The organism is Rubritepida flocculans DSM 14296 (genome assembly GCF_000425365.1).
GTDB lineage: Bacteria > Pseudomonadota > Alphaproteobacteria > Acetobacterales > Acetobacteraceae > Roseococcus > Roseococcus flocculans.
In genome coordinates, this window is the sequence record NZ_AUDH01000002.1 from 1 (window position 1) to 220,967 (window position 220,967).

Below are 220,967 nucleotides of genomic sequence, written 5' to 3' on the forward strand. Positions count from 1 at the left end.
CCTCATGCCCGGCCAGCACCGCCTTGCGCCGCGCGCCACCACGCGCCGAAGCGGTGGTCGCCCCCGTCGCCGCACGGCGCGCCAGCGCCTTGTAGATGTAGGAGATGCTCACCCGGAACAGCGGCGCCACCTCGCGCACGCGCAGTCCACCGTCCACCGCCGCCAACACGCGCTCACGCAGATCCTGCGAATATGCCTGGCCAGATCGCCATGTCATCGCTGCCTCCGGTTTCAGCTCCGGAGACCGATGAATCACACATCAGCGCCGTGCCGGAATCCCCGATCGCGATTCCGGTCGATGTGAAATGGCTCTAGCCTGACGATCATCAGCGCAGGAGGCCCGCGATGGCCGACGACGCAGGACGCACCGAGCCCAGGCATGCGCTGGCGGCACTGACCACGCTGATCGGCCGGCTTCCCACCCTGCTGATCTTCGGGCTTCTCGGCGCGGCCGTTCTGTTCGGCTGGGCGCTCTCCTTCCTGGAGCATGTCCCGGCGGCATTCCGGCTGCTTCCGACGGCGCTCTTCCTGCTGGCCGTCGGGGTCTTCGTGATCGCCTTGTCCTACCGGGTGGGCGAGTATCGGAACGCCTCGTTCCAGGGCGGGCTGGTCGGCCTCGCGGCCGGCGCGCTGTCGGCGATCCTGGGCGGCGCCGCCTACTGGGCGTTCAACGCCCAGGGCTGCCCGGTGCATCAGCCCGAGACGAAGCTGCTTCGCCTGCTGGCACTCGTGCCCCTGCCCTGCCTGATGCTCGGCCTTCTGGCGGGCGCGCTCCCGCGGCCTGGGCAGGGGCCGAAGGGCGCGCCACCGCCCGCCGCGGCCGGGCCGGACGACGGGCAGGCCGTGGTGCGTGCCAGCCTCTCTCTGCTGTTTCTGATCGGCGTCTTCGGGGTCTGCGTCTTCCTCGTGGTGGTGGCGAACGGTCGGTTGCGCGCCCCCGAGTACGCTGGCACGGCCCTCGGCGAGCTCTGGGGACCGGACCAGGGCGACATGGTGCTGTGGCAGATGCTGCTGATCGGCGCCTGCTTCGCCGCCCTCTTCTCCGGCCTCGCGCGGGCGTGGCTGGGCTGGGGGGGCGTCCGACGCGACGGGCTTCCGCCCCGGAAGGACGCCCTCCAATCGGCGATGACGGTCGTGCTCTGGGCGATCCTGCCGTGGTTCGTCCTCTTCCTCGCCATGGGACGCCGCAGCTTCGGCGCGGTGGCGGAACGCCCGGAAATCTGCAGCGCACTCTGGGCGGGGCCCGTGACGCCACAGCAGGTGTGGCTGAACATCCTGCTGGTCTTCGTGTGGGTGGCGGCGCTCTATGCCATCGGCGTCTCGGGCAACCGAGCCCCTTGGGCACGCTGGCTTCCCTGGCTCCGGTAGGGACGGGGCAGGCGGGCAGGGGCGGCGCGGCCGCCCCCCTCACCCCGGCCGCCACGCCCGGTGATAAGGGTGGTTCGCGCGGATGCACTGCGCGCGGAAAAGCTGCTCGGCCAGCAGGGCGCGCACCAGAAGATGCGGCCAGGTGAGCGGCCCGAGCGAGAGCACATGCTCTGCCCGCGCCGTCACCGCCGCGTCCAGCCCCTCCGCCCCGCCGATGGCGAAGACGAGGGGGCGGCCCGCCGCCTCCCAGCGCTCGGCCAGCGCCGCCAGCGCCTCGGAGGAGGGGGCGGCCCCGCCGAGATCGAGCGCCACCAGCAGCGCCCGCGCCGGCAGCGCGGCGAGCAGCGACTGCGCCTCGCGCGCGCGGATTTCGGCGGGGGCGCCCTTCGCCTCGGGCAGTTCCACCAGATCGAGCGGCGGCCGCAGCCGGGCATTGTACTGCGCGAACAGCGCGGCCTCGGCGCCGGGCCGGAAACGCCCGACGGCCAGCAGCCGCGCCTTCAAATGGGCGAGCCGCCGGAGGGCTCGGGCGGCGGGCTGTCTGGCCCCCACATCTTCTCGAGGGCGATCTCGGCGCGCTTGTCGGGCTTGAAGAGGTGGATCACGAGGTCGCCCGCGTCGATCAGCACCCAGTCGTCGCTGCCCTGGATCGCGTCGCGGCGCAGGCGCAGCCCCTCCTTGCCCAGCGCCTCGTCCAGATGCGCGGCCATGGCCTGGATCTGCCGGTCGGCGAGGCCGGTCGCGATCACCAGCCGGTCGGCGTAGGAGGCGCGGGAGGCGATGTCGAGGACGAGCACATCCTCGGCCTTGTCGTCCTCCAGCGACTTCACGGCGGCGGCGACGAGCCGCTCCAGCCGGCCGGGATCGGCCGGCGCGCGCCGGGCGCGCGGGCGGCGCGGCGCGCCGGCGGCGGCAGGCTTGGCGGCGACGGCTTTCGCCGGGCTCGGTTTCGCGGCGCGGCGGGGCGCGGCGCGCAGCGTGGCGGTGCTGGCGGCGGGGCGCTTCGCCGCCGGCGTGGCGGCGGCCTTGCGGGAGGCGCCGGCCTGCGTCGCCGGAGCCCGCGCGGCCGATGTCCTGGCCGTCTTCGGCGCGGGCGCCTTCGCCGCCTTCGTCGCCTTCGCGGTGGGGGGCGTCGCGCCCGCCTTGGCGGCGGCGGTCCGCGCCGGCTTGGCCGTCGCCGCCGGGGCTTTCGCCGCGGAGGCCTTGGCCGTCCTCGCCCGAGTCGTCGCCGCCGGCTTCCGCGTGGCTGTCCTGGTCTTGTCGGTGGTCCGCGCCATGCGTCCCCTCACTGTTGCGCCGCCGCGCGGATCGCGGAGGCGGAAATCGCCCGTTCGGCGGCGGGCACGAAGCTCCAGCACGGGCCGGGGCCCGCCAGCAGCGCCCCGGGCCGCCGCCGCCGCGCCCTGAGCGCCACCGCCGCCCGCCCGTGCAGGGCCGCGCGGCTGTAGCCCGGCCGCGGCAGCACCGCCAGATCGGCCCGCGCCGCCACCTCGCGCCAGCGCCGCCAGCGCGGAAGCTGCAGCAGATTGTCCGCCCCCAGGATCAGCACGAAGCGCGCGCGCCGGAAGCGCCGCGCCAGCAGCCCCAGCGTGCGGTGGGTGTGGCGCGAGCCGAGCCGCGCCTCGATGTCGGTCGCGATCACGCGCACCCCGTCCGCCTGGCGCGCCGCGCTGGCCAGGCGCTGGGCGAAGGGCGCCATGCCCGCGGCCGGCTTCAGCGGATTGCCCGGCGAGACCATGAGCCAGACCTGGTGCAGCCGCAGCGCGCGCAGCGCCGTCCGCGCCACATGGGCGTGCCCCGCATGGGCGGGGTTGAAGCTGCCGCCCAGCAGCCCGATCCGCCGCCGCCGCGCATCCCCCGCCCGCCCCGGCGCCGCCCTCAACGCGTCCGCACGCTCACGCTGACCGGCTGGGCGAGCAGATTCTCGTAGCGGACGGTGTAGGTGCGCCCGGGCTCGATGGGCAGGGCGGGCGAGAAGCCGCCGAGCGAGACGAGATCGCCCGCGCGCAGCCGCCCGCCCCGCGCCGCCAGATCCTGCGCGAGCCAGGGCAGCACGTTGAGCGGATGGCCGAGCAGCGCCGTTCCCGGGGCGCGCGCCAGCTCGCGCTCGCCATTGTCCATCACCACCGTCATCGAGCCGAGCCGGGCGGCGAACTCCTCGCTCGCCTGCACCGGGATGGGCTCGCCCAGCACGCCCAGCCGCGCGCCCACATTGATCGCGAGCAGATTCGGCCCGTCCATGCCCTGGGCGAGCACGAGGTCGGGCAGCTCGATGAAGGGGATCACCTGGTCGATGGCGCGCAGCACCTCGAGATGCGTGCGCGCCTGGTTGATCGCCTCGTCGCGCACCCGGACGATGAGATCGGCCTCGACGGTGGGGATGGCGCCGAAGCGCGCGGGGATTTCCGCCCCCGAGCGGGCGCGCACCGTCGCCTCGAAGATCCGGCCCGTGACGGGGTGCGAGACGCCGAAGCGCTGCTGGGCGGCGGGGTTGGTCAGCCCCACCTTGTAGCCCACCACCCGCCCCCATTCGGCGGCGAGCAGCGGCACCAGCCGATCCTGCGCGCATTGCCCGTCGGCGAGGCCCGTCATGCCCGCCAGCGGCGGGGAGGGGGTGTTGGCGAGCAGGTTGCGCGCCAGCGCCTGGACCGCCTCCGGCGCCGGGCAGGCGGCCCGGGCCGGCGCGGCGGCGGCGATGCCGAAGGCGATGGCGAGCAGCAGACGGCGCATGGTGGAACCTCCCTCGTTTCGCCCGAGGATAGCCGTCCGCGCCGCCCGTGGAAGGGAAATCACTCCGCCCGGATGCCGGCCGCGCGGATGATCGGCTCCCACTTCGCGATCTCGCTGCGCAGGAACTCCGCCGCGCTCTCGGGCGTGCTGTCGCGCACCACCTGCATGGCGAGGTCGGTGAGGCGGTTGCGCACCGCCTCCACGCCCAGCGCGCGGTTCACCGCCGCGTTGATGGCGCGCACCGTGGGCGCCGGCGTGCCCGAGGGCACGAGCACCATGTGCCAGGTGTAGGCCTCGTAGCCCGGCACGCCGCCCTCGATGAAGGTGGGGACGTTGGGCGCGAGCGGGCTGCGCTCGCGGGTGGAGATGGCGAGCGCGCGCAGCTCGCCCCGCTGCATGTAGGGGATGGCGCTGGCCGCCACGTCGAGGATCATCGGGATGCGCCCGGCCAGCACGTCCGGCATCGCCGCCGAGGAGCCGCGGAAGGCGATATGGTTCATCCGCAGCCCGCCCGCCTGGTGCAGGAACAGCTCCGAGGCGAGGTGCACCGCGCCGCCATTGCCGCTGCTCGCGTAGTCGAAGCGGCCGGGGTTGGCGCGGATGTGCGCGATGAACTCGGGCAGGGTGCGCGCGGGGAAGCCCGGGTGGACGAGCATGATCATCGGGATCTGCCCGACCAGCGCGACGGGCGTGAAATCCGCGACGGGGTCGAAGGGGATGCGGTCGAACAGGGCGCGCACCACCGCATGGCCCACGGTCGTGTAGAGCAGCGTCTGCCCGTCCTTCGGCGCCTTCGCCACCACATCGGTGCCGATGATGATGCCCGAGCCGGTGCGGTTCTCCACCACGATGCGGTTGGGCAGGGCGCGCGACATCTCCTCGGCCACGAGGCGGGCGGGGATGTCGGTAGGCCCGCCCGCGGCGAAGGGCACCACCATGCGCACCGGGGCGGGCGGCCACTCGGCCCCCTGCGCGCGGGCGGCCATGGGGGCGAGGGCGGCGGCGGCGGCGAGGCCGAGGGCGTGGCGGCGCTGCATGGACAGTCTCCCGTATGGTTACGGGAGGTTTAGGCGTCTCCGCCCCGATGCTCAAGCCTGGGCATCGAGCCGCTTGCCCGTCTCGGCGTCGAAGACGTGCAGGTGCTCGAGCGGGATGATCACGCCGAGCGGCCCTTCGGCGTGCAGCGCGCCGGGCAGCTTGGCGGTGATCGGCGCGCCGTCGGCCAGGCGGCCGTGCAGCACGCTCTCGCCGCCCAGCGGCTCCACCAGCTCCACCTGCAGATCGAGCCCGCCGATGCCGGGGCGCAGATGCTCGGGCCGGATGCCGAGGGTCAGGCGGCGCCCCTCCTCGCCCGCGCGGGGCCCGTCGGCGAAGGGCAGCACGAGGCCGTTGGTCTCGAGCCGCGCCGCCGTGCCGCCCGCGGTGAGGGTGGCGGGCAGGAAGTTCATCGCGGGGCTGCCGATGAAGCCGGCCACATAGGTGTCGGCGGGGCGTTCCCAGATCTCCATCGGCGTCGCGATCTGCGCGGCGTGGCCCTGGTGCATCACCACCAGCCGGTCGCCCAGCGTCATCGCCTCCACCTGGTCATGCGTCACGAACAGCGAGGTGACGCCGAGGCGCTTCTGCAGCCGGCGGATTTCCGCGCGCATCTGCACGCGCAGCTTGGCGTCGAGGTTGGAGAGCGGCTCGTCGAACAGGAAGAGCTTCGGCTCGCGCACGATGGCCCGGCCCATGGCCACGCGCTGGCGCTGCCCGCCCGAGAGCTGGCGCGGCTTGCGCTCGAGCAGCGCGGCGATGCCGAGCAGCTCCGCCGCCTCCTGCACGCGCCTTGCGATCACCTCGCGCGGCAGGCCGCGGATCCTGAGGCCATAGGCCATGTTGTCGAAGACGCTCATGTGCGGATAGAGCGCGTAGTTCTGGAACACCATCGCCACGTCGCGGTCGGCGGGTTCGAGCGGCGTCACGTCCTGCCCGCCGATGATCACGCGGCCCGATGTCGCGGTCTCGAGCCCCGCGACGATGCGCAGCAGGGTGGATTTCCCGCAGCCCGAGGCGCCGACGATGACGATCATCTCGCCATCCGCCACCTCGAGATCCACGCCATGCAGCACCTGGGTGGCGCCGAAGGCCTTCTTCACGTCCTCAAGGGCGAGCGTCGCCATTACTTCTCGGTCTCCGTCAGGCCTTTGACGAACCAGCGCTGCATCAGCACCACCACCGCGACGGGCGGAAGCAGGGCGAAGACCGCCGTGGCCATGATCACGTTCCACTCGTTCTGCGCGTCGCCGCCGCCGATCATCTTGGTCAGCCCCACCACGATGGTCTCGAGCGAGCGGTCGTTCACGATCAGCAGCGGCCAGAGATACTGGTTCCAGCCGTAGATGAAGAGGATGACGAAGAGCGCCGCGATGTTGGTGACCGACAGCGGCAGCACCACGTCCTTGAAGAAGCGCAAGGGGCCCGCCCCGTCGATCTTCGCGGCCTCCACGTACTCGTCCGGGATGGTGAGGAAGAACTGCCGGAACAGCAGCGTGGCCGTGGCGCTGGCGATCAGCGGCACCGTCAGCCCTGCCATGGAGTTGGTGAGCTTGAGGTCCACCATCACCTGGAAGGTGGGGATGATGCGCACCTCCACGGGCAGCATCAGCGTGATGAAGATCAGCCAGAAGGCCAGCATGCGGAAGGGGAAGCGGAAGAACACCACCGCATAGGCGGAGGTGAGCGAGATCGCGATCTTCCCCAGCGTGATCAGCAGCGCCATGACCAGGCTGTTCAGCAGCATCCCCGCCGCCGGCACGCCCATGTAGCGCCCCCCGCCCGCGCTCCAGGCCTGGCTGTAGTTGGCCATGGCCTCGCCCCCCGGCAGCAGCGGCACGTCGCCGCGGCCGATGGTGTTCACGTCATGGGTGGAGCCGATGAGCGTGAGATAGATGGGGAAGGCGAAGATCAGCACGCCGACGACGAGGCTCGCGTGGGTGAGCAAGGCCTCGCGCCGCTGGCGCGCGCGGGTGCGGCGGGCCAGCGCGTCCACATCCGGCGCCTGGAGGCTCATGGGGCCCGGCATCAGTAGTGCACCTTGCGCTCGATGAAGCGGAACTGGACCATGGTGAGCGCGATGACGAGGATCATCAGGATCACGCTCTGCGCCGCGCTGCTGCCGAGGTTCAGGTTCATCACGCCATCGGTGTAGACGCGGTAGATCAGCGTCTCCGTCGCCTTGCCCGGCCCGCCCTGGGTCAGCGCGTGGATCACGCCGAAGGTGTCGAAGAAGGCGTAGACGAGGTTCACCACCAGCAGGAAGAAGGCGGTGGGCGAGAGCAGCGGGAACACCACCGTCCAGAAGCGCCGGGCGGGGCGCGCGCCGTCGATGGCGGCGGCCTCCAGCACCGAGCGCGGGATGGACTGCAGCCCCGCGAGGAAGAAGATGAAGTTGTAGCTCACCTGCTTCCAGGCGCTGGCGAGGATGATGAGCAGCATCGCCTGGTCGCCGTTCAGCTTGTAGTTCCAGGGGATGCCCATGCCGTTCAGCATGCGGCCGAACAGGCCGATGTTGGGGTGGAACATGAACAGCCACAGCACGGCGGCGATGGCGGGCGCCACCGCATAGGGCCAGATCAGCAGCGTCTTGTAGGCGTTCGCCCCGCGGATGTGCTTGTCGGCCTGCACGGCGAGGAAGAGCGCCACCGAGAGCGCGAGGAAGGCCACGCTGGCCGAGAAGAAGCCGGTGCGCCACAGCGCGTCCAGCCAGGTCGGGTCGCTCAGCACATCGGCGAAGTTCTCGAAGCCGACGAACTGGCGCGAGAGGCCGAAGGCGTCCTCGCGCAGGAAGGACTGATAGACGGCCTGGCCCGCCGGCCAGAAGAAGAAGATGCCCGTGATGACGAGCTGCGGCAGGAGCAGCGCCAGCGGCAGCGCCCAGCCCTTGAAGATGACCTTCTTTTCCATGCACCACCGTCCGCCTGGCAGGCAGCCGCCACACCAACCCTCCCTGCCAAGCGGAAAGGGGGGCGGCGCCCGCCCCCCTTAGACCCCCCGGCTCACGCCGCCGCAAGGGCGGCGTGAGAGGGCGCGCGCCTCAGGCGCGGTTCGCGCGCTCGAAGTTGCGCAGCACCACGTTGCCGCGCTGCACGCTGTTGTCCATCGCCTGCTGGGCGGTCTGCTGGCCCTGCAGCGCGCGCTCCATCTCCTCCTGCATGATGGTGCGGATCTCGACGAAGCCGCCGAGGCGGATGCCGCGCGTGTTGCCCGTCATCTGCCCGCCGCCGCGCAGGAGCTGCTGGATCGGGATGTCGGCGCCGGGGTTCTGGGTGTAGAAGCCCGTGGCGCGCACCTGCTCGAAGGCCGTGCGCGTCACCGGCAGGAAGCCCGTCTCCGTGTGCCAGGCCGCCACGATCCGCGGCTGGGCGAGGAAGGCGTAGAACTCCGCGATGCCCCGGTTCTCGTCGGCCGAGCGGGTCGCATTCGGGCCGCGGTTCATCGCCCAGAAGGCCGCGCCGCCGATGATGGAGTTGAAGGGCGCGCCCGGCACGTCGTTGTAGTAGGGCAGCATCGCCACGCCGAGATTGGCGAGCCCGCCCGGCACCTCGCGCACGAAGCGCGCGCGCGCGCCCGAGGAGGCGAAGATGATCGCCGCCTGGCCCGAGGCGAAGATGGCGTCGCCCGCGCCGTCGCGCCCGCCCCAGCGGAAGGTGCCCTCGCGCGCCATCTCCATCAGCGTGTTGATGTGGCGCACCTGCACGGGGTTGTTCACGCGCAGCTCGGCGTTCAGCCCGCCGAAGCCGTTGTCGAGCGTGGCGAGCGGCGTGTTGTGGATGGCGTTGAACTGCTCCACCTGCGTCCAGGTCGGCCAGGCGGTGGTGACGGGCACCTCGATGCCCGCCGCGCGCAGGCGCGTGGCGGCGGCGCGCAGCTCGGCCCAGGTGGCGGGCGCCTCGTTGGGATTGAGGCCGGCGCGGCGGAACATGTCCTTGTTGTAGAAGACGATGGCCGTGGAGGAGTTGAACGGCATCGCCATCATCCGGCCGTCCGCCAGGCTGTAGTAGCCGCGCACGGCGGGCAGGTAGTCGTCGAAGTTGATGGCCACACCCGTCTCGGCCAGCAGCTCGTGCACCGGCTTGATGGCGCGGCCCGCGGCCATCATCGTGCCCGTGCCCACCTCGAACATCTGCACGATGTGCGGCGCGGTGCCGGCGCGGAAGGCGGCGATCGCGGCCACCATCGTCTCGGGGTATGAGCCGCGGAAGGTCGAGACGATGCGGAAGCGGCGCTGGCTCTCGTTGAACTGGTTGGCGATGCCTTCCAGGATGCCGCCGAGCGGCTGGGCGAGCCCGTGCCAGAACTGCAGCTCCACCGGCCCGCCCTGGGCGAGGGCGGGGGCGGCGAGGGGCGCGGCGGCGGCGGCAAGGGCCGCCTGACCGAGGGTGCGACGCAGCATGAATGGCTCTCCCGAATGTCTTGAGCGCGGGGGCTGCTACCCCTCCGCGATTGCCGCCATTTGGCAGATTTGTTGCAGTCCTGTGAAGCGGGTTAAGCGGCGGTAAGCCGTGCATAGAGTTCCGGGTCGGTCGCGCCCTCGGTGCCGAAGGCCAGCACGCGGCTGTCGGGGCCGAGGCCGAGGCGCGCGGCCTCCTCCGGCGCCGCCAGCAGGGATTCGAGGGCGATCCAGCCCGCCACCGCGCTCTCGCCCGCCTCCACGCCGCGGGCCTTCAGCGCGCGCATCGCCGCCGGCACGGCCGAATCGGGCACGGCCATGAAGGCGAAGGCGCCGCGCTCCAGCTCCTGCCAGGCGAGCAGCGAGGGCTCCCCGCAGGCGAGGCCGGCCATGATCGTGTCCAGCTCGCCCGTCACGGTGGTCGGCGCGCCGGCCTCGGCGCTGGCGAGCAGGCAGGCCGCCGCCTCGGGCTCCACCACGATCAGCCGCGCGCCCGGCGCCTGCTTGCGGAGCTGCACCGAGACGGCCGCCGCCACCCCGCCCACCCCGCCGGGGACGAAGACATGGCTGGGCGGCGCGGGCATCTGCGAGAGCGCCTCCTCCGCCATCACGCGGTAGCCCTGCATCACGTCGCGCGGCGGCTCGGTGTAGCCGGGGTAGCTCGTGTCGCTGATCACGAACCAGCCGTTCTCGTCGGCCGCGCGCTGGGCGGCGCGCACGCTGTCGTCGTAGTTGCCGGGCACCTCGCGCACCTCGGCGCCGAAGCGCGCGATGGCCTCGCGCCGGCCCTGGCTCACGTTCTCGTGCACGAAGATCACGCAGCGGCAGCCGAATCGCTGCGCGCCCCAGGCCACGCTGCGGCCGTGGTTGCCGTCGGTGGCGCAGGTGACGGTGATCTGCTCCGTCGCGTGGGCGTAGCGGCCGCTTTCCAGCGCCGCGGCGTCGGCGTGCGGGGCGGTGCCGCGGCGCGCCAGCTCCTGCGCCAGCAGCTTCTGCACGGCATAGGCCCCGCCGAGCGCCTTGAAGCTGCGCAGGCCGAAGCGCTGGCTTTCGTCCTTCCACCACAGCCCCGCCACGCCGGGCATCTCGAGCCGGTGCAGCGGGGTGGGCGCGTAGCCGGGCCAGGCGGTGATCTCGGCGCGGGCGCGGCGATAGCCGCCCTCGGGCAGCACGATGATTCCGGGGGTGCCGTGATGGGCGTTCAGGTGCAGGCGGTGCATGGCCCGAGCTTGGCGGGGCGCGGCGCGCGCGGCAATCTCGCGCCATGCATGTCACGATCCTGGGCGGCGGGGGGTTCCTCGGCCGCAAGCTGGCCGCGCGGCTGGCGGCCGAGGGCGCCATCGGCGGGCGGGCGCTCGCGGGCCTCACGCTCTTCGACCTCGCGGAGCCGCCGCCGCTCGCGGCTCCCTTTCCGGTCACGCGCCTCGCGGGCGATGTGGCCGATGCCGCGCAACTGGCCCAGGCCATTCCCGCCGGGACGGGGGTGGTGTTCCACCTCGCCGCCGTGGTCAGCGCCGCCGCCGAGGCGGATTTCGACCTTGGCATGCGGGTGAACCTGCAGGGCACCCTGGCCGTGATCGAGGCCTGCCGCGCCCTGCCCACGCCGCCGCGCCTCGTCTTCACCTCCAGCGTGGCGAGCTTCGGCGGCGGGCAGGGGGCGGTGCTGGCCGATGACGCGCGCCAGCTTCCCGCCAACTCCTACGGCGCGCAGAAGGCGGCGGCCGAGCTGATCCTGCAGGACGCCTCGCGCAAGGGCTTCCTCGACGCCGTCTCGATCCGCCTGCCCACGGTGATCGTGCGCCCCGGGCGGCCCAACAAGGCGGCGAGCAGCTTCGTCTCGGCCATCCTGCGCGAGCCGCTGCTCGGTCTCGACACCCCGCTGCCGGTGGAGGAGGGCTTCGCCGTCTGGGTCTGCTCGCCGCGCCGGGCGGTGGAGTGGTTCCTGCACGCCGCCGCGATGGACACGGCGCCGCTGGGGCTGGATCGCGGCATCAACCCGCCCGGCCTCTCGGTGCGGGTGGGGGAGATGCTGGCCGCGCTGACGCCGTCCGAGCGCGCGCATGTGAAGCCCGCGCCCGACCCCGCGGTGCAGGCCATCGTGGGCGGCTGGCCGGCGGCCTTCACCGCCGCGCGCGCCCGCGCGCTCGGCTTCTCGCCGCAGGAGGGGGTGGCGGAGATCCTCGCCGCCTTCCGCGAGGACGACCTGGCCGCCACCCGCGCCGAGCGCGGGCTGTGATCGAGATCGCCCGCTTCCTGCTGGAGGAGGGGCCGCGCCGCGTCGCCCCCTTCATACCAGCGGCCGCTGTGTCTGACCCGTGAGAGGGCGGCGCGGCCGCTGGTATGCCTTTGTTTTGGCGCGCAGCCGCCACGCCAACCCTGCGCGCGATACGGGCGGCATTGTCATGCCGCCCGCATCAGCCATGCCGTGCGCGCGGGGGATTTCCTGTTCGTCACCGGCCAGATGCCCACCCGGCCGGAGGACGCGACGCGCTGCGTGCCGGGCGGCATCGAGGCGCAGACGCGGCAGGTCATCGCCAATCTCCAGGCCGTGCTGGCCGGCTGCGGCGCGGCCTGGCAACGGACGGTGATGGCCCGCATCTACCTGCGCGACTTCGCGCGCGACTACGCCGCCATGAACGCGATCTGGGAGGCCGCCTTCCCGCCCGGCGGCCTGCCCGCGCGCACCACCCTGGGCGTCACCGGGCTCGCGCTCGATGCGCTGGTGGAGGTGGACCTGGTGGTGGCGCTGTAGCCGCGCCCGCTCAGGCCTCGCCCACGCAGTCGAGCATGGCGGCCTCCAGCGCCTCGGCGGGCGGCTTGCCGCCCCAGAGCACGAACTGGAAGGCGGGGAAGAAGCGCTCGCACTCGGTCAGCGCGATGTCCACCATGTCCTCCAGGCTCTCGGCGCTGGCGCCGGGCGCGCCGCGCAGCAGCACGGCGTGGCGGAAGACGGGCACGCCCTCCTCCACCTCCAGCCCGAAATGGCCGATCCAGAGGCGCTCGTTCGCCAGCGCCAGCAGTTCGAACAGCGGGGCGCGGCGCTCCGCGGGCACCTTCACGTCGAAGGCGCAGGAGAAGTGCATGGCGCTGATCTCCGGCGCCCAGGAGAAGAACATCGTGTAGTTGCACCATTTGCCGGGCGCCTCGGCCGCCATCTCGCCGTCCGAGCGGCGCTCGAACACCCATTCATTGGCGATGACGATCTGCTCCAGCACGTCGAGCGGATTGGTCGCGCGGTCGGCCACCTCGGCCAGCATTCCGGACATGCGGCTCTCCCCTGTGGGCCCGGTCCGTGGCGCGCGCCGCGCCCGGGCGGCGCGACGGCACGGGTGGCCGCGGCCCGCCCCGCCCCCCTCGGCACACCCCCTGGACCAAGGGGTTGGGGTCCGGCGCGCGAATCGCCACCACCGCTAGGCTATGGCAGCGGATTCCCGCGCCGCAACCCCTTGTCGAGCGAAGAATCCGTGTCGGGGGTCTATTCCACGGGAAGGAAGATGAACACCACCGCCGCCACCAGGCAGGCGCCGGCCGCGAGGAAGTTCCAGCGCAGCGGCTCGCCCAGCACCGCCACGCTGAAGGCGGCGAAGACGGCGATGGTGATCACCTCCTGCATCACCTTGAGCTGCTGGCCGGTGAAGGCGCCGTAGCCGATGCGGTTGGCCGGCACGGCCAGGCAGTACTCGAAGAAGGCGATGCCCCAGGAGATCAGCACCGCCATCCAGATCGGCCAGTGCGGGGCCTTGAGGTGGCCGTACCAGGCGAAGGTCATCAGGATGTTGGAGGCGATGAGCAGCAGCGGCGTGAGCAGCCAGGGGGACATGGGCGCCTCGTGTGGGAAGGTGGGGACGCGCGCCGCCCCGCCCGATCAGGCGGCCGCGCCCCCCGCGCGCCGGGCCGGGCCTCTGGCCGGGCAGGTCAGCGGGGAGGGAGGCTGGAGGGCATGAAGGCGCATGGGGCGGCAGCATGCCCCGCGCCCGCCGCCCCTGTCACCCGGCGTCGCGCGCGGGCCCGGCCTTCTTCACCGGAGATTCTCGAACAGCCCCGTCTCCTCGTTCATCCGCCCATGCTCCTCGGCGCGGAAATCGTAGCGGGAGACGATGCCGAGCACCCGCCCCTCCTCGGTGATGGGCACATGGCGGAAGCCGCCATCGTTCATCAGGCGCAGCGCCTCCATCGCCTGGGCCTGCGGGCCGAGGCAGACGGGATCGCGCGTCATGACCTGGCCGAGCGAGGTGCGCGCGGAATCCATGCCGAGGGCGAGGCAGCGCACCGCGTCGCGCCCGGTGAAGATGCCCGCCAGCCGCCCATCCTCCACCACCAGCACCGCGCCCACGCGGCGGCGGTGCATGGCGGCGCAGGCCTCGGCCACCGTGGCGCCCGGCGGCATGGTGAGCGGATCCTGGTGGCGGACCAGCTCCTCCATCCGGCGTGTCAGCATCGGCCCCTCCCGTTCCCGCAATGGCAGGCTGCTACCATGACAGGACCGTGACGGCCTTGCGCTGGCGCAAGCCGCCCCGGCGAGAGGGGGCCGCAGCCCGAATCAGAGCGCGGCGAGCACCGCCTCGGCGCTGCTGACCTCGAAGGCGCCCGGCGCCTCGACGGCCAGATGGGTCACCACGCCATCCTTCGCCACCAGGGCGAAGCGCTGGGAACGGACGCCGAGGCCGCGCGCCGTCAGGTCCAGCTCCAGCCCCAGCGCCTTGGTGAAGGCCGCGCTGCCGTCGGCGAGCATGATCACCTTCTCGCCCACGCCCTGGTCCTTGCCCCAGGCGCCCATCACGAACACGTCGTTCACCGCCATGCAGGCGATGGCGTCCACGCCCTTCGCCTTGAGCGCATCGGCCTGGGCGACGAAGCCCGGCAGGTGCTTGGCCGAGCAGGTGGGGGTGAAGGCGCCGGGCACGCCGAAGAGCACGACGGTCCTGCCGCCGAAGAACTCCTCCGTCGTGACCTCCTTCGGCCCCTCGGCGGTGGCCTGCATCAGCTTGGCGGAGGGGATCCTGTCACCGACCTTGATCGTCATCCGGGCGTTCTCCGTGGGTGGAGGCGCTGGTCTAGAGCAGATCGCCCAGGGGCGGAAACCCCGTGGCGTGCGCCCGCTTGCGGGCGGGGGGCGGGCGCGCCATCTCATGGGCATGGCAACAGGACCGAACAGGGCCGCGCCCGGCGCAGCCAGCCTGGCCGGCCAGCTTCTCATCGCGATGCCCGACATGGGCGACCCTCGCTTCGCCCGCAGCGTCGTCTGCCTCTGCGCGCATTCCCCGCAGGGGGCGATGGGCCTCGTCCTCAACCGTCCGGTGGAGCGGCTGAGCTTCGACGCGCTGCTGCGCCAGGTTGGGGTGGAGCCGGTGCCGCCGCAGCGGCAAATCCGTCTGCTGGCCGGCGGGCCGGTGGAGGAAGGCCGCGGCTTCGTGCTGCACAGCGACGACTGGCGGGCCGAGGGCTCCATCGCCGTGCAGGGCGGGCTCGCTCTCACCGCCAGCGTGGACATCCTCAAGGACATCGCCGCCGGCGGAGGGCCGCGCCACTGCGTGCTGGCGCTGGGCTATGCCGGCTGGGGGCCGGGGCAGCTCGAGGCGGAGATCGCCGAGAACGCCTGGCTCATCGCCCCGCCCGACGAGGCGCTGCTGTTCGACGGGGAGCTGGCGACCAAGTGGCGGCGCGCGCTGTCCAAGCTGAAGGTGGACCCCTCGCGGATCGTGGGCGGCGCAGGGCGAGCCTGATTGGGGGCGGCAGGCCATGTCCGCCCATGTCAGCGGGCCAAGTCAGCGGGCCAAGTCAGCGGCCGCTGGCATGGGCGGGGCTGCCGGTCCATGGGACGGCGCCGCGCGGCGGCTGGCGCGGCAGGAGACGCAGGATCAGCCCCGTTTTCAGGCATTTCGCCCCAAAATACGCCCAGATTCTGTGCGGGCAGCGATTCATTGCGCAAAATCGCGGCGATCACCCTAGGCTGGATCCTCTGCCAGAGGATCCCCCATGCCCGCACGCCGCGCCCTGATTCGCTCCGCCCTCGCCGCGCCCTTTGCCGCCGCCCTGCCCTGGGACGTGACCCGGGCGCAGACCGCCTCCGGCACGCTGCGCGTGGGCATGACGGCCGCCGCCGTGCCGCTCGCCAACGGCGTGCCCGACCAGGGGGCCGAGGGCCACCGCTTCATGGGCATCACCCTCTACGACCAGCTCACCATGTGGGATCTCTCCCGCGCCGACGCGCCCGCGACGCTGCGCCCTGGCCTCGCCACCGCCTGGCGCACCGATCCGGCCGATCCGCGCCGCTGGATCATCACGCTGCGCGAAGGCGTGCGCTTCCACGACGGCAAGGAGATGACGGCCGAGGACGTGGTCTTCAGCTACGACCGCGCCTTCCGCAACGACGCCCCGCATTTCGACCCGCGCGCCGCGGCCCAGGCGCGCATCCGCATGCCCACCATCGCGAACTGGCGCGCCGAGGGCCCGCACACCTTCATCCTCGAGACGCGCACGGTGGACAGCCTGGTGCCCTTCGGCCTCGCCTGGGTCGGCATCACCCATCGCGGCGCCTGGGAAGCGGCCGGCCGCGACTGGGACCGCTTCATGGAGCGCGCCGTCGGCACCGGCCCCTACCGCCTGGAGAGCTTCTCCGTGCGCGAACGCGCGGTGCTGCTGCGCAACCCGAACTACTGGGACGCGAACCGCATCCCGCGCCATGAGCGGCTCGTCCTGCTGCCGCTCGCCGAGCCCAACACCCGCGTCGCCGCACTGCGCGCCAACCAGGTGGACTTCATCGAGGCGCCGCCGCCCGACGCCCTCCCCGCGCTGCGCCAGGCGGGCTTCCAGATCGTCTCCAACACCTACCCGCACAACTGGACCTGGCATTTCTCCATGGTCGAGGGCTCGCCCTGGCGCGACATCCGCGTGCGCAAGGCGGCGAACCTCGCCATCGACCGCGCCGGCATCCGCGAGATGCTGGGCGGCATGATGCTGCCCGGCGCAGGGCTGCTGCCGCCCGGCCACCCCTGGCACGGCGCCCCGCGCGAGCCTATCCGCACCGATGTGGCCGCCGCGCGGCGGCTGATGGCGGAGGCCGGCTTCTCCCGCCAGAACCCGATCCGCACGCGGGTGGGCATCTCGCCCTCCGGCTCGGGGCAGATGCAGCCGCTGCCGATGAACGAGGCCGTGCAGCAGAACCTGCGCGAGATCGGCATCGAGGTCACCTTCGAGGTGGTGGAGTGGAACGCGCTGCTCGGCCTCTGGCGCGACGGGGCGCGCGCGCCCTCCAACCGCGGCATCAGCGCCATCAACATCAGCTATGCGGCGCTCGACCCCTTCACCGCGCTGATCCGCTTCCTCAAGAGCGACCTGACGCCGCCGGCCGCCAACAACTGGGGCTTCTTCAGCGATCCGGCCTATGACGCGATCATCGCGCGCGTCTACGAGACCTTCGACCCCGCGGCCCAGGCCGCGCTGCTGTCGGAGCTCCACGCCAAGGTGGTGGACGACGCGCTGTTCCTCTTCGTCGCGCATGACCTCAACCCGCGCGCCATGTCGCGCCGCGTGCAGGGCTTCGTGCAGGCGCAGTCCTGGTTCCAGGATCTCACGCCCATCCGCATGACGTGAGGGCGCGGGCGCGGTAAAGCCCGCGCATGACGGAGCACGACGACGGCGCGCTGGTGCTGCTCAGCGGCGGGCAGGACAGCGCGACCTGCCTCGCCTGGGCCTTGGACCGCTTCCCGCGCGTGGAGACGCTCGGCTTCGACTACGGCCAGCGCCACCGGGTGGAGCTCGACTGCCGCGCGACGCTGCGCGAGGGGATGCGCGCCCTCTCCCCGCGCTGGGGGGAGCGGCTCGGCGAGGACCACACCCTGCCGCTCGCCGCGCTCGGCGCGCTGTCGGAGACGGCGCTGACCCGCGAGGCCGAAATCCGCTTCCGGGAGGACGGGCTGCCCAACACCTTCGTCCCCGGCCGCAACCTGCTCTTCCTCACCTTCGCCGCGGCGCTGGCCGAGCGGCGGGGGCTGCGCCACCTCGTCGCCGGCATGTGCGAGACGGATTACTCCGGCTACCCCGACTGCCGGGACGACACGATCAAGGCGCTGCAGGTGGCCATCAACCTCGGCATGGCGCGGCGCTTCGTGATCCACACGCCGCTGATGTGGCGCGACAAGGCCGAGACCTGGCGGCTGGCGGAGCGGCTGGGCGGGGCGGCGCTGGTGGAGCTGATCCGCAGCGCGAGCCACAGTTGCTACCTCGGCGTGCGCGGCGCGCTGCATCCCTGGGGCCATGGCTGCGGCCATTGCCCCGCCTGCGAACTGCGCGCGCGCGGCTGGGAGGGCTACGCGGCGGGGTGATCAGGTCGGCGCGGCCGCCACCCGTCTCAGGCCGCCGCGAAGCCCTTGCGCGCGGCCGGAACGCCGCGCACCCGCCCGCCCGGCATGGCGCCGGGAATGGCCGCCGCCATCTCGGCCGCCGCGAGCAGCCTCGCCCAGTCGAGCCCGGTGGGCACGCCCATCCGCTCGAACATCCACACCGCGTCCTCCATCGCCGTGTTGCCCGTGGCGCCCGGCGCATAGGGGCAGCCGCCAATGCCGCCCGAGCCCGCGTCGAACACACGGCAGCCCGCCTCGAAGGCGGCGAGGATGTTGGCGAGCCCCATCCCGTAGGTGTCATGCCCGTGGAAGGCGAAGCGGTTGCCCCAGGAGGCGATGGCGTGGCCGAACACGCGGCGCACCTGATCCGGCGCGGCGTTGCCGGTGGTGTCGGCGATCGCCACCTCCATCTCCGCGTCCAGCGCCTGGGCGCGCTCGATCCAGTCCAGCGCCTCGGCCTCGGGCACCACGCCCTCGAAGGGGCAGTGGAAGGCGCAGGAGAGGTTGAAGCGGATCTTCACCCCCTTGGGCGCCTCGCGCACGAGCTGGGCGAGCTCGGCGAAGCTCTCCATCCGCGTGCGGTTGAGGTTGGCCTTGTTGTGGCTCTCCGTCACCGACATGAAGAAGCCGAGCCGGTCGGCGCCCGCCTGCACGGCGGCGTCGAAGCCGCGGCGGTTGGGCACCAGCACGGTGCATTCGAGGCCGTCGAGCTGCTTCGCGGCCTGCAGCACCTCGGCCGTGTCCGCCATCTGGGGGATCGCCTTCGGCGAGACGAAGCTGCCCACCTCCATGCGCCGCACCCCCGCCGCGTGCAGGGCGCGCACCAGGGCGATCTTCGTCTCTGTCGGCACCCATTGCTTGATGGGCTGCAGCCCGTCGCGGGGCGAGACTTCGCAGAGGGTGACGGTCATCGGGGCTCCCCCAGCAGCTCGTGGAACACATGGTCGTTGTCCGCGCCCGCCGCGCGGCCGGGCCAGCGGATCATGTCAGCCGGCGCGACGCCGTCCAGCCGGAAGGGCGGGGCGGGGTGCAGCACCTCGCCCAGCAGCGGGTCCGCCACGCGCTGGACGAGGCCGCGCGCCTGGAAATGCGGGTCGTTCGCGCAATCGGCGATGTCGTAGAGGCGCGAGCAGGGCACCTCGGCCGCCTCCAGCGCCGCTTCCGCGTCCTTCGCGGGCAGGGTGCGCGTCCAGGCGGCGATGGCCGCATCCAGCTCGGCGGCATGGGCGCAGCGCCCGCCATTGGTCGCCATGCGCGGATCATCCGCGAGGTCCATCCGCCCGATCACGCCCATCAGCCGACGGAAGATGAGGTCGCTGTTGCCGGCGACGCAGAGCCATTTGCCGTCCGCGCAGGGATAGGTGTTGGTGGGCGCGGCGGTGGGGATGGCCGCGCCGGCCGGCTGGCGCACCCAGCCGAACAGCCCGTATTCCGGCAGCATCCCTTCCATCAGCGAGAAGACGCTGGAGACGAGGTCGAGGTCGATCACCCGGCCGCGGTTGTTCCCCCTCTCCCGCCCCCAGCAGGCCGAAACCAGGGCCAGCGCCGCATACATCCCCGCGAGGTCGTCGCTGATCGAGACGCCGCAGCGCGGCGGCGGATACTCGCTCTGGCCGGGATTGGCGGTGAGGTGGCGCAAGCCCCCCATCGCCTCGCCGATGGCGCCGAAGGCGGGCTTGTCGCGATAGGGCCCGTCCTGCCCGTAGCCGGAGATGCGCGCGATGATCAGCCCCGGATTCTCGGCCTGCAGCACGGCGGGGCCGAGGCCGATGCGCTCCAGATAGCCGGGGCGGAAGTTCTCCACGACGGCGTCCGCCCGGCGCGCCAGCGCCTTCACGCGACGCTTCCCCTCCTCGCTCTTGAGGTCGAGCGTGACCGAGAGCTTGTTGCGCCCGTGCACGCTGAACCACACGGAATGGCCGTTGTGCTGCGCGCCCCAGCCGCGGAAGGGGTCGCCCTCGGGCGGCTCCACCTTGATCACCTCGGCGCCGAGATCGGCCAGCAGCCGGGTGCAGAAGGGGGCGGCGATGTAGTGGCCGAGTTCGACGATCTTGAGCCCCGTGAGCGGCAGCATGCGCAATCCCTTCCCGTTCCCCCGCCCGATACCGCCCGCGGGGCGGCGCGACAATTCGACGCGGGCGGGAAAGGCTTCCGTAACCTGCGGCCGCCATGATGCGCGCAGGAGCTCTTCCCCCCCGATGGCTCCTGTCTCTCCCGGAACCCGTGCCGGATGCTCTCTCCCGGCGGGGATCCCACTTGCAGGGGGCGGATGGCCGATCCCCCCCGATGCGCCTCCGCCCCCTGTCTTTTTCCCGCCCGGCCTTTGCAGCCCCCGGGCCCTGCCGCAATCTGCCCGCGCCGAGAGGATGCCAGCATGACGCAGCAGAGAAAGGGCGTGCCGAGCCAGGCAGCCCCGCCGCACCCGGCCTTTGCTCCGGGCACCCTCGTCGTCGTCGGGCTGGCGAGCGAGGCGCGGCTGCTGCCACCAGGCGCGCGGGTGCTGGTCTCGGGCGCGGACCCGACCCGTCTCGCCCGCGCCCTCGATTCCCGGCCCGCGGGGGTGGAGCGGCTGCTCTCCTTCGGCCTCGCCGGCGGCCTCGCGCCCGGCGTGGCGCGCGGCGCGCTGCTCGCGGCCGAGGCGGTGGTGGCCGCGGGCGGCATCTTCCTGCCCGATCCGGCCTGGACGGCCGAGATCGTGGCGCGCACCGGCGCCCTGCCCGCCGTGCTCGCCGGCAGCGAGGCCCTGGCGCCCGATGCCGCGGTCAAGCGCGCCCTGCACGCCGCCACCCGCGCCCTGGCGGTGGACATGGAGAGCGGCGTGATGGCCCGCGCGGCCGCCCGGCACGGGCTGCCCTTCGCCGTGCTGCGCGCCGTGGCCGACAGGGCGGAGGAGAGCATCCCGCGCGCCGCCGCCCTCACCCCCGAGGGCCGGCCCGACCTGCCGCGCGTGCTGCTCGGGCTGCTGCGCCGGCCCTGGGAGCTGCCGGCGCTGATCCGCCTGGGCCGCGCCAGCGCCGCGGCCCATGCGGTGCTGCGTCAGGCCGCCTCGGCGTAGAGCGCGTCCTGCAGGGTGGAGATGATGCGGTCCACCTGCGGCTTCTCGATGATGAGCGGGGGCGAGAGCGCCACGATGTCCCCGGTGACGCGGATCAGCACGCCCGCATCGAAGCAGCGGCGGAAGACGCGGATGGCCCGATCCCCCGGCCGCCCCTCGCGCGGGGCGAGCTCGATGCCCGCGATCAGCCCGTGGTTGCGGATGTCGATCACGTTGGGCGCGCCGCGCAGGCTGTGGGCGGCCTCCTCCCAGTAGGGCTCGATGGCGCGCACGCGGCCCGGCAGATCCTCGCGCACATGGATGTCGATGGCCGCGATGGCGGCGGCCGAGGCGAGCGGGTGGCCGGAGTAGGTGTAGCCGTGGAAGAACTCGATGCCGCTCTCCGTGCCCTGGACGATGGCGTCGTAGATCTCGTTCTTCACCGCCACCGCGCCCATGGGGACGGCGGCGTTGGTCAGCCCCTTCGCCATGGTGAGGATGTCGGGCGTCACGCCCAGGCGCTCGGAGCCGAAATGCGTGCCGATGCGGCCGAAGCCCGTGATCACCTCGTCGAAGATGAGCAGGATGCCGTGCCGGTCGCACAGCGCGCGCAGCCGCTCGAGATAGCCGCGCGGGGGCACGAGCACGCCCGTCGAGCCCGCCACCGGCTCCACCATCACCGCCGCGATGGTGTCGCCATGCAGGGCAACGAGGCGCTCCAGCTCATCGGCCAGATGCGCGCCGTGCTCGGGCTGGCCGCGGCTGAAGGCGTTGTGCTGCGGCAGGTGCGTGTGCGGCAGATGGTCCACATAGGGCAGCATGGCGCCGAACTGCTTGCGGTTCGGCCCGATCCCGCCCACCGACATGCCGCCGAAGCCCACGCCGTGGTAGCCGCGCTCGCGCCCCACCAGCCGCACCCGCTGCGCCTGGCCGCGCGCGCGCTGGTAGGCGAGGGCGATCTTCAGCGCCGTGTCCGCGCTCTCGCTGCCCGAGTTCGTGAAGAACACCCGGTCCAGCCCCTTGGGCGTGAGGTCCGCCACGCGGGCGGCCGCCTCGAAGGCGATGGGGTGGCCGAGCTGGAAGGTGGGCGCGAAGTCGAGGATCGCGGCCTGGCGCTGGATGGCCTCGGTGATCTCGCGCCGCCCATGGCCGGCGTTGCAGCACCAGAGCCCGGCCGTGCCGTCCAGCACCTCGCGGCCCTCGGGGGTGTAGTAGTGCATGCCCTCCGCGCGGGCGAGCAGCCGCGGCGTGCCCTTGAAATACTTGTTGTCGGAGAAGGGCATCCAGAAGGCGTCCAGGTCGTTCGGGCGCGGAATGGCGATCTCGTTCATGGCGGCGGGGCTCCTTCGCGGGGCAGGATAGGGCGGGGCGGGGCCGGCGTCAGTCCCTCCAGGCGCGGCATTCCGCATCGCGGCGCGCTGCGGTAAGCATCGGGCATGCAGGTCACCTCCCCCGCCTTCAAGGACAACGCCGCCCGCGCCCTGGCCGACCCCGGGCTGCAGAAGGCGCTCGGCAAGGCGAAGGGCGCCTTCCTGCAGCGCCGCGCCGAGGCGGTGGCCCGCTTGCCGGAGTTCGAGGCGCTGCGCGACATCGGACGCGACATCAAGAACCACACCCTCGCCCATCTGGACTTCTACCTCGAGACCTTCGCCGCGAATGTCGAGCGCGCGGGCGGCACGGTGCACTGGTGCCGCACCGCCGAGGAGGCGCGCGAGGCGGTGCTGAAGATCTGCCGCGAGGCGGGCGCGCGCACCGTCACCAAGGGCAAGTCCATGATCTCCGAGGAGCTCGGGATCAACGCGCATCTGGAGGCGCACGGCATCCGGCCCGTGGAAACGGATCTCGGCGAATACATCATCCAGCTCCGGCGCGAGACGCCCTCGCACATCATCGCCCCCGCCTTCCACCTCAACCGGGAGGACTGGGAGGCCGATTTCCGCCGCGCCCACACCGACCTCGACCCGAACCGCGTCTTCGCCGAGCGCCGCGACATCCTGGCCGAGGCGCGCGCGAAGCTCCGGCAGAAGTTCCTCGCCGCCGATGTGGGCATCACCGGCGCGAACTTCCTGATCGCGGAGACGGGCAGCAGCGTCATCGTCACCAACGAAGGCAATGGCGACCTGACGCAGACCCTGCCGCGCGTGCACATCGCGCTCGCCTCCATCGAGAAGGTGGTGCCCACGCTGGAGGATTGCGTCTCCCTGCTGCGGCTGCTGGCGCGCAGCGCCACGGGGCAGGATTTCTCCGTCTACACCACCTTCTCCACCGGCGGCCGCCGCCCGGGCGACCTCGACGGGCCGCAGGAGTATCATGTGGTGCTGGTGGACAATGGCCGCTCCGAGATGATCGGCACCGAGTTCCAGGAGATGCTGCGCTGCATCCGCTGCGCCGCCTGCATGAACCACTGCCCGGTCTATGGCGCGGTGGGCGGGCACAGCTATGGCTGGGTCTATCCGGGGCCGATGGGCAGCGTGCTCACCCCCTCGCTGATCGGCGTGGACAAGGCGGGGCATCTGCCCAACGCCAGCACCTTCTGCGGCAAATGCGAGAGCGTCTGCCCGGTGAAGATCCCGCTGCCGAAGATGATGCGCCACTGGCGCGAGCGGGAGTTCGAGCGCCACCTCCAGCCCGGCGCGGCGCGCACCAACCTCGCCCTCTGGGCCTGGTTCGCGAAGCGGCCGGAGCTCTACCGCCTCGCCACCCGGGCGGCGGTGGCGGCGCTGCGGCTTCTGGCGCGCGGGCGCGGCGCCTTGCCCTCGCTCCCCTTCGCCCGCGGCTGGACGGTGGGGCGCGACCTTCCCGTGCCGCAGGGGCGCACCTTCATGGCCGAATACGCGGCGAGGCAGCGGCGGAAATGAGCAAGGAGGCCATCCTCTCCGCCATCCGGCGGGGGCTGAAGCGCGGCCCCCTGCCGGCCGACCAGCGCCTGATGCTCGAGGCGCGGCTCGCCGCCCATCCGCGCCACCTCATCCCCGCGCGCTCGCGCCTGCCGCGCGCCGAGCAGGTGGCGCTGTTCATCCGCAACGTGGAGAAGGAGTTCGGCAGCGTCCGCCGCCTCGCCGATGCGCGGGAGGTTCCGGCGGCGGTGGCCGAGTTCCTCGCCGCGCAGAACCTGCCCCCGCGCCTCGCCCTTGCCCCGCATCCGGAGCTGATGGCCCTCGACTGGTCCTCGCGCCCCATGCTGCAGGTCGAGGCGCGGCGCGGCGCGGCGGAGGACGCGGTGAGCCTGCAGCACGGCTTCGCCGGCATCGCGGAGACGGGCACGCTCATGCTGCCCTCCGCCCCCGACCGGCCCACCACGCTCAACCTTCTGCCCGACACGGCGCTGGTGTTCCTGCGCGCAAGCCGCATCCTCGGCGCCTATGAGGAGGCCTTCGACCTGCTGCGCGCCGAGCTGGGCGGCATGCCGCGCAACGTCATGCTCGTCACCGGCCCCTCGCGCAGCGCGGACATCGAGCAGACGCTGGAGCTCGGCGCGCACGGCCCGCGCCGGCTGCACATCCTTCTGGTGGACGACGACCCGGCCGCGCTCTCCGCGCCGTGAGGCGCGCGCGCGCCCTCACCGAGGAGGAGCGCGCCCTCTGGGCCGCGGTGGCGCGCAGCGTGCGGCCTCTGCCCGGCCGCGCCCTGCCCGAGGCGCCGCCCGCCCCCTCCGTCACCGTCACGCCCCCGCCGCGCCCGGCCGCCCCACCCCCGCCGCCCGCCCCGCGCCCGCCGCCGGCCGAGCTCGGCATCGGCGTGCAGCCGCCGGGGCTGGACGCGAAGCGCTGGACGGCGCTGCGCCGCGGCGCGCTGAAGCCCGCGCGCACGCTCGATCTGCACGGCATGACGGCGGCGCGCGCCCATGAGGCGGTGCGCGGCTTCCTGCTCGCCGCCCAGGCCGAGGGGCTGCGCGTGGTGTGCATCGTCACCGGCAAGGGCGGCACGCCCGAGGGCGGGGTGCTGCGGCGCGAGCTGCCGCACTGGCTGAACGCGGCCGATCTGCGCGGGCTGATCCTCGGCGCGGCGCATCCGCACAAGGCCAATGCGGGGGCGGTGCATCTGCTTCTGCGGCGGCGGCGATGACGCGCGGGGCTCGCGCGGCGGCCGCGCGCCAGGACAGGCCATGACCCCCTTCGGCGCCAGGCTGCGCGCGCTGCGCGAGGCGCGCGGCGTCACGCTCACGGAACTCGCGGCGGCGCTGCACGTCTCGCCCGCCTATCTCTCGGCGCTGGAGCACGGCCGGCGCGGCCGGCCCTCCGCGGGCCTCATCCACCAGGTGAACGAGTATTTCGGGCTGATCTGGGATGAGGCGGAGGAGCTGGTGCAGCTCGCCCGCCTCTCGCACCCGCGCGTGGTGGTGGACACCTCGGGCCTCAGCCCGCGCGCGACGGAGCTCGCGAACCTTCTCGCCCGCCGCATCCGCGAGCTGCCGGAGGAGCGGGTGGAAGCGATCCTGCGGCTGCTCGCCTCTAGCGACTGATGGCCTGGTAGGCGGCCAGCGTCGCCATGTCGAGGAGCTGGTTCACCCCCGCCCCGGTGGGCACGATCTGCGCCGGCCGCGAGAGGCCCATCAGCACCGGGCCGATGGTGGTGGCGCTGGTCAGGTGCGGCACCGCCTTGGTGAGGATGTGCGCCGCGTGCAGCCCCGGCATCACCAGCACATTGGCGGGCCCGCTGAGGCGGCAGAAGGGGTAGAGCGAGGCGCGCAGATTCGCGTCCAGCGCCACATCCGCGCCCATCTCGCCGTCGTACTCGAAGTCGGGCCGCGCCTCGTCCAGCAGCTTCACCGCGTCGCGGATGGAGCCCGGGATGCTGCCCTTCGGGTCGCCGAAGGTGGAGAAGGAGAGGAAGGCGACGCGCGGCGCGAGGCCGAGCCGCCGCGCCACGCCGGCGCTGCGCGTGGCGATGGCCGCGAGCGTCGCCGCATCCGGCCGCTCATGGATGGCCGTGTCGGCCACCAGCACCGTGCCCGAGCGGCGGGCGATCATCATGGTGATGCCGAACAGCACGCCCTCGGCGTCCAGCGCCATGCGCACGCCTTCCAGCGCGACGGAATAGCTGCGCGTCTCGCCCGTCAGCAGCGCATCCGCATCGCCCAGCGCCACCATGCAGCCGGCGAAGACGTTGCGGTCGTTGTTCACCAGGCGCTGGATGTCGCGGAACAGGAAGCCCTCGCGCTGCTTGCGCGCGTAGAGCCATTCGGCGTAGCGCAGGTTCTGCGAGGAGACGCGGGCGTTGTGGATCTCGATGCCCTCGGGCAGCCGCACGCCGAGGCCCGCGACGGTGGCGTGGATGCGCTCCTCCCGCCCGACCAGGATGGGCGTGCCGTAGCCCGCGTTGCGGAAGGCGATGGCGGCGCGGATCACGCTCTCCTCCTCGCCCTCGGCGAAGACCACGCGGCGGGGGTTGGCGCGCACCCGCTCATGGATCGCCTCCAGCGCGTTCGCCGCCGCATCCAGCCGGTTGGTGAGCTCGCGCGCGTAGCGCTGCGGGTCCACGAGCGGCTTGCGCGCCACGCCCGAGCGCACGGCGGCCTCGGCCACCGCCACCGGCACGCGGCTGATCAGGCGCGGGTCGAAGGCGTTGGGGATGATGTAGTCCGGCCCGAAGACGAGCCGCTTGCCCGCGCCCGAGCGCGCCACCTCCTCGGGCACCGGCTCGCGCGCGAGTTCGGCCAGCGCGCGGGCGGCGGCGATCTTCATCGCGTCGTTGATCGTGCTGGCGCGCACATCCAGCGCGCCGCGGAAGATGAAGGGAAAGCCGAGGACGTTGTTCACCTGGTTCGGATAGTCGGAGCGGCCCGTGGCGATGATGCAGTCCGGCCGCGCGGCGCGCGCCTCCTCGGGCGTGATCTCGGGGTCGGGGTTGGCCATGGCGAAGATGATGGGCTTCTCCGCCATGCGGCGGATCATCTCCTGCGTCAGCGCGCCCTTCACGCTCAGGCCGAAGAACACGTCCGCGCCCTCCAGCGCCTCGGCGAGGGTGCGCGCGGAGGTCTCGACGGCGTGCGCCGACTTCCACTGGTTCATGCCCTCGGTGCGCCCGCGCCAGAGCACGCCCTTGGTGTCGCACATCACGATGTTCTCGGGCCGCATGCCCATGGCGCGCAGCAGCTCGGCGCAGGCGATGGAGGCCGCGCCCGCCCCGTTGATGACGAGGCGCGTGGTCGCGAGGTCGCGCCCCGTCAGGTGCGCGGCGTTGATCAGCCCGGCGGCGGCGACGATGGCCGTGCCGTGCTGGTCGTCGTGGAAGACGGGAATGTCCATCAGCTTGCGCAGGCGCTGCTCGATGACGAAGCACTCGGGCGCCTTGATGTCCTCGAGGTTGATGCCGCCGAAGCTGGGCCCGAGGAAACGCACGCAGTTGACGAACTCGTCCACGTCCTCCGTGTCGATGCAGAGGTCCATCCCGTCCACGTCGGCGAAGCGCTTGAACAGCGCCACCTTGCCCTCCATCACCGGCTTGCCGGCCAGCGCGCCGAGATTGCCGAGGCCGAGCACCGCCGTGCCGTTGGAGACGACGGCGACGAAATTGCCCTTGCTCGTGTAGTCGTAGGCGAGGGAGGGGTTGCGGTGGATGTGCAGGCAGGGCTCGGCCACGCCGGGGCTGTAGGCGAGGCTGAGGTCGCGCGCCGTCACCAGCGGCTTGGTCAGGCGGGTTTCGAGCTTGCCGGGCCGGCCCTCGGCGTGCAGGGCCAGCGCCTCCTCGCCGGTGATGCGCGCGGTGCGGGTGTCCTGCTTCGCCTCGGGGCGCGTGTCGTCCATGGCCGTGCCTGCCCTTGTCTGGTCTTTCGGCCTTGTAACCCTCGCGCGCCGCGCTGCGAAGCGCACCCCTTCGCGGCTGCGAAGCGCCTCGCTACATGCGCCGCGTGGAACAGCGCGTGACAGCGGCGGGGGCCACCCCCGCCATGGCCCAGTGGTTCGCCGCCAAGCAGCAGGCGGGGGATGCGCTGGTGTTCTTCCGCATGGGCGATTTCTACGAGCTGTTCTTCGAGGATGCGGAAGCCGCGAGCGAGGCGCTCGGCCTCGCGCTGACCCATCGCGGCGAGCACCAGGGCCGCCCCATCCCCATGTGCGGCGTGCCGCAGCACAGCCATGAGGGATACCTCGCGCGGCTGCTGCGCGCCGGCTTCCGGGTCGCGATCTGCGAGCAGATGGAGACGCCGGAGGAGGCGAAGGCCCGCCGCGCCCCCACCATCCGGCGCGAGCTGGTGCGCATCGTCACCCCCGGCACCGCCACGGAGGAGGCGCTGCTGGAGGCCGCGCGCCCGGCCTGGCTGCTCGCCCTCGCCCCCGGCGGCGCGGCCTGGCTCGACGTGACCACGGGCGAGTTCCGCACCCGCGCCGCGCCCGAGATTCCCGCGCTGCGCGCGCAGCTCGAGCCCGCCGAGATCATCGCCGCCGAAGGGATGGAGGTGGAGGGCGCCGCCACCCTCCCGCCGCCGCGCGAGCCGGCGCGGCGGCTCGCCGAGGCGCTCGGCGTGGCCAGCCTCGACGCCTTCGGCACCTTCAGCGAGGGCGAGGTGGCGGCCGCCGCGCTGGCCGTCGAGTATGTGCGCGCCACACAGGGCGGGGCGCTGCCGCGCCTCTCGCCGCCCGTGCCCGAGGCCCTGCGCGGCGTGCTGGCGATGGACGCCGCCACGCGCCGCAGCCTCGACATCCTGGACGGCCCGCGCGGCGCCTCGCTGCGCGCGGCGGTGGACCGCACCCTGACCGGCGCGGGCGCGCGCGAGCTCGCCGCCCGGCTCGCAGCCCCGCTCGACGATCTCGCGGCCATCCGCGCCCGGCACGATGCGGTGGCCGCGCTGCTGGCCGACGGCACGCTGCGCGCCAGCCTGCGCGCGGCGCTGAAGGGCGCGCCCGACATGGCGCGGGCGCTGGCGCGCCTCTCGCTCGACCGCTTCGCCCCGCGCGACCTCGGCGCCATCCGCGACGGGCTCGCGCGCGCCGCGCGCATGGCCGAGGCGCTCGCGTCCCGCGGCGAGGGGCTGCTGGGCGCGGCGGTGCCCCGGCTCGGCGCGCTGCCCGCGCTGGCGCAGGAACTCGCCCGCGCCCTGGCCGAGACGCTGCCCGCCCGCATCGAGGAAGGCGGGACCATCGCCCCAGGCTATGACGGCGAGCTGGACGCGCAGCGCCGCCTGCGCGACGACGCGCGCGGCGCCATCGCGGCCATGCAGCTCGATCTCGCCCAGGCCTGGGGCGTGGCCGCGCTGAAGGTGCGGCACCACCAGCAGCTCGGCTACCTCGCGGAGGTGCCGGCGGCGGCGGGCGAGAAGCTGCTGCGCGCCGCCCCGCCCGGGGCGACTGGCGATCTCGCGCCCATCCATCGCCAGAGCATGGCCAACGCGCACCGCTTCACCTGCGCCGCGCTGGCCGCGCTCGATCGCCGGCTCGCGGAGGCGGCCGAGCAGGCGGCGCGGCGCGAGCGCCTCGTCATCGCCCATCTGCGCCGGCTGGTGCTGGCCGATGGCGAGGCCATCGCGGCCGCGGCGCAGGAGATGGCGGCGCTCGACGTTCTGGCCGGCGCGGCGGAACTCGCCGCCGGCGGCGGCTGGTGCCGCCCCGAGCTGACGGAGCGGCCCGATTTCGCCATCCGCGCCGGGCGGCACCCGGTGGTGGAGGCCGCGCTGCGCCGGGCCCGCGGCCCCGCCTTCGTGCCCAATGACTGCGACCTCTCGCCCGGCCGCCGCGTCTGCCTGCTCACGGGGCCGAACATGGCCGGCAAATCCACCTATCTGCGGCAGAACGCGCTGCTGGTGATCCTCGCCCAGGCGGGCTTCTTCGTGCCGGCGGAGGAGGCGCGCATCGGCCTGGTGGACCGGCTCTTCTCCCGCGTCGGCGCCTCGGACGATCTGGCGGGCGGGCGCAGCACCTTCATGGTCGAGATGACCGAGACGGCGGCCATCCTGCACCAGGCCACGCCGCGCAGCCTCGTCATCCTCGACGAGGTGGGGCGCGGCACCGCGACCTGGGACGGGCTCGCCATCGCGACCGCGGTGCTCGAGGCGCTGCACGACAGGCTGCGCTGCCGCACCCTTTTCGCCACGCATTTCCACGAGCTGACCCGCCTCGCGGACCGGCTGCCCGAGCTGCGCCTCGCCGCCATGCAGGTGCGCGAATGGCGCGGCGAGGTGGTGTTCGAGCATCGCGTGGCCGAGGGCGCGGCGCAGCGGAGCTGGGGCGTGCAGGTGGCGAAGCTCGCCGGCCTGCCCGCGCCGGTGCTGCGCCGCGCCGCCGCGGTGCTCGCCGCGCTGGAGGCGCGCGCCGCGCGCGGCGAGGACCGGCTGGCCGAGGAGATGCCGCTCTTCGCGCGGCCCGCCGCCCCGCCGCCCGACCCCGTCGCCACCGCCCTGGCGGGCATGGATGTGGACGCCATGTCACCCCGCGAGGCGCTGGAGGCGTTGTATGCCCTGAAGGCCCTCGCAGCGGCCGCGCACAAAGGCTAAGTATCGTCGCATGAATGGAACGGCGGCCGCCCTGGCCGAGCCTGGCCTCCTCGAACGCCTGATGCCGCAAGGCAGGCCGGTGGCGCGCGATGTCGCCCTCGGCCTGCTGCGGCGGGAACTCGGCGGGGTGCAGGCGCGGGTGCAGCGCGCCTTCGAGGGGCGGGAGACGAACGGGCTGGGCGCCGGCCGCCGCCTCGCGGGGCTGATGGACCAGGTGATCCTCGCCATCCAGTCCTACTCCGCCGCCATGGTTCCGCCCGGCGACGCCGCGACGCCCTCGCTGGATTTCGCGCTGGTGGCCACGGGCGGCTACGGGCGCGGGGTTCTCGCGCCCCATTCCGACATAGACCTGCTCTTCCTCACCGCCGCGCAGCCGGGGCCGCGCACGCGGCGGCTGATCGAGTTCACCCTCTACCTGCTGTGGGATCTCGGGCTGAAGATCGGCCACGCCACCCGCAGCCCGGAGGAATGCCTCGCCGAGGGCGTGCGCGACGCGACGATCATGACCGCGCTGGTGGACGCCCGCTTCCTGGCCGGCGAGCGCGCGCCCTTCGAGCGTTTCCAAGCGCTGTTCGAGGCGCATCGGAAGAAGGACGGTCTCGGCCCCTTCCTCGCCGCCAAGCGCGCCGAGCGCGCCGAGCGCCACGCCCGCTACGGCGAAAGCCCCTTCCTGGTCGAGCCGCACGTGAAGGAGGGCCGCGGCGGCCTGCGCGACCTGCAGATGCTCTACTGGCTCGCGCGCTACGCCTTCGGCGTGCAGCGCATGCCCGAGCTGGTGGGCCCCGACAGCCCCGGCGGCGGGCTGCTGACGGAGCGCGAGGCGCACGCCATCCGCCGCGCCTGGATCTTCCTCTGGACCCTGCGCTTCCACCTCCACTACGTCACCGGCCGCGCCGAGGAGCGGCTGACCTTCGACCTGCAGCCCGTCATCGCCGCGCGCATGGGCTACACGCGACACGGCCTGCAGGACGGCGCCGAGCGGCTGATGAAGCACCTGTTCCTGACGGCGCGGGACGTGGTGCGCTTCTCCCGCGTGCTGGAGCCGGCCATCGAGCGCGCGGCGCTGGGCCCGCCCGCGCAGCGGCGCGACGGCGACGGCGCGCTGGCCGCGCAGGGCCTCGCCTTCGCCGACGGCAAGCTCGTCGCCGCCCCGCCCGACCGCGACTTCTCGCGCGAGCCCATCCTGATGCTGCGCATCGTCAAGGCCGCGCGGGACCGATGTCTCTCCATCCATCCGCTGGCCATCCGGGCGCTGATCCGCCACGCGCGCCGGGCCGAGGCGCTGCGCGGCGACGCCGAGGCGGGCGCCCTCTTCCTCGACCTGCTGATGGGCAGGGACGCGGCGAAATGGCTGCGCTTCCTGAACGAGGCGGGCTTCCTCGGCCGCTTCCTTCCCGAGTGGCAGCGCATCGTCGGGCTGATGCAGTTCGACACCTACCACGTCTTCACCGTGGACGAGCACTCGATCGAGGCGATCGGCGTGCTGCAGCAGATCGAGACGGGCGCGCTCGCCGAGGTGGCGCCGGTGGCCACCGAACTCATGGGCCAGCTCCAGTCCCGCCGCGCGCTCTACGTGGCCGCGCTGATCCACGACATCGCCAAGGGCCGCGGCGGCGACCACAGCGAGCTCGGCGCGCGGCTCGCGCAGGAGATCTGCCCCCGGCTCGGCATGAGCGCGGAGGAGACGGAGACCGTCTCCTGGCTCGTGCTGCACCACCTTCTCGTCTCGCAGACCGCCTTCAAGCGCGACATCGAGGACCCCAAGACCATCCTCGACATCGCCGACCAGGTGCAGTCGCCCGAACGGCTGCGCCTGCTGCTGGTGCTCACGGTGGCGGACATGCGCGCCGTGGGCCCCCGCGTGTGGAACGCCTGGAAGGCGACGCTGCTGCGCGAGGTGTACTGGCGCGTCTCCGAGGTGCTGGCCGGCGGCATGACGGTGCCCGAGCGCGACGTGCGCGTGGCCCGCGCGAAGGAGGCGGCCGCCGCCATTCTGGCGGGCTTCAGCCCTGCGGAGGCGGAGCACTACCTCTCGCTCGGCTATCCCGGCTACTGGCTCTCCTTCGACTCCGAGACCCACGCCCGCCACGCCGCCCTAATCCGCGACGCCGAGCGGCAGAAATCCCCGCTCACCGTCAGCACGCGCGTGCTGGAGGACCGCGGCGTGACGGAGGTGACGGTCTATTGCGCCGACCATCCGGGCCTGTTCAGCCGCATCTCGGGCGCGCTGGCGGTGGCGGGCGCCTCCATCGTGGACGCGCGCATCCACACCCTGACCAACGGCATGGCGCTGGACACCTTCTGGGTGCAGGACAGCGCGGGCGGCGCCTTCGACCAGCCGCACCGGCTGGCGCGGCTGTCGGTGCTGGTGGAGCAGGCGCTCTCGGGCCGGCTGAACCTCGAGGCGGAAATCCGCAAGGTGCGGCGCGAGCCCGCGCGGCTCGCCGCCGTCACCGTGCCGCCGCGCGTGGTGTTCGACAACTTCGCCTCCAACACCCACACCGTCATCGAGGTGAACGGGCGCGACCGCCCGGGCCTTCTGCACGACGTGACGGCCGCGATCAGCGAACAGGGGCTGCAGATCGCCTCCGCGCACATCACCACCTACGGCGTGCGCGCGGTGGACGTGTTCTACGTGAAGGACGTGTTCGGGCTGAAGATCGAGAACGAGCGCAAGCTGGCCGCGCTGCGCGAGGCGCTGCTCGCCGCCCTCGCCCAGCCCGAGCCCCCGGTCGGCGGCGGCGCCGCGGCCGTGCGCGAGGCCGCCCAGCGCGCCTGATGCTGCGTTCCATCGCGACCGTCGGCGGCTGGACCATGGCCAGCCGCATCCTGGGCTTCGCGCGCGACGTGCTGATCGCGGCCAAGCTCGGCGCGGGGCCGGTGGCGGACGCCTTCTTCGTCGCGCTCAAGCTGCCCAACCTGTTCCGCCGCCTGTTCGGCGAGGGCGCCTTCAACGCCGCCTTCGTGCCCGCCTTCGCCGCGACGCTGACGCGCGAGGGCTTCGCCGAGGCGCAGCGCCTCGCGGAGCGCATGGCCGGGCTGATGGGGCTCTGGCTCGCGCTGCTCACCCTGCTCGGCCTGCTGTTCGCGCCGCAGATCCTGACAGTGCTGGCGCCCGGCTTCACCGGGCGGCCCGCGCAGTTCGCGCTGGCGGTGGAGCTGACGCGCATCGTCTTTCCCTATCTGCTGCTGATCTGCCTCGCCGCGCTCGTCTCGGGCGTGCTGAACGGGCTCTCGCGCTTCGCCGCCGCGGCCGCCGCGCCGGTGTTCTTCAACGTGATGGCGATGGCCGCGCTGCTCGGCCTCACGCCCTTCGTCGCCACGCCGGCGCATGCGCTGGCCTGGGGGGTGCTGGCCTCGGGCGTGCTGCAGCTCGGCCTCGTCTGGTGGGCGGCGCGGCAGGCGGGCATGGCGCTGAACCCCTTCCGTCGCCTCGCGCTCGGCGAGGGGGAGCGCATGGTGCTGCGGCGCATGGTGCCAGGCGTGATCGGCGCAGGCGTGACGCAGCTCAACCTCGCGGTGGACGTGATCATCGCTTCGCTGCTGCCCACGGGCGCGGTGGCCTTCCTCTACTACGCCGACCGCGTGGCGCAGTTGCCGCTGGGCGTGGTGGGGGCGGCGATCGGCACCGCGCTGCTGCCGCTGCTGGCGGGGCAGATCGCGGCGCGCCAGCCCCTCTCGGCGCATCGCAGCCAGAACCGCGCGCTGGAGGTCTCGCTGGCGCTGACGCTGCCGGCCGCGGTGGCGCTGGCGGTGCTGGCCGCGCCCATCATCGCTGTGCTGTTCGAGCGCGGGGCCTTCGACGCCGCGGCCAGCGCCGAGACAGCGATGGTGCTGCGCGCCTACGCCTTCGGCCTCGTCGCCTTCGTGCTGGTCAAGGCGCTCACGCCCGCCTTCTTCGCCCGCGGAGACACGCGCACGCCCGTGCTGGCGGGGCTGCTGGCGGTGGCGGCGAATCTCGGGCTGAACCTGCTCTTCCTCGCCGGCGGCGGGCTGGGCGCGGCGGGCATCGCGCTCGCCACGGGGCTCGCGGCCTGGCTCAACGTGGCGCTGCTGGGTGGGCTGCTGATGCGCCGCTCGCTGCTGGTGCTGGACCGCAGCCTGCGCCGGCGCCTGCCCCGGCTGCTGGGTGCGGCGCTGCTGATGGGCGCGCTGCTGGCGCTGCCCGGGCTGTTCGGCCTGCCGCAGCGCGGGGCGATGGGCGCGCTGGTGCTGGGGGCGAGCTGCGCGCTCGGCCTCGTCGCCTTCTTCGGGCTGGCGCATCTTCTGGGCGGGCTCGATCTGCGCCAGATGCGGGGGCTGCTGCGCCGCCGCCGGGCTTGACCGCGCGCGCGCCGCGCGGGAACCCTCCGCCCCTCACCCTGGTTCGGGATTGTCCATGACCCGCGTCTTTTCCGGCATCCAGCCCTCGGGCGTGCCCACGCTCGGCAACTATCTCGGCGCCATCCGCAACTGGGTGCCGATGCAGGACCGGCACGAGTGCCTGTTCTGCATCGTGGACCTGCACGCCATCACCCAGTTCCAGCCGCCCGCGCAGCTTCTGGCGCAGACGCGGGAGATGGCGGCCGCCCTGCTCGCCTGCGGCCTCAGCGCCGAGAAATGCGTGCTCTTCGTGCAGAGCCATGTCCCCGCGCACGCGGAGCTGGGCTGGATCTTCAACTGCGTGGCGCGCATCGGCTGGCTGAACCGCATGACACAGTTCAAGGACAAGGCCGGCAGCGACCGCGAGAACGCCAGCGCCGGCCTCTACGTCTATCCCAACCTGATGGCGGCCGACATCCTGGCCTACAAGGCCACCAGCGTGCCGGTGGGCGACGACCAGCGCCAGCACCTCGAACTCGCGAACGACATCGCGCAGAAGTTCAACCACGACTACGGCGTGGAGTTCTTCCCGCGCATCGAGCCCTTCATCCAGGGCGTGGCCGCGCGCGTGATGAGCCTGCGCGACGGCACGAAGAAGATGTCGAAGTCCGACCCCTCGGACCAGTCGCGCATCAACCTCAACGACGACGCGGACGCCATCGCCCTCAAGATCCGCCGCGCCAAGACCGACCCGGAGCCGATCCCCGAACACCTCTCGGGCCTCGAGAACCGGCCCGAGGCGCGCAACCTGGTGGGCATCCTCGCCGCCGTGACCGGCACCCTGCCGGAGAACGTGCTGCGCGAGCACGCGGGCCAGGGCTTCGGCCAGTTCAAGGCGGTGCTGACCGAGGCGCTGGTGGCGCATCTCGCGCCCATCCGCGCCGAGATGCTGCGCCTGCTGCAGGATCCCGGCGCGCTGGACGCCGCGCTGCACCGCGGGGCCGAGCGGGCGGAGGCGATCGCTCAGCCCGTCATCACCGAGGCGAAGCGCATCATCGGCCTGCTGCCGCGCCGCTGAGGGCCTGGCGCAGCAGGTCCTCCAGCAGGGGGCCGTCGTCCTGCGCCTCCAGCGCCTGCTCGGCGAAGACGGCGTAGCCGTCCCCGCCGCGGCGCAGGAAATTGTTGGTGGCGATGCGGTAGGCGCGCCCGGGCTCCAACGGACGCCACTCGCCGGGCGCCACCTCCACCTCGATCTGCTCCGCCCGCTCCCCGGCGGGGCGGCGCGGCTCCGCGCGGAAGCGCAGCCCCGCGAGCTGCGGGTAGCGGCCGGAAGGGCCGGGCAGGCGCGAGAGCCCGTTCTCCAGCGCCGCGCGCACCGCCTCGCCGCGCAGGGTGACGCGCGCGAGGGTGTTGCCGAAGGGCAGGGTGCTCAGCAGATCGCCCAGGGTCACCTCGCCGGCGGGCAGGCCCGCGCGCAGCCCGCCGCCGTTCTGCCAGCCGATCTCGGCCCCGGCCGCGCGGCGCATCGCCTCGGCCACCAGCGCGCCCAGCGCGCAGGGGCCCGAGGCGCAGCCCGCATGCTCGAGCGGGGCGGCGAGGCGGCCCACCACCTCGCGGCGGATGGCCTCCAGCGGGGCGGCGAAGCGCGCGACGAGGGCGGCCACCGCCGCGTCCTCGGCGATGCCGGAGTCGAGCTCGCGCATGGTCTGGGCATGGGCGGCCACCCGCCCATCCGCCGCGAGGTCGAGGTCGAGCCGCCCCAGCCAGCGCCCATGCGCGCCGGCCTGGACGATCACCACCGGCCGGTCCGGCCCCTCCACCACCAGCGGCGGCGCGACCAGCGTGTGGGAGTGCCCGCCGATGACGACATCCACCCCCGGCACCTGGGCGGCGAGGCGACGGTCGGCGGCCAGCCCCAGATGCGAGAGCAGCACCACCGTGGCCGGCCCCTCGCGCCGCGCCTCCCACACCGCGCGCTCGGTGGCCTCGGCCGGGTCGGTGAAGCGGAGATTCGGCCCCGGCGAGGAGATGTTGGGCGTCTCCGGCGTGGTCAGCCCGACCACCACCAGCCGGGCCGCGGCGTTGCGGAAGCTGAGGGTGGGGCGGATCCGGCCGGCCAGCTCGGGCTCGGCCGTGGCGTCGAGATTGGCGCTGAGCACGGGGAACTCGGCCGCGGCGATGTAGCGCGCCAGCACGGCGGGCCCGCGGTCGAACTCGTGGTTGCCGAGGGCGAAGGCCTGAACGCCCCAGGCGCGCTGAACGGCGGCCTCGGCCAGCCCCTCGTGATGGGTGAAGAACAGCGTTCCGAGGAAGGCGTCGCCCGCATCGAGCAGCAGGGCGGGGCGGCCCTCGGCGCGGGCGGCCTCGCGCGCCTCGGCGATCGCGGTGGCGATGCGCGCCGCCCCCCCGAAACAGGCCGAGGCGCCCGGCCCGCAGGCCGCGCCGCTGGCCGCGATGGGCTCGTGCCGGCTGTGGAAGTCGTTGAGGTGGATCAGGCTCGCCCGGCTCGCCCCCTGGGCGCGCGCGGGGCGCAGCGCGGGCAGGGCGAGGCCGGCGGCGAGCAGGTGTCGGCGCAGCATCATGGCGCAAGCCTGCGGCCGGAGCGCGTGCCGGCGCAAGCGCGGGGCGATGTCTCTTGCGCGGCGCGGGCGATGGGCGGAACCTCGCGCCGCGCCGCGGAGTCGAGCCGACCGTGCAGGTCTATCTGCCCATCGCCGAAATGAGCGTGGATGCCCTTCTGCTGGTCGGCATCGGCTTCCTCGTGGGCTGGCTTTCGGGGTTGTTCGGCGTGGGCGGCGGCTTCCTGCTGACGCCGCTGCTCATCCTGATCGGCGTGCCCTCGGCGGTGGCGGTGGCTTCGGGCGCGAACCAGACGCTGGGCGCCTCCGTCTCCGGCCTCATCGCCCAGGCGCGGCGGGCCAATGTGGACTGGCCCATGGGGGGGGTGCTGGTGGCCGGGGGGCTGCTGGGCAGCGTGGCGGGGGTGCAGCTCTTCGCGCTGCTGCGGCGGCTGGGGCAGCTCGACGCCGCCGTCGCCCTCTCCTACGTGCTCATCCTCGGCGTGGTAGGCGCGCTGATGGTGATGGAGAGCCTGCGCGCCCTGCTGCGCCGCCGCCGCGCCGTTCCGGCCCGGATGCACCAGCATGGCTGGGCGCACGGGCTGCCCTTCAAGATGCGCTTCCGCAAGAGCCGGCTCTACATGTCCGTGCTGCCGCCGCTGGCGGTGGGCTTCGGCGTCGGCGTGCTCTCGGCCATCATGGGGGTGGGCGGCGGCTTCATGCTGGTGCCGGCGATGATCTATCTGCTCGGCATGCCCACCGCGGTGGTGATCGGCACCTCGATGTTCCACATCGTCTGCGTCACCGCCGCCGTCACCTTCCTGCAGGCGGTGCAGCTCGGCGCGGTGGACATCGTGCTGACGCTGCTGCTGCTGCTGGGCGGGGTGGCGGGGGCGCAGCTCGGCGTCGCCATGGGGGGGAAGCTGCGCGGCGAGGAGACGCGCGCGCTGCTCGGCCTGCTGGTGCTGGCCGTGGCGGCGATGCTGCTGTGGAACCTGATCGCGACGCCCGAGGCGCTGTTCACCGTGGGCCGCGCGGCATGGTGAGGAGGCTGCTTTTCGCGCTGCTCCTGCTCGCCGGCCTCGCGCCCGGCGCGCGCGGGGATGCGCTGGTGGCGCGGCTCTCCTCCGAGCGCATCGCCGTGACCACCGCCTTCACCGGCGAGAGTCTGCTCGTCTTCGGAAGCACGGAGGAGCCGATCGGCCCCGGCGGCGACGAGATTCTCGTGGTGGCGCGCGGGCCCACCGCGCCCTTCGTGGTGCGGCGCAAGGTGCAGGTGCTGGGGATGTGGTTCAACGGCCCCTCGGCGCGTTTCGAGGAGGTGCCGGCCTTCTACGCCATCGCCGGCTCGCGCGCCGCCTGGCGGCTGCTGCCGGAGGATGTGCGGCAGGAGCGCGGGCTCGGGCTCGACGCCATCCCGCTCGTCTCCATGGGGGCCCGGTCGCCCGCCTTCCGCGCCGCGCTGATCGCGCTCAAGCGCGAGGCCGGGCTGTGGCAGGAGGAGGCGGGCGAGGTGGAGATCGCCGGCGCGCGGTTGTTCAGCGCGCGCATCCCGCTGCCCTCCACCGTGCCGGCGGGGGCCTATTCGGTGGAGGTCTATCTCGTCCGCTCGCGGCGCATCGTGGCGACGGAGTTCCTGGGCTTCGAGGTGGCGCGCACCGGCACGGCGGCGCGCATCGAGGCGCTCGCGCGCGGCTGGCCGGCGCTCTACGGTCTGCTCTGCGTGGTGCTGGCCGCGCTGGCGGGCTGGCTCGGCAGCGTGGTGTTCCGGAGGGGCTGATGGGCGAGGGCGGCGAGGACAAGGCAAGGCGCGACCGCGTCTTCCTCGTGGTGGTGGACGACACGCCCGAGCGCGCCGTCGCGCTGCGCTACGCGAGCCTGCGCGCCGCGCGCTCCGGCGGGCGGGTGGCGCTGCTGCGCGTGGTGGAGCCGGTGGAGCAGGCCGAATGGGCCGGCATCGGCGCGATGATGCAGCAGGAACGGCGCGAGGAGGCGGAGGCGCTGCTCGCCGGGCTCGCCGCGCAGGTGAAGGAGATCACCGGCGGGCTGCCCATGCTGATCATCCGCGAGGGCCAGCCGGCGGAGGAGCTTCTCGCGCTGCTCGACGAGGATCCGCGCATCTCCATCCTGGTGCTCGCCACCTCCACCGCGGGGCGCGGGCCGGGGCCGCTGATCACGGCGCTGACGGGCAAGCTCGCCGGCCGGCTCAGCGTGCCGATGACCATCGTGCCCGGCGGGATGAGCGAGCAGGAACTTGACCGCGTGACGTGACGTCGCGCGGGCCGTGGTCAGAAGCGCAGCAGCGCCGCGCCCCAGGTCAGCCCGCCGCCGATCGCCTCGAGCAGCACGAGGTCTCCCTTGCGGATGCGCCCGTCCTCCACTGCCTCCGCCAGGGCCAGCGGCACCGAGGCGGCGGAGGTGTTGGCGTGCCGGTCCACCGTCACCACCACCTGCTCCGGCGGCAGGCCGAGCTTCCGGCCCATCGCCTCGATGATGCGGATGTTGGCCTGGTGCGGCACCAGCCAGTCCACCGCCTCGCGCGGGAGGCCGTTGGCGGCCAGCGCCTCCTCCACCACGGCGGCGAGCTTGGTGACGGCGTGCTTGAACACCTCGCGCCCGGCCATGCGCAGCGGGCCGGTGGTGCCCTCGACATGCAGGATGTCGGCGTGGCGGCCGTCGGCGTGCAGATGGGTGGAGAGGATGCCGCGGCCGTCCGCGCGCTCCTCGGCGCGCAGCACCACCGCCCCGGCGCCGTCGCCGAACAGCACGCAGGTGCCGCGATCCGTCCAGTCGAGGATGCGCGAATAGACCTCCGTGCCGATCACCAGCGCGCAGCGGGCCTGGCCGGTGCGCAGCATCGAATCGGCGATGGCCAGCGCGTAGATGAAGCCCGTGCAGGCGGCCGAGACGTCGAAGCCGAAGCCGCGCGTGACGCCCAGCAGGCGCTGGATGTGCACCGCCGTGGCGGGGAAGGCGGAATCCGGCGTGGCGGTGGCCACGATCACCGCGTCCACCTCCCCGGCCTCGATGCCGGCCTGGGCCAGCGCGCGGCGGGCGGCTTCCGCGCCCATGGAGGCGGCCGTCTCGCCCGGACCGGCGAAGTGGCGGCGCGTGATGCCGCTGCGCTCGCGGATCCAGGCGTCGGAGGTGTCGAGGCCGTGGCGGGCGGCCAGTTCCTCGTTGGTCACCACCTGCGCGGGCAGGCAGCCGCCGCAGCCCGCGATCACGGAACGAAGAGGCATGGGCGCGTGTCAGTCCTGCGAGGCGGCGAGGGTGGGGGCGTGGGAGGCGAGGCGCGAGAGGCTCTCGCGGATGTTCTGGGTGAAGCCGTGGGTGACCATGTCCATCGCCACGTCCACGGCATGGGCGAAGCCGGTCGCGTCCGTCCCGCCATGCGACTTCACGACGACGCCGTTCAGCCCGAGCAGGATGGCGCCGTTGTAGCGGCGCGGGTCCATCCATTCGCGCAGCCGCTCCAGCGCGGGCCGCGCCAGGAGATAGCCCAGCCGGGCGGGCACGGTGGAGGTGAAGACCTGGCGCAGCAGGTCGCGCATCAGCTTCAGCGCGCCCTCGCCGGTCTTGAGCGCGACATTGCCGGTGAAGCCGTCCGTCACCACCACGTCCACCGTGCCGGCGGCGATGTCGTGGCCCTCCACGAAGCCGTGGAAATTGATCCCGGAATGGCCGCCGCGCAGCACCTCGGCGGCCTGGCGCACCCGCTCATCGCCCTTCAGCTCCTCCGAGCCCACGTTGAGCAGCCCGATGGAGGGCGAAGGCAGGCCCAGCACGGCGCGCGCGAAGGCGTCGCCCATCACCGCGAACTCGACGAGGTTGCGCGCGTCGCACTGCACGTTCGCGCCGAGGTCGAGCATCACCACGTCGCCGCGCGCCGAGGGCGCGATGGCGGCGAGGGCGGGCCGGCCGATCTCGGGCATGGTCTTCACGACGATCTTGGCGAGCGCCATGAGCGCGCCCGTGTTGCCGGCCGAGACGACGCCCGCCGCCTCGCCGTTCGCCACCGCGTCGATGGCCAGCCGCATGGAGGATTGCCGCCCCTGCCGCAGCGCGAGGGTGGGCTTCATCTCGCCCGTGATCACGTCGGGCGCGTGGCGCACGGCGCAGGCCTTGGCCACGCGCGGGCGGCGCGCGAGCAGCGGCGTCAGCCGCGCCTCGTCGCCCACCAGCAGGAACTGCGCCTTGGGATGGCGCTCGGCCGCGAGGTCGAGCCCATCGAGCACCGCCTCGGGCGCGTTGTCCCCGCCCATGGCGTCCACCGCCAGCGCGAAGCGGCGCAGGCTGCCCTCCGCGGGCGTGGCCATGTTCACCGGAGCGAGACCCCGCGCCCGTGGCCGCTCAGCCGCGCACCACGCCCTTCAGCGCATCGGCCGCCGCCACCTCGCGGCCGTCGTGATGGCCGCAGGAGGGGCAGACATGATGCGGGCGCTTCAGCTCCCCGCAGTTGGAGCACTCGACATGGGCTTCCTTGGCCAGCGCGTGGTGGCTGCGGCGCATGCCGCGGCGGGAGGGCGAAACCTTCTTCTTCGGGACGGCCATCGGAGCCAGCCTTTCACATCAGGACAGGGGCGGGATCAGCCCAGGCGGACACGCCGCGGCGAGGCGCCACGGCCGGAAGGCGGCGCGAATAGCACCGCCCCCGCCAGGGGCGCAACCTACTCCCGGGGCCGGAGCTTCGCCAGCGCCGCAAAGGGGCCATGCGCGGCGCCATCCCCGGCCTCGGCCGGCAGGGTGGCGCCGGGCGCGCGGGGGTAGGGATCGAGCGCGAGGGAGAGCTGCTGGGCCAGGGCCTCGCCCAGATCGGCGACGCCGCCCTCGGAGGGGATGTCGTCCGGATCATCGTCGCCGTCGCTGGGCTCGATCCCCTCGGGCAGCAGCCGCCAGGCCACCGCCTCCTCCAGCCGCTGCCGCACGGGTTCGAGGCTGACCACGCAGGCCTGCTCCACCTCCGCGCGCAGGGCGCCCTCCACCTGCACCCGTCCCTCGGGGCCGGGCGAGAGCCGCAGTTCGGCGCCGAGCGCGTGCAGGGCGAGAAGGCCGAAGCGCCGGGCCAGCGCCGCGCGCTCGGCCTCGTCGGCCTCGAGCCGCAGCGCCTGGCCGCCCGCCGGCACATGCGCGAGAACGAGAGTGCGGGAGAATTCGGGGCTCATGCGGCGAGGCGTCCGGCGGCGAGGGCGGGCAGGTCCAGCGCCTCCAGCCGGGCGGCGAAGGCGCGGGCATGGGCCGCCAGCGCCTCGGCCGCGCCCTCGGGCGGGGCGGCCCCGGCCCAGACATTGCGCGCCAGCGCGGCGGCGAGCGCGGACTCCTCGCCCGCGTCCAGGGCCGCGCCATAGGCCTCGGCGCGGCCGTGGAAACCTTCCCACAGCGTCTTCACCTTCTTGCCCACGCTGAGGTCGCCCACCCCCATCTCGCGCAGCGTCAGGTCCATGTCCGCGAACATGGCGTCGAAGACGGCCTGGGCCAGCGCATCCGCCTCCGCCGAGCGCAGCGCCCGCAGCCGGCGGATGACGAGGCCCGCATGCAGGCAGACCAGCTCGAAGCGCCCGGCCGTGGTGTCCGGCGCGCCGATGCGGGCGTAGAGGGCGGGGTCGCGCGCGGCGGCCACGGCCGCGCCGTAGAGATGGAAGCCCGCGCGCTCCTGCGGGCGGCGGCGGAACAGGTCGAGAAGACCCATGGGGCGGAGGCGTCCTGCTCGGGGCGGCGGCGGCGCATTGACCGCGCCGCGGCGGTGTCGGTATGCACGCGACATGGTCCGCCCCGCCCGACTGGTCAACATGCGCGCCCTTCTGCTGGCGGGGTCGGTGCTCGGCCTCGGCGCCTGCGCCTATCTGCCCCCGCTGCCCGAGCGCCCGCGCGAGGTGTTCAGCGCCCCCATCACCAATCGCGGCCATGCGGTGACGGAGGAGCAGCTCCGCCAGATCACCCCGGGCGTCTCCACCCGCGCCGATGTGCAGGCCGTTCTCGGCAGCCCGAGCCATACGGGCACCTTCGCCGACGACACCTGGTATTACATGAGCTCCGTCACGCAGCTCCGGCCCGCGCGCAGCCTCGCGGTGCGCGACCAGCGCGTGGTGGTGGTGGTCTTCGACGGGCAGGGCACGGTGCGGGAGCTGCGCCAGTTGGGCGACGCCGATGCGCGCGACATCGCCTTCGTCAGCCGCGAAACGCCCACGCCCGGCACGGAGCGCACGCTGCTGCAGGCGCTGTTCGGCAATGTGGGCCGTGTGGGCCCGAACATCACCCAGCAGCAGACGCCCGGCTCCGGCCCCGGCGGCTCGGGCGGGCGATAGGGCCTGACCCGCGCCCGCCGCGCTGGACTTCGCGGCGATTTCCCGCAATGTGACGGTTTCCGCCGCATCCCGCCGCGGAATATGCTCGCCATGAGGAGCAGCAGCCCGTGATCCCCGCCCTGATGCCCACCTACAACCGCGCCGACCTCGCCTTCGAGCGGGGCGAGGGCGCCTGGTTGTGGACCACGGACGGGCGACGATTCCTCGACTTCGGCGCGGGCATCGCCACCAGCTCCCTCGGCCACGGCCACCCGCACCTGGTGCGCGCCATCGCCGAGCAGGCGGGGCGCGTGATGCATGTCTCCAACCTCTACCGGGTGCCGCAGGCCGAGGAGCTGGCGGCGCGCCATGTCGCCAACTCCTTCGCGGACAGCGTGTTCTTCTGCAACTCGGGCGCCGAGGCGAACGAGGGCATGGTCAAGGCCGTGCGCAAATACCACGCCGAGACGGGCCATCCCGAACGCTACCGGATGATCTGCTTCGAGGGCGCCTTCCACGGCCGCACGCTCGCCATGCTCGCCGCCACCGGGAACGAGAAGTATCTCGCGGGCTTCGGCCCGCCGGTGGACGGCTTCGATCATGTGCCCTTCGGCGACATGAACGCGGTGCGCGCGGCGATCACGCCGCAGACGGCCGGCATCATGATCGAGCCGGTGCAGGGCGAGGGCGGGGTGCGCCCCGCCACCCTGCGCTTCCTGCGCGATCTGCGCGCCGCCTGCGACGAGTTCGGCCTGCTGCTCGCCCTCGACGAGGTGCAGACGGGCATGGGCCGCTCCGGCAAGCTCTGGGCGCACCAGTGGGCGGGCATCGAGCCCGACGTGATGAGCAGCGCCAAGGGCATCGGCGGCGGCTTCCCGCTCGGCGCCATCCTCGCCAAGGAGCATGTGGCGAAGCACCTCAAGCCCGGGACGCACGGCACCACCTATGGCGGCAACCCGCTGGCCTGCGCGGCGGGCAACGCGGTGCTGGACGTGATGCTCGCCCCCGGCTTCCTCGATCGGGTGGACCGCGTGGCGCGCCATCTCTGGCGCGGCTTCCTCGACCTTGCGGCCAGGCACCCGCTGGTGGTGGAGGAGGTGCGCGGCGCCGGGCTGCTGCTCGGCCTCAAGCTGCGGCCGGAGGTCAACAACGGCGAGATGCAGTCCGCCTGCGTGGCCGAGGGGCTGCTGACCGTCGCCGCCGGGATGAACGTGCTGCGCGTGGCGCCGCCGCTCATCATCACCGAGGCCGAGGCGGACCTGGCGCTGGAGATGCTGGACCGCGCCTGCCGCCGCCTCACGCCCTCCCAGGCCAAGGCCGCCGCGAAGTGAGCGCGGCGGTGAAGACGGCGGGCGGCGGCGGCCCCCGCCATTTCCTGGAGCTGATGGACCTCGACTCCGCCTCGCTGCGGCACATGCTGGAGCTGGGCAAGAAGGCCAAGCGCGGCGAGATCAGCGGCAAGCCGCTGGAGGGCAAGACGATCGCGATGATCTTCGAGCTGCCCTCCACGCGCACGCGCGTCTCCTTCCAGGTCGGCATCCGGCAGATGGGCGGCGAGTCGCTGGTGCTGACGGCGAAGGAAATCCAGCTCAACCGCGGCGAAAGCGTGAAGGACACGGCGCGCGTGCTCTCGCGCTACGTGGACGCGATCATGCTGCGCACGGCCGATGTCTCGAACATCCGCGAGATGGCGGCCTACGCCACCGTGCCGGTGATCAACGGGCTGACCAACATCAGCCACCCCTGCCAGCTCATGGCGGACGTGATGACCTTCGAGGAGCATCGCGGCCCCATCGCCGGCCAGGTGGTGGCCTGGACGGGCGATGGCAACAACGTCGCGCAGAGCTTCATCCAGGCCGCGGCGCGCTTCGGCTTCACGCTGCGCATGGCCACGCCCGAGCTGCTCAGGCCGCCCGCCGAGCTGGTGGCCTGGGCGCGGCGCGAGGGCGCGCGCATCGAGCTGACGGACGACCCGGTGGCGGCGGTGAGCGGGGCCCGCGCCGTGGTCACGGATTGCTGGATCAGCATGAGCGACGAGAAGACCGCCGCCACGCAGAACCGGCACAACCTGCTGCTGCCCTATCAGGTCAACGCCGCCCTGATGCGCCACGCCGCGCCGGACGCCATCGTCATGCACTGCCTGCCCGCGCATCGCGGCGAGGAGATCACGGACGAGGTGATGGACGGCCCGCAATCCGTGGTGTTCGACGAGGCCGAGAACCGGCTGCACGCCCAGAAGGGCGTGTTGCTCTGGGCGCTGGGCCTCGCGTGAACCGTCCGGCGTGACCGCCGGACGGATCACCTCTCCAGCGCCGCCTCCACCGCCGCGGCGATGCGCAGCAGGCGGTGGTCCTCCCCGTGTTCGCCCATCAGCATCAGGCCGGCGGGGGCCTCGCCCGGCGCGTGCATGGGCAGGCTGATGGCGCAGCGGTCCAGCATGTTCGCCACCGTGGTGTTGCGCAGCAGCAGCAGGTTGATGCGGTTGTACTCGCCCTCCTCCTCCACCGCGGCGAGGGGCGGCGGGGCGAGCGGCACGCTGGGGCAGAGGATCGCGTCGAAGGGCGCGGTGGCCGGGGCGCAGGCGGCGATGAGCGCGGCGCGCTCGCGCAGCACTTCCAGGTAGTCGAAGGCGCTCATCCGCTCGCCGCGGCCGATGCGCTTGAGGATGCGCGGGTCGTAGCGCGTGCCGGCGGCGATGATCAGGTCGCGGTGCAGGTGGAAGGCCTCGCTGGCGGTGAGGCCCCCCTTGGCGTTGATCTCGGGGATGCGCTCGATGCCGGGCAGCGCGATCTCGGTCAGCCGCGCGCCGGCCGCCTCCAGCGCGGCCAGGGCGCGGGCGTAGGGGCGCGCCACCTCGCCCTCCAGATCGGCCTCGACATAGTTGGTGAGGATGCCGAGCCGCAGCCCCGCGAGCGGGAAGGGGGCGAGCGGTGCCGGCGCCTCGCCCGCGATCACCGCATCCAGCACCGCGCAGCAGGCGACGGAGCGCGCGAGCGGCCCGATGGAATCGAGCGAGGTGGAGAGCGGGAAGGCCCCCGCCAGCGGCACGCGCCGCGCCGTGGGCTTGAAGCCCACCACGCCGCAGAGCGCGGCGGGGATGCGGCAGGAGCCGCCCGTGTCGCTGCCCAGCCCGCCGAAGCCCATGCCGTCGGCCGCGGCCACCCCCGCGCCGGAGGAGGAGCCGCCGGGCAGCCGGCCCGTCGCCCGGTCCCAGGGGCTGAGGGGCGTGCCGTAATGCGGGTTCACGCCGAGGCCCGAGAAGGCGAACTCCGTCATGTTCGTCCGGCCGATCACGACGAAGCCCGCGCGCCGCAGCCTGGCCACCACGGGGGCGTCGGCGGCGGCGGGTGCGGCGCCCTCGCGCGCCACCGAGCCCGCCATGGTCACGCGCCCGGCCTCGTCGAACAGGTCCTTGATGGTGACGGGAATGCCCGCGTGGCGCGAGGGCGCGCGGCCGGCGCGGCGCAGCGCGTCCATGGCCCTGGCCTCGGCGCGGGCGGCGGCGGCGTGCAGGGCGGTGAAGGCGCGCGGGCCCTCGCCTTCCGCCGCGCGGGCCAGCGCCTCCTCCACCAGCGCCTCGGCGGTGGTGGTGCCGGCCTCCAGCGCCCGGGCGGCGTCCTCGATGGTGGGAAAAGCGTGGCGGGGCATGGGCACTCCTTCGCGCGGGGACGCGGCGGAGTATCGCGGGCGGGCGGGGCGGGCGGAACCCCGGGGGTCAGCAGGGGCTCGGGATTTCCTGCAGCTCCATCAGGCGGCCATCCACCGTGAAGTCGCCGAAATCCATCTTCAGCTCGTCGGCCACCCCGTTCTCGTAATAGCGCAGGCTGACCTCGTAGCTCGGCGTGGCCGCGCCGCCGCCCTGGCCGCCCTGGTCGCGGTCGAAGAAGGCGATGCGCATGCGCGCGCTGCCCTGGCTGGAGAGCAGCGGGATGCGCGGGTGCGGCTGCGGCGCGAGCCAGCCGCCGGAGATGATGGTCGTCGTGTCCTGCGCGCCGTCGGCGCTGGTGCCGTCGAAGAGCGGGGCGGCGTAGATCCGCCGGCCCTCGCGCGCCGCGGCCAGGCTGCGGATGGTGTGGATCATCGGCAGGATGGTGCCGGGCGGCAGCGGCTCCTCCACCGCATCGGGCAGGGTGTAGCGGATCACCCCGCCCTCGGGAGTCACCTCCGCCGTGCCGGCGACGCGGGAGGTGACGGCCCCCTCGGTGATCTGCGTCAGCGAGAAGCGCAGGCGCGAGCCGTCCTTCGCTTCCAGCGTGGCGTAGTCGCTGCTCGTCTCGATGGCGTTGCCGTCGCGGTCCTCGACGATGAGGGTGAAGCGCTGGCGCACCGCCCAGGCCTCGCAGGCGTCCACCACCTCGAAGAGCATGATGCCCTGGGCCTGCACCACGCCCGAGCTGTCGCGCACGCTGTCGAGCGAGAGGCGATAGGCCGCCCGATGCGCCAGCATGCGCTCATGCCCGGGCTCCTTCGCCGGGGCGGGGGCGGGCGCGAGGAGCAGGGCGGCGAGGGCGGCGAGGGCGGCGCGGCGGAGCATCGCCCCAACTTAGCCTTTCTTCGGCTCGGTTCCAGGCTTGGGCGGCGGCAGGACGACGCGCAGCGAGAGTTCCTTGAGGCGCGCCTCCTCCACCGGGGCGGGGGCGCCCATCATGAGGTCCTCCGCCTGCTGGTTCATGGGGAAGAGGATCACCTCGCGGATGTTCGGCTCATCGGCCAGCAGCATCACGATGCGGTCGATGCCCGGGGCGGAGCCGCCATGCGGCGGCGCGCCGTAGCGGAAGGCGTTGAGCATGCCGCCGAAGCGCCGCTCCACCTCCTCGGCCGGATAGCCCGCGATCTCGAAGGCGCGCAGCATGATGTCCGGGCGGTGGTTGCGGATGGCGCCGCTGCTCAGCTCGATGCCGTTGCAGACGATGTCGTACTGATAGGCCTTGATGGTCAGCGGATCCTGGCTGTTCAGCGCCTCGAGCCCGCCCTGCGGCATGGAGAAGGGGTTGTGGGAGAAGTCGATCTGCCCCGTCTCCTCGTTCCGCTCGTACATCGGGAAATCGGTGACCCAGCAGAAGCGGTAGGCGTCCTTCTCGATCAGGCCGAGCTCCGCACCCAGGCGGTTGCGCGCCTTGCCGGCGAGCTTCGCCGCCTCCTCGGCCTTGCCGGCGGCGAAGAACACCGCGTCGCCGTCCTTGAGGCCGAGCTGGGCGAGCAGGGCGGCGGCGCGCTCCGGCTCCAGGTTCTTCGCGATGGGCCCGGCGGCGGCGCCCTTCTCGACGGTGATGTAGCCGAGCCCTCCCGCGCCCTCGCTGCGCGCCCACTCGTTCAGCTTGTCGAAGAAGCTGCGCGGGTGGCCGCCTGCGCCGGGGGCGGGGATGGCGCGCACCACGCCGCCCTGGGCCGCGATCTTCGCGAAGAGGCCGAAGGAGGAGCCGGCGAAATGCGCCGTCACGTCCGCGATGCGCAGCGGGTTGCGCAGATCGGGCTTGTCGGAGCCGAACTCGAGCATCGCCTGCTCGTAGGGGATGCGCGGGAAGGGCGCGGGCGTCACCGCGCGCTTCGTGCCCGTCCAGTCGGAGAACTCCTCGAACACGCCGGCGAGCACGGGCTCGATGGCGGCGAACACGTCCTCCTGCGTGACGAAGCTCATCTCGAAGTCGAGCTGGTAGAACTCGCCCGGGCTGCGGTCGGCGCGGGAGGCCTCGTCGCGGAAGCAGGGCGCGATCTGAAAGTAGCGGTCGAAGCCCGCCACCATGCAGAGCTGCTTGAACTGCTGCGGCGCCTGGGGCAGCGCGTAGAACTTGCCCGGGTGCAGGCGGGCAGGCACCAGGAAGTCCCGCGCCCCCTCGGGGCTGCTCGCCGTCAGGATCGGCGTCTGGAACTCGGTGAAGCCCTGCGCGATCATCCGCCGGCGGATGCTGGCGATCACCTGCGAGCGCAGCATCAGGTTGCGGTGCGGCTTCTCGCGCCGCAGGTCGAGGAAGCGGTAGCGCAGGCGCAGATCCTCGGGGAACTCCGCCTCGCCGGCCACCTGGATGGGCAGCACCTGCGCCTCGCTCTGCACCGAGAGCTCCTGCACGCGCAGCTCGATCGCGCCGGTGGCGAGCTTCTCGTTCACCGTGCCCGGCTCGCGCGCCACCACCTGGCCGGTGACGGTGATCACGCTCTCGGGCCGCAGCCGGTCGGCCGCGGCGAAGACGGGCGAGGAGGGGGTCACCACGCATTGCGTGATGCCGTAATGGTCGCGCAGGTCGAGGAAGAGCAGCCCGCCATGGTCGCGCTTGCGGTGCACCCAGCCGGAAAGGCGGGCGGTGAGGCCGGCGTGCTCGGCGCGGAGCGCGCCGCAGGTGTGGGTGCGGTAGGCGTGCATGGCGTCCTGCGGGAAACTCGGGCGGGGAAAGGGCCTTTGCGCGCGCGGGAAGTCAAGCGCCCGCCCGGCGGCGCGGGGCCGGGGCGGCCTTGCGCGCCGGGCATGGGGCACTAAAGGGGGTGGCATGTCCCGCCCGCCCGAGCCCGCGCCCCGACTCGTCACCACCACCGAGGACCTCGCCGCCCTGTGCGACCGGCTGCGCCAGGAACCCTTCGTGACGGTGGACACGGAGTTCATGCGCGAGCGCACCTACTGGCCCGAGCTCTGCGTCGTGCAGCTCGCCGGCATGCAGGAGGTGGCGGTGGTGGACGCGCTGGCCGAGGGGCTCGACCTCGCCCCGCTCGGCGAGCTGCTGGCGGACCCGGCGGTGATCAAGGTGTTCCACGCCGCCCGGCAGGATGTGGAGATCTTCCTGCTGAAGTTCGGCGCCGTGCCCGCGCCGCTCTTCGACACCCAGGTGGCCGCCATGGTGGCCGGCTTCGGCGACCAGGCGAGCTACGACAGCCTGGTGCGCGCGCTGACCGGCGGCGCGATCGACAAGGCGCACCGCTTCAGCGACTGGTCGGCCCGCCCGCTCAGCGCGGCGCAGATCGCCTATGCGGCGGCGGATGTGACGCATCTGCGCCAGGTCTATCTGCGCCTGCGCGAGAGGCTGCTGAACGAGGGCCGCCTCGACTGGGTGGCGCAGGAGATGGACGCGCTGCTCGAGCCCGCGACCTACCTCACCGCGCCCGAGGAGGCCTGGGAGCGGCTGAAGCCCCGCACCAGCAACCGCCGCTTCCTGGGCGTGCTGCGCGCCGCCGCCGCCTGGCGCGAGGCGGAGGCGCAGCGCATCAACATCCCGCGTGGGCGGCTTCTGAAGGACGAGACGCTGCTCGAGGTCGCGGCCACGGCGCCGGAGACGCCCGAGCAGCTCGCCCGCGCGCGCGGCGTCAGCGAGGGTTTCGCGCGCGGCAAATCCGGCGCGGGGCTGCTGGCCGCCATCGCCGCGGCCAAGGCCCTGCCCGAGGAGGCACTGCCCCAGCCGCTGGAAGGCCGCAAGGGCGCGGGGGCCTCGCCCGCGCTGGTGGCGCTGCTCAAGGTGCTGCTGGCGGCGGCGGCCGAGGCGCACCACGTCGCGCCCCGCCTGATCGCCGACACGGAGGAGCTGGAGCGCCTCGCCGCCGAGCCCGAGCCCGAGCTGCGCTGCCTGACCGGCTGGCGGCGCGAGGTGTTCGGCGCGGATGCGCTGGCGCTCAAGCAGGGGCGGCTCGCCCTCGGCGTGGCGGGGCGGCGGGTGCGGCTGATCCAGGTCTAGGCTCAGCGCGCCCGCTCGATCCGCGGATCGGGCACGCGCGCGGCCGCCAGCACCTCCACCGAGGCCGCACCGGCCGCCAGCAGCGCCGCGGCGCAGGCGTTGGCGGTGGCGCCGGAGGTCAGCACATCGTCCACCAGCAGCACCCGCTTGCCGGCCAGCGTCGCCGCCGCGCGCGGCGGCGCCCGGAAGGCCCCCTCGAGCTCGGCCGCCCGGGCCGCCGCGCCGAGATCGCCGAGGGGCCGGGTGCGGCGGGCGCGCCGCAGCAGCAGCGGCGCATGCGGCACGCCCGAGAGGCGGGAGAGTTCCCGCGCCAGCAGCGCCGCCTGGTTGTGCCGCCGCCCGAACAGCCGCCAGCGGTGCAGCGGCACGGGCAGGAGCAGATCGGCCTCGCGCAGCAGGGCCGCCCCCGCCCGCGCCATCAGCCGGGCGAGAGGCCGGGCCATCTCGGTGCGGTCGCGGTGCTTGAAGGGCAGGATCAGCGCCTTCGCCCCCTCGTCGTAGCGCAGCGCGGCCCGCGCCCGCCGGAACAGCGGCGGTGCGGCCAGGCAGGCGGCGCAGACCAGCCCTTCGGCGCGGAACTCCCCCGCCGCGTCATGCGGCAGCGGCACGCCGCAGACGGCGCACATCGGCGCGGTGACGAAGGAGAGCCGGGCGAAACAGCCGGGGCAGAGCCCGCCCTGCTCGGCCACCGGCTCCTCGCAGGTCAGGCAGGCGGGGGGCAGCAGCGCATCGAGCGCCGCGCCCCCCAGCGCCTTCAGCCGGGCGGCGAGGGCCATCGCCCGAACGGGGCCGTCCCGTCCTTCGCCACCTCGTGGACCAGGTCCACCTCCCAGGAGAGATAGGCGTGCATCGCCGCCTCGATGCCGCTGTTGCGGTCATAGGGGCGCAGATACCAGTCCACGCAGGCCTCGTCGGGCGGGTTCTGGCGGTCGCTCGCCACCGGCAGCCCGGCCGCGCGCCAGGCCTTGAGCCCGCCGGCCAGCACCCGCGCGCCCGGCGTCTCGGCGGCGGCGAGATGGGCCAGCGCCTCGTCGGGCGCGGTGATCACCACCGGGCCCTGGACGGGCGGCAGCCGCCCGCGCACCGCCCAGACGCTGCCGGGGATGTGGCCCGCGCGGAAATCGATGGAGCGGGCGAGGTCGAACACCGTCACACCCTCTTCGCGCGCCAGCGCCTCGGGGGTGATGGTGGGGGCGTCGCGGCGCTCGGGCATCTCCGGCGCCCAGGGGCCTTCCTCGAGCGGGCCGTTCAGCGGGTCGCTCACCACGCAGATTTCCCAGCCGCCCATCTGCGCGAGCCAGCCGCCCGTCATGCGCGCGCGTACCGTGTCGTCGTCGGCGAGGATCACCCGCGCCCCGCGCACCGCGATCCACTGGTCCGTGGCCTGGACGAGCTGCCCGCCCGGCGCGTGGCGGAAGCCCGGGATGTGGCCGGCGGCGTATTCCTCGGGCGCGCGCACGTCCAGCGCATAGGTGCTGCGCGCGGGGTCCTGGCGCAGCGCCTCGGCCTCGGCGCGGGTGACGAGGCGCACCCCGTGCCGCGCGGCGAAGGCGCTGGCGTGGCGCAGCGCCTCGGCGGCCGTGCGCGGCGTGCCGGGCGGATAGGCGCGCGTCTCGCCCCGCGCGCAGGCGAAGCCCGCCAGCTCCCAGCCCATGGTGCCGTTGCGCAGGGCCAGCACCCGGTTGGGCACGCCGATCTGGCGCAGGCTCTCCGCCCCCATGATGCTGCGCGTGCGGCCCGCGCAGTTGACGACGATGGTGGTCTCGGGCCGCGGCGCGAGGTCGCGGATGCGGTAGGCCAGCTCGCCCCCGGGCACGTTCACGCCGCCCGGGATGCTCATCTTCGTGAATTCGTCCATCGGGCGGCTGTCGAGGATCACCATGTCCGCCCCGGCGCGGATCATCGCGTCCAGCTCCGGCGGGTCCAGGCTCTCGGTGCCGTAGTGGTGCTCCACCCATTCGCCGAAGGCCTTGGAGGGCACATGCACGCCGGTGAAGACCACGCCGCCCGCCGCCGCCCAGGCGGGCGTGCCGCCCGCGAGCACATGCACATCCGTGCAGCCGATGCCGCGCAGATACTCGGCGAGGTGCGCCGCATGCCCCTCGCCGCCGTCCACGCAGACGACGCGCGCGCCGCGCCGCGGCAGCAGGGCGCGGGCGCGCAGCTCCTTCTTCGAGAGCGGGCAGGGCACCGCCCAGAACAGGTGGCCGTGGCCGAACTCGCCCTCCTCGCGGGCGTCGAGGATGGCGAGCTCGCGCCCGTCACCCAGCCACGCCTTCAGCGTGGCGGCATCCACTTCCATTCAGCGATCCCGCCCGGCCGTCGGCTTCATGAAGTTCTTGTTGTAGTAGCTCACCTGGCCGGTGAGGTCGTCATAGGCGCGCCGGCCCTCGAGCTTCTCGAGCGCGAGCCCGTACATGTGCAGGTGGCGGGTGGGCTTCTCGCCGGTGGTGTGGATCGAGTGGATGTCCTCCGGCATCAGGGCGATGCCCCGGCCGGGCTCGACCATGATCTCCTCGCGCACGCGGAGTTCGCAGCGCTCGGGGTCGCTCCCGTCGTCCAGCCGCTCATAGACCTTGTTCAGCTCCTGCCCGTCCACGGCGACCACCACGGCCCAGGTGGTGTGGTCGTGCGGCTTGGTGCTGTTCCCGGGGTTGAGCGCGTTGAGATAGAGGGCGAAGCGCCCGCCCTCCTCCTCGCGCAGCAGATAGCGGTTGGAGCCCTTCTCGCCGTTCGGCGGCGGGGGGAACTCGGTGGAGGGGAAGAGGTGCTCCTGCGCAGCGAGCTGCATCAGCTCGGCCTTGATGGCCTCCAGCGCCGCGCGCGTCACGCCCATGCGGGCCTCGATTTCGCGCACGCGCGCGACGGTGGCGGCGACGGCGGCCTGCCGCGCGGCCTTCACATCCATCTGGTTCATGGCGGGTTCCTCCTCGGGAGGCGAGAGCTTAACGCCGCTGGACAAGGCGCGCCACGCCCCGCAGATGGGGGCGGTGAGCCCGCCGCCCGAGATTTTCGACCGCCGCCTCCTCGCGCTGCGCCGCGCCCGCGCCGCCGCCCGGGTGGAGGCGGTGATGCCGGTGCTGGAGGCGGCGGCCGAGCGGCTGCTCGACCGGCTCGACGACACGACGCGCCGCTTCTGCCGGGCGCTCGACCTCGGCGGGCGCGGCGCGGTGGCGCCCCGGCTGCGCGCGCGCGGGATTCCCTTCGTGGTCTCCATGGACCTCGCCCCCGCCATGGCGGCGCGCGCGGGCGGGCTCGCGCTCGCGGGCGACGAGGAGTGGCTGCCCTTCGCCCCCGCGAGCTTCGACCTGATCGTGGCGAGCCTCAGCCTGCACTGGGTGAACGACCTGCCGGGCGCGCTGATCCAGCTTCGCCGGGCGCTGGCGCCCGACGGGCTCTTCCTCGCGAGCCTGCCCGGGCTCGGCACGCTGCAGGGGCTGCGCGAGGCGCTGGCCGCGGCCGAGGCCGAGACGCGCGGCGGCGCGAGCCCGCGCGTCTCCCCCTTCCCGGAGCTGCGCGACCTCGCGGGGCTGCTGCAGCGCGCGGGCTTCGCCCTGCCGGTGGCGGACCAGGAGCGCCTCTCGCTGGCCTGGCGCACGCCGCTCGGCCTGGTGGCCGATCTGCGCGCGGCGGGGGAGAGCAATGCGGTGCGCGCAAGGGATGGCCGCACCCCGCCGCGCGCCCTCTTCGCGCGCGCCTTCGCCGCCATGCCGCTCGCCATGGAGGCGCCGCTGCTGGTGATGACGGGCTGGGCCCCGCACGAGAGCCAGCAGAAGCCCGCCCGCCCCGGCAGCGCCACGGTGCGGCTGGCGGAGGCGCTGGGCGGCGTCGAGCACAAGGCCGGGGAGAGGGCGGGTTGAAGCTTCGCCCCGCCGCGCGCATCTTGGCCCGATCGAGGCCATGAAGGCGGGTCGGACCCGGAAGATGGACAAGCAGGGCGGCGAAGCGCGCCGCATCACCCTCCACCGCCCCGAGGATTTCGAGGGCGCGCGCCGCGCGGGCCAGCTCGCCGCCGCCTGCCTCGACATGATCGAGGCGCATGTGAAGCCCGGCGTGACCACCGGCGCGCTCGACCGGCTCTGCCACGACTTCATGGCCGATCACGGCGCGGTGCCCGCAACGCTCGGCTACCGCGGCTACGCCCATTCCTCCTGCATCTCGCTCAACCATGTGGTCTGCCACGGGATTCCGGGCGAGCGCGTGCTCTGCGAGGGGGACATCCTCAACATCGACGTCACCGCGCTGCTCGACGGCTGGCACGGCGACACGAGCCGCATGTTCGCGGTGGGGGAGGTCAGCACCAAGGCGCGGCTGCTGATCGAGGTGACCTATGAGGCGATGATGCGCGGCATCGCCGCCGCGAAGCCGGGCGCCAGCTTCGGCGACATCGGCCACGCCATCCAGTCCTATGCGGAGAAGCACCGCTTCTCGATCGTGCGCGACTTCTGCGGCCACGGCATCGGGCGCAACTTCCACGAGCCGCCCAATGTGCTGCATTTCGGCCGCCCGGGCGAAGGGCCGCGGCTGCAGCCGGGCATGTTCTTCACCATCGAGCCGATGGTGAACGCCGGCCGGCCCGAGGTGAAAATCCTCGAGGATGGCTGGACCGCCGTGACGAGGGACCGTTCCCTCTCCGCCCAGTTCGAGCACATGGTCGGCATCACCGAGACGGGCTGCGAGATCTTCACCCTCTCGCCCGCCGGGCGGCACAAGCCGGTCTTCCGCTGATGCGCCGCCCGCCCCTCGGCCGCCTGCGCGCCCGCCGGCGATGACCGGCCGCCGGCGCGGGATGGCGGAGGCGGCGGGCCTCTTCCCCGTGGCGGACCCGGCGCCCAAGACGCCGGGGGTGGAGGGCCACCGCGCGCGGATGCGCAAGAAGCTGCTGACGGCGGGGCCCGAGGCGCTGCTCGATCACGAGCTGCTCGAGATGGTGCTCTTCCTCGCCCTGCCGCGGCGCGACACCAAGCCCATCGCGCGCGCGCTGCTCGGGCGCTTCCGGGATTTCGCCGGCGCCGTCTCGGCCCCCGAGGCCGATCTGCGCGCCATCGAGGGGCTGGGGGATGCGGGCATCGCCGCGCTGCGCACGGTGCAGGCGGCGGCGCTGCGCCTCGCGCGGACCGAGCTGCGCGAGGCGCCGCTGCTCAACAACTGGTCCCGCCTCGAGGCCTATCTGACGGCGGTGCTGGCGCGCGAGCCGGCCGAGCAGTTCCGCGTGCTCTTCCTCGACACCCGCAACCGCCTGATCGCCGACGAGGCGCAGGCGCGCGGCACGGTGAACCACACGCCCGTCTATCCGCGCGAGGTGGTGAAACGCGCGCTGGAGCTGCACGCCACCGCCCTGATCCTCGTGCACAACCACCCGAGCGGCGACCCGACGCCGAGCCGCGCCGACATCGAGATGACGGAGGAGGTGCAGCGCGCCGCCGAGGCCCTCGGCATCGTGCTGCACGACCACCTCATCGTGGGGCGGGGCGCTGTCCTGTCCTTCCGGCGCGAGGGGCTGCTCTAGCCGGCTGCGGCGCGGCGCGGGCGGGGGCGGCGGCACGGGCGGGCTGGGCCGCCTGGCGGGCGGGGGCGCGCACGGGGGCGGCGCCGGCCCGGGCCGGGGCGCCCCGCCGCGCGACGGGCGGGGCGGGCTCCGTCACCACCTCTCCGGCCGGCGCGGCCGCGGGGGCGGCGGCGCTGGGCGGCGGCATGGGCTCGCCCGGCTCCACCGGCCCGCCGCGCAGCGCGGCGGCGATTTCCCGCACGAAGGCGCGGGGATCCGCGACCGGCGGCGTGTGGCGCGGCATGGAGGCGCGGATGCGCAGGATCTGCCCCCCCGCCGCACCGACGCAGACCAGGCTCTGCACCGGCTGGCGGCCATAGGTGCCTTCCATGGCGGCGCAGCGCAGCAGCGGCGCCGACGGCGGCTCCTGGAACTCGGCCGCGACGCTGAGGCGGCGCGCCGGGCCCTGGCCGCGGGCGCTCTCCGTCACCCAGCGCTGGAACTCGGCCTGCACCTCGGCCTCCTGCGGGCCATCGGCCGGCGCCGGGCCCTCGGGGCGCAGCACCTGCACGAAGGCGGCGGCGCGGCGGCCCTCGGTGGCGTAGTTCACCTCCGTCCCCGGGCGCGGCTGGCTGACCGGCACCGTCGCCCCGCGCTGGAAGCCGGCGGCGGCGCCGGGCAGCCTTTCGGCCAGCGCGGCGGGGGCGTCCGCCCGCGGCACGGGGCCGGCGACGGGGGGCGCATCGCGCGCCGCCTCGCAGGCCGAGAGAAGGCCGAGCGAGAGGAAACCGAGGATCACCGCGCCGCGGGCAGCGGCAGGCCGAGGCCGAGATGCGCGTTGGACGCCAGGATGCCTTCCCACAACAACTCCAATCCGATCCAGGCGATGAGTGCCACCCCGATGTAGGCGATGAAGCGGTATCGGTCGAGAAGCCGCGCGAGCCAGGCGCCCAGCAGCCCGATCATCACCACCGAGAGCAGCAGCCCCACCACCAGCAGCTTCGCGTTCGCCCGCGCGACCGCGGCCACCGCGAGCACATTGTCGAGGCTCATGGAGACATCGGCCACCACGATCTGCCACAGCGCGGCGGAGAGGGATTTGGGCGCCTCCTCCGCCTCCGCCTCGCCCGCGCCCGCGCCGCCGGCGAGCAGCTCGCGCAGGAAGCTGCCGGCGATGACCAGCAGCGCGAGCCCGCCCACGACATCCACCCACCACAGCGCGAGCAGCCAGGAGGCGAAGAGGGAGAAGCCGATGCGCAGCACCGCGGCGGCGAGGATGCCGAAGGCCACCGCCCGCCGCCGCAGCACCGGCGGCAGCCCGGCCGCGGCCAGCCCGATCACCACGGCATTGTCGCCGGAGAGGACGAGGTTCAGCCAGATGATCTCGAGCAGTCCGGGCAGGGAGGCGGCGATGTCGGGCACGGCGCGTGACCTTCGCAGGGCGGGTGTCGCTGGCCGCGGAGTCTAGCCTCGCCCCTCCCGCCCGTCCTTGGCCCGGCGTGGCGCCGCCGTGAAGCGTGCGCCACCTTGCCCCGCATGCCGGCGGGTGCCGGCGGGAATGTCGCGCCCTTTGCCGCCCGGATCAGCCGCCCCGGTCGGCGCGGCGCAGGGCGCGCAGCACCGCATCCACCATCAGCGTCGCCACCGCGGTGAAGATCACCACCTGCAGCAGGGTCGCGCCCGCCCACATCCAGGCGGGAAAGACGCCGGGCAGCGCCAGGTAGCCCAGCGGCAGCAGCAGGAAGGCGTAGGAGCCGGGCACGCGGTCCGCCACCTCGGCCGTGCCCTGGTAGATCATGTCGCCCGCCACATAGAGGATGATGAGCAGCCCCACCCAGGCGATCCAGCGGTGCTTGTTCAGCAGATTCGCGATGAAGGTGGCGGCCACGCCCATCAGCACCACCGAGATGGCGAGGCCGATGATGAGGATGTAGGGGTGGTCCTTCGCCGCGCCGGCCACGGCCAGGACGTTGTCGAGGCTCATGGACACGTCCGCCACCAGGATCTGCACGATGGCCTGGCGCAGCGTCTTGCGCGGGGCCTTGGCCTCGGCCTCGGCCAGCGCCTCGCTGTGGTCCTCGTGCCCGCCGCCCTCGCGCAGCTCGCGATACATCTTCCAGCACACCCAGAGCAGCAGCACGCCGCCCGCCAGTGTGATGCCGACGATGGCGAGAAGCTGCACCGTGATGCTGGCGAAGGCGATGCGCATCAGGGTGGCGGCGATGATGCCCCAGAAGATCGCGGTGCGGCGCTGCTGCGGCGGCAGCCCGGCCGCCGCCATGCCGACGACGATGGCGTTGTCGCCCGCCAGCACGATGTCGATCATCAGAACCTGAAGAAGCGGGACGACCCATTCCGGCATGACGGAACCTCAACCTCTCAACATGGATTTTTCTTCATCGCGGCATCGGCCCCGCGCGGCCGAACACTAGGGAAAACTTGGCCTGCGCGGAAGCCCGCTTGTCGGCCGGCGCGGCATCGGCGAGAGGGGTGCGAGACGACGCGCCGCCGCATGGAGAGGCCGAAGCATGGTTCCGCGCTACACCCGCCCGCAGATGGCCGAGATCTGGTCGCCCGCCGCGCGCTATCGCATCTGGTTCGAGATCGAGGCGCTGGCCGCCGAGGCGATGGCGGCGATCGGCGCGATCCCCGCCGAGGCGGCGCGCGCCATCCGCGAGGGCGGCGCGCGCAAGGTGGCGCAGATCACCGAGGCCGACATCGCGCGCATCGACGAGATCGAGCGCGTGACGCGCCACGACGTGATCGCCTTCCTCACCTGGCTCGGCGAGGGGATCGGCGAGGACGCGCGCTTCATGCACCAGGGCATGACCAGCTCCGACGTGCTGGACACCTGCCTCGCCGTGCAGATGACCCGCGCGGCAGACCTGCTGATCGCCGACGTGGACGCGGTGCTGGCCGCGCTGGAGGCGCGCGCGCGCGAGCACAAGTTCACCCCCACCATCGGCCGCAGCCACGGCATCCACGCCGAGCCGACGACCTTCGGCCTCAAGCTCGCGGGCCATTACGCCGAGTTCAGGCGCGCCCGCGCGCGGCTCCAGCAGGCGCGCGCGGAGGTGGCGACCTGCGCGATCTCCGGCCCCGTGGGCACCTTCGCGAGCGTGGATCCGCGCGTGGAGGCGCATGTGGCGGAGAAGCTCGGCCTGGCGGTGGAGCCGGTCTCGACGCAGGTGATCCCGCGCGACCGCCACGCCGCCTTCTTCTGCCACCTCGCCGTGGTGGCCGGGGCGGTGGAGCGGCTCGCGACCGAGGTGCGCCACCTCCAGCGCAGCGAGGTGCGCGAGGCGGAGGAGTTCTTCCACGCGGGGCAGAAGGGCAGCTCCGCCATGCCGCACAAGCGCAACCCGGTGCTCTCGGAGAACCTGACGGGCCTTTCGCGCCTCATCCGCGGCTATGCCGTGCCGGCGCTCGAGAACATCGCCCTCTGGCACGAGCGCGACATCAGCCATTCGAGCGTGGAGCGCGTGATCGCCCCGGATGCGACCATCGCGCTCGACTTCGCGCTGATGCGGCTGGCGGGGATGGTGGAGAAGCTCACCGTCTATCCGGCGCGGATGGAGGAGAACCTGGAATCGCTCGGCGGCGTGGTGCACAGCCAGAAGGTGCTGCTGGCGCTGACCCAGGCGGGCCTTTCGCGCGAGGCGGCCTATGCCGCGGTGCAGCGCGCGGCGATGGAGACCTGGCTCAAGCTCGGCCGGCCCGAGGGCCGGCGCTTCCGCGACAATCTCCTGGCCGATCCGGAGGTGGCGCCGCGCCTCAGCGCCGAGGCGCTGGATGCGGCGATGAACCCGGCGCTGGATTTCCGGCACGTCGAGACGATCTTCGCGCGCGTCTTCGGGAAGGCGTGATCGCGCCACGAAAGCGCCACGCCCCGGGCCTTTGATTCTCCCGCGGCGGGCGCCCCCTCCCCCCGGGGCGCCGCCGGTGGAGAGCCGGCCATGCGAGGTGGCGCGACACGAACCCTGACTCTGGCCGCGGCATTGCTGCTGGGCGCCTGCGCGACCTACCAGCCCGGCTACTATGCCGGCTACAGCTACGGCTACCGCAGCCCCGGCTGGGGTTATGCGAGCCCCGCCTGGCGCAGCCCGGGCTGGTCGGGCTACGGCGGCTATGGGGGCTGGTCGGCGCCGCGCCATGTGGCGCCCGCGCCGCCCCCGCCGCGCTTCTCCGCCCCGCCCGCGCCGCCCCCGCCACGTTTCGCCGCGCCCCCGCCCCCGCCCCCGCCGCGTTTCGCCGCCCCGCCGGGGCCGCCCCCGCCCGGGCCGCCTCCGGCGCGCTTTCAACCGCCCTCTCCGGGCGGGCCGCCCCCGCCGGGCCGGCTCCCGCCCCCGCCGCGCCCGCCCTTCGGCTGAGGCGCGCCACCCCTGCACACGGGAGGAGTCCATGATCCGCAAAGCCGCCCTGCTGTTCTCCGCCCTCTTTTGCGCGGGCCTGCTCTCGGCCGCGACCGCGCCCGCCGCGGCGGGCCATGGCTATGGCTACGGGTACGGCTATCGGCCGCCGCCCCCGCCGCACTGGCATTGGCGCCCGCCGCCCCCGCCGCCGCGCGTGATCCATGTGCCGCCGCCGGTGGTGTATCACCGGCCGCCCTGCTGGCGGCTGCCGCCCTGGCATCCGGCCTTCTGCCCGCCGCCGCCGCGCTATTACCGCCACTGGTAGGGGGCGCCACTGGCAGGGGGCCTCGCGTCCCTGCATAAGCGGGGCATGTGCACCGTGATCCTGCTGCACCGGCCGGGCGAGGCCTGGCCGATGCTGCTGGCCGCGAACCGCGACGAGCGGCTGGACCGCCGCTGGGACGCCCCGGCCGCGCATTGGCCCGGCCTGATCGGCGGCCGCGACGCGATGGCGGGCGGCACCTGGATGGCCATGAACCGCGCGGGCGTGGTCGCCGCCGTGCTCAACCGCCCGGGCAGCCTGGGGCCGGAGGCGGGGAAGCGCTCGCGCGGGGAGTTGCCGCTCCTCGCGCTGGAGGCGGCCAGCGCCGCCGGGGCGGCCGCCCGCCTCGCCGTGCTCGACGCCGGCCTCTGGCGCCCCTTCCACGCCGTGCTGGCCGATGCCGAGGGCGCCTGGTTCGTGCTGGGCGCGGGCGAGGGGCGGCCCGAGGCACGGGCGCTGCCGCCCGGCCTCGCCATGATCACGGCGCATCCGCCGAACGATCTCGCCAGCCCGCGCATCGCCCGCCACCTGCCGCGTTTCGCCGCCGCCCGCCCGCCCGCCCCGCCCGATTGGGGGGATTGGCCGGCCCTGCTGGCCGATTCGGCCGGGGCGGCGGCCGAGGCGCTGAACATCCCCCCGCTCGGCGGCTTCGGGACGCTGTGCAGCTCGCTTCTGGCGCTCGGCGCTTCGGGCGAGCGGCTCTGGCATTTCGCCGCCGGCCCGCCCGACCGCGCGCCCTTCCTGCCCCTGCCGCTCGACTGACCCGCGTGGCACGCATGGGCAAGCCTTGCTATATCAAGGCTCCGCTTCGCTTTCCCACCAAGGACCCGCCGCCATGGCTCGCCGCCGCCAGCTCTACGAGGGCAAGGCCAAGATCCTGTTCGAGGGCCCCGAGCCCGGCACCCTCGTCCAGTACTTCAAGGACGACGCCACCGCCTTCAACGCGCAGAAGCGCGGCACCATCACCGGCAAGGGCGTGCTGAACAACCGCATCAGCGAATACCTGATGCAGCGCCTGGGCGAGATCGGCATCCCCACGCACTTCATCCGCCGCCTCAACATGCGCGAGCAGCTCGTGCGCGAGGTGGAGATCATCCCGCTCGAGGTGGTGGTGCGCAACGTCGCCGCCGGCAGCCTGGCCACGCGGCTCGGCATCCAGGAGGGCACGCGGCTGCCGCGCTCCATCATCGAGTACTACTACAAGAACGACGCGCTCCAGGACCCGATGGTGAGCGAGGAGCACATCACCGCCTTCGGCTGGGCCTCCACCCATGACCTGGACGACATCGTGCAGCTCACGCTCCGGGTGAACGACTTCCTCTCGGGCCTGTTCCTCGGCGTCGGCATCACGCTGGTGGACTTCAAGCTGGAGTTCGGCCGGCTGTGGGAGAACGACGAGATGCGCATCGTCCTCGCCGACGAGATCAGCCCCGACAACTGCCGGCTGTGGGACGCCAAGACCGGCGAGAAGATGGACAAGGACCGCTTCCGCCGCGACCTGGGCAAGGTGGAGGAAGGTTACCAGGAGGTCGCGCGCCGGCTGGGCATCCTGCCCGAGGCGGGGATCCGCGACCTCAAGGGCCCCGAGGTGATGCAGTAGATCTTCGCCCTCGGAGGACGCGAGGGTTCTGTGCGGGAGTGCCGGATGGTGACGAGGTTGCGCGTGACAGTCTTCCCGAAGGCGGGGGTTCTCGATCCGCAAGGCAAGGCGATCGAGCGCGCGCTGGGCGGCCTCGGCTTCGCGGGGGTGCGCGAGGTGCGCGTGGGCAAGGTGATGCTGGTGGATGTGGAGGAGAGCGACCCCGCCCGCGCCCGGGCCATGGGCGAGGAGATGGCGCGCCGGCTGCTCGCCAACACCGTGATCGAGAGCTTCACCGTGGAGATCGCGTGAGCGGCGCCACCACCCCCGCGCCCATGCCGCGCGGCCTGCGCGCCTTCCTGCTCGTCTCGGGCGGGCTCGCCGCCTGGCGGGTGCTGAGCACCGCGGCCTTCCTGCTGTTCGGCCCGCCGCTCGAGGTTCCGGCGCAGCACCACACGGCGCAGCTCTTCTTCCTGCTCTCCAAGGCCTTCCTGGGCGGGCTGTTCTGGCCGATCAGCCTCGCCATCGAGGGCTGGCGCGACCCGCTGGGCTGGATCCTCTACCCATGGTGAAGGCCTCCATGGTGATGATGGCGGTGCTGACCGTGCTCGTCTTCATGGGGCTCGGCTGGCGCGAGCGGCGGCTCGCCGCCCACCAGCCGCCGCCGCCGCGCCAGGGCTGGTTCGCCCGGCAGAAGGCGAAGGCGAACCGGGCGGTGACGGCCGCCGCCATCGCCGCCATCGGCACCAGCGTGATCCTGGGCGCGCTGCATTGGCTGCGCGTGGCGCAGGGGTGAGCCTGCTGTGGGCCTTCCTGCTGCTTCTTCTGCTGCCCGCGGGCGTGTTCGGCATGGTGTTCGGCGCCATGGCGGTGGCGGCCGCGCCGCTCTCGCTGCTTCTTCTGCTGCTCATGCCCCGGCGCTGGCGCGAGGGCCTGCCGCCCGCGACGCTGTTCGTCGGCGCCATGCTGCTCTCGCCGGTGCTGCTGCTCGCGGGGCTCGCCCTCGGCGCGCTCGCGGGCGCGCCGCTGGATTGGCCGGAGATCGAGTGGCGCGCCGTCGAGCATGCGCGCCTGCCGGGCGAGACCTGGCGGCACCTGTTTCCCATGCGGCCGCCCCGCGGCGCGCCCGTCTCCCCGGAGGGCTGACCCCATGAAGGCCGCCATCTGCGTCTTCCCCGGCACCAACCGCGAGCGCGACATGGCCATCGCGCTGGAGCGCGCCTCGGGCCGCAAGCCTCTCATGCTCTGGCACCGCGAGACGGCGCTGCCCCCGGGGCTCGATCTCGTGGTGCTGGCCGGCGGCTTCTCCTATGGCGACTATCTGCGCTGCGGGGCCATGGCCGCGCATTCGCCCGTCATGGCGGCGGTCCGGGACTTCGCGGCGCGGGGCGGGCATGTGCTGGGGGTGTGCAACGGCTTCCAGATCCTCACCGAGGCGGGGCTGCTGCCCGGCGCGCTGCTGCGCAACGCCAGCCTGCGCTTTCTAGCCATGGACTGCACGCTGCGCGTGGAGCGCGCGGACACGCCATACACCGCGCATTTCCAGCAAGGGGCCACCTTCCGCGCCACCATGGCGCATGGCGACGGCAATTATTTCTGCGACCCCGCGACGCTGGCGGAGCTGGAGGGCGAGGGGCGCGTCGTGTTCCGCTACGCCGACGAGAACCGCAATGGCAGCCTCAACGCCATCGCGGGCATCTGCTCGCCCAATGCGCGGGTGCTCGGGCTGATGCCGCACCCCGAGAACTGCGTGGACCCGTTGGTGGGCGGCACCGAGGGGCTGCCGGTCTTCACCTCCATCGTGGAGAGCCTCGCGGCCTGAAGGGCGGGAATACCTCCCCCCTACCGCCGCGGCCCCGCGCCTGGCGGGGCGGGCGGCGGCTCGCGCAGCGCGAAGCCGGGCGGGGGGCGGAACAGCGCGGGGTCCTGCGGGCCGAGGCGGATCTCCTCCTGGCGGAACTCCGTCGCCACGAGCTGCCCGCCCTGCGGCGCCATCTGCCGCGCCCACAGCAGCACGCCATCCGGCCGGCAGAGCACGCGCTCCGTCTCGCGCCAGCGCCCTCCTTCCTCCTGCAGCTCGGTGATCAGCGTCACGCCCTCGCGCCCGCGTTCCTCGCGCTGGCGCAGCGCCTCGGGCGGGATGGGCGGGCGCCGCGGGGCGGGCAGGCGCAGCGCCACCGGGGGGTTGGCCGCGGTGTCGAAGACGATCCGCCCCTCGGGGCTGAGCAGGGTGACGAGCCGCCCCGGCCCGCCATGGGGGGAGGGGGCCTCGATGCGCATGCGCCCCTCGGCGAAGAACACCCGCACGGGTGGCGGTGCGCCGGGGCCGAGCGTGACGCGCGTGGCGCTGTAGGAGGGCTGGCCGAGCCGGGCGCAGCGCGGATCGGCCTTCGCCGGGGCGGCGAGGGCGAGCAGCGCGGCGAGGCAGGCGGCGGCGCGCATCGTCAGAAGGGCAGGGCGAAGTCGCCGCGCGGCATCAGCCCCACGGCCCGCACCGCGTCGGCGAGGTTGCGCTCCACCGAAATCCCGTCGCGGATCACCTGCAGGGGCGAGCGCGTGGGCAGCGCCTCGCCCCGCCGCCAGACGGCCAGCGCCGCTCCGGTGTATTCTCGGCGGAAGCCGCCCTCCAGCATGCTGGTCTGCCCCACCATCGGATCGGCCAGGTAGAACACCCCCTCATGGCTCGCGCGCAGCACCGAGAAATGCTGCCAGCGCCCCTTGTCGAGATGCACCACCAGCGGCCCGGCCACCCGGCCGAGCTGCTCGACCGGCACGCGCGCGGCCTGGGCGGCGAAGCCCAGCCGCTCGGCGGCGAAGATGAGATCGCCCAGGGAGAAGCCCGTCTCCGCGCGCTCCCGCCAGGCCTCGCGCGTGGGGTAGCGCTCGCGCAGCACCGTGATGACATCGGCCTCGCCCGTGGGCCGGCCGAGGAAATAGGTGAGGATGGTGGCGAGCGAGGCGCTGCCGCAGGAGAACTCCAGCACCTGGCGCACCACATGGCGGAAGCGGCGCTGCTGCCAGGAGAGGGGGCGGCGCATCTCCTCCGCCGCGGCCGGGCCGCCGGGGAGGGCCAGCAGGGCGGGCAGGGCCAGCAGGGCGCGGCGCGCGGGCATCAGAAGCGGTAGCGCAGCCCGAGGCCGAGCTGGAAGGAGGGGCTTTCCTGCACCAGGCCGAGCACCAGGGAGGGCTCCACCCAGAGGCTCTCGGCCATCTTCTGCACCAGGGCGAAGCGCAGCGCGCCCGTCTCCATGGCGGTGGGGCGGTAGGCGATGCCGCCCGCCCTGAGCCGCGTGGTGTAGGAGCCGAGGAAGCTGAGCCCGAGCGTGGAGCGCTCGCTCATCGCGAAGCTCATCCCCGCATTGTAGTTGATGCGCCGGCCCGGCTGGAAGGCGACGCCCTGGCGCTCGGCCTCGAAGGCGTGCTCGTAGGAGGCGCCGGCGAAGACCATGATCGGGTCGAAGGTCTTGAAGAACTGCGCGCCCAGCCGCACGGCCCAGGCGCCGCGCGCGTTGTAGAGGCGCAGCGGGTCCACCGGGATCGCCTGCTCGGTCAGCCCCTGGGGCGGGCGCAGGAAGGGCGAGGGGCCGGTGGGCGCCACCACGCCCAGGCTGAACACCGCGCCCGGGCGCAGCTCCCGCTCGCCCCAGCCGCGGATGTTCACCTGCAGCGCGATGTCGCCGAGCCGCGTCAGCTCGCGGTCGCTCACCAGGCCGGGGCCCGTCTCGATGGCGCGGGTGGAGTGGAAGAAGGGCAGGCTGAGCGAGGCCTCCACCCCCTCCATCACGCCCGCGCGCAGCGTGGCGGTGCCGGTGAGCAGGCGGTCGGCCGAGAGGGTGCGGCGGTGGCGGGCGTAGCCGAGGTCGAAGGAAGCCTCGAAGCGGCCGGGGCGCAGGGTCACGGCCTGGTCGCGGAAGATGAAGGCCTCCTGCGGCACCTCCTCGGCCTCGGCGCCCTGGCGGCCGATGGCGCTGGCCTGGACGGCGGGCAGGGGCGCGCCGGCCTGGGGGGAGGGGGGCGGGGCCGGGGATTGCGGCGAGAGGCGCACCGGGGGCGGTGATGCGGGGGCCGAGGGGGCGGGCGCTGCGCCGGCGCCGGGGGCCGCGCTCGCCCCCCGGGCGGCGGCCGGCCGTGCGGCGGGGCGGGCCTGGCGCTCCAACTGCTCCAGGCGCTGTTCCAGCAGGCGGATGCGCTCCAGCAGCGCGGCCTCCTGCGCGGAGACGGTCTGCGCCTGGGCCGCGCCACCCAGCGCGAGCAGGGCGAGGGAGAGCAGGAGAGGGCCGGGCGAGGCCCGGCACATCGGTTCAGAACCCTGCACGCGAATCGGCCTCCGGCGCGCCCCGGCGGGCGCCTTTGGTCACTCTCTCATGCCGGCGGCCGCCTTCTGCGGACCCGCGAGAAGGCGGCGCGGCCGCGGGGATGCCCTTGTTGGGGCGCGTCGCCGGGCCGGACGGGCGCGGCGCCGCCGCCCGCCGTATCAATACCCGTAGTAGGAGTAGAGATAGGCGTAGTAGGAGTAGATGTAGGCGTTATAGGCGTTGAGCATGGCCGTGTAGTACCAGCTCTGCTCGGTGCTGCTGTTCGCCGCGGCGTAATACCGGGCGTAATAGGCGTAGACATAGGCCGTATAGGCCGCGTCCATCGCGTAATAGCCATAATAGTCCGCCCAGTAGCCCTTGGCGGTCACCTCGTTCGCCGCCTCGGGCGACATGACCGTCACCTCGGCCGAGCCGAAGACCGGGCTGCGCTCGGCCTGGACGGGGGCAGACAGGAGCCCGCACAGCCCCATCGCCAACAGGAGATTGAGAAGGGCGCGACGCATGGCTGTCTTCCTCATGAATTATTGATGACGTCGCGGATTTCGCCCCCTCCGCCCCCTTCGCGTCAACGCCGATCGGGACGGGTGGCGCGGAATTCATCCGGTGCGCCCGTGCATCGTTCGCGCCCGCCTCACCGCGCGAAGAGCGGCAGGGCCAGCAGCGCGCTCAGGATCACCGCGTTGGCGAGCGTGGTCACCAGCCCCGCCGTGAGCGAGACGACGAGAATGGCCTGCGGCATGGGCCCGTGCGCGCGCTCCATCTCGCGCATGGTGGCGAGGGCGGTGGCGGTGGAGCCGAGCGCGAAGCCGCAGAAGCCCGCGCTGGTCACCGCGGCCTCGGCGTCGCCGCCCAGGGCGCGGAAGCAGAGCCAGCGCGTGAAGGCGATGGTCAGCGCCGCCTGGGCGGCGATGATGAGCAGCAGCGGCAGGGCGAGGGCCGCCACCTCCCCCAGCCGCAGCGCGGCCATGGCCAGCGCGAGGAAGAAGGCCAGCGCCAGCGCCTGCACCAGATCCATCGCCGCCGCCTCCGGCGCGACGCCGAGCGGGCCCAGCACCAGGTTGCGCAGCAGCACGCCAAGAAAGAGGGGCCAGAGGAAGTCCGGCAGCGTCGCCGGCAGCGCCGCGGCGCGGGCGGCGATCCAGGCGCCGCCCACAACCGTCAGCAGCACCAGGGCGAGGGCGCCGGTCACGGCCTCCGCCGAGGCCGCAGGCGGCGCGGGGGCGGGCGGGGAGGCCGGTCCGCGCCGCGCCGCGCCGGCGGGCAGGAGGCCCCGCACGGAGGGCCCCGCCAGCAGCCCGCCCAGCACGATGCCCAGAGTGGCCGCGGCCAGCGCCACCTCCCTGGCGCCCTCCAGCCCGTGCCGCGACTCGAAGAGCGCCGCGAAGGCCGCCCCCGTGCCATGCCCGCCCACCAGCGTGATCGAGCCGGCGAGCAGCCCGATGAGCGGATCGAGCCCGAGCAGCAGCGCGAGCCCGATGCCGAGCAGGTTCTGCGCCAGGATGAACAGCGCGACCAGCACGCCGAGCCGGGCCAGCGCCGGCCCGCCCGCGCGCAGGCTGCCGAGATCGGCCGAGAGGCCGATGGCGGCGAAGAAGGCCAGCAGCATCGGCTCGCGCAGCGCCGCGTTGCCGGGAGGCGACCAGCCGAGCAGGGCCTGCGCCGCCCAGGCGGCCAGCGCGAGCAGCAGCCCGCCCGTCACCGCTTCGGGGATGTTCCAGCCGGCCAGGGCGGGCAGCCGCGCATGCAGCAGCCGGCCGAGCAGCAGAACCCCCGCGGCGAGCCCCAGCCCTGCGAGCGCATCGCCTTCCATTCCACCGCCCCCGGCTCCCTGCGCGGGCGGAGGGTGGCAGCCGCGGCGCTGCGCCGCAACGGGGCGCGCGCGGAAGCCAGGCGATGCGGCCGGCCTGACCGCCGCCCCCGTCAGGTCACCTGCCGCCGCCCGAGGAAGGCATGGACCCCCTGGGCGAGGGCCGTGACCAGCTTCGTGCGGTGATCCGCCCTGTTCAGCAGCGCCTCGTCCAGCGGGTGGGAGAGGAAGCCGCATTCCACCAGCGCGGCGGGCACATCGGGCGCCTTCAGCACCACGAAGCCGGCGCGGCGCAGCGGCTGGGGCAGCAGGGGCACATCGCCCTCCAGCGCCTGGATCGCGAGGCGGGCGAGGCGTTCGGAGGCGATGCGCGTCTCCTGCCGCATCAGGCTGAGCAGGATGCGCTGCACCTCGGGCGGCACCGAGGGCAGGCGCAGCCCCCCGGCGAGGTCCGCCTGGTTCTCGCGCCGGGCCAGGGCGGCGGCCAGCGCGTCGGAGGCCTGCTCGGCGAGGGTGTAGACCGAGGCGCCGCGCACCTGCGCCGCCTGCGGCCCCGGCAGCGCATCCGCGTGCAGGGAGAGCAGCAGCGCCGCCTCCTGCTCGCGCGCCATCTCCACGCGCCGGGCGAGGGGGAGGAAGGCATCGCGGCTGCGGGTCAGCGCCACGCGGCAGCGCCCGCCGGCCTCGAGGGCGCGGCGCAGCTCCTGCGCCAGCAGCAGGGTGATGCGCTTCTCCTGCGTGCCGCGGGGGCCGATGGCGCCGGGGTCCGCGCCGCCATGGCCGGGGTCGAGCATGACGAGCGGCAGCAGCCCCGCCGGCGCGGGGCGGCGCGGCGCCGGGCGCGTCTGCGCGCCCGCCGGTGCGGCGGCAAGGCCGAGCCATCCGCCCAGCCAGGAACGGCGAGTGAACCCCCTCATGCGGCGCGACCCCCATCGCGCGGCGCAACCATAGCGGGTAATGCCTGGGGAAATCCAGGGGAGTCTGCCTCGCCTCCGGGCATCCCGCCCGCGCGCTGGGCAGACCGGCCGGGTCGGCGCCGAGGGGGAAGGGGGGCTGCCCTTGTGGGGGGGCGGCGCGCCGCGTAAGGTGGGCTGCCCCAGCGACCGGCGCTGCGGGCGGAACGGGGCCGCAAGCCGCCCCCGGCCAGGGCGCGCCATCCCGGCGCGGCCAGCCGGCGCAGCGCGGCGGCCCCCGCCGAGGCCCGGCGCGCGCCGACATCGCGCCCGCCCCGCAGGCCCGGCCGGTTCCGCCCGCGCGCCCGCGGTGCATCGCCCCCTCGCGCCCGACGCGGAGGCCGGCGGTGCCGCAAGGTCGCCCGCCCGCGTCGGGCGCACATGAGTGGGGGTAACGCCATTGGGCCCTCCGGCCCGCCGTCCCCGCCGCCGGGCGAACGGCTCCGGAGCGCCCCCGAGCGAGGACCGAGGCTCGATGTCGCCGACATCGCCGCTGTTCAGACCCCGCCCGGAATCCGTCCTTCCCTCCCCCTTGCGCGTCCGCCCGGCCCTGCCCCCGCTACGGGAGCCGGCCAGCCGGCGCGCGGAGTGTTTCCCGCATGACCAAGCGCATGTTGATCGACGCGGCCCACCCGGAAGAAACCCGGGTGGTCGTGATGGATGGCTCCCGCGTTGAGGAGTTCGACCTCGAGGCGGCCAACCGGCTTCCCCTCAAGGGCAACATCTACCTGGCCCGCGTGGTGCGGGTGGAACCCAGCCTGCAGGCCGCCTTCGTGGAGTATGGCGGCAACCGGCACGGCTTCCTCGCCTTCGGCGAAATCCATCCGGACTACTACCAGATCCCGGTCGCCGACCGGCAGAAGCTGATCGAGATGCAGGAGGCCGAGGCCCGCGAGGAGGCCGAGGCCGAGGCCCGCGAGGAGGAGCGCCGCGCCCAGGCGCTGGCCCGGCGCGAGGCCGCCCGCGCCGCCGCCCAGGCGATTCTCGACGCCACCACCCCGCCCGCCCCGGCCGAGGGCGAGGACGCGCCGAGCCCCGAGGCGCTCGCCGCGCAGCTCGAGGCGGAGGCCGCCGCCCGCGCCGCCGCCGAGGCCGTGCTGGCCGGCGAGGAGGCTGCGGGCGAGGAGCCCCTGGCCGACGACCCGGCCGGCGAGGCCGCCCCCTGCCTCGCTCCCGAGGCCGCCCCGGAGGCCCCCGGCGAGGAGGCCCCCGGCGAGGAGGCGAACGGCGAGGAGGCGAACGGCCGCGTCGAGATCCTCCCGCCCTCCGACCTTCCTCCGCCCGAGACCATCGGCGTGGGCGAGGGCGACGCCGAGGGCGATGCGGAGGCCGAGGCGGAGGAGCGCGCGCGCGAACGCCGCGCCACGCCCCGCTTCCTGCGCAACTACAAGATCCAGGAGGTGATCCGCCGCCGGCAGATCATGCTGGTGCAGGTGGTGAAGGAGGAGCGCGGCACCAAGGGCGCGGCGCTGACCACCTACATCTCGCTCGCCGGGCGCTTCTCGGTGCTGATGCCCAACTCGCCGCGCGGCGGCGGCGTCTCGCGCAAGATCACCTCGGCGGCCGATCGCCGCCGCCTGCGCGAGATCATCGAGGAGCTGGAGCTGCCCCGCGGCATGTCGCTGATCGTGCGCACCGCGGGCGCGCAGCGGCCCAAGCCCGAGATCAAGCGCGACTGCGAATACCTGCTGCGCCTGTGGGACGACATCCGCGAGCGCACCCTGGCCTCCACCGCGCCCGCGCTGATCTACGAGGAGGCCGACCTCATCAAGCGCGCCATCCGCGACGGCTACGCGCGCGACATGGACGAAATCCTGGTGGAGGGCGACGAGGCCTACCGCCAGGCGCGCGAGTTCATGCGCATGCTGATGCCCGAGCACGCGGGCAAGATCAAAGCCTATCGCGACGGCGCGGTGCCGCTCTTCTCGCGCTACCAGGCGGAGAGCCAGCTCGACGCGATGCACGAGCCGACGGTGCAGCTCAAATCCGGCGGCTACATCGTCATCAACCAGACCGAAGCGCTGGTCGCCATCGACGTGAACTCGGGCCGCGCGACGCGCGAGCGCAACATCGAGGACACGGCGCTCAAGACCAACCTCGAGGCGGCGGACGAGATCGCCCGCCAGCTCCGCCTGCGCGACCTCGCGGGGCTGATCGTGATCGATTTCATCGACATGGACAGCAACCGCCACAACGCGATGGTGGAGAAGCGCCTGAAGGACGCGCTGCGGCACGACCGCGCGCGCATCCAGGTGGGGCGCATCAGCCATTTCGGGCTGCTCGAGATGTCGCGCCAGCGGCTGCGCCCCTCGCTGACGGAGCAGAGCTTCGTCACCTGCCCGCACTGCAACGGGCGCGGGGTGGTGCGCAACCTGGAGAGCAGCGCCATCGCCGCGCTGCGCGCCATCGAGGAGGAATGCGCCCGCCGCCGCGCCGCCGAGATCACGGTGCGCGTGACCACCCCCGTCGCGCTCTACCTGCTCAACCGCAAGCGCGACCGGCTGGCCGAGATCGAGGGGCGCTGGGGTGTGGCCGTGCTGTTCGAGCCCGATGACAGCCTGCGCGGCGCGGAGACGCGCATCGAGCGCGGCCGCGCCCCCGCCGCCCCGCCGGCCGAGGAGAAGCCCAGCGCGCTGCGCATGGACTACGCCCCCGAGGCCGAGGAGGCGGAGGAGGCCGAGGAATCGCCCGAGGCCGAGGCCGCCGAGCCCCGCGCCGGCGCCGAGGAGGAGCGCAGCCGGCGTCGCCGTCGCCGCCGGGGCCGCGGCCGCCGCGCCGAGGCCGGCGAGCGCCCCGAGGCCGGCGCCGCCCCCGCCGAGGAGGAGGGCGCCGAGGATGCCGCCGCCGAGGCCGAACCCGCCCCTGCCGAGGATGCCGCCGCCGAGGAGGGCGCCCCGGCCGAGGCCGGGCGCGGCGAGGAGGAACGCGGCCGCCGCCGCCGGGGTCGCCGTGGCGGCCGCCGCCGGCGTGAGGGCGAGCCCGCCGCCCAGGCCGCCGAGGGCGAGGAGGAGGGCGAGGCCGCCGCGGCCCCGCCGCCCGCCTATGCCGGCCCCACCCCCGCCGACCCCTTCGCCGGCGCGCCGGACAGCGTGCTCGCCGCGCTGGAGGCGGCCGAAGCCGCAGCCGAGGCCGCGCTGGCCATGCGCGCGGCCCCGCCCGCGCCGCCTTCCGAACCCCTCGCCGTGACGCCCGAGCCCGTGCCCGCCCCGGAGCCGGAGGCGGAGCCCGCGCCCGCCGCGGCCGCGACGCCGGAGCCCGTCCCGGCCCCGGCCGCGCCCTCGGCCGCCGCGCCCGAGCCGCCGCCCGCCCCGGTCATCGGCCCCGCCATCCAGCCCAAGCCGGTGGAGGAGGTCGCGGCCGTCGCGCCGCGCCGCGCGGGCTGGTGGAAGCGGTGAGCGCGCCGCCCGTCCTCGTCGCGCGCGAGGGGCCGGTCGTTCGTGTCACCCTGAACCGCCCCGAGCGGCGCAACGCCATCGGCGGCGGCATGGGCGAGGCGCTGGACGCGCTGCTGGCCGAGCTCGCGCAGGACCGCACGGCCCGCGTGGTGGTGCTGCGCGGCGCGGGCGGGCATTTCTGCGCCGGGCTCGACCTCACCGAGGTCGGCCAGGGGCCGCGGGAGGAGCGGCTGGCCGCCGGCGAGCGTCGCAACCGCGCCATGGGCGAGCGGCTGCGCGCCCTCAGCGCCCTGCCGCAGGTGGTGGTGGCGGCCGTGGAGGGCGCGGCCCATGCCGGCGGCCTCGGCTTCGTCTGCGCGGCCGACATCGCCTTCGCCAGCGCCGATGCCCGCTTCGCCGCGCCCGAGGTGCGGCGCGGCCTGGTGCCCGCGCAGATCCTGCCCTGGCTGGTGCGGCGCATGGGCCGCAGCCAGGCCGCACGGCTGGTGCTGGAGGCCGGGGTGCTGGAGGCGCCGGCCGCGCTCGCCATGGGCCTCGTGCACGAGGTGCTGCCCGACCGCGCGGCGCTGGAGGCGCGCCTCGCCGCCCTGCTCGCCGCGCTGCGCGAGGCCGCGCCGGGCGCGCTGGCCGAGACCAAGGCGCTGCTCGCCGCGCTCGGCCCCGTCGCGCCCGAGGGCTATGCCGAGGCCGGGGTGGCCGCCTTCGCCCGCACCGCCGCCGGCCCCGAGGCGGAAGAGGGCATCGCCGCCTTCCGGGAGAAGCGCAAACCGGCCTGGGCGGTGTAGCCTGCCCGCGCGCCGGGCGTCGGCGCGAGGGGCGAGGGGGCTGGGATGGCCGGGCCGCGCAGGCCGCAACTCCGGAACGGGACGCTGCACGCCGATCTCTGCGTGATCGGCGCTGGCTCGGGCGGGCTCTCCGTCGCGGCCGGGGCGGCGCAGATGGGCGCCTCGGTGGTGCTGGTCGAGAGGGGCCGCATGGGCGGGGAATGCCTCAACACCGGCTGCGTGCCCTCCAAGGCGCTGCTCGCCGCCGCGGCGGCCGCGCAGGCGGCGCGCGGGGCGCATCGCTTCGGCCTCGATGTGCCCGAGCCCCAGGTGGAGTTCGCCCGGGTGCGCGCGCATCTGCGCGAGGTGATCGCCGCCCTCGCGCCGCAGGATTCGGCCGAGCGCTTCGAGGCGCTGGGCTGCACGGTGATCCGCGCCGCCGCCGCCTTCACCGGCCCGCGCGAGGCGGTGGCCGGGGGCCAGCCCATCCGCGCGCGGCGCTTCGTCCTCGCCACCGGCTCGCGCGCCGCCATCCCGCCCATCCCGGGCCTCGCCGCGCTGCCCTTCCTCACCAACGAGACGCTCTTCGACCTCGCGGAGCGCCCGGCGCATCTGCTGGTGCTGGGCGGCGGGCCGGTGGGGGTGGAGATGGCGCTGGCCTTCCGCCGCCTCGGCAGCGCGGTGACGCTGCTGGAGCGCGCCAGCCTGCTGCCGCGCGAGGAGCCCGAGGCGGCCGCCCTGATCCGCGCGGCGCTGCGGCGCGAGGGGGTGGCGGTGGAGGAGGGGGCGGCCGTGGCCGCGGCGAACCCCGGCCCGGAGGGCGAGGGGGTGGAGCTGGAGTTCGACCAGGACGGGCTGCGACGCAGCCTCCGCGGCTCGCATCTGCTGGTGGCCACCGGGCGGCGTCCGAACACCGAGGGGCTGGGGCTGGAGCTGGCCGGCATCGCGCACACGCCGCGCGGCGTCACCGTGGATGGGCGGATGCGCACCACCAACCGGCGGGTCTTCGCCCTCGGCGACGTGGCGGGCGGGCCGCTCTACACCCATGCGGCCGGGGCCCAGGCCGGGGTGGTGCTGCGCAACGCGCTGCTCGGCCTCCCCGCGACGCGCGACGACCGGGCGATGCCGCGCGTCACCTTCACCGACCCCGAGCTCGCCCAGGTGGGCATGACCGAGGCCGAGGCGCGCAAGGCCGGCGAGGCGGTGACCGTGCTGTGCGAGCCGCTCGCGCACAATGACCGCGCGGTGGCCGAGCGCGCGCCGGAGGGGCTGGCGAAGATCGTGCTGGGCGGGGCCGGGCGGGTGCTGGGCGCGACGCTGGTGGCCCCGCGGGCGGGCGAGATGATCGGGCTCTGGGCGCTGGCGGTGCAGCAGGGCCTGCGCATCGGCGCGGTGGCGCGGCTGGTTCTGCCTTATCCGACCCTTTCCGAAATCTCGAAGCGTGCGGCGGCGCGCTTCTACACCCCCGCGCTGTTCGGCCCGCGCACCCGCGGGCTGGTGGGGCTGCTGCAGCGGCTGCTGCCGTGAGCGGGAGGCGGCTCGCCCTGCTCCTCGCGCTGGCGGCGCTGCTGCTCGCGCTGCGGCTCGCGGGGGTGGAGGAGCTTCTCTCGCTGGAGGCGCTGGCGCGGCGGCGGGAGGCGCTGCTCGTCCTGGTGGCGCGCGATCCGGCGGCCGTCGCGCTCGGCTATGTCCTGCTCTATGCGCTGGCGGTGGCGGCCTCGCTGCCGGGCGCGGCCATCCTCACCCTGGCGGGCGGCTTCCTGTTCGGCGCGGGGCTGGGCGCGGCGCTGGCGGTGCTGGGGGCGACGCTGGGCGCCACCGGGGCCTTCCTCGTCGCGCGGCGGCTGCTGGGCGAGGCGGCGCTGGAGCGGCTCGGCCCGCGCGCCCGGTCCCTGGCCGCGGCGATCCGGCGCGACGCCGCCTCCTACCTGCTCATGCTGCGCCTCGTGCCGCTGTTTCCCTTCGTGCTGGTGAACCTCGTTCCCGCCCTCGTCGGGGTGCGGCTGCCGCTCTATGTCGCGACGACCTGTCTCGGCATCCTGCCCGCCACCGCGCTCATCGCCCTGACCGGGGCGGGGCTGGGCGAGGCGCTGGAGGGGGGCGGGGCGCCCGATGCGGGGCGGCTGCTCTCGCCCGCCATGCTGGCGGGGCTGATCGGGCTCGGCTTGCTCGCCCTGGCCGCCATCCCCATCCGCCGGCGGCTGGAGCGGCGGTGATGCGCCCGGCGCGGGCGCGCCTACATGACGGCGCAGCCCCGAGCCGCCAGAGGGAACAGGCCTTGTCCATCCGCCAGCAGGAGGCGCCGCGCCTCGATCCGCGCAAGTTCCAGGACCCGGAGGTGACGCTCAAGGGCGAGCCGCGCGCGAAGGTGGCGCTGGGCGCGCTGCGCACCCTCTGGTTCAACACCGGCACGCTGTGCAACATCGCCTGCGCCCACTGCTACATCGAGAGCAGCCCGCGCAACGACGCGCTGGCTTATCTGACGCTGGACGAGGTGCGCCGCTTCCTCGACGAGGCGCGCGGGCAGCCGCTGGAGGAGGTGGGCTTCACCGGCGGCGAGCCCTTCATGAACCCCGAGCTGGTGCCGATGCTGGAGGAGGTTCTGGCCCGCGGCCTGCGCGTCCTGGTGCTGACCAACGCCATGCAGCCCTTGCGCCGCCACCGCGCGGCGCTGCGCGCGCTGCTCGACCGGCACGGGCCGGAGCGGCTGATCCTGCGCGTCAGCCTCGACCATCACGACGCCGCGGCGCATGACCTCGAGCGCGGCGCGGGCAGCTTCGCGCGCACGCTGGAGGGGATGCGCTGGCTGGCGCGCGAGGGCTTCACGCTGCACGTCGCGGGCCGCGCCGGCTTCGGGCAGGCGGGCGAGGCGGCGATGCGCGCGGGCTACGCCGCGCTGTTTGCCGCGCACGGCATCGCGGTGGACGCGGCGGACCCGGTGGCGCTGATGCTCTTCCCCGAGATGGACGCGGGGCGCGACGTGCCGGAGATCACCACCGCCTGCTGGGGCATTCTCGGCAAATCCCCGCAGAGCGTGATGTGCGCCTCCTCGCGCATGGTGGTGCGGCGCAAGGGCGCGCCGCGCGCGGCGGTGCTGGCCTGCACGCTGCTCGCCTACGATCCGCGCTTCGAACTGGGCGCGACGCTGGCGGAGGCGGCGCGGCCGGTGGCGCTGAACCACCCGCATTGCGCGCGTTTCTGCGTGCTGGGCGGGGCGGCCTGCTCGCGCTGATCACGCCCCGGGCGCGGCCAGCGGCACGCCCAGCGTGCGGGTGAGCCAGGCGAGGCGGTGGCGCTGCGCCGCCCGGGCATGGGCGCGCGCGGCGGCCTCGGCCGCCTCGCCGTCGCGCGCCGTCAGCGCGCGCAGCAGGGCGAGGTGCTCGCGATGGGCGGATTCCGCGCGGCCCTCCAGCGTCAGCAGCGAGGGCAGCAGCGCGAGATGCGCCGAGAGCTGCTCGAGGCTCTTGAGCAGGTAGCGGTTGTGCGCGGCCAGGTAGAGCAGCCCGTGCAGGCGCTGGTTCAGCGCCGCCAGCGCCGCCGCATCGCCGAACAGGGCGGGCTCCTGCTCCAGCAGCTCGGCCATGGCGGCGAGCTCCGCCTCGCTCGCGTGCTGCGCGGCCAGCCGCGCCGCCGCCCCCTCCAGGATTTCGCGCATGACGTAGAGCTCCACCACCTGCGCGTGGTCGGGCCGCGTCACGGTCAGGCCGCGGCGCGGGGCGTGGGTGAGGAGCCCCTCCGCCTCCAGCCGCGCCAGCGCCTGGCGGATGGGGGTGCGCGAGACGCCGAAGCGCCGCGCCAGCTCCTGCTCCGTCAGGCGCTGGCCGGGGGGCAGGATGCCGTCGCGGATGGCGGCGCGCAGCCGCGCGGTCACATCCGAGGCGGGCGGGGTGTCCATGGCCCATTCTACCCTGGCTGGACATGGCTGGATACAGCGGGATACAAACCCGCATGGATTTCGAGCGGGTCTGGGACGTTCTGGTGGTGGGCGGCGGCAATGCCGCCCTCTGCGCGGCCATCACCGCGCGCCGGGCCGGCGCCTCCGTGGTGGTGGCCGAGCACGCGCCGCGCGCCATGCGCGGCGGCAACTCCCGCCACACGCGCAACCTCCGCGCGCTGCATCCCGCGCCGACCGATGTGCTGACGGAGAGCTACCTCGAGGAGGAATACTGGGACGACCTGCTGCGCGTGACGGGCGGCCGCACCGACGAGGCGCTGGCGCGCATGACCATCCGCGCCAGCGAGCACGCGCCCGGCTTCCTGGCCGATTGCGGCGTGGTGTTCCAGCCCTCGCTCTCGGGCACGCTCTCGCTCTCGCGCACCAACGCCTTCTTCCTCGGCGGCGGCAAGGCGCTGGTGAACGCGCTCTATCGCACGGCCGAGCGGCTCGGCGTCACCATCCTCTACGACACCGAGGTGCAGCACATCGCGATGGAGGAGGGCTTCGCGCGCGAGGCCATCCTCTCCTGGCGCGGCTTTCCCCAGCGCCTGCGCTTCAAGGCGGTGGTGGCGAGCGCCGGCGGCTTCCAGGCCAACCGCGACTGGCTGCGCCGCTACTGGGGCGATGCGGCGGACCGTTTCCAGATCCGCGGCACGCCCTACGCCCAGGGCCGCGTGCTGCGCGACCTGCTGGACCAGGGCGTGCAGGAGGTGGGCGACCCCACACAGTTCCACGCGGTCGCGAACGACGCGCGCGCGCCGATGGAGGATGGCGGCCTCGCCATGCGGCTCGACTGCGTGCCCTTCTCCATCGTCGTGAACCGGGACTGCCAGCGCTTCTACGACGAGGGCGAGGATGTCTGGCCCAAGCGCTACGCCATCTGGGGGCGGCTCATCGCCCAGCAGCCCGGCAGCCGCGCCTTCGCCATCACCGACAGCACCGCGCTGACCGATTACCTGCCGAGCGTCTTCCCGCCCATGCGCGCGGGCAGCATCCGCGAACTCGCGGGCATGCTCGGCCTCGATCCCGACAGGCTCGAACATGTGGTGGCCGAGTACAATGCGGCCGTGCGCCCCGGCGTCTTCCACCCGACCAAGCTCGACGGCTGCCGCACCGAGGGGCTGACGCCGCCCAAGAGCCACTGGGCGCGGCGCATCGAGACGCCGCCATTCATCGGCCATCCGCTGGCGCCCGGCATCACCTTCACCTTCCTCGGCGTGAAGGTGAACGAGCGCGCGCGGGTGATGATGCAGGACGGAAAGCCGAGCGCGAACCTCTTCGCCAGCGGCGAGATCATGGCCGGCAACATCCTCGGCCAGGGCTATCTCGCCGGCTTCGGCATGACCATCGGCACCGTGTTCGGACGCATCGCTGGCGAGGAGGCGGCGAGAGTTGCGCGAAACTGAGACGCTGGCCGAGGCGCGGCGGCAGATGGAGATCTGCAACGCCTGCCGCTACTGCGAGGGGTATTGCGCGGTGTTTCCCGCCATGGCGATGCGCCGCGCCTTCTCGGAGGGCGATCTCGCGCATCTCGCCAACCTCTGCCATGGCTGCAAGGGCTGCTACCACGCCTGCCAGTATGCGCCGCCGCACCCTTTCGGCGTGAACATCCCCGCCACCTTCGCCACGCTCCGCCAGGAGAGCTACGCCGAATACGCCTGGCCGCGCGCGATGGGGCGGCTGTTCGAGCGCAACGGCAGCGTCGTGGTCGGCGTCACGGTGCTCGCCGTGACGCTGGTGCTGCTGCTGACCATGGCGCTGCAGGACCCCGCGGTGCTCTACACCGCGCAGACCGGCACGGGCGCCTTCTTCCGCGTGATCCCCTACTGGCTGATGGTGGGGATGGCGGGGCTCAGCTTCGGCTGGGGGCTCTTCGCCATGGGCATGGGCGCCTGGCGCTACTGGCGGGGAACGGCGCCCGGGGCGGGGCTGCCGCCGGCGAGCCTCGGCGCGGTGACGGAGGCGGCGGGCGACATCCTGACGCTGCGCCACCTCGGCGGCGGGGGGCATGGCTGCAACGACCTCGACGACCGCTTCGGCATGACGAAGCGCTGGCTGCACCACGCCATGTTCTACGGCTTCCTGCTCTGCTTCGCCGCGACGACGGTGGGGGCGATCTACCACCACCTCTTCGGCTGGAAGTCGCCGCACGCCTTCCTCTCCCTGCCGGTGCAGCTCGGCACCTGGGGCGGGGTGGGGCTGATGATCGGCACGGGCGGGCTGATCTGGCTGAAGACCGTGACGGACCCGGGGCCGGTGGCGAAGCGGCTGCTGGGCGGCGAATACGCGATGCTCGCGCTGCTCTTCCTCATCGCCGCCACGGGGCTGCTGCTGCTGGCCCTGCGCCACACCGGGGCGATGGGGGTGATGCTGGCGCTGCACCTCGGTTTCGTGCTCGCCTTCTTCGTGCTGCTGCCCTACAGCAAGATGGTGCACGGGGCGTATCGCGGCCTCGCGCTGCTGCGCCATGCGCGCGAGAAGCGGGCCGGGAGAGCCTGATCCGCCTGGCCGAATGGCCGGGCGTATCGCGCGCGCCGGCTTGGCGGGCGGCGTGCAAAAACAAAGCCATGCCAGCGGCCGCGCCGCACGGCTGCGCGCGACGGAAGGCGGCCGCTGGCATGATACGGGAGGAGACGAGGATGATCGCACGCCGCGCGGCGCTGATGCTGCTGGCCACCCCCGCCCTGGCGCGGGCGCAGGCCTTTCCCGCCAGGCCGCTGCGGCTGGTCATCCCCTTCACCGCCGGCGGCTCGAACGACATCGTGGGCCGCATCGTCGCCGAGGGCATGGCCGCGCGGCTCGGCCAGCCCATGGTGGTGGAGAACCGCGGCGGCGCGGGCGGCATACTGGGCAATGACATCGTGGCGAAGGCGCCGCCCGACGGGCACACGCTGCTGCTCGCGGGCAGCGGCAGCTTCACCATCTCGAGCCTCGTGCACCCGCGCATCCCCTATGATCCGGTGAACGGCTTCGCCGCCATCGGCTACATGGGGGCCGCGCCCAACGTCATCGCCATCGATCCGCGCGTGCCGGTGCGCAACCTCGCCGAGCTGCGGGAGTTCGGCCGCGCGGCCCAGCCGCCGATGACCTTCGCCTCGCCCGGCGCGGGCACCACGGCGCATGCGCTGGGCGCGATGATCGCCCTCACCCTCGGCTTCGAGATCGTGTTCATCCACTACCGCGGCACCGCGCCGGCGCTGACCGACGTGGTGGCCGGGCGCGTGCAGATGATCACCAACGCCGCCGCCCCCTTCCTGCCCTTCCTGCAGGCCGGCACGCTGCGCGCGCTGGCGGTGGCGGGGCGGCAGCGCGCCTCCATCCTGCCCGATCTCTCCACCTCCTTCGAGCAGGGCTTTCCGGAGCTGGACAGCGCCACCTGGTACGGGCTGCTCGCGCCCGCGGGCACGCCGCCCGAGGCCATCCAGCGGCTGCACGCCGCGCTCAACGCCACGCTGGAGGACCCGGCGGTGCGCCCGCGCCTGGCGGAGAACGGGGTGGAGGTGGAAACCAGCCCCAGCCCCGCCGATTTCGCCCGCTTCCTCGTCACCGAGCGCGAGCGCTGGGGCGCCATCGTGCGCCGCGCCAACCTGCGCGTGGAGTAGCGCCCCCCGACCGTATTGCGCGCAGGGTTGGTCTGGCGGCTGCGCGCCAACCCGGCGTGCGCGATACGTCCGGCGTTGCCGCCGGCCGTATCAAATGTGCAGCGCGCGCCCCTCGACGGCCAGCGCCGCCTCCTTCACCACCTCGCTCAGCGTGGGGTGCGCGTGGCAGGTGCGCGCCACATCCTCGGCCGAGGCGCCGAACTCCATGGCGAGCGCGATCTCCGCGATCAGCGTGCCCGCATCGGGGCCGATGATGTGCGCGCCCAGCACGCGGTCGGTCCTCGCATCGGCGAGGATCTTCACGAAGCCGTCCAGCTCGCCCATCGCGCGGGCGCGGCCATTGGCCATGAAGGGGAATTTGCCGGCCTTGTAGGCCACGCCGCGTTCCTTGAGCTGCTCCTCCGTCGCGCCCACCGCGGCCACCTCGGGCCAGGTGTAGATCACGCTCGGCACCGTGTCGTAGTTGAGGTGCGGCTTCTGCCCGGCGAGCTGCTCGGCCAGCGCCACGCCCTCCTCCTCGGCCTTGTGCGCCAGCATGGGCCCCGCGATCGCGTCGCCGATGGCCCAGATGCCGGGCACGCTGGTGGCGAAATGCGCGTCGGTGCGGATGCGGCCGCGCTCGTCCAGCGCGACGCCGACCGCCTCCAGCCCCAGCCCCTCGGTGTAGGGGCGCCGGCCGATGGCGAGCAGCACCACATCGGCGCGCAGCGTCTCCCGCGCGCCGCCGGCCGCGGGCTCGAGGGTGAGATCGACGCCCGTCGCGTCGGCCTTGGCGGAGGTGACCTTCGTGCCCAGACGGAAGCGCATGCCCTGCTTGGCCAGGATCCGCTCGAACTGCTTGCGGATTTCGCCGTCCATGCCGGGCAGGATGGCGTCGAGATACTCGACCACCGTGACCTCCGCGCCCAGGCGCCGCCAGACGCTGCCGAGCTCGAGGCCGATCACCCCGCCGCCGATCACGACGAGGTGCCCGGGCACCTGCGCGAGCTCCAGCGCGCCGGTGGAGGTGACGATGCGCTTCTCGTCCACCTCCACGCCGCGCAGCGGGATGCTCTCGCTGCCGGTGGCGATGACGATGTGCTTCGCCGCGTATTCCTTGCCCTCGACGCTGACCTTGCCCGGCGCGGTGATGGCGCCCGCGCCCTTGAGCCAGGTGACCTTGTTCTTGCGGAACAGGAACTCCACGCCCTTCACGTTGGCGCCCACCACCTCGGCCTTGCGCGCCTGCATCCGCGCGAGGTCGAGCGAGACGGGGCCGACATTCACCCCGTGCTCGGCCAGCTTGTGCTTCGCCTCCTCGAAATGCTCGGAGGATTGCAGCAGCGCCTTGGAGGGGATGCAGCCCACATTGAGGCAGGTGCCGCCCAGCGTGGCGCGCTTCTCCACGCAGGCCACCTTCATGCCGAGCTGCGCGGCGCGGATGGCGCACACATAGCCGCCGGGGCCCGCCCCGATCACGATGACGTCGAAACTCTCGGACATGACTCTGGCCTCGCCTCAACCGGGGCGGGAAAATCGCCCGGCCCGGGCCGCAAGGCAAGCTCAGCCCCAGGCGCGGCGGGCGGCCTCCAGCATCACCTCGATCTTCCGCCACTGTGCGGTCTCGGAGAGCGCATTGCCCCCGATGCCGGAGGCGAAGCCGCATTGCGGCGAGAGGGCGAGCTGGGCAGGGTCGAGGAAGCGGCTCGCCTCCTCGATGCGGCGCAGCAGGGCGTCCACCTCCTCCACCTCGCCCGACTTGGTGGTGATGAGGCCGAGCACCACCATCACCCCCTTGGGCACGAAGCGCAGCGGCGCGAAGCCGCCGGCGCGCTCCGTGTCGTATTCCAGCAGCAGCCGGTCGAAGCGCAGCCCGCCGAAGACGGCCTCGGCGATGGCGTCGTAATGCCCCTCGCGGTGCCACATGCTGGCGCGGTTGCCGCGGCAGATGTGAAGCCCCGTGACGACATGGGCGGGCAGCCCCGCGATCACCGCGTTGTCGGCCGCGATGGCGCGCTCGAGGTTGGCGAGAGGGTTCTCGCCGCGCGCCTGCATCCGCGCGAGGGTGGCGGGGTCCACATAGCCGGTGAAGCTCGGCTCATCGAGCTGCAGATAGGCGCAGCCCGCGGTCGCGAGCTCCTGCGCCATCGCCTGCTGGATGGCGACGACATCGGCGAGGAAGGCGTCGCGGTCCGCGTAATGGGGCGCGGAGCCCGCGATGTCGCACATCTGCGCCACGCGGTCGGGGCCCATCAGCGTGATCTTGGCGGGCAGGGGGCTGTGGGCGGTGACGAAGCGCAGCTCCTCGAGCGGGAAGCTGCGGCGCAGCCGGAGCCGGCCGGTGGCGGGCGTCTGGAAGGAGAGCACCGCGTCCTCGCCCTTCGCGCCCGGGGTCTCGCCGGCGTAGATGTTGTCGGGCGCGGCGAGGAAGCTGCGCCAGGTGCCGGGCCAGAGATCCCAGCCCTCCACCTCCGAAAAGCTCACCTGCCAGTTGAGGCGGCGATACTCGCCATCCGTCACGAAGGGCAGGCCGATGGCCTGCTGCTTCGCCAGCAGCGCGCGGATCGCCGCGTCCTGCGCGGCGCGCAGGCCGTCGGCGTCCAGCACGCCCTTCGCGTGGCGCAGGAAGGCGGCCTTGAGATCCTCGGGGCGCAGGAAGCTGCCCACCTGGTCCACGCGCATGCCGCGCAGCGGGTTCGTCTCCATGCGCCCAGGCTGGCGCGGACGCGGCCGGCTGTCCATCGCGCCGCTTGGCAAAGCCGCGCGCCCCGGTCCAACATCGCCGGCGACGGCGCCGCAAGACGCGCCCGCAACGGTTCCGGAGGACGATCCATGGCGCATGACGCCGCGCGGCTGACGCGCCGCAGCACCCTGGCGCTGGGCGGCGCCGCCCTCGCGAGCCCCGCTCTGGCGCAGGGCCGTTTCCCCGAGCGGCCGATCCGCCTCATCATTCCCTGGCCGCCCGGCGGCAGCGCGGATGTGCAGATGCGCAGCCTCGCCGAGGTCGCGGTGCGCACCCTCGGCCAGCCGGTGGTGACGGAGAACCGCGCCGGCGCGGGCGGCACGCTGCACGCCGTCCACCTCGCGCGCGAGGCGCGGCCCGACGGCTACACGCTCGGGCAGATGCACCTCTCCATCATCCGCCGCCCCTTCCTCGTCCGCACCCCGCAATGGGACGCGACGACGGACTTCACGCACATCATCGGCCTGACGGGCTGGCTGTTCGGCGTGGCGGTGCGCGCCGACAGCCCCTTCCAGAGCTTCCCCGAGCTCATCGCCCATGCGCGGCGCAACCCGGGCGCGCTGACCTACGCGACCTCGGGCATCGCCACCACGAACCACCTCGCCATGGAGGACATCGCGGCGCGCGAGCGCGTCGAGTTCACCCATGTGCCCTTCCGCGGCGCCACCGAGGGCATCACCGCCGTACTCGGCGGCCAGGTGAGCATGATCGCCGACAGCAGCGCCTGGGCGCCCGCGGTCGAGGCCGGGCAGATGCGCCTGCTCTGCGTCTGGAGCGCCGAGCGCGCGGCGCGCTTCCCCAATGTGCCGACGCTGCGCGAGCTCGGCTACGACATCGTCGTGACGAGCAACTACGGCATCAGCGGCCCGCCGCGCATGGACCCGGGCGTGGTGCGCATCCTGCACGACGCCTTCCACGCCGCGCTGATGAGCGAGGAGAACACGCGCGTGCGCGCGCAGTTCGACATGCCGCTCGTCTATCTCAACACCGAGCAGTACCAGCAGTTCGTCGTGCAGCGCGCCGCCTGGGAGCGCGACATGGTCAACCGCCTCGGCATCCGCATGGAGTGAGAGACCGCTTGAAGACACTGGCGGGTCGGCCGCGCGGGTCTTTTCCGCCCCTGCGGCGTTGCCGGACTGGCCGATGCCACCCGCATCGGCGGCGTCCGGCGCCTGGCAGGGACGAAAAATCCCTCGCGCCGCCTCCGCCGCCAGCATCCTCAAACGGTCTCTGACGCGGGCGGCCGGGGCGGCCGCTAGGAGGGAGGAGACGAGAATGAACAGCACACGCCGCGCCCTTCTGGGCGCCATGGCGCTCGCGCCGCTCGCCGCGCCGGCCAGCGCGCAGGGGCGTTACCCGAACCGCCCCATCCGCTTCCTCATCCCCTGGCCGCCCGGCGGTTCGCTCGACGCGCTGCACCGCAACGTGTTCGAGATCATGTCGCGCGATCTCGGCCAGAACGTGGTGGTGGAGAACATGCCCGGCGCGCGCGGCACCCGCGCCGCCGTGTTCCTGGTGCAGCAGGCGCGGCCCGACGGCTACACGCTGGCGCACCACCACCTCTCCATCCTGCGCCACCCCTTCCTGACGCGGCAGCAGACCTGGGATCCCATCGCCGACTTCACCTACATCATGCAGGTCTCGGGCTTCGTGTTCGGCACGGTGGTGCACCGCGACAGCCCCTATCGCAGCTTCGCGGAGCTGATCGCGGAGGCGAAGCGGCGGCCGGGGCAGCTCACCTACTCCACCTCCGGCATCGCGACGACCAACCACATCGCCATGGAGGACCTCCTGGCGCGCGAGGGTGCGCGGATGGAGCACATCCCGACGCGCGGCGCGCAGGAGGGCGTCACCATGCTGCTCGGCCGGCAGATCGACGTGATCGCCGACGCCCAGGCCTGGCGGCCGCAGGTGGAGAACGGGGACTTCCGCCTGCTCTCGGTCTGGACGCGCACGCGGCTGCCCTCCTTCCCGGATGCGCCGACGCTGCACGATCTCGGCTACGGCATGACCGTCACCTCGCCCTACGGCGTGGCGGGGCCGAAGGGGCTGCCGGCGGAGGTGGTGCAGATCTTCCACGACAGCTTCCGCAAGGCGATGCTGGACGAGACGAGCCAGGCCATCATCCGCCGCTGGGAGATGCCCGACGAGTATCTCGGCCCGCAGGCCTATCTCGAGTTCGCGCGCGAGCGCGTGGCCTATGAGCGCGAGATGGTGCGGCGGCTGAACCTCAGCATCGACTGACACGGCCGGCGGGCGCGCCGGACGTATCTGCGTGCCGGTCTGGCGGACGGCCGCGCGCCCGAAAGAAAGGGCGCGCCGGAGCGATCCGGCGCGCCCCTGCCTCGGGCCTCTCTCCCTGGCTCAGCGCCGCATGCGGACGTGGCGCAGCTCCAGGTCCTCGGCGGCGCGCATGGTGAAGTCGGCCACCGTGTCGCGCACCGCGAAGATCTGCGGCTCCTGGTGCAGCGGGATCATCGGCACCAGCTCGCGGAAGCGCGTCCAGTAGCGCGCCGCCAGCTCCTGCCGCCGCGGGTCGTCGAGGTTGAGGGTGCCGATCTCGGCGGCCAGGCGATCCATCTCCGCGTCGCGGAAGCGGCCCCAGTTGAAGCTGCCCTCGCCCAGCAGCTCGCGCGCGGGGTTGGTGATGTCGAAGTTCCCCGGCGTCCAGCCCAGCAGGTAGAACTGGTACTCGCCCGCCGCGCCGCGCTGCAGGAAGCGGCCGAAGGGCATGGCGTCCAGCCGGGCCTGGATGCCCGCGCGCTGCAGCATGGCGGTGGCCGCCTGGCAGATCGCCTCGTCGTTGATGTAGCGGTTGTTGGGGCAGTTCAGCGTCAGGCGGAAGCCGTTGGGATAGCCCGCCTCCGCGAGCAGCCGCCGCGCGGCGTCGAGGTCGAAGGGCAGGCGGTCGTTCAGCGCCGCCACATGGCCCGTCACCGCCGGCGCGATGGGCAGGCCCGAGGCGGTGGTGGAGCCGCGCAGCACCACGCGGGTGATCGTGTTCATGTCGATGGCGTGATAGAGCGCGCGCCGCACCCGCACGTCGCGCAGCGGGTTGGGGCGGCCGGGCTCGTCCAGGCTCTCCTCGCGCGCCACGTCCATGGCGAGGTAGATGGTGCGCGCCGTGGGGCCCTGCACGAGGCGCACGCCCTGGGCCTGCTGCACCTGCGGCACGTTCTGCAGCGGCACATGATACATCACGTCCAGCTCGCGCGAGAGGAGCGCGGCGAGGCGCGTCGGCGCCGAGGCGATGGGCCGGAACACCGCGCGGGTGATGCCGTGCTGCATCTCCGCCGCCGCCCAGTAGTTCGGGTTGGGCACGAGCACGGTGCGCTCGTCCGCCACCCGCTCCACCACGCGGAAGGGGCCGGTGCCGTTGGCGTTGAGCTGCGGGAAGGCGGTGGTCGCTCCCGGCTGGCCGGCGCGCGCCACGGCCATGGCGTTGTTCGCCTCCACCCAGGGGCGGGACATGATGAAGAACAGCGCCAGATCCTGCAGCAGGATGGGGTTGGGCGCGCGCGTGTCCATCTCCACCGTGTGGTCGTCGATGGCGCGCACCGCGACCACGGACTGCAGCGTATAGGCCATGTCGTTCTGGCGCACCCGCTCGGCGGACATCACCACATCGGCGGCGGTGAAGGGCTCGCCGTTGTGGAAGCGCACGTTGCGGCGCAGATGGAAGCGCCAGGTGGTGGGCGAGACGCGCTCCCACCGCTCGGCCAGGGCGGGGCGGAGCGAGCCGTCCGGCTGGCGCTTCACCAGCGGCTCATAGACGTTCTCCTTCATCGTGTTCGTCACGCCGTGGTTGTTGGCGTGCGGATCGAGGCCGAGGATGTCGTTCGCCGTGGCCCAGGTGAAGGTCGTGGCGCCGGCCGGCAGGGCGGCGAGCGCCGCGCCGAAGATGCCGGCCAGCAGGGTGGCGCGCAGCGTGGCGCGGCCCGCGGTGTTCCGCATGGAGGCTCTCCCAGATGAAGGTGGCGAAAGATGCCGGCCCGCCCCCCTTCCGTCCAGGGGGGAGCGGCGGCACCTTCGCGGCATGATCATCCTCGAGAACGCGACCCTGATCGACGTGCTGGCCGGCGAGCCCCGCCCCGGCACCCATGTCCTCATCGAAGGGGACACCATCCGGGAGGTGAGCGCGCGGCCCATCGCCAGCGCCGCCGCCCAGCGGCTCGACCTGCGCGGCCGCACCCTGCTGCCCGGGCTGATCGACGCGCATGTGCATGTGGTGGCCACCACGGCGAACCTCGCGCAGAACGCGCTGCTGCCCGATGCGCTGATCGCCCATCGCGCGGCCGGGATCATGCGCGAGATGCTGCACCGCGGCTTCACCACGGTGCGCGACCTGGGCGGCGCCACGCTCGGCCTGCGCCTCGCCTGGGAAGAAGGCCTGTTCGAGGGCCCGCGCCTCGTGCTCTGCGGCAAGGCGCTCTCGCAGACCGGCGGGCACAGCGATTTCCGCGGCCGGCACGACACGCGCGGCACGGGTTTCTTCGAGGCGCGGCTCGGCATGCTGGGCCGCATCGTGGACGGCGAGGCGGAGGTGCGCCGCGCCTGCCGCGAGGAGATCAAGGCCGGCGCCGACTACATCAAGGTGATGGCCAATGGCGGCGTCGCCTCGCCGGTGGACCCCATCGCCTTCCTCGGCTTCAGCGAGGGCGAGCTGCGCGCGGCGGTGGAGGAGGCGCGCATGGCGCAGACCTACGTGGCCGCGCATCTCTACACCGACGAGGCGATCTCCCGCGCCGTGCGCTGCGGGGTTCTGAGCCTCGAGCACTGCAACCTCATCACCGAGGAGACGGCGCGCGTCGCGGCGGCGGCGGGCTGCATCGCCTGCCCCACCCTCGTCACCTACGAGGCGCTGAAGGAGGAGGGCGCCGCGCTCGGCCTCGGGCCGGAGAGCGTCGCGAAGATCGACACGGTGCGCGTGGCCGGCCTGCACTCGCTCGAGGTGATGAGCCGCGCGGGGCTGACGATGGCCTTCGGCACGGATCTGCTGGGCCCGATGCACCGCCACCAGTCGGAGGAGTTCGTGATCCGCCGCCGCGTGCTGCCGGCGATGGAGGTGATCCGCTCCGCCACCCTCTACGCGGCGAAGCTGCTCAGGATGGAGGGGAGGATCGGCGTGGTGGCCGAGGGCGCCTTCGCCGATCTCGTGGTGGTGGAGGGCGACCCGCTGCAGGACATGGCGCTGCTGACGCATCAGGGCGCGCACATGCCGCTCATCATGCAGGGCGGGCGCGCGGTGAAGAACGCGCTGCGCTGAACCCGCCCGCTCAGCGCCGCCGGAAGCGCTCCACCGCGGCGACCAGGGCGGTGCGGATGCCGGGCTCCAGCGCGGAATGCCCGGCGTCGGGCACGATGGTCAGCCGCGCGCGCGGCCAGGCGGCGGCGAGTTCGAAGGCCGTCTCGCCGGGGCAGACCATGTCGTAGCGGCCCTGGATGATCTCGGCGGGGATGTGCGCCACGCGGTCCATGTGCGCGAGCAGCCCGCCCTCGGGCAGGAAGAGCCGGTGCGCGAAGTAGTGCGCCTCGATGCGCGCGAGGCCGAGCGCCGTGCGGTCCTGCGCGAAGGAGGCCACCGTCTCGGGCGAGGGCAGCAGCGTGGAGCAGGAGCCCTCGTAATGGCTCCAGGCGCGCGCGGCGGGCAGGTGCACGGCGGGGTCGGGGTCGGTCAGGCGGCGGAGATAGGCGCTGAGCAGATCGTGGCGCTCCTCGGGCGCCACATGCTCGGCGAAGGCGGCCCAGGCGTCGGGGAAGAAGCGGCGCAGCCCGTAGAGGAACCACTCCACCTCCGCGTCGCGGCCGAGGAAGACGCCGCGCAGCACGCAGCCCGTCACCCGCTCGGGATGCGCCTGGGCGTAGGCGAGCGCGAGGGTGGAACCCCAGGAACCGCCGAAGAGCAGCCAGCGCTCCACGCCGAGGAAGCGGCGCAGCGTCTCGATGTCCTCCACCAGATGCGGGGTGGTGTTGGCGTGCAGCTCGCCCAAGGGGCGGGAACGGCCCGCGCCGCGCTGGTCGAAGACGACGAGCCGCCAGTGCGTGGGGTCGAAGAAGCGGCGGTGCACCGCGCCCGCCCCCGCGCCCGGCCCGCCATGCAGGAACAGAACGGGCTGGCCGCGCGGGTTGCCCACCTGCTCCCAGTACATCACATGGCCGTCGCCCAGCGGCAGCAGGCCGGTCTCGAAGGGGGCGATGTCGGGGAAGAGGTCGCCGCGGGGCATGGCTCTTTATCAGACGCCCGGGGGTGCGGGGCAACGGTTTCGCGCGCTTTCCCCCTTCGCCTCGCGGGGGTTCGGCCCTACCTTGCGGCAATGGCTCAACAGCGTCCGGGAGCATCCGCGGCCCCCACGGCGCCCGCCGGCGTGATCTGCGCCGTGTGCGGGACGGAAAGCCGCCAGATCCTGTTCCGGCCCAGCGCGCCGGAGCAGGCGCCCGACCTCGACCTGCGCCCCGGCCAGCCGCTGCGCGCCACCATGGGGCGCTGGCTGCAGCAATGCCCGAATTGCGGCTATGCCGCGCCCGACATCAGCGAGGCCCACCCGGCCGCCGCGCAGGCCGTGGCGGCGGCGAATTTCCGCGCCCTGCTGAATGAGGCCTCGCACCCGCCGCTGGCGCGGCGCTTCCTCGCCTGGGCGCTGGTGCTCGAGGAGACGGGCGCGCTGCATGCCGCCGCCGAAGCGACGCTCCAGGCCGCCTGGACGGCCGATGACCTGGGCCGGCCCGAGCTCGCCCGCGCCTTCCGCCTCGACGCGGTGGCGCTCTGGCGCAGCGGCCCCCCGCTCGACGCCGAGCAGACGGTTCGGGTGGTGGACGCGCTGCGCCGCGCCGAGGAGTGGGAGGACGCGGCCAACACCGCCCGCGCCCTGCTGCGCGAGAACCCGCCCGAGGCGGTGGCGCAGGTGCTGGCCCTCGAGCTGCGGCTGATCGAGGCGCGGGATGCGGCGCGGCACAGCGTCGCCTCCGCCCTGCCGCCGCCGGCGCGCCGCCCGCATGTCTCGCACCAGGGCAGCGTGCGGCGGGGCGAGGGGTTGCTGGGCTGGCTGCGGCGCCTGTTCCGCCGCTGAACCTCGCCGCGCTGCGGGCCCGGCAGGCGGCGCTGGCCGCGCGGGTGATCCGCGCCGATGCGCTGGGGCCGGTGCGGCGCATCGCGGGGGTGGATGTCTCGGCCTCCCGCTTCGATCCCGCCCGGCGCGTCCATGCGGCCGCCGTGCTGCTCGAGTGGCCCTCGCTGGCCCTGCTGGCGCGGGCGGGGGCGAGCCTGCCCGCACCGCTGCCCTACATCCCCGGCCTGCTCGGCTTCCGCGAGGCGCCGGCGGTGATGGAGGCCCTGGCGCGCCTGCCCGAACGGCCCGACCTGCTGATGGTGGACGGGCAGGGCATCGCGCATCCGCGGCGCTGCGGCCTGGCCGCGCATCTGGGCGTGCTGCTCGATCTGCCGAGCATCGGGGTCGCGAAATCCCGCCTCATCGGCGCGCCGGAGGGGCCGCTCGGGGCCGCGCCCGGCGCCTGGGTGCGGCTTCTGGACGGCGGCGAGGTGGTGGGCGCGCTGCTGCGCTCCCGCGCGCGGGCGAACCCGCTGCTCGTTTCGATCGGGCATAGCGTCTCGCTGGAGACGGCGCTCGGCTGGGTGCGCGCCACGCTGCGCCGGCACCGCCTGCCCGAGCCCACGCGCCTCGCCCATGCGGCAGCCGCCATGGTGCGGCGCGGCGAGGCGCTGTAGGCTCCGCGCCATGCAGAGACTCTGGATCTCCGCCGCCGGCCTCTTCGGCGCGGCCGCCGTGGTGCTCTCCGCGCTGGCGGCGCATGCCGATCTCGCGGCGCGCGGCATGGTGCAGAACGTGGCGATGATCCTGGGCTGGCACGCGCCGGCGCTGCTCGCCCTCGCGCTGTGGAACCGGCGCGGCGGGGATGCGGCGGCGGCGCTGCTGCTGGCGGGGGGCGTGCTGTTCTCGGGCGCGGTGCTGCTGCGCGCCTTCGCCGATGTCTCGCTCGGCCCCGTCGCGCCCATCGGCGGCTTCCTGATGATCGCGGGCTGGCTCTGGCTGGCGCTGGCGGCGTGGAGGCGGTGATCCGCGCGGCCTATCTGGCCGATGCGGGCTATGAGGAGGCGCTGGCGGAGGAGTTGCGGCGCTCGGGCCGCGGCATCGCGCGCTGGCACGGGCTGCTCGCCCTCTCGCCCGACCCGCCCGCCCCCGCCGCCTGGGCGCTGGAGGTGTGGGATTCGCCGCGCGGGATTCCCGCCCCCTCCATCAAGGCGGCGGCGGATGCGCTGCGCGCCATCCAGCGCAACTGGAGCCTGGTTCCCGGCGCGCACCACCGCCGCGCCGCGCTGATCGAGGCGCGGCTGCCGCCGGTCAAGGCGCGGCCGCTCGTCTTTCCCGAGCCGCCGCCCGCCTCGCATCTGGGGGGCTGGGCGCTGCTGGAGCCGGAGCTGATCCTGGCCTCGCCGACCAAATCCTCGCCCTTTCCGGGCGGCGTCGTGCGCTTCGTGGAGGACCGCGAGGGCCCGCCCTCCCGCGCCTATCTCAAGCTCTGGGAGGCGCTGACGCGGCTCGGCCGCCATCCGCAGCCGGGGGAGCGCTGCCTCGACCTCGGCGCCTCCCCGGGCGGCTGGAGCTGGGCGCTGGCGCGGCTCGGCGCGCGGGTGCGGGCGGTGGACAAGGCGCCGCTCGATCCGCGCGTGCTGGCCATGCCGGGCGTGGAATGGGTGCAGGAGAGCGCCTTCGCCCTCTCGCCCGAGCCGGTGGAGTGGCTGTTCAGCGACGTGATCTGCTACCCCGCGCGGCTGCTGGCGCTGGTGCGGCGCTGGCTGCCCGTGGCGCGCAACCTCGTCTGCACCGTGAAGTTCCAGGGCCCGACGGACCACGACATCGCCGCGGAGTTCGCGGCGATCCCGGGTGCGGCGGTGTTCCACGGCGCGCACAACAAGCATGAGCTGACCTTCGCGCGGCTCGCCCTATAGGCTCGCCTGCGCCGCCTCGATGCGCGCCTCCAGCGCGGGCAGGAGTTCCCCGCGCGGCAGGCCGGGCGGGATGGGCGGCAGCACGCGCAGCAGGATTTCGCCCGGGCGCTTGAGGAAGCTGCGCCGGCCCCAGACGCGGCCGCTGTTCGTCGCCACGGGGATCACCGGCAGGCCGGTGGCCTGGGCCAGCGCCACCACGCCGGGCTGATAGGGCGCGCGCGCGCCGGGGGCCACGCGCGTGCCCTCGGGGAAGATGACGATCTGCCGGCCCTCGGCCGCCGCCGCGCGGGCCTCGTGCAGCATGCCGCGCAGCGCCTTCGCCCCGCCCTGGCGGTCCACGCCGATCATGCCGGCATGGCGCGCGTGCCAGCCCCAGACGGGGATGCGGAACAGCTCGGCCTTCAGCACATAGACGGCATCCGGCAGCAGGGTGAACCAGACGATGGTGTCGAAGGCCGACTGGTGCTTGGCCGCGATCAGCGCGGGGCCCTGCGCGGGCAGATGCTCGCGCCCCTCCACGCGCAGCCGCACGCCGCAGATCGCACGCAGCAGCGCCACCACGGCCCTTGCCCAGAGCCGCACCACCGCGAGCGTCCAGCGCCGCGGCGCCGCCAGCAGCGGCAGGAAGACGAGGCAGGCGAGCGCGGTGAGGCCGAAGAAGGCCGCGTTGAACAGCAGCGAGCGCAGCAGCAGCATCAGATGGCCACGCGCACGCCGAGCTCCACCACGCGGTCGGAGGGGATCTTGAAGAACTCGGTGGCCGGCACCGAGTTGCGGCTGAGCAGCGTGAACAGCCATTGCTGCCAGCGCGCCATGCGCGGCACGGCGGCCGCCACGATGGTCTCGCGGCCGAGGAAATAGCTGGCCTGCATCGCCTCGTAGGCGATCAGCCCGGCGGCGGCGAGGCGCTCCAGCTCGCGCGGGATGTTGGGGCTTTCCTGGAAGCCGTAGCGCAGCAGCACGCGGTGGATGCCGGGGGCGAGCTCCGTCACCTCCGCGCGCCGCTCGGGGCCGACCTGGGGGATGTCCTCGCCCAGCACGGTGACGAACAGCACGCGCTCGTGCAGCACCTTGTTGTGCTTGAGGTTGTGCAGCAGCGCGCCGGGCAGGTAGTCGGCCTGGCCGGTCATGAAGACGGCGATGCCCGGCACCCGCGTGGTGCGCGACTGCGGCAGCCGCGCGAGGAAGGACTTGAGCGGCAGGCTGTCCTGCCGGAAGCGGGCGAAGAGCAGGGTGCGCCCGCGCCACCAGGTGAACATCAGCGTGAAGGCCGCGGCGCCGATGATCACGGGCACATAGCCGCCCTCGGGGATCTTCAGCGCGGTCGAGACGAAATAGGCCGCATCCAGCAGCAGCAGCGGCGCGAAAACGAGCGCCACCAGCGCCCGGCTCCAGCCGAACTGCCGGCGGAACACCAGCAGCGCGAGGAAGGAGGTGCACAGGAAGGTGCCCGTGACCGCGAGCCCGTAGGCGGCGGCCAGGCTGTCGCTGTCCTTGAACTCCAGCACCAGGATGATCACGCCGATGAGCAGGGCGAAGTTCACCTGGGGCATGTAGATCTGCCCCTCCTCCGTCGCGCTGGTGTGGCGCACCACGAGGCGCGGCGAGAAGCCGAGCTGCACGCATTGCCGCGCGATGGAATAGGCGCCCGAGATCATCGCCTGGCTCGCGATGATCGTCGCCGCGGTGGCGAGCGCGACGAGGAAGGGCCGGAACCAGTCGGGCGAGAGCAGGTAGAAGGGGTTCTCGATGGCCTCCGGCTCGCGCAGCAGCAGCGCGCCCTGGCCGAAATAGTTGAGCGCGAGCGCCGGCAGCACGAAGAACACCCAGGCGACGCGGATCGGGCGGCGGCCGAAATGCCCCATGTCGGCATAGAGCGCCTCGGCCCCCGTCACCGCCAGCACCACCGCGCCCATCGCGATGAAGGCGGCGAGGTGGTAGTGCGCGCAGAAGACCGCCGCGTGCCAGGGGTTGAGGGCGAGGAACACCTCCGGGTTGCGCAGCGTCTCGAGGAGGCCGAGCACCGCGAGGGTGCCGAACCACAGGGCGCAGACCGGCCCGAACACCCAGCCCATGCTGCCCGTGCCGCGATACTGCACGAGGAAGAGCGCGAGCAGCACGATCAGGGTGAGCGGGATCACCGCGCCCTCGAACACCGGGTCGATGACCTTCAGCCCCTCGACGGCCGAGAGCACCGAGATGGCCGGGGTGATCATGCCATCGCCGAAGAAGAGCGCCGCGCCGGTGATGCCGAGGACGGCGATGGTCAGCCGCCCGCGCTCGGTCTGCGCCGTGCGCTGGGCGAGCGCCATCAGCGCCATGATCCCGCCCTCGCCGCGGTTGTCGGCGCGCAGGATGAACAGCACGTATTTCACCGTGACCGTCAGCATCAGCGCCCAGAAGATGAGCGAGAGGATGCCGAGGATCTCCCAGCGCTCGATGCCCCCCTCGGTGAAATGGGAGAGCGCGGCGCGCAGCGCGTAGAGGGGCGAGGTGCCGATGTCGCCATACACCACGCCCAGCACGCCGAAGAGCGAGGCGGCGGTGAGCCTGCCCGAGGCGCCACCCGGTCCGGACACGTCAGCACTCCATGCGAGAGAGGCGCGCGGAGCTAGCCCCGCGCGCCGCGCCATTCAAACCATCGGGCCGCATGGCTGCCTTGCGCCCGCGCAAGCCCGTCCGGTCAATGCCCGCGCAGGATCTGGCTGAGGAAGAGCTGCAGCCGCTCGGTCTTCGGGTTGCCGAAGATCTCCTGCGGCGTGCCCTGCTCCACGATCTCGCCGCGGTCCATGAACACCACGCGGTCCGCCACCTGGCGGGCGAAGCCCATCTCGTGGGTGACGCAGATCATGGTCATCCCCGTGGCGGCGAGCTCCACCATGGTGTCCAGCACCTCCTTGATCATCTCGGGGTCCAGGGCGGAGGTGGGCTCGTCGAACAGCATGATCTTCGGCTGCATGCAGAGCGCGCGGGCGATGGCCACGCGCTGCTGCTGCCCGCCCGAGAGCTGCCCCGGATACTTGTGCGCCTGTTCGGGGATGCGCACGCGGGTGAGGTACTCCATGGCGAGCTCCTCGGCCTGCTTCTTGGGCATCTTGCGCACCCAGATGGGCGCCAGCGTGCAGTTCTCGAGGATGGTGAGGTGCGGGAAGAGGTTGAAGGACTGGAACACCATGCCGACCTCGCGGCGGATGGCGTCCAGGCTGCGCAGATCGTCCGTCAGCTCGATGCCGTCCACGACGATGCGCCCCTCCTGGTGCTCCTCCAGGCGGTTGATGCAGCGGATCAGGGTGGATTTGCCCGAGCCCGAGGGGCCGCAGACCACCACCCGCTCGCCGGTGGCGACCTGCATGGACACGTCGCGCAGCACATGCAGCGCGCCGAACCATTTGTTCACGCGCTCGAGCAGGATGGCGGGCGGCGCGTCGGCGCGCACCGAGGAGGCGAGGGTTTCGGCGGCGGACATGGCTTCGGTCGGCTCCCGAGCGAAAGAGTGAAACGGCCCCTGTGCTTGGCGTCCGCCGGTTCTATCGCCGGCGGTGGCGGTTGAACTCCGCCTCCAGCCCCGCGCTGTATTTGGACATGGCGAAGCAGAAAATGAAGTAGATGATCCCGAGCACGACGTAAACTTCCACCCCGAACCCCTGCCACTGGGGCTCAATGATGGCGGTCTTGCCCGCCGTCAGCAGGTCGAAGATGCCGATGATGAGCACCAGCGAGGTGTCCTTGAAGAAGCCGATGAAGGTGTTGACCAGCGGCGGGATGACGAGGCGCAGCGCCTGCGGCAGCACGATCAGCAGCGTCTTCTTCCAGTAGGAGAGGCCGAGCGCGTCGGCCGCCTCGTACTGGCCCTTGGGCAGGGCCTGCAGCCCGCCGCGCACCACCTCGGCCAGATAGGCGCCGGCGAAGAGGATGATGGCGATCTGCGCGCGCAGCAGCTTGTCGATGTTCATGCCCTCGGGCAGGAAGAGGGGGAACATCACGCTCGCCATGAAGAGCAGCGAGATCAGCGGCACGCCGCGGATCAGCTCCACGTAGAGGACGCAGATCGCCTTGATCGCCGGCAGCTTCGACCGGCGGCCCAGCGCCACCAGGATGGCCAGCGGAAAGGCGAAGGCGAGCCCGAAGGTGGCGAGGATGAGCGTGATGGGCAGCCCGCCCCAGCGCTCCTGCGGCACATAGGTGAGCCCGAAGACGCCGCCCCACATCAGCACCCCGATCAGGCTGAGGGTGACGAGCCAGATCGGCACGATGCGCCAGTTCCAGAACCGGCGCATCGCCGAGACGATGTAGAGCCCCACGAACAGCGCGCAGACCAGCATGGGCCGCCAGTGCTCGTCGAAGGGGTAGGTGCCGAAGAGGATGAAGCGGTGCTTCTCCGTGATCACCGCCCAGCAGGCCCCGCCCGGGTTGTTGCGGCAGGAACTGGTGTCGGGCAGCCCGTTCGCGCCGGTGGGCACGGACCAGATGGCGTTGACGAAGGCCCAGTCCACGAAGCCGAGCGCGTAGCGGATCAGCAGATAGGCCAGCGCGAGCGTGACGGCGGTGGACCACCAGGAGGAGAACAGGTTCTCGCGCAGCCAGGCCAGGGGGCCGGTCATGCGCACCGGGGGCTGGCGGGAGGCGGGCAGGGCGGCAGGGGCGGCGATGTCGCTCATGGGGCTCTCCTCACCGTTCCACCAGCGCGATCTTCGCGTTGTACCAGTTCATGAACAGGCTGATGCTGAGGCTGATCGTCAGATAGACCAGCATGATGATCGCGATGCCCTCGATGGCCTGGCCGGTCTGGTTCAGCGTGGTGTTGGCGATGCTCACGATGTCCTGGTAGCCGATGGCGACGGCGAGCGAGCTGTTCTTCGTGATGTTGAGGAACTGCGAGGTCATCGGCGGGATGATGACGCGCAGCGCCTGCGGCAGCACGACGAGGTTCATCACCCGCCCGCGCGGCAGCCCCAGCGCCTGGGCCGCCTCCCACTGCCCCTGGTGCACGGAGAGGATGCCCGCGCGCACGATCTCGGCGATGAAGCCCGCGGTGTAGAGGGTGAGGCCGAGCAGCAGCGCGAAGAACTCCGGGCTCACGTCCACGCCGCCGCGGAAGTTGAAGCCGCGCAGCACCGGCACGTCCGGCGTGAAGGGCGCGCCCATCGCGGCCCACACGGCCAGCGGCGCGCCCAGCATGGCCAGCAGCGCGAAGGGCCAGACGCGGCGCGGCGCGCCGTCGCGCATCTGCCGCGCGCGCATCGCCCGGCGGTAGAGCAGCGTGGCGACCACGCCCAGCGCGAAGGCGAGCAGCGCCCAGGAATGCGCGGCCTCCCACACGAAGAAGGGCAGCTTGAGCCCGCGGTTGGAGAGATAGACGCCCTCGATCGGGTTCAGCGCCTGGCGCGGCCCCGGCAGCCCCTGCAGCAGCGCGTACCAGAACAGAAGCTGCAGCAGCAGCGGCAGGTCGCGCACGACCTCGACGTACCAGTAGGCGAGCTTCGCCACGAGCCAGTTGCGCGAAAGCCGCGCGATGCCGAGGAAGGTGCCCAGGATGGTGGCCAGCACGATGCCCACCACCGCCACCTTCAGCGTGTTCAGCACGCCCACGGTCAGGGCGCGCAGATAGGTCATGGAGGGGTCGTAGGGGATCAGGCTCTCGGCGATGGGCAGCCCCGCCTCGCGGCCCAGGAAGTCGAAGCCCGTGGCGATGCGGCGCACCTCGAGGTTGTGCACCGTGTTCGACCACAGCCAGTAGATGGCCCCGCCCACCAGCCCCACCACCAGCACCTGCCAGAACAGGTTGCGCACGCGCTCGTCGGCCCAGGAGAGGCGGAGGGGGCGACGCGGCGCCTGCCGCGCGTAGCGCGGGTCTTCGGGTGCGGATGACATGCTCTGCCTGTCCCTGTCAGCGAAGCCGCGGGCGGCGTTCCGCCTCGCGGGAAGAAACGCCGGGCGGGGCGCGCGGGCCCCGCCCGGTCAGGCGCTTCTCACCGGAAGGGCGGCGAGTACTGCAGCCCGCCGGGCTGCGTCCACAGCGCGTTGCGGCCGCGCTGCAGGCCGATCGGCGTCAGGTTGCGGTCGAAGATCTCCGCGTAGTTGCCGAGGCCGCGGATGATGTTGGCCATCCAGGCATTGTCCACCCCCAGCATCCGCCCGAGATCGCCGGTGCGGCCGAGCAGGCGCTGCACCTCGGGGCGCGGGTCGTTCGCCAGCGCCTGCTGCACGTTCTGCGAAGTGATGCCGAACTCCTCCGCCGTCAGCAGGCCGAAGTGGATCCAGCGCAGCAGGTCGGCGAAGCGCTGGTCGCCGTGGCGCACGAGCGGGCCGAGCGGCTCCTTGCTGATCACGTCGGGCAGGATCACGTGGTCGTTGGGGTTGGACTGCACGGCGCGGATGGCCGCAAGGCCCGAGACGTCGGTGGTGTAGGCGTCGCAGCGGCCGGCGTTGTAGGCGGCGATGTTGTCCTCCAGCCGCTCGATCACGACGGGGCGGATGTTGATGCGGTTGCCGCGCGCCCAGTCGGCCAGGTTCTGCTCGGTGGTGGTGCCGGGCTGCACGCAGATGGTCGCGCCGTCGAGCTGGCGGGCGTTCTGCACGCCGAGCGAGCGCTTCACCATGAAGCCCTGCCCGTCGTAGAAGTTGATGCCCGTGAAGTCGAAGCCGAGCGAGGTATCGCGCGAGAAGGTCCAGGTGGTGTTGCGGCTGAGCATGTCCACCTCGCCCGACTGCAGCGCGGTGAAGCGCACCTGGGCGGTGGTGGGCACGAAGCGCACGCGGTTCGCGTCGTTGAACAGCGCGATGGCCACGGCGCGGCAGTAGTCCACGTCGAAGCCGCGCCAGACGCCCTGGCTGTCGGGCAGGGCGAAGCCCGCAAGCCCCGTGTTCACGCCGCAGATCAGCGTGCCGCGCGCGCGGATGGCGTCGAGCGTGTTGGCGGGCGCGGCGGCGGCCGGCGCCTGGGCCGGGGCCGGGGCCTGGGCCGCGGCCGGCAGCGCCGTGGCCAGCCCGAGTGCGACCGCCGTGGCGGCGGTCAGATGACGCAGGATGGGTTGCATTCGCGAAACTCCCTCGAACCTCCGGCACGCTGGATCGCGCCGCCTTCTCGTTCACCGGGCGATGCTGCGCTATCGGAGGCGCGCGATCAATCGCGGCGTGGGAGATGACAGATGCGTCAGATGGACCGGCGGGCCGTGGCGGCCGCCCTGCCCTGGGGGCGGCTCGTCGAGGCGCTGCGCGCCGTCTTCGCCGAGGGCTGCGAGGCGCCGCTGCGCCACCGCCACCCGCTGCCCGAGGGCGGCACGCTGCTGCTCATGCCCGCCATCGGCCTCGGCCATTCGGGCGTGAAGATCGTGCATGTGGCGCCCGGCAACGCCGCGCGCGGCCTGCCCGCCGTGCATGCGGAATACCTGCTCTCGGACGCGGTGACGGGCGCGCCGGTCGCGCTGCTCGACGGCGGCGAGCTGACCGATCGGCGCACCGCCGCCGCCTCGGTGCTCGCCGCGCGCTTCCTCGCGCGGCCCGATTCGCGCCGCCACCTGGTGCTCGGCGCCGGCAGGGTGGCCGCGGCGCTCGCCGAGGCCTTCCACGACGCCTATGGCATGGAGGAGACGGCGATCTGGGCCCGCCGGCCGGAGCAGGCCGAGGCCCTGGCCGCGCGCCTCTGCGCCCATGGCCTCAACGCCCGCCCGCTGCGCGAGATCGCCCTCGAGGGCTATGACGTGATCAGCGCCGCCACCCTCGCCACCGAGCCGCTGATCCGCGGTGCGGCGCTGCGGCCGGGCCAGCACCTCGACCTGGTGGGCGCCTACCGCCCCGACATGCGCGAGGCCGATGCCGCGGCCCTCGCGCGCGCGCTCTGCGTGGTGGACACGCGCGCGGGCGGCCTCGCGGAAGCCGGCGACGTGGTGCAGGCCATCGCCGAGGGCGCGATCACCCAGGCCCATATCGCGGCGGAGCTCGCGGATCTCTGCCGCGGCGCGCATCCCGGCCGCACCGATCCGGCGCAGATCACCCTGTTCAAGTCGGTGGGCTGGGCGGGGGAGGATCTGGCGGCGGCGCTGCTCGCCACGCGCGGCTGATCTCAGCGGCAGGTCATGCCGGCCGCATCACCCGCCCTCCCCCGCGAGACGCTGCAGAAGAGCGAGGAGCTGCCGCCGGTCGGCCGGGGAGAGGGGGGCCAGCAGCGCCTCATTGGCACGCCGCCCCGCCTCCTCGGCGGCGCGGAGCACCTGCGCCCCACGCGCGGTGATGGTCAGCACCCGCGCGCGACGGTCCAGGGGGTCACGCGCGCCGTGGACGAGGCCGCGCGCCTCGAGCCGCCGCACCACGCCCTGCACCGTCGCGGAATCCATGGCCGCGAGCCGGCCGAGGAGATTCTGCGTGACGCGCCCGCGCTCGGCGATGCGCAGCAGGGCGGCGAATTGCGGCCCGGTCAGGCCGAGCCCGGCGGCGCATTCCTGGAACACGGCCTGGTAGCGCTGATGCGCCCGGCGCAGCAGATGCCCGGCGGAGGAATCGAGCGCGTAGCCGGCCTCATCGCAGGCCGCGCCGCGAGGCGCCCGGGCGAGAACCGCCCCGGCCGGCCCCTCATCCCTCACGGCAGGCTCCTGGCATGGGATCGGTTTGACACGGCCGCGCCGTGAGTCAAGGAAACTCGCGCTGCGGGGCGCGGAATCCCGAAGACGACGGGACGCTGTTGCAACCCGGCCATGCATTCGTTAATCGCGATGCTGGACGGCCTGAATGGGCTTCCTGCTGCAGGGAGGAATCATGACCGACACTTCCACCGCCCCGGCCCGCCGCGGCCTTCTCAAGGCCGGGGCCGTCGCCGCCGGCGCGGCCGTGCTGGCCACGCCCCAGGTCAGCCGCGCGCAGACGGTGACGCTGCGCTTCCAGTCCACCTGGCCGCAGCGCGACATCTTCCATGAATTCGCCGGCGACTATGTGAGCCGCGTCAACAGCATGGCGGGCGGCCGCCTGCGGCTCGAGCTTCTCGCCGCGGGCGCCGTGGTGGGCGCCTTCCAGCTTCTCGATGCGGTGCATGCGGGAACGCTGGACGGCGGGCATGGCGTCTCCGCCTACTGGTTCGGCCGCAACCGCGCCTTCAGCCTGTTCGGCACCACCCCGCCCTGGTTCGGCGACGCCAATCAGTTCCTCGGCTGGTTCTACTACGGCGGCGGCCAGGCGCTCTACCGCGAACTGATGCACGACATCCTGCGGATGAACGTCATCGGCTTCCAGACCGGCCCGATGCCGACGCAGCCGCTCGGCTGGTTCCGCAACCCCATCGAGCGGGTGGAGCAGATCCGCGGCCTGCGCTACCGCACCGTGGGCCTCGCGACCGACCTGTTCCAGGAGATGGGCGCGGCCGTGGTGGCGCTGCCGGGCGGCGAGATCGTGCCCGCGCTGGAGCGCGGCGTGATCGACGCGGCGGAGTTCAACAACCCCTCCTCCGACCGCGTGCTGGGCTTCCCGGACGTGGCGAAGAACTATTATCTCCAGTCCTACCACCAGGCGGTGGAGACCTTCGAGGTGCTGTTCAACCGCCAGCGCTTCGAGGGCCTGCCGGCGGAGCTGCAGGCGGTGATCCGCCACGCGGCCGAGGCCTCCTCGGCCGACATGTCCTGGAAGCTGCAGGACCGCTACTCGGCCGACCTGCTGGCGATGCAGCAGCAGCAGGGCGTGAACGTCCGCACCACGCCGACGGCGATCCTGGATGCGCAGCTCGCCGCCTGGGACCGCGTGATCGCGCGGCTGGAGGCCGACAACTCCAGCCCCGCCGCCGGCCCCTTCTTCAAGAAGGTGTGCGACAGCCAGCGCGAGTGGTGCCGCCGCGTGGGCAACTTCTTCCTGCGCTACGAGGTCAGCCCCGTGCGCAGCTTCAACCACTTCTTCGCGCGCCGCTGAGGCGCGGCGCCGGCCCGCCGGCGCGCATGAACGAGCCGTGAGTTGCGTCCTGGCCGGCCCGGTGGCATCGCCCGAAACGGCGTTGCCCACCGGGCCGAGCGCATGGGGCGGAGAGGCAGCAACGGAACATGACGGACAGCATCTTCCTCGCCGGGCTCGCGGGCCTCGTCGTCGCCGCGATCATCGTGGGCATCGCCTTTTCCCAGGCCGGCGTCGTGCAGCGCGCCTTGCTCGGCGTGGACCGCTTCTCGACCCTGATCGGCCAGCTCTTCTCCTGGACCATCCTGCTGCTCACGGCGGCCATCGTCTATGAGGTGTTCGCCCGCCGGTTCTTCAGCGCCCCCACCAACTGGGGCTATGACGTGCAGTACATGCTTTACGGCACGCTCTTCATGTTCGCCGGCGCCTACACGCTCAGCCGCAACGGCCATGTCCGCGGCGACTTCCTCTACCGGATGCTGGCCCCGCGGCGGCAGGCCATGCTGGACCTGCTGCTCTACATCCTGTTCTTCTTCCCCGCGATCTTCGCCTTCATGGTGGCCGGCTTCCACTTCTTCGAGCTGAGCTACGTGCAGAACGAGCGCAGCATGTTCAGCCCCTCGGGCCCCATCATCTGGCCCTTCAAGGGGATCATCCCGGTCGTGGGGGCCATCATGCTGCTCCAGGGCCTCGTCGAGACGGTGCGCTGCGTGCGCTGCATCCGCGAGGGCGCCTGGCCGCAGCGCCTGCATGACGTGCAGGAGCTCGACCAGATCCTGCTCGCCGAGGCCGCCGAGCGCGACCCGGAGGAGCTGGCCCGCCTGCTCGCCGAGCAGGGCGAAGACGCCATCGTGCACAAGAACGCCTGAGCCCCGAACGCCCATGACCGACGCCGCGCTGGGGCTCACGCAGCTCCTCCTGTTCCTCTTCTTCATCCTGCTGGGCTTTCCCATCGCCTTCACGCTCATGGCGATGGGGCTGTTCTTCGGCTACCTCGGCATGGGCGAGCGGATCTTCGACCTGCTCATCCAGCGCACCTATGCGGTGATGTCGAGCGACGTCCTGATCAGCGTGCCGCTCTTCGTCTTCATGGGCTACATCATCGAGCGCGCGAACATCCTCGACCGCCTGTTCCGCTCGCTGCAGATGGCTTCGGGCAACATCCCGGGCTCGCTCGCGGTCGCCACGCTCGCCACATGCGCGCTCTTCGCCACCGCGACGGGCATCGTCGGCGCGGTGGTGACGCTGATGGGGCTGCTCGCCTTCCCGGCCATGCTGCGCGCGGGCTACGACGTGAAGCTCGCGGCGGGGGTGGTGTGCGCGGGGGGCTGCCTCGGGATCCTGATCCCGCCCTCGATCATGCTCATCCTCTATGGCGCGACGGCGGGCGTCTCGGTCGTGCAGCTCTACGCGGCCGCCTTCATCCCGGGCGTCTTCCTCGCGGGGATGTATGTCGCCTACGCGATCGGCATCGCCATCATCAAGCCGGGCGTGGCGCCGCGCCTGCCGCCCGAGGCGGTGGCCGTGCCCTTCCGCGTCATCCTCTGGAACCTGCTGACGAGCTTCCTCCCGCTCGCGCTCCTCATCGCGATGGTGCTGGGCGCGATCCTCATGGGGCTCGCCACGCCGTCCGAGGCCGCGGCCATGGGCTCGCTCGGCGCGGTGCTGCTGGCCATCGCCTACCGCGCCTTCACCTTCGAGAAGCTGAAGGAAAGCGTGTTCCTCACCGCCCGCACCAGCGCGATGGTGTGCTGGCTCTTCGTCGGCAGCTACATCTTCTCCTCGGTGTTCGGCTATCTCGGCGGGCAGAGCGTGGTCGAGGAGTTCGTGAAGAGCCTGCCGCTCAACACCTTCACCTTCATGCTGCTGGCGCAGGCCATCATCTTCATCCTCGGCTGGCCGCTGGAATGGACGGAGATCATCGTGATCTTCGTGCCCATCTTCCTGCCGCTGCTCGACGATTTCGGCGTGGACCCGCTCTTCTTCGGCATCCTGATCGCGCTGAACCTGCAGACGAGCTTCCTCTCGCCGCCGGTGGCAATGGCCGCCTTCTATCTCAAGGGCGTGGCGCCCAAGCATGTGAAGCTCGAGGACATCTTCCGCGGCTGCATGCCCTTCATCTACATCGTCGTGCTCACGATGTTCCTCGTGTACATGTTCCCGGCCATGGTCACCTGGCTGCCCGAGACGCTCTATGGCGGCCAATCCGGCCCGCCGCCCGTCTCCATCGAGGCCCCGCCCGAGGGTGGCTTCCAGGAGGAGGAAATCCCGGAACTCCCGCCGCTGCGATGAGCGAGGCGCTGGTCGCCGCGCTGGCCGAGGCCTGGGAGCAGGGAGAGGCGCTCGCCCCGCTGCCGGCCGGGATGTCCCCCGCCGATGTCGCGGCGGCGGAGGAGGTGGCGGCGGCGCTGGTCGAGCGGCTCGGCCACCCCGTCATCGGCATCCGCCTCGCCCCCGCGCCGGGGGGCTCATGGGTGGCCGCGCCCCTGCTCGGGCCGCGGCTGCTGCGCGCCGCCACGCCGGTGGCGCTGCCGGCGCTGCGCCATCCGCGCCTCTCGGCCGCGGTGATCGGGGTGCTGGCCGCCCCGCTCGCCGAGGCGCCGCCCAGCTTCTCGGCGCTGCACCCCGCGGTGGATGTCGCCGCCGACCGCTACCGCGACGGCCCGGCCGATGCGGCGCAGGCGGTGGCCGATCTCGCCTCGCTCGGGCTGGTGCTGGCCGGCAAGCGGGGGCTGGGGGTGCTGCCCGAGCGCGCCGAGGCCCGGATCGGCCCGACGGGAACGAGGCCCCGCCCGGTGCAGGAGAATCTCCGCGCGCTGATGGATCAGGCGGCGGCCGCGGGCCGGCGCTGGGGGGGGCTGCCGGCGGGGGCGCTGCTGGTGCTGGCCGGGCTCGGCGGCACGCGCGCGGCCGCGCCGGGGAAATGGTCCGCCGCCATCGGCGGGCTGGGGCGCGTCAGCGTTGTTCTGACCGGCTCAGTGGACGAGCCAGCTCAGCAGGGCGAGGGCCCATAGGCCGAGCGCGAGCAGCGCCACCCGCTCGGCATGCCAGAAAAGGCGGTCGCGCAGGATGGCGCCGAGCCGGGCCTGCATCTCCGCCCGCGCCAGACGCCCGCGCGGCACGCCGGCGGAGCGCAGCATGGCATAGACCTCGGAGTGGCGCAGGTTGCGGTGGGGCGCGCGCCAGCCGGCCAGCACCAGGCCGAAGACCAGGAAGGCGATCATCTGCGCGCCGATGCGGAAGGAGAGGGTGAGGTCGTAGGAGAGCGCCAGCATCACGGTCATGACGGCGAGACCGGTGAAGGCGCAGGCGCGCCGGATGGAGACATCGGCGAAGGTCCGCAACGTCTCGTCCACCTGGTTCACCCCCCGGATGCCGGATCCCGCGATGGCGCGAATGGTGGCAGCGGCTTTCCCGCCCAGACCCTGCGGGAAAATGAAAACCGCGTCATTCGGCGCGGTGGCGGATCATCCCATGCGGGCGAGCACGGCGAAGCCCGTCAGCGCCGCCGCGCCGGCCAGCCAGACCATCAGCGCCGCCTCCTCGCCGAGCTTCAGCACCCGCTCGGCCAGCGCCGCCGGGACGGCGGTGAGCAGCAGCGTGCCGGTCGAGACGATCATGGAGGAGCCGTAGAAGACGATCTCCGGCGTCACGGGCAGCATCTCGGGCAGCCAGACGGGATGGAAGAAGGCCACATACATCAGCGCCGGGCTGATCAGCCCGTGCAGCAGGCAGGTGGCGACGATGAGGGTGAAGGCGGTCTCGCGCGTCATGGCCTCAGCCTCCGGCCGGGGGGGCGAGGCGCGGGGCGAGCCCCGCCCCGATCATGGACAGCCCGATCACCCAGCGCAGCGCGAAGAGCCAGCAGCAGGCGACCAGCGGCAGCCACATGGGCGTGACATAGCTCGGCACCAGCCGGCGTGCGGCGGCGACGGGGATGGCGGTGAGCCAGCGGAAGCCGCGGAAGATGTAGTTGGGATGCTCGGGCGGCAGGAAGGCGGACATCAGGAAACGCCCGATGCAGGCCCAGCCGAGCAGGGCCAGCAGGTAGTTCACGATCCAGAAGGGCAGGTGCCCGAGCACGAAATCGTTCATGGCCCACCGGATGAAGCAGCCCGGCCGCTCTAGAGCAGATCGCGCATGGCTGGAATCGGCCACGGCGCGAATCTGCCCGGAATGACGCGGCGAGGGCGGTTTCCCGTCATCCGGAAACCGCTCTCGCGCCACCGGACACGGGAAAGGGGGCCCCGTCGCCAGGGCCCCCCCCGTTGCGGAAGGACGGGCCGCCGGGTGCGGGCCCGGCGGTGCGCGCCTTACTCCTTCACCGCCTCGCGCGCATCGGCCAGCCGGACGCCGCCCTTGGGGATGCGAATGGACTCCACGAAGTCCTGCATCGCCTGGGAAGGCGCCTTGGTGAACTGCGACACGACGTAGATGGTGAGGAAGGCGAGCGGCACGCCGAAGATGCCGCCCGAGATGTTGTTGATGCCCCACAGGCGCGCCACGATGCGCCCGCGCAGCACCACATGGTCGGTGTTCATCCCCCAGCCGGAGAGCGCCTTGCCGAACCAGGCGAAGGTGCCGTCCTGGATGGCCGAGGCGTTGGCCACCAGCCCCGAGGCATAGGCCTTCAGTTCGGCCGAGGCCTGGGGCAGCGCCGCGGCGGCGCGGGCGGCGTTGAGGATCGCCTCCTTGGTGCCGAAGACCTCGACGAAGGAGAGGCCGAAGAACTCCGACCAGATCAGGTAGCCGAAGGTGACCACGTAGCCCACGATCATGCCGAGGCAGGCCGCGGTGTTCGTGGTCTTCTTGTACCAGACGCCCATCACCAGCGCGGCGAAGAGGCCGGCGGCGGCGATGGAGAAGGCCCAGGCGACGAGGAAGAGGATGTCCGCCCCCGCGTTGCCGGCCGTCCAGGCCGCCGCGATCGCCACCAGGATCAGCAGCACGCGCGCGATGATCAGCCGCTGCGCGGTGGGCGCGTTGCGGTTGATCATCTTGTAGTACACGTCGTGGCTGAGCGCGTTGGCGAGCGCGAGCAGCAGGCCGTCGGCGGTGGAGAGCGCGGCGGCGAGGCCGCCCGCGGCCACCATGCCCGCGATCACATAGGGCATGCCCGCGATCTCGGGCGTGGCGAGCACCACCACGTCCGGATGGATGCGGAACTCGTTCCACTGCAGGATCCCGTCGCGGTTCGCGTCCACGATGTTGATCCAGGGCACGCCGTAGGGCGACATGATCTGCCAGTTCTTCACCCACTCCGGCAGCGCCGCGATCGGCTGGTTGATGAAGTTCTGGTAGATCTCCAGCTTGCCGAAGGCGGCGTAGGCCGGCGCCGTGAAGTAGAGCAGGAAGATGAAGAACAGCGACCAGGCCACCGAGGCGCGGGCCTCGCGCACGGAAGGCGTGGTGAAGTAGCGCATCAGGATGTGCGGCAGCGCGGCCGTGCCCACCATCAGGCAGAACACGAGGGCGAAGAAGTTCACCGCGGCCGACATGGAGAACTGGCCGTTGGGGCCGATGAAGGGCGCGGTGTGGAAGCCCACCACCCCGGGCGGCGGCGTCTGCCCCGCGGCGCGGAAGGCCTGCTCCAGCCCTTCGATCCGCTCCAGCGCCACGCCGTACATGAGCTGCGGCAGCGGCACGCCGGTGATCTTCACCGACATGAGGATGGCCGGGATCAGGTAGGCGATGATGAGGATGATGTACTGCGCCACCTGCGTCCAGGTCACCGCGCGCATGCCGCCCAGCATGGAGCAGACCAGGATGCCCGCGAGGCCCAGGAACACCGCCACGCCGAAGGAGACGTCGAGGAAGCGCTGGGTGATGATGCCCACGCCCACGATCTGCGCCACGACATAGACGAAGGAGGCCGTGATCAGCACCGCCACGCCGATCGCGCGCGCGACGTTGCCGCCATAGCGCGCGCCCAGGAAGTCGGGCACCGTGTACTGGCCGAACTTGCGCAGATAGGGCGCGAGCAGCACCGCCACCAGCATGTAGCCGCCCGTCCAGCCCAGGATGAAGGCGAGGCCGCCATAGCCCAGCGCGTAGAGCGAGCCCGCCATGCCGATGAAGGAGGCGGCCGACATCCAGTCCGAGCCCGTGGCCATGCCGTTGTAGACGGCCGGCACCTTGCGCCCGGCGACGTAGTATTCCGCCACCTGCGCCGTGCGGCTGATGATGCCGATATAGGCATAGACGCCGATGGTGAGGAACACGAAGAGATAGCCGATGATCCGGTCCGGCACGCCGAGCTGCTCGAGGATGCCGAGGATCACCACGAAGCCGAGGAAGCCCCCCGTATAGCCCGCGTAGATCTTGTTGAGGTTCGAGATGAAGGGGTCCTTGCCCCCGGTGCTGGCGGACATGGTCACTCGTCCTCCTGCACGCCGAACTCCTCGTCGATCTGGTTCTGCCGCTTGGCGAACCACCACAGGCCGAGGACGAAGACGATCAGGCTGCCCTGGGCGGCGAAATAGAAGCCGAGCGGGAAGCCCGCGACGTGGATCGGGTTCAGCGAGGGCGCGAAAAGATGGACGCCGAAGCCGGCGATGAACCAGATCGCCAGCACCGTCCACATCAGGCTGGACGTCTTGCGCCAATAGGCCCGGGCCGTCTCCGGGGCGATCGCCGCCGCGGGGGGCGGCGGCGCCGGCTCGTTGACTGGTTCTGCGAGGGGCATGCTTTGTTCTCCTCCCGGCGCGGAGATTCTCCGTGGCCCCGCGCCTTCGCCTCCGCGGTGTAACGTTCACACCAAAGCTTGACGCATTAACATTAGTTAAGGCCAGATTTACTGGGGGCGTGTTGCAGCGCGGCACAGGTCCGGCCCGAAGGGAGCAAGATCATGGAGTTCCTGGACTTCTTCCGCACGCGACGCAGTGCCGCGCCGGAGGCGCTCGGGGCCTTCCTGCACGCCCAGGCGGCCTTCGTGGCGCAGAAGACGGTGGTGGACTACTGCCGGGTCAAGACCGGCCGGCGCGAGGCGCGCTACTTCTCCGATCCGGACTTCCAGGCGGCGCTGCAGCACTGCCGCTGGCAGGTGTTCTTCGCCAGCGTCTCCGACCTCGCCGCCGTGTTCGAGGCGCATCTGCGCCCGCATGCCGCGGGCGGCGAGGCGGCGCTGGCCCTCGGCCTCGCCCGGCTGCACGAGGCCGCGCTGCTCGCCGAGCCGCCGCCGCCCGCCGAACTGCCCAGCGCGCGGGAGCGCGCCGAGGCCTGGCCGCGCCATGTCGCCGCGCTCCAGGCCGCGCCGCCCCTGCCGGCCGACAAGCTGCCCCTGCTGGCCGAGCCGGTGCTCTTCGCCACACTGCCCATCCATGCCGACCAGCGCGTGGGCGAGGCGCCGTCGCTCCGCGGCGCGCTGCGCTTCCATGTCGTCAGCACCCAGCAGGAGCTGGAGCGGCGCTTCGAGGCGCCAGCCCTGGCCCGCGGCCTCGCCGGCCTCGCGCCCGTCTGAGGCGGGGGCGGATTTCCCTTCGCGCGCCGGGTGTTATCCTGGCCGCCGCATCATCCGGCGAAGGAAGACGTCCATGAAGCTGCTGCGTTACGGCCCCAAGGGCCAGGAGAAGCCCGGCCTGCTCGATGCCGCCGGCACCATCCGCGACCTCTCGGGCGTGGTCGCCGACATCAATGGCGAGACGCTGGCGCCCGGCGTTCTGGCCAAGCTCAAGGCGCTCGACCCCGCCACGCTGCCCGCCGTGCCGGGCAACCCGCGCCTCGGCCCCTGCGTCACCGGCATGAAGAACATGGTCTGCATCGGCCTCAACTACGCCGACCATGCGGCCGAGACCGGCGCCGCCCCGCCCAGCGAGCCCATCGTCTTCCTCAAGTCGCTCGGCGCGCTCTCGGGGCCGTATGACGACATCATCATCCCCAAGGGCAGCACCAAGACGGACTGGGAGTGCGAGCTCGTCATCGTCATCGGCACCACCGCCCGCTACGTCAGCGAGGAGCAGGCGATGGAGCATGTCGCGGGCTTCGCCGTGGGCAACGACGTCTCCGAGCGCCACTGGCAGTCCGAGCGCGGGCCGACCTGGGACAAGGGCAAGGGCTTCGAGAGCTTCGGCCCCCTCGGCCCCTGGATGGTGACCAAGGACGAGGTGCCCGACCCGCAGAACCTGCGCATGTGGACGGATGTGGACGGAAAGCGCGAGCAGGACGGCAGCACCAAGACGATGATCTTCGGCGTGAAGACGCTGGTGAGCTACGTCAGCCAGTGCATCACCCTCTTCCCCGGCGACGTGATCTTCACCGGCACCCCGCCCGGGGTGGGGCTGGGCAAGAAGCCTACCCCCTGGTTCCTCAAGCCGGGGCAGGAGGTGCGCGTGGGCATCGAGGGGCTGGGCGAGCAGCGCTGCCGCACCGTCGCCTATGCCGGCTGAACCCGCGGGCCCCGTCATCCTGGCGATGGATTTCGCCTCGCCCCCGCCCTGGGGCGAGGAGCGCGTGGCGAAGCTGCGCGCCCTGGCGGAGTCCATCGCCGCCGAAACCCCCGGCCTGCTGTGGAAGATCTGGACCGAGGACCAGGCCGCGGGCCGCGCGGGCGGCATCTACGCCTTCGCCACCCGCGCCGAGGCGGAGGCCTACCAGGCCATGCACACGGCGCGCGTGACCGCGCGCGGGGCCACCGACATCCGCGCCGCGATCTGGGCGGTGAACGGGCCGCTTTCCGCCCTCACCCGGGCGCCGCTGTGACGCGGCGGGTGCTGATCACCGGCGCGGCCTCGGGCATCGGGGCGGCCTGCGCCCGGGCGCTCGCCGCCCCCGGCGCGCGGCTGATGCTGCACACCCGCCGCAACGCGGCGAAGCTGGATGCGGTGGCGAAGGAGCTGCGCGCCCAGGGGGTGGAGGCGCACACCCATCTCTGCGACCTCGCCGCGCCGGAGGCGCCGGGCGCGCTGGTGGCCGCGGCGGCGGAGGCGCTGGGCGGGCTCGATGTGCTCGTCTCCAACGCGGGCTTCGCCGACCGCACGCCGGTGGCGGAGATCACCGACGAGGGCTTCGCCCGCAGCCTGGACACGATTCTCTGGGCCTTCATGCGCCTCGCCCGCGCCGCCCGCCCCCATTTGGCCGCGGGGGAGGCGCCTCGCCTCATCGCCATCTCCTCCTTCGTCGCGCACATGTTCCGCAATGATGCGGCCACCTTTCCGGCCACCGCCGCGGGCAAGGCGGGGGTGGAGGCGCTGGTGCGGGCGCTCGCCATCGAATGGGCGCCGGAGGTGACGGTGAATGCCGTCGCGCCGGGTTACACGCAGAAGGATCCGGGCGCCCATGCGGCCATGACGCCCGCGCAATGGGAGGCGATGATCGCGCGCATTCCCCTGCGGCGCCTCGGCACGCCGGTCGATGTGGCGCAGGCCGTGGCCTGGCTCGCCTCGCCCGGCGCGGGCTATGTCACGGGCCAAGTGATCCATGTGAACGGCGGCATCGCCTGAACGTCATCTCCGCCTGACGCGGCGGGGCGTCACCTTTCCGACCCCTCAACTCGCCATTTCGCATAGTTAAGCTTCCTCTCATGCTGGCGTTGGGCGGAACGGGGCAGCATCCCTCCTGTCGTCCCACTGCCTCCGGGCAGGGGCGGACGGCATCCGGCGGAGGCTATTTCCCGGCAAGCCGACGCCAGACTGGCCTTCGGGCCGCGGGTCGGTCGGTTCACGCCGACCGACCCGTTCCTTTTTCCGCCTCCAGCACGCGCAGCTCCAGCCGCCGCAGCCGCTCCAGCAGCTCCGCGCGCAGCACCTCCACGAGGTCGTTCACATGGCCGAGGGAGAGGGCGGGCGAGAGCACGGGCGCGGGCGGGATGGCGCCGGCCAGCGCCGCCTCGATGGCGGCGAGGCGCGCCGCCTGCTCGGCCCGCAGCGCCGCGATCTCCTGCCGCGCAGTGGCGAGGGCTTCGGCCAGTGCGGGGTCCGTCCCCCCCGCGGGCCGGGCGGCGAGGCGCGCCAGCTCCGCCTGGAACCAGCGCGTGCGCAGGCGGAGCTGCGCGGCCAGCGATTCGGCCTCGCCGCCCGGCGTGAGGTCGGGATCGAGCGGCAGGGCGCGGGCGCGCGCCTCCTCGGAATGGCGCAGCTCCTCGAACATGCGGGCGCGCTGGGCGGGGCCCTGGGCGAGCAGCCCCATGTAGTTGGCGAAGCCCCCCTCGTCCGGCCAGCGGCCGAGCACGGCGAGGTAGAGGTTGATCACCACATCCTCGTCCGCGCCCCAGAGCAGCAGCCCGGCGCGGATGGGGGCGGCCTCGCTCACGGCGCGGCCTCCGGCCAGGTCACGCCCAGCCGCGCATGCACGGCGGCCAGCCGCGCGGCGTGGCGCTCGGGGCTGAACAGCGCGGCGCGGGCGGGGCCGGCCGCCTCGTAGCGCGCGCGCAGGTCCTCGTCCGAATCGAGGGCGAGCAGCGCCTCGGCCAGGGCACGGGTGTCGGTGGGGTCCACCATCAGCGCGGCATCCCCCACCACCTCGGGCAGGCTGGAGACGTTGGAGGTCAGCACCGCGGTTCCTTCCAGCATGGCCTCCACCGCCGGCAGGCCGAAGCCCTCGTAGAGCGAGGGGAAGCAGAGGCTGCGCGCATGGCGGATCAGCATGGCCACATCCTCGCGCGGGAGGTAGCCGAGATGGCGGATGCGCCCGTCGGCCGAGCGGGTGCCGCCCGCCTCCGTCAGCAGGCGCAGCTCCGGCGCGGCGTTGGCGCTCTTGCCGCCGACCAGGATCAGGGGGCGGGGGATGCCCGTGCTCATGTAGGCGTCGAGCATCCGCGCGAGGTTCTTCCGCGGGTCCACCGAGCCGAGGCAGAGGTGGTAGCCCTTGTCCGAAAGGCCGTAGGCGGCAGCGATGCGCTCGCGCGACATGCGGTGGTCGAAGCCGTGATCGGGCGGAGGGACGGGCTGATAGGTGTTGGTGATCCGCTCCTCGGGGATGCCGAGCAGCGAGATCAGGTCGCGCCGCGAATGTTCGGAGACGGTGAGGATGTGCGCGGCCTCCCGCGCCACCGCCTCGGCGCAGGCGCGCCAGCCGGCCTTGTCGTCCAGCGCCACCCAGGGCATGCGCAGCGGGATCGCGTCGTGCAGGGTGTGGATGTTGGGGCAGCCCGCCAGGCGCAGCGGGTGCAGATGCGTCCAGTGCATCAGCGCGGGCGGGGGGGCGCCGGCCAGGCGCACCGGCATCAGCCGGCCCCGGCCCAGCAGGCGGGTCAGGCCGAAGCGGATCAGCGCCCGGCCATACATGTCGTTCGCGTTCCACAGCGCGTGGCCGGGCGGGGCCTCGGCCGGCGAGAAGGCGGCGCGCGCGCCCGCCGCGTGCAGCCGCCGGTCCACCACCCCGTGCCCGCCCACCGGCAGGGCGCGCTGCGGCAGGGCCTGGGCGAGCGCGCGCCGCCAGAAGGGGGGCGTGCGGGCGCGGCTGTCGAAGAAGGCGATCTCGCGCGCCATGGCGTCGCCCCGCCAGGGCAGGGGGCGGCCGTAGAGCAGCGCTGTCTCGAAGCCCGCGTCCCGCAGCGTGGCGGCGAGGTGGCGCGAATAGGTGGCGATGCCGGTGCCGTTCACGATGGAGAGGCCGAAGCCGTCCATCCACACCCGCGCCGGCTGGTTTCGCATGGGCGCAACTTGCCTTCGCCGCGGGAAGGCGACAAGGCTGCCATGATTCCACCCGGTTGCGGCCCGAAGCCCCCGCCTGACCCGAACCCAGGACACCCGCGCGCCCATGACGACCCAGCCCATCGTCCCCGTGATCCTCTCCGGCGGCACCGGAACCCGGCTCTGGCCGCTTTCGCGCGGGGGGTTCCCCAAGCAGTTCTGGCCGCTCGTCTCCGAGCGCAGCATGATCCAGGAGACGGCGCTGCGCGCCGTGGGCGAGGGCTTCGCCGCCCCTCTCGTGGTCGCCAACGAGGCGCACCGCTTCCTGGTGGCCGAGCAGCTCGCGGAGATCGGCATCCGCGACGCCACCATCCTGCTGGAGCCCGAGGGCCGCAACTCCGGCCCCGCCATCGCCGCCGCCGCCGCGATGGTGGCGCAGGAGAGCCCGGGCGCGGTGCTGTGGATCCTCTCGGCCGATCACGCGATCCGCGACGTGCCGGCCCTGCACGCCGCGCTGCAGCTCGCCGCCGCCGCCGCCCGGCATGACGGGCGGATCGTCACCTTCGGGATGCGCGCCACCGCGCCCGAGACGAGCTTCGGCTACATCGAGATGGGCCCGCCCATCGGCGAGGCCGAAGGGGTGGGGGTGGTGCGCGCCGTGGCCCGCTTCACCGAGAAGCCGGACGCCGAGACCGCCCAGCGCCTGGTCGCCGATGGCAGGCATGTCTGGAACAGCGGCATGTTCGTGGCCACCGCCGCCACCATGGTGGAGGAGCTGGCGCGCCACGCGCCCGAGATGCTGGCCGCCGCGCAGGGCGCGCTCGCCGCCTCGACGCGGGATCTCGGCTTCGTGCGGCTGGGTGCGGCGGAGTTCCGCGCCGCCCCCTCCCTCTCCATAGATTACGCCGTGATGGAGCGCACCGACCGCGCTGCCGTGGTGCCCTGCGAGATCGGCTGGAACGATGTGGGAAGCTGGGACGCGCTCTGGGCCATCGCCTCCAAGGACGAGGGCCGCAACGCCCTGCACGGGCCGGTGACGGCGGTGGAATCGCGCAACTGCCTCGTGCGCTCCGACGGCATCCGCACCGCGGTGCTCGGCTGCGCCAACCTCGTGGTGGTCACCACCGAGGACGCGGTGCTGGTGATGCCCCGCGCCCGCGCGCAGGACGTGAAGCATGTGGTGGACCGCCTGAAGGCCGAGGGCGCGCCCGAGGCCGCAGCCCACCGCAAGGTCTATCGCCCCTGGGGGCATTATTCCGGCCTCATCCTGGGCGACCGCTTCCAGGTGAAGGAGATCGTGGTGCGCCCGGGCGGGCGGCTCTCGCTGCAGAAGCACCACCACCGCGCCGAGCACTGGGTGGTGGTGAAGGGCACCGCCCGCGTGCAGCGCGACGCGGAGAGCCTGCTGCTCTCGGAGAACCAGTCCGTCTATCTGCCGCTCGGCTGCGTGCACCGCCTGGAGAACCCGGGCATGATCCCGCTGGTGCTGATCGAGGTGCAGGTGGGCTCCTACCTCGGCGAGGACGACATCGTGCGCCTCGAGGACAATTACGGCCGGAGCTGATGGCGCGCCTCTTCGCCGATCTCACCGACCTGCTCTGGTATTTCGAGCGCAACCGTGCGCCGCTCGGCGTGCCGCGGGTGCAGATGGCGCTGATCGAGGCGGCGCTGGGCGAGGGGAAGGCGCTGCTGCGGCCCATCGCCTTCGACGCCGCCTCGGCGCGCTTCCGCTACCTGCCGGAGGCGCCGCTGCGCGCGCTCTTCGCCGCCGCGCGCGGCGGGGCCTCTCTGGACGATCCGGGCTGGAGCGCGGCGCGGCAGGCGCTGGCCGAGGCCCATGCCGCCGCGCCCGAGCCGGGCTTCGCGCCCGGCGCCGTGGTGGCCACGCTGGGCCTCGCCGCCCAGGTGCCGGGCCAGATGCGCCGCCTGCGCGAGCTGCGGCGCGGCGCGGGCGTGGCGCTCGCCGCGCTGGTGCATGACGTGATCCCCCTCGTCGTGCCCGAGCAATGCCCGCCGGAGCTGGTGGCGGCCTTCACCGAGGGCTTCCTCGCCCTCTGCCTGCAGACGGACCGCGTGGTGGCCACCAGCGCCTGCGTGGCGCGGGATTTCCGCGACTGGCAGCGCCGGCTGCTGCCCGCCCTCGACATCCCGGTGGCGAGCATGCCGCTCGATGCGCCCCTGCCGCCCCCGCCGGGCGAGCCGCCCGCCCTGCCGCCGCCGCTCGATGACGGGCGGCCCTTCGTGCTCTGCGTCTCCACCATCGAGGCGCGCAAGAACCACGCGCTGCTGCTCGGCGCCTGGCTCACCCTTCTGCGCCGGCACGGGGCGCACGCCATGCCGCGCCTGGTGCTTGCGGGGCGCGCCGGCTTCGGCGCGGAGCCCGCGCTGCGCCTGCTGCGCGGCGCGCCCGAGCTGCGCGCCCACGCCGTCTGGCTCGATGCGGTGAGCGACGCGCTGCTCGCCCGGCTCTACCGCGACTGCCTCTTCACCGTGTTCAACAGCCACTACGAGGGCTGGGGCCTGCCGGTGACCGAGGCGCTCTCCTTCGGCAAGCTCGTGCTCTGCCCCGACCATTCCAGCCTGCGCGAGGCGGGCGGGCCGCATGCGCTCTACTTCACCCCGCAGAGCGAGCCGGAACTCGCCGATCTCGCCTGGGGACTGATCCGCGACCCGGCGCGGCGCGCGGCGCTGGAGGAGGGGCTGCGCGCGCGGCTGCGCCTGCGGAGCTGGCGCGCGCTGGCCGAGGGCTTCGCCGCCGCGCTGGAGGGCGCCGGGGCGGCGCTGCCCGCGCCGGTGGCGCGCGCCGGCACGCTGACCGGCCGGCCCATCTCCTTCGCCGCGCCCGAACCCGCCGGGCCGGGCGCCCTGCCGCAGCCCGTCGCGCTGGCCCACCAGCTCGTGATGGAGGGCGAGGGCTGGAGCGTGCAGGAGGCGCAGGGCGTCTGGCTGACCGAGCGCCCGGGCCGGCTGCGCCTTCCCGCCGTGCCCGGCAAGGCGATGCGGCTGTTCCTCGAGGTCTCCGCCCCGCCGATGGCCAGCGAGACCGGGCTGCGCGCCTGGGGCCCGGGCCAGGCGCCGGGGGAGTGGGAGCGGCTCGGCCTCGGCGCGGGCGAGCGGCGCGTGCTGGAGTTCCGCCTGCCCGTGGGTCCGGAGGGCGATGTGATGGTGGAGTTCGACAGCACCGGCGCAGCGCAGCCGCCCGGCGAGACCCGGCGCCTCGCGCTCTGCGTGCACGGGCTGCTGCTGGCGGCCGACAGCGACCACTGGGCGATCGAGACCTATCTGAGCGAGCGCCTGGGGGTGCGCCGCCTTGGCGGCTGAGCGGTGCGGCCTCGCCGCGCGCGCGGCGCTGCTCCTTGCCCTGCTGCTGGCCGCGGCGGCGCCCGCCCGGGCGCAGCCGGGCCGGAGCGAGCCGGCCCCGCCGGCTTCGGACGCATGGATCGCCGTCTACGCCGCCCTGGCGCCCGGCGCCGCCTTCGGGATGAGCGCCCCCCAGACGGACCGGCTGATGGCGCATGCCGAGGCTGAGACGCTCTGCCGCGCCGGGCCGGGCGGCGGCAGCTGCCGCCGCATGCTGGAGGTGGGGCGGGGCTGCGCGGCGCTGGTCCAGGGCGTGCGCGACCTCCGCCCGCTGCGTTTCGGCACCGCCCCGCCCGAATCCCTGGCGCGGCTGCCGGTGGCCCTTGTCCTCGCCGCCGAGGGCGCAGGCCGCGAACAGGCGGAAGGCGAGGCGCTGGCCCGATGCGCGGCGCGCGAGCGCGGGCTGCTCTGCCGCGTGGTGGCGAGCGGCTGCGTACCCGGCTAGGCCGCCCGCATGGACGCGCGCGCGGCGATCGGCCAGCATCCCCTCGGGTTGAGACAGGCCAGGAGCATGCCATGACCGCCGACACGCGAATCGAGGACTGGGACAGCTACAGCGCCGCGCTGAAGGAACGCGGCAAGGAGCTCGCCGCCCTGCACCCGGAGGTGGTGAAGGGCTTCTCCGCCCTCTCGCGCGGGGCCGCGACCACGAAGCACCTCGACGCCAAGACGCGCGAGTTCATCGCCCTCGCGGTGGCGGTGACGACGCGCTGCGAGGGCTGCATCGACGCGCATGTGCGCAAGGCCCGCGCCGCGGGCGCCACGAAGGAGGAGCTGGCCGAGGCGATGGGGGTGGCCATCGCGCTCAACGCCGGCGCGGCGCTGACCTACTCGCTGCACGTGCTGGACGCGATGGACGGGGTGGGGGGCTGAGGCGCCGCCCCGGGTATTGCGCTGCCGCAAGGACGCGCCCCCGCCCGCGTGCTGGAGTGCGGGCAGCCAACACAGAGGGAGTGCCGGCATGAACCATCGCCACCGCAAGGTCCTGCACGCGATCTTCGCGCATCCGCTCAACCACAACCTCGACCCCAAGGCCGTCGAGCATGTGCTGGAGGAGCTGGGGGCCGAGATGCGCCACACGGGCCATGGCGGCGTCGTCGTGAAGCTGGGCGGCGAGCAGCACAGCTTCCACTTCGGCGAACACTCGCTGGCCGGCGAGGAGGTGGTGAAGCTGCGCAAGCTCCTCGCGGCCGCGGGGGTGGAGCCGGAGCGCGACTACCCGCTCTGACACCGGCGGCCACTTGCCAGCGCGGCCCGGCGGGCGAATCCTGGCCGGCCACGGCAAGGAGGAACGCCCATGATCACCCGCCGCGCGGCGCTGGCCGCGCTTCCCGCCGCAGGCCTTTCGGCGACCGCCGCCGCGCAGCCGCGCTGGCAGGCCGCGAGCGGCTTCGCCGAGGGCAACTACCACACCCGCAACCTGCGCCAGTTCCTGGCCGAGCTGCGCGAGGCGACGGGCGGCGCGCTCGAGGTGCAGCTCCACGCCAATGGCAGCCTGCTGCCGCAGCCGCAGATCAAGCGCGGCGTGCAGCAGGGCCAGGTGCAGATCGGCGAAATCCTCCTCACCGCCTACGCGAACGAGGACCCGGTCTTCGACCTCGACCAGGTGCCGGGCATCGTCACCTCCATGGAGGATGCGCGGCGGCTGATGCGCGTGCGCCAGCCCGCCATCGCCGAGCGGCTGCGCCGGCAGGGGATGGAGCTGCTCTACCTCGCGCCCTGGCCCTTCGTGGGCATCGCGAGCCAGGCGCCCCTGCCCAACCCCGAGGCGTTCCGCGGCCTCAGGCTGCGCACCTATTCCGCCATCTCGACGCGCTTCGCCGCGCTGATGGGCGCGAACGGCGTGCTCGTGCCCGCGCCCGAGGTGCCGCAGGCCTTCGCCACCGGCATGGTGCAGGCGCAGCTCACCACCGCCCCCGTGGCGGCCGACACCGCCGCCTGGGACGTGAGCCGGGTGTTCACGCTGCTCAACGTCGCCACCTCCAACAACGCGGTCTTCGCCAATGCCCGGGCGCTGGCCGCGCTGCCGCCCGCGCAGCGCGAGGCGCTCTCGGCCGCCGCCGCGCGCGCCGCCGAGCGCGGCTGGGCGCTGGCCGAGGAGGCGCACGCCCAGGCCGTCTCGCGCATGCGCGAGCGCGGGATGCAGGTGCTGGAGCCGACGCCGGAGCTGATCGCGGGGCTGCGCGAGCCCTCGCGCGTGCTCACCGAGGACTGGCTGCAGCGCGCGGGCGAGGAGGGGCGGCGCCTGCTCGCCGCCTATCGCGCCCAGGGCTGATACGGCCGGCATGACATGCCGGCCGTATCGCGCGCAGGGTTGGTGTGGCGGCTGCGCGCCAAAACAAAGGCATACCAGCGGCCGCACCGGCCCCTCGGGAGTCGACATCAGCGGCCGCTGGTATGAGGCGCGCTGCCGCGCGGGCGGGCAGGGCGCGCGCGCCCCGGGCCGTCCGCGCCCGCACCGGGCTTGCCAGCCCCGCGCGCCCGGCCCGATGATCGGTCCCACGCAAGAACCCGAACGGGAGAGGCTTCACCATGACCACCACCCGCCGCACCCTGCTCGCGGCCGGCGCCTCCGCGCCGCTGCTCGCCGCCCTCGATGCCCGCCCTGGCCGCGCGCAGCAGCGCTGGCAGATGGCCACCCCCTATCCGGACGGGAACTTCCACACGCGCAACATCCGCGTCTTCCTCGAGGAGGTGAACGCCGCCACGGGCGGGCGGGTGAGCGTGCAGCTCCACTCCAACGCCTCGCTGCTGCCCATGCCGCAGATCAAGGCGGGCGTGCAGCGCGGGCAGGTGCAGATGGGCGAAATCCTGCTCTCCGCCTACGGCAACGAGGATCCCTTCTTCGAGGTGGACGGCATCCCGCAGCTCGTCACCACCTTCGCCGAGGCGCGGCGGCTGATGGAGGTGGCGCGGCCCTTCATCGAGGCGCGCTTCCAGCGCCAGGGCCTCTCGCTGCTCTACATGGTGCCCTGGCCGCCCTCGGGCTTCTACACCAACGCGCCGCTCGAGAGCCTGGAGGGGCTGCGCGGCACGCGCTTCCGCACCTTCAACGTGATGACCAACCGCTTCGCCACCCTGGTCGGCGCCACGCCCACCCTGGTGCAGGCGGCGGAAATCCCGCAGGCCTTCGCCACCGGCGTGGTGAACGCGATGGTGACCAGCGCCGTGACGGGCGTGGACAGCAGCGCCTGGGACTTCGTGCGCCACTACACCCATGTGGGCTTCACCTTCACGCGCAACGCGGTCTTCGTGAACCGCCGCGCGCTGGAGGCCCTCTCGCCTGCCGACCAGCAGGCGCTGCGCGCCGCCGCCGCGGCGGCCGAGACGCGCGGCTGGCGCATGAGCGAGGAAAGCCACGAGGCGGCGATGCAGACGCTGCGCAGCCGCGGCATGACCGTCACCCAGGGCAACCCCACGGTGATGGAGGGCATGGCCCGGATCAGCGAGCAGATGGTGAACGAGTGGCTCTCCCGCGCCGGCGAGGACGGCCAGCGCGTGATCCAGGCCATCCGCACGGCGCGCGGCTGAGGGCGCATGGCGGGGGTGCTGCGCCGCGCGCTGGATGGGCTCTACGTCGCGGCCGGCGCGCTCGCGGCCCTCGCCGTCTTCGGCATCTTCGCGGTGATGATGGCGCAGGTGCTGCTGCGCCAGTTCGGCGTGCCGCTGCACGGGGCGGACGACGTGGTGGCCTATCTCTGCGTCGCCGCCGCCTTTCTCGCGCTGGCCTGGACCTTCACGCGCGGCGAGCTGATCCGGGTGGGGCTTCTCGTCGAGAACATCCCCCCCGCCGCGCGCCGCTGGCTGGAACTCGCCGTGCTCTCCCTCGCGGCGCTGCTGGTGGGCACCATCCTGTTCCATAGCTGGGCGGATGCGATGTTCTCGCGCGAGATCGAGGAGGTGGCGCAGGGCACCGTGCCCTTCCCGCTCTGGATCCCGAAGCTCTCCATCCCGCTCGGCGTGGGCATCCTGCTGGTGGCGGTGCTCGACTGCTGGGTGCAGGTGCTGCGCGGGGCGAAGCCGCCCTATCAGCGCGCGGCCGAGGCGCGCGCGGCCAACCACGACTTCTCGGGCTGAACCGCCATGGGGCTTCTGGAAACGGCGCTGCTGCTGCTCGGCCTGCTCGTGCTCATGCTGGGCGCGGGGCTGTGGGTCGCGCTCGCGCTCACCGGCGCGGGATGGGTGGCGATGAGCCTCGTGCACCCGCAGCCGGGCCTCTTCCTCGCCACCGCCTTCTGGGAGAGCTCCGCCTCCTGGACGCTGGCGGCGCTGCCCATGTTCATCTGGATGGGCGAAATCCTGTTCCGCACGCGGCTCTCCAACGAGCTGTTCGGCGGCATCGCGCCCTGGGTGCGGCGGCTGCCGGGGCGGCTGCTGCACGTGAACATCTTCGCCTGCGGCCTGTTCGGCTGCGTGAGCGGATCGAGCGCGGCCACCTGCGCGACCGTGAGCAAGATCGCCCTGCCCGAGCTGCAGAAGCGCGGCTATGACCAGCGCGTGGCGATCGGCAGCCTGGCCACGGCGGGCACGCTGGGGCTGCTGTTTCCGCCCTCCATCATCATGGTGGTCTATGCGGTGGCGGCCGAGGTCTCCATCGTGCGGATCTTCATCGCGGGCTTCCTGCCGGGCTTCCTCGTCGTCGCGCTGTTCAGCCTCTACATCATGATCTGGGCGAAGCTGACGCCGGGCCGCCAGCCGCCGGCCGACCCGCGCATGGGCTTCCTCGCCAAGCTGCGGGAATCCGCGCAGCTCATCCCCTGCGTGCTGCTCATCCTCGCCGTGATCGGCTCCATGCTGTTCGGCATCGCCACCGCCACCGAGGCCGCGGCCTGCGGCGTGCTGGGCAGCCTGGTGCTGGCCGCCGCCACGGGCGGTCTTTCCTGGCGCAGCTTCATCGAGAGCCTCGCCGGGGCCACGCGGCTCTCCTGCATGATCATGTTCATCATCGCCGGGGCGGCCTTCCTGACCAAGGCGATGGCGCTGACCGGCATCCCGGCGGCGCTGGCGGAGGCGGTCTCGGCCGCGGGGCTCGGGCCCTATGCGATCATCGCCATCCTCGCGCTGGTCTATATCCTGCTCGGCACCTCGCTCGACGGCGTGTCCATGATCGTGCTCACCACCAGCGTGGTGGTGCCCATGGTGCAGCAGGCGGGGTTCGACCTCGTCTGGTTCGGCATCTTCATCATCCTGCTCGTCGAGATCGGGCAGGTGACGCCGCCGGTGGGCTTCAACCTCTTCGTGATGCAGAGCATGACGGGGCGCGAACAGACGGAGATCGCGCTCGCCGCGCTGCCCTTCTTCCTGATGCTGCTGGTGGCGGTGGTGCTGATCACCCTCTTCCCGGCGATCGTCACCTTCCTGCCGGACCTGGTGCTGGGGCGGTAGCGCCCCAGCGCCTCACCCCGCCCCGGAGGCGCGGATCACCGGCGTCCAGCGCGTCTGCTCCGCCTCCACCCAGGCGGCGAGGCGCTCCTGCGCCACCTCCTCGGTGCGGACGAAGGCGGCCTGGTCGAGCCGCTCGCGGATCCCCGGCTCGGCCAGGATGGCGCGCACCGCCTCGGCCAGCCGCGCCGAGATCGCGGCCGGCAGCCCCGCCGGCCCGCAGAGCATGAACCAGTTGAGGCTGACGACGTTGGCGAAGCCCGCCTCCCGCGCCGTCGGCACATCGGGCAGGATGGCCGCGCGCTCGGGCGAGGAGACGCAGAGGCCGCGCAGAGTGCCCGAGCGCACCGCGCCCACATTGGCCGCCGCCGTGTCCCACAGCGAGGTGGTGGTGCCGCCCAGCACGGCCTGCTGCGCCTCGGGCGCGCCGCGGAAGGGCGCGTGCAGAAGCTGCGCGCCCGCCTGAATGCCGAACAGAACCCCCGTCAGATGGCCCATGGAGCCGATGCCGGAGGAGCCGAAGCTCACCGCCTCCGGCGCGCGGCGCGCCGCCGCGGCATAGTCCTGCAGGGAGCGGATGGGGCTGTTGCCCGCCACGGCGCAGAGGATGGGCGCGCCGCCCATCAGCGCGATGTAGCTGAAGCTGCGCGCCGCGCTGTAGGCGAGGCCCGTCTGCATCTGCGGCAGCAGGATGAGCGGGCCCGGCGTGGTCAGCAGCAGCGAGTAGCCGTCGGGCCGCTCGTTCGCCGCCGCCGTCAGCCCCACCGCGCCGCCGCCGCCCGCGCGGTTGTCGATCACGAAGGGCTGGCCGAGGAGGCGCTCCAGCCGCTCCGCCACCGGGCGCATGATGAGGTCCGAGGCGCCGCCGGGCGTGAAGGGGATGATGATGCGCACCGGCCGGTTGGGCCAGGCGGCCTGGGCGGAAGCGAGCCCGGGCGCAAGGGCGGGGGCCGCGAGCAGCGGCAGCGAGAGGAGGGAGCGGCGTGTCGTCATGCCCCCGGGCATCGCGCCGCGCGCCGGGCGAATCCAGCCCCCGCGCGCGGGCCAAGGCGCCTGGCTGCGCGTGACCTGCCCAGCCTCTCGCCAGCGGGGCGCGGGGCCTGCCCATGGAGAGGGCGCGCCGGTCACCCCTCCGGCATCGCCTGGGAGAGCCGGCCGCCCAGCCGCAGCGGCGCGACGCGCCGCGCCATCCCCGTCGCGTCCTGCGTCTCGACGAAAAGCCCGCAGAGCGTGGCCTCGCCCTCGGCCGGCGCCAGGCGCTCGCCGGGCATCTTGCGCCAGAAGCGCAGCGCCGCCCCGCCCTTCTGCATGCCGATCACGCTGTCGTAGTCGCCGCACATGCCGGCGTCGCTCTGATAGGCGGTGCCGCCGGGCAGGATCTGATGGTCCGCCGTGGGCACATGGGTGTGGGTGCCGATGACGAGGCTCGCCAGGCCATCGAAGGAGTGCGCGAAGGCCTGCTTCTCGCTGGTCGCCTCGGCGTGCAGGTCGATGAGGGCGGCGTGGATGGTCTGGCCGAGGCGGTGCTTCGCCAGCTCCGCCTGCACGGCGCGGAAGGGGTCGTCCAGCGCCTCCATGAACAGCCGGCCCATGGCGTTGATCACCAGCGCGCGGCGGTTGCCCGGCACCTCCACCACCACCGCCCCCTGGCCCGGCGTGCCGGGCGGGAAGTTGATGGGGCGGATCACCCGCCGCTCCTCCTCGAGGTAGGGGATGATCTCCTTGCGGTCCCAGGCGTGGTTGCCGAGGGTGATCACATCCGCCCCCGCGGCGAGGAAGGCGCGCGCCATCTCGGGCGCGAGGCCGAAGCCGTGCGAGGCGTTCTCGCCGTTCACCACCACGAGGTCGAGCGCAAGGCGCGTGCGCAGGCCGGGCAGCTCGCGGCAGAGCGCCTCGCGCCCCGCGCGGCCGACGACATCGCCGAGGAAGAGGATTCTCAAATGCGGATGACCCCAAGCTCCGTCGCGATCGCCGGCAGCCGCACGTCGAACGGCCCGGCCGGCACCCGCGCCACCTCCTGCGCCGCGTAGGCGAGGCCGAGCCGCCCGGCAAGCGGCAGTTCGGCCAGGGTGCGGTCGTAATAGCCGCCGCCATAGCCGAGCCGCGCCCCCGTCCGGTCGAAGGCGAGGAGCGGCACGAGCAGGAAATCCGGCGCGACGGGCTCGCCCGAGGCGGGCGCCAGCGTGCCGAAGCGGGCGGGGGCGAGGGGCTCGCCCGGCGCCCAGGCGCGGAAGGCGAGGGGCTGGCCCCGCGGCGGGGTGACGGGCAGGGCCAGGCGATGGCCGCGCGCGTGCAGGGCGAGCAGCAGCGGGCGCGTGTCGATCTCGCGCCCCATGGGCCAGAAGCCGGCCACCAGCGCACCGGGCGGGGGCGGGGCCTCGCGCAGGACCACCTCGGCCAGCCGCGCGCCGAGCGCGGGGTCGCAAGCCTCGCGTCGGGCCAGCGCCTCGCGGCGCAGCGCGGCCTTCTCGGCCTCGATCACGCGCGGAGCGCCGCCCGGGCGCTCACGCGCCGGGCCGCGTCCAGGGGCTCGCGCCCGGATCGGCCGGCAGCGGCTTGAGGCGCACGGCGGTGCCCGAGGCGGTGACCATCAGCATGCCGTTGTTCGAACCCAGCACCTCGTAGTCGATGTCGATGCCGAGGATGGCGTCCGCCCCCAGCGCCTGGGCCTGCTGGGTGAGGTTGGTCATCGCCGTGTCGCGCGCCGCGCCGAGCTCGCGCTCATAGGTGCCGGAGCGGCCGCCCACGATGTCGCGCAGCCCGCCGAGCAGATCCTTGAACAGGTTCACGCCCAGCACCGCATCGCCGAAGACGACGCCGAGATAGGCCTCGACCTCGCGGCCCTGGATGGTGGAGGTGGTGGCGTAGAGCATGGGGCGGGGCTCCGCTCGGGCTGGTTGGGGCGCCAGGATTCGAACCTGGGAATGGCGGTACCAAAAACCGCTGCCTTACCGCTTGGCGACGCCCCAGCCGGGCGCGGTGTAGCGAGGCTCAGCCGGGCGCGTAAAGACCCCCGCCGGCCCGCCACCAGGCGGCGGGCAGAAGCGCGGCGGCGGCCTCGGCCGCGGCGGGGGTGGCGAAGAGGGCGAAGCAGGTGGCGCCCGAGCCGCTCATCCGCGCGAGCAGCACGCGGGGCAGGGCGCGCAGCGCCGCCAGCACCTCGCCGATGGGCGGGCAGAGGGCGAGGGCGGGCGCCTCCAGATCATTGCCGAGCCGCGCGAGATCCGCCGCCATGGCCTCGGCGCTCGCCCAGGCGGCGGGCAGGGCGGCCTCGGGCGAGAAGCCGGCGCCGGAGGCGGCGCGGGCGCGGAACACGGCCGGCGTGGCCAGCGGCAGGCCGGGATTGACCAGCAGCAGCCCGCAGGGCGGCAGGCGCGGGGCGGGCAGCAGCCGCTCGCCCACCCCCTGCATGCGCGCGGGGCGCGAGGGCACGCAGACCGGGATGTCGGCCCCGAGCGGCGCGGCCAGCGCCATCAGCGCCGCCTCGTCGAGCCCCGCGCCCCAGAGGCGGTTGAGCAGCCGCAGCGCGGCCGCCGCATCGGCCGAGCCGCCGCCGATGCCCGAGGCCACGGGCAGGCGCTTCGTCAGCCGCAGCGCCGCCCCGCCCGCCACACCGGCCCGCGCGGCCAGCGCCCGGGCGGCGCGCAGCACGAGGTTGTCGGGCTCACCCGCCAGGGCCGCGCCCTGCGGGCCGTCCAGCGCCAGGGTGAGGGCGGGGGCGGGCTCGGCCGCCAGCGCGTCGCAGGCCGGGCCGAAGACGGCCAGGCTGTCGAGCAGGTGGTAGCCGTCCGCCCGCCGGCCGGTGACGTGCAGGAACAGGTTGACCTTGGCCGGGGCGGCCTCGTGCTCGGTCATGGCGGGATCAGCGGCGCAGCGCGGCGGGCAGGGCGGAGGCAGGCAGGCCGTTGGCCAGCTTCTCGCGCAGGCGCCGGGCCTCGTCGGGCTCGGGGTCCATGGTCAGCGCCCGGCTCCACTGGAAGCGCGCCTCGTTCTGCCGGCCCGCGGCCCAGTAGGCGTCCCCCAGATGGTCGTTGATGGTGGCGCTGCGCGGCTCCAGCTCCACCGCGCGTTCGAGCTGCTGGATGGCGCCGGCGATGTCCCCCATGCGGAAGAGCACCCAGCCCAGGCTGTCCACGATGTTGCCGTCCTGCGGGCGCAGCGCCACGGCGCGCTCCAGCATCTGGCGCGCCTCCTCCAGCCGCTCGCCGCGGTCGGCCCAGGTGTAGGCCAGGTAGTTCAGCACATAGGGCTGGTCGGGCGAGAGGCCGAGGGCGCGCTGGAAATCCGCCTCCGCCCCCGGCCAGTCGCCCGAGCGTTCGCGCGCGATGCCGCGCGCGTAGAAGAGCGGCCAGTCATGCGGGCGCACGGACTCGAGCCGCGCGATGGCCTGGTCATAGGCCGCCGCCGCCTCGGGGAAGCGCGACCGCCGGCGCAGGATGTCGCCCAGCCGCACCAGGGGCTGCGGCAGGCTGGCCAGGCGCTGGCCCGCCTCGGCCAGCAGCCGCTCCGCCTCGGGCAGCCGGTCGAGCCGGTCCAGCAGCCCGGCGCGGCGGAGCTGCGCGGGGCCGAAGAGCGGATCCTCGGGTGGGATGCGCGAGAGCGCCTCCAGCGCCTGGGGAAGCTGCTCGGCCTCGGCCAGCGCGTCGCCCAGCAGGAAGAGGGCGGGGCCGAAGGCGGGGCGCAGCCGCAGCGCGAGCCGCGCGAGCAGCATGGCCATCTCCTCCAGCCCCTGGCCGCGCAGCGCGGCGCCCAGCGCGACATAGGCCTCGGCGACGCCATCGGCCGGGGTGGCGATGGCGCGCTGGCCCAGCACCACGGCGCGCGCGGGCTCCAGCGCGGCCAGGGCCAGCTCGTCGTGGCTCTGGCCGATGCGGTCGAGCAGGCGCAGCGCCTCCCCGCCGCGGCCGGCGCGCTGCAGGATGCCCGCGGCCAGCAGGGCGAGGCGCAGCGTGGGCTCGGGCTGGTCGGCCAGGGCGAGGCGGACGAAGCGCTCGGCCTCGCGCGGGCGGTTGGCGGCATCGGCGATCAGCGCCGCGTGCAGCGCGTTCAGCGCGCGGAAGCGCCCCTGCTCGGCCAGCGGGCGGAGATGGGCGAGCGCCGCCTCCGTCTGCCCGCGCCCCGCGAGGCTCCAGGCGATGAGGGCGGGCTGCAGCGCCTGCACGGGCCCCTGGCGGGAGAGGGCGCGGGCGCGCTGCTCGGCGCGGTCCCAGCGCTGGGCCACGATGTCGGAGCCGTAGAGGACGAGCTGCGCGGCGAGATTGTCCGGCAGGCGGCGGGCGAGGCGCAGCGCCTCCGCCCGGCCATCCATCAGCGCGGCCATGAAGGCGCGCTGGATCAGCTCCGGCTGGTCGGGATCGGCGCGGAGCGCGGCGAGCAGGCTCTCGGCGGCGGCGGCGGTGTCCTGCTCCTCGGCGGCGAAGCGGCCCACGAGATACTGGCCGAAGACGCTGCCGCCCGACGCGCCGGGCCCGCCGCCCGGGATCAGCCGGCCGGAGCGGTCCGCGAGGCCGCCGCTCCCTGCCGCGCAAGCCGCCAGCAGGGAGGCGGCCAGCATCGCCAGGTGGCGGGGAAAGCGGCGTTGCGCCATGCGGCGCAGCATAGCAGCGGCGTTGCGCGGCGCATCATCTTCCCGCGATGGGAGCGACCAGAAAGCCACAGCGCGGCAAAACCGCAACAGTGACGTTCATCTTGCGTTCAGGCCAGCCTCATGCCAGCGGCCGCCGGTATGGCCTTGTCTGGCACGCCGCCGCCACGCCGGGCCCCCGCGCGGCCTGCCGCGTCGGGTGGCGCCAACCCGGCCTGCGCGATGCGTCCGGCGCGACCGCCGGCCCCATCAGCGCAGCGCCAGCAGCCGCGGCGCCATGCCGATGCTGAGCCGCCGGCCATAGCCCTCGAACTGGGCGCGCACCTCCGCGAGCTCGGCCTCGGAGAGCGGCACGGGCTCCACCCGCGCGGCCAGCATGTCGAGATACATGCCCGCGAGGTTCTCCACCTCCCGCGCCAGGGTCTCGGCCTCGCGCATGCTCTGGCCGATGGCCACCACCCCGTGGTTGGCGAGCAGGCAGGCCCGCCGCCCCTCCAGCGCCGCCACCGCGGCCTCGGCCAGCGCCTCGGTGCCGAAGAGCGCATAGGGCGCGCAGCGGATGTCGCTGCCCCCGGCGAGCGCGATCATGTAGTGGAAGGGCGGGATGTCCCGCCGCGCGCAGGCGAGGGCGGTGGCGCGCGGGCTGTGGGTGTGCACGATCGCCATGGCCTCGGGCCGGGCGGCGTAGATGGCGCGGTGCAGCCGCCACTCGGAGGAGGGCTTGCGCCGCCCGCCCGCCGGCTCGCCCTCCATGGTCATCTTCACGAGGTCGCCCTCGGTCAGCGCGTCATAGGCGAGGCCGGAGGGGGTGATGGTGAAGCCCCTGGCCGTGCGGAAGGAGAGGTTGCCCGCCTTGCTCGGCATGAAGCCGAGGCGGTCGAGGCGCTGGGCGGCCTCGATCAGGCTCGTCATGCGGCCTCGCGCAGCGCGCGCGCCCGGAGCGCGGCGGGGCGGTTCAGGCAGCGGTCGAGCCAGGCCTTCACCCGCGTGTGCCCGCCCCAGTCGTACTTGTTCGCCCAGGCGCCGTAGAGCACGCCCGCGAGGTTGCAGTCGGCGATGGTGAAGGCGGGGCCGAGCAGGAAGTCGCGCCCCTTCAGGTGCTCCTCCAGCACGTCGAGCCGCGCATCGAGCCCCGCCTTGCCCGCGGCGGCCTGGCCCGGGTCGCGCTCGGCGGGGGGGCGGAGATAGCTGTTGTAGGCCCATTGCATGGCCGCGGGCTCCACCTCGGTGGCGGCCCAGAGCGTCCATTGCAGCACGCGCGAGGCGTCGTCGCCCGCGGGCATGAGCGGCGGGCCCGCCTTGGCGGCGAGGTGGAGGTTGATGGCGAGGCTCTCGAAGAGCACCAGCGCGCCATCCTCCATCGCCGGCACCTTGCCGTTGGGGTTCACCTTCAGGTGCTCGGCCGTCTTCGCGCCGCGCATCGCGTCCACGGGGACGATCTCATAGGCGAACCCCGCCTCCTCGGCGGCCCAGATGCAGCGGAAGGTGCGGGATTTCGGCGTGCCGTGCAGGCGGATCATGGGCTGTTGCCGTCCTTGCGGAGCGCGGCGATGGCGCGCGCGTGTTCGACCGTGGAGCGCTGGAAGCGCACGAGCAGCGCCGCCCAGAGGATGAGCACGAGCAGCGCCCAGAGGAAGCCGTGGTGGCGCAGCAGCAACGTCGCCGCGACGATCCAGCCGAGCGAGAGGAGCATCCCCTGGCGGAGCAGCGAGATCAGCGGCATGGCCGGGCTACATCCCCCCCGGATAGTTCGGCCCGCCGCCGCCCTCGGGCGTGCGCCAGTCGATGTTCTGGGTGGGGTCCTTGATGTCGCAGGTCTTGCAGTGGACGCAGTTCTGCGCGTTGATCACGAGGCGCGGCGCGCCCTCCTCCACGCCCACCGCCTCATAGACGCCGGCGGGGCAGTAGCGGCTCTCGGGGCTCGCGTATTTCTCCCAGTTCTCGCCCAGCCAGCGGCCCGGGTCGCGCAGCACGAGATGCGCGGGCTGGTTCTCCTCGTGGTTGGTGTTGGAGAGGAACACCGAGGAGAGCCTGTCGAAGCTGATCACGCCATCGGGCTTGGGATAGGCGATGCGCGGCGCCTCGGCGGCCTTCTTCAGCCTGTCGTGGTCGCTGTGGTGGCCGAGCGTCCAGGGCGCCTTGCCGCGGAACACATAGGCCTCCAGCGCCGCGTTCAGCATGCCGCCCCAGAAGCCGAACTTCGCGAAGCCGGGGCGGATGTTGCGCACCGCGCGCAGCTCCTCCCACACCCAGGAGGCCTCGAGGCGGCGCGGATAGGCCTCCAGCACCGCCGGGCGCGCCTCGGCCGCGAGCGCCTCCGCCACCGCCTCGGCCGCCAGCATGCCGGACTTCATGGCGGTGTGGGTGCCCTTGATCTTGGGCACGTTGAGGAAGCCCGCCGCATCGCCGATCAGCGCCCCGCCGGGGAAGACGAGGCGCGGGATGGACTGGAAGCCGCCCTCGTTCAGCGCGCGCGCGCCATAGGCGATGCGCTTGCCCCCCTCCAGCATCGGCCGCACGGCGGGGTGCTGCTTGAAGCGCTGGAACTCCTCGAAGGGCGAGAGCCAGGGATTGGCGTAGTCGAGCCCCACCACGAAGCCCACGCTCACCAGGTTCTCGCCGAACATGTAGAGCCAGGAGCCGCCATAGGTGTCGGAGGAGAGCGGCCAGCCCGTGGAGTGCCAGATCAGCCCGGGGCGGTGCTTCTCCTTCGGGATTTCCCAGAGCTCCTTGATGCCGATGCCATAGGTCTGCGGCGCGCATTCCGCGCGCAGGGCGAAGCGGTCGAACAGCGTCTTGGTCAGCGAGCCGCGGCAGCCCTCGGCGAAGAGGGTGTAGCTGGCGCGCAGCTCCATCCCCGGCTGGTAGTTCGCGCCCTTCGTGCCGTCCTTCTCGATGCCCATGACGCCGGCGACGACGCCGCGCACCTGGCCGTCCTCGACGATCGTCTCGGAGGCGGCGAAGCCCGGATAGATCTCCACGCCCAGCGCCTCGGCCTTCGCCCCCAGCCAGCGGCACACATTGCCGAGGCTGACGATCCAGTTCCCCGCATTGTGCATCTGCGGCGGCGTGGGCAGCCTGAAGGCCCGCGTCTCGGTGAGGAACATGAAGCGGTCCTCGCCGGCGGGGGTGGCCAGCGCCGGCGGGTCCTCGCGCCAGTCGGGCAGCAGCTCGTCCAGCGCGCGCGGCTCGAGCACCGCGCCGGAGAGGATGTGCGCGCCGATCTCCCCGCCCTTCTCGACCAGGCAGACCGCGGCCTCGGGGGCGAGCTGCTTCAGCCTGATGGCGGCGGCGAGGCCCGAGGGGCCGCCGCCCACGATCAGGACGTCGAACTCCATGCTCTCGCGCTGCTCGTCCATCTTCGGCCCTCCCCGACGCCCGCACCCCACCCCTACCGCGAAGCCCCGCCTCGCGGAAGTTGGCGCGGCGCGGTAGATGTCCAGCATGCGCACGGAGGCGGAGGCGGAGGCGCTGCGGGCCGCCCTGGCCTGGCAGATCGCGATGGGCGCGGAGGAGGCGATCCTGCCCGCGCCGCAGAGGCGCCTGGCCGCGCCGGAGGCGCCCGCGCCCGCGCCCCGCCCGCCCGCCGCCGCGCCCCTGATCCGCCCCGCCGCCCCGGCGCGCCCCGCCACCCCGGCGGGGGAGGAGGCCGCGGCGCTGGCCGCGGGCGCCGAGAGCCTGGAGGCGCTGCGCGAGGCCATGGCCCGCTTCACCGGCAGCCCGCTGCGCGAGACGGCGACGCATCTCGTCTTCGCCGATGGCGTGCCGGGCGCGCCGGTGATGGTGATCGGCGAGGCCCCGGGCGCGGAGGAGGACCGCCAGGGCAAGCCCTTCGTCGGCGCCTCGGGCCAGTTGCTGGACCGGATGTTCGCCAGCATCGGCCTCGCGCGGGCCGAGAACCTTTACATCAGCAACATCCTGCCCTTCCGCCCGCCCGGCAACCGCACGCCGACGGACGCGGAGATCGCGCTCTTCCTGCCCTTCGTGCTGCGGCACGTGCAGCTCGCCGCGCCGCGGCTTCTGGTGCTGGCGGGGGGGGTGGCCGCCAAGGGGCTGCTGGGGGCGCGCGAGGGCATCACCCGGCTGCGCGGGCGGTGGCATCCCGTGAGCTTGCCATCGGGGAAAGTATTGCGCGCCCTGCCGACCCTGCATCCCGCCTATTTGCTGCGCAACCCCATCTCCAAGCGCGACGCCTGGGCCGATCTGCTGCTGCTGCGGCGGGAATTGGACGGCGGCTGAGCCCGTCCAGCCGTAGAAAAGACGGGACGGATGCTCGCAAGGCATTGAAGCGGAACGGGGCGGGGCAGCCATGCGGTGCTGTCCCGGATTCATCGCTTGCGCGGTGCGTTCATCTGTTGTTAGCCACCGCGTGCTATGTGTGCGTTCCGCCCCATGGCCCGCCAGGCGCTTGCGGCCTCCGCGATCCTGGCGATGCTCGGCGCCGGCACCCTCCCGGCGTTCGCGCAGCGTGCCCCTGACCCCAGCCCCGCCCCACGGCTGCGCGCGGCCCATCTGCCGCAGCCCCTCGCGCCCACCGACGCGCAACGGCTGCGCCGCGCCTTCGAGGCCCAGGCCCGCGGGGATCTGACCAGCGCCAACCGCGAGATCGAGCGGCTGGAGGACCGGCGCCTCTTCGGCCATCTGCTCGCCGACCGGCTGCTCCGGCCGGGCGCGGAGCCCACCCCCCATGCCCTGCAGGCCTGGCTCGCCGAATTCGCGGACCATCCCGACGCGCCGGCCATGCACGAGGCGCTGCTGCGCCGCCTGCCGCGCGGGGCCGCCGCCCCGCCGCCCCCGGCGCCGGGCGAGCCGCTGGAGCCTCTGCCCGAGCTGCTGCCCGAGGAGCGCCCGCCCAGCGGCGCCTCGCTGGTGCGCCAGCCCGCCCTCGACCGCGCCGTGGCGGCGCGGCTCTCCGAGGGGCAGGTCGATGCGGCGCTCGGCCTGATCGCGGCGGCCCGCAACGTCACTCCCGCCTACGGGGCGCAGCTCCGCGCCGAGATGGCGCAGGCGCTGTTCCGCCAGGGCCAGGACGAGGAGGCGCTGCGCCTCGCCCTGGAGGCGCTGCGGCTCGATCGGCTGAACCCGGTGGCGGCGCATCAGGCGGGGCTCGCCGCCTTCGCCCTCGCCCGCTACGAGCCGGCGCTGCACCATTTCGAGCGCGCGGCGCAGAGCGAGCGCGCCTCCCCCGCGCTGCGCGCCGCCGCGGCCTACTGGACGGCCCGCGCCGCCGTGCGCGCCCGCCGCCCCGCCCAGTATGTGCCCTGGATGCTGCAGGCGGCGCAGGAGCCGCGGACCTTCTACGGCATGATCGCCCGGCGCAATCTGGGCCTGCCGTCCGGCCTCTCCTGGGACCGCGACGTGGCGCTCGGCACCCATGCCGGCGCGCTCGCCGAGACGGCGGGGGGCTGGCGGGCGCTCGCGCTGCTCCAGATCGGCCAGGACGCCCGGGCCGAGGCGGAGCTGCGCCTGCTGCACCGCCGCGCGCGCAACAACCCGCCGGTGGTGCAGGGCATCCTCGCCGTCGCGCAGGCGCGCGGCATGACGGGGCTGGCGGCGGCGGTGGCGAGCGCGCTGCCGGCCGAGGAGCTGCGCGGGCGCGACGACGCCCGCTTCCCGCTGCCCACCCTGCTGCCGCCCCAGGGCTTCCGCATGGACCCCGCCCTGCTCTACGCGCTCGCCCTGCAGGAAAGCCGCTTCAACCCCGAGGCCGTCTCGCCCGCCGGGGCGCGCGGCCTGCTGCAGATCATGCCCGCGACCGCGAGCTATGTGGCGGGCGATCCCTCGCTGCGCGGCGCCGGGGCGCAGCGGCTGCACGAGCCGGGGCTCTCGCTGGAGATCGGCCAGCGCTACCTCCACTACCTCGCGCGGCACGAGGCGGTGCAGGGCGACCTGATCCGCCTGCTCGCCGCCTACAATGCGGGGCCGGGCAATGTGGCGCGCTGGCTGCCGGCGGCGCAGCGCCGGCAGGATCCGCTGCTGTTCATCGAGAGCATTCCGCTCGCCGAGACGCGGCTTTTCGTCCAGCGCGTGCTGACCTTCTCCTGGATCTACGCCAACCGGCTGAACCTGCCCGCACCCTCGCTGGACGCGCTGGCCAGCGGCTATTTCCCCGGCTTCCCGGACGTGGAGGAGGTGACGGCCATGTTGCGTCTGCGCCCGGTTCGCTTCAACTAGCGCCCATGCCGATAGACCCGAGCCGGACCTTCGTGCCGGTGAACATCGCCCTGCTGACCGTCTCCGACACGCGAGACCTCGCTTCCGACCGCTCGGGGGATGCGCTGGCCGAGCGCATCGCCGCCGCCGGGCATCGCCTGGTGGACCGCGGCATCGTGAAGGATGAGGCCGCGCTGATCGAGGCGAAGCTGCGCGGCTGGATCGCGGACCCCGAGGTGGATTGCGTCATCACCACCGGCGGCACCGGCATCACCGGCCGCGACGTGACGCCCGAGGCCTTCGCCCGCGTGCTGGAGAAGGAGATCACCGGCTTCGGCGAGCTCTTCCGCATGCTGAGCTACCAGAAGATCGGCACCTCCACGATCCAGTCCCGCGCCATCGGCGGGGTCGCGGGCGGGACCTACCTCTTCGCCCTGCCGGGCAGCACCGGCGCGGTGAAGGACGCCTGGGACGACATCCTGCTCTACCAGCTCGACGCGCGGCACCGCCCCTGCAACCTGGTGGAGCTGATGCCGCGGCTGCAGGAGCATCTGAAGTAGCGGCGCTCAATCCGGGCGGATGTCGTTCTCCCGGATCACGCGGCCCCAGGTCTCGATCTGCCGGTCGAGGAAGGCGGCGAAACCCGCGGGCCCCTCGTTGCGCAGCTCGATGCCCATGATGGTCGTCAGCCGTTCGCGCACCTCGGGCACCTCGGTAGCCTTGCGCGCGGCCGCCTCCATGCGCGCGAGGATGGGCTGGGGCGTGCTGGCGGGGGCGAGCATGCCCCAGAAGGCCTCGGCCTCCACCCCGGGCAGCCCGGCCTCGGCCATGGTCGGGACATCGGGCAGGGCGGCGCGGCGGCGCGGGCCCAGCACGGCCAGCGGCCGCAGCACGCCCTGGCGCAGATGCTCGACGAAGATGGTGCCCGTGGCGGCCACGAGATCCGTCTCGCCCGCCATGGCCGCGGTGGCGAGCGGCCCGCCGCCGCGATAGGGCACATGGGTCAGCGAGAAACCGCCCACCCGCTGCGCCAGCACCATGCCCAGATGCGCGAGGCTGCCATTGCCGATGGTGCCGTAGCTCAGCCGGTCCGGCTGGGCGCGGGCGGCGGCCGCCACCTCCTGCATGGTCCGCCAGGGGCGGCTGCGGTGCGTCAGCAGCATGTTCGGCGCGGTGCCGAAGAGCAGGATGGGCGCGAGGTCCCGCCGCGTGTCGAAGCCCATGTTGGGCTGCAGGGTGGGGTTGGTGGCGTGGGTGTCGAAGACGAGCAGGAAGGTCTGCCCGTCCGGCGCGGCGCGGGCCACCTGGGCCGTGCCCAGCGCGCCCGAGGCGCCGCCGCGGTTCTCGATCACCACCGGCGCGCCGATCTCGGCCGAGATGGGCTGCTGGATCAGCCGCGCCAGCGTGTCCACGCTGCCGCCGGGGGGGAAGGGCACCACGAGGCGCACCGGCCCCGCGGGCCAGGATTGCGCGAGGGCGGGGGCGGCGAGCGTGGCGAGCGCGCCCGCGCCGAGGCTGCGGCGGGTCAGCATCCTTGTTTCCTCCCGATGTCGTTGCGGGAGGCATAGCGCGGCGCGGCCGCCGGGCGCCAGGGTATCAGCGCGGCGCGGGGTTCTCGCGCGCCCGGGCGGCGCTCAGCGCGCGGCGGATGTCCTGCTCGCATTTCGCGAGCTCGGCTTCGGCGGCGCGGCGCTGGGCCTTGGCCTCGTCGGCGATGCGCAGGGAATCCTCGATGGTGCCCACGAGCGCGGCGTTGGCCTGCTTCACCGCCTCGATGTCGAAGCTGCCGCGCTCCAGCTCGCGCCGGGCCTCGGCGTTGCCGCGGCGCAGCGTCTCGGCATTGGCGGTGAGCAGGGTGTTGGTCAGGTCGGTCGCGGCCTTCACGGCCTGGCCGGCCTCGCGCATGCGGTGGATGGCGAGCGCCTGGGCGAGCTGCTGGCGCCAGAGCGGCACGGTGTTGGCGAGCACCGACTGGATCTTGGCCGCCAGCGCCTTGTCGTTCTCCTGGATCAGCCGGATCGAGGGCAGCGCCTGCATCGCCACCTGGCGGGTGAGGCGCAGGTCGTGCACGCGGCGCTCCAGCTCGTCGCGTGCGGCGCGGGCGTCGCGCAGGGCCTGCGGGGCGAGGGGGTCGCTCTCCCGCGCGGCGGCGGCCTCCAGCGCGGGGATCAGCTCGGCGTCGGTGCGGGCCAGCACGCGCTGGCCGGCCTCGATGTGGTCCGCCAGCGCGTGGAACCAGTCGAGCGTGGCGGCGTAGAGGCGCTCCAGCCGCTCCACATCCTCGAGCAGCTTGGTGCGGTGGGTGTCCAGCCGGTCGCCGATCTCCTCGACCTGGGCGCGCACCCCCTCGTAGCGCTGGGTGATGGCCGCGACCTCGGCGCCGGCGCGGGTGAAGAGGCGCTGGAAGAAGCCGGGCTTCTCGGCGAGGGTGGTGACGTCGAAGCCCTTCAGCGCCGCGAGCATGGCCGAGAGGGTGGCGCCCGCCTCGCCCGTCTCCCGGTTCTGCGCGCCTTCCAGCATGGCGTCGGCGGCCGCCTGGGCGCGGGACTGCGCGGCGGCGCCGAAGCGCAGGATGGTGCCGGGGTCCTTGAGGTCGATGGCGGCGGCGAGGCGCTGCACCTCCTCCTCGCGCGCGCCTTCCAGGGCCTGTTCGCTCATCCTCGATCCCTTCTCTCGCCGCGGGCGATGGCGCGGGCGCGTGTCACAGCCCCTCCTGCCGCAGCCGATCGGACAGCACCTTCACCTGGATGTCGAGCGCCTCGCTTTCCGCCTCGCGGAGCTGGGCGCGCAGCCGGCGCGCGGCGGCGGCGAGCTCGGCCAGCAGCGGGGGCAGGGTCTCGGGGGGGGTGGCCCCGGCCTCCAGCCGCTCGACGATGCGCGCGAGCCCGTCCACCTGCACGGCGAGGAAGCGCCGCGCCTCGGAGAGCCGGGCGGGGCGCAGGGCGAGGTCGTCGATCACGCCCTGCATCGCGCCCGCCGCCTCGATCAGCAGCGCGGCGTGGGGCAGGTGCGGCGCGGCGGCCAGCACGCGCGAGAGCTGGGCGCGCGGCCCGGCCAGCGGGTCATTGGCCGGCGGGGCGGCGGGGGAGGGGGCGGGCTCGGGCGGGGGCTCGTGCCGGGCGAGATCGGCCGTCAGCAGCCGGACGCCGAAATAGGCCCCGAAGCCGAGCGCGACCGCGAAGGGCGGGAAGACCTTGGCGGCGAGCCCGGCGGCGAGCCCCGCCGCCACCCCGAACAGCACCGCGCCGGCCTTGAGGTCGCCCCGCTGGCCGCGGGCCATGCGCGCCGCGGCCATCCAGGCCAGAACGAGGCCCAGCACGCCGCCGGCGAGCCGTGCCGGGTTCCCGCGGAACAGCTCGATCACCACGTCCAGCGCCAGGGGCCAGAAGAACAGCGGCAGCAGCCAGACGCGCCAGCCGAAGACGGGGCCGCGGCGCTCCTCGCCACGCTCCTCGGGGCGGTTCTCCCGGCGCTCCTCGCGGCGCTGGTCCTTCCAGGCGCGCTTCTGCTCCTTCCAGGCGCGGCGCGCCTCCTCCCAGCCCGCCATCAGCGGAACAGGGCCACGAAGGCCGGAAGCCAGGCGCAGAGGGCCAAAAGGCCAAGCCCCAGCACCACCCGCACCGCCACCGGCGCCGAGGCGAGGGGGAAGGAAGGGCCGCCGGCGGGCGGGGGTGTCGGGCGCATGGGAGCGATCTGGGCGCTTCGGGATGCCGGCGCAAGCGCCGCGGGGGGAGGGGTGGGGGCAGGGCATGTGAACGCCGTCAACATCGGCCTGAAGATGGCGTGCCCCGCGCCCCGCGTCAAGCCGGCCCGTCTCAGAACCTCTGCGTGAAACCGAGCCGGCTGACGAAGCCATGCGCCCCGCCCGTCGCCCGCTCGCCCGCGTTGACCGCGTACTGGTAGCCGAGGTCGAGCCCGAAGCCCCAGCCGATCTCCCGCCCGACCGTCGCCTCGACCCAGCGGCGGGTCGGCACGGGGTTCGCCTCGCGCCGCCGCTCATCCACCTGCCAGAGCAGCGTGGCGCGCCAGGGGCCATGGAGGGTCTGCACGCCCAGGGTGGAGAAGCGCCGGCGCTCGCCCACGGCCAGGGTCTCGCCCGTCTCCTCGAGGCTTTCCAGCGGGCGGCCGCCGGCGTTGCGGAACTCCACGAACTCGCCGAAGGCGAGGCTCCGCCAGCCCGGCGCCCAATCGAGGCTCCAGCGCGCGCCGAGCGCATAGCCCCACTCGCGCGCCGTGCCGTCCCTCCCCGGCCCGCGCGTGACCATGGCCGCGTGGTAGGTGAAGCCCGGCAGCAGCGGCATCCGGTCCCCGTCCAGCGCGAGGGCGGCATTGTCCAGCCGCCCCGTGTTGCCGGCACCCCCCTGCGCCAGCCGGTTGCGGTCGAAGCGCTCGAAGCCCTCGGCGCAGCAGCGGCGGCGGGTGAGGAGGGTGTTCGACAGGGGCGAGGTGTCGAGGGTGAAGAGGGCCGCCGAGACATCGTGCTCGCCGAAGCGCGCGTCGGAGAGCCAGGTGAGCGTCCCGCCCAGGCCGAGGGATTCGCGGATCAGATAGGCCTCATGCGCGCGGTAGCGGGCGAAGGCGCCCGGGAAGGCGTGGTGCCCGTAGCCGAAGGGCGCGCTGAACTTGCCGGCGAAGAGGCGCAGCCGCTCCGTGGCGCGCCAGTCGAGGAAGAGGCTCTCCAGATAGGCCGCCTGGCGGCGGAAGCCGATGTCCGTGCCGTTCGGGAGCGGCTCGCCCGCCGGCTCGATGTGCAGCAGCGCCTGCAGCGAGAGGGCGGGCGAGAGGTGCAGCCCCGCCGCCAACTCGCCGAAGAGGAAGCTGCGGCTGCCGCGCTGGGTGCGGTCCCGCCCGCCGGGCTGGGCGAGGGTGAGCAGGCCGAGATCGAGCTCGCCGCTGAGCTGCGGGAAGGGGCCCGCGGCCGGGGGCGATTGCGCGGCGGCCGGGGCGGCGGCGAGCAGCGCGGCCAGCGCCAGGGCCGCGCGGCGCATCAGGCCCCCTCCTTCATGGCGGCGACCATGAGCGCGACATTGTGGCGCATCATCGCCTCGTAGCTCGCGGCCGGCCCGTCCGGGGCCGAGAGCGCGTCGGCGTAGAGGCGGCCGCGCACCCGCACCCCCGCCTCGCGCGCCAGGCGCTCCAGCACCGCCTGGCTTCCCTGGCCCTCCAGGAAGACGGCGGTGAGGTTCTCGGCCCGCACCTGGCGGATCAGCCGCGCCACCGCGGCGGCGGAGGGCTCGGCCTCCGCGCTCACCCCCTGGGCGGCGAGGAAGGTGACGCCATAGGCGTCGCCGAAATAGCCGAAGGCGTCATGGGTGGTGAGCACCTTGCGCCGGGCGGGCGGGACTGTGGCGATCTCGGCGCGGATCCAGGCGTCCAGCGCCTCCAGCCGGCGCAGGAAGGCCTCGGCGGCGGCCTGGTGCGCCTCGGCCCCGGCGGAGTCCATGCGCGCGAGCCCGGCGGCGATGGCGCGGACATAGTGCTGGGCGAGGCGCACATCCTGCCAGGCGTGGGGGTCCGCCACGCGGCGCGGGCCGGCGGCGTGCTGGGTGCGGCGCTCGGCCCCGCCATGGTGGTGATGATGATGGTGGTGGTGCGCCTCCATGCTGCGCGGCGTGATCCCGTCCGTGACGGTGAGCATGGGCGCGGCGCGCTGCCCGGCGGCGGCGCGGGCCAGCCGGTCGAACCAGGCGTCGAAGCCCAGCCCGTTGCGCACCAGCAGCGCCGCCTCGCGCAGCGCCTGGGCGTCGGTGGGGCGGGGCTGGAAATGGTGGGAGTCCACCCCCGGCCCGGCGATGACGCGCAGGGCGATCCGCGCGCCGCCGACCTGCTGCACGAGGTCGCCGAGGATGGAGAAGGAGGCCACCACCACCGGCGGCCCCGCCTGGGCCGCGGCGCGGCGGGGGGCGAGGGCGAGGAGCGGGAGGGCGAGGAGGGGGCGGCGCGGGGTCATGTTATGATATAACTTACCTGGAGCGCCTCCGCCCCGCAAGCCGCCGCGCGCGCGGTGGCCGGATGACGCCACCCGCCCTCGCCGCGTCACTCCGGTCGGATTCACGCCATGGCTGCTTCCCGCCAGGCGCGATCCGCTCTAACCCGCCGCCCGCCGTGCCGGCGCATAGCCCGGCACCGGCAGCCCCGGCCGCGGCCCGCGCCAGAACAGCACCGCCACCAGCGGGATCATCCAGGCCACCCGCGCCTGGTAGCGCGGGAACACGCCCGAGAGCGCGCCCGTGGCCAGCGCATTGCCCGCCACGCCCACCAGGATGGCGAGCAGCAGCCCCAGCGCGCGCGGCCGCGCCGCCGCATGCCAGCGCGCCCAGGCCAGCAGCGCGAAGGGGGTGGCGGCGAGCAGCGCCAGCGGGTGCAGCCAGGCCACGGCGGCCCCCAGCGCCGCCAGCCGCCCCCGCTGCTGCAGCGCCGCATCGTGCCGGCGCAGCTCGGCGGGCGGGAAGCCCTCGGCGATGCGCGGGCGCACCACCTTGGTCGTGTCCGGATTCGCCAGCGTGTCGCCGATGCGCGTGGTGGTGAGCTGGCGCAGGAAGTTGTGCAGCCCCTGCAGGGCCACGGTCAGCGGCTCGCGCCGCAGCGTCTCGGCGACGATCTCCCGCGCCTCGGGCGAGAGCCGGGCGCCGCCGAGGAAGATGGGCGTGCCGTCGGCCTCGCGGTTCACCGGGCTGTCGGGGTGCCAGAGGAAGGCGTCCGAATGGGTGGGCAGCCGGTCGAGGAAGGCGCAGAGATGCCAGCCCGCCTCCGGGCAGCGCGCGGCGAGGGTGCGCGCCGCCGGCCCGTCCACCAGCAGCCGGGCCAGCAGGAAGGTGCTGCCATGCGGCGAGAGGGCGAGCCGCCCATGCCCCACCGCATTGGTCGCGAGGATCAGCCCCGCCGCCCCCAGCAGCGGCAGCGCCGCCCGCCCCGCCACCCCCCAGCCCGCGCGCATCAGCCCGGCCAGCACCAGCAGGGCGAAGAGCACCGGCAGGTTGGACAGGTGCGAGGCCGCCGCGACCGGGGCGAGCAGCAGCAGCCAGGCGCGCTCGCCCCGGCTCAGCGTCTCCCAGCCCCAGGCGAGCAGGGCGGTGGCGAGGATGGCGGCCGGCGTCAGCGCATCGGGCATGATGAGCGAGACGGACCAGGGCAGGGCGGTGAACAGCGCGAGCCCTGCGCAGAGCAGCAGATGCCGCCCCGGCCCCGCCCGCCCCAGCGCCCGCGCCAGCAGCCAGACCAGGTGCGAGAGGATGAGCGCCTGCGCCGCCGCCGTGCCCCAGAGCGTGACGTGCTGGTGGAACAGGAAGGCGAAGGGGCCGTAGATCCAAGGCTTGTCCCAGATCATCAGCGGCACGACGGTCTGCGCCAGGAAGGCGCCCGTGTCGGTGAACAGGATGGGGTAGCCGTTCGCCAGCGCGGGCCAGAGGAGGAGCAGCGCGCCCCCCGCGATGGCGGCCAGGGCGGTCATGCCAGCAGCCGCTGTTCTCGATCCGTGGAAAGGCGGCGCGGCCGCTGGCATGCCGCCGTTTTGGCACGCCGCCGCCCCCCAACCCGGCGTGCGCGATACGTCCGGCCAGCCGGCCGGCCGTATCAGCCGGCCGTCCTGGTCCACCGGGCCGCCGCGTCCTCGTCCGATTCGCGCGCCTCGACCCAGCGCGGCGGCCCCTCGCGCGGCTCCTCGCGCTTCCAGAAGGGCGCCTTGGTCTTGAGCCAGTCCATCAGGAAGGCGCAGGCCTCCAGCGCCGCCTGGCGATGGGCGCTGGCTGTGAGCACGAGCACGATGGGCTCGCCGGGCGTGAGGCGGCCGACGCGATGGATCACCGTGCAGCCGGTGAGCGGCCAGCGCGCCATGGCCTGCTCGGCGATGCGCGCCAGCGCGCGCTCGGTCATCGCCGGGTAGTGCTCCAGCACCATGGCGGCCAGCCCGTCATCCACCCGGCAGATGCCGGTGAAGGAGGCGAGCGCGCCGATGTCCGTCCGCCCCGCCGTCAGCGCCGCCATCTCGGCCGCCACGTCGAAGGGGGCTTCCTGCACGCGGATGGAGGGCATGCTCAGCCGCCGGTGACGGGAGGGAAGAACGCCACCTCGTCGCCCTCCGCCACGGGGTGGTCGGGCCCGGCGAAGTCGAGGTTCACGGCGCAGCGCACCCCCTTGCCGGGCGCCAGCGCCTCGGCATGGGCGGGGCTGAGCGTGGCGAGATGCCCCATCAGCGCGCCCACCGTGGCGATGCCGGGGGGCAGCGTCACCTCCTCCTCGGCGCGGCCGAGGCGCTCGCGCAGCCAGGCGAAGTAGAGGATCTTCATCGGCTCAGCGCGGGCTGGGCACCTGGCGCGGCGGTTCGCCCGGGGTGAGCAGGGTGGTCGTCCCGCCCTCACGCACCGCGAGGCCCGCGCCCTGGGGCGAGAGGGTGCTCTGCACCCGGCCCGCGCCGCCGGTGGTGACCACGGGGCCCGAGGGGGTCGGGATCGCCTGGCCGTCGCTGCGCGGCATCGCGGCGGGGGCGGCGGCCGGGGCCGCCTCGAAGCGCGGCATGCGCCCGATCCCGGCGCGCGGCGGCTCCAGCAAATCGGGCGCGGTGGAGGCGCCGGGCGCGCGGCGCGGGGCGGTGCCGCGCAGCACCTCCTCCGGGTCGGCCAGCGTGGCGCGCGGGGCCTCCTGGGGGGGCCAGATCGAGCCGGGCTCGGGCTGCAGCGTCTCGGGCGCGGTGGCCACGCGGCCGCGCACGCGCTGCACGGTCAGGCTTTCGGAGGGGATGTCCACCCGGCTCCCGCCCCATTGCGGGCCGAAGCTGAAGGCCCCGAAGGCCGGCGCGGGCAGGCGCGGCCCCTGCAGATCGGCGCAGGCGCCGAGAGCCAGAAGCAGCCCGATCCCGAGCCCCCGCCCCGCCGCGCGCCGCCGCCGCCACACGCCCTGAAGCCCTGCCGTCATCGTCCGCACCATTCTTCCGTTGCGCCGCAAGATGCGCCCTCCCGGTCCGCGTCTCAAGGCGGCGAGAGGCGGCCCGGCTCGGCGGCGCCCTCCTTGCCGCCGGCGTGGCGCAGCCCGGCCACCCAGTAGTCCCAGCCCGTGACGAGCGTCAGCCCCGCCGCCGTCCAGAGCATGATCTCGCCGATCAGCCCCACGGGCAGCACGCCGAGGCCGAGCGCCGCCGCCCCGCTATCCCCCGCCAGCAGCGTGCCGAGCGCGCCCATCTGGAACCCCGTCTTCCACTTGGCGAGCCGCGTGACCGGCAGCCCGACGCGCAGCCCCGCGAGATATTCGCGCAGGCCGGAGACGAGGATCTCGCGCAGCATGATGACGATGGCGGGCAGCAGGGCGAGGTCGTTCAGCCGGTCGAAGCCGGCGAGCAGCATCAGCGCCGCGCCGACCAGGAGCTTGTCGGCGATCGGGTCCAGCATGCGGCCGAAATCGCTGGTGATCTGCCGCTCGCGCGCGATCTTGCCGTCGAAATAATCGGTGATGGCGGCGGCCGAGAACACCACGCAGGCCGCCATGTCGCCCCAGGGCGTCTGCAGCGCCACGAGCAGCACGAGCAGCGGAATGGCGAGAATCCGCGAGACCGTGAGCAGGTTGGGGAGGTCGAGGGGCACGCGCCTATGTAGCTTGCCCCGCCCCGGGATGAAAATGCTGGTGAATCCGCCGCGCCAGGGCGGGGCCGATGCCCGGGCAGTTGGCCAGATCGCTCTCGCCCGCCTGGCGCACCCCGCGCGCGGAGCCGAAATGGTTCAGCAGCCGCCGCTTCACCGCCGGCCCCACGCCCGGGATGTCGTCCAGCTCGGAGGTGGTGAGCCGCCTGGCCCGGCCCGCGCGGTGCGCGCCGATGACGAAGCGGTGCGCCTCGTCGCGCAGCCGCTGCAGGTGGTAGAGCACCGGATCGCGCGGCGGAAGCTGGAAGGGCGCGCGGCCGGCCATGTGGAACCACTCGCGCCCCGCATCCCGGTCCGGCCCCTTGGCGATGGCGACCAGCGGGATGTCCTCGAGGCCCATCTCCTCCAGCACGGCGCGCGCGGCCGAGAGCTGGCCGGCGCCGCCGTCGATCAGCACCAGGTCCGGCCAGTTCTCGCCCTGCCGCGCGGGGTCCTCCTTCAAGGCGCGCTCGAAGCGGCGGGTCAGCACCTCGCGCAGCATGGCGAAATCGTCCCCGGGCTTGGCCTCGCGGATCGCGAATTTGCGGTAGGCGGATTTCACGAAGCCCTGCGGGCCGGCCACGATCATCGCGCCATAGGCGCTCGTCCCCATGATGTGGCTGTTGTCGTAGACCTCGACGCGGCTCGGCGCCTCGGGAAGGTCGAAGACGCGCGCCACGCCCTCCAGCAGCGCTGCCTGGGCGGTGGATTCGGCGAGGCGGCGCTCCAGCGCCTCGCGCGCATTGGTCTCGGCATGCTCCACCACGGCGCGCTTCTCGCCGCGCTGCGGGCGGTGCAGCTCCACGCGGCGGCCGGCCTTGAGCGAGAGCGCCTCGGCGATCAGCGCGGCCTCGGGCGGCTCATGGCTGGTCAGCACCAGGGGCGGGGGCGGCAGCTCGTCGTAGAGCTGTGCGAGGAAGCTCGCCATCACCTCCTCGGGCGCGATGTCGGTCCTCGAGTGGGTGAGGAAATAGGGCCGGTTGCCGTTGTTGCGCCCGCCGCGGAAGAAGAACACCTGCACGCAGGACTGCCCCGCCGCCATGTGCAGGGCCACCACATCGGCGTCGCCCACGCCTTCGAGGTTCACGCGCGAACTGCCCTGCACATGGGTCAGGCCGCGGATGCGGTCGCGCAGCGCGGCCGCGCGCTCGAACTCCAGCGCGGCGGCGGCCTGTTCCATCTCGGCGGCCAGGCGCTTCTGGATGGAGGGCGTCTCGCCCGCCAGGAACTGCTTCGCCTCGGCCACCAGCGCGGCATACTCCTCGCGCCCGATGCGCCCGACGCAGGGGGCGGAGCAGCGCTTGATCTGGTGCAGCAGGCAGGGCCGGTCGCGGCTGTCGAACACCGTGTCGCGGCAGGTGCGCAGCAGGAAGACGCGCTGCAGCGCCGTGATGGTCTGGTTCACCGCCCAGACGCTGGCGAAGGGGCCGTAGTAGCTGGCGCCCTTGCGCCGCTCGCCGCGGTGCTTGGCGATCTGCGGGAAGGGGTGGTCGTCGCTGACCATCAGCCAGGGGTAGGATTTGTCGTCGCGCAGGACGATGTTGAAGCGCGGCCTGAGGCGCTTGATGAGGTTCGCTTCGAGCAGCAGCGCCTCGGCCTCGGAGGCGGTGGTGATCACCTCGATGCGGCGCGTCTCGAACACCATGCGCCGCAGCCGCTCGGGCAGGCGGGAGAGCTGCGTGTACTGCGCCACGCGCCGGCGGATGGCGCGCGCCTTGCCGACATAGAGCACATCGCCCTTGCCATCGAGCATGCGATAGACGCCGGGCGAGAGCGGCAGGCCGGGCAGCGCGGCCTCGAACACCGCAAGGCCGGAGGCGGGGGCCTCCTCGGGCGCGGGGGATTCCTGTTCCTCCATGGCGTGTGGTTAGAGCATCAGGGGCGGTGGCGGGAACGGCTTCGGGCCGCTCACCATGCCAGCGCATGGCATGAAGAGCCCGGCGCTGCTGCACCTGCGAACTGTCCACGGAATCTGTGGATAACCCTGTGGGCGAGGCGATGGGCTTCGCCAGGGACGCGGCGTTTCACCACGGCTTCGCTCGTTCTGCCCACGGATTGCGCAACGAGCCAAGTCGTTGATTTTGCGAGATTCGCCATCCGGGCAACTGTCCAATTGCGGCATCATCATGAAGAAAGTGTTGACATCGCAGGACGTTCGCCGCGCCGAACAGGGCCGGTGGATGATTTTCGCCGCCGCGCGCCGGATAGGGATTGACTCGCCCGCTCAGCCGCGCCGGCGCTCGACCGTCACGCCCACGGACGCGGCGTCATGGAAGGCGTCCGGCTTCTCGATCGTGACACGGGCGCTGACCACGCGGGAATCCTCCAGCGCCTCCATGGCCAACCGTTCCGCCAGCGTCTCCACCAGCAGCACATGGCCCTGGGCCACCGCGGCCCGGGCGGCGTGCACGAGGCGCTCGTAGTCCACCACGCGGGCGAGATCGTCCTCGCCGATGTCGGGGCCCGAATCCTCGGCCGCGAGGTCCATGTGGATCACCACGCGCTGGGGCGCGATCTTCTCGTGCGCGTGGACGCCGAGCCTCGCCTGGAGCTCGAGCCCGCGGACGAAGACATGGCGCAGGCGGGGCGGCGTGGTCATGCCGCCCGATAGCATGCGGCCGGGCGCGGCTTCACTCCCCCTGCGGCCGGGCTGTCATTCCTCCGGCGCGGATGCCGCCCCGGCCGGCGCCCATTGCAGGTGCTGCCCGCCATCGAGGCAGAGAATCTGCCCCGTGACGCTGGGCAGGGCGAGCAGGGCGAGCAGCGCGCGCGCCACCTCCTCCGGGCTCGTGCCGCGCTGCAGCGGCACCGAGCGGCATTGGCGGTCGAACTGCTCCTGGCTCTGCCGCGACGAGGGCAGGGCGGGGCCGGGCCCGATGCCGAAGACCCGGATGCGCGGCGCGAGCGCCAGCGCCAACTGCTGCGTCAGCGCCCAGAGCGCGGCCTTGGAGACGGTGTAGGTGACGAAATGCGGCGTGAGGGAGAGCACGCGCTGGTCGAGCAGATTGGCCACCACCCCCTCCGCCCCGGCGGGAAGCCGCGCGGCGAAATGCTGCGTCAGCACGAAGGGGGCGCGCAGGTTGGGCTCCAGGTGGTGGTCCCAGCTCGCGCGGGTCGCGTCGTGCCATTCGTCGCGCGTGAAGGTGCTGGCGTTGTTCACCAGCACGCCGAGCGGGCCGAGCCCCGCCTCCGCCTGACCGAGCAGCGGCTGCACCTCCTCCTCGCGCGCGAGATCGGCCGCGAGCACCTGGGCGCGGCGGCCCATGGCGCGCAGCTCCGCGGCCAGCGCCTCGCCCTCGGCGCGCGAGGCATGCACGTGCAGCGTCACGTCGAAGCCCGCCTGGGCGAGGGCGCGGGCCATCGCCGCGCCGAGGCGCCTGGCGCCCCCGGTGACGAGGGCGTGGCGGGGAATGGTCTTGGGGATCGGGAAGCTCATGGCCCGCCGCCAGATGGGGGCGAAGCGGCCGCGCGCAACCGCATCATGGCCGCGAGCGCCTCATCCCCGGCCGAGCCGCCGCTCCGCCCAGGCCCAGAGGGCGAGGCCGGGCAGGTAGAGCGCGAGCTCGCGCAGGCGCCGCACCAGGGCGAGGGCGAGGCTCACCTCCGCCCCCAGCCCCATCAGCGCGCCCACGCCGAGGTAGCCCGCCTCGATGACGCCAAGCCCCCCCGGCACGGCGAAGGCGAAGGCGGCCACCGCCTGCACCAGCGCCTCGATCGCCAGCGCCTCCAGGAAGGAGACGGGCTGGCCCAGCAGCCACAGCGCGATCCAGATCTGCAGCGCGCCCAGGATGTTGGCCGCCATCTGCCAGGCGAAGCTGCAGGCCAGCAGGCGCGGGTTGCGCCAGGCCCGGCGCAGATAGCCGTCGATGCGGCGCGAGCCCTCGGCGAAGCCCGCGATCCGCCCCTGGCTCACCCGCGCGAGCCAGGAGGAGAGCCGGCCGAAGGCGCGCGCGTTCTGCACCGCGATGAAGGGTGCGGCCAGCAGCGCCCCGCCCAGCACGACGCCCAGCGTCGCCATCCAGCCCAGGGTGCGCCCCGTCGCCATCAGCAGGGCGAGGCCGAGCAGCGCGAAGCCGAGCTGCGCCAGCACCGAGAGCCCCATGTCGATCAGCAGCGAGCCCGCCGCCGGGCCCGGCCCCATGCCGCGCGCCCGCAGCAGCCGGTAGCAGGCCAGCTCGCCGCCCACCCGCCCCACCGGCAGCAGCGTGTTCACGCTCTCCCGGATCAGGGTGAGTTCCAGGATCGCGCCCATGTGCGGGCGCTGCGCGCCGGGCATGGCCAGCGCCCAGGCCCAGCCATTGGCCGCCATGAACAGCCCATGCGCCGCCACCACCAGCAGCAGCCCCGCCCCGGCCGAGGCGAGAAGCGCCGCGATCTCGGCCAGATCCTGCTGCGCCACCAGCCAGAGGGCGAGGGCGAGCCCCGCGAGCGCCAGCAGCCATCCGAGCCGGTTCACGGCCAGAGCATGGCGCGGTAGCCGCCGCGCGGCGTCCCGACCAGGGCCTCGCGCGCGGCGGGATCGGTCAGCGCGGCGAGTTCCGCGACATGCGCGTAGCCCGCCCCGCCGCCGCCGAAACCGTCGCGCGCGGCGGGGTGGAAGTAGAGCTCCGTCACCCCCTCCGGCAGCAGCGGGATCAGCGCGTTCAGCCGCGCGGCGGTGAAATGGCCTGACCAGGAATAGCCGAAGACCCGATCCGGCGCGCGCAGCCCCCAGTTGGCGGCGCGCCGGCGCAGCACCCGGCACCAGGGGCCGAGCGCCCATTCGGCGACCGGATCGCCCGCGGGGTCGGCGGCGCGGCGGATCGCCTGCGGCTCATGCGGCAGGCGGATGCAGCGCACCCCCGCCCCGGCCGCCGCCTGCATCAGCGCCGCGGCGATCTGCGGGTGCAGGTGGTAGTGCTTGTGCGCGTTCACATGGTCGCAGACGAGGCCGGTGGCCGCGAAACGCGCCATCTGCGCCGCGACCTCGGCGTGCAGCTCCGCCTGGGCGGCGGGCGAGAGGGCCAGCAGCACGCCCAGCGCGTGCATGTCGTCGCGGAAGCGGCCGTTCTTCTGCACGAGCGAGGGGATCTGCGCCGGCGGCAGCACCGGGTGGCCGTCGGTCAGCGTCAGATGCAGGCCGACGGCGAGGCCGGGGTTGGCGCGGGCGATGCGCACCGCCTCCTCCACCCCCGCCTCGCCCATCATCAGCGAGGCGGCGGTGAGCAGCCCCTCGCGATGGGCGCGCTCGACGCCCTCGTTGACGGCGCTGTGCAGGCCGAAATCATCGGCGGTGAAGATCAGGCGGCGCATGGCGCGCCGGGTTGTGTCAGGCAGCGGGGTGTTCCGCAATCGGCGGCGCGGCGCCGCTGTTGTCCACGCTCACCGGCACCTCGAAGAAGCGCACATCCGGCTCGCTGCCGTATTTGGCGGTGACGCGCGCGCGCCACTCGGCCCCGTGCCCCGCCTCGGCGGCGGCGCGGCTTTCCCAGAGATAGCAGCCACCGGCCTCGGCATGGCCGGGCAGGGCGCGGAAGACGTAGTGCTTGCGGATGAGGCCGGGCAGCGCGACGTATTTCGGCGCCGTGTCGCGGAACATCGCCGCGGCCTCTTCGCGCGTCAGCGTGGCCGGCATGCGGAAGGTGACGAGGGCGAGGATCACGGGCGCGCCCCTTCGCCTCAGGCGGCGCGCGCCTTCGCGCGCTCGCGCAGGAAGCCGAAGAACTCCACCCCCTCGCGCAGGCGCCGCACCAGCATCTGCCGGTCGCGGATCATCTCGCCGCAGATCGCCGCGATCTTGGGCGCGCGGAAGTAGAAGCGCCGGTAGAAGGTCTCGACGCTGTCGAAGATTTCCTGGTGCGTCAGGTGCTGGTAGGCGAGCGGGGCGATCTGCACGCCATGCGCGTCCACATAGTCGGTGTTCGCGGTGTCGAGCCAGCCCTCCCGCGCCGCCTGCTCGTAGAGGAAGGTGCCGGGATAGGGCGCGGCGAGGCTCACCTGGATGGTGTGCGGGTTGGTCTCGATGGCGAAGCGGATCGTCTCCTCGATCGTCTCCTTCGTCTCGCCGGGCAGGCCGAGGATGAAGGTGCCGTGGATGGCGATGCCGAGCTCGTGGCAGTCCTTGGTGAAGCGCCGCGCCACCTCGACGCGCATGCCCTTCTTGATGTTGTGCAGGATCTGCTGGTTGCCGCTCTCGTAGCCCACCAGCAGCAGGCGCAGCCCGTTGTCGCGCATCACCTTCAGCGACTCGCGCGGCACATTGGCCTTGGCGTTGCAGGACCAGGTGACGCCCATCTTCCCGAGGCCGCGGGCGATCTCCTCCGCGCGGGGAAGGTTGTCGGTGAAGGTGTCGTCGTCGAAGAAGATCTCCTTCACGTCCGGGAAGGCGTGGCGGATGTAGCGGATCTCCTCCAGCACATGCGCGACGCTGCGCGTGCGGTAGCGGTGCCCGCCCACCGTCTGCGGCCAGAGGCAGAAGGTGCAGCGGCTCTTGCAGCCGCGGCCCGTGTAGAAGCTGATGTAGGGGTGCTTCAGGTAGCCGATGAAGTATTTCCGGTGGTCGAGGTCGCGCTTGTACACCTCGGAGACGAAGGGCAGCGCGTCCATGTCCTCGAGGATGGGGCGGTCCTCGTTGTGGACGATCGCGCCCTCGGCGTTGCGGTAGCTGAGGCCCTTGATGGAGGCGAGGTCGCGCCCCTCGGCGGCCTCCTTCACCGTGAAGTCGAACTCGTTGCGCGCCACCCAGTCCACCACCGGCGCGTCGCGCAGGCTCTCATGCGCCTGCACCGCGACCTTGGCGCCGATCATGCCGATCTTCATGGCCGGGTTCGCGGCCTTCAGCGCCTCGGCCACGTTCACGTCCGAGGCGAAGGAGGGGGTGGAGGTGTGCAGCACGCACAGGTCGTAGTCCCGCGCCATGGCGGTGACGTCGGCCAGCGTCTGGTTGTGGGGCGGCGCGTCCACCAGCTTGGAGCCGGGCACCAGCGCCGCGGGCTGGGCGAGCCAGGTGGGGAACCAGAAGCTCTTGATCTCGCGCCGCGCCTGGTAGCGCGCGCCCGCGCCGCCGTCGAAGCCGTCGAAGGAGGGGGCCTGGAGGAACAGGGTGCGCATCATCGCGAAGCGGCTTCCTTCGCCGTGGAGGAACCGGTGGGGGCGGGGGCGGCCACGATCCGCCCGCCCGCCCGCAGGAGGAGGCGCCGGCCCTGCCAGACCACGCCCCCCGGATAAAGAGCCGTGGCCCAGACCGCGAAGGAAAGCAAGTCGCGGATGGGCAGCCAGGCGAGAAAGCCCCAGCCGCGCTCCCCGCCCGCCAGGTTCACCCGCCGCGCCAGCGCCGCCCGCGCCGCGAAGGCCGCCCCCAGCACGCCGAGCGCCGCAAGGCCCGGGGCCAGGGCCAGGGCCAGCAGCGCCCAGGGAATCGGGTTGGTGAGGGCGAGCCCCACATGGCTCCAGGGCCGCAGGATGCGCGTGGTGCGCGCCCAGCGCAGCTCATGCGCCCAGAGGGCGGCGAAGCTCTCCTCGCCCATCACATGGCCGGGCAGCAGGGGCGGCACCACCACCTGCAGCCCCGCCTCGCGCACCGCCTCGCCCAGCGCATGGTCATCGGCCAGCACGTCGAGCAGCCGCTCGAAGCCGCCGATGCGCGCCAGCGTCTCCGCCCGCAGCGCCATGGTGGCGCCATAGCAGCCATCCGCCTGGCCGATCGTCTCGCCCAGCGCCGCGCTGGGCAGGAAATGCCAGTTCACCCCGGCCGCGGCGAGGCGCGACCAGGGCGAGCCATCCGCCGGCACGCCGAGGTAGAGGCAGGTGACGAGTCCCACCCGCGGATCGGCCAGCGGGGCGGTGACGGCGGTGAGCCATTGCGGCGGGCAGTCCATGTCGGAATCCACCGCCACCAGCACCGGATGCCGCGCCTCGGCCGCGAGATGCACGAGCTGGCTGACCTTGCGGTTCTCGCCCAGGATGGCGGGGCGCACCAGCACCCGCGCCTGCGGCGCCCCGGCGAAGGCGGCCTCGGCCACCGGGCGGGCGGGGTCATCGGCGCGGGCGACGGCGCAGAGCAGCTCCCACTCCGCGTCATGGCGCTGCGCGAGGCTGGTGGCGAGGCAATGCGCCAGCCGCGGCTCCGCCCCGTGCAGCGGCTTGAGCACGCTCGCCGGCAGGGCGGGGCCCGAGGGCCAGGGGCGGGATAGGAACTTGCGGAACGCGGCGCGCGCATAGAGGGCCTGGGCCGCGCCCGCCACCGCCAGCATGCCCGCCGCCACGGCCAGGAACAGCACCACCTTCGCCTCGCACCCTTCGCACCTGCTGCCCGAATACGGTATTTTCAGCCGTGTGAAACTCCCCCTCCGCCCGCCCTCCCTGCTCCTGCTCGCCGCGCTCGCGGCCTGCGCGGGCCCCGCCGCGACCGACCCGAGCGACCCCTTCGAGGCGACCAACCGCCAGGTGCTCGAGTTCAACGAGAGCGTGGACCGCGCCGTGATCCGCCCGCTGGCGGAGGCCTATCGCGACGCGGTGCCCGCCCCGGTGCGCACCGGCATCCGCAATGCGGTGAACAACCTGAACGAGCCGGTGATCCTGGCGAACAACCTGCTCCAGCTCCGCTTCCTCGACGCGGGGCACACGCTGATGCGCTTCTACCTCAACAGCACCGTGGGGCTGCTCGGCGTGCTGGACATCGCGACCCCCGCCGGCATCGAGCGCCGCACCGGGGATTTCGGGCAGACTCTCGCGGCCTATGGCGTGCCGGACGGGCCCTTCCTGATGCTGCCGCTCTTCGGCCCCACCAACCTGCGCGACGCGATCGGCGACGGGGTGGACTCGGCGGCGAACCCGGTGGGCTTGCTCTCGGGCCATGTGCTGCGCCCCGTGGCGGGGCAGCTCTTCGGCGCCGGGCGCGGGGCGCTGGGCGGGCTCACTCTGCGCACCGACAATCTCGAGACGCTGGATGCGCTGCGCGCCGAAAGCCTCGACTTCTATGCCCGGCTGCGCAGCGTGGTGCAGCAGCGGCGCGACGCGCAGCTCGGCCGCAGCTCCGACCGGGGCGAGGGGCTGGTGACGCTCGACGATCCGGGCGCGGGGCCCGGCGGCGATGCGCCCGGCGGGGCGGCGGCCGCCATCGCCCCCGGCCCGGCCGAGCGCGCCCTCACCGGCCAGGGCCCGGGCCCCGGCGTGGTGGAGATCACCCGCGGCTGGGCGCAGGAGGTGCTGCGCCGCGCGGACCCCGCCGCCCCGCGCTGACAGGGGCGGGGCGGGCCGCCCTCCGTCTCACGCCCCCATCAGCCTCTGGGTGCGCGCCTGCAGCTCCGCGATCACGCGCCCCGCCCCGCCCTCGCGGATCAGCGTGGTGAACTCGGCGCGGCGCGAGGCCAGCTCGCTGATCGTGCCGGTGAGGTAGATGTCCACCACCCGCGGCGGGTTGCCGCGCAGCAGGTAGGAGAGCTGCACCGGCTCCTGCCCGCCGGTGCGGTTCAGCCGGGTGCGCACCAGCGCATCGCCATTGGGCATGGCCTGCACGCCGATCGTCTGGAAGCTCTCGCCCGAGAAGCCGTCGAAGCGGTTGGCGTAGGTGGCGATGGACCAGCGGGAGAAGGCCTCGATCAGCGCCTGCTGCTCGGCCGGGGAGAAGCCGGTCCAGGGCGGGCCGACGGCGATGCGCGTCATCGCCGGCAGGTCGAACACCCGGGCCATGACGGGCGCGAGCCGCTCGAAGCGCCCGCGCACGCCGAGGCGCTGCGCCTCGCGCATCACGGCCAGAAGCTGGGCGTGGAAGCCCTCGATCACCTGCTGCGGCCCCTCCTGCGCCGCCGCGCGGCGCGCGGGCAGCAGGGCGGGGAGGGCGAGCAGGCCGAGGCGGATGGCGGGGCGGCGTGCGATCATGCGCGGCCATATAGGCCAGCCGGGATGGCTGGACCATGGCGGGCGGACAGGCCAGAAGGGCGGGCCATGCCGCCCACCACCGTCCTGCTCACCGGCGCCACGGGTTTCCTCGGCGCCTCGCTCGCCCGCGTGCTGCTCGCGCGCGGGCATCGGGTGCGCGCCTTCCTCCGCCCCGGCTCGCCGCGCGCCACCCTGGCCGGGCTGCCCATCGAGACGGCGCTGGGCGAACTGACCGACCCCGCCAGCCTGCGCTACGCCATGGCCGGGGTGGGCGCCGTGATCCACGCCGCGGCCGATTACCGCATCTTCGTGCCCGACCCGAAGCGCATGTGGGAGGTGAATGTCGGCGGCACCGGGCATGTGATGGGCGCCGCGCTGGAGGCGGGGGTGCCGCGCATCGTGCATGTCTCCTCCGTCGCCACGCTGCACCCGCGCGCCGACGGCAGCCCCGCCACCGAGGCCGATGCGGTGGAGCCCGAGGAGGCCATCGGCCCCTACAAGCAGAGCAAGGCGGCGGCCGAGCGGCTGGTGGAGGCGCTGGTGCAGCGCAACGGGCTGCCCGCGGTGATCGTGAACCCCTCCACCCCCATCGGCCCCTATGACCGCCGCCCCACGCCCACCGGCCGCGTCATCCTGGAGGCGGCGAAGGGGAAGATGCCCGCCTATGTCGAGACGGGGCTCAACCTCGTCCATGTCGAGGATTGCGCGGTGGGCGTGGTGGCCGCGCTGGATCACGGCGCGGTGGGCGAGCGCCACATCCTGGGCGGCCAGGACGTGACGCTGCGCGAGATGCTGGAGTTCATCGCCGCCGAGACCGGCCACCGCCGCCCCTTCCGCCTGCCGCGCGCGCCGCTCTACCCGCTCGCCTTCCTGGCCGAGACGGCGGCGCGGCTCGGCCTCGTCCGCGGCGAGCCGATGCTGACGCGCGACGGCCTCGCCATGTCGGCGCAGCGCATGTTCTTCTCCTCGGAGAAGGCGGCGCGGGTGCTGGGCCACCGCGCCCGCCCCTGGCAGGAGGGGGTGCGCGACGCCATCGCCTGGTTCCGCGCCCAGGGGATGCTGGGGGCGTGAGCGCCACGCTGATCGGCCTCGCGGCGCTGCTCGCCTGGGGGGTGCTGCTCTTCGGGCGCGGCGGTTTCTGGCGCGCGCGCGAGGATGATGCGGACGCCGCGGCGCTGCCCGAGCCCGCCCGCTGGCCGCGCGTGGCCGTGCTGATCCCCGCGCGCGACGAGGCGGAGACCATCGCCGAGGTGGTCGCCGCGCTGCGCGCGCAGGACTATCCGGGCCCCTTCACCGTGACCGTGGTGGACGACCGCAGCAGCGACGGCACGGGCGCGCTCGCCGCCGCGGCCGGCGCGCGGGTGGTGACGGGCGGCCCGCGCCCGCCGGGCTGGAGCGGCAAGCTGAACGCGCTGCGCCAGGGGCTCGAAGCCATCGCCGGCGAGGAGCACGCCTTCCTGCTGCTGACCGACGCCGACATCCGCCACGCGCCCGACAGCCTGCGCCGCCTGGTGCAGCGCGCCCTGGCGGGGGACCATGCGCTGGTCTCGCTGATGGCGAAGCTGCGCTGCGAAAGCCCGGCCGAGCGCTGGCTGATCCCGGCCTTCGTGTTCTTCTTCATGATGCTCTACCCCTTCGCCTGGGTGCGGAACCCGCGCGCGCGCACCGCCGCGGCCGCGGGCGGCTGCGTGCTGCTGCGCCGCGACGTGTTCGATGCGGCGGGCGGGCTCGCGCCCATCCGCGGGCGCATCATCGACGACTGCGCGCTGGCCGCACTCGTCAAGGCGCGGCACCCGCGCATCTGGCTCGGCCTGACGGAGCGCGTCGTCTCGCTGCGCGCCTATGAGACGGTGGGCACGATCCGCGCCATGGTGGCGCGCACGGCCTATGCGCAGCTTCTCTACAACCCGCTGCTGCTGGCGGGCATGCTGCTCGCCCTCGGCCTCGTCTTCCTCGCCCCGCCGCTGCTGGCGCTGACGGCGCAGGGGCTCGCGGCCTGGCTCGGCGCGCTGGCCTGGGGGGCGATGGTGCTGGCCTATGCGCCCATGCTGCGGCGCTACGGGCTCGGCGCCTGGCGGGGCCTCGCGCTGCCGCTGGTCGCGCTGGCCTACATGGCCTTCACGCTGGACTCCGCGCGGGCCGAATGGGCCGGGCGCGGCGGCATGTGGAAGGGCGAAGGGCTGACCCGCACATGACGCGGCACATGACATGGAGGAAGGGTTGCGCCCGCGGCCCTTCCGGACTCCGGGGCTTCGGGCGTATCCGTCCGGTGATGGTCGGGTTGTCGCGCGCGCCGGGGGGGCGCATCCAGTGAATCTGCTGCGTCAGGAAGCGGAAGCCGCGGCCCTGGCCGCCACGCGCTCGGTCGCGGAGCTGGACGCCGCGGTGGAGGCGGCCGCGCGCCACCTGCGCGCCCGCCAGCGCGGCGACGGGCATTGGGTGTTCGAGCTGGAGGCGGACGCCACCATCCCCGCCGAATACCTGATGCTCCATCACTTCTTCGGCAACATCCAGCCCGAGCGCGAGGCGCGCATCGGCCGCTACCTGCGCCGCGTGCAGGAAGAGCAGCAGGCCAGCGCCGGCGGGGGCTGGCCGCTCTTCCACGGCGGGCCGCTCGACATCTCCTGCTCGGTCAAGGCCTATCTCGCGCTGCGGCTGATCGGCGACAGCGCGGATGCGCCGCACATGCTCCGCGCGCGCGAGGCCATCCTCGCCGCCGGCGGGGCCGAGCGCAGCAACGTCTTCACCCGCGCGGCGCTGGCGCTCTACGGCATCGTCCCCTGGCGGGCGGTGCCGGTGATGCCGCCCGAGATCATGCTGCTGCCGCGCTGGTTCCCCTTCCACATCTCGAAGATCAGCTACTGGGCGCGCACCGTTCTCGTGCCGCTGACGGTGGTGATGGAGCGCCGGCCGCGCGCGGCCAATCCGCGCGGCGTCTCCATCCCCGAGCTCTTCCGCACGCCGCCCGAGCAGGTGAAGGAATGGCCCGGCGGCCCGCACCAGCAGGAGCCCTGGGCCTCGCTGTTCAAGGCGCTGGACGCGGCGCTGCACCGCGCGCGGCTGATCTTCCCGCGCACCCACCGCGCCCGCGCCGAGGCCGCCTGCGAGCGCTTCGTCACCGAGCGCCTGAACGGCGAGGACGGGCTGGGCGCCATCTACCCGGCCATGGCCAACGCCATCATGATGTACCACGTGCTGGGGGTGCCGAAGGAGGATCCGCGCCTCGTCACCGCCTGGGCGGCGGTGGAGAAGCTGGTGGAGGACCGGGGCGAGGAAACCTACGTCCAGCCCTGCCTCTCGCCGGTGTGGGACACGGCGCTCGTCTCGCACGCGCTGATGGAGGCGGGCGGCGAGGAGAACCACGCCGCCGCCGGGCGCGGGCTGCGCTGGCTTCTGGGGCGCGAGATCACGGAGGTGCGCGGCGACTGGGCCTGGCAGCGCCCGCATCTCAAGCCGGGCGGCTGGGCCTTCCAGTACAACAACGCCCATTACCCCGATGTGGACGACACGGCGGTGGTGGTGCTGGCGATGGACCGCTGGCGCCGCGCCCAGGGCGTGGCCGATCCGGCCATGGAGGGGGCGATCCGGCGCGCCACGGAATGGACCGTGGGAATGCAGTCGCGCGGCGGCGGCTGGGGCGCCTTCGACGCGGACAACACCTTCCACTACCTCAACCACATCCCCTTCGCCGACCATGGGGCGCTGCTCGACCCGCCCACGGCGGATGTCTCGGGCCGCTGCCTTGCGATGCTGGCGCAGCTCGGCCGCGGCGAGGAGGCCGCCTCCAAGGCCGCCATCGAGTATCTGCTGCGCGAGCAGGAGGCCGACGGCTCCTGGTACGGGCGCTGGGGCGTGAACTACGTCTATGGCACCTGGTCGGCGCTGACGGCGCTCAACGCCGCGGGGCTGCCGCACCAGCACCCGGCCATGCGCCGCGCCGTCGCCTGGCTGCTCTCGCGGCAGAACGAGGATGGCGGCTGGGGCGAGGACGGCATGAGCTACCCCGCCCGCGGCGGCACGCGGCCCGATGCGCCCCGGCCCGCCCCCTCCACGGCGAGCCAGACGGCCTGGGCCCTGCTCGCCCTCATGGCCGCGGGCGAGGCCGATCATCCGGCCGTGCAGCGCGGCGCCGAGTGGCTGATGGCCCGCCAGGGCGCGGATGGCGACTGGCCGGAGGAGGACTACACGGGCACGGGCTTCCCGCGCGTGTTCTACCTCCGCTACCACGGCTACCGGCGCATCTTCCCGCTCTGGGCGCTCGCGCGGCTGCGCAACCTGCGCCGCGGCAACAGCCGCAGGGTCGAGCACGGGCTGTAGGCACCGGCAGAAAAGGAAGCGGCGGGGCGGGGGATGCCCGCGCCGCCGCTCCGATGCGCCGTGAGGGTGCGGCCGCTCAGCGCTGCAGCGCCTGCACGATCTCCTGCGTCACCTTCTTCGCGTCGCCGAACAGCATCATGGTGTTCGGGCGGTAGAACAGCTCGTTCTCCACGCCGGCATAGCCGCTGGCCATGCCGCGCTTCACGAAGAACACCGTCTTGGCCTTCTCCACGTCCAGGATGGGCATGCCGTAGATCGGGCTCGACTTGTCCGTCTTGGCGGCGGGGTTGGTCACGTCGTTCGCGCCGATGACATAGGCCACATCGGCCTCGGCGAATTCGGGGTTGATCTCCTCGAGCTCGAACACCTCGTCATAGGGCACGTTCGCCTCGGCCAGCAGCACGTTCATGTGGCCGGGCATGCGGCCGGCGACGGGGTGGATGGCGTATTTGATCTCCGCCCCCTCCTTCTTCAGCAGATCCGCCATCTCGCGCAGCACCTGCTGGGCCTGGGCCACCGCCATGCCATAGCCGGGCACCACGATGATCTTGGAGGCGTTCTTCATGATGAAGGCGGCGTCCTCGGGGCTGCCGGCCTTCACGGGCGCGCGCTCGCCCCCGCCGCCGGCCGCCGCCGCGCCGCCCTCGCTGCCGAAGCCGCCCAGCAGCACGTTGATGATCGAGCGGTTCATCCCCTTGCACATGATGTAGGAGAGGATGGCGCCCGAGGCGCCCACCAGCGCGCCGGTGATGATCAGCAGCAGGTTGCCGATGGTGAAGCCGATGCCCGCCGCCGCCCAGCCCGAATAGCTGTTCAGCATGGACACCACCACCGGCATGTCCGCGCCCCCGATCGGGATGATCAGCAGGAAGCCCAGCGCGAAGGCCAGGATGGCGATCACCCAGAACAGGAAGGGCGAGCCGGTGAGCACGAAGAGGAAGACGAGCAGCAGCAGCACCCCGCCCAGCACCGCGTTCAGCTTGTGCTGGTTGGCGAAGGTGATGGGCGCGCCCGACATCCGGCCGTCGAGCTTGAGGAAGGCGATGACCGAGCCCGAGAAGGTGATGGCGCCGATGGCGAGGCCGAGCGACATCTCGAGCAGCGAGGCCGTCTTGATGTTCCCCGGCTCGCCGATGCCGAAGCTCTGCGGGCTGTAGAGCGCGGCCGCGGCCACGAACACCGCCGCCATGCCCACCAGCGAGTGGAAGGCCGCGACGAGCTGCGGCAGCGCCGTCATCTGGATGCGGCTGGCCACCACCGCGCCGATGCCGCCGCCGAGCGCGAGCCCCGCGACGATCAGCACGAAGCCGCCGAAATCCATGCCCGAGTTCAGGATGGTGGCGACGACCGCCACCCCCATCCCGATCATGCCGTAGAGGTTGCCCTGGCGCGAGGTCTCGGGATGCGAGAGGCCGCGCAGCGCCAGGATGAACAGGACGGAGGCCGCGAGATACGCGAGCGTCGCGATGGTCGTCATGGCGCGCTCAGCCCTTCTTCTTCTGGAACATGGAGAGCATGCGGCGCGTCACGAGGAAGCCGCCGAAGATGTTCACCGAGGCCAGCACCACGGCGAGGAAGCCGAAGAAGCGCGCCGTGCCGCTCTCCGCCCCCGCGGCGGCGAGGATGGCGCCCACCACGATCACCGAGGAGATGGCGTTGGTGACGCCCATCAGCGGCGAGTGCAGCGCGGGGGTGACGCTCCATACCACGTAGTAGCCCACGAAGCAGGCCATCAGGAAAATGGTGAGAAGCAGCAGGAAGGGCTGGGCCGCGGCGGCCATGGGGGCGGCGGCCTCGGCCGCGCGCTGGGCGAGCAGCGCCACCTCCTGCGCCTTCACGGCGAGGGCGGCGGCCTGGTTGGCCAGTTCCGTCTGGGTGCTCATCGGGGTTCTCCGTCAGGCCGCCGCGGCGGGCGCGAACATCTTGTGGACGACGGCGCCGCCACGGGTCAGCGCCACGCCCTGCACGATCTCGTCCTCCGGGTTCAGCTTCGGCGCGCGCGCCTCCTTGTCCCAGAAGGTGGTGAGGAAGGTGAGCAGGTTGCGCGCATAGAGGGCGCTGGCGGCGGCGGGGATGCGGCCGGGCCAGTTGGTGTAGCCCAGGATCTTCACGCCATGGCCCGTCACCACCAGCTCGCCCGGCCGGGTCAGCGCGCAGTTGCCGCCCGCATCGGCGGCGATGTCCACAATGACGCTGCCCGGCTTCATGGAGGCGACCATGGCCTCCGTCACCAGGGTGGGCGCCTTGCGGCCCTGCACCAGCGCGGTGCAGATCACCACGTCCTGCTTGGCGATGTGGCCGGCCACCACCTCGGCCTGCTTGGCGTAGAACTCGGCCGAGAGCTGCTTGGCGTAGCCGCCCGCGGTCTGGGCCGCCTTGCTCTCCTCGTCCTCGTAGCCCACGAAGCTCGCGCCGAGGGACTTGATCTCCTCCTTCGCCGCCGGCCGCACATCGGTGGCCGAGACGCGCCCGCCCAGGCGGCGCGCGGTGGCGATGGCCTGCAGCCCCGCGACCCCCGCGCCCATCACGAAGACATTGGCGGCGGGCACCGTGCCGGCGGCCGTCATCAGCATGGGGAAGCCGCGGTCGAAGGCGGCGGCGGCCTCGATCACGGCGCGATAGCCCGCGAGGTTGGCCTGGGAGGAGAGCACGTCCATGCTCTGCGCGCGGGTGATGCGCGGCAGAAGCTCCATGGCGCAGGCATCCACCCCGGCCTTCGCATAGGCCTCGGCGGCGGCGGCGTCGGCCTGGAGCGTGCCGATCAGCAGCGCCCCGCGCGGCAGGGGCGCGGCGGGGGCGCGCACGGCGAACACGATGGCCGCCCCCTCCAGCGCCGCGGCGGCGCTGTCCACCAGCTTCGCCCCGGCGGCGGCGTACTCGGCGTCGGGCAGGCCGGAGGCGAGGCCGGCGCCCGTCTCCACCACGACCTCCAGGCCGAGGGCGGCGAGCTTCTTCACCGTCTCCGGCGTCGCCGCCACGCGGCTCTCGCCGGGCTTCGTCTCCTTCAGAACCGCAAGGCGCATGCGTCTCTATCCCCCCAAGGGCAGGCCGGCGGTCATATGCACGCCCTCCGCCGGGGCGCAAGCGGGGTTAAGTGACGGAAAGCCGCAGCACCTGCCGCCAGACGCGCAGGAAATTGCCCGACCAGAGCAGCCCGATCTCGCGCGCCGTGTAGCCGCGGCGGATCAGCTCCAGAGTCACGGCCGGGGTCTCGCCCGCATGCATCCAGCCCTGGACCCCTCCGCCGCCGTCGAAATCCGAGGAAATCCCCACATGGTCGAGGCCGATGCGGCGGATCATGTGCTCCACATGGTCCACCAGGTCGCTCACGCCGGCCTGGGCGGCGCCGTTCGGCGGGGCGGGCTTGAGGAAGGCGGCCACCGCCGTCACCTGCGCGATGCCCCCCGTGGCGCGCAGCGCCTCGAGCTGCTCGTCGTCCAGGTTGCGCGGGTGGGGGTTGAGCGCGGCCGCGGCGGTGTGCGTCACCGCCACCGGCGCGCGGGAGAGGGCGCAGGCCTCGAGCATGGCCTTCTTCGAGACATGCGCGCAGTCGAGCATCAGCCCCACGCGGTTCATCTCGGCGATGGCGGCGCGCCCGAGGGCGGAGAGGCCGCCATGCTCCTCCTCCGCATCGCCGAGGTTCTTCTTCGGCCGGGCGGAATCGGCCAGCGCGTTGTGCCCGTCATGGGTGAGGGTGAGGTAGATCGCCCCCTGCCGCCGCCATTCCCCGAGCCGCCCGAGGTCATGGCCCATGGCGTAGCCGTTCTCCACGGCGGCGAGCACGGCGGGCTGGCGCGCGGCGAAGGCGGCCTCCGCCTCCTCGGGGCTGGCGCAGAAGCGCACCCCTTCGGCCGCGCCGCGCGCGCGGATGTGCGCGAGCATGGCCGAGGCGCGGGCGGCGGCGGCCCGGTGCCCCGCATGGTCGCGCGGGCCCTGCGGCACATAGGCGATGAACACGGCCGCCCCCACCCCGCCCGCGCGCAGCTTCGGCAGGTCCACGCATTGCGCCGTCTCGCCCAGCCAGTCGGGCGGGTCGGGCCAGCGGATGTCGATGTGGCTGTCGAGGATGAGGGGCGTCATCGCGCATTCCCGAAGCCGGTGAGGAAGCGGGCCAGCAGATCGCCCAGAACATCCACGTTGTAGCCGCCCTCCTGGCAGATGGCGGTGGGCAGGCGAAGCGCGCCGATGGCCGCGCCGGCCCGGGCGAAGCCCTCGGCGGTGACGCGCAGCGCGGCCAGCGGCTCGTGCTCGCTCGCGTCGAAGCCGAGCGCGACGACCAGCGCCTCGGGCCGGAAGGCGCGCAGCGCGGCGAGGCCCTGATCGAGCCCCGCGAGCCAGGCCGCGTCCTCCGCGCCGAAGGGCAGGGGCAGGTTGAGATTGGCGCCCAGCCCAGGGCCCGCCCCGCGCTCCTCGGGGAAGCCCACATACCAGGGGTAGTAGCGGGCCGGATCGGCGTGCAGCGAGACGGTGAGCACATCGCCCCGCTCCCAGAACAGGCCCTGGGTGCCGTTGCCGTGGTGGCTGTCGATGTCGAGCACCGCCACGCGCGCCGCCCCGCGCGCGCGCAGCCGCTGCGCCGCCAGGGCGCTGTTGTTGAGGTAGCAATGCCCGCCGGCCCGCGCCGCATAGGCGTGATGGCCCGGCGGGCGGCAGAGCGCATAGGCCGCCCCGGCGGCGCCCTGCGCCACCGCCTCCGCCGCCGCGAGCGCGCAGCCCGCCGCCCCCATGGCCGCGGCGAAGGTGCCCGGGCCGATCGGGCAGGCCGTGTCGGCCGTGAAGCGCCCGGCGCGGGAGATGGGATGCCGCGCCGCGCAGGGCGACTGGGCGAGCATCTCCGGGCTCGGGTGGATGTTGGCCACCACCTCCTCGCCGGCCTCGGGCATGGCCGCCCACTCGGCATGGGCGGTGGCGAGGAAGTCGAGATAGTCGGGGGCGTGCAGCGCCTCGACCTCGGCGCGGGTGGCGGGCGGCGCCTCCTCCGGCGCGAGGCCGCACCGCGCCAGCCCCTCGCGCAGCGCCGCCGCCCGGGCGGGCACCTCGTAATTGTCGCGCAGCCGGCCGCGCATCAGGAAGAAGCGCGGCGCGTGCAGGGCTTCGTCCGCCTGTCCGAAAACCTTCATGGGCGAAGGCTAGCAGGCCCCCGCCCCTCGACAACCATGCGCCGCGCTGTTGTGCTGCCGCCATGATCCCGCTCGACCCCGGCGCGCGCCGCGCCATCCTGGAGGCCTGCGATTCGCTGCGCGAGGAATCGCTCGACTGGCTGTTCCGCCTGGTGCGCTGCCCCTCTACGCTCGGCAACGAGGCCTCGGCGCTGAACGAGATGGAGCGGCTGTATCGCCATCTCGGCCTCGCCCCCTTCCGCATCCCGACCGAGCCCGCGCGGCTGAAGGACCACCCCGGCTTCTCGCCCCCGGTCCTCCCCTACGAGGGGCGGGACAATGTGGCGGCCATCCATCGCCCGCGGCAGGCGCGCGGCCGCTCCCTCGCCCTGCAGGGCCATGTGGACGTGGTGCCCGAGGGCGCGGCGGACATGTGGGCCACGCCGCCCTATCAGCCCGCGATCCGGGGCGGGCGCGTCTTCGGCCGCGGCGCGGGCGACATGAAGGCGGGCATCGTGAGCTACGCCATGGCGTTCCGCGCCCTGCAGCGCGCGGGCCTGCAGCCGGCCGCCGAGGTGCAGATGCAGGCGGTGATCGAGGAGGAATGCACCGGCAACGGCGCGCTCGCCGCCATGCTCGCCCTGCCGAAGCCCGACGCCGTGATCATCCCCGAGCCGGGCCCCGGGGTGGAGGCGCTCTACACGGCGGAAGTCGGCGTGGTCTGGGCATGGGTCACGGTCAGCGGCCGGCCCGCCCATGTGCGCGACATGCAGGCGGGGGTGAACGCCATCGAGGCGGCGAACGTCATCGCCGCGGCCTTCAAGGCCTATGAGGCCGAGATGAACCGCGGCGAGCGCATCCACCCCGCCTTCCACGGCGTGAACCACCCGGTGAACGTGAACCTCGGCACCATCGAGGGCGGCGAGTGGAACTCCTCCGTCGCCACGCGCTGCCGCATCGGCCTGCGCGTGGGCGTGATGATGGGATGCACGGCCGCCGAGACGAAGCGCGACATCGAGCGGCTGGTGGCCGAGGCCGCCAGCCATGAACGCCTGCGCGGCGCCACGGTCAAGCTCGAGTTCAAGGGCTTCATGGCCGACCCCTGCCTCTTCCCGAAGGAGAGCGAGATCAGCCGCCTGGCCGCGCGCTGCTTCGCGGAGGCGACGGGCGGTTCCTTGCGCGACTACCCGGCCACGGGCCTCACCGACGGGCGTCACTTCGTGCTGTATCAGGGCACGCCCTGCGCCGTCTTCGGCCCCGACGCGCAGGACATCCACGGCATCGACGAGAGCGTGGGGGTGGAGAGCATGCACGGCGTCACGCGCAGCATCGCGCTGGCCATCGCCGAGTGGTGCGGGGTGGAGAGGCTGTGATGCCGCCGATGGACGCCCCCCGCGCCCGCTGCGCCGCGCCCTCCGGCGCCGGGAGGCGGGCGTGAGCAACCTCCCTCTCTCCGGCGCGCGGCTCTGGGCCGATCTGCACGAGATCGCGCGCATCGGCGGCACGCCGAAGGGCGGCTGCAACCGCCAGGCGCTGACCGATCTCGACGCCGAGGCCCGCGCCTGGCTCGCCGCGCGCGCCACGGCGCTCGGCTGCACGCTGCATGTGGACCCCTTCGGCAACATGGGCCTTCTGCGCCCCGGGCGCGATGCGTCCCGCAAGCCCATCGCCTTCGGCAGCCACCTCGATACGCAGCCCACGGGCGGCAAATTCGACGGGGTGCTGGGCGTTCTGGCCGGGCTCGAACTGCTGCGCGCGCTGCACGAGGCGGGGGCGGAGACCGAGGCGCCCCTTCTGCTGGTGAACTGGACGAACGAGGAGGGCGCGCGCTTCTCGCCGCCCATGATGGGCAGCGGCGCCGCCATGGGGATCTTCGCGCCGGAGCAGGTGCTGGGCGCCACCGACGCCTCCGGCGCGCGCTTCGGCGAGGAGCTCGCGCGCATCGGCTGGCGGGGCGAGGCGGCGCTGCCCGAGATGGGCGCCTATCTCGAACTCCACATCGAACAGGGCGCGCTGCTGGAGCGCGCGGGAAAGAGCCTCGGCATCGTCACCCATGCCCTCGCCCAGTCCTGGTACGAGGTGGTGGTGGAGGGCGCGGAGAACCACGGCGGCGCGCCCATGGCCGGCCGGCGCGACGCGCTGATGGCCGCCGCCCCCCTGATGGCGGCGGTGGAGGAGATCGCGCTCGCCGCCCGCGCGCCGGATGGCGAGCCGGGGCGCGGCACGGTGGGCTGCGTGAGCGTGCATCCCGGCAGCCGCAATGTCGCGCCCTCGCGCGTGTGGTTCAGCGTGGACACGCGCCATGGCGACCCGGCGATGCTCGCCTGGATGGGCGAGCAGCTCCGCGCCCGCGCGGCCGAGATCGCCGAGGCCCGCGGGGTCGCCATCACCGTCACGGATTTCTGGCACAGCCCGCCCACGCCCTTCGATGCGCGGCTTGTCGGCTTCCTGCGCGAGGCGGCGGCGCGGCGCGGGCTGCCGGCGATGGAGATGCCCACCGGCATCGGCCATGACGCGGTGTATGTGGCGCGCCGCGTGCCGGCGGCGATGCTCTTCGTGCCCTGCCATGGCGGCCTCAGCCACAACGAGGCCGAGAGCATCACGCCCGAATGGGCCGAGGCGGGGCTGCTGGTGCTGGCGGATGCGGTGCTGGCGGCGGCCTCGCAACCCGCGGATCCGACGCCGATGACCGGAGCGCCGGATGGCGCGGAGGTCTGAATCGGCGAGGTGAGCAAAGCATCGCCGATGACCGGAGCGCCGGATGGCGCGGAGGTCTGAATCGGCGAGGTGGGCAAAGCATCGCCGATGACCGGAGCGCCGGATGGCGCGGAGGTCTGAATCGGCCGAGGATCACACCCATGAACATCGCCATCGGCGGCTTCCTCCACGAAAGCCACTCCTTCGCCCCCCGCCCGACCGGCTTCGAGGATTTCCTCAAGCCCGGCGGCTTCCCGCCCCTCTTGCGCGCGCCCGAGCTGGTGGAGACGCTGCGCCCCACCTCGGTCTGCGCCGCCGGCGCCATCGCGGCCTGCGAGGCGGCGGGCGCGCGCATCCTCCCCCTCGCCTGGGCCTTCGCCAACCCCGCGGGGCCGGTGACGCGCGAGGCCTTCGAGCGCATCAGCGCCCTCCTCCTCGCGGCCTTGAGCGATGCGCTGCCCGTGGACGGCGTCTTCCTCGACCTGCACGGCGCGATGGTGAGCGAGGATTTCCCCGACGCCGAGGGCGAGCTTCTGCGCCGCGTCCGCGCCGTGGTCGGGCCGGACATCCCCATCGCCGCCACGCTCGACCCGCACGCGAACATGACGCCGCTGATGGCGCGCATGGCCGATGTGCTGGTGCCCTACCGCACCTACCCGCATGTGGACATGCGCGCGATGGGCGCGCGCGCGGCGGAGCTCCTGCTGCGGCGCATCGCGCGCCAGGCGCCCTGGGCCATGGCCTTCCGGGAGATCGACTTCCTCATCCCCATCACCAGCCAATGCACGATGGTGGAGCCGATGGCGGGGGTCATGGCCGCGCGCGCCGAGATCGAGGCGCGGCACGCGGTGGAACTCGCCTACTGCTTCGGCTTCCCCTACGCCGATTTTGACGGCTGCGGCCAGGCGATCGCCGCCTGGGCCGAGACGCAGGAGGCCGCTGAGGCGGCGGCGGAGGCGCTCGCCGCCGAGATCGCCGCGCGCGAGGCCGGTTTCGCCGGCGGCGTGATGGAGGCGCAGGAGGCGGTGGCCCGCGCCCTCGCCGCCCCGCGCGGCCCGGTGGTGATCGCCGACACGCAGGACAACCCGGGCGGCGGCGGCCATGGCGACACGACCGGGCTGCTGGCCGAGCTGCTGCGCCAGGGCGCGGAGGGGGCGGCGCTCGCCCCCATGAACGACGCCGAGGCGGCGGCCGCCTGCCACGCGGCGGGGGAGGGTGCGACGGTGACGCTCGCCCTCGGCGGCAAGAGCGACGGCGCGCCGCTCTCCGTGACGGGCGTGGTGGAGCGGCTCTCGGACGGGCGCTTCACGCTGGAAGGGCCGATGGGCAAGGGCAATCCGGCGAATCTGGGGCCGACGGCGCTGCTGCGCGTGGGGGGCGTGCGCGTCGTCATCGTCAGCCGCAAGATGCAGGCGCATGACCAGGCGATATTCCGCCATCTCGGCCTGGAGCCCGCGGCGCAGCGCATCGTCGCGGTGAAATCCTCGGTGCATTTCCGGGCGCATTTCCAGCCCATCGCGGCCGAGGTGCTGGTGGCCGCCGCCCCCGGCCCGGTGGTGGCGGACCCCGCGACGCTGCCCTTCACCGCGCTGCGCCCGGGGCTGCGCCTGCGCCCGGGCGACAACCGGCGTTTCGGGGGGTGATCGGAGAGGCGCGCCTCAACCGCCCCGCGCGGGGGCGCTGAGCGCGGCGAGCCAGCCATCCGCGGTCGCCTCCAGCCGGCGCGCCGCGTCGCGCGCGGCGTGCAGGTCGGCCTCGGTGGTGGTGAGCGTGGCGCCGTACTGCTCGAAACTCGCCTCCAGCCCGGCCACAGCGCCGCCGAGCTGCCCCAGGCTCTCGCGGAACTCGGCGATGGCCTCCCGCTGCTCGGCCAGGGCGGCGTCGAGCGCGGCGAGGGCGGCGCGCAGCCGCGCCTCGTCGGAGCGCGCGGCGCGGACGGGGAAGGGCAGGATTTCGGCGCTGGGCATGGCGGGCTCCTCGCTCAACGCCCACCCGATAGCGCGTCTCAAAAGTTAATACAAGATAAAAGTCTTGATACGGCGTAAAGGCCGCCCCTGTGAACGCCGCCCCTGTCAGGCCGCCAGCGCCGCCAGCAGGCAGAGCGACGCCCCCGCCGAGAGCACCCAGCGCAGCAGCATGTAGCCCGGCGGCACCCAGCCCCGCGCGGCGGCCGCCTGCTCCACCCCGGCGGTGACCAGGATGCCCGCCGCCAGCAGCAGCACCGCGGGCCATTCGGGCAGCAGCAGGGCGGCCCAGCCCGCCAGGGCGGGCGCCACGCCGAGCATCAGGCGCGGCGGGCCCGCCGCCTCCTCGCCCGGCAGCGGCCGCCAGGCGAAGCCCCAATGCACCGCGCCGAGGAAGGAGAGGATCACCGCGCCGTAGCCGATCAGCGCCCCGCGCGCGAAGCCGGTCCATGTCTCGGGGGCCGCGTGCACGGCCAGGGCGGCGGCGGCGAAGGGCAGAAGCCCGGCGAGGCCGAGCAGCCAGGCGAGGCGGGTGGAGGAGGCGTCCATGGCCCCTCCTATCGGGCGCAACCCCCCGCGCGTGCAAGCCGGGCGCGCTTCGCCTATACGCGGCGCGATGGGCATGGCCGTCGAAATCCTCTTCATCCTGGGGCTGACCCTGCTCAACGGCGTCTTCGCCATGGGCGAGCTCGCCATCGTCTCCGCCCGCAAGCCGCGGCTGCTGGCGCTGGAGCGGCGCGGCAGCCCGGGCGCCGCCGCCGCCCTGCGGCTGCAGGAGGATCCGCACCGCTTTCTCCCCACCGTGCAGGTGGGCATCACGCTGGTGGGCATCCTGGCCGGCGTGTTCGGCGGCGCGGCGCTGGCCGGGCCGCTCGGCGAGTGGCTGGAGGCGCTGCCCTGGGTGCGCGGCTTCGGCCAGGCGCTCGCCTTCGGCCTGGTCGTCGTCGCCATCACCTATGTGAACCTGATCCTGGGCGAGCTGGTGCCCAAGCAGCTCGCCCTGCGCAACCCCGAGGCGGTGGCGGTGCTGCTCGCCCGGCCGCTCACCGCGCTCTCGCGCCTCACCGCGCCCTTCATCTGGCTGCTCTCGCGCTCCTCCGGCCTGATCCTGCGCCTCTTCGGCGCCCCCCCGGCCGAGCAGGGCGTGACGGAGGAGGAGGTGAAGGCCGTCGTCGCCGAGGGGGTGGAGGCCGGCGCGCTGGAGCAGAACGAGCGGCAGATGATCGAGCGCGTGCTGCGCCTCGCCGACCGGCCCGTACGCGCGCTGATGACGCCGCGCACCGAGGTGGCCTGGCTCGACCGCCACGCGCCGCCCGAGGCCATCGCCGCCGCGCTGCGCGCCGAGAACCTGACGCGCTTCGTGGTGGCCGAGGGGCGGGTGGACAATGTGGTGGGCGTGGTGGCGGTGAAGGATCTGCTCGACCAGCTCCTCTCCGGCGCGCCGCTCTCCATCGCGGCCGCGCTGCGCCAGCCCATGGTGCTGCCCGACAACCTCTCCGCCCTCGATGCGCTGGAACGGCTGCGCGCCGATGCGCTGGGGCTTGCGCTCGTGCTCGACGAATACGGCAGCTTCGAGGGGGTGGTCACCGCCTCGGACCTGCTGGAGGCCATCGTGGGCGAGCTCGGCCCCGCCCCGGAATCGGGCAAGGCGGTGGCGGTGCAGCGGGCCGACGGCTCGCTGCTGCTCGATGGCATGATGGCGCTGGACGAGCTGCGCGAGCGGCTCGCGGATTTCGAGCCGCCCCCGCAATCGGCCGCCTATCACACGGTGGCGGGGCTCATGCTCGCGCTGCTGCAACGCATCCCGCGCGAGGGGGACCGCATCGCCCATTCGGGCTGGCGCTTCGAGATCCTGGACATGGACGGCCGGCGCGTGGACAAGGTGCTGGCCGTGCGGGAGGACAGCCTGCCCGAGGCGACTATTTCGCCGCCGCCCCCTTCGCGAGCGGCGGAATGAACTGCGGCTCCGTGTCCCAGGGGAAGAGGATCCAGGTGTCCTGGCTCACCTCGGTGACGAAGCTGTCCACCAGCGGCTTGCCGGCGGGCTTGGCGTAGATGGTGGCGAAATGCGCGCCGGGCAGCATGGCGCGCACCACCTTCGCGGTGGTGCCCGTGTCCACCAGGTCGTCCACCAGCAGCCAGCCCGTGCCGTCGCCCGCGGCGGAGGGGGGCTTGGCCACCCGGGGTTCGCCGCGCGTCTCCTCGTCATAGGTGATGACGCTGACCGTCTCGATCACCCGGCATTCCAGCTCGCGCGCGATGATGGCGGCCGGCATCAGCCCGCCGCGGGTGATGGCCACCACGCCCTTGAAGGGGCCCTTCTCCATCAGCCGCCAGGCCAGGGCCTTGGCGTCGCGGTGCAACTGCTCCCAGCCGACGGTGTAGTAGCGCGTGGCCATCTCACTGCATCCTTCCGCCATCGGGGACAGGGAAATCCGGCCGGATCAGCACCACCGCGCCGTTCTCGTCCGGCAGGCCGAGCACCAGCACCTCCGAAAGGAAGGGGCCGATCTGGCGCGGCGGGAAATTCACCACCGCGAGCACCTGCCGGCCGATCAGCCGGTCCGGGCTGTAGTGGACGGTGATCTGCGCGGAGCTTTTCCGCACCCCGATCTCGCCCCCGAAATCCACCCAGAGCTGGATCGCGGGCTTGCGCGCCTCGGGGAAGGGGCGCGCGTCCACCACCGTGCCCACGCGGATATCCACCCGCTCGAAATCGGCCCAGGCGATGGTCTGGCTCATGGGCGGGCGCGGTAGCAGGGGCGCGCCGGGCCGGGAAGGGGGGAGGGGCGCCTGCCCGGGCATGGACGCGCGCGCGCGCGGGCGTATGGTGCGGCCCCGAAACACCCGCTCACGGGCCGGGAACGGCGAGGGACCACAGATCATGCGCGACTTCCACCTGCCCGGGCGCAGCCCGGTGATCGCCGCCCGCGGCATGGCGGCGACCTCCATGCCCGCCGCCTCCCTCGCCGCCGTCGAGGTGCTGAAGGCCGGCGGCAATGCGCTGGATGCGGCCATCGCCGCGGTGGCGCTGCTCGGCGTCATCGAGCCGCAGAGCACCGGCATCGGCGGCGACTGCTTCTGCCTCTACGCGCCGGCCGGCACGGGCCAGGTGATCGCGCTCAACGGCTCGGGCCGCGCGCCGGCGGCCGCCACGCCCGAGGCGCTGCGCGCGGCGGGGCTGTCGAAGATGCTCAACACCTCCGCCCATTCCGTGACCATCCCGGGCGCGGTGGCCGCCTGGCAGGCGCTGAACGCCGCCTATGGCCGCAAGGAGCTCGGCTATCTGCTGCAGCCCGCCATCCGCGCCGCCGAGCAGGGCTTCCACGTCCACGCCCGCGTCGCGCATGACTGGGCCGAGGCGGCGGAGAAGCTCGCGCTGCAGGAGGCGGCGAAGCGCCACTACCTGCCCGGCGGCCGCGCCCCGCGCATGGGCGAGAAGATCGCCTTCCCCGCGCTCGCCGCCACGCTGCGCGCCATCGCCGAGCGCGGCGCGCGCGCCTTCTACGAGGGCGAGATCGCGGCCGACATGGTGGCCACGCTGCGCGCCGCGGGCGGGCTGCACCGGGAGGAGGATTTCGCCGCCGGCCTGTTCGCGGCGGAGTATGTGACGCCCATCTCGCGCCGCTGGAAGGGCATGGAGATCTTCGAGTGCCCGCCCAACGGCACGGGCATCATCGCGCTGATGATGCTCGGGCTGCTCGAGGGCTTCGGCCCGCCCGAGGGCGGGCCGCTCGGCGTGCGGCGCTTCCACCGCCACATCGAGGCCGCGCGCCTCGCCTACCGCGACCGCGACGCCTTCATCGCCGACCCCGCGCAGGTGGAGGTGCCGGTCGCGCATCTGCTCTCGGACGACTATCTGCGCGCGCTGGCGCGCAACATCCGCGACGAGGCGGCGATGGCCGAGCTGCCGCCGGCCGGGGAGCCGCTGTTCCCCGTGCATGCGGACACCGTCTATCTCTGCGTGGTGGATGAGGAGGGCAACGCCTGCTCCTTCATCAACTCGCTGTTCGAAAGCTTCGGCTCCGGCCTGCTCGCGGAGAAGAGCGGCGTGATGCTGCACAACCGCGGCTTCGGCTTCCGGCTGCAGGAGGGGCACCCCAACTGCATCGCGCCCAACAAGCGGCCCATGCACACCATCATCCCCGGCATGGCGATGCGGGATGGCCAGGCGCTGATGCCCTTCGGCGTGATGGGCGGGCATTTCCAGCCCATGGGCCAGACCCTGCTGCTGACCAACCTCTTCGAGTTCGGGATGGACGTGCAGGAGGCGCTGGACGCCCCGCGCCTCTTCCCGCGCGATGGCCAGGTGCAGGTGGAGCGCGGCATCGGCGCCGAGGTGGTGAAGGGACTCGCGGCGCTCGGCCATTCCTGCATCGCCTGGGACAAGCCGCATGGCGGGGGCCAGGCCATCCTGATCGACCGCGCGCGCGGCTGCCTGATCGGCGGCAGCGATCCGCGCAAGGATGGCTGCGTGATCGGATACTGACGCCCCCCTCGCGGGACGAGGGCGAGGGTGCTTTGCTCGGGAGCGACGCATCGCTCCCGAGGAAGCCCTGATGACCGAACCCTGCGAACTCCCCGCCGTCGCCGCGCGCCGCCTGATCGGGCGGAAGAAGCTCTCGCCGGTCGAGCTGCTCGAGTCCTGCCTCGCGCGCATCGGGGCGGTGAACCACGCGGTGAACGCGATGACCGCGATGGATGTGGAGGGTGCGCGCGCCGCCGCCCGCGCCGCCGAGGCCGCGGTGATGAAGGGCGAGCGGCTGGGGCCGCTGCACGGGCTGCCGCTCGGCATCAAGGATCTGGAGGCGACGAAGGGGCTGCGCACCACCTGGGGCAGCCTGCTCTTCAAGGACCATGTGCCGGCCGAGGACGAGGGCATGGTGCGCCGGCTGCGCGAGGCCGGCGGCATCGTGCTCGGCAAGACCAACGTGCCCGAGTTCGGCCTGGGCGCGAACACGCGCAACGCCGTCTATGGCGCCACGGGCAACGCCTTCGACCCGGCCTTCAACGCGGCCGGCTCCTCCGGCGGCTCGGCCGTGGCGCTGGCCTGCGACATGGTGCCGCTCGCCTCCGGCTCCGACACGGGGGGCAGCCTGCGCAACCCCGCCGCCTTCAACGGCATCGTGGGCTATCGCCCCTCGGCGGGCCTGGTGCCCAACGAGCGGCGCGGGCATGGCTGGAACGTGCTCTCCGTGCTCGGCCCCATGGCGCGCGACGTGCCGGACCTCTGCCTCATGCTCTCGGCCATGGCCGGCGACGACGCGGACGATCCGCTCGCCTACACGCTGCACGCGCGCACCGTGCGCGGCGAGCCCGCCCTCTACTTCCCGCCGCGGCAGATCGACCTCTCCACCCTGCGCCTCGCCGCGACGGAGGATTTCAACTCCGCGCTGGTGGAGGGCGTGGTGCGGCGCAAGTTCCGCCGCATCGTGGAGGCGTGCGGCGCCCTCTTCACGCGGGTGGAGACGGCGAGCCCGGACGTGACCGGCGGCGACGAGGCCTTCGAGGTGCTGCGCGCCTCGGGCGTGCTCGCTGCGCATGGCGAGAGGGTGAAGCGCCATCCCGAGCTCTGCGGGCCCAACATGCACGCGAATGTCGAGGAGGGGCTGCGCTACAGCCTGGCCGACCAGGCGCGCGCGGCCACGCTGCAGACCAACATCTACCGCGCCTTCCAGCGCTTCTTCGCGCGCCACGACGTGCTGATCACGCCCGCCATCACCACGAGCCCCCGCCCCTGGCGCGAGCTCTACCCCGCCGAGATCGACGGGCAGCGCACGCGCAGCTACTTCCACTGGCTGGCGCTGGCCTACTACGTCACGCTCACCGGGCATCCGGCGGTGAGCCTGCCCGTGGGGCGCGACGAGAAGGGCTTCCCCTTCGGCCTGCAGATCGTGGGCCCGCGCGGGGGCGACGCCTTCGTGCTCGGCGTGGCGGCGGCGCTGGAGGAGGCCTTCGCGGGCGATGCCGAGTTCGGCCGGCCGAAGCCCGACCTCGCGGCGCTGAAGGCCGCGGGGCCGATCAGCGCGATGGAGGGGTTCCTCGGCTTCGGCTGAAACCCAGCCTCACCAGTAGCGCGGGCGCGGCGGGCCCCAGGCGTAATGCGGCCGGTGATAGACGGGCCGCCCATAGCCCCAGCCGGGGCCGCGCGGCGCGTGGTAGCGCGGCTGGTTCGCCGCGACGATGGCCGCCCCGGCCACGGCGCCGATCCCCGCGCCGAGCAGCCCGGTGGCGACCGGGTCCACATTGCCATAGGGGTCGGTGCAGGCCGCGGTGCCAAGCGCGGCGGCGAGCAGGGCGGGGAGAAGGAGCTTGCGCATGGGGGGGCCTCCGGACGCCGGCATCCTATTCCCTGACTCGGGGCCGTTTCGGGGAAGGATTGCGGCGGGCTTGCGCCGATCATGGCCGCCCCATGGCGGCCCCCCGCCGGGCCTGCGCGCCGGGGCGAAGGCGTTGCCCCCGCCGGGCCTACCGCGCGGCGGAGAAGGCATTGAACGTCTGCAGCGTGTAGGTGTCCTTCACCCCCGGCACGCTCTGCACCTTCTCGACCACGAACAGCCCGATGTCCTGGTCCGGCTCCAGATAGAACTTCCCGAGCAGGTCGTACTGGCCGGAAATGGAGTGCATCTCGGAGAGCTCGGCGATGCTGTCGGCCATCTCCCGGGCCACCCGGTAGGCCTGGCCCATCTCGCACTTGATCATGACGAAGATCGCCCGCATCGCCGCCTCCTGTCGCGGGGCGAGATTGCCGCGCGGCCGGGCGGGCGTCCATGCCCGCTGCACCCGGAGCGGGCAGGGGCGGCGCGGCGCGGCGGAGGGCGGGGGCGGCGGGCCGCTTGCGGGGGCGGCCGCCCGCGCCCACTCTGCGCGCATGAGCCTTCCGCAACCCGCGCCAGACCGCGGCGGCCCCGCGCAGCCCCTCCTCGCGCTCGAGGGGCTGGTCAAGCATTTCCCGCTGAAGGGCGGGCTGTTCGGCCGCACCCGTGCGGTGGTGCGCGCGGTGGATGGGGTGAGCTTCACGGTGGCGAAGGGCGAGACGCTCGGCATCGTGGGCGAGAGCGGCTGCGGCAAATCCACCACCGCCCGGCTGCTGATGCGGCTGATGGAGCCCGACGCGGGCAGCATGATCTTCGACGGCGAGCCGGTGGGCGAGAACGAGCAGGCCGGCGGCGTCTCGCTGCGCGACTATCGCCGCCAGGTGCAGATGGTGTTCCAGGACAGCTACGCCTCGCTCAACCCGCGCCTGCCCATCGAGGAGAGCATCGCCTTCGGCCCGCGCGTGCATGGGCTGCCGGCGGGCGAGGCGGTGCAGCGCGCGCGGGAGTTGCTGGGCGCCGTCGGCCTCGCGCCCGAGAGCTTCGCCCGCCGCTACCCGCACGAGCTTTCGGGCGGCCAGCGCCAGCGGGTGAACATCGCCCGCGCGCTGGCGCTGCGCCCGCGCCTCGTGATCCTGGACGAGCCGGTCTCCGCCCTCGACAAGTCGGTGGAGGCGCAGGTGCTGAACCTGCTGGTGGACCTCAAGGAGGGCTTCGGCCTCACCTACGTCTTCATCAGCCACGACCTCAACGTGGTGCAGTACATCAGCGACCGCGTGCTGGTGATGTATCTGGGCGAGGTGGCGGAGATGGGCCCCGTGGGCGCGATCTACGACCGCCCGGCGCACCCCTACACCCAGGCCCTGCTGGCTTCGCGGCCCTCGATGGACCCGGCGCGCCGCCGCACGAAGCCGCCCCTGACGGGCGATCCGCCCAACCCCGTCAACCCGCCCTCGGGCTGCCGCTTCCGCACCCGCTGCCCGCATGCCGAGGAGGTCTGCGCCGCGCGCAAGCCGAACATGGCCGCGCTGGGCGAGGGGCATGTCGCGGCCTGCCACATGGCCGATCCGGCCAGCGGCCACTCCAAGGCCGGTTCGGCGCTGGAGGCGGTGGCGTGAGCGCGGCGCTGGACGAGGCGCGGCCCGCCCCCGGCGCCGCGCGCCCGCTGGTGCGCCTGCGCGACCTGCACGTCACCTTCGCCACGCGGGACCGCACGGTGCACGCGGTGAACGGCGTGGACCTCGACCTCGCGGCGGGCGAGGTGCTCTGCATCCTGGGCGAATCCGGCTCGGGCAAGTCGGTCACCATGCGCGCGCTGATGCGCCTGCTGCCGCGCTTCGCGCGCATCACCGGCGGCATCGAGGTGGCGGGGCGCGACGTCACCGCGATGAGCGAGCGCGAGCTGGCCGATTTCCGCGGCGGCGAGGTCGCGATGATCTTCCAGGAGCCGATGACGGCGCTCGACCCCGTCTTCACCATCGGCCGGCAGATCGCCGAGACGGTGCAGCGGCACGAGGGCGTCTCGCGCCAGGCGGCCGAGGCGCGGGCGCTGGAGCTGCTGGAGCTGGTGCAGATCCCCTCCGCCCGGCGCCGCCTCGCCGCCTATCCGCACGAGCTCTCGGGCGGGCTGCGCCAGCGCGCCATGATCGCCGTGGCGCTGGCCTGCAAGCCCAAGCTGCTGCTGGCCGACGAGCCGACCGCCGCGCTGGACGCCACGGTGCAGATACAGGTTCTGCTCCTGCTGCGCGAGCTGCAGCGCGAGCTCGGCATGGGCGTGATCTTCGTCACCCATGACCTCGGCGTGGCGGGCGAGATCGCGGACCGTGTGGCCGTGATGTATGCGGGCCGCGTGGTGGAGGAGGGGCCGGTGGCCGCGCTGATGGCGGGGCCGCTGCACCCCTATCCGCAGGGGCTGCTCGGGGCCACCGTGCATGCGGGGATGCGCGGCCGGCGGCTGACCACCATTCCCGGCGCGCCGCCGCTGCTCGACGTGGTGCCCGCAGGCTGCGCCTTCCACCCGCGCTGCCCGCATGCGGAGGACGCCTGCCTCGCCGCCGTGCCGGCCATGCGCTCGCCTTCGCCGGGGCGGCGCGCGCGCTGCCTGCGCGTGCCGGACGGTGACGTATCGTAACAAGCCGGGGGGACCGGGCTTGCGCGCGTGCAAGCCCGTCGCCACAACCGGGACATCATCCTGCGGGGGCGCCCATGCGGGTCATGGTCCAACTCGGCATTCTCGCGGCGCTGGCCGGCGGCGCCTATGTCTGGTACAGCCAGGCGGAGAACTGGGGCGTGCCGCGGCCGCTGGCGCTGCTCGGCCTCGAGGCTCCGGCCCAGCGCCAGGCGCCGCGCGGCGGCCCGCCCGGCGGGCAGGTGCCCGTGGTGGTGGCCCCCGTGCGCATCGGCGAGGTGGTGGAGCGCATCGAGAGCGTGGGCACGGTGCGCGCGCGCGAGGCGGTGACCATCACCACCAAGGTGGCCGGCATCGTCACCGCCGTGCGCTTCGAGGAGGGCCAGCGCGTGCGCGAGGGCCAGGTGCTTCTGGAGCTCGACTCCGCGGCGCTGCAGGCCGAGCTCGACCAGGCGCGCGCCGCGCTCGACAACGCGCGCCAGCAGCTCGCCCGCGCCCGCGCCCTGCCCGCCGGCCAGGCGGTGGCCCAGGCGCGGGTGGACGAGCTCGAGACCCTGGCCCGCGCCGCCGAGGGCCGGGTGCGCCAGACCCAGGCGCGCATCGAGGAGCTGCGCCTCACCGCGCCCTTCGAGGGGCGGGTGGGGCTGCGCCAGGTCAGCCCCGGCGCGCTGATCCAGCCCGGCACCGCCGTGACGACGCTCGACGACATCAGCCGGGTGCGCGTGGAGTTCTCGGTGCCCGAGGTGCATTTCGCCCGGGTGCAGGTGGGCAGCCGCGTGCTCGCCCGCAGCGCGGCCTATGGCAACCGCCGCTTCGAGGGGCGGGTCGCCATCATCGACACGCGCATCGACCCCGCCACCCGCACCATCCGCCTCGTCTCCGAGTTCGACAACCCGGACGAGGCGCTGAAGCCCGGCCTCTTCCTCACCGTCGAGCTCACCCTGGAAAGCCGCCCCAGCGCGCTGCTGATCCCGGAGGAGGCGCTGGATCCGGTGGGCGAGCGCAACTACGTCTACGCCATCCGCGACGGCCGGGCGCGGCGCGTGGAGGTGGCGCTGGGCCTGCGCCTGCCGGGCGAGGTGGAAATCCGCCAGGGCCTCTCCGCCGGCGACCAGGTGGTGGTGCGCGGGCTGCAGCGCCTGCGCCCCGACGCCCCCGTGCGCGTGACCGAGACCATGACCCGCCCGACGAGCTGAAGGCCCGCCGCGCATGATCCTCTCCGACCTCTCCATCAAGCGCCCGGTCTTCGCCACCGTGGTGAGCCTGATGATGATCGTGCTCGGCCTCGCCTCGCTCATGCGCCTGCCGATCCGCGAGCTGCCGCAGATCGACCCGCCCATCATCCAGGTGACGACTCAGTACATCGGCGCCTCGGCCGCGGTGGTGGACACCCAGATCACCGAGCTGATCGAGGCCGCGGTGGCCGGCATCGAGGGCATCAAGACCATCACTTCCACCTCGCGCGACGAGCGCAGCCAGGTGGTGATCGAGTTCAACCTCTCGCGCGACGTGGACGCGGCGGCGAACGACGTGCGCGACCGCGTGGCGCGCGCGCTGAACCGGCTGCCCGAGGCCGCGGACCAGCCGGTGGTGCAGAAGCAGGACGGCGATTCCCGGCCGATCCTCTGGATCGCCCTCTCCTCCGACCGCCACTCGGGCATGGAGATCACCGACATTGCGCGCCGGCGCATGCTCGACCGTCTCGCCATCGTGGACGGGGTGGCGCAGGTGATCGTGCAGGGCGAGCGGCGCTTCTCCATGCGCATCTGGCTCGACCGCCAGGCGCTGGCCGCGCGCGGGCTGACCGTGCAGGACGTGGAGGACGCGATCCGGCGCGAGAACGTCGAGCTGCCCGGCGGGCGGCTCGACTCGCTGCAGCGCGAGCTCACCGTGCGCACCGACACGCGCATGAACCGGCCCGAGCAGTTCCGCAGCATCGTCGTCGCCCGCCAGGGGGGCGCGCAGGTGCTGCTGGGCGACGTGGCGACGGTGGAGATCGCGCCCGAGGACACGCGCGGCGAGTATCGCATCAACGGCCGGCCCGCCATCGGCCTCGGCATCCTGCGGCAGAGCACGGCGAACACGCTCTCCGTCGCGAACGGCGTGAAGGCCGAGGTGGCGCGCATCGCGCCCTCCCTGCCCGAGGGCATGCAGGTGACCTACGGCTTCGACGAGAGCCTGTTCATCAGCCAGTCCATCTACGAGGTGCAGCACGCGCTGATGATCGCGCTCGCCCTCGTGGTGGGCGTGATCTTCCTGTTCCTGCGCAGCTTCCGCGCCACCATCATCCCGGCGGTGGCGATTCCGGTCTCCATCATCGCCTCCTTCGCGGCGATGGCGGCGATGGGCTTCTCGCTGAACATCCTCACCCTGCTCGGCCTCGTGCTCGCCATCGGCCTCGTGGTGGACGATGCGATCGTGGTGCTGGAGAACGTGCACCGGCGCATCGAGGAGGGCGAGGAGCCGCTGCTGGCCGCCGTGCGCGGCTCGCGCGAGATCGCCTTCGCGGTGCTGGCCACCACGCTGGTGCTGATCGCGGTGTTCGTGCCGCTCTCCTTCATGGAGGGCAATGTGGGGCGGCTGTTCACCGAGTTCGGCCTCGCCCTCGCCGCCTCGGTGGCCTTCTCGGGGCTGGTGGCGCTGACGCTGACGCCGATGATGTGCAGCAAGCTGCTGACATCGGCCTCCGGCCATAGCTGGATCATCCGCCGCACCGAGCCCGTCTTCCACTACATGAACGCGGGCTTCCGCTGGACGCTGCGCGGGGCGCTGAAGGCGCCGATCATCACCCTCGGCCTCGCGGCCTCGCTCTCGGGCCTCGCGGTGATCCTGTTCAACATCGTGCCCAAGGAGTTCACCCCCACCGAGGACCGCGGCGTGGTCATCATCCCGATGACCGGCCCCGAGGGCGCCAACCCGAACTACATGCGCGAGCACGCCCTGCGCGCCGAGGCCATCGGCGCCGAATACGTCGCGCGGGGCGAGGCGGCCTCGGTCTTCGCCACCATGGGCGGCTTCCAGCGCCCGCCCATCGGCAATGTGGCGAACGTCTTCATCCGCCTCGCACCCTGGCACGAGCGCGAGCGCAAGGCGCAGGCCATCGCCGCCGAAATCTTCCCGCGCGTGGCCGCCATGCCGGGCGTGCGCGCCTTCACCCTGGTGCCGCCCTCGCTCGGCCAGTCCGGCTTCCAGCCGCCCATCCAGTTCGTGATCGGCGGGCCCGACTACGCCACGCTGGTGGAGTGGCGCGACGCCTTCATGGAGCGCGCGCGCCAGAACCCGCGCCTGCTGAACCTCGACTCCAACTTCCGCGAGACCAAGCCCGAAATCCGCGTGGACGTGGACCGGCGCAAGGCGGCCGAGCTCGGCATCTCCATCCAGGCCATCGGCCGCACCATCGAGACCATGCTCGGCTCGCGCGAGGTGGGCACCTATGTGGATGGCGGGCAGGAATACCGCGTGCTGCTGCAGGCGCACGAGACGAACCGCGCCACGCCTTACGACCTCGAGAACATCTTCATCCGCGGGGCGGGCGGGCTCGTGCCGCTCTCCAACGTGGTGGTGCTGAGCGAGCGCGCGCGGCCGCAGCAGCTCTCGCGCGCCGACCGCGTGCGCGCCATCACCATCACCGCCTCGCTCGCGCCGGGCTATGCGCTCGGCGATGCGCTCGACTTCATGGACGCCATCGCGGCCGAGGTGCTGCCCTCCGAGGCGCGCATCTCCTACCGCGGCCAGTCGCTGGAGTTCCGCGACAGCTCCTCGGCGCTCTACGTCACCTTCCTGCTCGCGCTGATCGTCGTGTACCTGGTGCTGGCGGCGCAGTTCGAGAGCTTCATCCACCCCTTCATCATCCTGCTCTCCACCCCGCTCGCGGTCACGGGCGGGCTGCTCGCGCTGCACCTGACGGGGCAGACGCTGAACATCTTCTCGCAGATCGGCATGATCCTGCTGATCGGGCTGATGGCGAAGAACGGCATCCTGGTGGTGGAGTTCGCCAACCAGCTCCGCGACCGCGGGCTTTCGATCTTCGACGCGGCGCTGGAGGCGAGCGTGGTGCGCCTGCGCCCCATCCTGATGACCTCGATCGCCACGGTGCTGGGCGCCGTGCCGCTCGCCATGGCCACGGGCGCGGGGGCGGAGAGCCGCATGGCGCTGGGCGTGGTGATCGTCGGCGGCATCAGCCTCTCCACCTTCGTCACCCTCTACGCCATCCCCGCGCTCTACGTGATGCTCGCGCGCTTCACCAAGCCCATCGGCCACATCGAGCGCGCGCTGAAGGATCTGGAAGCGCGCGCGCCGGCGGTGGGCGACGAGGCGGCGAAATACGCGAAGAAGGGCGGCGGCCAGCCCGCCCCGGCGGAGTGACGCGCCCGCCCCGCTGATCTAGTTTCCCCGGCGCAAGCCTTGGGGGAGAGAGCCGGCATGGCGAAGGGAATGCAGGAACGCAGCGGCGGGCAGTTGCTGGCCGATGCGCTGGTGGCCAACGGCGCGAGCCATGTCTTCGCCGTGCCGGGCGAGAGCTACCTCGACCTGCTGGACGGGCTCTACGCCGTGCGCAACCGCATCCAGCTCATCACCTGCCGCTTCGAGGCCGGCGCGGTCCACATGGCCGAGGCGCAGGGCAAGCTGACCGGCAAGCCGGGCGTGGCGATCGTCACGCGCGGCCCGGGGGCCTGCCATGCCGCCATCGGCGTTCATGTGGCGATGCAGGATTCCACGCCGCTCGTGCTGCTCGTCGGCCAGATCCCGGTGGAGGAGACGGACCGCGAGAGCTTCCAGGAGGTGGACTACCGCCGGATGTTCTCGCCGCTCGCGAAATGGGTGACGCAGATCGACGACGCGCGCCGCATCCCCGAGATCATGGCGCACGCCTTCGACGTGGCGGTGAGCGGACGCCCCGGCCCGGTCGTCGTCGCCATCAGCGAGGAGATGCAGAAGCACCGCGTGGCCGTGCCGGACATCGGGCCGCAGCGCGTGCTGCCCGCCCACCCCGCGCCCGAGGCCATCGGAGAGGTGATGGCGCTGCTGGCCAGGGCCGAGCGGCCGCTCGCCATCCTCGGCGGCAGCCGATGGACCGCCGCCGGCAAGGCTGCCATCCGCGACTTCCTGGTGGGCAACGACATCCCCGTGGCCGTCGCCTTCCGCCGCCAGGGCCTGTTCGACGGCACCAGCGCGCATTACGCGGGCGATCTTGGCGTGGGCGCGGATCCCGGGCTCGTCGCCGCGGCGAAGAGGGCGGACCTGATCCTCGCCATCGGCACCCGGATCGGCGAGCCGGTGAGCCAGGGATACACGCTGCTCGACATGGCGGGTGCGACGCCCATCGTGCATGTCCATCCCGAGCAGAGCGAGATCGGCCGCGTCTATCGCGTCGCGCTCGGCGTCACCAGCGACGTGAACGCCTTCGCGCTCGCCATGGCCGGGCAGCGGGTGGCCGCGCCCCGCTGGGGCGCCTGGCGGCAGGAGGTGCGCGCCGCGCGCGAGGCGCAGGCCGTGGCGCCCGAATACGAAGGCCCGCTCAACCTCGCCCGCGCGCTGCAGGCGCTGGAGAAGGAGCTGCCGCAGGACGCGATCTTCGCCACCGACGCCGGCAACTTCGCCACCTGGCCCACGCGCTTCATGCATGTGAAGGAGGGGCAGGATTTCCTCGGCCCCACCAACGGCGCGATGGGATATGGCGTGCCCGCGGCCATCGGCGCGGCCATCGTGCAGCCGGGGCGGCAGGTGATCTGCTTCGTGGGCGATGGCGGCTTCCTGATGACGGGGCAGGAGATCGCCACCGCCTTCCACCATGGCGTCGCGCCCATCGTGCTCGTGTTCAACAACCGGATGTACGGCACCATCCGGATGTACCAGGAGCGCACCTATCCCGAGCGCGTCTCCGGCACCGAGCTCACCAACCCGGACTTCGCGAAGTTCATCGAGGCCTTCGGCGGCCATGGCGAGGTGGTGGAGCGCACCGAGGATCTCGTGCCCGCCTACCGGCGCGCGACGGCGAGCGGAAAGCCCGCCATCATCGAGATCCGGATGAACCCCGAGCAGGTGACGAACCGCGCCACCATCGCCGATCTGCGCGCCCAGGCGCGGCGCTGATACGGCCGGCGGGGGGCCGGCGTATCAGGCCGCCACCTCCACCAGCACCAGCTCCGCCTCCTCCTCGGCGCGGATGACGAGCTCCGCCTCGTCGCGGATCGCCGCACCGTCGCGCGCGGAAAGCGCCGCGCCGTTCACCGTCACGCGGCCGCGCGCGGGCACGAGATAGGCGGCGCGGCCGGAGGCGAGCGGCTGGCGCAGCTCCTGCCCCGGCGCGAGGGTGGCGGCCATCACCGCCGCATCGGCGTTGATGGGCAGCGCGCCGGCTTCGGCATCGCCCGCCCGGCCGCCGGCCAGCACCTCGAAGCGCGCCTCGCGCCCGGCCTTGGGGAAGGACTTCGCGCCCCAGTTCGGGCTCGCTCCCGCGCGGTCGGGGATGATCCAGATCTGGAAGATGCGAGTCGTGCCGGGCTCCAGGTTGTACTCGCTGTGCACCACGCCCGTGCCGGCCGACATGATCTGCACGTCGCCCGCCTCGGTGCGGCCCTCATTGCCCATGCTGTCGCGGTGGGTGATCGCCCCCTCGCGGACATAGGTGATGATCTCCATGTCGCGGTGCGGGTGCGGGTCGAAGCCCGTGCCGGGGGCGATCTCGTCGTCGTTCCACACGCGCAGCCGGCCCCAGCCCATGCGCGCGCGGTCCTGGTAATGGCCGAAGGAGAAGTGGTGGCGCGCCTTGAGCCAGCCGAAATCGGCGCCGCCGAGGCTCGCGAAGGGGCGGATGTCGATCATGGTCGTGATCCCGAGGGGCCGCCTGTGGCCCCGTTGCGCGCCAGATAGCGATGCGCGCGGCCCCGCGCCATGCCGCGCGCGGGATCGCCTCCATTCAGCGCGGTGATGGCCGCGCCGGCCGCATCAATGCGCGGCGCGGTCTTTCGCGTCGTAGTGCCGCTTCACGATGCCGTAGCCGTAGAACAGGCCGAAGGCGGCGAGCATGAGGCCCCAGGCGTAGAAATAGCCCTCGGCCACCGCGACGATGAGCAGGCCGACCAGCACCATCACCGCGGCCAGCGCCATGAACAGGATGGAGGAGACGGGCATCAGCGGGGATCCTTCTTCCGTGGGGTTTCGTCGTCGAACAGGATGCGCGCGGCCGCCCCGTCGAGATCCTCGAACTGGCCGGAGCGCAGCGCGTAGAGAAAGGCCGCGAGGCCGATGAGCCCGAGCGCGAGGGCGGCCGGAATGAGCCAGACCAGGATGTCCATCAGCGCCGCCCCCCGCCTTCGAGCCTCAGCGCATTGCCGATCACCGCCAGCGAGGAGGAGGCCATGACCAGCGCCGCGATCAGCGGCGTGGCGTAGCCCGCGATGGCGACCGGCACCGCCACGATGTTGTAGAGGAAGGAGAAGCCGATGTTCTGCGCCGCCACCCGCTGGGCGCGGCGCGCGCGCTCCACCGCCTCGGCCAGCGGCAGCAGCCCGCCGCCCTGCAGCACGAAGTCGCTCGCGGCCTGCGCCACGTCCATGCCGCTGGCGGGTGCGGCGGAGACATGGGCGCAGGCCAGCGCGGCCGCGTCGTTCACGCCGTCGCCCACCATCAGCACGCGCCGCCCCTGGGCGGCGAGCTCGGCGATGCGCGCGGCCTTGCGCGCAGGGGAGGCGCCCCCCTCCCAGGCCGCGATGCCGACTTCGGCGGCGACGCGCTCCACCACCTCCGGCGCATCGCCCGAGAGCAGCTCCACCCCGAGCCCGGCGGCGCGGAAGGCCGCCACGGCGGCGGCGGCGTCCTCGCGCAGCGAATCCTCGAAGCGGAACACCACGGGCGGATGGCCGGGGCGGGTGAAATGCAGACTCATCCCCCGCGGATCGGGCGGCAGGCCGCAGAAGCCCGCCGCGCCGAGCCGCGCCTCGCCGAGCGCGAGGCCCTGGCCCGGCGTCTCCACCGCGCCCTCGGCGAGCGGCGCATCGGGGCAGGCGCGCAACAGCGCCTGGGCGAGCGGGTGGCGGCTCGCGCGCGCAAGGCTCGCGGCGGCGCGCAGATCCTCCTCCGTCCAGTCGCCGGGCAGCAGGCGCGGGCGGCCTTCGGTCAGCGTGCCCGTCTTGTCGAGCACCACATGGTCGGCGCTGGCCAGGCGCTCCAGCGCGGTGGCGGAGGCCACCAGCACGCCGCGCCGGAACAGCGCGCCCGAGGTCACGACCTGCACCGAGGGCACGGCGATGGCGAGCCCGCAGGGGCAGGTGATGATGAGCGCGGCCACCGCGGGCACCAGCGCCGCCTGCCAGGGCAGGCCGCCCAGGAACCACCAGCCGAGAAAGGTGAGCAGCGCGATGGCGTGCGCGATGGGCACATAGATGCGCGCCGCGCGGTCGGCCAGGGCGGGGAAGCGGCCGCGCGCCTGCTCGGCGCGCTCGATCAGCCGGCCCATGGCGGCGAGGGAGCCCTCGGCGGCGCGGGCCGTGACGCGCGCGACGAAGGGCGCGCCCATGTTCACGCCGCCCGCGGCCAGCGCCTCGCCGCGGGAGAAGCGCCGCGGCAGGCTCTCGCCCGTGGTCGCGGCGGTGTCGAGCAGCGCCTCCTCCGATTCCAGCACGGCGTCGAGGCGCAGCCTCTCCCCGGCCGCGACGAGGATGCGCGCGCCGGGCGCCACGCGCTCGACGGGAACGGGGGCGGGGGCGCCCAGCACCTGCACCTGCCCCTCCTGCAGCGCGAGGAGTTCCGCCACCGACTGCCGCGCGCGCCGCCGCGCCGCGCGGTCGAGCAGCCGCCCCGCGAGCATGAGCGCGAGCAGCGCCGTCGCGCCGTCGAACCAGGTGTACTCGCCGTTGCGCAGCGTCTCGGAGAAGGACATCGCCGTGGTGGCGAGCACGCCGAGCGAGACGGCGCTGTCCATGTTCAGCCGCCCCGCGCGCAGCCCCCGCCAGGCGCCGCGGTAGAGCGGCATGCCCGCGACCAGCACCGTGGGCATGCCGATCAGCGCGGCGAGCCAGTGCATGAGGTGGCGCGTCTGCTCGCCCATGTCGATGCCGGCCCAGACCGGCACCGAGACGAGCATCACGTTCATCGCCCCGAAGGCGGCGATGCCGAGGGCGCGGAGCAGCTCCCGCCCCTCCGCGTCGTCGCTCGCGCGCAGGCAGGCGGGCGAGAAGGGCGCGACGCGGAAGCCGAGCCGCGCGATCAGCGCGGCGAAATCATTGGCGCGCGCGGCCGGCCCCTCCCAGGCGAGAGTGAGACGGCGCGTGGAGAGGTTCGCGCGGGCGCGCCGCACATCCGGCTCCGCATGCAGCGCCTGTTCGACGAGCCAGACGCAGGCGCCGCAGGTGAGGCCGGAGACGACGAGCTCCAGCCGGTGCAGGCCCGGCTTCTCCTCCAGCGCATGCGCTGCGAAGTCGGCGGGCGGCGCCTCGACGGGGCGCAGCGTGCCGGCGGCCATCGCGCGCTTGCGGTAGAAGGCCTCGAGGCCGAGCCCCTGCACCAGGTGGTGCGCGCCCTCGCAGCCCGCGCAGCAGAAGCGCCCCGCACCGGGCGGCACGGGCGCGCCGCAATGCGCGCAGGCCGGCGCGCTCTGCGGCGCCTCCGCGGCAGGGGCGCGGCCGAGCACGCTCACGGCAGCAGCAGCCTCTGGCGGATGTCGAGGTGGCGGCCCTGGCCGTCGGTCAGCGTGCCGCGGAACTCCCACTGGCCGGGGCGCAGTTCGGGCAGGTCGAAGCCCTGGCGCGGGGTGGCCGCACCGAGCTCCACGCGCGTGCCCTCGAGCGGGCGCACGAGATGCGCCTCGATCACGCCCTCCACCGGGCGGCCCTCGCGGTCGGTCACCGCGACCGCGATGCGGCCATCGCGCAGGGCGACGCGCGGCGTCCAGCCCAGCGCGTCCTGGCGGGCGGCCTCCTCCAGCACCCGGTTGTAGGCGCGGCCGCGGTCGTAGCTCTGGCCCGTGGTGAGTCCCGGGAAGGTGCTGAGCGCGGCCCAGATCATGACCCCGTTCACCACCACGACGACGAGCATGCCGCCCACGAAGATCCAGGGAATCCAGCCGCTGCGGCGCGGGGTGGCGGTGCTCTGGCTCATCGGCGCGGCCCCAGGAAGCTGCTCTGCTGGGCCAGCACGCTGCGTCCCTGCGCGTCCAGCAGGCGGAAGGTGATGGGCGTGCTCTCCGGCAGGTTGAGGCCCGCAGGCGCGGTGACCAGGGCGCGCCACTGGGTGATGCCGTCGTCGCGCGTCGTGATCACCGGCCGGCCCGCCGCGTCCTGCTCGGCGTCCTGCACCGTCAGCCGCAGGCCCTGCGGGCCTTCGAGGGCCACGGCGAGGTGCAGCGTCGCGCCCCGGCCCTTGTTGGCGAGCTTGAGCGTGTAGCCGTTGCGGATGCCGCCGTCGGAGAGGGTGACGTAGAGGGGCGCGCGGTCGCGCTGCACGGAGAGGGTGAGCGTCTCGCGCATCAGCCAGGCGCCGAGCATGACGAGCAGCACCGCGCTCAGCACCCCGGCATAGACCAGGGTGCGCGGGCGGATCACCTTCTGCGGCCGGCGCACTGCCATGCCGGCGGCCAGCCGTTCGGGCCCCGGCGCCATGCCCCTGGTCGCGGCCTGGGAGGCGGCGAGGTTCTTCAGCGTCTCGAAGGCGATCAGCCCCTTCTCGCGGCCGAGCTTGGCCATCACGTCGTCGCAGGCGTCCACGCAGAGGCCGCAGCCGATGCATTCGAGCTGCTGGCCGTCGCGGATGTCGATGCCGGTGGGGCAGACATGCACGCAGGCCTTGCAGTCCACGCAGTCGCCATGCGCCGCGTCCGGCTTGCCGCGCGGCTCGCCGCGCCAGTCGCGGTAGGTGACGACGAGGCTGTTCTCGTCGAGCATCGCGCCCTGGAAGCGCGGCCAGGGGCACATGTAGGTGCACACCTGCTCGCGCGCCGCGCCGGCCAGAACATAGGTGGTGGCCGTGAACAGCGCGAAGAAGCCATAGACGGCGAGCGAGGCGCGGCCGGTCAGGATGTCCACCGTCACGGTCGGCGCGTCGTTGAAGTACATGATCCAGGCGCCGCCCGTGGCCATGGCGATGGCGAGCCAGGCGGCGTGCTTGACCAGCTTGAGCCGCCACCAGCGCGCGTCCCGTGGGCCGTGGTCGAGCTTCATGCGGGCGTTGCGGTCGCCCTCGATGCGCCGTTCCACCCACATGAACAGGTCGGTCCAGACGGTCTGGGGGCAGGTGAAGCCGCACCAGATGCGCCCGAAGAGCGAGGTGACGGCGAAGAGGCCGATCGCGCCCAGCACCAGAAGGCCGGTGAGGAAATACACCTCCTGCGGCCAGATCTCGAACCAGAAGAAGAACAGGCGCGCATGCGCCATGTCCACCAGAACGGCCTGGTCGGGCACGCCCTCCCCGCGGTCCCAGCGGATCCAGGGAACGACGTAGTAGAGCGAGAGCAGCACCGCCAGCACCGCCCATTTCACGCGCCGCACCGGGCCGGACACCGCCCGCGGATAGACCTTCTGGTGCTTGGCGTAGAGCGAGGGCTCGCTGGAGGTGGAGGACACGCCGCTCTCCTTCCCTGGTGGCTTGCCCGGCGCAAGCGCGTTCATGGCCGCCCCCTCACTCCCCGCCGCCGAGGGCGTGGACGTAGACGGTCAGCATGTTGATGGTGGCGGGATCGAGCCGCCCGCGCCAGGAGGGCATGACGCCCGCGCGGCTGTAGGAGATGCTGCGCACGATGCTCGCCTTGTCGCCGCCGTAGAGCCAGATGCGGTCGTTCAGGCGCGGCGCGCCCATGTCGCGGTTCCCCTCGCCGCGCTCGCCGTGGCAGGAGGCGCAGTTCTCGGCGAAGAGCTCTGCGCCGCGCTGCGCCGCGGCCCGGTCCGTCGCGCGATCGGTGAGGGAGAGCACATGCTCCGCCACGTCGTTGATCTGCGCGAGGGTGAGCATCTGCGTCGCCAGATAGGCGGGCATGGCGATGCCGCGCTCCTCGTCGCTCTCGCCGGCGCGCACGCCGTGGGAGATGGTGTGGTGGATGGCCTCGAAGCTGCCGCCGTAGATCCAGTCGTCGTCGGCGAGGCTCGGGAAGCCGCCCGCCGCGCCCTGTCCGCCCGCGCCGTGGCAGCCGGCGCAGTTGTTGGCGAAGGCCACGCGCCCGCCGGCCATGGCGAAGGCGCGCAGCTCGGGGTCGGCGGCGATCTGCTCGGGCGTCGCGGCGCGGATGCGGGCGAGCATGGGCTCCATCCGCGCCCGGCTCTGCTCGAGCTGGGCGGGCAGCGCGCCGCGCGCGGTCCAGCCCGTGAGCCCGGTGGCGCCGGTGATGGGCAGGGCCGGGTAGAGCACCACCCACACCAGCGAGAACAGCACCGTGGCGTAGAAGGTGTAGAGCCACCACTTCGGCAAGGGCGTGTTGAGCTCCTTCAGCCCGTCCCACTCGTGGCCGGTGGTGTTCTGGCCGGAGAGGCTGTCCTTTTCGATCTTCGTCGGCATGGTGTTGCCTTTCCTCAGCCGTTCTTCTCGTCGCGGAAGATCATCTCGCCGCGGCGGCGCCATTCCTCGCGCCGCGAGGGGCGCATCACCCAGATCAGGATCCCGCCGAAGAGCAGGAAGAACCAGACGACCCAGAGGGTGGAGAAGAGGGGTTGCAGCTCGGCCATCGCCGCCTCCTCACTGCTGACGGAGCTGGGCGGGCGTCACGTCGCGGAAGTCCACGAGCGTGCCCAGCATCTGCAGATAGGCCACCAGCGCGTCCATCTCGGTCACCACCGCGGGGTTGCCGTCGAAGGCGGCCTGGCGGGCGCGGGCGTAGCGGGACTGGAAGCCCGCCGCGTCGCGGTCGGGGCGGGCCTGCGCCTCCAGATCGGCCCGCGCATTCGCCACCATCTCGTCCGTGTAGGGCACGCCGAGGGCGCGCAGCGCGCGCAGATGCTGCTCGATGTTGCGGTAGTCGAGCGGCCGGTCGAGGAAGGCGTAGGGCGGCATCACGCTGCCCGGCACCAGCGCGCGCGGATCGCGCAGATGCGCCGCGTGCCAGTCGTCGGAGTAGCGGCCGCCGACGCGCGCCAGATCCGGCCCCGTGCGCTTCGAGCCCCACTGGAAGGGATGGTCGTACATGCTCTCGGCGGCGAGCGAGTAGTGGCCGTAGCGCTCGGCCTCGTCGCGGAATGGGCGCACCATCTGGCTGTGGCAGACGTAGCAGCCTTCGCGCACGTAGATGTTGCGGCCCATCAGCTCGAGCGGCGTGTAGGGGCGCACGCCCTGCACGCGCTCGATGGTGCTCTCCACCGTGAAGAGCGGCACGATCTGCGCGAGCCCGCCGATCGAGACGGTGATGAGCGAGAGCACGGCGAGCAGGATGACGTTCCGCTCGATGGTGCCGTGGGTGAAGTTCTTCAGCATGGCGTGGGCTCCCTCACTCGGCCGGCACGGCGCGGGCGCCGGCGGGCGCGGCCGCGCGGACGGGCTCCTCGGCCTCGCTCTCGGTGATGGTCTTCCAGACGTTCCAGGCCATGAGGCACGCGCCGGCCAGGTAGAGCACGCCGCCCAGCATCCGGATCACGTAGTAGGGATGCATGGCCGCGACCGTCTCGATGAAGCTGTACTGCAGGAAGCCCAGCTCGTCGTAGGCGCGCCACATGAGCCCCTGCATGATGCCCGAGACCCACATCGCGGTGATGTAGAGCACGATGCCGATGGTCGCGAGCCAGAAGTGCCAGGACATCAGCTTTGTGCTCCACATGCCGCGCCGGCCCCACAGCGTCGGGATCAGCCAGTAGAGCGCGCCGAAGGTCACGAGCCCGTTCCAGCCCAGCGCGCCCGAATGCACGTGGCCGATCGTCCAGTCCGTGTAGTGGGACAGGCCGTTCACCGCGCGGATGGACATCACCGGCCCCTCGAAGGTGGACATGCCGTAGAAGGCCACCGCCGTGACGGAGAAGCGCAGGCCGGGGTTGGTGCGCAGCTTGTCCCAGGCGCCCGAGAGGGTCATGATTCCGTTGATCATGCCGCCCCAGGAGGGCATCCACAGCATGACCGAGAACACCATGCCGAGCGTCTGCGCCCAGTCGGGCAGGGCGGTGTAGTGCAGGTGGTGCGGGCCCGCCCAGATGTAGAGGAAGATCAGCGACCAGAAGTGCACGATGGAGAGGCGGTAGGAATAGACCGGCCGCTCCGCCTGCTTCGGGATGAAGTAGTACATCATCCCGAGAAAGCCCGCGGTGAGGAAGAAGCCCACCGCGTTGTGGCCGTACCACCACTGGATCATCGCCCCCTGCACGCCCGGCGGCGCCGCATAGGACCATGTGCTGCCGATGGAGACCGGCAACGAGATGTTGTTGCCGATGTGCAGCATCGCCACCGTGATGATGAAGGCGAGGAAGAACCAGTTCGCCACGTAGATGTGCGGCTCCTCGCGCTTCATGATCGTGCCGACATAGGCGACGAGGTAGATCACCCACAGCACGGTCAGGAAAAGGTCCACGAACCACTCGGGCTCGGCGTATTCCTTGCCCTGGGTGACGCCGAGCACGTAGCCGAGCGCGGCCGAGACGATGAAGAACTGGTAGCCCCAGAACAGGAACCAGCCCATCTCCTCGCCGCCGAACAGCCGCGCGCGGCAGGTGCGCTGCACGATGTAGAGCGAGGTGCCGAGCAGCGCGTTGCCGCCGAAGGCGAAGATCACCGCGCTGGTGTGCAGCGGCCGCAGCCGGCCGAATGTGGTCCATTCCAGGTCGAGGTTGAGCAGCGGCCAGGCGAGCTGGGCGGCGATCACGACGCCGACCAGGAAGCCCACGATGCCCCAGAACAGGGTGATGACGGCGAAGGCCCGGATCGGGCCCTCCACATAGTCCGGCATGGGTCGGTCTGCGGCGCCCCCATGGGCGGCCGCGGCTGCGGTGGCCATCTCGCGTCCTTCCTCGCTCCTCGGCGCGCGCGGAATCGGGGCCGCGCGGCGATGGGCCAAGGGAAGCAGTGCTGCGGCGCAGCGTCCTTGAGGGAGATCAACCCGCTGGCGCCCGTTTTCGGCGACACAGTAGGATCGCACCCGCAGATCCCAGGGAGGTTCCGATGGAAGCAGAGAGCACCGAGGCCGCCATTCCCCTCACGCGCCGCGTGCGCCATGTCGCCACCGACCGCCCCTGGACTTGGCTGACCGCCGGCTGGCGGGACATGATGGCGAACAAGCCCATCAGCCTCGCCTATGGCGCGGCGCTGGTGCTGCTGGGCTGGGTGCTCACCCTGCTCATGTTCGAGTTCGAGACGCCCTGGGCCATCCTGCCGGCCAGCGCGGGCTTCTTCATCATGGCGCCGATCCTCGCCACCGGGCTCTACGAGGTCAGCCGCCGCCGCGCGGCGGGCGAGGGGGTGACCCTGGCCGAGGCGGCGCAGGGCTTCCGCCGCAACGGCGTGCAGATCGCCATGATGGGCGTGCTGCTGCTGGTGATCCACCTCTTCTGGATCCGGATCGCCGGTCTGCTCTTCGCGCTGTTCTTCGGGATCAATTTCGCGCCCTCGCTGGCGCAGCTCCCCCTGGCCATGCTGCAGAGCGACCAGCTCCTGCCCTTCCTGATCGTGGGCACGGGCTTCGGCTTCGTCCTGGCCGCGGCCACCTTCGCCATCTGCGCCGTCTCCATTCCCATGCTGCTCGACCGGCCGGAGGTGACCTTCCTGGAGGCGGTGACGGTCTCCATCCAGGCGGTGATGGAGAACTGGAAGGCCATGGCGCTCTGGGCCGGGCTGATCGTGGTGTTCACCGGCCTTGCGCTGATTCCCTTCTACCTCGGCCTGATCATCGCCATGCCGCTGATCGGGCACGCGACCTGGCACGCCTACAAGGATCTCGTGCTGCGCTGAGGGGGGGGCGGGGCGCGGCGCTTCCTTCTGGAAGCCGGCAAGCCGTTCTGGCACACTCTCCGGTAGAGGAGTGCACGCGCGGGGCGTGCATTCCCCCGATCCGAAGGGGCGTCATGCGGAGCCTGGGCCGTTCCTTTCTCTGGGCGTTGCTGCTCGCCTGCCCAGCGATTCTCTGGGCCTTTGCGGCGCGGGCGGACGGGCCTGTGCATCTGCGAATCCTGGGCGGGCTGGCCAATGTCAGCCAGTATCTGCGCTTCGAGCAGCCCTTCTGGGAGCGGCGGGTCCGCGAACTGAGCGGCGGAAGGATCACCGCCGAGATCATGCCCTTCGACCAGGCGGGGCTGCGCGCGACGGAGGTGCTGCCGCTGATGCGCCTCGGGGTGGCGCCCTTCGCCTATGCGCTGCTGGCCGCCGCCGCCGCCGAGGAGCCGGAGATCAACATCGCCGATCTGCCGACCCTCAACCCCGACATCGCGACGCTGCGGCGCAATGTGGCGCGGGTGCGGCCCTTCCTCGCGCAACTGCTGCGCGAGCGTTACGATGTCGAGCTGCTGGCCATCTACACCTATCCCGCGCAGGTGATCTTCTGCCGCCGGCCCTTCACGGGCCTGTCGGACCTCGCCGGGCGGCGCATCCGCACCTCCTCGGTGGCGCAGTCGGAGGTGATGGAGGCCCTCGGCGCCACGCCCGTGGTGATTCCCTTCGCCGAGATCGTTCCCGCCATCCGCGCCGGCGTGGTGGAATGCGCCATCACCGGCACGCTCTCGGGCAACGCCATCGGCCTGCACGAGGTGACGACGCATGTGCATGCGCTCGCGATCTCCTGGGGCCTCGCGGCCTTCGGCGCGAGCCGCGGCGCCTGGGAGGCGCTGAGCGAGGCCGACCGGGCCCTGCTGCGCGAGGGGCTCGCGGGCCTCGAACGCGACATCTGGGAGGGCGCCGAGCGCGAGACCGGCGAGGGGCTGGCCTGCAACACCGGGCAGCCGGGTTGCACCGCCGGGCGGCCCGGGCGGATGACGCTGGTGCCGGTCTCCGCGGCGGATTCGGCGCGGCGCGAGCGCCTGCTGCGCGAGACCGTGCTGCCCCGCTGGATCGCCCGCTGCGGGCCGGAATGCGCCGAGGTGTGGAACAATCTGCTCGCCCCCGTCACCGGGGTGCGCGCGGGCGCGCCCTGATGCGCGGCACAGGGCTGCTGCGGCTCGCGGTGCTGGCCGCCGTGGTCTGCATCCTGCTCGCCCAGGCCCTGGCCACGGCGCTGCTGCTGGAGCGGTCCCACCGGGCCGCGCTGGAACAGGCGCGCGAGACGGTGGCCCGCGTCGGGCGGTCGGTGGAGGCGGCGCTCAACCGCAACCTCCTGCAGGTGGATTCCATGCTGCTCGGCCTGCCGGTGCTGCTGCAGCCGGTGGTGCGGGACGGCCGGCTGGACGGCAACGCCGCCAGCCTGCTGCTGCGCGAGATTTCCAACCAGAACTTCACCTTCCGCGACGTGCTGCTGGTGGGCGCGGACAACATGCCGGTCGCGACGGCGCTGACCGTCTCGCGCCGCCGGCCCCTGCCCCTGCCGCTCGGCGCCGGCTACGCCGAGACGGGCGTGCCCGGCGGCGTGCTGCGGATCGGCGGGCCCGTCCGCAACCCGATGACGGGCGAATGGGCCGTCTTCTTCGCCCGGCCGGTGACGCTGCGCGGCGTCGGCCCGCTCACCGCCGTGGCCGAGCTGCCGGTCTCGTGGCTGGGCGGGCTGCTCGCGGCGGGGGGCGAGCCGCCGGGGCTGCGCGTGACGCTCGAACTGCGGGACGGCACGCTGCTCGCCTCGCTGCCGCATGACGAGGGGCGGATCGCCACCCGGCTGCCCCGGGGCGGCAGCCCCTCGCACACCGAGGTTTCGCGCTTCGACGGGCAGCCGGTGCTCGGCATCGAGCGCCCGACCCTCTACCCCGCCATGGCGGTGGTGGTGACGATGGACCGCAGCGCCGCGCTGGCCGGATGGCGGGCGGAGCTGACGCGCTCCATCCTCGTCTCGGTGGGCCTCGGCGCGCTGGTGGTGGCGCTGGCGGCGCTGCTGCTGCTCTCGCTGCGCCAGCGCGCCCGGGTGGAGGAGGAGCGGCAGCGCTGGCGCGCCCGGCTGGAGAGCGCGCTCGACAGCATGAACGACGGCTTCGTGATGTTCGACGCCGAGGATCGGCTCGTCATCTGCAACCAGCGCTACAAGGAGCTCTATGCCGCCTCCGCCCCCTATATCGTCGAGGGGGCCCATTTCGACGACATCATGCGCGGCGGGATCCGCAACGGCCAATACCCGCAGTTCAGCGGCGACCCGGAGCAGTTCATCCAGGAGCTGAAGGCCTGGCGGCGCTCCAACGGCCCGCCCATCGAACGCCTGCTGCCCGACGGGCGCTGGGTGCTGATCACCGAGCGGCCCATGCCCGATGGCGGCACCGTGGGCATCCGCACCGACATCACGGCGCTCAAGCGCGCGATGGAGGAGGTGGAGCAGGCCGCCGAGGCCAAGACCATGTTCCTCGCGCGCATGTCGCACGAGCTGCGGACGCCGCTGAACGCCATACTGGGCTTCGCGCAGCTCCTGCTCTCCAGCGGCAACCTCACGCCGACGCAGTACGAGCAGCTTCGGCTGCTGCATGAGGCGGGGCACCACCTGCGCGAGCTGGTGAACAGCCTGCTCGATCTCGCCAAGATCAACGCCGGCAAGCTGGAGCTGGAGCTGGCGCCCACGCCGCTCGCGCCGCTGCTCGAGGGCTGCGCGGGGCTGCTCGGCCCCGAGGCGCAGCGCAAGGGCGTGGAGCTTCGCCTGGAACGCGCGCCCGGCCTGCCCGAGGTGGTGGAGGCGGACGCCACCCGGCTGCGCCAGATGGTGCTCAACCTGCTCTCCAACGCGGTGAAGTTCACGCCCTCCGGCGGCCGCGTGGTGCTGCGCGCCGCGCCGCTGGCGGGCGAGGGGGTGCGCATCGAAGTGCAGGACAGCGGGCCCGGCGTGCCGGAGGCCAAGCGGCACCTGCTCTTCCAGGATTTCACGCAGCTCGGCCGGGCGGGCGATCCGGAAAGCCCGGGCACTGGCCTCGGCCTCGCCATCACCTCGCGGCTCGCCGCGCTGATGAAGGGGCGCGTCGGCGTGGAGAGCCAGGAGGGCAGGGGCGCCACCTTCTGGATCGAGCTGCCCCTGCGCGCCGCGAGCATGCCCTCCGCCGCGCCGCAGATCGCCGACGCGCCGCCCCCGCTGCCCCCGCTGCGGCTGCTGGTGGCCGACGACATCGCGCCGAACCGCATCCTGATGCGCGCCATGCTGACCGCGGCGGGCCACCAGGTGACGCTCGCCTCTGATGGGATGGAGGCGCTGGCCCAGCTCCGCACGGGCGTCTTCGACGCGGTGCTGATGGATGTGCGGATGCCGGGGATGGACGGGCTGGAGGCCACGCGGCGCATCCGCGCACTGCCGGGCCCGGTGAGCCGCACCCTGGTCATCGCCGTCACGGCGTCCGCCCTGCCGGAGGAGATCGCCGAGTGCGAAGCCGCCGGCATGGACGCGCACATCGCCAAACCCGTGGACCGCGAGGCGCTGTTCGCGCTGCTGCGCCGGCTGCGCGAGGAGAGGCGCCGCGCCGCGGCCTCCGAGGCCGTGCCGGAAGGTCCGGGCCGGGCGCTGCTGCAGGAGCTCGGCGCCTCCGGGCCGGAGCTGCTGCGGGAGTTCATGGCGGAGCTGGAGGCCGTCGTGGCCGAGCTCCAAGCGCCGCAGGCGCAGGCGGATGCCGACCGCCTGCACGCGCTGCTCCACCGCGGCCTGGGCGCCAGCGCCACGCTGGGCGCGGAGGCGCTGCGCGCCGCCTTCGACGCGGCGACCGACCGGCTGCGCAAGGGCGCGGCGCCCGGGGCCGTGCTTGCGCCCCTGCGCGAGCGGCTCGCCGCCGAGATGCCGGCGCTGCGCGAGACGCTGCGCGGCGCGGCGGAGGCCGGCACGGCGGCGGCTTGATACGGGCGGCGTCTCATACCAGCGGCCGCTGATTTCGACTCCTGAGGAGCCGTGCGGCCGCTGGCATGATCGGCTACCAGAGCGAGTCGAAACCCGGCCCCTGCGGCAGCGAGAGGAACTCGCTGGCGTTGGTCAGGTTGGAGAGCACGGTCGCCATGAAGGCGGGGCGCATGTCCTGCCCGCCCTGCGCCATGGAGGCCCAGGCGTTCAGCGCGCCGCTGTTCAGCGTCCCGCCCGCCGCCTCCTGGAAGAAGGCCGAGAAGAACTGGGCCTGGCTCATATGCCCCCAGCGCGCCTGGAACTGCGGCGTCTTCACGACTTCGGCGGCGAGGCCCTGCAGGTCGAACATGCCGATGTCGAGCCCCCATTGCCAGCCGAGCGACCAGGCGCCGAAGTCGAGCCCCATGCCGACCTTTCCGAGCGCGCCCAGCACCTCCATGTGCTTGCGCGGCACGTAGAAGCCCTGTTCCGCGCGGCTTTCGAAATCGGCCAGGCCGCGCCGCCACTCCACGATCTCGAGGATGAACTGCTCGCGGGTGATGATGCCCGCATTGATGCGCCCCGCGTGCCAGTTGATCGCGTCCTGCCCGATGTCCCAGGAGACGGCGTTGGAATAGATGGCGCGCACGAAATCCGCGGCGCTCATGCTCTTGTACGCCTTGCCCTGGGCGTAGTGGGTCATGATGGCGTCCACGAAATCCCTCGCGGTGGCGCCATGGGCGCGCATGGCCGTGACCACGGCGCCCATCATGCGCGCCGAGGGGGTGACGTTCAGCATCGTCTCCCAGATCAGCCAGGCCGTGGCCGCCTCGCCGCCCTTGCGGAAATCCATGTAGCCGGAGCCGAGGTCGAGGATGACGGGCGATTCGAACCACACCGCCTTGCCGTCCTCGCGCGTCACTCCGACGAGACCCCCCTCCTTGCGGATGGAGGCCACCTCCCAGGCGGGGACATAGCCGGAGACGACGCCGGCGCTGGCCCAGGACATCCCGTGCTTGGTGATGCCGGGGACGAGATAGTCGATCGGCTCGCGGCTGACGCCCGGCTGGGGCAGCACCTCGAAGGTGATGGTGAAGGCGCTGGACTGGCTGCCGTCGGAGACGGTGACGGTGATGCTGCGCTCGCGCCCGTCGGCGAGGCTGAGCGAGACCCCCGGCTTCAGCCGCAGCACATTGCCCACGACCTCGAACTGCCAGGCGTCCTGCTCGTCCAGCATGAAGGTGAAGCCCGAGGCGGTGTCAGGGTCGCTCACCGCCAGCGCGCCGATCACGGCGCCGGGCGTGTCCGCGCGCACCTGGCCGCCGGTCTGGAAGGCCAGGCCCTGGGGCGGCGTGTCGTCTATGTTCACCACCGTGACGGCGAAGCCGCGGTCGCTCACGGCCTGTGTGCCGTCCGTCATGAAGAAGCGCAGCCGCAGGTCGAGCGTCATGGAGACGCCCATGGACGCGAACCACTCCGCGTCCACGCGCGCGGAGGGCACGATGGTGATCACGCCGTTCGCGCGGTTGAGCATCGCGTCGAAGAAGTTGCCGGCGAAGCCGTCCACCTCGAGGGAGAGCACCTCGTTCGGGTTGCTGTTCAGCCGCAGCCCGCCCGACCATTCCCAAGGCGCCGTGTTCTCGACGATGGTGGCGGGGAGGCTCCCCGTCACGCTGAGGGTTCGCATCCTGCGCTCCCGCTCGGTTGGTCCGGGCGCTTTGTCCCGGACCGACCTGAAGGAAGCGTTAAGCCGCGAACCCGGCGGCCGCGTGGGGCGGCCCTTCGCGCCGCAGCGCGACGGCGGGCATGCGCCGGTTCTGGCGCGCCGCCGTCCGCCAGCCCCGGCTGCGCGATGCGTTGAGCGTGACCGCCGGCCGGATCAGGCGGCGAGCCGCACCGCGAGGCCGATCAGCACCGCGGCGTTGAGGAGGAACAGGATGGCGCCCGCGGCCGGCGCCGCGCCGCCCAGCAGATGCCGCAGCCCCCGCCCGAAGAAGGCGAGGGCCATCAGGGCGGGCATGGTGCCCGCCACGAAGGCGACCATGGCGAGCGCCCCGGCGAGCGCGCTGCCCGAGGCGGCCGCCCCTGCCAGCGCGGCGTAGAGCAGCCCGCAGGGCAGGGCGGAGAGAAACACCCCGAGGCGAACGCCGCGCCAGCCCGTCGGCGCGGCCATCAGGGGGGCAAGCCGCGCCTCCAGCGCGCGCGCGAAGGGCGGCGCAGGAAGCCGCGGCAGCCAGGCGGAGAGCCTCGCGGAGGCCTGCGCCAGCATCAGCAGCCCCGCGAGCAGGAGCAGCCCGGCGGCGAGGAAGCGCACGCCGCTGGCCTGCGCGAACAGCGCGCCCGCGCCGCCGGCCAGCGCCCCCAGCAGCCCGTACCCGATCGCCCGCCCGGCGTGGTAGGGCAGCAAGGCCGCGCCGGTGAGGCGGCGCAGCGCGCCCCCGCCCAGCGCATCGGGCGCGATGGCCGCAGTCTGCGCGAGCACGAAGGGCCCGCACATGCCAAGGCAATGGGTGAGGCCGCCGGCCAGCCCGGCGAGGAAGAGAGCGCCCATCAGCGCCGGCAGCCCGCCGGGGCCGAGGGCCGCGAGGTCATGAAGGCAATCGCCCCACATGGCGCGGCGATTAGGCGGAAGCCGACGCGCGCGCCTTGCGGCGGATCAAGCCCGCCAGGCTGCCCTCGACAAATTGCCAACTGGTGTGTGTCATCAAAGCTTCATCGAAATGAAACAGCATCGTCTTTCCATGCCTCTAACAGCCGGGCGTCCGCCCGCCTCCCCCGGGTGCGGGCCCTGTTGCACGGAGACGCCAGTGAATCGCCGTTCCCTTCTCGCCCTCGCCGCCTCCGGCGTGGCCGCCCCCGCCCTCCTGCGCCCGGCCTTCGCCCAGCAGGTGCAGATCACCGGCGCCGGCGCCACCTTCCCGCGCCCGCTCTATGACCGCTGGAGCGCGGCCGCGCGCGACGCGATCGGCGTCTCCCTCAACTACCAGTCCATCGGCTCGGGCGGCGGCATCAACCAGATCGCCGCGCGCACGGTGGATTTCGGCGCCTCCGACGCGCCGCTGACCACGGCGCAGCTCACCGAGCGCAACCTGCTCCAGTTCCCGACCGTGATGGGCTCGGTGGTGCTCTCGGTGAACATCCCCGGCGTGGCCGACAACGCGCTGCGCCTGACGCCCGAGCTGATCATCGAGATCTTCTTCGGCCGCGTGCAGTTCTGGAACGACCCGCGCATCGTCGAGCTGAACCGCGAGCTGCGCCTGCCGCGCCTGCCCGTCTCGGTGGGCTATCGCGCCGACGGCTCGGGCACGACCTGGGTGTGGACGACCTACCTCTCGCGCATCTCCGAGGAGTGGCGCAACGGCCCCGGCGCCGGCACCTCCGTGCGCTGGCCCTTCGGCAACGGCGCGCGCGGCAATGAGGGCGTGTCCAACATCATCCGCAACACGCCGGGCGCCATCGGCTACATCGAAAACGCCTACGCGGTGGTGAACCGGATGATCACCACGCAGATTCGCAACAAGGCGGGCCAGTTCGTCCGCCCCGTGCCCGAGACCTTCAACGCCACCGCCGCGGCGGCCGACTGGACCGCGCCCAACTTCGCGCCGGACACCATCGATCTCGCGCTGCCCAATGTCTGGCCGGCGACGTCTCCGACCTACATCCTCCTGCCGACCAACCCGGTGGCGGACCGCGTGGCCGGCAGCCGCAACACCATGCGTTTCTTCGACTGGGCGTTCCGCAACGGCTCGCAGATCGCCTCCAGCCTGGAGTACATCCCGCTGCCGACCTCCGCGCACAACCTCATCCGCGCCGCCTGGGCCCGTTCCGTGCGCGATCCCTCGGGCAACCCGATCTGGACGGGGCCCACGACCTGAGTCTTCCTCCCGAGGGGGCGTCGTGCGGCGCCCCCTCCCTTCGTATCGCGGCTTGAGCGAGGTTCCGTGTCCGCCCGCACCCTCAGCGCCCCACCGATCGGCCAGCGCCGCAAGATCGGCGACACGGGCGACAAGATCTTCGCCGCGCTCTGCATCGGCTCAGGTGGTTTCGTCCTGGTGCTGCTCGGCGCCATCATCGTCACGCTGTTCATCGGCGGGCTGCCGGCCTTCGAGCGCTTCGGCGTGGAGTTCATCTGGGGCACCACCTGGAATCCGGTGGAGGGGCGCGAGGAGTTCGGTGCGGGCGTCTCCATCCTCGGCACCGTGGTGTCCTCGCTGCTCGCCATCATCTTCGCGGTGCCCGTCGCTTTCGGCATCGCCTTCTTCCTGACCGAACTGGCGCCCGGCTGGCTCAAGCGCCCGATCGGCACGGCCATCGAGCTGCTGGCGGCGGTGCCCTCGATCATCTACGGCATGTGGGGCCTGTTCATCGTGGTGCCCTTCGTGCAGAAGAACATCCAGCTCGCCTTCGGCGAGCAGCTCGCCTCCATCCCGCTCATCGGCTTCCTCTTCGACAGCACGAATTTCGCGGGCACATCGCTCTTCTCCGCCTCCATCGTGCTCGCCATCATGATCCTGCCCTTCATCGCGGCGACGATGCGCGACGTGTTCGAGCAGGTGCCGCCCGTGTACAAGGAGAGCGCCTACGGCCTGGGCGCGACGCGCTGGGAGGTGATGACGGGCGTCGTCATCCCCTACACCCGCGTCTCGGTGGTGGGCGGCGTCATGCTGGGCCTCGGCCGGGCGCTGGGCGAGACCATGGCGGTGACCTTCGTGATCGGCAACGCGAACCGCATCGCCCATTCGCTCTTCGACTCGACCACGACCATCGCCTCGGTCATCGCCATGGAGTTTCCCGAGAGCCTAGCGGGCAGCCTGCAGCAGTCCGCGCTCTTCGCCCTCGGCTTCCTGCTCTTCGTGATCTCCTTCATCGTGCTGGCCGTCTCGCGCTGGCTTCTGCGTCCCCGGCTGAAGTGAGGGCCCTGCCATGAGCGCGACGACGGCGGGCGCCTTCGCCCGCAGCCCGGCGGAAGTGAAGGTCCAGCGCGCGCTGGGGCGCCGCCGCAAGCTGGTGGACGAGCTGGTGCGCTGGTTCTGCCTGGCCGCAACCGCGGTGGGGCTGTTCTTCCTCGCCTCCATCATGGTCACCCTGCTCTGGCGCGGCGTGGTGGCGCTGGACTGGATCGTGCTGACGCAGGAGTTCCAGCCCACCCGCTACGGCGACGATTCGCTGCCCAAGGGCGGCCTCGTCCACGCCATCGTGGGCAGCCTGATCCAGACCTCCATCGCCACCGCCATCGGCACGCCCATCGGGCTCTTCGTGGGCACCTATCTCTCGGAGTACGCGCGGGGGTCGAAGTTCGGCTATTCCGTGCGCTTCATCTCGGACATCCTGCTCTCCGCGCCCTCGGTGCTCATCGGGCTCTTCATCTACCAGATCTTCGTGCTGCCCACCGGAGGCTTCTCGGGCATGGCGGGGGCGCTCGCGCTCGCCATCATCGTGATCCCCGTCGTCGTGCGCACCACCGAGGACATGCTGCAGCTCATTCCCAACACGCTGCGCGAGGCGGTGGTGGCGCTGGGCGCGCCCAAGTGGAAGATGATCACGCTGGTCGCCTGGCGGGCGGCGCTGTCCGGCATCCTGACGGGCATCCTGCTCGCCTTCGCCCGGATCATGGGCGAAACCGCGCCGCTGCTGCTGACCAGCTTCGGCAACAACATCCTGAGCACGGATCTCTCGCGCGCGATGGCGAGCCTGCCGGTCTCCATCTACCAGCAGGCGAATTCGGGCTTTCCCGACCTCATCGAGATCGCTTGGTCCGGCGCGCTGATCGTCACGCTCACCGTGCTCGTCGTCAACATTCTCGCGCGCGTCGCGCTGCGCAAGCGCAAGTAGCGGAACCCCTCCCATGAACGACCAGACCCAACCCGTCACCGAGAGCGCGGCCAGCTTCGGCGGCGTGCAGGCCCGTTCGGAGGCGGCGATCAACCACGTCTCGCGCATCTCGGTGCGCAACCTGGACTTCGTCTATGGCGAGGGGCTGCCCAAGGCGCTCAAGGGCATCAACCTCGAATTCCCCGACCGGCAGGTGACGGGGATGATCGGCCCCTCCGGCTGCGGCAAGTCCACCCTGCTGCGCGTGCTGAACCGCATGTACAGCCTCTATCCCGGCCAGAAGGCGACGGGAGAGGTGCTGATGGACGGGCGCAACCTGCTCGACGCGAACGTGGACATCAACGAGCTGCGTTCGAAGATCGGCATGGTGTTCCAGAAGCCCACCCCCTTCCCGATGACGATCTACGAGAACATCGCCTTCGGGGTGCGGCTGCACGAGAAGCTCTCGAAGAAGCAGATGGACGAGCGGGTGGAGTGGGCGCTCTCCCGCGCCGCCATCTGGAACGAGGTGAAGGACAGGCTGCAGACCAACGCGATGGGCCTCTCCGGCGGCCAGCAGCAGCGCCTGTGCATCGCGCGCACCATCGCCGTGCGGCCCGAGGTGATCCTGTTCGACGAGCCGACCTCCGCGCTCGACCCGATCAGCACGCTCAAGATCGAGGAGCTGATCGACGAGCTGAAGCGCGACTTCACCATCGTCATCGTCACCCACAACATGCAGCAGGCCGCCCGCTGCGCGGACCAGGTGGCGTTCTTCTACCTCGGCGAGCTGATCGAGGTGGCGCCGGCGGCGCAGATGTTCACCGCGCCGCGCGAGCAGAAGACGCAGGAATACATCACCGGCCGCTTCGGCTGAGGAGCCACGAGAGATGCCCAACGGCCAGCCACAGCACATCGTCCGCTCCTACGAGGACGACCTCAAGCGCCTGCGCGAGCTGATCGCGCGCATGGGCGGCCTGGCGGAGCGCCAGGTGGCCGACAGCGCCGAGGCGCTGATCCGCCGCGACACGGACCTCGCCGCCGAGGTCGTGCAGCGCGACGCGCAGCTCGACGAGATGGAGCGCGAGATCGAGCAGTTCTGCGTCCGCCTGCTCGCGCTGCGCCAGCCGGTGGCGAGCGACCTGCGCCTCATCGTCGCCTGCATGAAGATCAGCCAGGATCTGGAGCGCATCGGCGACTACGCGCGCAATGGCGCCAAGCGCGCCATCGTGGTGGCGCAGCAGCCCGGCCTCGGCAGCCTCAACGGCTTCGAGCGCATGGCCGAGCTGGTGCAGGAGAACCTGCGCGACGCGATCGACGCGCTGGTGGAGGACGACGCCGCCAAGGCCGACGCCGTCTGGGCCAACGACGCGCCCATCGACGGCATCTACAACGGCATCTTCCGCGAGCTCCTGACCTTCATGATGGAGGACCCGCGCAACATTACCGCGGCGACGCACCTCCTCTTCATCGCGAAGAACATGGAGCGGATCGGCGACCACGCGACCAACATCGCCGAGCGCGTGCATTACGCGGTGGTGGGCCAGCCGCTCGTCGAGGAGCGCCCGAAGGCGGATGTTTCCGCGTCCGCCGTGGTGCGTCCGCCGGGCGAATGAGCAAGGGAGGCGCGCGCATGCCCGAAGGCTTCAACGGCGGCGGGAAGCCGACGATCCTCGTCGTCGAGGACGAGGCGGCTCTGCTCGCCCTGCTCCGCTACAACCTGGAGCGCCAGGGCTTCCATGTGGAGGAGGCGACGGACGGGCAGGAGGCGCTGCTGCGCATCGCGGAAGCCAAGCCCGATCTCGTCCTGCTGGACTGGATGCTGCCTGCCATGTCGGGCATCGAGGTCTGCCGGCAAATCCGCCGCCGCCCCGCGACGCGGGATCTTCCGGTGATCATGGTCACCGCCCGCACCGAGGACCAGGACGCGGTGCGCGCGCTCGACACCGGCGCGGACGACTACATCGCCAAGCCCTTCGCGGTCGAGGCGCTGATGGCGCGCATCCGCGCGCTGCTGCGCCGCGCCTCCACTGTCGCGGCCAAGGGCAGCCTCACCTACCTCGACCTCACCATGGACCAGGACGCGCACCGCGTGACGCGCAACGGCCGCGCGCTGCACCTGGGGCCGACCGAGTACCGGCTGCTGGAGTTCTTCCTCTCCCACCCGCGGCGCGTCTTCACGCGCGAGCAGCTTCTCGACGCCGTCTGGGGCCGCGACATCCATGTGGAGCTGCGCACGGTGGACGTGCACATCCGCCGCCTGCGCAAGGCGATCAACGCCGAGGGCGAGGTGGACCTGATCCGCACCGTGCGCTCGGCCGGCTACGCGCTGGACGCCGACGCCTGACGCGCCCGGCTTGACCACCGGCGGCGGGCGTGGTTCCGCCGCCCGGCCCGCCCGCCCTCGCGGCGCGGCCCGAAAGGTGGCCCCATGCGCGTCCCGACTCCCCATCCCCCGCCCGGCATCATCGGCCAGAACCGCGCGGTCCTGACGCCGCACTACTGCGTCTTTCCGCCCGAGGGGATCATGGACAGCCTGCTGCCGAGCTGGCCGGGCTGCATCGTCCGCTTCCAGACCACGCCGCAGATGGGCGCGCGCTTCGCGCAGGCGCTGCTGATCCTGCCGCCCGGCGCCGGCAGCGCGGGGGCGGTGGACGACGGGGTGCAGGCCTTCCTCTACGTGCAGCAGGGCGTGCTGGAGGTGACGATCGAGGGCGCCGCGCACCGCCTCGCCCCCGGCGGCTACGCCTATGTGCCGCAGGGCCTTCCCTACGCCGTGCGCAACGCGGGAGAGGGCGAGGCGCGCGCCATCTGGGTCCGCAAGCGCTACCAGCCCGCGGCCGGCGTGCCGGCCCCGCGCGTCGTCATCGGCCATCGCGACAGCGCGCCGCGCGAGGACAGCGGGCCGCGCTGGCGCCACCTCCTGCTCGGCACGCGGGAGATGGCGATGGACTTCGAGATGAACATCATGTGCTACGCTCCGGGCGCGCATTTCTGGTGCGTGGAGACGCACATCATGGAGCACGGCATGGTGATGCTGCAGGGCCAGGCGCTGCAGCTCCTCGGCCGCGACTGGCACGAGCTCTGGACCGGGGATTTCGTCTGGATGGGGCCCTATGTGCCGCAGCAGATCTACGCCATCGGTCCCGAGGTCTGCGAATACCTGCTCTACAAGGACGTGAACCGGGACGTGGCCCTGTAAGCCGCTTTGCCGCGCCCCGTTGACAGGGGCGCGCGCCCGGTCGGATGCTCCCTGCGACAAGGAAGGACAAGCGGGGAACGCCCATGCTCGAAGAGCGCTTCGTGGAGCACGCGCGCGATGGCGACGTGCACATCCTGCGCATCGCCAATCCGCCGGTGAACACGCTGCGCACCGGCGTGCGCGCAGGGCTGCACGAGGGCATCGCCGCCGCGCTGCGCGAAGGCGCGCGCGCCATCGTGCTGATCGGCGCGGGGCGCATGTTCTCGGCCGGCGCGGAGATGACGGAGTTCAACAAGCCCCGCCAGCCGCCCTCGCTGCCCGAGGTCTTCGACGCGATCGAGACGAGCAAGGCGCCCGTCATCGCCGCCATCCACGGCAGCGCGCTGGGCGGGGGCCTCGAACTCGCCCTGGCCTGCCATGCGCGCGTCGCCGCGCCGGGCGCGATGCTCGGCCTGCCCGAGGTGAAGCGCGGCTTCGTGCCCGGCGCCGGCGGCACCCAGCGCCTGCCGCGGCTGATCGGCGGCGAGGCAGCGCTGCGCATGATCGTCAGCGGCGAGCCGGTGACGGCGGCCGAGGCCCTGGCGCTCGGCTTCGTGGACGCGGTGCTGGAAGGGCCGCTCGAGGCCGCCGCCGTGGAGTGGGCGCGGGCCAACGCCGGGCGCGGCTTCACCCTCGCCCGCAAGCGCGAGGACAAGGTGAAGGGCGCCGACCTCGCGGCCTTCGACGCGCTCGCGGCCTCGCTGCTCAAGCGCACGCGCGGGCAGGAGAGCCCGAAGGGCTGCGCGGCGGCGGTGCGCGCGGCGCTGACCTCGAGCTTCGAGGACGGGCTCAACACCGAGCGCGAGATCTTCACGAAGCTTGTCAACGGCGAGCAGAGCTTCGCGCTGCGCCACATCTTCTTCGGCGAGCGCGAAGCGAGCCGCGTGCCCGACATGCCCGCCGACACCCATCCGCTGCCGGTGAAGAAGGCGGTGGTGATCGGTGCGGGCACCATGGGCGGTGGCATCGCGATGAGCTTCGCGAACCACGGCATCCCCGTCACCGTCGTCGAGCAGTCGGCCGAGGCGCTGGAGCGCGGCCTCAAGCGCTGCGAGGCGAACTGGGAGCGGACCGTGGCCTCCGGCAAGCTTTCGGCCGAGGAATACGCGAAGCGCCGCGCGCTTCTCTCCGGCAGCACGGACTGGAACGCGGTGAAGGAGGCGGATCTCGTGATCGAGGCCGTCTTCGAGGACATGGCGGTGAAGAAGGAGGTCTTCGCGAAGCTCGACGCGCTGGCGCGCCCGGGCGTGGTGCTGGCCTCCAACACCTCCACCCTCGACATCGACGCCATCGCCGCCGCCACGAAGCGGCCCGAACTCGTGCTCGGGATGCACTTCTTCTCGCCGGCCAACGTGATGCGGCTGCTCGAGATCGTGCGCGGCAAGGCCACCTCCTTCGAGGCCATCGCCACCGCGATGGATGTGGGCAAGCGCATCGGCAAGGTGAACGTGGTCGTCGGCAATTGCGACGGCTTCGTGGGCAACCGCATGACGGGCAAGCGCGGCTTCCAGCTCGAAAGGCTGCTGCTCGAGGGCGCGCTGCCGCAGGACATCGACCGCGTGATGGAAGCCTACGGCATGGCCATGGGCCCCTGCGCGACGGGCGACCTCGCGGGGCTCGACATCGGCGCGGCGGTGCGCCGCGCGCGGGGCACGGTGGCGCCCATCGCGGATGCGCTGGTCGCGGCCGGCCGCTACGGCCAGAAGACGGGCAAGGGCTGGTATCTCTACGACGAGAAGCGCCAGCGCCACCCGGACCCGGAGGTGGAGCGCCTGATCCTCGACATGAGCGAGAAGATGCAGGTGCGCCGGCGCAAGATCGAGGACGCGGAAATCCTGGAGCGCCTGCTGCTGCCCATGGTGAACGAGGGCGCGCGCATCCTGGAGGAGGGCATCGCCTCCCGCGCCGTGGACATCGACGTGATCTTCGTCAACGGCTTCGGCTGGCCCGCCTGGCGCGGCGGCCCGATGTTCTGGGCGGACCGCATGGGCCTCAAGGCGGTGCGCGACAAGCTCGCGCGCTATGCCGAGGCCACGGGCGATGCGAATCTCAAGCCCGCCGCCCTGATCGAGAAGCTCGCCGCCGAGGGCGGCAGCTTCGCCGGCCTCCACGCCAAGCGCGCCGCCTGAGGAGCACAGGGATGGAACTCCGCTTCACCGACGCCGAGCGCGCCTTCCGCGAGGAGGTGCGCGCCTTCCTGGCCGCCGAATGCCCCGAGGCCACGCGCCGGCACATGATCGCGGGCAAATCCCCCACCAAACAGATGGTGGTGGAGTGGCAGCGCAAGCTGAACGCGAAGGGCTGGGCCACGCCGGAATGGCCCGTCGAGCATGGCGGGCCGGGCTGGACTCCCGCGCAGAAATACATCTTCCGCGAGGAGCTGCAGATGTGGCCCGCGCCGCAGCCGCTCGCCTTCAACGTGAACATGTGCGGCCCCGTGATCATCGAGTTCGGCACCGAGGCGCAGAAGAAGCGCTTCCTGCCGCGCATGGCCAACCTCGACGACTGGTGGTGCCAGGGCTTCTCCGAGCCCGGCGCGGGCTCCGACCTCGCCGGCCTCAAGTGCCGCGCGGTGCGCGAGGGCGACCACTACGTCGTCAACGGCCAGAAGACCTGGACGACGCTGGCCCAGCACGCGGACTGGATCTTCCTGCTCGTCCGCACCGACCCCAACGCGAAGAAGCAGGAGGGGATCTCCTTCCTGCTGGTGGACATGCGCTCGCCGGGCATCACCGTGCGCCCGATCATCACGATCGAGGGCGGGCACGAGGTGAACGAGGTCTTCTTCGACGACGTGCGCGTGCCGGTGGAGAACCTGGTCGGCGAGGAGAACAAGGGCTGGGACTGCGCGAAGTTCCTGCTCGGCAACGAGCGCTTCGGCCAGGCGCGCGTCGGCGCCTCGCGCGAGCGCATCCGCCGCCTCAAGACCATCGCGCGCGAGACGCTCGACGGCGGCCGCCCGCTGATCGAGGATCCCGAGTTCCGCCGCCAGATCACCGAGATGGAGGTGGAGCTGAAGGCGCTGGAGATGACGGTGATGCGCGTCATCGCCAACGAGACGAAGCGCGCCGGCACCGGCAAGCCCGACCCCGCGACCAGCGTGCTCAAGATCAAGGGCACCGAAATCCAGCAGGGCGTGGCGGAGCTGCTGATGAAGGCCGCCGGCCCCTATGCCTGGGTGGATGGCGATCCGGACGCGGAGGGCAGCAACGAGTGGGACGTGGCGCCCGACTGGGCCTTCGGCCTCGCCGGCGTCTATTTCAACTGGCGCAAGCAGAGCATCTACGGCGGGTCCAACGAGATCCAGCGCAACATCATGGCCAAAGCCTTCCTGGGCCTGTGAGGATCACATGGACTTCGACCTGAACGAATCGCAGTCGCTGCTGCAGGACAGCCTGCGCCGCCTGCTCGCCGACAGCTACGGCTTCGAGGCGCGCAAGGCCTACTTGGCGAGCGAGACGGGCTGGAGCCGCGAGATCTGGGCGCGCTACGCGGAGCTCGGCCTGCTCGGCCTGCCCTTCGCGGAGGAGGATGGCGGCTTCGGCGGCGGCGGCGAGGAGACGATGATCGTCGCCGAGCAGATGGGCCGGCACATCACGCTCGAGCCCTGGTTCAGCACCGTGGTGCTGGGCGGCGGCTTCCTGCGCCACGGGGCGGAGGCGGCGCTGCGCCAGGAGATGGTGGGCGGCATCGCCGCGGGCGAGGTGCTGCTCGCCTTCGCCCAGCAGGAGCGCCAGTCGCGCTACGACCTGTTCGACGTGCTGACCACGGCGAAGAAGGACGGTAGCGGCTGGCTGATCTCGGGCCGCAAGGGCATGGTGCTGCACGGCGACACGGCGGACCATTTCGTGGTCACCGCGCGCATGGCCGGCGGCCAGAGGGACCGGTCGGGCATCGGCGTCTTCCTCGTTCCCGCGAGGGCCGAGGGCGTCTCGGTGCGCGGCTTCCGCCAGGTGGACGGAACCCGCGCGGCGGAGGTGGAGTTCGCCGGCGCCCGGGCCAGCCATCTGCTGGGCGAGCCGGAGAACGGCCTCGCCCTTGTGGACCGGGTGGTGGACGAGGCGATCGCCGCCCTCGCCGCCGAGGCGGTGGGCGCGATGGATGTCGTCCACGGCATGACGGTGGAGTACATGAAGACGCGCCAGCAGTTCGGGAAGCCCATCGGCAGCTTCCAGGCGCTGCAGCACCGCGCGGCCGACATGCTGGTGGCGCTGGAGCAGGCGCGCAGCATGGCCTTCTTCGCCACCATGGCGGCACGCGAGGAGGATGCGCTGGAGCGCCGCCGCAACATGCATGCGGTGAAGGCGCAGATCGGCCGCGCGCAGCGCTTCGTGGGCCAGCAGAGCATCCAGCTCCATGGCGGCATCGCCATGACGATGGAATATGCCGCCGGGCACTACTTCAAGCGCCTGACGGTGAACGAGGCCGCCTTCGGCGACACCGACTTCCACCTGCGCGCGCTGGCGGACATGGGGGGGCTGGTGCAGGCGGCCTGATTCCCGTTGCGGCGGCCGCCGCCTCTTGCTTGGATGCCGCCGGAACGAGGAGGCATCCCCATGACCATGACCCTGCGCCGCCGCACGGCGCTGCTCGGCGCCGCCGCCACGCTCGCCGCCCCCACCGTGCAGGCGCAGGAAGGGCCGATCCGCATCGGCGAGATCAACTCCTACTCCGCGCAGCCCGCCTTCCTCGTGCCCTACCGCAACGCCTGGATGCTGGCGCAGGAGGAGGTGAATGCCGCCGGCGGCATCAATGGCCGGCGCATCGAGACGGTGTTCCGCGACGACGCCGGCCGCCCCGAGGACGCGGTGCGCCACGCGGGCGAGCTGGTGAACAGCGAGCGCGTGCACCTCCTGGCCGGGGCCTTCCTCTCGCATGTGGGCCTCGCCATCGCCGACTACGCGAACCAGAACCGCCGCCTCTTCGTCGCCTCCGAGCCGCTGACCGATGCGCTGGTCTGGGCGCGCGGCAACCGCTTCACCTTCCGCCTGCGCCCCTCGACCTACATGCAGTGCGCCATGCTGGTGGAGGAGGCGGCGAAGCTGCCCGCCCGGCGCTGGGCCACCGTCGCGCCGAACTACGAATACGGCCAGTCCGCCGTGCGCTGGTTCAAGGAGCTGCTGACGCGCGCCAAGCCCGATGTCCAGTTCGTCGCCGAGCAGTTCCCCGCGCTCGGCCGAATCGACGCCGGGGCCACGGTGCAGGCGCTGGCCGGCGCGAATCCGGAGGGTATCTTCAACGTCACTTTCGGCGCGGATCTGACGAATTTCGTCCGCCAGGGCTCCACGCGCGGGCTGTTCGAGCGCCGCCGCGTCGTCTCGCTGCTGACGGGCGAGCCGGAATACCTCGACCCGCTGGGCGACGAGGCGCCGGAGAACTGGATCGTCACCGGCTACCCCTGGGCGGAGCTGAACACGCCCGGCCATGTGCGCTTCCGCGACGCCTATCGCCGGCGCTTCAACGATTATCCGCGCCTCGGCTCCGTCGTCGCCTACGACACGGTCACCGCCATCGTCGCCATGCTGCGCCGCGCCGGCTCCACCGACACGGAGCGCATGATCGAGGCGATGCGCGGGCTGCGCTTCCCCACCGCCTTCGGCGAGGCGGAGGTGGAGTTCCGCGCCATCGACCACCAGTCCACGCTCGGCGCCTATGTCGGGCGCACCGCGCTGCGCCAGGGCCGCGGCGTGATGGTGGACTGGCGCTACGCCGACGGGCGGAACTACCTGCCCTCCGACGAGGTGGTGCGCACGCTGCGTCCGCAAGGGTAGGCCCGCTTGTTCGAGAATCTGCTGGTGCAGGGCCTCTCCGGCCTTGCATCCGCCTCCTCGCTGTTCCTCGTCGCCTCCGGGCTGACGGTGATCTTCGGCGTCACGCGCATCGTGAACTTCGCGCATGGCAGCCTCTACATGCTCGGCGCCTATCTCGCCTGGACGCTGGTGACGAATCTGCCGCGCGGGCATTTCGGCTTCTGGGGCGGGGTGCTGGCGGCCGCGCTGATCGTGGGCGTCGTGGGCGTGCTGATCGAGGTGCTGCTGCTGCGGCGCATCTACAAGGCGCCGGAGCTGTTCCAGCTTCTCGCCACCTTTGGCGTGGTGCTCATCGTGCAGGATCTCGCGCTGATGATCTGGGGGCCGCAGGATCTTCTCGGCCCGCGCGCGCCGGGGCTGCGGGGGGCGACCGAGATTCTCGGCGTGCGCTTTCCGCTCTACGAGCTCTTCCTGATCTTCGTGGGGCCCGTGGTGCTCGGCCTGCTGTGGCTGCTGTTCCACCGCACGCGCTGGGGCACGCGCGTGCGCGCCGCGACGGCGGATCGCGAGATGGTCGGCGCGCTGGGCGTGAACCAGCGCCTGCTGTTCACCACCGTCTTCTTCCTCGGCGCCTGCCTCGCGGGGCTCGGGGGCGCGCTGCAGCTCCCGCGCGAGAGCGTGAACCTGCAGATGGACCTCGCCATCATCGCGGAGGCCTTCGTCGTCGTCGTCATCGGCGGGCTGGGCTCGCTGCCGGGCGCCTTCCTCGCCGCGCTGCTGATCGGGCAGATGCAGGCCTTCGGCATCCTGATCTTCCCCAAGATCACGCTGGTGCTCGCTTTCCTGGTGATGGCGGTGGTGCTGATCCTCAGGCCCTATGGGCTGCTCGGCCGGCCGCCCGCCTCGGCCCATGCGGCGCAGGTGGTGGAGCCGCCCTACCCGCCGCCCTCGCCCGCCTTCCGCGCGCTCGGCCTCGCCACGGTCGCGGTGGCGCTGCTCCTGCCGCCCTTCCTGGGCGACTTCGCGCTGATCGTCTTCACCGAGATCGCGATCATGGTGCTCTTCGCCGCCTCGCTGCATTTCATCATGGGGCCTGGCGGCATGGCGAGCTTCGGGCATGCGGCCTATTTCGGGCTCGGCGCCTATGGCGCGGCGCTGCTGGTGAAGCATGTCGCCGCGCCGATGGAGATCGGCCTCCTCGCCGCGCCCTTCGCCGCGGGGCTCGCCGGCGTCGTGTTCGGCTGGTTCTGCGTGCGGCTTTCGGGGGTATATGCCGCGATGCTCACGCTGGCCTTCGCGCAGATCGCCTGGTCGGCGGCCTTCCAGTGGGTGGAGCTGACGGGGGGCGACAACGGCATCCTCGGCGTCTGGCCGAGCGACTGGGCGCGGAACAAGCTCGCCTACTACTACCTGGCGCTGCTGCTCTGCCTCGGCGCGACGCTGCTGCTGCGCCGCGCGATCATGGCGCCCTTCGGCTACGCGCTGCGCGCGGGGCGGGATTCGCCGCTGCGCGCCGAGGCCATCGGCATGGACGGCTTCCGCATCCGCTGGGTGGCCTTCATCCTCGCCGCCGTGGCGGCGGGCATCGCGGGCGGGCTGTTCGCCTATGCCAAGGGCAGCGTCTTTCCCACCTACATGGCCATCCCGCGCAGCGTGGACGCGCTGCTGATGGTGTTGCTGGGCGGCGTGCAGACGCTTTCGGGCCCCATTGTCGGTGCGCTGGCCTATACCTGGATCCATGAGCAGCTCATGCGGCTCTTCGAGCTGTGGCGGCTGCTGCTCGGCGCGGTGATCCTGCTGCTGGTGCTGTTCTTCCCGCAGGGCCTGGCGGGGGCGGCGCAGCGCGCGGCGGAGAAGCGCGCATGACGCTCCGCGTCGAGGATCTGCACAAGAGCTTCGGCGGCGTGCAGGCCGTGGCGGGCGTCTCGCTCGAGGTGGCGGCGGGGGAGCTGGTGGCGCTGATCGGGCCCAATGGCGCGGGCAAATCCACCTGCTTCAACATGCTCAACGGCCAGCTCCGCCCCGACCGCGGCCGCGTGGTGCTGAAGGGCGAGGACATCACCGGCCTGCCGCCGCGCGCCGTCTGGCGGCGCGGGGTGGGGCGCACCTTCCAGATCACCGCCACCTTCGCCTCGATGAGCGTGCTGGAGAACGTGCAGATGGCGCTGCTCTCGCACCGCCGCCGCCTGTTCGATCTCTGGCGGCCCGTGGCGCGCGAGGATCCGGCCGAGGCGCTGGCGCTGCTCGCGCGCGTCGGCATGCAGGCGCAGGCCGGCCGCCCCTGCGGCGTGCTGGCCTATGGCGACCTGAAGCGCGTGGAGCTCGCCATCGCGCTCGCCAACGCCCCCGCCCTGCTGCTGATGGACGAGCCCACCGCCGGCATGGCCCCGGCCGAGCGCGTGGCGCTGATGGAGCTCACCGCGCGCATCGCCCGCGACTCGGGCATCGCCGTGCTGTTCACGGAGCACGACATGGACGTGGTCTTCGCCCATGCCGACCGCATCCTGGTGCTGGACCGCGGGCGGCCCATCGCGGAAGGCAGGCCGGCCGAGGTGCGCGCCGATGCGCGCGTGCGCGAGGTCTATCTCGGCACCGGCGCCACCCACGGAGGGCATTGATGCTGGAGGTGGAGGGGCTGCACGCGCATTACGGCCGCGCGCACATCCTTCAGGGTGTCACGCTCTCCGCCGCGCAGGGCGAGGTGGTGGCGCTGCTCGGCCGCAACGGCGCGGGCAAGAGCACCACCATGAAGGCCATCATGGGCCTCGTGCGGCCCACCGGCGGGCGCGTGCGCTTCCAGGGCCAGGACGTGACGGGGCGCGAGCCCTTCGAGATCGCGCGCCAGGGCCTCGGCTATGTGCCGGAGGAGCGGCGCATCTTCACCGAGCTCACGGTGATGGAGAACCTCGATGTGGGCCGCCAGCCGCCGCGCGCGGGCCTCGCGCCCTGGACGCCGGAGCGCGTCTTCGCCCTCTTCCCGAGCCTCGGCGCCATGCGCGCGCGGCCGGGCGGGCGGATGAGCGGCGGCGAGCAGCAGATGCTCACCATCGCGCGCACGCTGATGGGCAACCCGCGCCTCATCCTGCTCGACGAGCCGAGCGAGGGGCTCGCGCCCGTGATCGTCGAGCGCATGGCCGCCGCCATCCTCGAACTGAAGCGCGAGGGGATCACGGTGCTGCTGAGCGAGCAGAACCTGCACTTCGCGCGCCTCGTCTCCGACCGCGCCTGCGTGCTGGAGAAGGGCGCCATCCGCTGGGAGGGCACGCTGGCGGCGCTGATGGAGGCGGAGGAGGTCCGCGCGCAGTATCTGAGCGTGTGATCCGGGCGGCACGCCACGCCGCCCGCATCAGGGGTCCAGATCCACCCCCGCCAGCCCGTAGGTCGCCACCGCCGTCCCGCTGAACAGCGCGGCGCGCTCCTCCGCGCTCGCGCCGGCGGCGAGGCGCTTGAAGGCGTTCCACAGCGCCCTGTAGCCGCACATCCCCTTGTCCACGGGGAAGTTGCTCTCGAACATGGCGCGCCGCGCGCCGAAGGCCTCGATGGCCGTCTCGATCCAGGGCCGCCACGCCTCGGCGAGCTGCCGCGAATGGGGCGGGCGCGGCGCCTCGTGGAAATCCCAGCCGCCCACCTGCATCGCAAGCCCGCCCAGTTTCACGCGGAGGTTCGGGCAGGCGGCGAGGGCGCGGATCATCTCCCGCCACTCGGCGAACACCTCCTCCCGCCGGCCCGCATAGGGCCCCACGCCGAGCGGCCCGCCCAGATGGTCGAGCACGATGGCGAGCTCCGGCACGGCGCGCGCGAGGTCGAGCAGCAGCGGAAGCTGCGTATGGTAGCACCAGACATCCAGCACCAGCCCCGCGCGCGCCAGCGCCCGCGCGCCCTCGAGGAAGGCCGGCGTGCCGAGCGGCCCCGGCGGCGGCGCGGTGAGGTTGGAGCGCACCTCGGGCGAGGGGTGCCAGGCGGTGCGGTTGCGCACCCCCACGAAGCGCGGCCCCGCGATGCGCCGATGCGCCTCGATCAGCCGCTCCACCTCCGCGGGCGGCAGGGTGAGGTCCACGAGGCCGATGATGCCGGCGCAGAGGCGCGCGCGGCCATAGGCGCCGCTCGCGCTCATCGCCGCGACGCCGTTGGCGAACTCCGTCTCGCCCAGCGGCCGCTCCGCCTCCGGCCCGTCGGCGCGGTACATCGCGCCGCACTGCACGAAGACGCTGCCCCGGATGTCGTGGCCGCTCGCCGCATCGGCGCGCAGCTCGTCGAACAGGTAGCGCTCGCCCGGATGGTCCCAGAGGTGGTGGTGCGGGTCGAGGATGGGCAGGCCGGGCGCCAGCACCTCCTCCTCCTCGGCGAGGGCCAGCCACTCCTCCCGCACGGCGATCTGGCGGGAGCGGGTGAAGCTCCAGGGCCGGGCGCTCATGGCGTGCGGATCACCCCGGCCTCGACCAGCGCGGCGTAGCGCGCCTCGCCCAGCAGCGGGCGCAGCACCGCCTCGTTGTGCTCGCCGAGCCGCGGCGCGGGGCGGGCGAAGAGGGTGGGGGTGGCGGAGAGCTTCGGCACCTCGCCATGCATGGGCAGCCAGCCGCCGGGCATTTCCGCATCCGGCACCTCGACCAGCGCAGCGCGGGCAGCGATGTAGGGGTCCTCGAGCAGCCCGGCCGCGTCCTTGATGGGGCCGATGGTGACGCCCGCCGCGTCGAAATGCGCGAGCACCTCGGCCTGGCTGCGTTCGGCGATGAAGGCGGCGATGATCGCGTCCAGCGCCTCCACATGGCGCAGCCGGTCGGCATTGGTGCGGAAGCGCGGATCCTCCATCAGTTCGGGCCGGCCGATGCTGCGGAACAGCTTCTCCGTCATGCCCTGGGTGGAGGCGGAGAGGCACACCCAGCCGCCATCCCGGGTGCGATAGGCGTTGCGCGGCGCGCTGTTGGTGCTGCGGCTGCCGCTGCGCGGCTTCACCTCGCCGGTCAGGCGCTGGTTCGCCGTCTGCGGCTCCATCACCGCGAGCATGGGCTCGAGCAGCGAGAGGTCGATCACCTGGCCCTGGCCGGTGGCCTTCGCGTGGTGGAAGGCCGCGAGCGCCGAGGCCGCGCCGTAGAGCCCGGCATAGGCGTCGCCCATGAACATGGGCGGCAGCACCGGCTCGCGGTCGGCGAAGCCGTTGACGGCGGCGAAGCCCGAATAGCCCTCGACCAGCGTGCCGAAGCCGGGCTTGTGCCGGTAGGGCCCCGTCTGCCCCCAGCCCGAAATCCGCACGATGACGAGGCGCGGATTGAGCGCCAGCAGCGCCTCGGGGGCGAGGCCCATCTCCTCCAGCACGCCGGGGCGGAAGCTCTCGCAGAAGATCTCGGCCGTGGCGGCGAGGGCGCGCACCACCTCGATCCCCGCCGGGTCGCGCAGCGCGAGGCAGAGGCTCTTCTTGTTGCGGCACCAGGTCTTCCAGGAGCTTTCCACGCCCTGCACGCGCCAGGCGCGCAGCGTGTCGCCCTCGGGCGGCTCCAGCTTCAGCACCTCCGCGCCGTGGTCGGCGAGCACCTTGGTGAGCATGTTGCCGGCGACGAGGCGCGAGAGATCGACCACCCGCACGCCCTCCAGCGCGCCGCGGGCCGTGGGGTCGAAGGCGCGGCGGGGCAGGCTCATGGCGCGGCCTCCCCGGCGCGGGCGAGCAGCGCGCGGGCGCGGGCGATGAAGGGGGCGTCCACCATCTCTCCCTCCACGGTGAAGGCGCCGAGGCCCTGCGCCTCGGCCTCGCGCGCGGCCGCCAGCACGCGGCGCGCCCGGGCGAGCTCCGCCTCCGTGGGCAGGAAGGCGGCGTTGACCACGGCGATCTGCCCCGGGTGGATGCAGGATTTCCCGGCAAAGCCGAGGCGCTTGGCGGCGCGGGCCTCGGCGGCCAGGCGCTCGGGCGCGGCCAGCGCGGCCAGCGCCCCGTCGAAGGCGGGCAGCCCGGCCTCGGCGGCGGCGAGGCGCACCGCCATGCGGACATGCTGCAGCGCCGCCTCCTCGTCCCGCGCGATGCCGGCGGGCTCGAGGAGGTCGGCATAGCCGATCTGCAGCCCGCGCACGCGCGGGTGGGCGAGGGCGAGCTCGGCGGCCCGGCGCAGGCCGCGCGGCGTCTCGATGGTGAGCAGCAGGCCGGCGGCGCAACCCGCCGCCTCGAGCAGCGCCGCGGCCTCCCGCACCTCCTCGGGCGATTCGCACATGGGCAGGTTGAGCGCGTCGACCCCGGGCAGGGCGACGGCGGCCAGATCCGCCGCGAAATGCGGGCTGTGGCGCGCGTTCACGCGCACGATCACCGTCTTGCCATGGCCGGGCGGCAGGGCGCGCAGGAAGGCGGAGACGGCGGCGCGGGCCTCGGCCTTGCGGGGCTCGGCCACCGCGTCCTCGAGGTCGAGCGAGAGGCCGTCCGCCTCCGAGGCCAGGGCCTTGGCGAACAGCTCCGGCCGCGATCCGGGCACGAAGAGCTTGCTGCGCATCAGCGCGAGGGACACGGGCGCTTCCTCCTCGCCGCGAGTGTGGCACGGCGGGCGGGCGGGGTCAGCCCAGCGCCGGCGTGGCGAGACGTGGTGGATGTGCGCCAGTGCCCGTCGCGGATGCGGCGGGAAATCGGGGCGGCGTCGTCTGCGGCTCCTGCAACGAGGCAGCACCGGTGTCGGGGGCGTCTGTAGACGGCCCGCCATGGGCGGGGATATCATGCGAGCCGCTGCTGGTATGCCTTTGTCTTGGCACGCCGCCGCCCGCCAAGCCGAGATGCTCGATACGCCCCGCGCGAGCGTCGGACGTGTCACATCCCGGACCTGACTGGGCTGGCCGCCGAGGTGATGCCCGTCGGCGCGATATGGTGGCCCATCTCCTGACGCCCCGGTCGCGCAGGTCCCGCCGGATGGGGTCGCTGTCATAGCCCTTGTCGCCCAGCATGATGGCGGGGTCGCTGTCGCGCGCCGCCATCAGCGCCTCGTAGTGCGAACAGTCGGCCTCCTGACCTGCGCTCAGGTGCAGGGCGATGGGCAGTCCGTGGGCGTTGGCGCGGAGGTGGAGCGTGCACGTGAAGCCACCGCGCGAACGGCCAAGAGCCTGGCGATGAGTCCCCCCCTTCCGCCGGCGGCGCAGTGGTGCGCCCGGATGCTGGTGCTGTCGATCATTTGCAGGAGGTCGGCATCGCCGCCGCCATCGGCCAATGCTTCGAGCATCACGTCCCACAGGCCAGAGGCGCTCCAGCGGCGGAACTGCCGGAACACCGAGTTCCAGTTGCCGAACCCGGCCGGCAGGTCACGCCACGGCGCGCCGGTGCGCGCGATCTGGAAGATGGCGTCGAGCACACGCCGGTGGTCGCGCGGAGGCCGCCCGCCGAGCGGGCTGGCGGACATCACGAAGGGTTCGAAGAAGGACCATTCCTCGTCGCTCAGACGCCCGCGGATCAACGCCGATCTCCATGCCAGGGATCAGCTTGGAATCACGTCCGCACTCCGATGGGAATCCCCTGTCTACAGGTTTGTCCACGAGGCCTAGCAGGGACGAAAAACCCTCGCGCCGCCTCCGCCGCCAGCATTCTCAAACGGTCTCGCACATCACCCGCAGCCGCATCGCGACAAGCCATTCTCAGACGGCCGCTCAGCGCTCCACGCACATGGCCACACCCATGCCGCCGCCGATGCAGAGCGTGGCGAGGCCCTTCTTCGCGCCCCGCCGCTGCATCTCGAAGAGCAGTGTGGTCAGCACCCGCGCGCCCGACGCGCCGATGGGATGGCCGAGCGCGATGGCCCCGCCATTCACGTTCACCTTGGCCGTGTCCCAGCCCAGATCCTTGTTCACAGCGCAGGCCTGGGCCGCGAAGGCCTCGTTCGCCTCGATGAGGTCGAGATCCTCGATCTTCCAGCCCGCCTTGGCCAGCGCCTTGCGCGAGGCCGGGATGGGGCCCGTGCCCATGATGGCGGGGTCCACCCCCGCGGTCGCCCAGGAGACGATGCGCGCCATGGGCGCGATCCCGCGCCGGGCGGCCTCGGCGCCCGACATCACCACCAGCGCCGCCGCGCCGTCATTGATGCCCGAGGCGTTGCCCGCCGTCACCGTGCCGTCCTTGGCGAAGGCGGGGCGCAGCTTCGCCAGCACCTCCACCGTGGTGTCGGGCTTCGGATACTCGTCCTCGCTCACCACCACCTCGCCCTTGCGGGTCTTGACGGTGACGGGCGCGATCTCGTCGCGGAAGCGGCCGGCCTTGATCGCCTCGCCCGCCTTGCGCTGGCTGTGATAGGCGAACTCGTCCTGCTCCTGACGGGTGAGCTGGTATTTCTGCGCCACGTTCTCGGCCGTGTTGCCCATGTGGTAGCCGTGGAAGGCGTCCCACAGCCCGTCCTTGAGCATGGTGTCCACCAACTCGAGCCCGCCCATCTTGGTGCCGGCGCGCAGGTTCGCGCAGTGCGGCGCCTGGGTCATGCTCTCCTGCCCGCCGGCCACCACGATGGCGGCGTCGCCGGTGGCGATCTGCTGCGCGGCCAGCGCCACGGCGCGCAGCCCCGAGCCGCAGAGCTGGTTGATGCCGAAGGCGGTGCGCTCGACCGGGATGCCGGCGTTCACCGCGGCCTGGCGGGCCGGGTTCTGCCCCGCCCCGGCCGAGAGGATCTGGCCGAGGATC

At 73.2% G+C, this 220,967-nt stretch carries 220 protein-coding genes, 1 tRNA gene and 1 pseudogene (1 of these 222 running past the window's edge); 103 read left to right on the forward strand and 119 right to left on the reverse strand.

The window, feature by feature from the left end; translation table 11 throughout:
* The coding region (locus H596_RS23245; protein ID WP_245583938.1) for an IS630 transposase-related protein at positions 1-217 on the reverse strand (217 nt) is incomplete at its 3' end.
* Between the two features lie 128 nt (positions 218-345).
* Between H596_RS23245 and H596_RS0102485 the strand changes: the two genes are divergently transcribed.
* The gene (locus tag H596_RS0102485) at positions 346-1,368 is read left to right on the forward strand and encodes a hypothetical protein (protein WP_027283555.1); all 1,023 of its coding nucleotides are present in this window, start codon (positions 346-348) and stop codon (positions 1,366-1,368) included.
* 39 nt (positions 1,369-1,407) lie between these two features.
* Here the strand turns inward: H596_RS0102485 and H596_RS0102490 are convergent, their stop codons facing one another.
* The 10 genes from H596_RS0102490 to H596_RS19725 form a co-directional block, all read right to left on the reverse strand.
* A complete protein-coding gene (locus H596_RS0102490) occupies positions 1,408-1,872 on the reverse strand; it encodes a 23S rRNA (pseudouridine(1915)-N(3))-methyltransferase RlmH (protein ID WP_027283556.1) in 465 nt (154 codons plus the stop codon).
* Positions 1,869-2,645, reverse strand: a complete 777-nt coding sequence (rsfS, locus tag H596_RS23250; protein WP_084602532.1) for a ribosome silencing factor — start codon at positions 2,643-2,645, stop codon at positions 1,869-1,871. The genes H596_RS0102490 and rsfS overlap by 4 nt, the downstream gene beginning before the upstream one ends.
* A gap of 8 nt (positions 2,646-2,653) precedes the next feature.
* On the reverse strand, positions 2,654-3,250 hold the full coding sequence (locus tag H596_RS24505) for a nicotinate-nucleotide adenylyltransferase (RefSeq protein WP_027283557.1): 597 nt from the start codon (positions 3,248-3,250) through the stop codon (positions 2,654-2,656).
* Positions 3,247-4,098: a 2-keto-4-pentenoate hydratase gene (locus tag H596_RS24510; RefSeq protein WP_027283558.1), complete on the reverse strand. Its 852-nt coding sequence runs from the start codon at positions 4,096-4,098 to the stop codon at positions 3,247-3,249. Before H596_RS24510 ends, H596_RS24505 begins: the two co-directional genes overlap by 4 nt.
* A 59-nt stretch (positions 4,099-4,157) precedes the next feature.
* Positions 4,158-5,135 carry a tripartite tricarboxylate transporter substrate binding protein gene (locus H596_RS0102510; RefSeq protein WP_027283559.1) on the reverse strand — a complete coding sequence of 326 codons (978 nt, stop codon included), beginning with the start codon at positions 5,133-5,135 and terminating at the stop codon, positions 4,158-4,160.
* Between the two features lie 51 nt (positions 5,136-5,186).
* Positions 5,187-6,260 carry a sn-glycerol-3-phosphate ABC transporter ATP-binding protein UgpC gene (gene ugpC / locus H596_RS0102515; RefSeq protein WP_027283560.1) on the reverse strand — a complete coding sequence of 358 codons (1,074 nt, stop codon included), beginning with the start codon at positions 6,258-6,260 and terminating at the stop codon, positions 5,187-5,189.
* Positions 6,260-7,150, reverse strand: coding sequence for a sn-glycerol-3-phosphate ABC transporter permease UgpE (gene ugpE / locus H596_RS0102520; protein WP_084602533.1), 891 nt, complete (start codon positions 7,148-7,150; stop codon positions 6,260-6,262). Before ugpE ends, ugpC begins: the two co-directional genes overlap by 1 nt.
* A gap of 11 nt (positions 7,151-7,161) precedes the next feature.
* Positions 7,162-8,043 (reverse strand): sn-glycerol-3-phosphate ABC transporter permease UgpA, encoded by an 882-nt coding sequence (ugpA, locus tag H596_RS0102525; RefSeq protein WP_027283562.1) that lies wholly within the window; start codon positions 8,041-8,043, stop codon positions 7,162-7,164.
* A 130-nt stretch (positions 8,044-8,173) separates the two neighbouring features.
* Positions 8,174-9,532 carry a sn-glycerol-3-phosphate ABC transporter substrate-binding protein UgpB gene (ugpB, locus tag H596_RS0102530; RefSeq protein ID WP_027283563.1) on the reverse strand — a complete coding sequence of 453 codons (1,359 nt, stop codon included), beginning with the start codon at positions 9,530-9,532 and terminating at the stop codon, positions 8,174-8,176.
* A gap of 92 nt (positions 9,533-9,624) precedes the next feature.
* Positions 9,625-10,749, reverse strand: coding sequence for a diaminopropionate ammonia-lyase (locus tag H596_RS19725; protein WP_037299784.1), 1,125 nt, complete (start codon positions 10,747-10,749; stop codon positions 9,625-9,627).
* Between the two features lie 44 nt (positions 10,750-10,793).
* Here H596_RS19725 and denD point away from each other — a divergent pair, with 44 nt between their 5' ends.
* Together denD and H596_RS19730 are read left to right on the forward strand one after the other, a co-directional pair.
* Positions 10,794-11,765 (forward strand): D-erythronate dehydrogenase, encoded by a 972-nt coding sequence (denD, locus tag H596_RS0102540; RefSeq protein WP_027283564.1) that lies wholly within the window; start codon positions 10,794-10,796, stop codon positions 11,763-11,765.
* 177 nt (positions 11,766-11,942) lie between these two features.
* The gene (locus H596_RS19730; RefSeq protein ID WP_037299786.1) at positions 11,943-12,281 is read left to right on the forward strand and encodes a RidA family protein; all 339 of its coding nucleotides are present in this window, start codon (positions 11,943-11,945) and stop codon (positions 12,279-12,281) included.
* Between the two features lie 10 nt (positions 12,282-12,291).
* On the opposite strand, the gene H596_RS0102555 is transcribed toward H596_RS19730, so the two are convergent.
* From H596_RS0102555 to H596_RS0102570, 4 genes are all read right to left on the reverse strand, one after another.
* Complete coding sequence (locus tag H596_RS0102555) at positions 12,292-12,795, reverse strand: type III secretion system chaperone family protein (protein WP_027283565.1); 504 nt, start codon at positions 12,793-12,795, stop codon at positions 12,292-12,294.
* Between the two features lie 209 nt (positions 12,796-13,004).
* Entirely contained in the window at positions 13,005-13,349 is a 345-nt protein-coding gene (locus H596_RS0102560) for a DMT family protein (protein ID WP_027283566.1), read from the reverse strand.
* A gap of 198 nt (positions 13,350-13,547) precedes the next feature.
* A complete protein-coding gene (locus H596_RS0102565; RefSeq protein ID WP_027283567.1) occupies positions 13,548-13,967 on the reverse strand; it encodes a CBS domain-containing protein in 420 nt (139 codons plus the stop codon).
* Between the two features lie 102 nt (positions 13,968-14,069).
* Positions 14,070-14,552, reverse strand: coding sequence for a peroxiredoxin (locus H596_RS0102570; protein ID WP_027283568.1), 483 nt, complete (start codon positions 14,550-14,552; stop codon positions 14,070-14,072).
* Between the two features lie 112 nt (positions 14,553-14,664).
* Here H596_RS0102570 and H596_RS0102575 point away from each other — a divergent pair, with 112 nt between their 5' ends.
* The 3 genes from H596_RS0102575 to queC all read left to right on the forward strand — a co-directional run bounded on the left by H596_RS0102575 (position 14,665) and on the right by queC (position 17,853).
* Positions 14,665-15,252, forward strand: coding sequence for a YqgE/AlgH family protein (locus H596_RS0102575; RefSeq protein ID WP_245583939.1), 588 nt, complete (start codon positions 14,665-14,667; stop codon positions 15,250-15,252).
* A gap of 253 nt (positions 15,253-15,505) precedes the next feature.
* Complete coding sequence (locus tag H596_RS0102580; RefSeq protein ID WP_027283570.1) at positions 15,506-17,122, forward strand: ABC transporter substrate-binding protein; 1,617 nt, start codon at positions 15,506-15,508, stop codon at positions 17,120-17,122.
* A gap of 26 nt (positions 17,123-17,148) precedes the next feature.
* Complete coding sequence (gene queC, locus H596_RS0102585; protein ID WP_027283571.1) at positions 17,149-17,853, forward strand: 7-cyano-7-deazaguanine synthase QueC; 705 nt, start codon at positions 17,149-17,151, stop codon at positions 17,851-17,853.
* Between the two features lie 26 nt (positions 17,854-17,879).
* Here queC and H596_RS0102590 read toward each other — a convergent pair whose 3' ends face one another.
* Both H596_RS0102590 and H596_RS0102595 read right to left on the reverse strand, forming a co-directional pair.
* Entirely contained in the window at positions 17,880-18,782 is a 903-nt protein-coding gene (locus tag H596_RS0102590) for a hydroxymethylglutaryl-CoA lyase (RefSeq protein WP_027283572.1), read from the reverse strand.
* The gene (locus H596_RS0102595) at positions 18,779-19,945 is read right to left on the reverse strand and encodes a CaiB/BaiF CoA transferase family protein (protein WP_051212275.1); all 1,167 of its coding nucleotides are present in this window, start codon (positions 19,943-19,945) and stop codon (positions 18,779-18,781) included. Before H596_RS0102595 ends, H596_RS0102590 begins: the two co-directional genes overlap by 4 nt.
* 300 nt (positions 19,946-20,245) lie before the next feature.
* Between H596_RS0102595 and H596_RS0102600 the strand changes: the two genes are divergently transcribed.
* A complete protein-coding gene (locus tag H596_RS0102600; protein ID WP_051212276.1) occupies positions 20,246-20,926 on the forward strand; it encodes a phosphorylase family protein in 681 nt (226 codons plus the stop codon).
* On the opposite strand, the gene H596_RS0102605 is transcribed toward H596_RS0102600, so the two are convergent.
* Positions 20,908-22,236, reverse strand: coding sequence for an aspartate aminotransferase family protein (locus H596_RS0102605; protein WP_027283575.1), 1,329 nt, complete (start codon positions 22,234-22,236; stop codon positions 20,908-20,910). The two genes, H596_RS0102600 and H596_RS0102605, sit on opposite strands and share 19 nt — an antisense overlap.
* A 105-nt stretch (positions 22,237-22,341) precedes the next feature.
* On the opposite strand from H596_RS0102605, the gene H596_RS0102610 reads away from it, so the two are divergent.
* Genes H596_RS0102610 through H596_RS0102625 form a run of 4 tightly spaced genes read left to right on the forward strand, consistent with a single transcriptional unit; the run spans position 22,342 to position 25,367 of the window.
* The gene (locus H596_RS0102610; protein ID WP_027283576.1) at positions 22,342-23,763 is read left to right on the forward strand and encodes a LutB/LldF family L-lactate oxidation iron-sulfur protein; all 1,422 of its coding nucleotides are present in this window, start codon (positions 22,342-22,344) and stop codon (positions 23,761-23,763) included.
* Entirely contained in the window at positions 23,760-24,449 is a 690-nt protein-coding gene (locus H596_RS0102615; RefSeq protein ID WP_027283577.1) for a LutC/YkgG family protein, read from the forward strand. Before H596_RS0102610 ends, H596_RS0102615 begins: the two co-directional genes overlap by 4 nt.
* A complete protein-coding gene (locus H596_RS0102620; protein ID WP_027283578.1) occupies positions 24,446-24,970 on the forward strand; it encodes a Smr/MutS family protein in 525 nt (174 codons plus the stop codon). The genes H596_RS0102615 and H596_RS0102620 overlap by 4 nt, the downstream gene beginning before the upstream one ends.
* Positions 24,971-25,010: 40 nt before the next feature.
* Positions 25,011-25,367 carry a helix-turn-helix domain-containing protein gene (locus tag H596_RS0102625; protein ID WP_027283579.1) on the forward strand — a complete coding sequence of 119 codons (357 nt, stop codon included), beginning with the start codon at positions 25,011-25,013 and terminating at the stop codon, positions 25,365-25,367.
* On the opposite strand, the gene H596_RS0102630 is transcribed toward H596_RS0102625, so the two are convergent.
* The gene (locus tag H596_RS0102630) at positions 25,357-27,651 is read right to left on the reverse strand and encodes an NADP-dependent malic enzyme (protein WP_027283580.1); all 2,295 of its coding nucleotides are present in this window, start codon (positions 27,649-27,651) and stop codon (positions 25,357-25,359) included. The two genes, H596_RS0102625 and H596_RS0102630, sit on opposite strands and share 11 nt — an antisense overlap.
* A gap of 95 nt (positions 27,652-27,746) precedes the next feature.
* Between H596_RS0102630 and mutS the strand changes: the two genes are divergently transcribed.
* From mutS to trpS, 4 genes are read left to right on the forward strand one after another with little or no spacing between them, the layout of a single operon-like run.
* Entirely contained in the window at positions 27,747-30,332 is a 2,586-nt protein-coding gene (gene mutS, locus H596_RS0102635) for a DNA mismatch repair protein MutS (protein ID WP_027283581.1), read from the forward strand.
* 10 nt (positions 30,333-30,342) lie between these two features.
* Complete coding sequence (locus tag H596_RS19735; protein WP_084602535.1) at positions 30,343-33,111, forward strand: [protein-PII] uridylyltransferase; 2,769 nt, start codon at positions 30,343-30,345, stop codon at positions 33,109-33,111.
* The gene (murJ, locus tag H596_RS0102645) at positions 33,111-34,655 is read left to right on the forward strand and encodes a murein biosynthesis integral membrane protein MurJ (RefSeq protein WP_027283582.1); all 1,545 of its coding nucleotides are present in this window, start codon (positions 33,111-33,113) and stop codon (positions 34,653-34,655) included. Before H596_RS19735 ends, murJ begins: the two co-directional genes overlap by 1 nt.
* A gap of 55 nt (positions 34,656-34,710) precedes the next feature.
* Positions 34,711-35,712 (forward strand): tryptophan--tRNA ligase, encoded by a 1,002-nt coding sequence (gene trpS / locus H596_RS0102650; protein WP_027283583.1) that lies wholly within the window; start codon positions 34,711-34,713, stop codon positions 35,710-35,712.
* Here trpS and H596_RS19740 read toward each other — a convergent pair.
* Positions 35,687-37,216 carry a bifunctional metallophosphatase/5'-nucleotidase gene (locus H596_RS19740; RefSeq protein WP_037299789.1) on the reverse strand — a complete coding sequence of 510 codons (1,530 nt, stop codon included), beginning with the start codon at positions 37,214-37,216 and terminating at the stop codon, positions 35,687-35,689. The two genes, trpS and H596_RS19740, sit on opposite strands and share 26 nt — an antisense overlap.
* 110 nt (positions 37,217-37,326) lie before the next feature.
* On the opposite strand from H596_RS19740, the gene H596_RS0102660 reads away from it, so the two are divergent.
* Genes H596_RS0102660 through H596_RS0102670 form a run of 3 tightly spaced genes read left to right on the forward strand, consistent with a single transcriptional unit; the run spans position 37,327 to position 39,463 of the window.
* Positions 37,327-38,238, forward strand: coding sequence for a sulfite exporter TauE/SafE family protein (locus H596_RS0102660; protein ID WP_027283584.1), 912 nt, complete (start codon positions 37,327-37,329; stop codon positions 38,236-38,238).
* The gene (locus H596_RS0102665; protein ID WP_027283585.1) at positions 38,232-38,972 is read left to right on the forward strand and encodes a TIGR02186 family protein; all 741 of its coding nucleotides are present in this window, start codon (positions 38,232-38,234) and stop codon (positions 38,970-38,972) included. Before H596_RS0102660 ends, H596_RS0102665 begins: the two co-directional genes overlap by 7 nt.
* Complete coding sequence (locus tag H596_RS0102670; protein ID WP_027283586.1) at positions 38,972-39,463, forward strand: universal stress protein; 492 nt, start codon at positions 38,972-38,974, stop codon at positions 39,461-39,463. The genes H596_RS0102665 and H596_RS0102670 overlap by 1 nt, the downstream gene beginning before the upstream one ends.
* A 17-nt stretch (positions 39,464-39,480) precedes the next feature.
* Here H596_RS0102670 and H596_RS0102675 read toward each other — a convergent pair whose 3' ends face one another.
* The 5 genes from H596_RS0102675 to H596_RS0102695 all read right to left on the reverse strand — a co-directional run bounded on the left by H596_RS0102675 (position 39,481) and on the right by H596_RS0102695 (position 42,881).
* The gene (locus H596_RS0102675) at positions 39,481-40,434 is read right to left on the reverse strand and encodes a beta-ketoacyl-ACP synthase III (RefSeq protein ID WP_027283587.1); all 954 of its coding nucleotides are present in this window, start codon (positions 40,432-40,434) and stop codon (positions 39,481-39,483) included.
* A 9-nt stretch (positions 40,435-40,443) separates the two neighbouring features.
* On the reverse strand, positions 40,444-41,511 hold the full coding sequence (gene plsX, locus H596_RS19745) for a phosphate acyltransferase PlsX (RefSeq protein WP_037299790.1): 1,068 nt from the start codon (positions 41,509-41,511) through the stop codon (positions 40,444-40,446).
* 34 nt (positions 41,512-41,545) lie between these two features.
* Positions 41,546-41,746: a 50S ribosomal protein L32 gene (gene rpmF, locus H596_RS0102685; RefSeq protein ID WP_027283588.1), complete on the reverse strand. Its 201-nt coding sequence runs from the start codon at positions 41,744-41,746 to the stop codon at positions 41,546-41,548.
* 116 nt (positions 41,747-41,862) lie between these two features.
* Positions 41,863-42,357, reverse strand: a complete 495-nt coding sequence (locus H596_RS0102690; RefSeq protein ID WP_027283589.1) for a YceD family protein — start codon at positions 42,355-42,357, stop codon at positions 41,863-41,865.
* The gene (locus H596_RS0102695) at positions 42,354-42,881 is read right to left on the reverse strand and encodes a ubiquinol-cytochrome C chaperone family protein (RefSeq protein ID WP_037299791.1); all 528 of its coding nucleotides are present in this window, start codon (positions 42,879-42,881) and stop codon (positions 42,354-42,356) included. Before H596_RS0102695 ends, H596_RS0102690 begins: the two co-directional genes overlap by 4 nt.
* 73 nt (positions 42,882-42,954) lie before the next feature.
* Here H596_RS0102695 and H596_RS0102700 point away from each other — a divergent pair, with 73 nt between their 5' ends.
* From H596_RS0102700 to argF, 3 genes are all read left to right on the forward strand, one after another.
* Positions 42,955-43,497 carry an outer membrane protein assembly factor BamE gene (locus H596_RS0102700; protein WP_027283591.1) on the forward strand — a complete coding sequence of 181 codons (543 nt, stop codon included), beginning with the start codon at positions 42,955-42,957 and terminating at the stop codon, positions 43,495-43,497.
* A 107-nt stretch (positions 43,498-43,604) separates the two neighbouring features.
* A complete protein-coding gene (locus H596_RS0102705; protein ID WP_211225237.1) occupies positions 43,605-44,807 on the forward strand; it encodes an aspartate aminotransferase family protein in 1,203 nt (400 codons plus the stop codon).
* On the forward strand, positions 44,804-45,748 hold the full coding sequence (gene argF / locus H596_RS0102710; protein WP_027283593.1) for an ornithine carbamoyltransferase: 945 nt from the start codon (positions 44,804-44,806) through the stop codon (positions 45,746-45,748). The genes H596_RS0102705 and argF overlap by 4 nt, the downstream gene beginning before the upstream one ends.
* A 26-nt stretch (positions 45,749-45,774) precedes the next feature.
* Here argF and H596_RS0102715 read toward each other — a convergent pair whose 3' ends face one another.
* The 3 genes from H596_RS0102715 to aspS all read right to left on the reverse strand — a co-directional run bounded on the left by H596_RS0102715 (position 45,775) and on the right by aspS (position 49,834).
* The gene (locus H596_RS0102715; protein ID WP_027283594.1) at positions 45,775-47,124 is read right to left on the reverse strand and encodes an amidase; all 1,350 of its coding nucleotides are present in this window, start codon (positions 47,122-47,124) and stop codon (positions 45,775-45,777) included.
* Positions 47,125-47,191: 67 nt separating this feature from the next.
* A complete protein-coding gene (locus H596_RS19750) occupies positions 47,192-48,010 on the reverse strand; it encodes an EipB family protein (protein WP_084602536.1) in 819 nt (272 codons plus the stop codon).
* A 9-nt stretch (positions 48,011-48,019) separates the two neighbouring features.
* On the reverse strand, positions 48,020-49,834 hold the full coding sequence (aspS, locus tag H596_RS0102725; RefSeq protein ID WP_027283595.1) for an aspartate--tRNA ligase: 1,815 nt from the start codon (positions 49,832-49,834) through the stop codon (positions 48,020-48,022).
* Positions 49,835-49,958: 124 nt separating this feature from the next.
* Between aspS and rnd the strand changes: the two genes are divergently transcribed.
* On the forward strand, positions 49,959-51,131 hold the full coding sequence (gene rnd, locus H596_RS0102730; RefSeq protein WP_027283596.1) for a ribonuclease D: 1,173 nt from the start codon (positions 49,959-49,961) through the stop codon (positions 51,129-51,131).
* A gap of 2 nt (positions 51,132-51,133) precedes the next feature.
* Here rnd and H596_RS0102735 read toward each other — a convergent pair whose 3' ends face one another.
* From H596_RS0102735 to H596_RS0102745, 3 genes are read right to left on the reverse strand one after another with little or no spacing between them, the layout of a single operon-like run.
* Positions 51,134-51,907, reverse strand: a complete 774-nt coding sequence (locus H596_RS0102735) for a ComF family protein (RefSeq protein WP_051212277.1) — start codon at positions 51,905-51,907, stop codon at positions 51,134-51,136.
* The gene (locus H596_RS0102740; protein ID WP_027283598.1) at positions 51,886-53,433 is read right to left on the reverse strand and encodes a rhodanese-like domain-containing protein; all 1,548 of its coding nucleotides are present in this window, start codon (positions 53,431-53,433) and stop codon (positions 51,886-51,888) included. The genes H596_RS0102735 and H596_RS0102740 overlap by 22 nt, the downstream gene beginning before the upstream one ends.
* The gene (locus tag H596_RS0102745) at positions 53,434-54,048 is read right to left on the reverse strand and encodes a cysteine dioxygenase family protein (protein WP_156910007.1); all 615 of its coding nucleotides are present in this window, start codon (positions 54,046-54,048) and stop codon (positions 53,434-53,436) included.
* Positions 54,049-54,112: 64 nt separating this feature from the next.
* On the opposite strand from H596_RS0102745, the gene H596_RS0102750 reads away from it, so the two are divergent.
* The 3 genes from H596_RS0102750 (at position 54,113) to radC (ending at position 56,640) form a co-directional block, all read left to right on the forward strand.
* Positions 54,113-54,991 carry a methyltransferase domain-containing protein gene (locus H596_RS0102750; protein ID WP_037299890.1) on the forward strand — a complete coding sequence of 293 codons (879 nt, stop codon included), beginning with the start codon at positions 54,113-54,115 and terminating at the stop codon, positions 54,989-54,991.
* A gap of 64 nt (positions 54,992-55,055) precedes the next feature.
* Positions 55,056-55,859, forward strand: coding sequence for a type I methionyl aminopeptidase (map, locus tag H596_RS0102755; protein ID WP_027283601.1), 804 nt, complete (start codon positions 55,056-55,058; stop codon positions 55,857-55,859).
* Between the two features lie 61 nt (positions 55,860-55,920).
* A complete protein-coding gene (gene radC, locus H596_RS0102760) occupies positions 55,921-56,640 on the forward strand; it encodes a RadC family protein (RefSeq protein WP_027283602.1) in 720 nt (239 codons plus the stop codon).
* Here radC and H596_RS0102765 read toward each other — a convergent pair.
* The 3 genes and pseudogenes from H596_RS0102765 to H596_RS19755 all read right to left on the reverse strand — a co-directional run.
* A complete protein-coding gene (locus tag H596_RS0102765) occupies positions 56,588-57,418 on the reverse strand; it encodes a hypothetical protein (protein ID WP_027283603.1) in 831 nt (276 codons plus the stop codon). The two genes, radC and H596_RS0102765, sit on opposite strands and share 53 nt — an antisense overlap.
* On the reverse strand, positions 57,415-58,041 hold the full coding sequence (locus H596_RS0102770) for a YjbE family putative metal transport protein (RefSeq protein ID WP_027283604.1): 627 nt from the start codon (positions 58,039-58,041) through the stop codon (positions 57,415-57,417). Before H596_RS0102770 ends, H596_RS0102765 begins: the two co-directional genes overlap by 4 nt.
* 334 nt (positions 58,042-58,375) lie before the next feature.
* Positions 58,376-58,981 (reverse strand): annotated as a pseudogene (locus tag H596_RS19755) (TerC family protein); the annotation flags it as partial.
* Between the two features lie 166 nt (positions 58,982-59,147).
* Here H596_RS19755 and purB point away from each other — a divergent pair.
* From purB to purQ, 10 genes are all read left to right on the forward strand, one after another.
* Complete coding sequence (gene purB, locus H596_RS0102780; protein ID WP_027283605.1) at positions 59,148-60,485, forward strand: adenylosuccinate lyase; 1,338 nt, start codon at positions 59,148-59,150, stop codon at positions 60,483-60,485.
* Between the two features lie 90 nt (positions 60,486-60,575).
* Entirely contained in the window at positions 60,576-60,989 is a 414-nt protein-coding gene (locus H596_RS22690; RefSeq protein ID WP_156910009.1) for a hypothetical protein, read from the forward strand.
* Positions 60,990-61,020: 31 nt separating this feature from the next.
* A complete protein-coding gene (locus tag H596_RS19770; RefSeq protein ID WP_037299792.1) occupies positions 61,021-61,296 on the forward strand; it encodes a hypothetical protein in 276 nt (91 codons plus the stop codon).
* A 45-nt stretch (positions 61,297-61,341) separates the two neighbouring features.
* Complete coding sequence (locus H596_RS0102795) at positions 61,342-62,055, forward strand: NRDE family protein (RefSeq protein WP_027283606.1); 714 nt, start codon at positions 61,342-61,344, stop codon at positions 62,053-62,055.
* A 73-nt stretch (positions 62,056-62,128) separates the two neighbouring features.
* Positions 62,129-62,893 carry a phosphoribosylaminoimidazolesuccinocarboxamide synthase gene (gene purC / locus H596_RS0102800; protein ID WP_027283607.1) on the forward strand — a complete coding sequence of 255 codons (765 nt, stop codon included), beginning with the start codon at positions 62,129-62,131 and terminating at the stop codon, positions 62,891-62,893.
* Positions 62,894-62,938: 45 nt separating this feature from the next.
* A complete protein-coding gene (purS, locus tag H596_RS0102805) occupies positions 62,939-63,184 on the forward strand; it encodes a phosphoribosylformylglycinamidine synthase subunit PurS (protein WP_027283608.1) in 246 nt (81 codons plus the stop codon).
* Positions 63,181-63,444 (forward strand): hypothetical protein, encoded by a 264-nt coding sequence (locus H596_RS0102810; protein WP_027283609.1) that lies wholly within the window; start codon positions 63,181-63,183, stop codon positions 63,442-63,444. The genes purS and H596_RS0102810 overlap by 4 nt, the downstream gene beginning before the upstream one ends.
* Entirely contained in the window at positions 63,438-63,668 is a 231-nt protein-coding gene (locus H596_RS0102815; protein ID WP_027283610.1) for a hypothetical protein, read from the forward strand. The genes H596_RS0102810 and H596_RS0102815 overlap by 7 nt, the downstream gene beginning before the upstream one ends.
* Complete coding sequence (locus H596_RS0102820) at positions 63,665-64,018, forward strand: hypothetical protein (protein WP_027283611.1); 354 nt, start codon at positions 63,665-63,667, stop codon at positions 64,016-64,018. Before H596_RS0102815 ends, H596_RS0102820 begins: the two co-directional genes overlap by 4 nt.
* 4 nt (positions 64,019-64,022) lie before the next feature.
* Positions 64,023-64,694, forward strand: a complete 672-nt coding sequence (gene purQ / locus H596_RS0102825) for a phosphoribosylformylglycinamidine synthase subunit PurQ (protein WP_027283612.1) — start codon at positions 64,023-64,025, stop codon at positions 64,692-64,694.
* Between the two features lie 20 nt (positions 64,695-64,714).
* On the opposite strand, the gene H596_RS0102830 is transcribed toward purQ, so the two are convergent.
* The 6 genes from H596_RS0102830 to H596_RS19775 all read right to left on the reverse strand — a co-directional run bounded on the left by H596_RS0102830 (position 64,715) and on the right by H596_RS19775 (position 69,912).
* A complete protein-coding gene (locus H596_RS0102830; protein ID WP_027283613.1) occupies positions 64,715-65,314 on the reverse strand; it encodes a hypothetical protein in 600 nt (199 codons plus the stop codon).
* A gap of 2 nt (positions 65,315-65,316) precedes the next feature.
* Positions 65,317-65,985: a C39 family peptidase gene (locus tag H596_RS0102835; protein WP_027283614.1), complete on the reverse strand. Its 669-nt coding sequence runs from the start codon at positions 65,983-65,985 to the stop codon at positions 65,317-65,319.
* Positions 65,985-67,187 carry a transporter family protein gene (locus tag H596_RS0102840; protein ID WP_156910010.1) on the reverse strand — a complete coding sequence of 401 codons (1,203 nt, stop codon included), beginning with the start codon at positions 67,185-67,187 and terminating at the stop codon, positions 65,985-65,987. Before H596_RS0102840 ends, H596_RS0102835 begins: the two co-directional genes overlap by 1 nt.
* Positions 67,188-67,346: 159 nt before the next feature.
* A complete protein-coding gene (locus H596_RS0102845; protein WP_027283616.1) occupies positions 67,347-67,691 on the reverse strand; it encodes a hypothetical protein in 345 nt (114 codons plus the stop codon).
* A 128-nt stretch (positions 67,692-67,819) separates the two neighbouring features.
* On the reverse strand, positions 67,820-68,998 hold the full coding sequence (locus H596_RS0102850; RefSeq protein WP_051212279.1) for a sodium/glutamate symporter: 1,179 nt from the start codon (positions 68,996-68,998) through the stop codon (positions 67,820-67,822).
* Between the two features lie 110 nt (positions 68,999-69,108).
* Positions 69,109-69,912 carry an N-acetylmuramoyl-L-alanine amidase family protein gene (locus H596_RS19775; protein WP_051212280.1) on the reverse strand — a complete coding sequence of 268 codons (804 nt, stop codon included), beginning with the start codon at positions 69,910-69,912 and terminating at the stop codon, positions 69,109-69,111.
* Positions 69,913-70,547: 635 nt separating this feature from the next.
* On the opposite strand from H596_RS19775, the gene H596_RS0102860 reads away from it, so the two are divergent.
* The 5 genes from H596_RS0102860 to H596_RS0102880 all read left to right on the forward strand — a co-directional run bounded on the left by H596_RS0102860 (position 70,548) and on the right by H596_RS0102880 (position 77,339).
* The gene (locus H596_RS0102860; protein ID WP_027283618.1) at positions 70,548-73,343 is read left to right on the forward strand and encodes an Rne/Rng family ribonuclease; all 2,796 of its coding nucleotides are present in this window, start codon (positions 70,548-70,550) and stop codon (positions 73,341-73,343) included.
* The gene (locus tag H596_RS0102865; protein WP_169579842.1) at positions 73,340-74,128 is read left to right on the forward strand and encodes an enoyl-CoA hydratase-related protein; all 789 of its coding nucleotides are present in this window, start codon (positions 73,340-73,342) and stop codon (positions 74,126-74,128) included. The genes H596_RS0102860 and H596_RS0102865 overlap by 4 nt, the downstream gene beginning before the upstream one ends.
* A 45-nt stretch (positions 74,129-74,173) precedes the next feature.
* Positions 74,174-75,634, forward strand: a complete 1,461-nt coding sequence (locus H596_RS0102870) for a dihydrolipoyl dehydrogenase family protein (protein ID WP_051212282.1) — start codon at positions 74,174-74,176, stop codon at positions 75,632-75,634.
* Positions 75,631-76,323 carry a TVP38/TMEM64 family protein gene (locus tag H596_RS19780; RefSeq protein WP_037299794.1) on the forward strand — a complete coding sequence of 231 codons (693 nt, stop codon included), beginning with the start codon at positions 75,631-75,633 and terminating at the stop codon, positions 76,321-76,323. The genes H596_RS0102870 and H596_RS19780 overlap by 4 nt, the downstream gene beginning before the upstream one ends.
* 62 nt (positions 76,324-76,385) lie before the next feature.
* Positions 76,386-77,339 (forward strand): radical SAM protein, encoded by a 954-nt coding sequence (locus H596_RS0102880; RefSeq protein WP_037299796.1) that lies wholly within the window; start codon positions 76,386-76,388, stop codon positions 77,337-77,339.
* Here H596_RS0102880 and H596_RS19785 read toward each other — a convergent pair whose 3' ends face one another.
* Positions 77,340-78,002 (reverse strand): GntR family transcriptional regulator, encoded by a 663-nt coding sequence (locus H596_RS19785; protein ID WP_051212283.1) that lies wholly within the window; start codon positions 78,000-78,002, stop codon positions 77,340-77,342.
* Between the two features lie 53 nt (positions 78,003-78,055).
* On the opposite strand from H596_RS19785, the gene tcuA reads away from it, so the two are divergent.
* From tcuA to H596_RS0102900, 3 genes are all read left to right on the forward strand, one after another.
* Positions 78,056-79,450, forward strand: a complete 1,395-nt coding sequence (gene tcuA / locus H596_RS0102890; protein ID WP_027283622.1) for an FAD-dependent tricarballylate dehydrogenase TcuA — start codon at positions 78,056-78,058, stop codon at positions 79,448-79,450.
* Positions 79,437-80,543, forward strand: a complete 1,107-nt coding sequence (gene tcuB / locus H596_RS19790; protein WP_037299799.1) for a tricarballylate utilization 4Fe-4S protein TcuB — start codon at positions 79,437-79,439, stop codon at positions 80,541-80,543. The genes tcuA and tcuB overlap by 14 nt, the downstream gene beginning before the upstream one ends.
* A gap of 140 nt (positions 80,544-80,683) precedes the next feature.
* The gene (locus H596_RS0102900) at positions 80,684-81,646 is read left to right on the forward strand and encodes a Bug family tripartite tricarboxylate transporter substrate binding protein (protein ID WP_037299802.1); all 963 of its coding nucleotides are present in this window, start codon (positions 80,684-80,686) and stop codon (positions 81,644-81,646) included.
* A gap of 90 nt (positions 81,647-81,736) precedes the next feature.
* Here the strand turns inward: H596_RS0102900 and lpdA are convergent, their stop codons facing one another.
* Positions 81,737-83,128, reverse strand: coding sequence for a dihydrolipoyl dehydrogenase (gene lpdA / locus H596_RS0102905; RefSeq protein WP_027283624.1), 1,392 nt, complete (start codon positions 83,126-83,128; stop codon positions 81,737-81,739).
* A 60-nt stretch (positions 83,129-83,188) separates the two neighbouring features.
* Positions 83,189-84,331 (reverse strand): uroporphyrinogen decarboxylase/cobalamine-independent methonine synthase family protein, encoded by a 1,143-nt coding sequence (locus H596_RS0102910; RefSeq protein ID WP_027283625.1) that lies wholly within the window; start codon positions 84,329-84,331, stop codon positions 83,189-83,191.
* 126 nt (positions 84,332-84,457) lie between these two features.
* Here H596_RS0102910 and H596_RS0102915 point away from each other — a divergent pair, with 126 nt between their 5' ends.
* Entirely contained in the window at positions 84,458-85,438 is a 981-nt protein-coding gene (locus tag H596_RS0102915) for a tripartite tricarboxylate transporter substrate binding protein (protein WP_027283626.1), read from the forward strand.
* Between the two features lie 205 nt (positions 85,439-85,643).
* The gene (locus tag H596_RS0102920; protein ID WP_027283627.1) at positions 85,644-86,612 is read left to right on the forward strand and encodes a tripartite tricarboxylate transporter substrate binding protein; all 969 of its coding nucleotides are present in this window, start codon (positions 85,644-85,646) and stop codon (positions 86,610-86,612) included.
* 120 nt (positions 86,613-86,732) lie between these two features.
* On the opposite strand, the gene H596_RS0102925 is transcribed toward H596_RS0102920, so the two are convergent.
* Positions 86,733-88,322, reverse strand: a complete 1,590-nt coding sequence (locus tag H596_RS0102925) for an ABC transporter substrate-binding protein (protein ID WP_051212284.1) — start codon at positions 88,320-88,322, stop codon at positions 86,733-86,735.
* 82 nt (positions 88,323-88,404) lie between these two features.
* Between H596_RS0102925 and H596_RS0102930 the strand changes: the two genes are divergently transcribed.
* Complete coding sequence (locus tag H596_RS0102930; RefSeq protein ID WP_027283629.1) at positions 88,405-89,634, forward strand: metal-dependent hydrolase family protein; 1,230 nt, start codon at positions 88,405-88,407, stop codon at positions 89,632-89,634.
* A 10-nt stretch (positions 89,635-89,644) separates the two neighbouring features.
* Here the strand turns inward: H596_RS0102930 and pip are convergent, their stop codons facing one another.
* Complete coding sequence (gene pip, locus H596_RS0102935; protein ID WP_027283630.1) at positions 89,645-90,592, reverse strand: prolyl aminopeptidase; 948 nt, start codon at positions 90,590-90,592, stop codon at positions 89,645-89,647.
* A gap of 141 nt (positions 90,593-90,733) precedes the next feature.
* Between pip and H596_RS19795 the strand changes: the two genes are divergently transcribed.
* From H596_RS19795 to H596_RS0102955, 4 genes are read left to right on the forward strand one after another with little or no spacing between them, the layout of a single operon-like run.
* Positions 90,734-91,435, forward strand: a complete 702-nt coding sequence (locus H596_RS19795; RefSeq protein WP_245583940.1) for a hypothetical protein — start codon at positions 90,734-90,736, stop codon at positions 91,433-91,435.
* 11 nt (positions 91,436-91,446) lie between these two features.
* Positions 91,447-92,091, forward strand: coding sequence for a deoxyribonuclease V (gene nfi / locus H596_RS0102945; RefSeq protein ID WP_281168363.1), 645 nt, complete (start codon positions 91,447-91,449; stop codon positions 92,089-92,091).
* Between the two features lie 10 nt (positions 92,092-92,101).
* A complete protein-coding gene (locus tag H596_RS0102950) occupies positions 92,102-92,440 on the forward strand; it encodes a DUF423 domain-containing protein (protein ID WP_027283631.1) in 339 nt (112 codons plus the stop codon).
* On the forward strand, positions 92,437-93,333 hold the full coding sequence (locus H596_RS0102955; protein WP_084602563.1) for an SAM-dependent methyltransferase: 897 nt from the start codon (positions 92,437-92,439) through the stop codon (positions 93,331-93,333). The genes H596_RS0102950 and H596_RS0102955 overlap by 4 nt, the downstream gene beginning before the upstream one ends.
* On the opposite strand, the gene H596_RS0102960 is transcribed toward H596_RS0102955, so the two are convergent.
* From H596_RS0102960 to H596_RS0102985, 6 genes are all read right to left on the reverse strand, one after another.
* Positions 93,328-94,029, reverse strand: coding sequence for a lysophospholipid acyltransferase family protein (locus H596_RS0102960; RefSeq protein ID WP_027283633.1), 702 nt, complete (start codon positions 94,027-94,029; stop codon positions 93,328-93,330). The two genes, H596_RS0102955 and H596_RS0102960, sit on opposite strands and share 6 nt — an antisense overlap.
* Positions 94,029-95,912, reverse strand: coding sequence for a potassium transporter Kup (locus H596_RS0102965; RefSeq protein ID WP_245583942.1), 1,884 nt, complete (start codon positions 95,910-95,912; stop codon positions 94,029-94,031). Before H596_RS0102965 ends, H596_RS0102960 begins: the two co-directional genes overlap by 1 nt.
* A gap of 104 nt (positions 95,913-96,016) precedes the next feature.
* Positions 96,017-96,799 carry an amino acid ABC transporter ATP-binding protein gene (locus tag H596_RS0102970; protein WP_027283635.1) on the reverse strand — a complete coding sequence of 261 codons (783 nt, stop codon included), beginning with the start codon at positions 96,797-96,799 and terminating at the stop codon, positions 96,017-96,019.
* 61 nt (positions 96,800-96,860) lie between these two features.
* Positions 96,861-97,991 (reverse strand): amino acid ABC transporter permease, encoded by a 1,131-nt coding sequence (locus H596_RS0102975; RefSeq protein ID WP_027283636.1) that lies wholly within the window; start codon positions 97,989-97,991, stop codon positions 96,861-96,863.
* Positions 97,992-98,001: 10 nt separating this feature from the next.
* Positions 98,002-99,204 carry an amino acid ABC transporter permease gene (locus tag H596_RS0102980; protein WP_027283637.1) on the reverse strand — a complete coding sequence of 401 codons (1,203 nt, stop codon included), beginning with the start codon at positions 99,202-99,204 and terminating at the stop codon, positions 98,002-98,004.
* 98 nt (positions 99,205-99,302) lie between these two features.
* Positions 99,303-100,370 carry an amino acid ABC transporter substrate-binding protein gene (locus H596_RS0102985; RefSeq protein WP_027283638.1) on the reverse strand — a complete coding sequence of 356 codons (1,068 nt, stop codon included), beginning with the start codon at positions 100,368-100,370 and terminating at the stop codon, positions 99,303-99,305.
* 111 nt (positions 100,371-100,481) lie between these two features.
* Between H596_RS0102985 and lhpI the strand changes: the two genes are divergently transcribed.
* Complete coding sequence (gene lhpI, locus H596_RS0102990; protein ID WP_027283639.1) at positions 100,482-101,393, forward strand: bifunctional Delta(1)-pyrroline-2-carboxylate/Delta(1)-piperideine-2-carboxylate reductase; 912 nt, start codon at positions 100,482-100,484, stop codon at positions 101,391-101,393.
* Positions 101,394-101,420: 27 nt separating this feature from the next.
* Here the strand turns inward: lhpI and H596_RS19800 are convergent, their stop codons facing one another.
* Positions 101,421-101,912: a MarR family winged helix-turn-helix transcriptional regulator gene (locus H596_RS19800; RefSeq protein WP_245583943.1), complete on the reverse strand. Its 492-nt coding sequence runs from the start codon at positions 101,910-101,912 to the stop codon at positions 101,421-101,423.
* A 172-nt stretch (positions 101,913-102,084) separates the two neighbouring features.
* Here H596_RS19800 and H596_RS0103000 point away from each other — a divergent pair, with 172 nt between their 5' ends.
* The 4 genes from H596_RS0103000 (at position 102,085) to H596_RS0103015 (ending at position 106,214) form a co-directional block, all read left to right on the forward strand.
* Positions 102,085-103,221 (forward strand): TRAP transporter substrate-binding protein, encoded by a 1,137-nt coding sequence (locus H596_RS0103000; RefSeq protein ID WP_027283640.1) that lies wholly within the window; start codon positions 102,085-102,087, stop codon positions 103,219-103,221.
* Positions 103,222-103,349: 128 nt separating this feature from the next.
* Positions 103,350-104,069 carry a TRAP transporter small permease subunit gene (locus tag H596_RS0103005; RefSeq protein WP_245583944.1) on the forward strand — a complete coding sequence of 240 codons (720 nt, stop codon included), beginning with the start codon at positions 103,350-103,352 and terminating at the stop codon, positions 104,067-104,069.
* 13 nt (positions 104,070-104,082) lie between these two features.
* Positions 104,083-105,492: a TRAP transporter large permease gene (locus tag H596_RS0103010; protein ID WP_027283642.1), complete on the forward strand. Its 1,410-nt coding sequence runs from the start codon at positions 104,083-104,085 to the stop codon at positions 105,490-105,492.
* Positions 105,489-106,214, forward strand: coding sequence for a hypothetical protein (locus tag H596_RS0103015; protein ID WP_027283643.1), 726 nt, complete (start codon positions 105,489-105,491; stop codon positions 106,212-106,214). The genes H596_RS0103010 and H596_RS0103015 overlap by 4 nt, the downstream gene beginning before the upstream one ends.
* Here the strand turns inward: H596_RS0103015 and H596_RS0103020 are convergent.
* The 5 genes from H596_RS0103020 to H596_RS0103040 form a co-directional block, all read right to left on the reverse strand.
* Entirely contained in the window at positions 106,176-106,556 is a 381-nt protein-coding gene (locus H596_RS0103020; protein ID WP_156910012.1) for a hypothetical protein, read from the reverse strand. The two genes, H596_RS0103015 and H596_RS0103020, sit on opposite strands and share 39 nt — an antisense overlap.
* Positions 106,557-106,667: 111 nt before the next feature.
* Positions 106,668-106,973: a hypothetical protein gene (locus H596_RS0103025; protein WP_027283645.1), complete on the reverse strand. Its 306-nt coding sequence runs from the start codon at positions 106,971-106,973 to the stop codon at positions 106,668-106,670.
* A gap of 4 nt (positions 106,974-106,977) precedes the next feature.
* Complete coding sequence (locus H596_RS0103030; RefSeq protein WP_037299811.1) at positions 106,978-107,295, reverse strand: YggT family protein; 318 nt, start codon at positions 107,293-107,295, stop codon at positions 106,978-106,980.
* Positions 107,296-107,513: 218 nt separating this feature from the next.
* A complete protein-coding gene (locus H596_RS0103035; RefSeq protein WP_027283647.1) occupies positions 107,514-109,571 on the reverse strand; it encodes a sodium:solute symporter family protein in 2,058 nt (685 codons plus the stop codon).
* A 2-nt stretch (positions 109,572-109,573) separates the two neighbouring features.
* Positions 109,574-109,885 (reverse strand): DUF4212 domain-containing protein, encoded by a 312-nt coding sequence (locus tag H596_RS0103040; protein ID WP_084602543.1) that lies wholly within the window; start codon positions 109,883-109,885, stop codon positions 109,574-109,576.
* A 162-nt stretch (positions 109,886-110,047) separates the two neighbouring features.
* Here H596_RS0103040 and H596_RS22695 point away from each other — a divergent pair, with 162 nt between their 5' ends.
* From H596_RS22695 to H596_RS0103060, 4 genes are all read left to right on the forward strand, one after another.
* Complete coding sequence (locus H596_RS22695; RefSeq protein ID WP_027283649.1) at positions 110,048-110,659, forward strand: hypothetical protein; 612 nt, start codon at positions 110,048-110,050, stop codon at positions 110,657-110,659.
* Positions 110,660-110,732: 73 nt separating this feature from the next.
* Positions 110,733-111,584 carry a fumarylacetoacetate hydrolase family protein gene (locus H596_RS0103050; RefSeq protein ID WP_027283650.1) on the forward strand — a complete coding sequence of 284 codons (852 nt, stop codon included), beginning with the start codon at positions 110,733-110,735 and terminating at the stop codon, positions 111,582-111,584.
* Positions 111,574-111,897 (forward strand): monooxygenase, encoded by a 324-nt coding sequence (locus H596_RS0103055; RefSeq protein WP_027283651.1) that lies wholly within the window; start codon positions 111,574-111,576, stop codon positions 111,895-111,897. The genes H596_RS0103050 and H596_RS0103055 overlap by 11 nt, the downstream gene beginning before the upstream one ends.
* Positions 111,894-112,637, forward strand: a complete 744-nt coding sequence (locus H596_RS0103060) for an SDR family NAD(P)-dependent oxidoreductase (protein ID WP_027283652.1) — start codon at positions 111,894-111,896, stop codon at positions 112,635-112,637. The genes H596_RS0103055 and H596_RS0103060 overlap by 4 nt, the downstream gene beginning before the upstream one ends.
* A gap of 217 nt (positions 112,638-112,854) precedes the next feature.
* Here the strand turns inward: H596_RS0103060 and H596_RS23720 are convergent, their stop codons facing one another.
* The gene (locus H596_RS23720) at positions 112,855-113,445 is read right to left on the reverse strand and encodes a DUF4214 domain-containing protein (RefSeq protein ID WP_027283653.1); all 591 of its coding nucleotides are present in this window, start codon (positions 113,443-113,445) and stop codon (positions 112,855-112,857) included.
* Entirely contained in the window at positions 113,442-114,788 is a 1,347-nt protein-coding gene (locus tag H596_RS19810; RefSeq protein WP_037299814.1) for a glycosyltransferase family 4 protein, read from the reverse strand. The genes H596_RS23720 and H596_RS19810 overlap by 4 nt, the downstream gene beginning before the upstream one ends.
* Positions 114,789-114,894: 106 nt before the next feature.
* On the opposite strand from H596_RS19810, the gene H596_RS0103075 reads away from it, so the two are divergent.
* From H596_RS0103075 to H596_RS0103115, 9 genes are all read left to right on the forward strand, one after another.
* On the forward strand, positions 114,895-116,331 hold the full coding sequence (locus H596_RS0103075) for a mannose-1-phosphate guanylyltransferase/mannose-6-phosphate isomerase (protein WP_027283654.1): 1,437 nt from the start codon (positions 114,895-114,897) through the stop codon (positions 116,329-116,331).
* Entirely contained in the window at positions 116,331-118,088 is a 1,758-nt protein-coding gene (locus H596_RS22700) for a glycosyltransferase (protein WP_051212286.1), read from the forward strand. Before H596_RS0103075 ends, H596_RS22700 begins: the two co-directional genes overlap by 1 nt.
* Positions 118,078-118,572, forward strand: a complete 495-nt coding sequence (locus H596_RS0103085) for a DUF4189 domain-containing protein (RefSeq protein WP_027283655.1) — start codon at positions 118,078-118,080, stop codon at positions 118,570-118,572. The genes H596_RS22700 and H596_RS0103085 overlap by 11 nt, the downstream gene beginning before the upstream one ends.
* A gap of 89 nt (positions 118,573-118,661) precedes the next feature.
* Complete coding sequence (locus H596_RS0103090) at positions 118,662-119,000, forward strand: carboxymuconolactone decarboxylase family protein (RefSeq protein ID WP_027283656.1); 339 nt, start codon at positions 118,662-118,664, stop codon at positions 118,998-119,000.
* A gap of 88 nt (positions 119,001-119,088) precedes the next feature.
* Positions 119,089-119,355 carry a hypothetical protein gene (locus tag H596_RS0103095; RefSeq protein ID WP_027283657.1) on the forward strand — a complete coding sequence of 89 codons (267 nt, stop codon included), beginning with the start codon at positions 119,089-119,091 and terminating at the stop codon, positions 119,353-119,355.
* Positions 119,356-119,424: 69 nt separating this feature from the next.
* Positions 119,425-120,402: a TRAP transporter substrate-binding protein gene (locus H596_RS0103100; protein ID WP_037299817.1), complete on the forward strand. Its 978-nt coding sequence runs from the start codon at positions 119,425-119,427 to the stop codon at positions 120,400-120,402.
* 257 nt (positions 120,403-120,659) lie between these two features.
* Complete coding sequence (locus tag H596_RS0103105; RefSeq protein ID WP_027283659.1) at positions 120,660-121,658, forward strand: TRAP transporter substrate-binding protein; 999 nt, start codon at positions 120,660-120,662, stop codon at positions 121,656-121,658.
* Positions 121,659-121,664: 6 nt separating this feature from the next.
* Entirely contained in the window at positions 121,665-122,204 is a 540-nt protein-coding gene (locus tag H596_RS0103110) for a TRAP transporter small permease (protein WP_051212287.1), read from the forward strand.
* Positions 122,205-122,210: 6 nt separating this feature from the next.
* Positions 122,211-123,512 (forward strand): TRAP transporter large permease, encoded by a 1,302-nt coding sequence (locus H596_RS0103115; protein ID WP_027283661.1) that lies wholly within the window; start codon positions 122,211-122,213, stop codon positions 123,510-123,512.
* Positions 123,513-123,524: 12 nt separating this feature from the next.
* Here the strand turns inward: H596_RS0103115 and H596_RS19820 are convergent, their stop codons facing one another.
* From H596_RS19820 to H596_RS0103170, 11 genes are all read right to left on the reverse strand, one after another.
* Positions 123,525-124,502: a Bug family tripartite tricarboxylate transporter substrate binding protein gene (locus tag H596_RS19820; protein ID WP_051212288.1), complete on the reverse strand. Its 978-nt coding sequence runs from the start codon at positions 124,500-124,502 to the stop codon at positions 123,525-123,527.
* A 131-nt stretch (positions 124,503-124,633) separates the two neighbouring features.
* On the reverse strand, positions 124,634-125,449 hold the full coding sequence (locus H596_RS0103125; RefSeq protein WP_027283662.1) for a TIGR00282 family metallophosphoesterase: 816 nt from the start codon (positions 125,447-125,449) through the stop codon (positions 124,634-124,636).
* Positions 125,446-125,991, reverse strand: a complete 546-nt coding sequence (locus H596_RS0103130) for a 5-formyltetrahydrofolate cyclo-ligase (RefSeq protein ID WP_027283663.1) — start codon at positions 125,989-125,991, stop codon at positions 125,446-125,448. The genes H596_RS0103125 and H596_RS0103130 overlap by 4 nt, the downstream gene beginning before the upstream one ends.
* Before the next feature lie 22 nt (positions 125,992-126,013).
* The gene (locus H596_RS19825; protein ID WP_051212289.1) at positions 126,014-126,382 is read right to left on the reverse strand and encodes a heavy metal-binding domain-containing protein; all 369 of its coding nucleotides are present in this window, start codon (positions 126,380-126,382) and stop codon (positions 126,014-126,016) included.
* A 21-nt stretch (positions 126,383-126,403) separates the two neighbouring features.
* Positions 126,404-126,478: transfer RNA gene (locus tag H596_RS0103140), tRNA-Gln, on the reverse strand.
* Between the two features lie 22 nt (positions 126,479-126,500).
* On the reverse strand, positions 126,501-127,364 hold the full coding sequence (locus tag H596_RS0103145; protein ID WP_027283664.1) for a 4-(cytidine 5'-diphospho)-2-C-methyl-D-erythritol kinase: 864 nt from the start codon (positions 127,362-127,364) through the stop codon (positions 126,501-126,503).
* A gap of 7 nt (positions 127,365-127,371) precedes the next feature.
* Positions 127,372-129,096 (reverse strand): tetratricopeptide repeat protein, encoded by a 1,725-nt coding sequence (locus H596_RS19830; RefSeq protein ID WP_037299922.1) that lies wholly within the window; start codon positions 129,094-129,096, stop codon positions 127,372-127,374.
* Between the two features lie 246 nt (positions 129,097-129,342).
* Positions 129,343-130,005 (reverse strand): class II aldolase/adducin family protein, encoded by a 663-nt coding sequence (locus tag H596_RS0103155; RefSeq protein WP_027283665.1) that lies wholly within the window; start codon positions 130,003-130,005, stop codon positions 129,343-129,345.
* Positions 130,002-130,613 (reverse strand): glutathione S-transferase family protein, encoded by a 612-nt coding sequence (locus H596_RS0103160; protein ID WP_027283666.1) that lies wholly within the window; start codon positions 130,611-130,613, stop codon positions 130,002-130,004. The genes H596_RS0103155 and H596_RS0103160 overlap by 4 nt, the downstream gene beginning before the upstream one ends.
* The gene (locus H596_RS0103165) at positions 130,610-130,816 is read right to left on the reverse strand and encodes a hypothetical protein (RefSeq protein WP_027283667.1); all 207 of its coding nucleotides are present in this window, start codon (positions 130,814-130,816) and stop codon (positions 130,610-130,612) included. Before H596_RS0103165 ends, H596_RS0103160 begins: the two co-directional genes overlap by 4 nt.
* Positions 130,817-130,823: 7 nt before the next feature.
* The gene (locus tag H596_RS0103170; RefSeq protein WP_027283668.1) at positions 130,824-132,452 is read right to left on the reverse strand and encodes an electron transfer flavoprotein-ubiquinone oxidoreductase; all 1,629 of its coding nucleotides are present in this window, start codon (positions 132,450-132,452) and stop codon (positions 130,824-130,826) included.
* A gap of 85 nt (positions 132,453-132,537) precedes the next feature.
* On the opposite strand from H596_RS0103170, the gene H596_RS0103175 reads away from it, so the two are divergent.
* From H596_RS0103175 to moaB, 3 genes are all read left to right on the forward strand, one after another.
* Positions 132,538-133,332, forward strand: a complete 795-nt coding sequence (locus H596_RS0103175; RefSeq protein WP_027283669.1) for a uracil-DNA glycosylase — start codon at positions 132,538-132,540, stop codon at positions 133,330-133,332.
* Positions 133,333-133,485: 153 nt separating this feature from the next.
* The gene (locus tag H596_RS19835; protein ID WP_051212290.1) at positions 133,486-135,267 is read left to right on the forward strand and encodes a lytic transglycosylase domain-containing protein; all 1,782 of its coding nucleotides are present in this window, start codon (positions 133,486-133,488) and stop codon (positions 135,265-135,267) included.
* A 5-nt stretch (positions 135,268-135,272) separates the two neighbouring features.
* The gene (gene moaB, locus H596_RS0103185) at positions 135,273-135,806 is read left to right on the forward strand and encodes a molybdenum cofactor biosynthesis protein B (protein ID WP_027283670.1); all 534 of its coding nucleotides are present in this window, start codon (positions 135,273-135,275) and stop codon (positions 135,804-135,806) included.
* A 6-nt stretch (positions 135,807-135,812) separates the two neighbouring features.
* On the opposite strand, the gene H596_RS0103190 is transcribed toward moaB, so the two are convergent.
* The 19 genes from H596_RS0103190 to hpnI all read right to left on the reverse strand — a co-directional run bounded on the left by H596_RS0103190 (position 135,813) and on the right by hpnI (position 153,112).
* Positions 135,813-136,778, reverse strand: coding sequence for a tripartite tricarboxylate transporter substrate binding protein (locus H596_RS0103190; RefSeq protein ID WP_027283671.1), 966 nt, complete (start codon positions 136,776-136,778; stop codon positions 135,813-135,815).
* Positions 136,779-136,842: 64 nt separating this feature from the next.
* Complete coding sequence (locus tag H596_RS0103195; RefSeq protein WP_051212291.1) at positions 136,843-137,904, reverse strand: toxic anion resistance protein; 1,062 nt, start codon at positions 137,902-137,904, stop codon at positions 136,843-136,845.
* A 43-nt stretch (positions 137,905-137,947) separates the two neighbouring features.
* Positions 137,948-138,793: a hypothetical protein gene (locus H596_RS0103200; protein WP_027283673.1), complete on the reverse strand. Its 846-nt coding sequence runs from the start codon at positions 138,791-138,793 to the stop codon at positions 137,948-137,950.
* Entirely contained in the window at positions 138,793-138,930 is a 138-nt protein-coding gene (locus H596_RS23725) for a hypothetical protein (protein WP_156910016.1), read from the reverse strand. Before H596_RS23725 ends, H596_RS0103200 begins: the two co-directional genes overlap by 1 nt.
* Positions 138,931-139,061: 131 nt before the next feature.
* Positions 139,062-140,234: a hypothetical protein gene (locus H596_RS0103210; RefSeq protein ID WP_027283674.1), complete on the reverse strand. Its 1,173-nt coding sequence runs from the start codon at positions 140,232-140,234 to the stop codon at positions 139,062-139,064.
* Complete coding sequence (locus H596_RS0103215; RefSeq protein WP_027283675.1) at positions 140,234-141,196, reverse strand: metal ABC transporter solute-binding protein, Zn/Mn family; 963 nt, start codon at positions 141,194-141,196, stop codon at positions 140,234-140,236. Before H596_RS0103215 ends, H596_RS0103210 begins: the two co-directional genes overlap by 1 nt.
* Before the next feature lie 138 nt (positions 141,197-141,334).
* A complete protein-coding gene (locus H596_RS0103220) occupies positions 141,335-142,696 on the reverse strand; it encodes a hypothetical protein (protein ID WP_156910017.1) in 1,362 nt (453 codons plus the stop codon).
* 122 nt (positions 142,697-142,818) lie between these two features.
* Positions 142,819-143,277, reverse strand: a complete 459-nt coding sequence (locus tag H596_RS0103225) for a molybdenum cofactor biosynthesis protein MoaE (RefSeq protein WP_027283677.1) — start codon at positions 143,275-143,277, stop codon at positions 142,819-142,821.
* 2 nt (positions 143,278-143,279) lie between these two features.
* A complete protein-coding gene (gene moaD / locus H596_RS0103230) occupies positions 143,280-143,531 on the reverse strand; it encodes a molybdopterin converting factor subunit 1 (RefSeq protein WP_027283678.1) in 252 nt (83 codons plus the stop codon).
* Between the two features lie 4 nt (positions 143,532-143,535).
* Positions 143,536-144,156: a hypothetical protein gene (locus tag H596_RS0103235; protein WP_027283679.1), complete on the reverse strand. Its 621-nt coding sequence runs from the start codon at positions 144,154-144,156 to the stop codon at positions 143,536-143,538.
* Between the two features lie 53 nt (positions 144,157-144,209).
* Complete coding sequence (gene pgsA / locus H596_RS0103240) at positions 144,210-144,818, reverse strand: CDP-diacylglycerol--glycerol-3-phosphate 3-phosphatidyltransferase (protein WP_027283680.1); 609 nt, start codon at positions 144,816-144,818, stop codon at positions 144,210-144,212.
* Positions 144,819-144,822: 4 nt separating this feature from the next.
* The gene (uvrC, locus tag H596_RS0103245; protein WP_027283681.1) at positions 144,823-146,712 is read right to left on the reverse strand and encodes an excinuclease ABC subunit UvrC; all 1,890 of its coding nucleotides are present in this window, start codon (positions 146,710-146,712) and stop codon (positions 144,823-144,825) included.
* Positions 146,713-147,078: 366 nt separating this feature from the next.
* Positions 147,079-147,453, reverse strand: coding sequence for a dihydroneopterin aldolase (gene folB, locus H596_RS0103250; protein WP_245583945.1), 375 nt, complete (start codon positions 147,451-147,453; stop codon positions 147,079-147,081).
* Between the two features lie 54 nt (positions 147,454-147,507).
* Positions 147,508-148,290 (reverse strand): SDR family oxidoreductase, encoded by a 783-nt coding sequence (locus tag H596_RS0103255; protein ID WP_037299821.1) that lies wholly within the window; start codon positions 148,288-148,290, stop codon positions 147,508-147,510.
* A 60-nt stretch (positions 148,291-148,350) separates the two neighbouring features.
* The gene (locus H596_RS0103260) at positions 148,351-149,310 is read right to left on the reverse strand and encodes a lysylphosphatidylglycerol synthase domain-containing protein (protein ID WP_027283684.1); all 960 of its coding nucleotides are present in this window, start codon (positions 149,308-149,310) and stop codon (positions 148,351-148,353) included.
* Positions 149,307-150,146: a hopanoid biosynthesis-associated protein HpnK gene (gene hpnK / locus H596_RS0103265; protein WP_027283685.1), complete on the reverse strand. Its 840-nt coding sequence runs from the start codon at positions 150,144-150,146 to the stop codon at positions 149,307-149,309. Before hpnK ends, H596_RS0103260 begins: the two co-directional genes overlap by 4 nt.
* Positions 150,147-150,162: 16 nt before the next feature.
* Positions 150,163-150,495, reverse strand: coding sequence for a YdhR family protein (locus tag H596_RS0103270; RefSeq protein WP_027283686.1), 333 nt, complete (start codon positions 150,493-150,495; stop codon positions 150,163-150,165).
* Between the two features lie 17 nt (positions 150,496-150,512).
* Complete coding sequence (gene hpnJ / locus H596_RS0103275; protein WP_211225239.1) at positions 150,513-151,946, reverse strand: hopanoid biosynthesis associated radical SAM protein HpnJ; 1,434 nt, start codon at positions 151,944-151,946, stop codon at positions 150,513-150,515.
* Positions 151,943-153,112, reverse strand: a complete 1,170-nt coding sequence (hpnI, locus tag H596_RS0103280) for a bacteriohopanetetrol glucosamine biosynthesis glycosyltransferase HpnI (protein WP_156910018.1) — start codon at positions 153,110-153,112, stop codon at positions 151,943-151,945. The genes hpnJ and hpnI overlap by 4 nt, the downstream gene beginning before the upstream one ends.
* Here hpnI and H596_RS19840 point away from each other — a divergent pair.
* Complete coding sequence (locus tag H596_RS19840; protein ID WP_051212293.1) at positions 153,084-154,073, forward strand: MlaA family lipoprotein; 990 nt, start codon at positions 153,084-153,086, stop codon at positions 154,071-154,073. The two genes, hpnI and H596_RS19840, sit on opposite strands and share 29 nt — an antisense overlap.
* Before the next feature lie 27 nt (positions 154,074-154,100).
* On the opposite strand, the gene H596_RS19845 is transcribed toward H596_RS19840, so the two are convergent.
* Entirely contained in the window at positions 154,101-154,712 is a 612-nt protein-coding gene (locus H596_RS19845) for an ABC transporter substrate-binding protein (RefSeq protein WP_037299823.1), read from the reverse strand.
* 66 nt (positions 154,713-154,778) lie between these two features.
* Here H596_RS19845 and hpnA point away from each other — a divergent pair, with 66 nt between their 5' ends.
* The 3 genes from hpnA (at position 154,779) to shc (ending at position 159,029) form a co-directional block, all read left to right on the forward strand.
* On the forward strand, positions 154,779-155,783 hold the full coding sequence (gene hpnA, locus H596_RS0103295) for a hopanoid-associated sugar epimerase (protein WP_027283689.1): 1,005 nt from the start codon (positions 154,779-154,781) through the stop codon (positions 155,781-155,783).
* Complete coding sequence (locus tag H596_RS0103300) at positions 155,780-156,907, forward strand: glycosyltransferase (RefSeq protein WP_027283690.1); 1,128 nt, start codon at positions 155,780-155,782, stop codon at positions 156,905-156,907. Before hpnA ends, H596_RS0103300 begins: the two co-directional genes overlap by 4 nt.
* A gap of 115 nt (positions 156,908-157,022) precedes the next feature.
* A complete protein-coding gene (shc, locus tag H596_RS0103305; protein ID WP_456307583.1) occupies positions 157,023-159,029 on the forward strand; it encodes a squalene--hopene cyclase in 2,007 nt (668 codons plus the stop codon).
* A 76-nt stretch (positions 159,030-159,105) separates the two neighbouring features.
* Here the strand turns inward: shc and H596_RS0103310 are convergent, their stop codons facing one another.
* From H596_RS0103310 to H596_RS0103330, 5 genes are all read right to left on the reverse strand, one after another.
* Positions 159,106-160,506, reverse strand: a complete 1,401-nt coding sequence (locus H596_RS0103310) for an NAD(P)(+) transhydrogenase (Re/Si-specific) subunit beta (protein ID WP_027283692.1) — start codon at positions 160,504-160,506, stop codon at positions 159,106-159,108.
* A 7-nt stretch (positions 160,507-160,513) separates the two neighbouring features.
* Positions 160,514-160,912: a proton-translocating transhydrogenase family protein gene (locus H596_RS0103315; protein WP_027283693.1), complete on the reverse strand. Its 399-nt coding sequence runs from the start codon at positions 160,910-160,912 to the stop codon at positions 160,514-160,516.
* A gap of 12 nt (positions 160,913-160,924) precedes the next feature.
* On the reverse strand, positions 160,925-162,052 hold the full coding sequence (locus tag H596_RS0103320) for a Re/Si-specific NAD(P)(+) transhydrogenase subunit alpha (RefSeq protein ID WP_027283694.1): 1,128 nt from the start codon (positions 162,050-162,052) through the stop codon (positions 160,925-160,927).
* A 67-nt stretch (positions 162,053-162,119) separates the two neighbouring features.
* The gene (locus H596_RS0103325) at positions 162,120-163,109 is read right to left on the reverse strand and encodes a dipeptidase (protein WP_027283695.1); all 990 of its coding nucleotides are present in this window, start codon (positions 163,107-163,109) and stop codon (positions 162,120-162,122) included.
* Complete coding sequence (locus tag H596_RS0103330; protein ID WP_027283696.1) at positions 163,106-164,149, reverse strand: histone deacetylase family protein; 1,044 nt, start codon at positions 164,147-164,149, stop codon at positions 163,106-163,108. The genes H596_RS0103325 and H596_RS0103330 overlap by 4 nt, the downstream gene beginning before the upstream one ends.
* Positions 164,150-164,211: 62 nt before the next feature.
* On the opposite strand from H596_RS0103330, the gene H596_RS0103335 reads away from it, so the two are divergent.
* From H596_RS0103335 to H596_RS0103345, 3 genes are all read left to right on the forward strand, one after another.
* Positions 164,212-165,501, forward strand: a complete 1,290-nt coding sequence (locus H596_RS0103335) for an ArgE/DapE family deacylase (RefSeq protein ID WP_027283697.1) — start codon at positions 164,212-164,214, stop codon at positions 165,499-165,501.
* A 61-nt stretch (positions 165,502-165,562) separates the two neighbouring features.
* Positions 165,563-166,846: an allantoate amidohydrolase gene (locus H596_RS19850; protein WP_051212294.1), complete on the forward strand. Its 1,284-nt coding sequence runs from the start codon at positions 165,563-165,565 to the stop codon at positions 166,844-166,846.
* Between the two features lie 140 nt (positions 166,847-166,986).
* Positions 166,987-168,468: a M81 family metallopeptidase gene (locus H596_RS0103345; RefSeq protein WP_027283698.1), complete on the forward strand. Its 1,482-nt coding sequence runs from the start codon at positions 166,987-166,989 to the stop codon at positions 168,466-168,468.
* 15 nt (positions 168,469-168,483) lie between these two features.
* Here the strand turns inward: H596_RS0103345 and H596_RS0103350 are convergent, their stop codons facing one another.
* On the reverse strand, positions 168,484-168,792 hold the full coding sequence (locus tag H596_RS0103350; protein WP_037299827.1) for a hypothetical protein: 309 nt from the start codon (positions 168,790-168,792) through the stop codon (positions 168,484-168,486).
* A gap of 105 nt (positions 168,793-168,897) precedes the next feature.
* Complete coding sequence (locus H596_RS19855; protein WP_037299828.1) at positions 168,898-169,338, reverse strand: DUF3429 domain-containing protein; 441 nt, start codon at positions 169,336-169,338, stop codon at positions 168,898-168,900.
* A gap of 73 nt (positions 169,339-169,411) precedes the next feature.
* Between H596_RS19855 and H596_RS19860 the strand changes: the two genes are divergently transcribed.
* Positions 169,412-170,746 (forward strand): hemolysin family protein, encoded by a 1,335-nt coding sequence (locus tag H596_RS19860; RefSeq protein WP_051212360.1) that lies wholly within the window; start codon positions 169,412-169,414, stop codon positions 170,744-170,746.
* Here H596_RS19860 and gpt read toward each other — a convergent pair.
* Positions 170,709-171,188: a xanthine phosphoribosyltransferase gene (gpt, locus tag H596_RS0103365; protein ID WP_027283700.1), complete on the reverse strand. Its 480-nt coding sequence runs from the start codon at positions 171,186-171,188 to the stop codon at positions 170,709-170,711. The two genes, H596_RS19860 and gpt, sit on opposite strands and share 38 nt — an antisense overlap.
* 1 nt (position 171,189) lies before the next feature.
* Positions 171,190-171,531, reverse strand: a complete 342-nt coding sequence (locus H596_RS0103370; RefSeq protein ID WP_027283701.1) for a tRNA-binding protein — start codon at positions 171,529-171,531, stop codon at positions 171,190-171,192.
* A 142-nt stretch (positions 171,532-171,673) separates the two neighbouring features.
* Between H596_RS0103370 and H596_RS0103375 the strand changes: the two genes are divergently transcribed.
* Positions 171,674-173,278: a gamma-glutamyltransferase family protein gene (locus tag H596_RS0103375; protein ID WP_027283702.1), complete on the forward strand. Its 1,605-nt coding sequence runs from the start codon at positions 171,674-171,676 to the stop codon at positions 173,276-173,278.
* 70 nt (positions 173,279-173,348) lie between these two features.
* The gene (locus tag H596_RS0103380; protein WP_027283703.1) at positions 173,349-174,845 is read left to right on the forward strand and encodes an amidase; all 1,497 of its coding nucleotides are present in this window, start codon (positions 173,349-173,351) and stop codon (positions 174,843-174,845) included.
* A gap of 9 nt (positions 174,846-174,854) precedes the next feature.
* Here the strand turns inward: H596_RS0103380 and H596_RS19865 are convergent, their stop codons facing one another.
* Both H596_RS19865 and H596_RS25040 read right to left on the reverse strand, forming a co-directional pair.
* A complete protein-coding gene (locus tag H596_RS19865; RefSeq protein ID WP_037299832.1) occupies positions 174,855-175,109 on the reverse strand; it encodes a hypothetical protein in 255 nt (84 codons plus the stop codon).
* Between the two features lie 148 nt (positions 175,110-175,257).
* Positions 175,258-175,662: an Lrp/AsnC ligand binding domain-containing protein gene (locus H596_RS25040; RefSeq protein ID WP_456307584.1), complete on the reverse strand. Its 405-nt coding sequence runs from the start codon at positions 175,660-175,662 to the stop codon at positions 175,258-175,260.
* Here H596_RS25040 and H596_RS0103395 point away from each other — a divergent pair.
* The 5 genes from H596_RS0103395 to H596_RS0103415 all read left to right on the forward strand — a co-directional run bounded on the left by H596_RS0103395 (position 175,661) and on the right by H596_RS0103415 (position 183,825).
* The gene (locus H596_RS0103395; protein WP_027283705.1) at positions 175,661-176,722 is read left to right on the forward strand and encodes an ABC transporter ATP-binding protein; all 1,062 of its coding nucleotides are present in this window, start codon (positions 175,661-175,663) and stop codon (positions 176,720-176,722) included. The genes H596_RS25040 and H596_RS0103395 overlap by 2 nt on opposite strands.
* Positions 176,719-177,735, forward strand: a complete 1,017-nt coding sequence (locus tag H596_RS0103400; protein ID WP_245583946.1) for an ABC transporter ATP-binding protein — start codon at positions 176,719-176,721, stop codon at positions 177,733-177,735. The genes H596_RS0103395 and H596_RS0103400 overlap by 4 nt, the downstream gene beginning before the upstream one ends.
* Before the next feature lie 74 nt (positions 177,736-177,809).
* Positions 177,810-178,928: an efflux RND transporter periplasmic adaptor subunit gene (locus H596_RS19870; RefSeq protein ID WP_084602548.1), complete on the forward strand. Its 1,119-nt coding sequence runs from the start codon at positions 177,810-177,812 to the stop codon at positions 178,926-178,928.
* A gap of 13 nt (positions 178,929-178,941) precedes the next feature.
* On the forward strand, positions 178,942-182,097 hold the full coding sequence (locus tag H596_RS0103410) for an efflux RND transporter permease subunit (protein ID WP_027283707.1): 3,156 nt from the start codon (positions 178,942-178,944) through the stop codon (positions 182,095-182,097).
* Between the two features lie 57 nt (positions 182,098-182,154).
* On the forward strand, positions 182,155-183,825 hold the full coding sequence (locus H596_RS0103415; RefSeq protein ID WP_027283708.1) for a thiamine pyrophosphate-dependent enzyme: 1,671 nt from the start codon (positions 182,155-182,157) through the stop codon (positions 183,823-183,825).
* Positions 183,826-183,849: 24 nt separating this feature from the next.
* Here the strand turns inward: H596_RS0103415 and H596_RS0103420 are convergent, their stop codons facing one another.
* The 10 genes from H596_RS0103420 to ccoN all read right to left on the reverse strand — a co-directional run bounded on the left by H596_RS0103420 (position 183,850) and on the right by ccoN (position 192,628).
* Positions 183,850-184,557: a pirin family protein gene (locus H596_RS0103420; protein ID WP_027283709.1), complete on the reverse strand. Its 708-nt coding sequence runs from the start codon at positions 184,555-184,557 to the stop codon at positions 183,850-183,852.
* Positions 184,558-184,680: 123 nt separating this feature from the next.
* Positions 184,681-184,866, reverse strand: a complete 186-nt coding sequence (locus H596_RS0103425; protein WP_027283710.1) for a hypothetical protein — start codon at positions 184,864-184,866, stop codon at positions 184,681-184,683.
* Positions 184,866-185,030 carry a cbb3-type cytochrome oxidase assembly protein CcoS gene (gene ccoS / locus H596_RS23260; protein ID WP_084602549.1) on the reverse strand — a complete coding sequence of 55 codons (165 nt, stop codon included), beginning with the start codon at positions 185,028-185,030 and terminating at the stop codon, positions 184,866-184,868. Before ccoS ends, H596_RS0103425 begins: the two co-directional genes overlap by 1 nt.
* On the reverse strand, positions 185,030-187,369 hold the full coding sequence (locus tag H596_RS19875; protein WP_245583947.1) for a heavy metal translocating P-type ATPase: 2,340 nt from the start codon (positions 187,367-187,369) through the stop codon (positions 185,030-185,032). Before H596_RS19875 ends, ccoS begins: the two co-directional genes overlap by 1 nt.
* Positions 187,366-187,830, reverse strand: coding sequence for a FixH family protein (locus H596_RS0103440; protein ID WP_027283711.1), 465 nt, complete (start codon positions 187,828-187,830; stop codon positions 187,366-187,368). The genes H596_RS19875 and H596_RS0103440 overlap by 4 nt, the downstream gene beginning before the upstream one ends.
* Positions 187,827-189,290, reverse strand: a complete 1,464-nt coding sequence (ccoG, locus tag H596_RS0103445; RefSeq protein WP_027283712.1) for a cytochrome c oxidase accessory protein CcoG — start codon at positions 189,288-189,290, stop codon at positions 187,827-187,829. The genes H596_RS0103440 and ccoG overlap by 4 nt, the downstream gene beginning before the upstream one ends.
* A gap of 55 nt (positions 189,291-189,345) precedes the next feature.
* Positions 189,346-190,215, reverse strand: coding sequence for a cytochrome-c oxidase, cbb3-type subunit III (ccoP, locus tag H596_RS0103450; RefSeq protein WP_027283713.1), 870 nt, complete (start codon positions 190,213-190,215; stop codon positions 189,346-189,348).
* Between the two features lie 14 nt (positions 190,216-190,229).
* Positions 190,230-190,382 carry a CcoQ/FixQ family Cbb3-type cytochrome c oxidase assembly chaperone gene (locus H596_RS23265; protein WP_084602550.1) on the reverse strand — a complete coding sequence of 51 codons (153 nt, stop codon included), beginning with the start codon at positions 190,380-190,382 and terminating at the stop codon, positions 190,230-190,232.
* A gap of 10 nt (positions 190,383-190,392) precedes the next feature.
* Complete coding sequence (ccoO, locus tag H596_RS0103460) at positions 190,393-191,124, reverse strand: cytochrome-c oxidase, cbb3-type subunit II (protein ID WP_027283714.1); 732 nt, start codon at positions 191,122-191,124, stop codon at positions 190,393-190,395.
* 13 nt (positions 191,125-191,137) lie between these two features.
* Positions 191,138-192,628, reverse strand: coding sequence for a cytochrome-c oxidase, cbb3-type subunit I (gene ccoN / locus H596_RS0103465; protein ID WP_084602551.1), 1,491 nt, complete (start codon positions 192,626-192,628; stop codon positions 191,138-191,140).
* A 164-nt stretch (positions 192,629-192,792) separates the two neighbouring features.
* On the opposite strand from ccoN, the gene H596_RS0103470 reads away from it, so the two are divergent.
* From H596_RS0103470 to H596_RS22705, 3 genes are all read left to right on the forward strand, one after another.
* A complete protein-coding gene (locus tag H596_RS0103470; protein ID WP_037299838.1) occupies positions 192,793-193,578 on the forward strand; it encodes a DUF2189 domain-containing protein in 786 nt (261 codons plus the stop codon).
* A gap of 203 nt (positions 193,579-193,781) precedes the next feature.
* The gene (locus H596_RS19880; RefSeq protein WP_245583948.1) at positions 193,782-194,753 is read left to right on the forward strand and encodes a TRAP transporter substrate-binding protein; all 972 of its coding nucleotides are present in this window, start codon (positions 193,782-193,784) and stop codon (positions 194,751-194,753) included.
* The gene (locus tag H596_RS22705) at positions 194,753-197,560 is read left to right on the forward strand and encodes an ATP-binding protein (RefSeq protein ID WP_051212296.1); all 2,808 of its coding nucleotides are present in this window, start codon (positions 194,753-194,755) and stop codon (positions 197,558-197,560) included. The genes H596_RS19880 and H596_RS22705 overlap by 1 nt, the downstream gene beginning before the upstream one ends.
* 73 nt (positions 197,561-197,633) lie before the next feature.
* Here the strand turns inward: H596_RS22705 and H596_RS0103485 are convergent, their stop codons facing one another.
* Together H596_RS0103485 and H596_RS0103490 are read right to left on the reverse strand one after the other, a co-directional pair.
* Complete coding sequence (locus H596_RS0103485) at positions 197,634-199,226, reverse strand: hypothetical protein (RefSeq protein ID WP_156910019.1); 1,593 nt, start codon at positions 199,224-199,226, stop codon at positions 197,634-197,636.
* Between the two features lie 192 nt (positions 199,227-199,418).
* A complete protein-coding gene (locus H596_RS0103490) occupies positions 199,419-200,150 on the reverse strand; it encodes an urease accessory protein UreH domain-containing protein (RefSeq protein ID WP_051212297.1) in 732 nt (243 codons plus the stop codon).
* Positions 200,151-200,346: 196 nt separating this feature from the next.
* Between H596_RS0103490 and pstS the strand changes: the two genes are divergently transcribed.
* The 14 genes from pstS (at position 200,347) to H596_RS0103565 (ending at position 215,660) form a co-directional block, all read left to right on the forward strand.
* On the forward strand, positions 200,347-201,414 hold the full coding sequence (gene pstS, locus H596_RS0103500; protein WP_027283719.1) for a phosphate ABC transporter substrate-binding protein PstS: 1,068 nt from the start codon (positions 200,347-200,349) through the stop codon (positions 201,412-201,414).
* 66 nt (positions 201,415-201,480) lie between these two features.
* Positions 201,481-202,452 (forward strand): phosphate ABC transporter permease subunit PstC, encoded by a 972-nt coding sequence (gene pstC, locus H596_RS0103505; protein WP_027283720.1) that lies wholly within the window; start codon positions 201,481-201,483, stop codon positions 202,450-202,452.
* Positions 202,453-202,462: 10 nt separating this feature from the next.
* On the forward strand, positions 202,463-203,371 hold the full coding sequence (pstA, locus tag H596_RS0103510) for a phosphate ABC transporter permease PstA (RefSeq protein ID WP_027283721.1): 909 nt from the start codon (positions 202,463-202,465) through the stop codon (positions 203,369-203,371).
* Between the two features lie 13 nt (positions 203,372-203,384).
* Positions 203,385-204,227 carry a phosphate ABC transporter ATP-binding protein PstB gene (pstB, locus tag H596_RS0103515; protein WP_037299843.1) on the forward strand — a complete coding sequence of 281 codons (843 nt, stop codon included), beginning with the start codon at positions 203,385-203,387 and terminating at the stop codon, positions 204,225-204,227.
* Between the two features lie 13 nt (positions 204,228-204,240).
* Positions 204,241-204,966 carry a phosphate signaling complex protein PhoU gene (gene phoU, locus H596_RS0103520; RefSeq protein WP_027283723.1) on the forward strand — a complete coding sequence of 242 codons (726 nt, stop codon included), beginning with the start codon at positions 204,241-204,243 and terminating at the stop codon, positions 204,964-204,966.
* A gap of 17 nt (positions 204,967-204,983) precedes the next feature.
* Entirely contained in the window at positions 204,984-205,697 is a 714-nt protein-coding gene (gene phoB / locus H596_RS0103525) for a phosphate regulon transcriptional regulator PhoB (RefSeq protein ID WP_027283724.1), read from the forward strand.
* An 84-nt stretch (positions 205,698-205,781) separates the two neighbouring features.
* Positions 205,782-206,552, forward strand: a complete 771-nt coding sequence (gene allE, locus H596_RS0103530; RefSeq protein WP_027283725.1) for a (S)-ureidoglycine aminohydrolase — start codon at positions 205,782-205,784, stop codon at positions 206,550-206,552.
* An 83-nt stretch (positions 206,553-206,635) separates the two neighbouring features.
* Positions 206,636-208,720, forward strand: a complete 2,085-nt coding sequence (locus H596_RS0103535) for a 3-hydroxyacyl-CoA dehydrogenase NAD-binding domain-containing protein (RefSeq protein ID WP_051212299.1) — start codon at positions 206,636-206,638, stop codon at positions 208,718-208,720.
* Between the two features lie 11 nt (positions 208,721-208,731).
* Complete coding sequence (locus H596_RS0103540; protein ID WP_027283727.1) at positions 208,732-209,934, forward strand: acyl-CoA dehydrogenase family protein; 1,203 nt, start codon at positions 208,732-208,734, stop codon at positions 209,932-209,934.
* A gap of 7 nt (positions 209,935-209,941) precedes the next feature.
* Entirely contained in the window at positions 209,942-211,087 is a 1,146-nt protein-coding gene (locus H596_RS0103545) for an acyl-CoA dehydrogenase family protein (RefSeq protein ID WP_027283728.1), read from the forward strand.
* 60 nt (positions 211,088-211,147) lie between these two features.
* Positions 211,148-212,362 (forward strand): ABC transporter substrate-binding protein, encoded by a 1,215-nt coding sequence (locus H596_RS0103550; RefSeq protein WP_027283729.1) that lies wholly within the window; start codon positions 211,148-211,150, stop codon positions 212,360-212,362.
* Between the two features lie 6 nt (positions 212,363-212,368).
* Positions 212,369-214,207 carry an ABC transporter permease gene (locus tag H596_RS0103555; protein ID WP_027283730.1) on the forward strand — a complete coding sequence of 613 codons (1,839 nt, stop codon included), beginning with the start codon at positions 212,369-212,371 and terminating at the stop codon, positions 214,205-214,207.
* Positions 214,204-214,959, forward strand: a complete 756-nt coding sequence (locus H596_RS0103560; RefSeq protein WP_027283731.1) for an ABC transporter ATP-binding protein — start codon at positions 214,204-214,206, stop codon at positions 214,957-214,959. The genes H596_RS0103555 and H596_RS0103560 overlap by 4 nt, the downstream gene beginning before the upstream one ends.
* Entirely contained in the window at positions 214,959-215,660 is a 702-nt protein-coding gene (locus H596_RS0103565) for an ABC transporter ATP-binding protein (protein ID WP_027283732.1), read from the forward strand. The genes H596_RS0103560 and H596_RS0103565 overlap by 1 nt, the downstream gene beginning before the upstream one ends.
* A 27-nt stretch (positions 215,661-215,687) precedes the next feature.
* Here the strand turns inward: H596_RS0103565 and H596_RS19890 are convergent, their stop codons facing one another.
* From H596_RS19890 to H596_RS0103590, 6 genes are all read right to left on the reverse strand, one after another.
* Positions 215,688-216,755, reverse strand: coding sequence for an amidohydrolase family protein (locus H596_RS19890; protein WP_051212301.1), 1,068 nt, complete (start codon positions 216,753-216,755; stop codon positions 215,688-215,690).
* Positions 216,752-217,975 (reverse strand): CaiB/BaiF CoA transferase family protein, encoded by a 1,224-nt coding sequence (locus tag H596_RS0103575; protein ID WP_037299846.1) that lies wholly within the window; start codon positions 217,973-217,975, stop codon positions 216,752-216,754. The genes H596_RS19890 and H596_RS0103575 overlap by 4 nt, the downstream gene beginning before the upstream one ends.
* Complete coding sequence (locus H596_RS0103580; RefSeq protein ID WP_211225240.1) at positions 217,972-218,826, reverse strand: HpcH/HpaI aldolase/citrate lyase family protein; 855 nt, start codon at positions 218,824-218,826, stop codon at positions 217,972-217,974. Before H596_RS0103580 ends, H596_RS0103575 begins: the two co-directional genes overlap by 4 nt.
* Before the next feature lie 46 nt (positions 218,827-218,872).
* The gene (locus H596_RS24960) at positions 218,873-219,346 is read right to left on the reverse strand and encodes a transposase (protein WP_408735271.1); all 474 of its coding nucleotides are present in this window, start codon (positions 219,344-219,346) and stop codon (positions 218,873-218,875) included.
* Positions 219,325-219,756 carry an IS5 family transposase gene (locus H596_RS24515; RefSeq protein WP_084602553.1) on the reverse strand — a complete coding sequence of 144 codons (432 nt, stop codon included), beginning with the start codon at positions 219,754-219,756 and terminating at the stop codon, positions 219,325-219,327. Before H596_RS24515 ends, H596_RS24960 begins: the two co-directional genes overlap by 22 nt.
* Positions 219,757-219,946: 190 nt before the next feature.
* Positions 219,947-220,967: the 3' portion of an acetyl-CoA C-acetyltransferase gene (locus tag H596_RS0103590; RefSeq protein ID WP_027283736.1), read on the reverse strand. 152 nt of this gene lie beyond the right edge of the window; the window shows 1,021 of its 1,173 coding nt (coding positions 153-1,173); its start codon lies beyond the right edge, outside the window — the gene reads right to left on this strand; its stop codon occupies positions 219,947-219,949.

Coding starts and splice junctions, on each gene's coding strand:
- H596_RS0102510 (WP_027283559.1), bottom strand. CDS start 5,135: ATGCAGCGCCGCCACGCCCTCGGCCTCGCCGCCGCCGCCGCCCTCGCC.
- H596_RS0103155 (WP_027283665.1), bottom strand. CDS start 130,005: ATGACGAGCCTGATCGAGGCCGCCCAGCGCCTCGACCGCCTCGGCTTC.
- rsfS (WP_084602532.1), bottom strand. CDS start 2,645: ATGGCGCGGACCACCGACAAGACCAGGACAGCCACGCGGAAGCCGGCG.
- H596_RS0102795 (WP_027283606.1), top strand. CDS start 61,342: ATGTGCACCGTGATCCTGCTGCACCGGCCGGGCGAGGCCTGGCCGATG.
- H596_RS0102900 (WP_037299802.1), top strand. CDS start 80,684: ATGATCGCACGCCGCGCGGCGCTGATGCTGCTGGCCACCCCCGCCCTG.
- H596_RS0103225 (WP_027283677.1), bottom strand. CDS start 143,277: ATGCCCTCCATCCGCGTGCAGGAAGCCCCCTTCGACGTGGCGGCCGAG.
- H596_RS19840 (WP_051212293.1), top strand. CDS start 153,084: ATGCCCGCCGCCACGGCCAGGAACAGCACCACCTTCGCCTCGCACCCT.
- H596_RS19820 (WP_051212288.1), bottom strand. CDS start 124,502: ATGACGACACGCCGCTCCCTCCTCTCGCTGCCGCTGCTCGCGGCCCCC.
- murJ (WP_027283582.1), top strand. CDS start 33,111: ATGCTGCGTTCCATCGCGACCGTCGGCGGCTGGACCATGGCCAGCCGC.
- H596_RS0103545 (WP_027283728.1), top strand. CDS start 209,942: ATGGACTTCGACCTGAACGAATCGCAGTCGCTGCTGCAGGACAGCCTG.
- ugpB (WP_027283563.1), bottom strand. CDS start 9,532: ATGCTGCGTCGCACCCTCGGTCAGGCGGCCCTTGCCGCCGCCGCCGCG.
- H596_RS0103030 (WP_037299811.1), bottom strand. CDS start 107,295: ATGAACGATTTCGTGCTCGGGCACCTGCCCTTCTGGATCGTGAACTAC.
- H596_RS0102750 (WP_037299890.1), top strand. CDS start 54,113: ATGGGGGCGGTGAGCCCGCCGCCCGAGATTTTCGACCGCCGCCTCCTC.
- H596_RS0103490 (WP_051212297.1), bottom strand. CDS start 200,150: ATGTGGGGCGATTGCCTTCATGACCTCGCGGCCCTCGGCCCCGGCGGG.
- ugpE (WP_084602533.1), bottom strand. CDS start 7,150: ATGAGCCTCCAGGCGCCGGATGTGGACGCGCTGGCCCGCCGCACCCGC.
- H596_RS0102745 (WP_156910007.1), bottom strand. CDS start 54,048: ATGAACCAGATGGATGTGAAGGCCGCGCGGCAGGCCGCCGTCGCCGCC.
- H596_RS0103110 (WP_051212287.1), top strand. CDS start 121,665: ATGGCGGGGGTGCTGCGCCGCGCGCTGGATGGGCTCTACGTCGCGGCC.
- H596_RS0102610 (WP_027283576.1), top strand. CDS start 22,342: ATGCAGGTCACCTCCCCCGCCTTCAAGGACAACGCCGCCCGCGCCCTG.
- uvrC (WP_027283681.1), bottom strand. CDS start 146,712: ATGGAGGAACAGGAATCCCCCGCGCCCGAGGAGGCCCCCGCCTCCGGC.
- H596_RS22690 (WP_156910009.1), top strand. CDS start 60,576: ATGCGAGGTGGCGCGACACGAACCCTGACTCTGGCCGCGGCATTGCTG.
- H596_RS0103255 (WP_037299821.1), bottom strand. CDS start 148,290: ATGAGCTTCCCGATCCCCAAGACCATTCCCCGCCACGCCCTCGTCACC.
- H596_RS0103050 (WP_027283650.1), top strand. CDS start 110,733: ATGAAGCTGCTGCGTTACGGCCCCAAGGGCCAGGAGAAGCCCGGCCTG.
- H596_RS0102590 (WP_027283572.1), bottom strand. CDS start 18,782: ATGACCGTCACCCTCTGCGAAGTCTCGCCCCGCGACGGGCTGCAGCCC.
- H596_RS19810 (WP_037299814.1), bottom strand. CDS start 114,788: ATGCGAAACCAGCCGGCGCGGGTGTGGATGGACGGCTTCGGCCTCTCC.
- H596_RS0102565 (WP_027283567.1), bottom strand. CDS start 13,967: ATGCTGACACGCCGGATGGAGGAGCTGGTCCGCCACCAGGATCCGCTC.
- H596_RS19830 (WP_037299922.1), bottom strand. CDS start 129,096: ATGGCGCAACGCCGCTTTCCCCGCCACCTGGCGATGCTGGCCGCCTCC.
- H596_RS19865 (WP_037299832.1), bottom strand. CDS start 175,109: ATGCGCAAGCTCCTTCTCCCCGCCCTGCTCGCCGCCGCGCTTGGCACC.
- H596_RS22705 (WP_051212296.1), top strand. CDS start 194,753: ATGCGCGGCACAGGGCTGCTGCGGCTCGCGGTGCTGGCCGCCGTGGTC.
- H596_RS0103220 (WP_156910017.1), bottom strand. CDS start 142,696: ATGACCGCCCTGGCCGCCATCGCGGGGGGCGCGCTGCTCCTCCTCTGG.
- H596_RS0102555 (WP_027283565.1), bottom strand. CDS start 12,795: ATGTCCGGAATGCTGGCCGAGGTGGCCGACCGCGCGACCAATCCGCTC.
- hpnJ (WP_211225239.1), bottom strand. CDS start 151,946: ATGATGCGCACCCTGTTCCTCCAGGCCCCCTCCTTCGACGGCTTCGAC.
- H596_RS0103350 (WP_037299827.1), bottom strand. CDS start 168,792: ATGCCCAGCGCCGAAATCCTGCCCTTCCCCGTCCGCGCCGCGCGCTCC.
- H596_RS22700 (WP_051212286.1), top strand. CDS start 116,331: ATGGCGCGCCTCTTCGCCGATCTCACCGACCTGCTCTGGTATTTCGAG.
- H596_RS0103425 (WP_027283710.1), bottom strand. CDS start 184,866: ATGCCCGTCTCCTCCATCCTGTTCATGGCGCTGGCCGCGGTGATGGTG.
- H596_RS0103575 (WP_037299846.1), bottom strand. CDS start 217,975: ATGAGCCTGCCCCGCCGCGCCTTCGACCCCACGGCCCGCGGCGCGCTG.
- purS (WP_027283608.1), top strand. CDS start 62,939: ATGGTGACGAGGTTGCGCGTGACAGTCTTCCCGAAGGCGGGGGTTCTC.
- H596_RS23265 (WP_084602550.1), bottom strand. CDS start 190,382: ATGGCCGAGCTGCAACCCCTCTTCTCCACCCTCTGGGTCGTCTGGTTC.
- H596_RS19725 (WP_037299784.1), bottom strand. CDS start 10,749: ATGCACCGCCTGCACCTGAACGCCCATCACGGCACCCCCGGAATCATC.
- pstA (WP_027283721.1), top strand. CDS start 202,463: ATGAGCGCGACGACGGCGGGCGCCTTCGCCCGCAGCCCGGCGGAAGTG.
- H596_RS19855 (WP_037299828.1), bottom strand. CDS start 169,338: ATGGACGCCTCCTCCACCCGCCTCGCCTGGCTGCTCGGCCTCGCCGGG.
- rnd (WP_027283596.1), top strand. CDS start 49,959: ATGTCCCGCCCGCCCGAGCCCGCGCCCCGACTCGTCACCACCACCGAG.
- H596_RS0103160 (WP_027283666.1), bottom strand. CDS start 130,613: ATGATCCGCCTGCACGGCACGCCGAAATCCCGCACCTTCCGCTGCATC.
- H596_RS0103370 (WP_027283701.1), bottom strand. CDS start 171,531: ATGAGCCAGACCATCGCCTGGGCCGATTTCGAGCGGGTGGATATCCGC.
- H596_RS0102675 (WP_027283587.1), bottom strand. CDS start 40,434: ATGCCTCTTCGTTCCGTGATCGCGGGCTGCGGCGGCTGCCTGCCCGCG.
- ccoO (WP_027283714.1), bottom strand. CDS start 191,124: ATGCTGAAGAACTTCACCCACGGCACCATCGAGCGGAACGTCATCCTG.
- H596_RS0103025 (WP_027283645.1), bottom strand. CDS start 106,973: ATGACGCGCGAGACCGCCTTCACCCTCATCGTCGCCACCTGCCTGCTG.
- H596_RS0102925 (WP_051212284.1), bottom strand. CDS start 88,322: ATGCGGAACACCGCGGGCCGCGCCACGCTGCGCGCCACCCTGCTGGCC.
- H596_RS0102910 (WP_027283625.1), bottom strand. CDS start 84,331: ATGGAGACGAACCCGCTGCGCGGCATGCGCGTGGACCAGGTGGGCAGC.
- H596_RS0103310 (WP_027283692.1), bottom strand. CDS start 160,506: ATGACGACCATCGCGACGCTCGCGTATCTCGCGGCCTCCGTCCTGTTC.
- H596_RS0102980 (WP_027283637.1), bottom strand. CDS start 99,204: ATGTCATCCGCACCCGAAGACCCGCGCTACGCGCGGCAGGCGCCGCGT.
- purB (WP_027283605.1), top strand. CDS start 59,148: ATGGTTCCGCGCTACACCCGCCCGCAGATGGCCGAGATCTGGTCGCCC.
- pstB (WP_037299843.1), top strand. CDS start 203,385: ATGAACGACCAGACCCAACCCGTCACCGAGAGCGCGGCCAGCTTCGGC.
- H596_RS0102835 (WP_027283614.1), bottom strand. CDS start 65,985: ATGCCCGCGCGCCGCGCCCTGCTGGCCCTGCCCGCCCTGCTGGCCCTC.
- H596_RS0103115 (WP_027283661.1), top strand. CDS start 122,211: ATGGGGCTTCTGGAAACGGCGCTGCTGCTGCTCGGCCTGCTCGTGCTC.
- H596_RS0103175 (WP_027283669.1), top strand. CDS start 132,538: ATGCGCACGGAGGCGGAGGCGGAGGCGCTGCGGGCCGCCCTGGCCTGG.
- H596_RS25040 (WP_456307584.1), bottom strand. CDS start 175,662: ATGCGCGCAGAGTGGGCGCGGGCGGCCGCCCCCGCAAGCGGCCCGCCG.
- phoB (WP_027283724.1), top strand. CDS start 204,984: ATGCCCGAAGGCTTCAACGGCGGCGGGAAGCCGACGATCCTCGTCGTC.
- H596_RS0102915 (WP_027283626.1), top strand. CDS start 84,458: ATGGCGCATGACGCCGCGCGGCTGACGCGCCGCAGCACCCTGGCGCTG.
- H596_RS0103200 (WP_027283673.1), bottom strand. CDS start 138,793: ATGGCGGGCTGGGAGGAGGCGCGCCGCGCCTGGAAGGAGCAGAAGCGC.
- H596_RS19835 (WP_051212290.1), top strand. CDS start 133,486: ATGGCCCGCCAGGCGCTTGCGGCCTCCGCGATCCTGGCGATGCTCGGC.
- tcuA (WP_027283622.1), top strand. CDS start 78,056: ATGGATTTCGAGCGGGTCTGGGACGTTCTGGTGGTGGGCGGCGGCAAT.
- plsX (WP_037299790.1), bottom strand. CDS start 41,511: ATGGCCACGCCCGCGGAGGGCAGCCTGCGCCGCTTCGCGCTGGCGGTG.
- H596_RS0102615 (WP_027283577.1), top strand. CDS start 23,760: ATGAGCAAGGAGGCCATCCTCTCCGCCATCCGGCGGGGGCTGAAGCGC.
- H596_RS0103440 (WP_027283711.1), bottom strand. CDS start 187,830: ATGAGCCAGAGCACCGCCACCCCGCGCCGCAGCGGCTGGATTCCCTGG.
- ccoP (WP_027283713.1), bottom strand. CDS start 190,215: ATGCCGACGAAGATCGAAAAGGACAGCCTCTCCGGCCAGAACACCACC.
- ccoS (WP_084602549.1), bottom strand. CDS start 185,030: ATGGACATCCTGGTCTGGCTCATTCCGGCCGCCCTCGCGCTCGGGCTC.
- H596_RS0103035 (WP_027283647.1), bottom strand. CDS start 109,571: ATGTCCGCCAGCACCGGGGGCAAGGACCCCTTCATCTCGAACCTCAAC.
- H596_RS0103395 (WP_027283705.1), top strand. CDS start 175,661: ATGAGCCTTCCGCAACCCGCGCCAGACCGCGGCGGCCCCGCGCAGCCC.
- H596_RS0102560 (WP_027283566.1), bottom strand. CDS start 13,349: ATGTCCCCCTGGCTGCTCACGCCGCTGCTGCTCATCGCCTCCAACATC.
- H596_RS19770 (WP_037299792.1), top strand. CDS start 61,021: ATGATCCGCAAAGCCGCCCTGCTGTTCTCCGCCCTCTTTTGCGCGGGC.
- map (WP_027283601.1), top strand. CDS start 55,056: ATGGACAAGCAGGGCGGCGAAGCGCGCCGCATCACCCTCCACCGCCCC.
- H596_RS0103410 (WP_027283707.1), top strand. CDS start 178,942: ATGATCCTCTCCGACCTCTCCATCAAGCGCCCGGTCTTCGCCACCGTG.
- H596_RS0103535 (WP_051212299.1), top strand. CDS start 206,636: ATGCTCGAAGAGCGCTTCGTGGAGCACGCGCGCGATGGCGACGTGCAC.
- H596_RS19735 (WP_084602535.1), top strand. CDS start 30,343: ATGAATGGAACGGCGGCCGCCCTGGCCGAGCCTGGCCTCCTCGAACGC.
- H596_RS0103095 (WP_027283657.1), top strand. CDS start 119,089: ATGAACCATCGCCACCGCAAGGTCCTGCACGCGATCTTCGCGCATCCG.
- radC (WP_027283602.1), top strand. CDS start 55,921: ATGGCGGAGGCGGCGGGCCTCTTCCCCGTGGCGGACCCGGCGCCCAAG.
- H596_RS0102975 (WP_027283636.1), bottom strand. CDS start 97,991: ATGAGCGACATCGCCGCCCCTGCCGCCCTGCCCGCCTCCCGCCAGCCC.
- pip (WP_027283630.1), bottom strand. CDS start 90,592: ATGCCCCGCGGCGACCTCTTCCCCGACATCGCCCCCTTCGAGACCGGC.
- phoU (WP_027283723.1), top strand. CDS start 204,241: ATGCCCAACGGCCAGCCACAGCACATCGTCCGCTCCTACGAGGACGAC.
- H596_RS0103040 (WP_084602543.1), bottom strand. CDS start 109,885: ATGCCCCTCGCAGAACCAGTCAACGAGCCGGCGCCGCCGCCCCCCGCG.
- H596_RS0102570 (WP_027283568.1), bottom strand. CDS start 14,552: ATGACGATCAAGGTCGGTGACAGGATCCCCTCCGCCAAGCTGATGCAG.
- H596_RS0103000 (WP_027283640.1), top strand. CDS start 102,085: ATGACCGACACTTCCACCGCCCCGGCCCGCCGCGGCCTTCTCAAGGCC.
- H596_RS0103145 (WP_027283664.1), bottom strand. CDS start 127,364: ATGACCGAGCACGAGGCCGCCCCGGCCAAGGTCAACCTGTTCCTGCAC.
- H596_RS0102970 (WP_027283635.1), bottom strand. CDS start 96,799: ATGTCCGCCGCCGAAACCCTCGCCTCCTCGGTGCGCGCCGACGCGCCG.
- H596_RS0102870 (WP_051212282.1), top strand. CDS start 74,174: ATGGCCGGGCCGCGCAGGCCGCAACTCCGGAACGGGACGCTGCACGCC.
- H596_RS0102960 (WP_027283633.1), bottom strand. CDS start 94,029: ATGCTGCTGCTGCGCTCGCTGCTGTTCAACGCGGCCTTCTTCGGCCTC.
- H596_RS0103075 (WP_027283654.1), top strand. CDS start 114,895: ATGACGACCCAGCCCATCGTCCCCGTGATCCTCTCCGGCGGCACCGGA.
- H596_RS0103315 (WP_027283693.1), bottom strand. CDS start 160,912: ATGAGCACCCAGACGGAACTGGCCAACCAGGCCGCCGCCCTCGCCGTG.
- H596_RS0102575 (WP_245583939.1), top strand. CDS start 14,665: ATGGCAACAGGACCGAACAGGGCCGCGCCCGGCGCAGCCAGCCTGGCC.
- ccoN (WP_084602551.1), bottom strand. CDS start 192,628: ATGGCCACCGCAGCCGCGGCCGCCCATGGGGGCGCCGCAGACCGACCC.
- H596_RS0102715 (WP_027283594.1), bottom strand. CDS start 47,124: ATGCCCCGCCACGCTTTTCCCACCATCGAGGACGCCGCCCGGGCGCTG.
- H596_RS0103325 (WP_027283695.1), bottom strand. CDS start 163,109: ATGACGCCCCTCATCCTCGACAGCCACATCGACATCCGCTGGCCCGAC.
- queC (WP_027283571.1), top strand. CDS start 17,149: ATGACGGAGCACGACGACGGCGCGCTGGTGCTGCTCAGCGGCGGGCAG.
- ugpA (WP_027283562.1), bottom strand. CDS start 8,043: ATGGAAAAGAAGGTCATCTTCAAGGGCTGGGCGCTGCCGCTGGCGCTG.
- H596_RS0103100 (WP_037299817.1), top strand. CDS start 119,425: ATGATCACCCGCCGCGCGGCGCTGGCCGCGCTTCCCGCCGCAGGCCTT.
- H596_RS19785 (WP_051212283.1), bottom strand. CDS start 78,002: ATGGACACCCCGCCCGCCTCGGATGTGACCGCGCGGCTGCGCGCCGCC.
- H596_RS0103420 (WP_027283709.1), bottom strand. CDS start 184,557: ATGATCGACATCCGCCCCTTCGCGAGCCTCGGCGGCGCCGATTTCGGC.
- H596_RS0103170 (WP_027283668.1), bottom strand. CDS start 132,452: ATGGACGAGCAGCGCGAGAGCATGGAGTTCGACGTCCTGATCGTGGGC.
- H596_RS0103470 (WP_037299838.1), top strand. CDS start 192,793: ATGGAAGCAGAGAGCACCGAGGCCGCCATTCCCCTCACGCGCCGCGTG.
- H596_RS19860 (WP_051212360.1), top strand. CDS start 169,412: ATGGCCGTCGAAATCCTCTTCATCCTGGGGCTGACCCTGCTCAACGGC.
- H596_RS0103335 (WP_027283697.1), top strand. CDS start 164,212: ATGATCCCGCTCGACCCCGGCGCGCGCCGCGCCATCCTGGAGGCCTGC.
- H596_RS23725 (WP_156910016.1), bottom strand. CDS start 138,930: ATGCGCCCGACACCCCCGCCCGCCGGCGGCCCTTCCTTCCCCCTCGCC.
- hpnK (WP_027283685.1), bottom strand. CDS start 150,146: ATGCGCCGCCTGATCTTCACCGCCGATGATTTCGGCCTGCACAGCGCC.
- H596_RS0102740 (WP_027283598.1), bottom strand. CDS start 53,433: ATGGAAGTGGATGCCGCCACGCTGAAGGCGTGGCTGGGTGACGGGCGC.
- H596_RS0103190 (WP_027283671.1), bottom strand. CDS start 136,778: ATGCTGACCCGCCGCAGCCTCGGCGCGGGCGCGCTCGCCACGCTCGCC.
- H596_RS0102695 (WP_037299791.1), bottom strand. CDS start 42,881: ATGGGTCTTCTCGACCTGTTCCGCCGCCGCCCGCAGGAGCGCGCGGGC.
- H596_RS0103485 (WP_156910019.1), bottom strand. CDS start 199,226: ATGCGAACCCTCAGCGTGACGGGGAGCCTCCCCGCCACCATCGTCGAG.
- lpdA (WP_027283624.1), bottom strand. CDS start 83,128: ATGTCCGAGAGTTTCGACGTCATCGTGATCGGGGCGGGCCCCGGCGGC.
- H596_RS19750 (WP_084602536.1), bottom strand. CDS start 48,010: ATGCTCCGCCGCGCCGCCCTCGCCGCCCTCGCCGCCCTGCTCCTCGCG.
- H596_RS0102700 (WP_027283591.1), top strand. CDS start 42,955: ATGGTCCGCCCCGCCCGACTGGTCAACATGCGCGCCCTTCTGCTGGCG.
- H596_RS0102625 (WP_027283579.1), top strand. CDS start 25,011: ATGACCCCCTTCGGCGCCAGGCTGCGCGCGCTGCGCGAGGCGCGCGGC.
- aspS (WP_027283595.1), bottom strand. CDS start 49,834: ATGCACGCCTACCGCACCCACACCTGCGGCGCGCTCCGCGCCGAGCAC.
- folB (WP_245583945.1), bottom strand. CDS start 147,453: ATGACCACGCCGCCCCGCCTGCGCCATGTCTTCGTCCGCGGGCTCGAG.
- purC (WP_027283607.1), top strand. CDS start 62,129: ATGGCTCGCCGCCGCCAGCTCTACGAGGGCAAGGCCAAGATCCTGTTC.
- ugpC (WP_027283560.1), bottom strand. CDS start 6,260: ATGGCGACGCTCGCCCTTGAGGACGTGAAGAAGGCCTTCGGCGCCACC.
- H596_RS0103195 (WP_051212291.1), bottom strand. CDS start 137,904: ATGAGCGAACAGGCCCTGGAAGGCGCGCGCGAGGAGGAGGTGCAGCGC.
- H596_RS0103010 (WP_027283642.1), top strand. CDS start 104,083: ATGACCGACGCCGCGCTGGGGCTCACGCAGCTCCTCCTGTTCCTCTTC.
- H596_RS0102985 (WP_027283638.1), bottom strand. CDS start 100,370: ATGCAACCCATCCTGCGTCATCTGACCGCCGCCACGGCGGTCGCACTC.
- H596_RS0103380 (WP_027283703.1), top strand. CDS start 173,349: ATGACCGAACCCTGCGAACTCCCCGCCGTCGCCGCGCGCCGCCTGATC.
- H596_RS0103560 (WP_027283731.1), top strand. CDS start 214,204: ATGACGCTCCGCGTCGAGGATCTGCACAAGAGCTTCGGCGGCGTGCAG.
- H596_RS0103015 (WP_027283643.1), top strand. CDS start 105,489: ATGAGCGAGGCGCTGGTCGCCGCGCTGGCCGAGGCCTGGGAGCAGGGA.
- purQ (WP_027283612.1), top strand. CDS start 64,023: ATGAAGGCCGCCATCTGCGTCTTCCCCGGCACCAACCGCGAGCGCGAC.
- H596_RS0103345 (WP_027283698.1), top strand. CDS start 166,987: ATGAACATCGCCATCGGCGGCTTCCTCCACGAAAGCCACTCCTTCGCC.
- H596_RS0102665 (WP_027283585.1), top strand. CDS start 38,232: ATGGTGAGGAGGCTGCTTTTCGCGCTGCTCCTGCTCGCCGGCCTCGCG.
- H596_RS0102815 (WP_027283610.1), top strand. CDS start 63,438: ATGGTGAAGGCCTCCATGGTGATGATGGCGGTGCTGACCGTGCTCGTC.
- H596_RS0102860 (WP_027283618.1), top strand. CDS start 70,548: ATGACCAAGCGCATGTTGATCGACGCGGCCCACCCGGAAGAAACCCGG.
- H596_RS19870 (WP_084602548.1), top strand. CDS start 177,810: ATGCGGGTCATGGTCCAACTCGGCATTCTCGCGGCGCTGGCCGGCGGC.
- H596_RS0102605 (WP_027283575.1), bottom strand. CDS start 22,236: ATGAACGAGATCGCCATTCCGCGCCCGAACGACCTGGACGCCTTCTGG.
- mutS (WP_027283581.1), top strand. CDS start 27,747: ATGCGCCGCGTGGAACAGCGCGTGACAGCGGCGGGGGCCACCCCCGCC.
- H596_RS19775 (WP_051212280.1), bottom strand. CDS start 69,912: ATGAGGGGGTTCACTCGCCGTTCCTGGCTGGGCGGATGGCTCGGCCTT.
- moaB (WP_027283670.1), top strand. CDS start 135,273: ATGCCGATAGACCCGAGCCGGACCTTCGTGCCGGTGAACATCGCCCTG.
- denD (WP_027283564.1), top strand. CDS start 10,794: ATGCATGTCACGATCCTGGGCGGCGGGGGGTTCCTCGGCCGCAAGCTG.
- H596_RS19825 (WP_051212289.1), bottom strand. CDS start 126,382: ATGCTCTACGCCACCACCTCCACCATCCAGGGCCGCGAGGTCGAGGCC.
- H596_RS0103415 (WP_027283708.1), top strand. CDS start 182,155: ATGGCGAAGGGAATGCAGGAACGCAGCGGCGGGCAGTTGCTGGCCGAT.
- H596_RS0102485 (WP_027283555.1), top strand. CDS start 346: ATGGCCGACGACGCAGGACGCACCGAGCCCAGGCATGCGCTGGCGGCA.
- H596_RS0102670 (WP_027283586.1), top strand. CDS start 38,972: ATGGGCGAGGGCGGCGAGGACAAGGCAAGGCGCGACCGCGTCTTCCTC.
- H596_RS0103375 (WP_027283702.1), top strand. CDS start 171,674: ATGCGCGACTTCCACCTGCCCGGGCGCAGCCCGGTGATCGCCGCCCGC.
- hpnA (WP_027283689.1), top strand. CDS start 154,779: ATGCCGCCCACCACCGTCCTGCTCACCGGCGCCACGGGTTTCCTCGGC.
- H596_RS0103005 (WP_245583944.1), top strand. CDS start 103,350: ATGACGGACAGCATCTTCCTCGCCGGGCTCGCGGGCCTCGTCGTCGCC.
- H596_RS0102595 (WP_051212275.1), bottom strand. CDS start 19,945: ATGCTGCCGCTCACGGGGCTCAAGATCGTCGAACTCGGCCACTACATC.
- H596_RS0103055 (WP_027283651.1), top strand. CDS start 111,574: ATGCCGGCTGAACCCGCGGGCCCCGTCATCCTGGCGATGGATTTCGCC.
- H596_RS0102600 (WP_051212276.1), top strand. CDS start 20,246: ATGACGCAGCAGAGAAAGGGCGTGCCGAGCCAGGCAGCCCCGCCGCAC.
- H596_RS0102950 (WP_027283631.1), top strand. CDS start 92,102: ATGCAGAGACTCTGGATCTCCGCCGCCGGCCTCTTCGGCGCGGCCGCC.
- H596_RS0102920 (WP_027283627.1), top strand. CDS start 85,644: ATGAACAGCACACGCCGCGCCCTTCTGGGCGCCATGGCGCTCGCGCCG.
- H596_RS0102690 (WP_027283589.1), bottom strand. CDS start 42,357: ATGAGCCCCGAATTCTCCCGCACTCTCGTTCTCGCGCATGTGCCGGCG.
- H596_RS0102845 (WP_027283616.1), bottom strand. CDS start 67,691: ATGCGTCGCGCCCTTCTCAATCTCCTGTTGGCGATGGGGCTGTGCGGG.
- H596_RS0102630 (WP_027283580.1), bottom strand. CDS start 27,651: ATGGACGACACGCGCCCCGAGGCGAAGCAGGACACCCGCACCGCGCGC.
- H596_RS0102580 (WP_027283570.1), top strand. CDS start 15,506: ATGCCCGCACGCCGCGCCCTGATTCGCTCCGCCCTCGCCGCGCCCTTT.
- gpt (WP_027283700.1), bottom strand. CDS start 171,188: ATGGCCACGCGCTACTACACCGTCGGCTGGGAGCAGTTGCACCGCGAC.
- H596_RS19890 (WP_051212301.1), bottom strand. CDS start 216,755: ATGAGCGCCCGGCCCTGGAGCTTCACCCGCTCCCGCCAGATCGCCGTG.
- allE (WP_027283725.1), top strand. CDS start 205,782: ATGCGCGTCCCGACTCCCCATCCCCCGCCCGGCATCATCGGCCAGAAC.
- rpmF (WP_027283588.1), bottom strand. CDS start 41,746: ATGGCCGTCCCGAAGAAGAAGGTTTCGCCCTCCCGCCGCGGCATGCGC.
- H596_RS0102830 (WP_027283613.1), bottom strand. CDS start 65,314: ATGCGCGCCGCCGCCTGCCTCGCCGCGCTGCTCGCCCTCGCCGCCCCG.
- H596_RS0103330 (WP_027283696.1), bottom strand. CDS start 164,149: ATGAAGGTTTTCGGACAGGCGGACGAAGCCCTGCACGCGCCGCGCTTC.
- H596_RS0103565 (WP_027283732.1), top strand. CDS start 214,959: ATGCTGGAGGTGGAGGGGCTGCACGCGCATTACGGCCGCGCGCACATC.
- H596_RS24510 (WP_027283558.1), bottom strand. CDS start 4,098: ATGCGCCGTCTGCTGCTCGCCATCGCCTTCGGCATCGCCGCCGCCGCG.
- H596_RS0103105 (WP_027283659.1), top strand. CDS start 120,660: ATGACCACCACCCGCCGCACCCTGCTCGCGGCCGGCGCCTCCGCGCCG.
- H596_RS0102850 (WP_051212279.1), bottom strand. CDS start 68,998: ATGGAAGGCGATGCGCTCGCAGGGCTGGGGCTCGCCGCGGGGGTTCTG.
- H596_RS19740 (WP_037299789.1), bottom strand. CDS start 37,216: ATGATGCTGCGCCGACACCTGCTCGCCGCCGGCCTCGCCCTGCCCGCG.
- H596_RS0103165 (WP_027283667.1), bottom strand. CDS start 130,816: ATGCCGCTGATCTCGCTGCTCCGCCAGGGGATGCTCCTCTCGCTCGGC.
- moaD (WP_027283678.1), bottom strand. CDS start 143,531: ATGAAGATCCTCTACTTCGCCTGGCTGCGCGAGCGCCTCGGCCGCGCC.
- H596_RS0103320 (WP_027283694.1), bottom strand. CDS start 162,052: ATGCGCCTTGCGGTTCTGAAGGAGACGAAGCCCGGCGAGAGCCGCGTG.
- H596_RS0103550 (WP_027283729.1), top strand. CDS start 211,148: ATGACCATGACCCTGCGCCGCCGCACGGCGCTGCTCGGCGCCGCCGCC.
- lhpI (WP_027283639.1), top strand. CDS start 100,482: ATGCGTCAGATGGACCGGCGGGCCGTGGCGGCCGCCCTGCCCTGGGGG.
- H596_RS0102735 (WP_051212277.1), bottom strand. CDS start 51,907: ATGGCCCTCGCCGCCCGGCTGAAGGCGCTGGGGGGCGCGGCGCTCGAT.
- H596_RS0103540 (WP_027283727.1), top strand. CDS start 208,732: ATGGAACTCCGCTTCACCGACGCCGAGCGCGCCTTCCGCGAGGAGGTG.
- H596_RS0103235 (WP_027283679.1), bottom strand. CDS start 144,156: ATGACGGCAGGGCTTCAGGGCGTGTGGCGGCGGCGGCGCGCGGCGGGG.
- H596_RS0103210 (WP_027283674.1), bottom strand. CDS start 140,234: ATGCGCCGCGCGGCCCTGGCGCTGGCCGCGCTGCTCGCCGCCGCCCCG.
- H596_RS0102930 (WP_027283629.1), top strand. CDS start 88,405: ATGATCATCCTCGAGAACGCGACCCTGATCGACGTGCTGGCCGGCGAG.
- H596_RS19845 (WP_037299823.1), bottom strand. CDS start 154,712: ATGATCGCACGCCGCCCCGCCATCCGCCTCGGCCTGCTCGCCCTCCCC.
- H596_RS22695 (WP_027283649.1), top strand. CDS start 110,048: ATGGAGTTCCTGGACTTCTTCCGCACGCGACGCAGTGCCGCGCCGGAG.
- H596_RS0103215 (WP_027283675.1), bottom strand. CDS start 141,196: ATGACCCCGCGCCGCCCCCTCCTCGCCCTCCCGCTCCTCGCCCTCGCC.
- trpS (WP_027283583.1), top strand. CDS start 34,711: ATGACCCGCGTCTTTTCCGGCATCCAGCCCTCGGGCGTGCCCACGCTC.